General features: G+C 35.9%; 239 protein-coding genes, 1 tRNA gene, 5 pseudogenes and 4 riboswitches (2 of these 249 running past the window's edge). Of the genes and pseudogenes, 221 read left to right on the top strand and 24 right to left on the bottom strand.

What is annotated here, in order from left to right:
• From ftsY to BM260_RS03430, 110 genes are all read left to right on the top strand, one after another.
• A protein-coding gene (gene ftsY / locus BM260_RS03975) for a signal recognition particle-docking protein FtsY (RefSeq protein ID WP_093535202.1) crosses the window boundary here: on the top strand, positions 1 to 727 show its 3' portion. Its footprint begins 302 nt before the window's first position; the window shows 727 of its 1,029 coding nt (coding positions 303-1,029); its start codon lies off the left edge, out of view; it ends in the stop codon at positions 725 to 727.
• A gap of 111 nt (positions 728 to 838) precedes the next feature.
• Positions 839 to 1,168 carry a putative DNA-binding protein gene (locus tag BM260_RS03970; RefSeq protein ID WP_093535200.1) on the top strand — a complete coding sequence of 110 codons (330 nt, stop codon included), beginning with the start codon at positions 839 to 841 and terminating at the stop codon, positions 1,166 to 1,168.
• Between the two features lie 13 nt (positions 1,169 to 1,181).
• Positions 1,182 to 2,537, top strand: a complete 1,356-nt coding sequence (gene ffh / locus BM260_RS03965) for a signal recognition particle protein (RefSeq protein ID WP_093535198.1) — start codon at positions 1,182 to 1,184, stop codon at positions 2,535 to 2,537.
• A gap of 93 nt (positions 2,538 to 2,630) precedes the next feature.
• On the top strand, positions 2,631 to 2,903 hold the full coding sequence (rpsP, locus tag BM260_RS03960) for a 30S ribosomal protein S16 (protein ID WP_093535196.1): 273 nt from the start codon (positions 2,631 to 2,633) through the stop codon (positions 2,901 to 2,903).
• Between the two features lie 14 nt (positions 2,904 to 2,917).
• Positions 2,918 to 3,151 carry a KH domain-containing protein gene (locus tag BM260_RS03955; protein WP_093535194.1) on the top strand — a complete coding sequence of 78 codons (234 nt, stop codon included), beginning with the start codon at positions 2,918 to 2,920 and terminating at the stop codon, positions 3,149 to 3,151.
• A gap of 663 nt (positions 3,152 to 3,814) precedes the next feature.
• Positions 3,815 to 4,333: a ribosome maturation factor RimM gene (gene rimM / locus BM260_RS03950; RefSeq protein ID WP_093535192.1), complete on the top strand. Its 519-nt coding sequence runs from the start codon at positions 3,815 to 3,817 to the stop codon at positions 4,331 to 4,333.
• Positions 4,333 to 5,061 carry a tRNA (guanosine(37)-N1)-methyltransferase TrmD gene (gene trmD / locus BM260_RS03945; RefSeq protein WP_093535733.1) on the top strand — a complete coding sequence of 243 codons (729 nt, stop codon included), beginning with the start codon at positions 4,333 to 4,335 and terminating at the stop codon, positions 5,059 to 5,061. Before rimM ends, trmD begins: the two co-directional genes overlap by 1 nt.
• A gap of 138 nt (positions 5,062 to 5,199) precedes the next feature.
• A complete protein-coding gene (rplS, locus tag BM260_RS03940) occupies positions 5,200 to 5,544 on the top strand; it encodes a 50S ribosomal protein L19 (RefSeq protein WP_093535190.1) in 345 nt (114 codons plus the stop codon).
• Positions 5,545 to 5,830: 286 nt separating this feature from the next.
• Complete coding sequence (gene lepB / locus BM260_RS03935) at positions 5,831 to 6,391, top strand: signal peptidase I (protein ID WP_093535188.1); 561 nt, start codon at positions 5,831 to 5,833, stop codon at positions 6,389 to 6,391.
• A 13-nt stretch (positions 6,392 to 6,404) separates the two neighbouring features.
• A complete protein-coding gene (gene ylqF / locus BM260_RS03930) occupies positions 6,405 to 7,256 on the top strand; it encodes a ribosome biogenesis GTPase YlqF (protein WP_093535186.1) in 852 nt (283 codons plus the stop codon).
• A 138-nt stretch (positions 7,257 to 7,394) separates the two neighbouring features.
• Positions 7,395 to 8,165 carry a ribonuclease HII gene (locus BM260_RS03925; protein ID WP_093535731.1) on the top strand — a complete coding sequence of 257 codons (771 nt, stop codon included), beginning with the start codon at positions 7,395 to 7,397 and terminating at the stop codon, positions 8,163 to 8,165.
• A 4-nt stretch (positions 8,166 to 8,169) separates the two neighbouring features.
• Complete coding sequence (locus BM260_RS03920) at positions 8,170 to 10,029, top strand: hypothetical protein (protein ID WP_093535184.1); 1,860 nt, start codon at positions 8,170 to 8,172, stop codon at positions 10,027 to 10,029.
• A complete protein-coding gene (locus BM260_RS03915) occupies positions 10,026 to 10,325 on the top strand; it encodes an EscU/YscU/HrcU family type III secretion system export apparatus switch protein (RefSeq protein ID WP_093535182.1) in 300 nt (99 codons plus the stop codon). The genes BM260_RS03920 and BM260_RS03915 overlap by 4 nt, the downstream gene beginning before the upstream one ends.
• A gap of 116 nt (positions 10,326 to 10,441) precedes the next feature.
• The gene (sucC, locus tag BM260_RS03910) at positions 10,442 to 11,602 is read left to right on the top strand and encodes an ADP-forming succinate--CoA ligase subunit beta (protein ID WP_093535180.1); all 1,161 of its coding nucleotides are present in this window, start codon (positions 10,442 to 10,444) and stop codon (positions 11,600 to 11,602) included.
• Positions 11,603 to 11,620: 18 nt separating this feature from the next.
• Positions 11,621 to 12,523 carry a succinate--CoA ligase subunit alpha gene (sucD, locus tag BM260_RS03905; RefSeq protein ID WP_093535178.1) on the top strand — a complete coding sequence of 301 codons (903 nt, stop codon included), beginning with the start codon at positions 11,621 to 11,623 and terminating at the stop codon, positions 12,521 to 12,523.
• 267 nt (positions 12,524 to 12,790) lie between these two features.
• Positions 12,791 to 13,672, top strand: a complete 882-nt coding sequence (dprA, locus tag BM260_RS03900; RefSeq protein ID WP_093535176.1) for a DNA-processing protein DprA — start codon at positions 12,791 to 12,793, stop codon at positions 13,670 to 13,672.
• Positions 13,673 to 13,783: 111 nt separating this feature from the next.
• The gene (gene topA, locus BM260_RS03895; RefSeq protein WP_093535174.1) at positions 13,784 to 15,859 is read left to right on the top strand and encodes a type I DNA topoisomerase; all 2,076 of its coding nucleotides are present in this window, start codon (positions 13,784 to 13,786) and stop codon (positions 15,857 to 15,859) included.
• Positions 15,860 to 15,874: 15 nt separating this feature from the next.
• On the top strand, positions 15,875 to 17,185 hold the full coding sequence (trmFO, locus tag BM260_RS03890; protein ID WP_093535172.1) for an FADH(2)-oxidizing methylenetetrahydrofolate--tRNA-(uracil(54)-C(5))-methyltransferase TrmFO: 1,311 nt from the start codon (positions 15,875 to 15,877) through the stop codon (positions 17,183 to 17,185).
• A 65-nt stretch (positions 17,186 to 17,250) separates the two neighbouring features.
• Positions 17,251 to 18,150, top strand: a complete 900-nt coding sequence (gene xerC / locus BM260_RS03885; RefSeq protein ID WP_093535729.1) for a tyrosine recombinase XerC — start codon at positions 17,251 to 17,253, stop codon at positions 18,148 to 18,150.
• Between the two features lie 19 nt (positions 18,151 to 18,169).
• Complete coding sequence (gene hslV, locus BM260_RS03880; RefSeq protein ID WP_093535170.1) at positions 18,170 to 18,718, top strand: ATP-dependent protease subunit HslV; 549 nt, start codon at positions 18,170 to 18,172, stop codon at positions 18,716 to 18,718.
• Positions 18,715 to 20,106 (top strand): HslU--HslV peptidase ATPase subunit, encoded by a 1,392-nt coding sequence (gene hslU / locus BM260_RS03875; protein WP_093535168.1) that lies wholly within the window; start codon positions 18,715 to 18,717, stop codon positions 20,104 to 20,106. Before hslV ends, hslU begins: the two co-directional genes overlap by 4 nt.
• An 84-nt stretch (positions 20,107 to 20,190) precedes the next feature.
• Positions 20,191 to 20,970, top strand: coding sequence for a GTP-sensing pleiotropic transcriptional regulator CodY (gene codY, locus BM260_RS03870; RefSeq protein ID WP_093535166.1), 780 nt, complete (start codon positions 20,191 to 20,193; stop codon positions 20,968 to 20,970).
• 284 nt (positions 20,971 to 21,254) lie between these two features.
• Positions 21,255 to 21,647 (top strand): flagellar basal body rod protein FlgB, encoded by a 393-nt coding sequence (gene flgB, locus BM260_RS03865; RefSeq protein WP_093535164.1) that lies wholly within the window; start codon positions 21,255 to 21,257, stop codon positions 21,645 to 21,647.
• A gap of 2 nt (positions 21,648 to 21,649) precedes the next feature.
• A complete protein-coding gene (gene flgC, locus BM260_RS03860; RefSeq protein ID WP_093535162.1) occupies positions 21,650 to 22,111 on the top strand; it encodes a flagellar basal body rod protein FlgC in 462 nt (153 codons plus the stop codon).
• A gap of 19 nt (positions 22,112 to 22,130) precedes the next feature.
• Positions 22,131 to 22,436, top strand: a complete 306-nt coding sequence (gene fliE, locus BM260_RS03855; protein ID WP_093535160.1) for a flagellar hook-basal body complex protein FliE — start codon at positions 22,131 to 22,133, stop codon at positions 22,434 to 22,436.
• A 59-nt stretch (positions 22,437 to 22,495) separates the two neighbouring features.
• Positions 22,496 to 24,085, top strand: a complete 1,590-nt coding sequence (gene fliF, locus BM260_RS03850) for a flagellar basal-body MS-ring/collar protein FliF (protein ID WP_093535158.1) — start codon at positions 22,496 to 22,498, stop codon at positions 24,083 to 24,085.
• Positions 24,086 to 24,212: 127 nt separating this feature from the next.
• Positions 24,213 to 25,226, top strand: a complete 1,014-nt coding sequence (gene fliG / locus BM260_RS03845) for a flagellar motor switch protein FliG (protein WP_093535156.1) — start codon at positions 24,213 to 24,215, stop codon at positions 25,224 to 25,226.
• Positions 25,210 to 25,989: a flagellar assembly protein FliH gene (fliH, locus tag BM260_RS03840; RefSeq protein WP_175496201.1), complete on the top strand. Its 780-nt coding sequence runs from the start codon at positions 25,210 to 25,212 to the stop codon at positions 25,987 to 25,989. The genes fliG and fliH overlap by 17 nt, the downstream gene beginning before the upstream one ends.
• 5 nt (positions 25,990 to 25,994) lie before the next feature.
• The gene (gene fliI / locus BM260_RS03835; RefSeq protein WP_093535152.1) at positions 25,995 to 27,317 is read left to right on the top strand and encodes a flagellar protein export ATPase FliI; all 1,323 of its coding nucleotides are present in this window, start codon (positions 25,995 to 25,997) and stop codon (positions 27,315 to 27,317) included.
• On the top strand, positions 27,318 to 27,767 hold the full coding sequence (gene fliJ / locus BM260_RS03830) for a flagellar export protein FliJ (RefSeq protein WP_093535150.1): 450 nt from the start codon (positions 27,318 to 27,320) through the stop codon (positions 27,765 to 27,767).
• 8 nt (positions 27,768 to 27,775) lie between these two features.
• Positions 27,776 to 28,330, top strand: coding sequence for a MotE family protein (locus tag BM260_RS03825; RefSeq protein ID WP_093535148.1), 555 nt, complete (start codon positions 27,776 to 27,778; stop codon positions 28,328 to 28,330).
• Positions 28,331 to 28,362: 32 nt separating this feature from the next.
• Positions 28,363 to 29,571, top strand: a complete 1,209-nt coding sequence (locus BM260_RS03820; protein WP_093535146.1) for a flagellar hook-length control protein FliK — start codon at positions 28,363 to 28,365, stop codon at positions 29,569 to 29,571.
• A gap of 3 nt (positions 29,572 to 29,574) precedes the next feature.
• Positions 29,575 to 30,216: a flagellar hook assembly protein FlgD gene (gene flgD / locus BM260_RS03815; RefSeq protein WP_093535144.1), complete on the top strand. Its 642-nt coding sequence runs from the start codon at positions 29,575 to 29,577 to the stop codon at positions 30,214 to 30,216.
• A gap of 15 nt (positions 30,217 to 30,231) precedes the next feature.
• Positions 30,232 to 30,612, top strand: a complete 381-nt coding sequence (locus BM260_RS03810) for a TIGR02530 family flagellar biosynthesis protein (protein ID WP_093535142.1) — start codon at positions 30,232 to 30,234, stop codon at positions 30,610 to 30,612.
• A gap of 82 nt (positions 30,613 to 30,694) precedes the next feature.
• Positions 30,695 to 31,525 (top strand): flagellar basal body rod protein FlgG, encoded by an 831-nt coding sequence (flgG, locus tag BM260_RS03805; RefSeq protein WP_093535140.1) that lies wholly within the window; start codon positions 30,695 to 30,697, stop codon positions 31,523 to 31,525.
• A gap of 68 nt (positions 31,526 to 31,593) precedes the next feature.
• Complete coding sequence (locus BM260_RS03800) at positions 31,594 to 31,815, top strand: flagellar FlbD family protein (RefSeq protein WP_093535138.1); 222 nt, start codon at positions 31,594 to 31,596, stop codon at positions 31,813 to 31,815.
• Entirely contained in the window at positions 31,805 to 32,236 is a 432-nt protein-coding gene (gene fliL, locus BM260_RS03795; protein ID WP_093535136.1) for a flagellar basal body-associated protein FliL, read from the top strand. The genes BM260_RS03800 and fliL overlap by 11 nt, the downstream gene beginning before the upstream one ends.
• Before the next feature lie 29 nt (positions 32,237 to 32,265).
• Positions 32,266 to 33,264 (top strand): flagellar motor switch protein FliM, encoded by a 999-nt coding sequence (fliM, locus tag BM260_RS03790; protein ID WP_093535134.1) that lies wholly within the window; start codon positions 32,266 to 32,268, stop codon positions 33,262 to 33,264.
• Positions 33,257 to 34,423 carry a flagellar motor switch phosphatase FliY gene (fliY, locus tag BM260_RS03785; RefSeq protein ID WP_093535727.1) on the top strand — a complete coding sequence of 389 codons (1,167 nt, stop codon included), beginning with the start codon at positions 33,257 to 33,259 and terminating at the stop codon, positions 34,421 to 34,423. The genes fliM and fliY overlap by 8 nt, the downstream gene beginning before the upstream one ends.
• Before the next feature lie 19 nt (positions 34,424 to 34,442).
• A complete protein-coding gene (locus BM260_RS03780; protein WP_093535132.1) occupies positions 34,443 to 34,805 on the top strand; it encodes a response regulator in 363 nt (120 codons plus the stop codon).
• A 4-nt stretch (positions 34,806 to 34,809) separates the two neighbouring features.
• Entirely contained in the window at positions 34,810 to 35,493 is a 684-nt protein-coding gene (locus tag BM260_RS03775; RefSeq protein ID WP_093535130.1) for a flagellar biosynthetic protein FliO, read from the top strand.
• Complete coding sequence (gene fliP / locus BM260_RS03770) at positions 35,486 to 36,151, top strand: flagellar type III secretion system pore protein FliP (RefSeq protein ID WP_093535127.1); 666 nt, start codon at positions 35,486 to 35,488, stop codon at positions 36,149 to 36,151. The genes BM260_RS03775 and fliP overlap by 8 nt, the downstream gene beginning before the upstream one ends.
• A gap of 12 nt (positions 36,152 to 36,163) precedes the next feature.
• The gene (fliQ, locus tag BM260_RS03765; protein WP_093263173.1) at positions 36,164 to 36,433 is read left to right on the top strand and encodes a flagellar biosynthesis protein FliQ; all 270 of its coding nucleotides are present in this window, start codon (positions 36,164 to 36,166) and stop codon (positions 36,431 to 36,433) included.
• Positions 36,434 to 36,437: 4 nt separating this feature from the next.
• Complete coding sequence (gene fliR / locus BM260_RS03760; RefSeq protein WP_093535125.1) at positions 36,438 to 37,214, top strand: flagellar biosynthetic protein FliR; 777 nt, start codon at positions 36,438 to 36,440, stop codon at positions 37,212 to 37,214.
• Position 37,215: 1 nt separating this feature from the next.
• Complete coding sequence (gene flhB, locus BM260_RS03755) at positions 37,216 to 38,301, top strand: flagellar biosynthesis protein FlhB (protein WP_093535123.1); 1,086 nt, start codon at positions 37,216 to 37,218, stop codon at positions 38,299 to 38,301.
• A gap of 24 nt (positions 38,302 to 38,325) precedes the next feature.
• Positions 38,326 to 40,359, top strand: coding sequence for a flagellar biosynthesis protein FlhA (gene flhA / locus BM260_RS03750; RefSeq protein ID WP_093535121.1), 2,034 nt, complete (start codon positions 38,326 to 38,328; stop codon positions 40,357 to 40,359).
• Positions 40,356 to 41,471: a flagellar biosynthesis protein FlhF gene (flhF, locus tag BM260_RS03745; protein WP_093535119.1), complete on the top strand. Its 1,116-nt coding sequence runs from the start codon at positions 40,356 to 40,358 to the stop codon at positions 41,469 to 41,471. Before flhA ends, flhF begins: the two co-directional genes overlap by 4 nt.
• Positions 41,455 to 42,321, top strand: coding sequence for a MinD/ParA family protein (locus BM260_RS03740; protein WP_093535117.1), 867 nt, complete (start codon positions 41,455 to 41,457; stop codon positions 42,319 to 42,321). The genes flhF and BM260_RS03740 overlap by 17 nt, the downstream gene beginning before the upstream one ends.
• Before the next feature lie 4 nt (positions 42,322 to 42,325).
• Complete coding sequence (locus BM260_RS03735; RefSeq protein ID WP_093535725.1) at positions 42,326 to 43,423, top strand: protein-glutamate methylesterase/protein-glutamine glutaminase; 1,098 nt, start codon at positions 42,326 to 42,328, stop codon at positions 43,421 to 43,423.
• 13 nt (positions 43,424 to 43,436) lie between these two features.
• On the top strand, positions 43,437 to 45,494 hold the full coding sequence (locus BM260_RS03730; RefSeq protein ID WP_093535115.1) for a chemotaxis protein CheA: 2,058 nt from the start codon (positions 43,437 to 43,439) through the stop codon (positions 45,492 to 45,494).
• 32 nt (positions 45,495 to 45,526) lie between these two features.
• Complete coding sequence (locus BM260_RS03725; RefSeq protein WP_093535113.1) at positions 45,527 to 45,982, top strand: chemotaxis protein CheW; 456 nt, start codon at positions 45,527 to 45,529, stop codon at positions 45,980 to 45,982.
• A gap of 3 nt (positions 45,983 to 45,985) precedes the next feature.
• Positions 45,986 to 46,615 (top strand): chemotaxis protein CheC, encoded by a 630-nt coding sequence (locus BM260_RS03720; RefSeq protein ID WP_093535111.1) that lies wholly within the window; start codon positions 45,986 to 45,988, stop codon positions 46,613 to 46,615.
• A 1-nt stretch (position 46,616) separates the two neighbouring features.
• On the top strand, positions 46,617 to 47,114 hold the full coding sequence (locus BM260_RS03715) for a chemotaxis protein CheD (RefSeq protein WP_093535109.1): 498 nt from the start codon (positions 46,617 to 46,619) through the stop codon (positions 47,112 to 47,114).
• Positions 47,114 to 47,425, top strand: coding sequence for a hypothetical protein (locus BM260_RS03710; RefSeq protein WP_093535107.1), 312 nt, complete (start codon positions 47,114 to 47,116; stop codon positions 47,423 to 47,425). Before BM260_RS03715 ends, BM260_RS03710 begins: the two co-directional genes overlap by 1 nt.
• 107 nt (positions 47,426 to 47,532) lie before the next feature.
• Positions 47,533 to 48,306, top strand: a complete 774-nt coding sequence (locus BM260_RS03705; protein ID WP_093535105.1) for a FliA/WhiG family RNA polymerase sigma factor — start codon at positions 47,533 to 47,535, stop codon at positions 48,304 to 48,306.
• A gap of 17 nt (positions 48,307 to 48,323) precedes the next feature.
• Positions 48,324 to 48,626: a hypothetical protein gene (locus BM260_RS03700; protein ID WP_093535103.1), complete on the top strand. Its 303-nt coding sequence runs from the start codon at positions 48,324 to 48,326 to the stop codon at positions 48,624 to 48,626.
• Between the two features lie 8 nt (positions 48,627 to 48,634).
• A complete protein-coding gene (locus tag BM260_RS03695; RefSeq protein WP_093535101.1) occupies positions 48,635 to 49,111 on the top strand; it encodes a DUF6115 domain-containing protein in 477 nt (158 codons plus the stop codon).
• Between the two features lie 152 nt (positions 49,112 to 49,263).
• Positions 49,264 to 49,986: a 30S ribosomal protein S2 gene (gene rpsB, locus BM260_RS03690; protein ID WP_090562513.1), complete on the top strand. Its 723-nt coding sequence runs from the start codon at positions 49,264 to 49,266 to the stop codon at positions 49,984 to 49,986.
• A gap of 103 nt (positions 49,987 to 50,089) precedes the next feature.
• On the top strand, positions 50,090 to 50,974 hold the full coding sequence (tsf, locus tag BM260_RS03685) for a translation elongation factor Ts (RefSeq protein ID WP_093535099.1): 885 nt from the start codon (positions 50,090 to 50,092) through the stop codon (positions 50,972 to 50,974).
• 182 nt (positions 50,975 to 51,156) lie between these two features.
• Complete coding sequence (pyrH, locus tag BM260_RS03680) at positions 51,157 to 51,882, top strand: UMP kinase (protein ID WP_093535097.1); 726 nt, start codon at positions 51,157 to 51,159, stop codon at positions 51,880 to 51,882.
• On the top strand, positions 51,882 to 52,439 hold the full coding sequence (gene frr / locus BM260_RS03675; RefSeq protein WP_093535095.1) for a ribosome recycling factor: 558 nt from the start codon (positions 51,882 to 51,884) through the stop codon (positions 52,437 to 52,439). The genes pyrH and frr overlap by 1 nt, the downstream gene beginning before the upstream one ends.
• Before the next feature lie 191 nt (positions 52,440 to 52,630).
• Complete coding sequence (locus BM260_RS03670; RefSeq protein ID WP_093535093.1) at positions 52,631 to 53,425, top strand: isoprenyl transferase; 795 nt, start codon at positions 52,631 to 52,633, stop codon at positions 53,423 to 53,425.
• Positions 53,422 to 54,213, top strand: a complete 792-nt coding sequence (locus tag BM260_RS03665) for a phosphatidate cytidylyltransferase (protein ID WP_093535091.1) — start codon at positions 53,422 to 53,424, stop codon at positions 54,211 to 54,213. Before BM260_RS03670 ends, BM260_RS03665 begins: the two co-directional genes overlap by 4 nt.
• Before the next feature lie 17 nt (positions 54,214 to 54,230).
• Positions 54,231 to 55,379, top strand: a complete 1,149-nt coding sequence (gene dxr / locus BM260_RS03660; RefSeq protein ID WP_093535089.1) for a 1-deoxy-D-xylulose-5-phosphate reductoisomerase — start codon at positions 54,231 to 54,233, stop codon at positions 55,377 to 55,379.
• Between the two features lie 51 nt (positions 55,380 to 55,430).
• The gene (gene rseP, locus BM260_RS03655) at positions 55,431 to 56,696 is read left to right on the top strand and encodes an RIP metalloprotease RseP (RefSeq protein WP_093535087.1); all 1,266 of its coding nucleotides are present in this window, start codon (positions 55,431 to 55,433) and stop codon (positions 56,694 to 56,696) included.
• A gap of 115 nt (positions 56,697 to 56,811) precedes the next feature.
• Entirely contained in the window at positions 56,812 to 61,134 is a 4,323-nt protein-coding gene (locus BM260_RS03650; protein WP_407691701.1) for a PolC-type DNA polymerase III, read from the top strand.
• Between the two features lie 134 nt (positions 61,135 to 61,268).
• Positions 61,269 to 61,748 carry a ribosome maturation factor RimP gene (gene rimP / locus BM260_RS03645; protein WP_093535083.1) on the top strand — a complete coding sequence of 160 codons (480 nt, stop codon included), beginning with the start codon at positions 61,269 to 61,271 and terminating at the stop codon, positions 61,746 to 61,748.
• A gap of 22 nt (positions 61,749 to 61,770) precedes the next feature.
• Complete coding sequence (nusA, locus tag BM260_RS03640; protein WP_093535081.1) at positions 61,771 to 62,904, top strand: transcription termination factor NusA; 1,134 nt, start codon at positions 61,771 to 61,773, stop codon at positions 62,902 to 62,904.
• 19 nt (positions 62,905 to 62,923) lie between these two features.
• A complete protein-coding gene (rnpM, locus tag BM260_RS03635; RefSeq protein ID WP_093535079.1) occupies positions 62,924 to 63,202 on the top strand; it encodes an RNase P modulator RnpM in 279 nt (92 codons plus the stop codon).
• Positions 63,199 to 63,519 (top strand): YlxQ family RNA-binding protein, encoded by a 321-nt coding sequence (locus BM260_RS03630; RefSeq protein WP_093535077.1) that lies wholly within the window; start codon positions 63,199 to 63,201, stop codon positions 63,517 to 63,519. The genes rnpM and BM260_RS03630 overlap by 4 nt, the downstream gene beginning before the upstream one ends.
• A 4-nt stretch (positions 63,520 to 63,523) precedes the next feature.
• Positions 63,524 to 65,941 carry a translation initiation factor IF-2 gene (infB, locus tag BM260_RS03625; RefSeq protein WP_093535075.1) on the top strand — a complete coding sequence of 806 codons (2,418 nt, stop codon included), beginning with the start codon at positions 63,524 to 63,526 and terminating at the stop codon, positions 65,939 to 65,941.
• Positions 65,941 to 66,219: a DUF503 domain-containing protein gene (locus tag BM260_RS03620; protein WP_093535073.1), complete on the top strand. Its 279-nt coding sequence runs from the start codon at positions 65,941 to 65,943 to the stop codon at positions 66,217 to 66,219. The genes infB and BM260_RS03620 overlap by 1 nt, the downstream gene beginning before the upstream one ends.
• Before the next feature lie 22 nt (positions 66,220 to 66,241).
• On the top strand, positions 66,242 to 66,583 hold the full coding sequence (gene rbfA, locus BM260_RS03615) for a 30S ribosome-binding factor RbfA (RefSeq protein WP_093535071.1): 342 nt from the start codon (positions 66,242 to 66,244) through the stop codon (positions 66,581 to 66,583).
• A 68-nt stretch (positions 66,584 to 66,651) separates the two neighbouring features.
• Complete coding sequence (gene truB / locus BM260_RS03610) at positions 66,652 to 67,572, top strand: tRNA pseudouridine(55) synthase TruB (protein WP_093535069.1); 921 nt, start codon at positions 66,652 to 66,654, stop codon at positions 67,570 to 67,572.
• Position 67,573: 1 nt separating this feature from the next.
• Positions 67,574 to 68,527 carry a riboflavin biosynthesis protein RibF gene (gene ribF, locus BM260_RS03605; protein WP_093535067.1) on the top strand — a complete coding sequence of 318 codons (954 nt, stop codon included), beginning with the start codon at positions 67,574 to 67,576 and terminating at the stop codon, positions 68,525 to 68,527.
• An 802-nt stretch (positions 68,528 to 69,329) separates the two neighbouring features.
• Positions 69,330 to 69,599 carry a 30S ribosomal protein S15 gene (gene rpsO, locus BM260_RS03600; protein ID WP_090562453.1) on the top strand — a complete coding sequence of 90 codons (270 nt, stop codon included), beginning with the start codon at positions 69,330 to 69,332 and terminating at the stop codon, positions 69,597 to 69,599.
• 155 nt (positions 69,600 to 69,754) lie between these two features.
• Complete coding sequence (gene pnp / locus BM260_RS03595; RefSeq protein ID WP_093535065.1) at positions 69,755 to 71,875, top strand: polyribonucleotide nucleotidyltransferase; 2,121 nt, start codon at positions 69,755 to 69,757, stop codon at positions 71,873 to 71,875.
• Between the two features lie 98 nt (positions 71,876 to 71,973).
• Positions 71,974 to 73,203 (top strand): M16 family metallopeptidase, encoded by a 1,230-nt coding sequence (locus BM260_RS03590; protein WP_093535063.1) that lies wholly within the window; start codon positions 71,974 to 71,976, stop codon positions 73,201 to 73,203.
• Between the two features lie 132 nt (positions 73,204 to 73,335).
• On the top strand, positions 73,336 to 73,608 hold the full coding sequence (locus tag BM260_RS03585) for a YlmC/YmxH family sporulation protein (protein ID WP_093535061.1): 273 nt from the start codon (positions 73,336 to 73,338) through the stop codon (positions 73,606 to 73,608).
• Entirely contained in the window at positions 73,605 to 74,405 is an 801-nt protein-coding gene (locus tag BM260_RS03580; RefSeq protein WP_093535059.1) for an NAD(P)-dependent oxidoreductase, read from the top strand. Before BM260_RS03585 ends, BM260_RS03580 begins: the two co-directional genes overlap by 4 nt.
• A complete protein-coding gene (locus BM260_RS03575) occupies positions 74,405 to 74,992 on the top strand; it encodes a dipicolinate synthase subunit B (protein ID WP_093535057.1) in 588 nt (195 codons plus the stop codon). The genes BM260_RS03580 and BM260_RS03575 overlap by 1 nt, the downstream gene beginning before the upstream one ends.
• Before the next feature lie 77 nt (positions 74,993 to 75,069).
• On the top strand, positions 75,070 to 76,116 hold the full coding sequence (locus BM260_RS03570) for an aspartate-semialdehyde dehydrogenase (RefSeq protein ID WP_093535055.1): 1,047 nt from the start codon (positions 75,070 to 75,072) through the stop codon (positions 76,114 to 76,116).
• A 2-nt stretch (positions 76,117 to 76,118) separates the two neighbouring features.
• Positions 76,119 to 77,000: a 4-hydroxy-tetrahydrodipicolinate synthase gene (gene dapA, locus BM260_RS03565; protein ID WP_093535053.1), complete on the top strand. Its 882-nt coding sequence runs from the start codon at positions 76,119 to 76,121 to the stop codon at positions 76,998 to 77,000.
• A gap of 399 nt (positions 77,001 to 77,399) precedes the next feature.
• The gene (locus BM260_RS03560; RefSeq protein WP_093535051.1) at positions 77,400 to 79,067 is read left to right on the top strand and encodes a ribonuclease J; all 1,668 of its coding nucleotides are present in this window, start codon (positions 77,400 to 77,402) and stop codon (positions 79,065 to 79,067) included.
• A gap of 335 nt (positions 79,068 to 79,402) precedes the next feature.
• A complete protein-coding gene (locus BM260_RS03555; RefSeq protein ID WP_093535723.1) occupies positions 79,403 to 81,652 on the top strand; it encodes an FtsK/SpoIIIE family DNA translocase in 2,250 nt (749 codons plus the stop codon).
• A 198-nt stretch (positions 81,653 to 81,850) separates the two neighbouring features.
• On the top strand, positions 81,851 to 82,579 hold the full coding sequence (locus BM260_RS03550) for a GntR family transcriptional regulator (RefSeq protein ID WP_093535049.1): 729 nt from the start codon (positions 81,851 to 81,853) through the stop codon (positions 82,577 to 82,579).
• A 46-nt stretch (positions 82,580 to 82,625) separates the two neighbouring features.
• Positions 82,626 to 83,711 (top strand): BMP family lipoprotein, encoded by a 1,086-nt coding sequence (locus tag BM260_RS03545; protein WP_093535047.1) that lies wholly within the window; start codon positions 82,626 to 82,628, stop codon positions 83,709 to 83,711.
• 144 nt (positions 83,712 to 83,855) lie between these two features.
• A complete protein-coding gene (locus BM260_RS03540; RefSeq protein WP_093535045.1) occupies positions 83,856 to 85,406 on the top strand; it encodes an ABC transporter ATP-binding protein in 1,551 nt (516 codons plus the stop codon).
• Complete coding sequence (locus BM260_RS03535) at positions 85,396 to 86,442, top strand: ABC transporter permease (RefSeq protein ID WP_093535043.1); 1,047 nt, start codon at positions 85,396 to 85,398, stop codon at positions 86,440 to 86,442. Before BM260_RS03540 ends, BM260_RS03535 begins: the two co-directional genes overlap by 11 nt.
• 1 nt (position 86,443) lies before the next feature.
• The gene (locus BM260_RS03530) at positions 86,444 to 87,403 is read left to right on the top strand and encodes an ABC transporter permease (RefSeq protein WP_093535041.1); all 960 of its coding nucleotides are present in this window, start codon (positions 86,444 to 86,446) and stop codon (positions 87,401 to 87,403) included.
• 208 nt (positions 87,404 to 87,611) lie between these two features.
• Complete coding sequence (yfmF, locus tag BM260_RS03525; RefSeq protein WP_093535039.1) at positions 87,612 to 88,889, top strand: EF-P 5-aminopentanol modification-associated protein YfmF; 1,278 nt, start codon at positions 87,612 to 87,614, stop codon at positions 88,887 to 88,889.
• Positions 88,882 to 90,183, top strand: a complete 1,302-nt coding sequence (gene yfmH / locus BM260_RS03520) for an EF-P 5-aminopentanol modification-associated protein YfmH (protein ID WP_093535037.1) — start codon at positions 88,882 to 88,884, stop codon at positions 90,181 to 90,183. Before yfmF ends, yfmH begins: the two co-directional genes overlap by 8 nt.
• On the top strand, positions 90,164 to 90,907 hold the full coding sequence (gene ymfI, locus BM260_RS03515) for an elongation factor P 5-aminopentanone reductase (protein ID WP_322788057.1): 744 nt from the start codon (positions 90,164 to 90,166) through the stop codon (positions 90,905 to 90,907). The genes yfmH and ymfI overlap by 20 nt, the downstream gene beginning before the upstream one ends.
• A 156-nt stretch (positions 90,908 to 91,063) precedes the next feature.
• On the top strand, positions 91,064 to 91,870 hold the full coding sequence (locus BM260_RS03510; RefSeq protein ID WP_093535033.1) for a DUF3388 domain-containing protein: 807 nt from the start codon (positions 91,064 to 91,066) through the stop codon (positions 91,868 to 91,870).
• Positions 91,871 to 91,886: 16 nt separating this feature from the next.
• On the top strand, positions 91,887 to 92,750 hold the full coding sequence (locus BM260_RS03505; RefSeq protein WP_093535031.1) for a helix-turn-helix domain-containing protein: 864 nt from the start codon (positions 91,887 to 91,889) through the stop codon (positions 92,748 to 92,750).
• A 55-nt stretch (positions 92,751 to 92,805) separates the two neighbouring features.
• Complete coding sequence (gene pgsA, locus BM260_RS03500) at positions 92,806 to 93,384, top strand: CDP-diacylglycerol--glycerol-3-phosphate 3-phosphatidyltransferase (protein ID WP_093535721.1); 579 nt, start codon at positions 92,806 to 92,808, stop codon at positions 93,382 to 93,384.
• A 14-nt stretch (positions 93,385 to 93,398) separates the two neighbouring features.
• A complete protein-coding gene (locus BM260_RS03495; protein ID WP_093535029.1) occupies positions 93,399 to 94,655 on the top strand; it encodes a competence/damage-inducible protein A in 1,257 nt (418 codons plus the stop codon).
• A gap of 176 nt (positions 94,656 to 94,831) precedes the next feature.
• A complete protein-coding gene (recA, locus tag BM260_RS03490) occupies positions 94,832 to 95,902 on the top strand; it encodes a recombinase RecA (RefSeq protein ID WP_281249736.1) in 1,071 nt (356 codons plus the stop codon).
• A gap of 447 nt (positions 95,903 to 96,349) precedes the next feature.
• A complete protein-coding gene (gene rny, locus BM260_RS03485; protein WP_093535027.1) occupies positions 96,350 to 97,906 on the top strand; it encodes a ribonuclease Y in 1,557 nt (518 codons plus the stop codon).
• Between the two features lie 90 nt (positions 97,907 to 97,996).
• Positions 97,997 to 98,794 carry a TIGR00282 family metallophosphoesterase gene (locus BM260_RS03480; RefSeq protein ID WP_093535717.1) on the top strand — a complete coding sequence of 266 codons (798 nt, stop codon included), beginning with the start codon at positions 97,997 to 97,999 and terminating at the stop codon, positions 98,792 to 98,794.
• Positions 98,795 to 98,879: 85 nt separating this feature from the next.
• A complete protein-coding gene (locus BM260_RS03475; protein WP_093535025.1) occupies positions 98,880 to 99,146 on the top strand; it encodes a stage V sporulation protein S in 267 nt (88 codons plus the stop codon).
• A 266-nt stretch (positions 99,147 to 99,412) separates the two neighbouring features.
• Positions 99,413 to 101,167: a 2-oxoacid:acceptor oxidoreductase subunit alpha gene (locus BM260_RS03470; protein ID WP_093535023.1), complete on the top strand. Its 1,755-nt coding sequence runs from the start codon at positions 99,413 to 99,415 to the stop codon at positions 101,165 to 101,167.
• Positions 101,154 to 102,020, top strand: a complete 867-nt coding sequence (locus BM260_RS03465; protein WP_093535021.1) for a 2-oxoacid:ferredoxin oxidoreductase subunit beta — start codon at positions 101,154 to 101,156, stop codon at positions 102,018 to 102,020. The genes BM260_RS03470 and BM260_RS03465 overlap by 14 nt, the downstream gene beginning before the upstream one ends.
• A 339-nt stretch (positions 102,021 to 102,359) precedes the next feature.
• Positions 102,360 to 103,907, top strand: a complete 1,548-nt coding sequence (miaB, locus tag BM260_RS03460) for a tRNA (N6-isopentenyl adenosine(37)-C2)-methylthiotransferase MiaB (RefSeq protein WP_093535019.1) — start codon at positions 102,360 to 102,362, stop codon at positions 103,905 to 103,907.
• On the top strand, positions 103,907 to 104,344 hold the full coding sequence (locus BM260_RS03455) for a RicAFT regulatory complex protein RicA family protein (protein ID WP_093535017.1): 438 nt from the start codon (positions 103,907 to 103,909) through the stop codon (positions 104,342 to 104,344). Before miaB ends, BM260_RS03455 begins: the two co-directional genes overlap by 1 nt.
• Positions 104,345 to 104,509: 165 nt before the next feature.
• Positions 104,510 to 105,496 carry a TAXI family TRAP transporter solute-binding subunit gene (locus tag BM260_RS03450; protein WP_093535015.1) on the top strand — a complete coding sequence of 329 codons (987 nt, stop codon included), beginning with the start codon at positions 104,510 to 104,512 and terminating at the stop codon, positions 105,494 to 105,496.
• A gap of 77 nt (positions 105,497 to 105,573) precedes the next feature.
• Positions 105,574 to 106,086: a DUF1850 domain-containing protein gene (locus tag BM260_RS03445; protein ID WP_093535715.1), complete on the top strand. Its 513-nt coding sequence runs from the start codon at positions 105,574 to 105,576 to the stop codon at positions 106,084 to 106,086.
• Positions 106,076 to 108,088: a TRAP transporter permease gene (locus BM260_RS03440; protein ID WP_093535013.1), complete on the top strand. Its 2,013-nt coding sequence runs from the start codon at positions 106,076 to 106,078 to the stop codon at positions 108,086 to 108,088. Before BM260_RS03445 ends, BM260_RS03440 begins: the two co-directional genes overlap by 11 nt.
• A gap of 211 nt (positions 108,089 to 108,299) precedes the next feature.
• Positions 108,300 to 109,769, top strand: a complete 1,470-nt coding sequence (locus tag BM260_RS03435) for a protein adenylyltransferase SelO (RefSeq protein ID WP_093535011.1) — start codon at positions 108,300 to 108,302, stop codon at positions 109,767 to 109,769.
• A 168-nt stretch (positions 109,770 to 109,937) separates the two neighbouring features.
• Entirely contained in the window at positions 109,938 to 110,822 is an 885-nt protein-coding gene (locus BM260_RS03430; protein WP_407691697.1) for a YitT family protein, read from the top strand.
• Positions 110,823 to 110,882: 60 nt separating this feature from the next.
• On the opposite strand, the gene BM260_RS03425 is transcribed toward BM260_RS03430, so the two are convergent.
• The gene (locus BM260_RS03425) at positions 110,883 to 111,107 is read right to left on the bottom strand and encodes a hypothetical protein (RefSeq protein ID WP_093535007.1); all 225 of its coding nucleotides are present in this window, start codon (positions 111,105 to 111,107) and stop codon (positions 110,883 to 110,885) included.
• A gap of 155 nt (positions 111,108 to 111,262) precedes the next feature.
• On the opposite strand from BM260_RS03425, the gene BM260_RS03420 reads away from it, so the two are divergent.
• The 5 genes and pseudogenes from BM260_RS03420 to ribH all read left to right on the top strand — a co-directional run bounded on the left by BM260_RS03420 (position 111,263) and on the right by ribH (position 114,973).
• A complete protein-coding gene (locus BM260_RS03420) occupies positions 111,263 to 112,018 on the top strand; it encodes an SDR family NAD(P)-dependent oxidoreductase (protein ID WP_093535005.1) in 756 nt (251 codons plus the stop codon).
• Positions 112,019 to 112,032: 14 nt separating this feature from the next.
• Positions 112,033 to 112,476 (top strand): MarR family winged helix-turn-helix transcriptional regulator, encoded by a 444-nt coding sequence (locus BM260_RS03415; RefSeq protein ID WP_093535003.1) that lies wholly within the window; start codon positions 112,033 to 112,035, stop codon positions 112,474 to 112,476.
• A gap of 151 nt (positions 112,477 to 112,627) precedes the next feature.
• Positions 112,628 to 112,759, top strand: a riboswitch (FMN riboswitch).
• A 202-nt stretch (positions 112,760 to 112,961) separates the two neighbouring features.
• A riboswitch (FMN riboswitch) is annotated at positions 112,962 to 113,093 on the top strand.
• Between the two features lie 140 nt (positions 113,094 to 113,233).
• Positions 113,234 to 113,869, top strand: a complete 636-nt coding sequence (gene ribE, locus BM260_RS03410; protein ID WP_093535001.1) for a riboflavin synthase — start codon at positions 113,234 to 113,236, stop codon at positions 113,867 to 113,869.
• A gap of 12 nt (positions 113,870 to 113,881) precedes the next feature.
• A pseudogene (ribB, locus tag BM260_RS03405) lies at positions 113,882 to 114,469 on the top strand (3,4-dihydroxy-2-butanone-4-phosphate synthase); the annotation flags it as partial.
• Positions 114,470 to 114,505: 36 nt separating this feature from the next.
• Positions 114,506 to 114,973: a 6,7-dimethyl-8-ribityllumazine synthase gene (gene ribH, locus BM260_RS03400; RefSeq protein WP_093534997.1), complete on the top strand. Its 468-nt coding sequence runs from the start codon at positions 114,506 to 114,508 to the stop codon at positions 114,971 to 114,973.
• A gap of 60 nt (positions 114,974 to 115,033) precedes the next feature.
• On the opposite strand, the gene BM260_RS03395 is transcribed toward ribH, so the two are convergent.
• Complete coding sequence (locus BM260_RS03395) at positions 115,034 to 115,363, bottom strand: DUF3889 domain-containing protein (protein ID WP_093534995.1); 330 nt, start codon at positions 115,361 to 115,363, stop codon at positions 115,034 to 115,036.
• A gap of 156 nt (positions 115,364 to 115,519) precedes the next feature.
• Here BM260_RS03395 and BM260_RS03390 point away from each other — a divergent pair, with 156 nt between their 5' ends.
• A complete protein-coding gene (locus BM260_RS03390) occupies positions 115,520 to 116,305 on the top strand; it encodes an SDR family NAD(P)-dependent oxidoreductase (RefSeq protein ID WP_093534993.1) in 786 nt (261 codons plus the stop codon).
• A 58-nt stretch (positions 116,306 to 116,363) separates the two neighbouring features.
• Here BM260_RS03390 and BM260_RS03385 read toward each other — a convergent pair whose 3' ends face one another.
• Positions 116,364 to 117,701 (bottom strand): glycosyltransferase family 2 protein, encoded by a 1,338-nt coding sequence (locus BM260_RS03385; protein ID WP_217646093.1) that lies wholly within the window; start codon positions 117,699 to 117,701, stop codon positions 116,364 to 116,366.
• A gap of 20 nt (positions 117,702 to 117,721) precedes the next feature.
• On the bottom strand, positions 117,722 to 118,438 hold the full coding sequence (locus BM260_RS03380) for a glycoside hydrolase family 16 protein (protein ID WP_175496181.1): 717 nt from the start codon (positions 118,436 to 118,438) through the stop codon (positions 117,722 to 117,724).
• Between the two features lie 355 nt (positions 118,439 to 118,793).
• Between BM260_RS03380 and hpaB the strand changes: the two genes are divergently transcribed.
• The 7 genes from hpaB to glgA all read left to right on the top strand — a co-directional run bounded on the left by hpaB (position 118,794) and on the right by glgA (position 128,707).
• On the top strand, positions 118,794 to 120,242 hold the full coding sequence (hpaB, locus tag BM260_RS03375; RefSeq protein WP_093534987.1) for a 4-hydroxyphenylacetate 3-monooxygenase, oxygenase component: 1,449 nt from the start codon (positions 118,794 to 118,796) through the stop codon (positions 120,240 to 120,242).
• 198 nt (positions 120,243 to 120,440) lie between these two features.
• On the top strand, positions 120,441 to 121,448 hold the full coding sequence (locus tag BM260_RS03370) for an LLM class flavin-dependent oxidoreductase (RefSeq protein ID WP_093535713.1): 1,008 nt from the start codon (positions 120,441 to 120,443) through the stop codon (positions 121,446 to 121,448).
• 335 nt (positions 121,449 to 121,783) lie between these two features.
• On the top strand, positions 121,784 to 122,812 hold the full coding sequence (locus BM260_RS03365) for a glycoside hydrolase family 15 protein (RefSeq protein ID WP_093534985.1): 1,029 nt from the start codon (positions 121,784 to 121,786) through the stop codon (positions 122,810 to 122,812).
• A gap of 222 nt (positions 122,813 to 123,034) precedes the next feature.
• Positions 123,035 to 124,984, top strand: coding sequence for a 1,4-alpha-glucan branching protein GlgB (gene glgB, locus BM260_RS03360; RefSeq protein ID WP_093534983.1), 1,950 nt, complete (start codon positions 123,035 to 123,037; stop codon positions 124,982 to 124,984).
• The gene (locus BM260_RS03355) at positions 124,974 to 126,134 is read left to right on the top strand and encodes a glucose-1-phosphate adenylyltransferase (protein ID WP_093534981.1); all 1,161 of its coding nucleotides are present in this window, start codon (positions 124,974 to 124,976) and stop codon (positions 126,132 to 126,134) included. The genes glgB and BM260_RS03355 overlap by 11 nt, the downstream gene beginning before the upstream one ends.
• Positions 126,135 to 126,146: 12 nt before the next feature.
• A complete protein-coding gene (glgD, locus tag BM260_RS03350; protein ID WP_093534979.1) occupies positions 126,147 to 127,253 on the top strand; it encodes a glucose-1-phosphate adenylyltransferase subunit GlgD in 1,107 nt (368 codons plus the stop codon).
• Positions 127,254 to 127,270: 17 nt separating this feature from the next.
• Positions 127,271 to 128,707, top strand: a complete 1,437-nt coding sequence (gene glgA, locus BM260_RS03345; protein ID WP_093534977.1) for a glycogen synthase GlgA — start codon at positions 127,271 to 127,273, stop codon at positions 128,705 to 128,707.
• Between the two features lie 90 nt (positions 128,708 to 128,797).
• Here the strand turns inward: glgA and BM260_RS18365 are convergent, their stop codons facing one another.
• Positions 128,798 to 128,938 carry a hypothetical protein gene (locus BM260_RS18365; protein ID WP_175496180.1) on the bottom strand — a complete coding sequence of 47 codons (141 nt, stop codon included), beginning with the start codon at positions 128,936 to 128,938 and terminating at the stop codon, positions 128,798 to 128,800.
• A 166-nt stretch (positions 128,939 to 129,104) separates the two neighbouring features.
• Between BM260_RS18365 and BM260_RS03340 the strand changes: the two genes are divergently transcribed.
• Positions 129,105 to 130,364, top strand: coding sequence for a M48 family metallopeptidase (locus BM260_RS03340; RefSeq protein WP_093534975.1), 1,260 nt, complete (start codon positions 129,105 to 129,107; stop codon positions 130,362 to 130,364).
• A gap of 105 nt (positions 130,365 to 130,469) precedes the next feature.
• On the opposite strand, the gene cyoE is transcribed toward BM260_RS03340, so the two are convergent.
• Positions 130,470 to 131,366, bottom strand: coding sequence for a heme o synthase (cyoE, locus tag BM260_RS03335; protein ID WP_093534973.1), 897 nt, complete (start codon positions 131,364 to 131,366; stop codon positions 130,470 to 130,472).
• A 358-nt stretch (positions 131,367 to 131,724) separates the two neighbouring features.
• On the opposite strand from cyoE, the gene BM260_RS03330 reads away from it, so the two are divergent.
• The 3 genes from BM260_RS03330 (at position 131,725) to BM260_RS03320 (ending at position 133,004) form a co-directional block, all read left to right on the top strand.
• Entirely contained in the window at positions 131,725 to 132,078 is a 354-nt protein-coding gene (locus BM260_RS03330; protein ID WP_093534971.1) for a hypothetical protein, read from the top strand.
• A gap of 167 nt (positions 132,079 to 132,245) precedes the next feature.
• Positions 132,246 to 132,488 carry a hypothetical protein gene (locus tag BM260_RS03325; RefSeq protein ID WP_093534969.1) on the top strand — a complete coding sequence of 81 codons (243 nt, stop codon included), beginning with the start codon at positions 132,246 to 132,248 and terminating at the stop codon, positions 132,486 to 132,488.
• Between the two features lie 228 nt (positions 132,489 to 132,716).
• Entirely contained in the window at positions 132,717 to 133,004 is a 288-nt protein-coding gene (locus BM260_RS03320; RefSeq protein WP_093534967.1) for a hypothetical protein, read from the top strand.
• A 197-nt stretch (positions 133,005 to 133,201) separates the two neighbouring features.
• Here BM260_RS03320 and BM260_RS03315 read toward each other — a convergent pair whose 3' ends face one another.
• Entirely contained in the window at positions 133,202 to 134,164 is a 963-nt protein-coding gene (locus BM260_RS03315) for an aromatic acid exporter family protein (protein ID WP_093534965.1), read from the bottom strand.
• 645 nt (positions 134,165 to 134,809) lie between these two features.
• Between BM260_RS03315 and BM260_RS18360 the strand changes: the two genes are divergently transcribed.
• Positions 134,810 to 134,986, top strand: coding sequence for a hypothetical protein (locus BM260_RS18360; RefSeq protein WP_175496179.1), 177 nt, complete (start codon positions 134,810 to 134,812; stop codon positions 134,984 to 134,986).
• Positions 134,987 to 135,149: 163 nt separating this feature from the next.
• Here BM260_RS18360 and BM260_RS03310 read toward each other — a convergent pair whose 3' ends face one another.
• Positions 135,150 to 135,503 carry a class I SAM-dependent methyltransferase gene (locus tag BM260_RS03310; protein ID WP_245762626.1) on the bottom strand — a complete coding sequence of 118 codons (354 nt, stop codon included), beginning with the start codon at positions 135,501 to 135,503 and terminating at the stop codon, positions 135,150 to 135,152.
• Positions 135,504 to 136,759: 1,256 nt separating this feature from the next.
• Here BM260_RS03310 and BM260_RS03305 point away from each other — a divergent pair.
• The 25 genes and pseudogenes from BM260_RS03305 (at position 136,760) to BM260_RS03195 (ending at position 152,272) form a co-directional block, all read left to right on the top strand.
• Positions 136,760 to 136,978, top strand: a complete 219-nt coding sequence (locus tag BM260_RS03305; protein WP_093534964.1) for a lactate dehydrogenase — start codon at positions 136,760 to 136,762, stop codon at positions 136,976 to 136,978.
• Positions 136,979 to 137,205: 227 nt separating this feature from the next.
• Positions 137,206 to 137,306, top strand: a riboswitch (purine riboswitch).
• Between the two features lie 142 nt (positions 137,307 to 137,448).
• Entirely contained in the window at positions 137,449 to 138,744 is a 1,296-nt protein-coding gene (locus tag BM260_RS03300) for an NCS2 family permease (protein WP_093534962.1), read from the top strand.
• A 264-nt stretch (positions 138,745 to 139,008) separates the two neighbouring features.
• The gene (locus BM260_RS03295) at positions 139,009 to 139,131 is read left to right on the top strand and encodes a YjcZ family sporulation protein (protein ID WP_093534960.1); all 123 of its coding nucleotides are present in this window, start codon (positions 139,009 to 139,011) and stop codon (positions 139,129 to 139,131) included.
• A 246-nt stretch (positions 139,132 to 139,377) separates the two neighbouring features.
• Positions 139,378 to 139,599: a transcriptional regulator gene (locus BM260_RS03290; RefSeq protein WP_093534958.1), complete on the top strand. Its 222-nt coding sequence runs from the start codon at positions 139,378 to 139,380 to the stop codon at positions 139,597 to 139,599.
• The gene (locus BM260_RS03285) at positions 139,596 to 139,964 is read left to right on the top strand and encodes a YolD-like family protein (RefSeq protein WP_093534955.1); all 369 of its coding nucleotides are present in this window, start codon (positions 139,596 to 139,598) and stop codon (positions 139,962 to 139,964) included. The genes BM260_RS03290 and BM260_RS03285 overlap by 4 nt, the downstream gene beginning before the upstream one ends.
• A gap of 13 nt (positions 139,965 to 139,977) precedes the next feature.
• Positions 139,978 to 140,151: a hypothetical protein gene (locus tag BM260_RS18355; RefSeq protein WP_175496178.1), complete on the top strand. Its 174-nt coding sequence runs from the start codon at positions 139,978 to 139,980 to the stop codon at positions 140,149 to 140,151.
• Positions 140,152 to 140,519: 368 nt separating this feature from the next.
• Positions 140,520 to 140,996 carry an RNA polymerase sigma factor gene (locus BM260_RS03280; RefSeq protein WP_093534953.1) on the top strand — a complete coding sequence of 159 codons (477 nt, stop codon included), beginning with the start codon at positions 140,520 to 140,522 and terminating at the stop codon, positions 140,994 to 140,996.
• Between the two features lie 3 nt (positions 140,997 to 140,999).
• Positions 141,000 to 141,689, top strand: a complete 690-nt coding sequence (locus BM260_RS03275; protein WP_093534951.1) for a zf-HC2 domain-containing protein — start codon at positions 141,000 to 141,002, stop codon at positions 141,687 to 141,689.
• Positions 141,690 to 141,848: 159 nt separating this feature from the next.
• Positions 141,849 to 142,235 carry a hypothetical protein gene (locus BM260_RS03270; protein WP_245762625.1) on the top strand — a complete coding sequence of 129 codons (387 nt, stop codon included), beginning with the start codon at positions 141,849 to 141,851 and terminating at the stop codon, positions 142,233 to 142,235.
• Positions 142,236 to 142,984: 749 nt separating this feature from the next.
• Positions 142,985 to 143,544 (top strand): annotated as a pseudogene (locus BM260_RS18915) (ribonuclease YeeF family protein); the annotation flags it as partial.
• A 6-nt stretch (positions 143,545 to 143,550) separates the two neighbouring features.
• Complete coding sequence (locus tag BM260_RS03260; RefSeq protein ID WP_407691700.1) at positions 143,551 to 144,567, top strand: GH-E family nuclease; 1,017 nt, start codon at positions 143,551 to 143,553, stop codon at positions 144,565 to 144,567.
• A gap of 18 nt (positions 144,568 to 144,585) precedes the next feature.
• Positions 144,586 to 145,128 (top strand): ankyrin repeat domain-containing protein, encoded by a 543-nt coding sequence (locus BM260_RS03255; protein ID WP_093534945.1) that lies wholly within the window; start codon positions 144,586 to 144,588, stop codon positions 145,126 to 145,128.
• Complete coding sequence (locus BM260_RS03250) at positions 145,115 to 145,459, top strand: DUF2185 domain-containing protein (protein ID WP_093534943.1); 345 nt, start codon at positions 145,115 to 145,117, stop codon at positions 145,457 to 145,459. Before BM260_RS03255 ends, BM260_RS03250 begins: the two co-directional genes overlap by 14 nt.
• Before the next feature lie 319 nt (positions 145,460 to 145,778).
• Positions 145,779 to 146,063, top strand: a complete 285-nt coding sequence (locus BM260_RS03245; protein ID WP_245762624.1) for a DNA/RNA non-specific endonuclease — start codon at positions 145,779 to 145,781, stop codon at positions 146,061 to 146,063.
• Positions 146,064 to 146,082: 19 nt separating this feature from the next.
• Positions 146,083 to 146,616, top strand: a complete 534-nt coding sequence (locus tag BM260_RS03240) for an SMI1/KNR4 family protein (RefSeq protein WP_093534939.1) — start codon at positions 146,083 to 146,085, stop codon at positions 146,614 to 146,616.
• Between the two features lie 75 nt (positions 146,617 to 146,691).
• On the top strand, positions 146,692 to 146,853 hold the full coding sequence (locus tag BM260_RS18350; RefSeq protein WP_175496177.1) for a hypothetical protein: 162 nt from the start codon (positions 146,692 to 146,694) through the stop codon (positions 146,851 to 146,853).
• Positions 146,854 to 147,205: 352 nt separating this feature from the next.
• The gene (locus BM260_RS03235) at positions 147,206 to 147,616 is read left to right on the top strand and encodes a hypothetical protein (protein ID WP_093534937.1); all 411 of its coding nucleotides are present in this window, start codon (positions 147,206 to 147,208) and stop codon (positions 147,614 to 147,616) included.
• A complete protein-coding gene (locus BM260_RS03230) occupies positions 147,617 to 148,183 on the top strand; it encodes an SMI1/KNR4 family protein (protein ID WP_093534935.1) in 567 nt (188 codons plus the stop codon).
• Between the two features lie 379 nt (positions 148,184 to 148,562).
• Positions 148,563 to 148,860, top strand: a pseudogene (locus BM260_RS18865) (sugar-binding protein); the annotation flags it as partial.
• Between the two features lie 15 nt (positions 148,861 to 148,875).
• A complete protein-coding gene (locus BM260_RS03220; protein WP_093535707.1) occupies positions 148,876 to 149,373 on the top strand; it encodes an SMI1/KNR4 family protein in 498 nt (165 codons plus the stop codon).
• Between the two features lie 117 nt (positions 149,374 to 149,490).
• Entirely contained in the window at positions 149,491 to 150,018 is a 528-nt protein-coding gene (locus BM260_RS03215; RefSeq protein ID WP_093534933.1) for an HNH/ENDO VII family nuclease, read from the top strand.
• Between the two features lie 248 nt (positions 150,019 to 150,266).
• Positions 150,267 to 150,494 (top strand): hypothetical protein, encoded by a 228-nt coding sequence (locus BM260_RS03210; RefSeq protein ID WP_217646092.1) that lies wholly within the window; start codon positions 150,267 to 150,269, stop codon positions 150,492 to 150,494.
• A gap of 187 nt (positions 150,495 to 150,681) precedes the next feature.
• Complete coding sequence (locus BM260_RS03205; RefSeq protein ID WP_245762623.1) at positions 150,682 to 151,278, top strand: HNH endonuclease; 597 nt, start codon at positions 150,682 to 150,684, stop codon at positions 151,276 to 151,278.
• Between the two features lie 21 nt (positions 151,279 to 151,299).
• Positions 151,300 to 151,755, top strand: a complete 456-nt coding sequence (locus BM260_RS03200) for a YrhA family protein (RefSeq protein WP_093534929.1) — start codon at positions 151,300 to 151,302, stop codon at positions 151,753 to 151,755.
• Between the two features lie 181 nt (positions 151,756 to 151,936).
• Entirely contained in the window at positions 151,937 to 152,272 is a 336-nt protein-coding gene (locus BM260_RS03195; RefSeq protein ID WP_093534927.1) for a GH-E family nuclease, read from the top strand.
• Here BM260_RS03195 and BM260_RS03190 read toward each other — a convergent pair.
• Positions 152,265 to 152,624 carry a DUF4259 domain-containing protein gene (locus tag BM260_RS03190; RefSeq protein WP_093534925.1) on the bottom strand — a complete coding sequence of 120 codons (360 nt, stop codon included), beginning with the start codon at positions 152,622 to 152,624 and terminating at the stop codon, positions 152,265 to 152,267. The genes BM260_RS03195 and BM260_RS03190 overlap by 8 nt on opposite strands.
• Before the next feature lie 960 nt (positions 152,625 to 153,584).
• On the opposite strand from BM260_RS03190, the pseudogene BM260_RS03185 reads away from it, so the two are divergent.
• A pseudogene (locus tag BM260_RS03185) lies at positions 153,585 to 153,839 on the top strand (tyrosine-type recombinase/integrase); the annotation flags it as partial.
• A gap of 261 nt (positions 153,840 to 154,100) precedes the next feature.
• Here the strand turns inward: BM260_RS03185 and BM260_RS03180 are convergent.
• On the bottom strand, positions 154,101 to 154,652 hold the full coding sequence (locus BM260_RS03180) for a biotin transporter BioY (protein ID WP_093534921.1): 552 nt from the start codon (positions 154,650 to 154,652) through the stop codon (positions 154,101 to 154,103).
• Positions 154,653 to 154,951: 299 nt separating this feature from the next.
• On the opposite strand from BM260_RS03180, the pseudogene BM260_RS03175 reads away from it, so the two are divergent.
• A pseudogene (locus tag BM260_RS03175) lies at positions 154,952 to 155,352 on the top strand (IS3 family transposase); the annotation flags it as partial.
• A 643-nt stretch (positions 155,353 to 155,995) separates the two neighbouring features.
• Here BM260_RS03175 and BM260_RS03170 read toward each other — a convergent pair.
• Positions 155,996 to 156,208 carry a hypothetical protein gene (locus BM260_RS03170; protein ID WP_093534918.1) on the bottom strand — a complete coding sequence of 71 codons (213 nt, stop codon included), beginning with the start codon at positions 156,206 to 156,208 and terminating at the stop codon, positions 155,996 to 155,998.
• Positions 156,209 to 156,730: 522 nt separating this feature from the next.
• On the opposite strand from BM260_RS03170, the gene BM260_RS03165 reads away from it, so the two are divergent.
• The 6 genes from BM260_RS03165 (at position 156,731) to BM260_RS03140 (ending at position 162,019) form a co-directional block, all read left to right on the top strand.
• Complete coding sequence (locus BM260_RS03165; RefSeq protein ID WP_093534916.1) at positions 156,731 to 157,903, top strand: GerAB/ArcD/ProY family transporter; 1,173 nt, start codon at positions 156,731 to 156,733, stop codon at positions 157,901 to 157,903.
• On the top strand, positions 157,842 to 159,308 hold the full coding sequence (locus tag BM260_RS03160) for a spore germination protein (protein ID WP_175496174.1): 1,467 nt from the start codon (positions 157,842 to 157,844) through the stop codon (positions 159,306 to 159,308). Before BM260_RS03165 ends, BM260_RS03160 begins: the two co-directional genes overlap by 62 nt.
• Positions 159,292 to 160,440, top strand: coding sequence for a Ger(x)C family spore germination protein (locus tag BM260_RS03155; protein WP_093534914.1), 1,149 nt, complete (start codon positions 159,292 to 159,294; stop codon positions 160,438 to 160,440). The genes BM260_RS03160 and BM260_RS03155 overlap by 17 nt, the downstream gene beginning before the upstream one ends.
• Before the next feature lie 118 nt (positions 160,441 to 160,558).
• Entirely contained in the window at positions 160,559 to 161,296 is a 738-nt protein-coding gene (locus tag BM260_RS03150) for a DUF4393 domain-containing protein (RefSeq protein WP_093534913.1), read from the top strand.
• 107 nt (positions 161,297 to 161,403) lie between these two features.
• Complete coding sequence (locus BM260_RS03145; protein WP_093534911.1) at positions 161,404 to 161,661, top strand: phage holin family protein; 258 nt, start codon at positions 161,404 to 161,406, stop codon at positions 161,659 to 161,661.
• Between the two features lie 31 nt (positions 161,662 to 161,692).
• On the top strand, positions 161,693 to 162,019 hold the full coding sequence (locus tag BM260_RS03140; RefSeq protein ID WP_093534909.1) for a hypothetical protein: 327 nt from the start codon (positions 161,693 to 161,695) through the stop codon (positions 162,017 to 162,019).
• A gap of 190 nt (positions 162,020 to 162,209) precedes the next feature.
• Here the strand turns inward: BM260_RS03140 and BM260_RS03135 are convergent.
• Positions 162,210 to 162,282: transfer RNA gene (locus tag BM260_RS03135), tRNA-Val, on the bottom strand.
• 279 nt (positions 162,283 to 162,561) lie between these two features.
• Positions 162,562 to 162,825 carry an excalibur calcium-binding domain-containing protein gene (locus BM260_RS03130; RefSeq protein ID WP_093534907.1) on the bottom strand — a complete coding sequence of 88 codons (264 nt, stop codon included), beginning with the start codon at positions 162,823 to 162,825 and terminating at the stop codon, positions 162,562 to 162,564.
• Between the two features lie 280 nt (positions 162,826 to 163,105).
• Here BM260_RS03130 and BM260_RS03125 point away from each other — a divergent pair, with 280 nt between their 5' ends.
• On the top strand, positions 163,106 to 164,161 hold the full coding sequence (locus tag BM260_RS03125) for a nitric oxide synthase oxygenase (protein WP_093534905.1): 1,056 nt from the start codon (positions 163,106 to 163,108) through the stop codon (positions 164,159 to 164,161).
• Between the two features lie 51 nt (positions 164,162 to 164,212).
• Here the strand turns inward: BM260_RS03125 and BM260_RS03120 are convergent, their stop codons facing one another.
• Positions 164,213 to 165,415: a CynX/NimT family MFS transporter gene (locus BM260_RS03120; protein WP_322788056.1), complete on the bottom strand. Its 1,203-nt coding sequence runs from the start codon at positions 165,413 to 165,415 to the stop codon at positions 164,213 to 164,215.
• Positions 165,416 to 165,609: 194 nt separating this feature from the next.
• Here BM260_RS03120 and BM260_RS03115 point away from each other — a divergent pair, with 194 nt between their 5' ends.
• From BM260_RS03115 to glnA, 16 genes are all read left to right on the top strand, one after another.
• Positions 165,610 to 166,404 (top strand): ABC transporter ATP-binding protein, encoded by a 795-nt coding sequence (locus tag BM260_RS03115; protein ID WP_093534903.1) that lies wholly within the window; start codon positions 165,610 to 165,612, stop codon positions 166,402 to 166,404.
• Positions 166,397 to 168,019 carry a hypothetical protein gene (locus BM260_RS03110; RefSeq protein ID WP_093534901.1) on the top strand — a complete coding sequence of 541 codons (1,623 nt, stop codon included), beginning with the start codon at positions 166,397 to 166,399 and terminating at the stop codon, positions 168,017 to 168,019. Before BM260_RS03115 ends, BM260_RS03110 begins: the two co-directional genes overlap by 8 nt.
• A 68-nt stretch (positions 168,020 to 168,087) precedes the next feature.
• The gene (locus BM260_RS03105) at positions 168,088 to 168,597 is read left to right on the top strand and encodes a nucleotidyltransferase family protein (protein WP_093535701.1); all 510 of its coding nucleotides are present in this window, start codon (positions 168,088 to 168,090) and stop codon (positions 168,595 to 168,597) included.
• A gap of 131 nt (positions 168,598 to 168,728) precedes the next feature.
• Positions 168,729 to 169,289, top strand: a complete 561-nt coding sequence (gene cotE, locus BM260_RS03100) for an outer spore coat protein CotE (protein ID WP_093534899.1) — start codon at positions 168,729 to 168,731, stop codon at positions 169,287 to 169,289.
• A gap of 227 nt (positions 169,290 to 169,516) precedes the next feature.
• Positions 169,517 to 169,654 (top strand): YfhE family protein, encoded by a 138-nt coding sequence (locus BM260_RS18160; protein ID WP_139219893.1) that lies wholly within the window; start codon positions 169,517 to 169,519, stop codon positions 169,652 to 169,654.
• Between the two features lie 152 nt (positions 169,655 to 169,806).
• Positions 169,807 to 172,374, top strand: a complete 2,568-nt coding sequence (gene mutS / locus BM260_RS03095) for a DNA mismatch repair protein MutS (RefSeq protein ID WP_093534897.1) — start codon at positions 169,807 to 169,809, stop codon at positions 172,372 to 172,374.
• Between the two features lie 20 nt (positions 172,375 to 172,394).
• Positions 172,395 to 174,203 (top strand): DNA mismatch repair endonuclease MutL, encoded by a 1,809-nt coding sequence (gene mutL, locus BM260_RS03090; RefSeq protein WP_093534895.1) that lies wholly within the window; start codon positions 172,395 to 172,397, stop codon positions 174,201 to 174,203.
• Positions 174,204 to 174,215: 12 nt separating this feature from the next.
• Positions 174,216 to 175,727 carry a glycerol kinase GlpK gene (gene glpK, locus BM260_RS03085; RefSeq protein ID WP_093534893.1) on the top strand — a complete coding sequence of 504 codons (1,512 nt, stop codon included), beginning with the start codon at positions 174,216 to 174,218 and terminating at the stop codon, positions 175,725 to 175,727.
• Positions 175,728 to 177,374 (top strand): glycerol-3-phosphate dehydrogenase/oxidase, encoded by a 1,647-nt coding sequence (locus BM260_RS03080; protein WP_093534891.1) that lies wholly within the window; start codon positions 175,728 to 175,730, stop codon positions 177,372 to 177,374.
• Positions 177,375 to 177,399: 25 nt separating this feature from the next.
• Entirely contained in the window at positions 177,400 to 178,290 is an 891-nt protein-coding gene (locus BM260_RS03075; RefSeq protein WP_093534889.1) for an alpha/beta fold hydrolase, read from the top strand.
• Entirely contained in the window at positions 178,290 to 179,210 is a 921-nt protein-coding gene (gene miaA, locus BM260_RS03070; protein WP_093534887.1) for a tRNA (adenosine(37)-N6)-dimethylallyltransferase MiaA, read from the top strand. The genes BM260_RS03075 and miaA overlap by 1 nt, the downstream gene beginning before the upstream one ends.
• A 63-nt stretch (positions 179,211 to 179,273) precedes the next feature.
• The gene (hfq, locus tag BM260_RS03065) at positions 179,274 to 179,495 is read left to right on the top strand and encodes an RNA chaperone Hfq (RefSeq protein WP_093534885.1); all 222 of its coding nucleotides are present in this window, start codon (positions 179,274 to 179,276) and stop codon (positions 179,493 to 179,495) included.
• A gap of 74 nt (positions 179,496 to 179,569) precedes the next feature.
• Positions 179,570 to 179,869 (top strand): rhodanese-like domain-containing protein, encoded by a 300-nt coding sequence (locus tag BM260_RS03060; protein WP_093534883.1) that lies wholly within the window; start codon positions 179,570 to 179,572, stop codon positions 179,867 to 179,869.
• A 153-nt stretch (positions 179,870 to 180,022) separates the two neighbouring features.
• A complete protein-coding gene (locus BM260_RS03055; RefSeq protein WP_093534881.1) occupies positions 180,023 to 181,273 on the top strand; it encodes a methionine gamma-lyase family protein in 1,251 nt (416 codons plus the stop codon).
• A 136-nt stretch (positions 181,274 to 181,409) separates the two neighbouring features.
• Positions 181,410 to 181,793, top strand: coding sequence for a MerR family transcriptional regulator (locus BM260_RS03050; RefSeq protein WP_093534879.1), 384 nt, complete (start codon positions 181,410 to 181,412; stop codon positions 181,791 to 181,793).
• A gap of 38 nt (positions 181,794 to 181,831) precedes the next feature.
• Positions 181,832 to 183,166 carry a type I glutamate--ammonia ligase gene (glnA, locus tag BM260_RS03045; RefSeq protein ID WP_093534877.1) on the top strand — a complete coding sequence of 445 codons (1,335 nt, stop codon included), beginning with the start codon at positions 181,832 to 181,834 and terminating at the stop codon, positions 183,164 to 183,166.
• 96 nt (positions 183,167 to 183,262) lie between these two features.
• Here the strand turns inward: glnA and BM260_RS18625 are convergent, their stop codons facing one another.
• Both BM260_RS18625 and deoD read right to left on the bottom strand, forming a co-directional pair.
• Positions 183,263 to 183,394: a hypothetical protein gene (locus BM260_RS18625; protein WP_245762622.1), complete on the bottom strand. Its 132-nt coding sequence runs from the start codon at positions 183,392 to 183,394 to the stop codon at positions 183,263 to 183,265.
• A gap of 336 nt (positions 183,395 to 183,730) precedes the next feature.
• On the bottom strand, positions 183,731 to 184,441 hold the full coding sequence (gene deoD, locus BM260_RS03035; protein WP_093534875.1) for a purine-nucleoside phosphorylase: 711 nt from the start codon (positions 184,439 to 184,441) through the stop codon (positions 183,731 to 183,733).
• A gap of 307 nt (positions 184,442 to 184,748) precedes the next feature.
• Here deoD and BM260_RS18750 point away from each other — a divergent pair, with 307 nt between their 5' ends.
• The 4 genes from BM260_RS18750 (at position 184,749) to BM260_RS03015 (ending at position 187,562) form a co-directional block, all read left to right on the top strand.
• On the top strand, positions 184,749 to 185,606 hold the full coding sequence (locus BM260_RS18750; RefSeq protein WP_093534873.1) for an STAS domain-containing protein: 858 nt from the start codon (positions 184,749 to 184,751) through the stop codon (positions 185,604 to 185,606).
• A 56-nt stretch (positions 185,607 to 185,662) separates the two neighbouring features.
• The gene (locus BM260_RS03025) at positions 185,663 to 185,860 is read left to right on the top strand and encodes a phage holin (RefSeq protein WP_093534871.1); all 198 of its coding nucleotides are present in this window, start codon (positions 185,663 to 185,665) and stop codon (positions 185,858 to 185,860) included.
• A 9-nt stretch (positions 185,861 to 185,869) separates the two neighbouring features.
• Entirely contained in the window at positions 185,870 to 186,550 is a 681-nt protein-coding gene (locus BM260_RS03020) for a DDE-type integrase/transposase/recombinase (RefSeq protein ID WP_245762621.1), read from the top strand.
• A 265-nt stretch (positions 186,551 to 186,815) separates the two neighbouring features.
• Complete coding sequence (locus tag BM260_RS03015; RefSeq protein WP_093534869.1) at positions 186,816 to 187,562, top strand: CPBP family intramembrane glutamic endopeptidase; 747 nt, start codon at positions 186,816 to 186,818, stop codon at positions 187,560 to 187,562.
• 681 nt (positions 187,563 to 188,243) lie between these two features.
• Here BM260_RS03015 and BM260_RS18345 read toward each other — a convergent pair.
• Complete coding sequence (locus tag BM260_RS18345) at positions 188,244 to 188,414, bottom strand: hypothetical protein (protein ID WP_175496172.1); 171 nt, start codon at positions 188,412 to 188,414, stop codon at positions 188,244 to 188,246.
• 223 nt (positions 188,415 to 188,637) lie between these two features.
• Here BM260_RS18345 and BM260_RS18745 point away from each other — a divergent pair, with 223 nt between their 5' ends.
• Positions 188,638 to 189,213: a peptidoglycan DD-metalloendopeptidase family protein gene (locus BM260_RS18745; RefSeq protein ID WP_093534867.1), complete on the top strand. Its 576-nt coding sequence runs from the start codon at positions 188,638 to 188,640 to the stop codon at positions 189,211 to 189,213.
• Between the two features lie 175 nt (positions 189,214 to 189,388).
• Here the strand turns inward: BM260_RS18745 and lexA are convergent, their stop codons facing one another.
• Entirely contained in the window at positions 189,389 to 190,009 is a 621-nt protein-coding gene (lexA, locus tag BM260_RS03005) for a transcriptional repressor LexA (protein WP_093534865.1), read from the bottom strand.
• A 172-nt stretch (positions 190,010 to 190,181) separates the two neighbouring features.
• On the opposite strand from lexA, the gene yneA reads away from it, so the two are divergent.
• The 5 genes from yneA to BM260_RS02980 all read left to right on the top strand — a co-directional run bounded on the left by yneA (position 190,182) and on the right by BM260_RS02980 (position 193,896).
• Positions 190,182 to 190,499, top strand: coding sequence for a cell division suppressor protein YneA (gene yneA / locus BM260_RS03000; protein ID WP_093534863.1), 318 nt, complete (start codon positions 190,182 to 190,184; stop codon positions 190,497 to 190,499).
• Positions 190,496 to 191,146, top strand: a complete 651-nt coding sequence (locus tag BM260_RS02995) for a YneB family resolvase-like protein (protein WP_093534861.1) — start codon at positions 190,496 to 190,498, stop codon at positions 191,144 to 191,146. Before yneA ends, BM260_RS02995 begins: the two co-directional genes overlap by 4 nt.
• Positions 191,147 to 191,208: 62 nt before the next feature.
• A complete protein-coding gene (locus BM260_RS02990) occupies positions 191,209 to 191,442 on the top strand; it encodes a DUF896 domain-containing protein (RefSeq protein ID WP_093534859.1) in 234 nt (77 codons plus the stop codon).
• An 86-nt stretch (positions 191,443 to 191,528) separates the two neighbouring features.
• Positions 191,529 to 193,529: a transketolase gene (gene tkt / locus BM260_RS02985; RefSeq protein ID WP_093534857.1), complete on the top strand. Its 2,001-nt coding sequence runs from the start codon at positions 191,529 to 191,531 to the stop codon at positions 193,527 to 193,529.
• Between the two features lie 148 nt (positions 193,530 to 193,677).
• Positions 193,678 to 193,896 (top strand): YneF family protein, encoded by a 219-nt coding sequence (locus tag BM260_RS02980; RefSeq protein WP_093534855.1) that lies wholly within the window; start codon positions 193,678 to 193,680, stop codon positions 193,894 to 193,896.
• A gap of 25 nt (positions 193,897 to 193,921) precedes the next feature.
• Here BM260_RS02980 and BM260_RS02975 read toward each other — a convergent pair whose 3' ends face one another.
• Positions 193,922 to 194,851: an alpha/beta hydrolase gene (locus BM260_RS02975; RefSeq protein ID WP_093534853.1), complete on the bottom strand. Its 930-nt coding sequence runs from the start codon at positions 194,849 to 194,851 to the stop codon at positions 193,922 to 193,924.
• Between the two features lie 11 nt (positions 194,852 to 194,862).
• Positions 194,863 to 195,759: a hydroxymethylglutaryl-CoA lyase gene (locus BM260_RS02970; RefSeq protein ID WP_093534851.1), complete on the bottom strand. Its 897-nt coding sequence runs from the start codon at positions 195,757 to 195,759 to the stop codon at positions 194,863 to 194,865.
• A 106-nt stretch (positions 195,760 to 195,865) separates the two neighbouring features.
• Between BM260_RS02970 and BM260_RS02965 the strand changes: the two genes are divergently transcribed.
• On the top strand, positions 195,866 to 197,050 hold the full coding sequence (locus tag BM260_RS02965; RefSeq protein WP_093534849.1) for an acetyl-CoA C-acetyltransferase: 1,185 nt from the start codon (positions 195,866 to 195,868) through the stop codon (positions 197,048 to 197,050).
• Positions 197,051 to 197,057: 7 nt separating this feature from the next.
• Entirely contained in the window at positions 197,058 to 197,330 is a 273-nt protein-coding gene (locus BM260_RS02960) for a DUF3886 domain-containing protein (RefSeq protein ID WP_322788055.1), read from the top strand.
• 119 nt (positions 197,331 to 197,449) lie between these two features.
• Here the strand turns inward: BM260_RS02960 and BM260_RS02955 are convergent, their stop codons facing one another.
• On the bottom strand, positions 197,450 to 198,352 hold the full coding sequence (locus tag BM260_RS02955; protein ID WP_093534845.1) for an aldo/keto reductase: 903 nt from the start codon (positions 198,350 to 198,352) through the stop codon (positions 197,450 to 197,452).
• 88 nt (positions 198,353 to 198,440) lie between these two features.
• On the opposite strand from BM260_RS02955, the gene BM260_RS02950 reads away from it, so the two are divergent.
• The 12 genes from BM260_RS02950 (at position 198,441) to BM260_RS02895 (ending at position 209,206) form a co-directional block, all read left to right on the top strand.
• Positions 198,441 to 198,989, top strand: coding sequence for an NUDIX hydrolase (locus BM260_RS02950; RefSeq protein WP_093534843.1), 549 nt, complete (start codon positions 198,441 to 198,443; stop codon positions 198,987 to 198,989).
• Between the two features lie 50 nt (positions 198,990 to 199,039).
• Positions 199,040 to 199,507, top strand: a complete 468-nt coding sequence (locus BM260_RS02945) for a hypothetical protein (RefSeq protein WP_093534841.1) — start codon at positions 199,040 to 199,042, stop codon at positions 199,505 to 199,507.
• An 85-nt stretch (positions 199,508 to 199,592) separates the two neighbouring features.
• A complete protein-coding gene (fur, locus tag BM260_RS02940) occupies positions 199,593 to 200,036 on the top strand; it encodes a ferric iron uptake transcriptional regulator (RefSeq protein WP_093534839.1) in 444 nt (147 codons plus the stop codon).
• Positions 200,037 to 200,236: 200 nt separating this feature from the next.
• Entirely contained in the window at positions 200,237 to 201,136 is a 900-nt protein-coding gene (gene xerD, locus BM260_RS02935) for a site-specific tyrosine recombinase XerD (RefSeq protein ID WP_093534837.1), read from the top strand.
• Positions 201,137 to 201,208: 72 nt separating this feature from the next.
• Positions 201,209 to 202,387, top strand: coding sequence for a phosphopentomutase (gene deoB / locus BM260_RS02930; protein ID WP_093534835.1), 1,179 nt, complete (start codon positions 201,209 to 201,211; stop codon positions 202,385 to 202,387).
• Positions 202,388 to 202,437: 50 nt separating this feature from the next.
• Positions 202,438 to 203,742, top strand: a complete 1,305-nt coding sequence (locus BM260_RS02925; protein ID WP_093534833.1) for a pyrimidine-nucleoside phosphorylase — start codon at positions 202,438 to 202,440, stop codon at positions 203,740 to 203,742.
• Positions 203,743 to 204,175: 433 nt separating this feature from the next.
• On the top strand, positions 204,176 to 204,532 hold the full coding sequence (locus BM260_RS02920; RefSeq protein ID WP_093534831.1) for an STAS domain-containing protein: 357 nt from the start codon (positions 204,176 to 204,178) through the stop codon (positions 204,530 to 204,532).
• Positions 204,522 to 204,968 carry an anti-sigma F factor gene (spoIIAB, locus tag BM260_RS02915; RefSeq protein ID WP_093534829.1) on the top strand — a complete coding sequence of 149 codons (447 nt, stop codon included), beginning with the start codon at positions 204,522 to 204,524 and terminating at the stop codon, positions 204,966 to 204,968. Before BM260_RS02920 ends, spoIIAB begins: the two co-directional genes overlap by 11 nt.
• Positions 204,968 to 205,750 carry a SigF/SigG family RNA polymerase sporulation sigma factor gene (locus BM260_RS02910; RefSeq protein ID WP_245762619.1) on the top strand — a complete coding sequence of 261 codons (783 nt, stop codon included), beginning with the start codon at positions 204,968 to 204,970 and terminating at the stop codon, positions 205,748 to 205,750. Before spoIIAB ends, BM260_RS02910 begins: the two co-directional genes overlap by 1 nt.
• 26 nt (positions 205,751 to 205,776) lie before the next feature.
• On the top strand, positions 205,777 to 207,195 hold the full coding sequence (locus BM260_RS02905) for a spore germination protein (RefSeq protein ID WP_093534825.1): 1,419 nt from the start codon (positions 205,777 to 205,779) through the stop codon (positions 207,193 to 207,195).
• A gap of 68 nt (positions 207,196 to 207,263) precedes the next feature.
• Complete coding sequence (lysA, locus tag BM260_RS02900; protein ID WP_093534823.1) at positions 207,264 to 208,580, top strand: diaminopimelate decarboxylase; 1,317 nt, start codon at positions 207,264 to 207,266, stop codon at positions 208,578 to 208,580.
• Positions 208,581 to 208,846: 266 nt separating this feature from the next.
• Positions 208,847 to 209,206, top strand: a complete 360-nt coding sequence (locus tag BM260_RS02895) for a GNAT family N-acetyltransferase (protein ID WP_093535697.1) — start codon at positions 208,847 to 208,849, stop codon at positions 209,204 to 209,206.
• A gap of 9 nt (positions 209,207 to 209,215) precedes the next feature.
• Here BM260_RS02895 and BM260_RS02890 read toward each other — a convergent pair whose 3' ends face one another.
• Entirely contained in the window at positions 209,216 to 209,692 is a 477-nt protein-coding gene (locus BM260_RS02890) for a DUF309 domain-containing protein (RefSeq protein WP_175496171.1), read from the bottom strand.
• A gap of 81 nt (positions 209,693 to 209,773) precedes the next feature.
• On the opposite strand from BM260_RS02890, the gene BM260_RS02885 reads away from it, so the two are divergent.
• The 12 genes from BM260_RS02885 (at position 209,774) to BM260_RS02830 (ending at position 222,130) form a co-directional block, all read left to right on the top strand.
• Positions 209,774 to 210,553 (top strand): segregation/condensation protein A, encoded by a 780-nt coding sequence (locus BM260_RS02885; protein ID WP_093534819.1) that lies wholly within the window; start codon positions 209,774 to 209,776, stop codon positions 210,551 to 210,553.
• Positions 210,546 to 211,112 (top strand): SMC-Scp complex subunit ScpB, encoded by a 567-nt coding sequence (gene scpB, locus BM260_RS02880; RefSeq protein WP_093535695.1) that lies wholly within the window; start codon positions 210,546 to 210,548, stop codon positions 211,110 to 211,112. The genes BM260_RS02885 and scpB overlap by 8 nt, the downstream gene beginning before the upstream one ends.
• A 53-nt stretch (positions 211,113 to 211,165) precedes the next feature.
• Entirely contained in the window at positions 211,166 to 212,125 is a 960-nt protein-coding gene (locus tag BM260_RS02875; RefSeq protein WP_175496170.1) for a D-alanyl-D-alanine carboxypeptidase family protein, read from the top strand.
• A 106-nt stretch (positions 212,126 to 212,231) separates the two neighbouring features.
• Positions 212,232 to 212,966, top strand: coding sequence for a pseudouridine synthase (locus tag BM260_RS02870; protein WP_093534815.1), 735 nt, complete (start codon positions 212,232 to 212,234; stop codon positions 212,964 to 212,966).
• A gap of 99 nt (positions 212,967 to 213,065) precedes the next feature.
• Positions 213,066 to 213,602 carry a thiol-disulfide oxidoreductase ResA gene (resA, locus tag BM260_RS02865; protein ID WP_245762618.1) on the top strand — a complete coding sequence of 179 codons (537 nt, stop codon included), beginning with the start codon at positions 213,066 to 213,068 and terminating at the stop codon, positions 213,600 to 213,602.
• Positions 213,603 to 213,616: 14 nt separating this feature from the next.
• On the top strand, positions 213,617 to 215,275 hold the full coding sequence (resB, locus tag BM260_RS02860) for a cytochrome c biogenesis protein ResB (protein ID WP_093534811.1): 1,659 nt from the start codon (positions 213,617 to 213,619) through the stop codon (positions 215,273 to 215,275).
• 4 nt (positions 215,276 to 215,279) lie between these two features.
• Complete coding sequence (gene ccsB / locus BM260_RS02855) at positions 215,280 to 216,464, top strand: c-type cytochrome biogenesis protein CcsB (RefSeq protein WP_093534809.1); 1,185 nt, start codon at positions 215,280 to 215,282, stop codon at positions 216,462 to 216,464.
• 171 nt (positions 216,465 to 216,635) lie between these two features.
• Positions 216,636 to 217,352 (top strand): response regulator transcription factor, encoded by a 717-nt coding sequence (locus BM260_RS02850; protein ID WP_093534807.1) that lies wholly within the window; start codon positions 216,636 to 216,638, stop codon positions 217,350 to 217,352.
• Positions 217,345 to 219,129: an ATP-binding protein gene (locus BM260_RS02845; protein WP_093534805.1), complete on the top strand. Its 1,785-nt coding sequence runs from the start codon at positions 217,345 to 217,347 to the stop codon at positions 219,127 to 219,129. The genes BM260_RS02850 and BM260_RS02845 overlap by 8 nt, the downstream gene beginning before the upstream one ends.
• Before the next feature lie 45 nt (positions 219,130 to 219,174).
• Complete coding sequence (gene sigX / locus BM260_RS02840) at positions 219,175 to 219,711, top strand: RNA polymerase sigma factor SigX (RefSeq protein ID WP_093534803.1); 537 nt, start codon at positions 219,175 to 219,177, stop codon at positions 219,709 to 219,711.
• Positions 219,704 to 220,951, top strand: a complete 1,248-nt coding sequence (locus BM260_RS02835) for a hypothetical protein (RefSeq protein ID WP_093534801.1) — start codon at positions 219,704 to 219,706, stop codon at positions 220,949 to 220,951. The genes sigX and BM260_RS02835 overlap by 8 nt, the downstream gene beginning before the upstream one ends.
• 299 nt (positions 220,952 to 221,250) lie before the next feature.
• Positions 221,251 to 221,383, top strand: a riboswitch (FMN riboswitch).
• A 153-nt stretch (positions 221,384 to 221,536) separates the two neighbouring features.
• A complete protein-coding gene (locus BM260_RS02830) occupies positions 221,537 to 222,130 on the top strand; it encodes an ECF transporter S component (RefSeq protein ID WP_093534799.1) in 594 nt (197 codons plus the stop codon).
• Between the two features lie 656 nt (positions 222,131 to 222,786).
• Here the strand turns inward: BM260_RS02830 and BM260_RS02825 are convergent.
• Entirely contained in the window at positions 222,787 to 223,035 is a 249-nt protein-coding gene (locus BM260_RS02825; protein ID WP_093534797.1) for a ferredoxin, read from the bottom strand.
• Between the two features lie 110 nt (positions 223,036 to 223,145).
• On the opposite strand from BM260_RS02825, the gene BM260_RS02820 reads away from it, so the two are divergent.
• The 6 genes from BM260_RS02820 (at position 223,146) to BM260_RS02795 (ending at position 228,834) form a co-directional block, all read left to right on the top strand.
• Positions 223,146 to 224,180: a helix-turn-helix domain-containing protein gene (locus BM260_RS02820; RefSeq protein ID WP_175496169.1), complete on the top strand. Its 1,035-nt coding sequence runs from the start codon at positions 223,146 to 223,148 to the stop codon at positions 224,178 to 224,180.
• On the top strand, positions 224,173 to 225,588 hold the full coding sequence (locus BM260_RS02815; protein ID WP_093534793.1) for a RecQ family ATP-dependent DNA helicase: 1,416 nt from the start codon (positions 224,173 to 224,175) through the stop codon (positions 225,586 to 225,588). Before BM260_RS02820 ends, BM260_RS02815 begins: the two co-directional genes overlap by 8 nt.
• Before the next feature lie 80 nt (positions 225,589 to 225,668).
• Positions 225,669 to 226,277 carry a LysM peptidoglycan-binding domain-containing protein gene (locus tag BM260_RS02810; protein WP_093534791.1) on the top strand — a complete coding sequence of 203 codons (609 nt, stop codon included), beginning with the start codon at positions 225,669 to 225,671 and terminating at the stop codon, positions 226,275 to 226,277.
• A 74-nt stretch (positions 226,278 to 226,351) separates the two neighbouring features.
• Positions 226,352 to 226,984, top strand: a complete 633-nt coding sequence (locus BM260_RS02805; protein WP_093534789.1) for a CBS domain-containing protein — start codon at positions 226,352 to 226,354, stop codon at positions 226,982 to 226,984.
• A 71-nt stretch (positions 226,985 to 227,055) separates the two neighbouring features.
• A complete protein-coding gene (locus BM260_RS02800; RefSeq protein ID WP_175496168.1) occupies positions 227,056 to 227,823 on the top strand; it encodes a metallophosphoesterase in 768 nt (255 codons plus the stop codon).
• Positions 227,824 to 228,834 carry a YpdA family putative bacillithiol disulfide reductase gene (locus BM260_RS02795; protein ID WP_245762617.1) on the top strand — a complete coding sequence of 337 codons (1,011 nt, stop codon included), beginning with the start codon at positions 227,824 to 227,826 and terminating at the stop codon, positions 228,832 to 228,834.
• 185 nt (positions 228,835 to 229,019) lie between these two features.
• On the opposite strand, the gene BM260_RS02790 is transcribed toward BM260_RS02795, so the two are convergent.
• A complete protein-coding gene (locus BM260_RS02790) occupies positions 229,020 to 229,985 on the bottom strand; it encodes an asparaginase (protein ID WP_093534785.1) in 966 nt (321 codons plus the stop codon).
• Positions 229,986 to 230,057: 72 nt separating this feature from the next.
• On the opposite strand from BM260_RS02790, the gene prsW reads away from it, so the two are divergent.
• Positions 230,058 to 230,686, top strand: the 5' portion of a protein-coding gene (gene prsW / locus BM260_RS02785) for a glutamic-type intramembrane protease PrsW (protein ID WP_093534783.1). 64 nt of this gene lie beyond the right edge of the window; 629 of the gene's 693 nt are visible here — the first part of the coding sequence; the start codon lies at positions 230,058 to 230,060; its stop codon lies beyond the right edge, outside the window.

Raw genomic sequence — 230,686 nt, 5'->3', positions numbered from 1 at the left:
TTCTGAGAAGTTAGTAGAAATTTATAATGCTGGTGAGGACGACGTAACGGAGCTTCAACTTGAAGAAAGTGATTTATCTGTTATTTTGTTTGTCGGAGTGAACGGCGTTGGTAAAACAACGACGATAGGAAAACTTGCCCATCGTTTAAAAGGGGAAGGGAAAAACGTTATGCTAGCAGCGGGGGATACGTTCCGTGCTGGGGCTATCGAACAGCTGCAAGTTTGGGGAGATAGAGTAGGGGTCGAAGTTATTAAGCAGTCAGAAGGCTCCGATCCTGCAGCAGTTATGTATGACGCTGTAAGAGCTGCTAAGTCTCGCGGTGTAGATGTGCTAATCTGTGATACTGCAGGTAGGTTACAAAACAAAGTGAACTTAATGAATGAGTTGGAAAAAATTCATCGTGTAATTTCTCGTGAAATACCAAATGCTCCTCATGAAGTGCTACTTGCGCTTGATGCTACTACAGGACAAAATGCACTTGTTCAAGCACAAACGTTTAAAGAAGTAACAAATGTAACGGGTATTGTCTTAACTAAGCTAGATGGTACGGCAAAAGGTGGTATCGTACTCGCGATACGCAATAAACTGCATATTCCCGTAAAGTTTGTTGGTCTAGGAGAACAGATGGATGATTTACAACCATTTGACGCAGAAAAGTATGTATATGGTCTTTTCGCTGATGGATTAGACTTGGAAGAAGCAGAAGAAATAGAGTCAGACAAGTAATTTTACTTGACAGATGTCTTTTCTCTTACTAAACTAGAGTATGATAAGTGATTAGCGAATGGGGGAAGTAATAACCCCATGCTGTAATTGATATGGTAAGGAGAGATGGAAATGATTGAAAAAACAACTCGCATGAATTTTCTCTTCGATTTTTACCAGGCTTTATTAACAGATAAACAAAGAAGCTATATGCAACTTTATTATTTAGATGATTTGTCTCTTGGGGAAATAGCAGAAGAATATACTATTTCAAGGCAGGCTGTATATGACAATATACGTCGAACTGAAGCTATGTTAGAAGAGTATGAGGAAAAACTAAGTCTGTTTTCCAAATTTCAACGTAGACAAGAAACGGTGGAACAACTGCTTTCTCTTGTAGAAGATCAATCATCTGAAAAAGAACTGATTCAACTCATTAATCAATTAAAAGAATGGGATTAGGAGGCGAACGTGCATGGCGTTTGAAGGATTAGCAGAGCGACTCCAAGGTACACTTCAGAAGATTAAAGGTAAAGGTAAAATCTCTGAAGCTGATGTAAAAGAAATGATGAGAGAAGTTCGTTATGCACTTCTTGAGGCAGACGTTAACTTAAAAGTAGTAAAAGAATTCGTTAAAAATGTATCGGACCGTGCCGTTGGTCAAGACGTGATGAAAAGTTTAACGCCTGGTCAACAGGTTGTTAAAATCGTTAAAGATGAATTGACCGAACTGATGGGTGGAGAGCAAAGTCAAATTTCTTTCTCTACGAGACCACCTACGGTTATTATGATGGTCGGTTTGCAAGGGGCAGGGAAAACAACTACTACTGGTAAATTAGCCAATGTCCTGCGTAAAAAGTACAACAAAAAACCTTTATTGGTTGCTGCGGATATTTATAGACCAGCGGCCGTTCAACAGCTGCAAACTATCGGGAAACAGCTTTCTTTACCTGTGTTTGCATTGGGGACTGATATTTCCCCTGTTGAAATTGTTAAGCAGGCTATAGAACAAGCCAAGGAAGAACATCACGATGTAGTTATTATAGATACTGCTGGACGTCTTCATATTGATGAGACACTTATGCAAGAGTTAAAAGATATACGCGCAATTAAAGAACCTGATGAGGTATTTTTAGTTGTAGATGCGATGACTGGTCAGGATGCAGTCAACGTAGCAAATAATTTTAACGAAGCTATAGGTATTACCGGTGTCGTTTTAACGAAATTAGATGGAGATACACGTGGTGGTGCTGCGTTATCTATTCGCTCCGTTACTCAAAAACCGATTAAATTTGTCGGGATGGGTGAAAAAATGGATGCATTAGAGCCTTTCCATCCGGAACGAATGGCTTCTAGAATTTTAGGTATGGGCGATATGATGTCACTTATCGAAAAAGCTCAGGCAAATGTCGATGAAGAACGTGCGAAGGAATTAGAAGAGAAATTCCGTACGCAAAGTTTCACATTCGATGATTTCTTAGAGCAAATTGGTCAAGTGAAACAAATGGGACCTTTAGATGAAATTCTAAAAATGTTACCAGGTGCAGGTAAAATCAAAGGGTTGGAAAATGCGAAGGTAGATGAAAAACAGATGGATCGTGTAGAAGCCATCATTTATTCGATGACTACGCAGGAAAAAACAACTCCCGAGATACTTAATGGACCAAGAAAAAAGAGAATTGCTAAAGGGTCTGGTACATCTATTCAAGATATAAACAGATTACTGAAACAATTTGAAGACATGAAAAAAATGATGAAACAAATGACCAATATGCAACAAAAAGGCAAGAAAAAGATGAAAATGCCTGGTCTAGACTCATTATTTAAATAAAAAATATAGGGTGTTAAGAAAAAACACTTTACAAACAAATAAAAGCTTGATAATATACTATCTTGTGTGAAACTATTCGGAGGTGCAATGAAAATGGCAGTAAAAATTCGTTTAAAACGTATCGGAGCTAAAAAGTCTCCTTTCTATCGTATTGTAGTAGCAGACTCTCGCTCACCACGTGATGGTCGTCAAATTGAAACAGTAGGTACTTACAACCCACTTACTAAACCAGCTGAAGTTAAAATTAACGAAGAATTAGCGTTAAAATGGCTTCAAGACGGTGCAAAACCATCTGATACAGTACGTAACTTGTTCTCAGAACAAGGAATTATGGAGAAATTCCATAACGCAAAACTCGGCAAATAATCGGAGGGGACAATGTGAAGCAGCTGATCGAAGCAATCGTTAAACCGATAGTTGATTATCCAGAAAATGTGAAGGTTGAAAAAGAAGAAAATATAAACCGTATAGTTTATAAACTTTCTGTTCATCCTGAAGATATGGGAAAAGTAATTGGCAAACAAGGGCGTGTCGCGAAAGCAATTCGTACAATTGTTTACTCAGCAGCAGGCAGTCACCAAAAGAAAAAAACATATGTCGACATATTAGATTAAAAAGGAAGAACAATTTGTTCTTCCTTTTTTGATAGGTAGAAAACATTATACTCAGTATAAGCGTAGCTCCGTATATAAAAATGTCCTGTTAACAATTGTTTAAGGAACTTGTTAGAATGAATAATCCCATGATTTTCGTTACAGTTGGACGCTTTCCGCGGGCGTTTCCTCAGCCTCTTCGCTTTGAAAACATATGCTCCTGCGGTTACTCGTCGCAAAGGCATTACCCAAACAAAGTTTGGCCAATGTCTTCGCTGCGGGGTCTTCGCCTAACGCTTTCCCGCTGGAGTCGCCACCTTGCACTACAATCAATTTGTGCAGTACTACACAAAAGATTGGGCATAGTTTATCACTAACATAAAAAGATTGGTCAAATTTTTAGCGATCAGTTAAAATCAATTGTAATTATTTTAAATTAAAAAATGTTATCCAATAATAGATGAAGAATGCAGAAATCAATTTATATTATTTGAGAGAAAATACGACATTGTATGCAACTTTTCTTATATTAAGTGGTTATGGTTGAATGTAGCGCAGGTCGGCGACTCCAGTGGGACAGCACGAGGGAGAGACTATAGGCTCGAGCCGTGCCCACGGAAAGCGTCCGACCGGAGTGGAAATCAACGGCATATTTAAATTTTTTTTGACTAGGAGGTAATCTTAATGGAATGGTTTAATGTAGGAAAGATAGTAAATACACATGGTATTTGGGGAGAGGTTCGAGTAATCTCCACGACTGACTTTGCAGATGAACGCTACGAGGTTGGAAGTGAACTTGCTTTACATAAAGCGGATGGTTCTAAACCAATTATGGTTAAAGTAGCAAGTCATCGTAGACATAAGAACTTTGATCTATTAACTTTTGAAGGTTATTCATTGTTAAAAGATGTAGATGTATTTCGTAATGCCATTTTAAAGGTATCTGAAAAATATCTTTCAGATTTAGAAGAAAATGAGTTCTATTTTCATGAAATTATAGGCTGTACAGTAGAGTCTACGGATGGCGAAATCATTGGAACTATAACGGAAATTATTCAAACGGGTGCTAATGATGTTTGGACAGTACACCCAGAACAAGGGAAAAAAGATCACTATATCCCATATATTGAGGACGTAGTCAAATCAATTGATATTGAACATAAGAAAATTACCATAGAAGTATTGGATGGTTTACTGTCATGATGAATATTCACATTCTTTCTCTTTTTCCAGAAATGTTTACTGGTGTATTTAACTCATCTATTTTGAAAAAGGCCCAAGAAAAGAATGAAGTAGAAATAAACGTAGTGAATTTTAGAGACTACTCAGGGAATAAACATCATCAAGTAGATGATTATCCTTATGGTGGTGGGGCGGGTATGGTATTAAAGCCAGAACCTATTTTTAATGCCATAGAGGCGCTTCCGCCGAGTCAAGGGACAAATAGACGTATTATCCTTTTGTGTCCACAGGGAGAGCGTTTTACGCAGAAAAAAGCGGAAGAGCTTGCTATGGAACAAGAGCTTGTTTTTATTTGCGGACATTATGAAGGCTACGATGAACGAATTCGGGAATATCTAGTTACTGATGAAATTTCTATAGGGGACTTTGTATTAACAGGCGGTGAGTTAGCAGCCATGACTGTGGTAGATAGCGTGGTAAGGTTACTGCCTAATGTATTAGGAAATGCAGAATCGCATGAAAAAGATTCTTTTTCGACTGGTTTGTTAGAGCATCCCCATTATACTCGTCCGGTTGAATATCGAGGTTATAAAGTTCCAGATGTTTTAATGTCTGGAAACCATGCGGCAATTGATAAATGGCGCAAACAACAATCTTTAAATAGAACGTTCACACGCAGACCTGATTTATTGGATCAAATAGAATTGACCTCGGAACAGGAATGTTTATTAAAAGAAATAAAAGGATAGTAATTTTATAATAATTATTGCGTCCGGTAATTAGGTGTGTTATATTTTATTATGTACTTTTATGGAAAGTACTGATTTTGGGTGTTCCGCTGCAACAGCAACTGTGTGTAAGAGCATTCTACAGAAGGAGAGAAAATGATGCAAAACATTATTTCAGAAATCACTAAAGAACAATTACGTTCAGACCTTCCTACATTCCGTCCTGGGGACACAGTTCGTGTTCACGTTAAGGTTGTAGAGGGAACTCGCGAACGTATCCAAATGTACGAAGGAGTTGTAATTAAACGTCGTGGTGGCGGAATTAGCGAAACTTTCACAGTTCGTAAAATTTCATCCGGTGTTGGTGTTGAACGTACATTCCCTGTACACACACCAAAAATTGCAAACTTAGAAGTTACTCGTCGTGGTAAAGTTCGTCGTGCTAAATTGTACTACTTACGTGACCTACGTGGTAAAGCAGCTCGTATTAAAGAACGTCGTTAATAGCAAAAGTAGATGTTGTAGCAAAGGTGGTTCCACTTTTGCTACAACATTTTTTATTTGAAGATAAGAAACTATACAATGTAGCATGAACACCCGATTTAAAGAACATTTAAGGGTGAATAATACTACTGATTTCCGTAGAGCATATAATAGAGTCATTAAAAGGGTATTTACTTTTTGTTCATAATAAACAAATCACACAAACTCCACGAAAATTGGATATTTGTTTTTGCTTGAAAAGAGTTTTCCTTGTACAATAAAGAGAATAACCAAAGGGGGCAAGTTAATGGAACAAGCAAAAAAGCAAAAGAATGAATTATGGGAATGGTCAAAAGCTTTATTAATTGCTTTTGGACTAGCTGCGATAATTCGCTTCTTTTTATTCACACCTATCGTAGTAGACGGAGAATCAATGATGCCCACATTAGAAAATGGGGATCGTATGGTTGTTAACAAGATCGGCTATATGGTTGGTGAGCCAGATCGTTTTGACATAGTAGTATTCCATGCCCCAGAGCAAAAAAATTATATTAAACGTGTAATAGGCCTACCTGGTGATCATGTTGAGTATAAAGATGATCAATTATACGTTAATGGAGAAGAAGTAGTTGAACCTTATTTAGATCAATATAAAAGTGAAATAACAGAAGGTACACTTACAGATGATTTCACTTTAGAAGAGATTACTCAAAATGAGATAATCCCAGAAGGATATATTTTTGTTATGGGTGACAATCGAAGATATAGTAAAGACAGTCGACATATTGGACTAGTCGCTATTGATGAAGTTATTGGTAATACGAATATTGTTTTTTGGCCTCTGAATGAAATTGGTTTTATAAAGTAACAGGAGGTGCACGATGACAATTCAATGGTTTCCAGGTCATATGGCCAAAGCACGAAGAGAAGTAACAGAAAACTTAAAATTAGTGGATATCGTGTTTGAATTAATAGACGCACGATTACCACTATCATCTCGAAATCCAATGATAGATGAAGTGATCCATCAAAAAACGCGATTACTTATTTTAAATAAAATGGATATGGCAGATGAAATGCAGACTAAAAAATGGATTGCTTATTTCGAGGAAAAAGGACATCCAGCAGTGGCGATTAACTCTCTAGAGGGAAAAGGACTACAAACTGTATTCAAGGCCGCAAAAGAGCTTTTAAAGCCTAAATGGGACCGTATGAGAGATAGAGGAATAAAACCTCGTGCAATTCGCGCAATGATTGTTGGAATTCCGAATGTAGGGAAGTCCACGCTGATTAACCGTTTTGCCAAGAAAAATATAGCAAGAACAGGTAATACGCCTGGTGTTACGAAAAGACAACAATGGATCAAAGTAGAAAGAGAAATTGAATTGTTAGATACACCGGGTATCTTGTGGCCAAAGTTTGAAGATCAGCAAGTTGGTTATAAACTTGCGCTTACTGGTGCTATTAAAGATGCAGTTATTAATATGGAAGATTTAGCGGTATATGGTCTAAACTTCTTGCAGGACCACTATCCAAAGCGGATGGAAGAACGGTATCAGATTACACAAGTAAGCAAAGATTTAGTAGAAACTTTTGATCATATTGGCAAGTTAAGAAGATGTTATAGAAATGGTACCGAAATAGATTACGATCAAGTATCAGAACTAGTTGTTCGAGATGTGCGCAATCTAAATCTAGGTAGGTTAACGTTTGATTTTGTGGAAGAATATTAATGTTACTGATACCCTTTTTGCCAAATGGTAAAAAGGGTTTTCTCGTTTCTAAAGAGTGTTAGATGGAAGTGGATTTGTTGAATTTTATACATTATTGCCGATACATAGAATAAGAGATAGAAAGCTGATGTGAATGAGATGTTAAGTATAAAAGAGATAAAAGAAAAATTAGAGCAATCTACAGGTTTAGAAACATGGATAACGGAGTTAGAGCAGGATGAACGAATTGGTGCACGCAAACTGTGGACAAGTTGGAAAAGAAAACAACAACAATTACTAGTAGAACGTCAGGCACATGAAGAAAAAGTAGCCTTCGATAGAAGTTATTGTTCGGAGGATAAGAGTTTAGTAGCGGGAGTGGATGAAGCTGGAAGAGGTCCTTTGGCAGGTCCGGTCGTCACAGCTGCTGTAATCCTTCGAAATGATACAAAAGAATTAATAGGCCTAGATGACTCAAAACAAGTTTCTAGAACTAAACGAAATGAGCTAGCTATAGCGATTAAACAAAATGCAATTGCGTACAGCATACACTTTCAAACAGTTGAAAAAATCGATCAGTTGAATATTTATGAAGCAACGAAACAATCCATGACAGAAGCTGTATTAAACTTAGAAGAAAAACCGAATGTCGTATTAGTAGATGCGATGAAATTGCCTATTGACATCGAAACGCATTCTATTATAAAAGGGGATGCAAAAAGCTTGGCAATTGCAGCAGCATCTATTTTAGCTAAAACCGCTCGAGACGAATACATGGATCAGTTACATGAGCAATTTCCGATGTATTTATTTAACAAACATGCAGGCTATGGTACAAAGTTACATGTCGAAATGATAGAGAAATATGGTCCTACCCAGCACCATCGAAAATCATTTGAGCCGATTAAATCAATATTAAGAATGAGGTGATTACGTGACTTCCACATCTTTTTCAATTACTCAATCATCTGCAGCTTCCGGGATAACTTCTTCTTTACAAGCACCTATGAAGGAAGGGCAAGTAGTTCATGGAACGATTAAAAAATTGTATCCAAACCAAACTGCCGAAGTACAAATTGGCAATCAAAAAGTAATAGCAAAATTAGAGACTCCACTAAAAGCTGGGGATTCTCATTTTTTTCAAGTAGAGAAATCAGCACCTGAATTACAACTAAAGGTAGTCACAGGGCCTCTCACACAAGGAAATACGTTAGCACAACAAGGTCAACAATTATTACAAGCAATGAACTTACCAAAAACAACTGAAATGCAAGCAGCTGTGCAGTTTTTTATAAAACAACAATTACCGGTTTCTAAAGATACATTAGTACAAGTAGAACAATTATTAAAACAAATGCCAAAAGATGTAACGTTAAAAGTTGCCCTCGAGGCTATCCAAAAAATAGTCGATATGAAACTGCCTTTAACTTTTACTATGCTCCAGACAGTAATGAGCGGGAAATCTACGGATGGAATGCTTAATATTCTTCAAAATTTACAAACCCAATTAAAGCAGGATCAAACAGTTATGCCAGGTTTAAAAAATAATATCCTACAAAACATACAAAAGTTAGCAGAGCCATTTAATGGCCCAGTTGCTGGAGCGATACTAGGTAAGCAGATAGAAAATCTTCAAAACCAACAATCCCCTCTATCATCACGCTTACCGATTCTACAAACGTTAAAGGAATCCAATGTGCTGCCAGCTACTGCGAGCATTTCGAATCCAACCCCGATTACTGGTCAGCCGGCAATTGCAAATTCAGCTGGAGAATTGTTATTAAAACTTGAACAAGCTTCTCCTATAGAAAAGGGGCAAGTGTTAGAACAAGTTCGTAGTTGGGTTAGTCAACAATCTTCATTAACGACCACCCAAAAGAATGAAGTGATAGCTTTACTGAAAAATAATAGTCAACCTAATCAACTTCAGCTAGTGAATAATGCATTGACAAAAGTATTTGCCGAGCAAAGTCAGCAAGCAATTTTTACAAAAGATTTAAACGGGTTAACTCCCAAGGACCACTTGGTGTCGTTATTAGGGAAAGGCATTACGGAAGAAGCTATAACTCAAAATTTACAAAATGTAACGAATATAAGTAGAAACCCTGCCAACAGTAATATACTTACTCAAACGGTCATTCAAGCAGAGCAACAAGTTATGCAGCAATTAGATGGAAAAGCATTTGAGCACGCTATAAAAGATGTCTTACGATCTCTAGGATTCGGTTATGAAGCAAAACTAGGAAATAATAGCGAGGAAATAAGACAACTAGCTTCTCAATTAAAGCCACAAATTGTGGAGTTAATGCAAAACCAGACCATTTCTACTGCATTGAGAGATAGTGCAGAAACAGTGCTTGCACGCATGAATGGATTACAAATATTATCCAATGAAAATGGGCCGCAACATCAGTTGCTGATGCAAGTTCCTTTAGAGTTTCTAGGTAAAAAAATGGATGCTACACTTGAGTGGAATGGTCGGATGAAAGAAGACGGTAAAATCGACTCCGATTTTGCTAGGATTATGTTTTATTTGCAGCTAGATACTTTAAAAGAAACTGTTGTAGATATGCAAGTGCAAAATAGAGTCGTTTCGATTACTTTATATAACAATGACAAGGATTTAGTTCCAGTTGTAGATAAATTTAAAGAAATATTAAAGCAAGGGTTATCATCGGTAGGATATCAACTCTCGGGAGTATTCGTAAAAAGCTTTGAGGAACAAAAAATCACATCGGCTTTTATGGCAAAATCAAAGGCGCTTGATGCACAAGGAGTAGACATTCGTATATGAAAGATGAAAGGTATACTCGAAAAGAAGCTGTAGCAATATCGTATAATCCCGATCTTAATGATGCACCGAAGATAGTAGCAAAAGGAAAGGGTAAAATAGCAGAAAATATTTTAGCGAGAGCCGAAGAATTTAATGTTCCCGTCCAAGAGGATGCAAGTTTAGTAGAACTTCTCGGACAATTGGATATAAACCAATCGATTCCAGAGGAGTTATATCAGGCGGTAGCAGAGGTCTTTGCTTATATTTACAAAATAGATAAAGAAAAAGGAAATGCTATAAGATCTAACGACACATAGTCTGAATATTCGTCGTATTACGTAAATGCTATACTTTTGTGGACAAAATGTGACACTTTTAATACAATTAGAAGGGTAGTAAATTACTTGACATAAGTTTGATTGGAGGATGTAAGATGAATATCCATGAATATCAAGGAAAACAACTCCTTAGACAATATGGTGTAGCAGTTTCTAACGGGATTGTAGCTTTCTCACCTGAAGAGGCAGTTAAAGCGGCAAAAGAATTAGGAACAAGCGTTATCGTTGTTAAAGCTCAAATTCACGCAGGTGGTCGTGGTAAAGCTGGTGGAGTTAAAATCGCTAAAAATTTAGATGAGGTACGTGAATACGCGAAGGAATTACTAGGTAAAGTACTTGTTACTCACCAAACTGGTCCTGAAGGTAAAGAAATTAAACGCTTACTTATCGAAGAAGGAAGCGACATCAAGAAAGAATATTATGTGGGTCTAGTTTTAGACCGTTCAACTTCACGTGTAACATTAATGGGCTCTGAAGAGGGCGGTATGGACATTGAAGAAGTGGCTGCAAATTCTCCTGAAAAACTTTTCTATGAAGAAATTGATCCAGTTGTAGGATTAACAGGCTTCCAAGCACGCCGTATGGCATTTAATATGAACATTCCTGCTAAACTTGTGAACAAAGCAGCTAAATTTATGCTTGGTTTATATCAAGTTTATAAAGAAAAAGATGCTTCAATCGTTGAGATTAACCCATTAGTAGTAACTGCTGATGGCGATGTTTTAGCGCTAGATGCTAAATTCAACTTCGATGGAAATGCTCTATATCGTCATCAAGACATTTTAGAGATGCGCGACTATGATGAAGAGGATCCAAAAGAAATTGAAGCTTCAAAATATGACCTAAGCTATATCTCTTTAGATGGAAATATCGGTTGTATGGTTAATGGTGCTGGACTAGCTATGGCAACAATGGATACGATTAGCTATTATGGCGGATCACCCGCAAACTTCCTTGACGTTGGGGGCGGCGCGACTGCTGAAAAAGTTACAGAAGCATTCAAAATCATCCTTTCTGATAAAAATGTAAAAGGTATTTTTGTTAATATCTTCGGTGGAATTATGAAGTGTGATATTATCGCTGAAGGTGTTATTATTGCAGCGAAAGAATTAGGATTAGTAGTTCCACTTGTCGTTCGTTTAGAAGGAACTAACGTAGAATTAGGTAAAAAACTATTGAATGAATCGGGCTTAAATATCGTTGCTGCAGATTCAATGGCAGACGGCGCTCAAAAAATCGTTAATCTTGTAGGATAAGAAAGGCAGGGACAAAAAGTGAGCATATATATTAATAAAGATACTAAAGTAATTGTACAAGGAATTACGGGCTCAACTGCTCTTTTCCATACAAAGCAAATGTTAGAATATGGAACTAAAATCGTTGCTGGGGTTACACCTGGTAAAGGTGGAACAGAAGTAGAAGGAGTACCAGTTTTCAATACAGTTGAAGATGCTGTTAAAGCTACTGGCGCTAATGTTTCAGTAATTTATGTTCCAGCACCATTTGCTGCAGATGCGATTTTAGAGGCTGTTGATGCTGATTTAGATATGACTATTTGTATTACTGAACATATCCCAGTGCTAGACATGGTTAACGTTAGACGTTACATGGAAGGTAAGAAAACTCGTCTAGTTGGACCAAACTGTCCAGGTGTTATTACTGCAGATGAATGTAAAATTGGTATTATGCCAGGATACATCAACACTAAAGGTCATGTAGGAGTAGTATCTCGTTCAGGAACACTGACTTATGAGGCTGTTCTACAGTTAACTGATGCAGGTATTGGCCAATCTACATCTGTAGGTATTGGTGGAGATCCGGTCAACGGAACAAACTTCATCGATGTTCTAAAAGAATTCAACGATGACCCTGACACATATGCAGCAGTAATGATTGGGGAAATTGGTGGAACTGCAGAGGAAGAAGCAGCTGCATGGATCAAAGAAAATATGACAAAACCTGTTATTGGATTCATCGGTGGACAAACTGCACCTGAAGGCAAACGTATGGGTCATGCTGGAGCTATTATTTCTGGTGGACAAGGTACTGCAGAAGGAAAAATCAAAGCAATGGAAGCAGCTGGTATGAAAGTTGCAGCAACTCCATCTGTTATTGGTGCAACTTTAATCGAAGCGATTAAAGAAGCGGGTATATACGATTCTTGTAAAACACATTAATAAAGAGGTACGGCGCATCGGATGGTGCTGCCGTATTTTTTAAAATTAATATAACTGATTATTCGGTGATCTAAAGGCTGACTCCAGTGAGGATTCCCTTGAGCAACTTCAGAGTTCCCGAAATAGTATCAAACTTATATATTTCAGGGCTTTTAGCGTATGTAGGATACCTTAAAAGTGTCGTATTATCCGGTACAACACAAAGTTTTAAACCTGCAATAACTTATAAATCAGGCGCTCCCGCTTGTCAAAAAAAGGAGGAAACCAATGGGTAAGAGTCCGTTTATTAACCGCTTTTTAGCTTTACATTATGTGTTTCCAGTACCATTAAATAAGCTATTTCCTCTATTAGAATATGATCCAGAACTAGAAAAATTTGAAAAAATTCCCCCGCAAAAATTGGCGAAATTATGTAAAATATCCCTCGAACGTGCTATTAAACTCCAAAAAATATTCCTAGAATTTGTCGAAATTCCAATGCTGCAAATGTATAAAAAACACTCGATTATCCCCATTCTATTTTCTGATCCCAACTATCCTAAAAGTCTATTAGATTTGTATGACCCTCCTGCAGTAATATATTTAAAAGGTAAGACAGAACTACTTACGAACTCTAAGAAACTAGCAATTATTGGTTCGAGAAAAGCAACAGATTATTCGGCCGAAAGTATTAAGGCAATACTTCCTCCTTTAATACAAGAAAAGTATGTGATTATTAGTGGTCTTGCAAAGGGGGCAGACACATTAGCCCATCAAATAACTATGAGTTTAGGTGGAAAAACGATTGCAGTACTAGGAACAGGTTTCTTTCACGTTTATCCTAAACAAAATCTTAAGTTAGCTACCGATATGGAGAAAAGTCAGTTGTTATTAACAGAGTATCCTCCGTATATAACTCCACAAAAGTGGAATTTCCCTATGAGAAATCGAATAATAAGTGGACTCTCCCAAGGCGTAGTTATCACAGAAGCAACAGAAAAGAGTGGTACAGTTTCTACTATGGAACATGCTTTAGAAAATGGTAAGGAGATTTTTGCTATCCCGGGATCTATCCTTTCTCCGCTATCTATAGGACCGCATTTGCTTATATTGGAAGGTGCGAAACCTGTGTGGAATGGACATCAAATTCTAGAAGAGTTAAATAAATAAAAAAACAAAAAAATGAAAAGTCTTGCTTTTATAAGAAAACTGTTATACATTTTGCAACAGGTATTTGTTTTGTAGATTAAAGCGAGTTACCTTCTATAAGGAGGGAAATTTATGTCGGATTATTTAGTAATTGTAGAATCACCAGCAAAGGCAAAAACAATAGAAAAATATCTTGGGAAAAAATATAAAGTCAAAGCATCGATTGGTCACGTTCGTGATCTCCCTAGAAGTCAAATGGGTGTAAATACAGAAAATAATTACGAACCAAAGTATATTACAATTAGGGGTAAAGGCCCTGTACTACAAGAATTAAAAACAGCAGCCAAAAAAGCGAAGAAAATTTATCTCGCGGCTGACCCCGACAGAGAAGGGGAAGCAATTGCATGGCACTTAGCTAACTCATTAAACGTTGATATTGAATCAGATTGTCGAGTAGTATTCAATGAAATTACAAAAGAAGCAATCCTCGAATCGTTTAAACATCCTAGACCAATAAATATGGATTTAGTAGACTCACAGCAAGCAAGAAGAATTTTGGATCGACTTGTAGGTTACAATATAAGTCCTATCCTATGGAAAAAAGTAAAAAAAGGCCTTTCAGCTGGCCGAGTTCAATCTGTAGCTCTTCGTTTAATCATTGACCGGGAAAATGAAATTAATAGTTTCACGCCGGAAGAGTACTGGACGATTGAAGGACAATTTGACAAGAATAAGAAAGCCTTCGATGCACTTTATTATGGAAGTGAGAAAGAAAAGAGAAAACTTTCAAATGAAGAAGAAGTAAAAGAAGTACTGAAGTCGATGAAGGGCAAAAAGTTTGAAGTTGCTAATGTCGTTAAAAAAGAACGGAAACGTAATCCAGCCCTTTCTTTTACTACATCATCCCTTCAACAAGAAGCCGCAAGAAAATTAAACTTCCGAGCTAGAAAAACAATGATGTTAGCACAGCAACTGTATGAGGGAATCGACCTAGGGAAAAAACAAGGAACGGTCGGCTTGATTACTTATATGCGTACTGATTCTACAAGAATCTCGGATAGTGCAAAAGCAGAAGCTCAAGATTATATAAAAAACGAATTTGGATCTGAATATATTTCTACAAAAAAAGTAGAAAAGCAATCGAAAAAAGCACAAGATGCCCACGAAGCTGTTCGACCAACAAGTGTACTTAGAACGCCAAGTGAACTAAAAGCGATTCTATCGCGTGACCAACTAAAGTTATACAAACTAATATGGGAACGTTTTATAGCTAGCCAAATGGAATCTGCTATACTAGATACAGTGGCTGTTGACCTTAAAAATGGGGAAGTTTACTTTAGAGCAAATGGCTCCCAAGTTAAATTCCCAGGATTTATGAAAGTGTATGTGGAAGGTTCAGATGATCAAACCGACGATAAAGACAAGCTATTACCAGTTTTAGAAATCGGAGATAAAGTTAATGCATTGGCTATTGATCCGAAACAACATTTTACTCAACCTCCTCCAAGATACTCAGAGGCAAGACTTGTAAAAACATTAGAAGAATTAGGGATAGGTAGACCGTCTACTTATGCTCCAACATTAGATACGATTCAAAAACGCGGTTACGTTGCATTAGAGACGAAGCGTTTTGTTCCTACTGAACTTGGAACAATCGTCCATCAGCTAGTATTTGAATTCTTCCCGGAAATTTTGGATATTGAGTTCACGGCCCAGATGGAAAGAGATTTAGATAGTGTAGAAGAGGGACAAGTAAAATGGGTCGAAGTTATTGATGGCTTCTATCAAGATTTTGAGAAGCGTGTCGTGTATGCTGACGCTGAGATGGAGAAAATTGTTATAAAAGATGAACCAACAGGAGAAGATTGTGAAAACTGTGGTTCACCAATGGTATATAAATTAGGGCGTTATGGTAAATTTATGGCTTGCAGTAACTTCCCAGAATGTCGTAATACAAAAGCAATCATCAAAGAGATAGGGGTCCCATGTAAAGCATGTGGGGAAGGCCAGATTGTGGAAAGAAAAAGTAAAACAAAACGTTTGTTTTATGGCTGTAACCAATATCCAACTTGTGAATTTGTTTCTTGGGACAAGCCGATAAGTCGACCATGTCCGAAATGTAACGAAATGTTAGTGGAAAAGAAATTGAAAAAAGGTATACAAATACAATGTGTTGCGTGTGATTATAAAGAAGATCCGCAAAGTTAGAAAGAAGGATACGACATGACTGAAATAGTAAACGTTATTGGTGCAGGATTAGCAGGAAGTGAGGCAGCGTGGCAAATTGCAAAAAGAGGTATAAAAGTACGTCTTTACGAAATGCGCCCTGTTAAACAAACTCCTGCGCATCATACGGACAAATTTGCTGAATTGGTATGCTCCAATTCGCTTAGAGCTAACAACTTAACTAATGCTGTAGGCGTTATTAAAGAAGAAATGCGTATGTTGGACTCTATTATTATACAATCTGCAGATAACAGTAGTGTACCTGCAGGAGGTGCTCTTGCTGTAGACAGACATGATTTCTCGGGTAGAGTTACAGATGCTATACGCAATCATCCGCTAATCGAAATTGTCAATGAGGAAGTAACAGAAATTCCAGAAGGTATAACGGTAATAGCAACCGGTCCATTAACTTCTCCAGCTCTTGCTGAAAAAGTGAAAGACATGACTGGCCAAGACTACTTATATTTCTATGATGCAGCTGCTCCTATCGTTGAAAAGGATAGTATAGATATGGATAAAGTGTATCTAAAATCGAGATATGATAAAGGCGAAGCTGCATATCTCAATTGTCCAATGACGGAGGACGAATTTAATCGTTTTTATGATGCACTAATAGCTGCGGAAGTTGTGCCTTTAAAGGAGTTTGAAAAAGAAATTTTCTTTGAAGGCTGTATGCCAGTAGAAGTGATGGCAGCACGTGGGAGAAAGACATTATTATTTGGTCCGATGAAGCCTGTAGGTTTAGAAGATCCTAAAACTGGTCAACGTCCTTATGCAGTAGTTCAGCTTCGTCAAGATGACGGTGCAGGAACACTTTACAATATTGTTGGTTTCCAAACACACTTGAAATGGGGACCACAAAAAGAAGTACTGAAGTTAATACCTGGTCTTGAAAACGTAGAGATAGTCCGTTATGGAGTTATGCATCGTAATACGTTCATTAATTCGCCATATGTTCTAGAACCAACTTATCAGTTAAAAGCAAATAACCGAATTTTCTTTGCTGGTCAAATGACGGGTGTAGAAGGTTATGTGGAGTCAGCTGGTAGCGGGTTACTGGCCGGGATAAATGCAGCTAAGCTTGCAAAAGGGGAAGAATTAGTCGTATTTCCACCTGAAACAGCGCTTGGAAGTATGGCGAGATATATTACTGAAGCGAACCCGAGAAACTTCCAACCTATGAATATCAACTTTGGTTTATTCCCTGAATTACAGCCGAAAGTTAGAGATAAAAAGGTGAAAGTAGAACAATTGGCAAATCGAGCGTTGACGACAATTCGAAATTTTATGAAAAAGACTGCGTTATAATTGCTAAAAGCCTCTTAAAAGTTGTATACTTTTAGAGGCTTTTACAATGGTTTATACTGGAGTTGATAATCATTATTGGATTTGAAGAACTTCATGCATTTATACAATACATACAATTAGAAAAAAATTATTCCGTTCATACAGTTCAGGAGTATGAAAAAGATATAAAGCAGTTTTTATCTTTTTTAAACAATGAAGGTGTTACGGATCTAAATGAAGTTGAGTATATTCATGCAAGGTTGTATGTAACAAGGTTATATGATGAAAAGTTAGCGAGAACCTCTATTTCGAGAAAGATATCCTCCATTCGCTCTTATTATAAATTCCTACACAAAGAATATAATGTTCGAGATGATGCGTTTCAATCTTTGTTTCATCCTAAAAGAGAAAAAAAACTTCCTCATTTCTTTTATGAAGAAGAAATGGTGCAATTGTTTGAGGAAAATAAGGGAACAGATTCTCTATCTGTACGAAATATTGCTATTTTAGAACTATTATACGCGACGGGGATACGAGTGAGTGAACTTACATCGATTGAACTGCGTCATATAGATAGTAGCTATGGAGTCGTGCGAGTGATGGGTAAAGGAAGAAAAGAACGATATGTCCCGGTCGGTGATTTTGCTTTAGCAGCGATAGATGATTATTTACTGAATAGTCGACCAAAACTGATGAAGAAAACCTCCCATACATTTTTATTCGTCAATAGTCGAGGAGAGCATTTAACGACAGATGGCGTAAGATATATTTTGAACCAAATGTTGAAAAAAGCCTCGATGAACTCAACTATTTATCCACATATGCTAAGACATACATTCGCTACACATTTATTAAATAATGGCGCTGATCTTAGGAGCGTGCAAGAGCTATTAGGGCATTCCAGCTTATCTTCCACACAGATATATACACATGTAACAAAAGAGCATTTACGTAAAACTTATATGAATGCGCATCCGCGTGCGTAAATATTGGAGGTAAATTTAAATGGGTAATATTCATGCAACCACGATATTTGCAGTTAGTCACAATGGTAGCCAAGCAATGGCTGGAGATGGTCAAGTGACATTAGGTAACCAAGTAGTGATGAAACACACTGCGAAAAAAGTAAGAAGGCTTTTTAACGGTCAAGTTGTAGCAGGTTTTGCTGGCTCCGTAGCAGATGCTTTTACACTTTTTGAAATGTTTGAAGGCAAGCTATTAGAATATAACGGCAATTTACAAAGAGCAGCAGTCGAACTTGCTAAACAATGGCGAGGAGATAAAATGCTTCGTCAACTAGAGGCAATGCTTCTAGTGATGGATAAAAATAGTTTGTTACTTGTCTCGGGAACTGGAGAAGTAATCGAACCAGATGATGGTATTTTAGCTATCGGTTCTGGTGGGAACTATGCATTAGCTGCTGGGAGAGCATTAAAGCAGTTTGCAGGAGAGAATATGACGGCAGAAGAAATTGCTAAAGCGGCTCTAACTACTGCTGCAGATATATGTGTTTTTACAAACCATCAAATTATTGTGGAGGTATTAGGTGAATGAAAGAAGCTAACTTAACCCCAAAACAAATTACAGAGCATTTAAATAAATACATTGTTGGACAGGAAGCTGCTAAAAAAGCAGTAGCCGTTGCATTACGAAATCGTTATCGTCGACAATTATTAGACGATGAGATGAAAAATGAAGTGATTCCGAAGAATATTCTAATGATTGGACCTACCGGAGTCGGTAAAACAGAAATCGCTAGAAGAATTGCTAAGTTAACGAAGGCTCCATTTATCAAAGTAGAAGCAACCAAATTTACTGAAGTAGGCTACGTCGGTAGAGATGTGGAATCTATGGTAAGAGATTTAGTGGAAGCAGCTATCCGAATTGTTCGAGAAGAAAAGATGGAAGAAGTGAAAGACCAAGCAATTCGATTGGCGAACGACGCAATTGTTAAGTTACTTGTACCTTCTTTGAAGAAAAAGAATGCAAATTCCAATCCATTTGAAGCATTATTTGGAGGGAAGGAAGAAGATACTCCAGATGTAGAAGATACAGATGTACGTTTAAAACGTTCGCAAATTGCCGAAGATTTAAGAGATGGCAAATTGGAAGATGAGTTTATTACTGTGGAGGTTGTTGAACAAACTCCGTCTTTATTTGATGCTCTACAACCAGGTGGTATGGAGAGTATGGGCATGAATATGCAGGATGCCTTATCAAATCTTATGCCGAAGAAAAAGAAAAAGCGAAAAATGAAAGTAAAAGATGCTCGAAAAGTATTAATGCAAGAAGAAGCGAACAAACTAATAGACAAAGATGAACTTGCTCAAATTGCCATAGAAAAGACAGAACAAACAGGGATCATTTTTATTGATGAAATGGACAAAATAGCAAGTAAAAATAGTGGAGGATCTTCTGCGGATGTTTCGCGTGAAGGTGTTCAACGGGATATTCTACCAATAGTAGAAGGGTCTACGGTTACCACGAAATATGGTGCAGTTAAAACGGACTATATTTTGTTTATAGCAGCAGGAGCTTTCCATATGGCTAAGCCGTCTGACTTAATCCCTGAATTACAAGGTCGTTTCCCAATTCGTGTAGAATTAGAAAAATTGACAAAAGATGATTTTGTCCGTATTTTAAAAGAACCGCGCCAATCACTTATTAAACAATATGAAGCTTTATTGGAAACCGAAGGAGTAACCATTACGTTTTCAGAAGAAGCTATTGAAAGAATTGGTGAGATTGCGTATGAAGTCAATCAGGAGACCGATAATATAGGAGCGAGACGTCTTCACACTATTTTAGAGAAGATTTTAGAAGAGCTTTCTTTTGAAGCATCTGACATTTCTCCTGCTCATATACAGATCACTCCTGCATATATTGACGGCAAACTTGACAATATTGTGAAAAACAGAGATTTATCTCAATTTATATTGTAAAATCAAATCGTATTAGTATCTAAAACAATTAAAAACCTTTAGAATATTAAAATAAATAGGAAAATTAAATGGAGGATTCAATTCATGAATTTATTAACAAAAACAAGAAAGATTAACTCAATGTTACAAGCTTCTGCTGGTAAGCCAGTAAACTTTAAGGAAATGGCTGCTACTTTAAGCGAAGTAATTGAAAGTAATGCTTTCATCGTATCTAGAAAAGGAAAATTATTAGGTTTTGAAGTTTATCAACAAATTGAAAACGAACGTATTATTAAAATGATGGAAGAGCGTCAATTCCCTGAGAAATATACAAAAAACCTTTTTCATGTGGATGAAACATCATCAAATTTAGATGTATACAGTGAGCACTCGGTATTCCCTGAAGAAAACCGCGAACTATTTAAAGATGGTCTAACGACAATTGTTCCAATCATCGGTGGTGGAGAGCGTTTAGGTACACTAATCTTAGGTCGTCTGAAACAAGAATTTGAAGATGATGATTTGATCCTAGGTGAATACGGTGCAACAGTAGTTGGAATGGAAATCTTACGTGAAAAATCCGAAGAAATTGAAGAAGAAGCTCGTAGTAAAGCAATTGTACAAATGGCTATCAACTCACTATCTTACAGTGAATTAGAAGCAATTGAACATATATTTGAAGAGTTAGATGGCAGTGAGGGTCTATTAGTAGCATCTAAAATAGCTGATCGTGTTGGAATAACAAGATCAGTTATCGTTAATGCACTTCGTAAACTGGAAAGTGCTGGAGTTATTGAATCAAGATCACTTGGGATGAAAGGAACATATATCAAAGTATTAAATGATAAGTTTCTTGCAGAGTTAGCTCAACTTAAAATGAAATAATCTTTAAAACACCTTTCCTCGTCATGAGGAAAGGTGTTTTTTTATGGGAAGATTATCGCAAATACACATAGTTGTTTTTTACTATTTTGATGATAGAAACCTATACCATGACCAGGATTGACACATAATGTCGATGTTTATCAAATAAAAAGGAAAATAGTCCTATTAATTCATTGAAAAATGAATAGACACAATGTTACATAATCATTACAATTAGATTATTGTGATATTCAAAGATAGTTATTAAAAATTATGTCGAAATTTTTAAATAATGAGGTGAAAAAATGAGTATATTTAGTGGTACTATTTCAAGTTTAGAAAAAGGCTTAGACTTTTCTGCGACAAAACAAAAGACAATTGCGCAAAATATAGCAAATGTCGACACACCAAACTATAAGGCGAAAAGCGTCAGTTTTAATGAGTTTTTATCTAGTGCTAAGCAATCCACTATCTCTGCAAATAGAACACAAGCAAAGCATATTGATTTTGAAACTAAGTCAAGTACAGCAGGTGTGTTCAATTATTCAAATTACAGCTACAACCATAATGGTAATGGTGTAGACATGGATAAAGAACAAGCAAATCTAGCAACCAATCAAATCTACTATAATGCATTAATAGATCGAATGAGTGGTAAGTTAAATACGCTACAAACTGTTGTTAGGGGAGGAAGCTAATTATGTCTATATTCCACGGTATGAATACAACAGCATCAGCGTTAACAGCACAGAGGCTTAGAATGGATGTAATTTCCTCTAATATGGCAAATGTAGATACTACTCGAGCTAAACTTGTGAATGGTGAATGGCAAGCTTATAGAAGAAAGTCAGTAACATTGAAGCCAATCGATGGAAATTTTTCGAATTTTTTAAATGTAGCCATGGGTTCAACGGACAATAGAAGCGTTGGAAATGGAGTAAAAGTTACTAATGTAAAAGAAGATACAGAAACTCCTTTTAAATTAGTATACGATCCAACACATATTGATGCTGATGAAAATGGATATGTGGAAATGCCAAATGTTGATCCCTTAAAAGAAATGGTGGATTTAATATCGGCTACGCGATCTTATGAAGCAAATGTAACAGTTTTCAATGCAAACAAAGCAATGTTGTCTAAAGCTTTAGAAATAGGTAAATAAGAAAGAAGGTATAGTTTAAATGGCAATAGAATCCGTTTCATTATTTAATCCTTCACAAATAAATCCAGTTTCGCCAACTTCGAAACTAAGTCCTTCAGAAGCACAAGGTGACTTCGGTGATTTTTTAAAATCAGCCATTCAATCCGTAAATGAAAATCAAAAAGCTTCCGACGTAGCTACTGAAAAGCTTATAAACGGTGGCGATATCGAATTACACGATGTAATGATTGCCTCTCAAAAAGCAAGTATTACATTAAATACTACCTTAGAAATTCGAAACAAAGTTGTAGAGGCATATCAAGAAATTATGCGTATGCAAGTTTAACCTCTTTCGGTTAACGCGATAAATTTGGCAAAAATATTCACCATAACCGGAGGATAATAATGAATGAACGTATAAAGAAAATGACAAGCGACGTAACATTTTTTTGGAAAAGTCGCACTAAAATGCAAAAAGGAACAATGATTGGCAGTTTGTTAGCTGTTATTATTCTGGCGATAATTATTACTACAATGATGAATAAAGTTAACTTCGTTCCGCTGTACACAGATGTATCTCCATCTGAAATAGGACGTATTAAAGAAACATTAGATGCACAAGGAGTTCCCAATGAAATTGCTCCAGGAGGGACATCTATCCTAGTACCAGCAGAGCAAGTGGATTCGTTATTAGTACAACTAGCTGCGGAGGGTTATCCACAATCAGGTATGATTGACTATAATTTCTTCTCTCAAAATGCTGGATTTGGTATGACTGATAATGAGTTTAATGTACTAAAGCTAGCTTCTATGCAAACAGAACTCGGTAAGTTGATAAAAGGTGTCGAGGGAGTAAAGGAAGCGCAAGTAATGATTACATTGCCGGAAGAAGGTGTATTTCTTTCACAAAGCAATGAAACTGCTAGTGCGGCAATAATTTTGAATACAGAGGCTGGGTATAAATTTACAGATTCACAGATTTTGTCCTTATACAACTTAGTATCCAAGTCCATTCCTAATTTAGCTGCAGAAGATATTAGTATTAGAAACCAGTACTTAGAGTACTTTGACTTAGAACAAGCAAATGCAAACACAGCCGGGGCAAATGTAACCGATCAAATGTCAATCAAGAAAACAATTGAGCGTGATTTACAACGTCAAGTTCAAACGATGTTAGGTACTTTGATGGGACAAGATAAAGTAGTTGTCTCTATTACTACAGATATTGATTTTAAACAGGAAAATCGAGAAGAGAATCTAGTAGAACCTGTTGATGAAGAAAATATGGCTGGAATTGAAATTAGTGCACAGCGTATTTCTGAAACCTTTACCGGTGAAAATCCTGTAGCAGGAGGTACTCCGGCAACAGAAGATGCAACTGACAATTTCACGAACTATGTAGAAGGCTCCACATCAAATGGAGATTATGAACGACTAGAAGATACGATTAATAGTGATGTAAATCGAATTAAAAAAGAGATAGTTGAAAGTCCTTATAAAATTAGAGACATAGGCATTCAGGTTATGGTGGAACCACCTAATCCAGAAGATGTAACAACTATGCCTGACGGTGTAGAACAGGATATAGAACAAATTCTTGCAACAATCATCCGCACTTCTATAGATGAAGAAGCAGGAGGAGAATTGACAGAGGAATTACTACAAGAAAAAATTGTCGTATCAGTACAACCATTTAATGGGAAAGCTACTGCGGTAGCAAATACACAATCAGCTATTCCTTGGTGGGTTTATGTAATAGGTGGAATTCTACTTGTTGCAATAATTCTATTAGTAGTATCTTTACTTCGCTCTAGAAAAACCGATGAGGAAGAAATGATTATTCTAGAAGAACAACGTGAGGAATTTAATGTCGATGATATTAACACAGAAAAAGAAACAGAATCGACTCTTAGACGAAAACAATTAGAGAAAATGGCGAAAGATAAGCCAGAAGAATTTGCGAAGTTATTACGTACTTGGATAGCGGAGGATTGACTTTATACCAAAAATAAAGTTAAAGCCTCCGGCGAATGTCATAGATTCTGAAACAATATTATCCGGCTTGCCGGATTCAAAATCTTGATGTAAGTACGCCGAGGCGTAATTGATTGGGGGAACGGCTGTGAACAAGAAAGAAAAAGATTTAAGTGGTAAACAAAAAGCCGCGCTCTTATTAATTTCTCTCGGACCTGAAGTGTCTGCTTCTATTTATAAACATTTAAATGAAGAAGAAATTGAGCGTTTAACTCTTGAAATTTCAGGTGTAAAAAAAGTAGAGCCTAACATTAAAGAAGATATAATAGAAGAATTCCACACGATAGCATTAGCACAAGACTATATCTCACAGGGGGGTATTGGATACGCAAAAACAGTTTTAGAAAAAGCATTAGGCACTGAACATGCTCAGGCAATTATCAATCGACTCACATCTTCTCTACAAGTGAGACCATTCGATTTTGCCAGACGTGCAGAGCCTGCCCAACTGTTTAACTTTATCCAAAATGAACACCCACAAACAATAGCTTTGATTCTTTCCTATTTAGAGGCGCAGCAAGCAGGAATTATTCTTTCCTCTTTACCACAGGAAATGCAAGCAGATATAGCTAAACGAATAGCAACGATGGATTCCACTTCTCCTGAAGTTATTAGTGAAATAGAATCAGTACTTGAACGCAAGCTTTCTTCAACAGTGACACAGGATTATACGGAAACAGGCGGTATAGATGCTGTCGTAGAAGTATTAAATGGTGTGGATAGAACTACGGAGAAAACGATTTTAGATGCTTTAGAAATACAAGATCCAGAACTTGCAGAAGAGATTAAGAAAAGAATGTTCGTATTCGAAGATATTGTTACATTGGATAATCGCTCGATTCAACGAGTTATTCGTGATTGTGAAAACGAAGATTTATTACTTTCTATGAAGGTTTCTAGTGAAGAGGTTAAAGACGTAATTTTCCGCAATATGTCCGTACGGATGGCTGACACATTTAAAGAAGAAATGGAAATTATGGGTCCAGTTCGATTACGTGACGTAGAGGAAGCACAATCTAGAATAGTAACAGTAATTAGAAGACTTGAAGATGCAGGAGAAATAATAATTGCTCGTGGTGGAGGAGATGACATCATTGTCTAAAATTTTCCGAAATGTATATTTGAGTGAATCGAAGGAAAATACCAAACCCATTCAAATAAGGAATTTATATGTTCAAGAAATGATGAACACAGACGAGCCGTTAACGATAGATGTTCTTACACAAGAGAGAAGTAAAATGTTAGAACAGGTAAACCAAGAGATAGCAGAAAAACGAGCTTTATTAACAAAAGATATTGAAGAGACGAAACAATATGTTGAAAACCAGTTGAATGCGTGGGAAGAAGAAAAGATTGTTTATCAGCAACAGGCATATGACGAAGCCTTTATACAAGGCTTAGAAGAGGGACGTTTAAAAGCTCAAGCCGATATGCAAAACTCGCTAAAACTTGCTAATGAAACGATGAAAATTGCTCATGAGAATGCCGCGAATTATTTACAACAACAAGAACAGGTCATTTTAGAATTGGCTTTACGAACTGCAGAGAGAATTATTGCTAAGAAGCTAGAGGATAATGAAGAACTATTTTTATCTATTGTAAAAAGAGGGTTAAAAGAAGCGAGAGAAATGAAAGTGATTAAACTATATGTTTCTCCCACTTACTTTGAACTTGTATCTAATAATAGAGAAGAGCTTTCCTCCATTTTTCCTGTAGATGTTCCATTTATGGTTTTTGTTGATGAAGATATGAATGAAACTGATTGTTATATAGAAACAAATCACGGAAGAATTGTAGTAAGTATTGATGAGCAAGTGCAAGAATTACGACGTAAGCTTGTGGATATTCTAGACAATATGGAGTGAATGTGATGAAAGCTGTAGATTTAATACAACAAATTTCGAATATACCTACATTTAAAAAATATGGTCGAGTTAGTCGAGTTGTTGGATTAATGATTGAATCACAAGGTCCTGAAAGTTCCGTTGGTGATGTATGTAAAATCCATATAAACTCCGCCAAAACAGGAGCTTCTATTATTCTTGCTGAAGTTGTTGGTTTTAAGGAAGAAATTGTCGTCTTAATGCCCTATACGAATATAAGAGAGATATCTACTGGTTGTTTAGTCGAAGGAACGAATAGTCCATTAGAGATTAAGGTAGGGCCGGAACTTATAGGAAAAGTATTAGATTCCATGGGCAATCCAATTGATGGATCTGTTTTACCAAAGGGTTTAATGACTGTTGGGACAGAAAAAGATTCTCCTAATCCTTTAACTAGACCACCTATTGAAGAGCAAATAGAAGTAGGTGTTAAGGCAATTGACGGAATGCTTACTGTCGGAAAAGGCCAAAGGGTCGGTATTTTTGCTGGCTCGGGGGTAGGGAAAAGTACATTGCTTGGAATGATTGCTAGAAATACTAATGCGGATTTAAACGTCATTGCACTAATTGGAGAGCGCGGCAGGGAAGTACGAGAGTTTATCGAAAGAGATTTGGGAAAAGAAGGTTTAGAAAAATCGATTGTCGTAGCAGCTACTTCTGACCAACCTGCATTAATGCGAATTAAAGGTGCTTTTACAGCTACTGCTATTGCAGAATACTTCCGAGACAAAGGGTTAAACGTAATGCTTATGATGGACTCGGTGACTCGTGTAGCGATGGCACAACGGGAAGTTGGTCTTGCAGTTGGTGAACCTCCAGCTACAAGAGGATATACGCCTTCTGTATTCTCTATATTGCCCAAGTTGCTTGAACGAACTGGCACAAATGAAAACGGCACAATTACAGCGTTCTATACTGTATTGGTAGATGGCGATGATATGAATGAACCAATAGCTGATACAGTTCGCGGAATATTAGATGGTCATATTGTGTTGGATCGTTCACTTGCTAACAAGGGACAGTATCCTGCTATTAATGTATTAAAAAGCATTAGTCGATTGATGAATCATATTTCGGACGACAAACATGTGAAAGCAGCGGAAAGATTACGAGATTTATATTTCACGTACGATAAATCAGAAGATCTTATTAATATTGGTGCATATAAGCGTGGGACATCTCGTGAGATTGATGAAGCTATACAATATGAACCTTTAATTACTTCCTTTTTAAAACAAGGGTATTTAGACAAAGTATCTTTGGATTCTTCCGTCGATGAATTAGTGAAATTATCAGGTGGTGTTTCATAAATGGTTGCTTATCAGTTTAAATTTGCTAAAGTTCTAACGATTCGAGAACAAGAAAAATCAGAAACGGAATTGGCTTACAAAGAATCCGTGTCGTCTTTCGAGAAGGTTGCTACAGAGTTATATAATTTGTTGAAAAAGAAAGAAGATACAACAGATACACAAAACAATCTGCTTATTTCTGGCCTTTCAGTAGACAATATCCATCATTATTCGAATTATATCGACGGTCTTCAAAAAAGAATTGATGTTGTTCAAAAGGAAGTTGTCCAAGCAAGATCTAAAATGAATTGGATGGAAGAAAAGCTACTCGAAAAGTCATTAGAGGTAAAAAAGTTTGAGAAGATTAAAGAAAAAGACCTATCACAGTTTCAAGAAGAGCAACAAAGACTAGAAACGATTCAATTAGATGAAATATCTTCTTTAAAGTTTCAAAACAAAGAGATTAGGTGAGTAGAAGCATGGCTGAAGCAAAAGGTTTAAGTAAAATAAAAATGCTCTTTTATTGGTTTATCATTCCTCTTTTATTTGCTTTACTTCTCTTACTGGTACTTGCTCAAATAGCAAATATAAATGTTTTTGAAAAAGCAAAAGAGATAACAGGTTTTAGTGAAGAGCAGGTATTAACAGTAGACAAAAAAACAGAAGTACTAGAAGAAAGAGTAGTCTCGTTACAAGCTGAAATTCAAGAAAAAGAAGCTCGAATTGATAAAGTTCAAACGGAACTTGATAATTCTGCAACTGAGAAGGAAGCATTATTAATAGAACAAGAAAGATTGTTAGAAGAAATTGCAACATTAACAAGGAATCAGGAAAGTGCTAAACGAGATTATGCTGAAGTTGTTTCTACATTTGAAAAAATGTCCGCAAAAAAGGCTGCTCCAGTTATAACAAAGATGAGTGATGCGGAAGCTTTACGTATTTTGACAAGTCTCAAACCTGATACGGTAGCAAGCATTTATGAAAAAATGACTCCAGAAGATGCTGCTAAATATACAGAGTTAATGACGAAATAATTATTTCCATTTGAAGGGAGGTGAATATAAACGTGAATATCGCAATGCCCACAGGTACAAATGTAAATGCTGCTATTCAAACTAGTAGTAAAATACAAACGACTATGAATAACAGTCAAAAGTTCGGTTCCGTATTTGGACAGATTTTATCCAATTCACAAGTACAACCGATTGTTACAGAACAAGTAAATCCCGTTGGAAATGTACTCCAAGATCTGTTAGCAATTCTAAATGCAACTTCCATAGAAGAGCTAGAATCAGTATTAGGAACGGAAGATTTAACTGTAAATCCTAAAGAGTTAAAAGGACTTTTAGATAAATTATTAGGTACTGACAGTGATGTGAACATGAACGAAGAAATACAACAATCAAATGTTTGGGATTTGCTAGCCGGTATAAATGAACAGGCAACCAAACTTACAGATGCGATTATTTCTTCTCTAAATGGACAAGGGCCAAGTACTCCAACTGATGCAAAACAAGCGATTGAATTTCTAAAAACTGTACAGTTAATAGGAAATAAATCGGATTTAACCATTAAAGAAGAATCTACACTTTTTGATATGAAGCAGTTGCTTGAAAATGTGAAGGAAGCAGTAAGTAAATTGCCAACTAGTGAAACATTTTCTTCATCACAACTATTAAAACAACCGATTATTCATACTCAAATGGTAGTGAAACAAACTGCTCACACTTTACAAACAGAAGTTGTAACTGAAACAAAAGAAATTACATCAAATGTACAAGGCAGTACTACTACAGTAATTCAAACAAAAGTAGAATCAGTTTCCTTAACCTTACCAACTGAGAAGGCTGGTCAGTCAGAGGAATTTATAAAAGAATTACAAAAAGTAATGAACCGTGTGCAGTTTGGGCAAACAGGCGGTGTAAATAGACTAGTTCTTAAGCTATTTCCAGAGCATCTAGGTACGATTCGAATTGAATTGATACAAAAAGATGGTATGTTAACAGCAAGAATACTAGCATCAACTGCTTTAGGTAAAGAAATGTTGGATTCTAACTCAAGTCAATTGAGACAAGGTTTTGCAGGACAAAACATTCAACTGGAAAAGTTAGAGATTAGCCAGGCTTTACAAGACTCGGTGAGACAAGAGAAGCAGCAAAACTTCCAACAATCTTTTAAACAACAACAGCAAGAGCAGTCTAATGAAGAGACAAATACGGAAAGTCAGGAAACACCAATTTCCTTTGACGATTTCTTAACAGATATGGAGGTTTAACAGATGGCAGATATGACCCCAATTACTAAAGGTATGTATTTATCAAATAAAGCACCGACAACAAAAACCACTGGTAGTAGCGAATTAGGGAAAGATGCTTTTTTAAAAATCCTAATGACACAACTGCAAAATCAGGATCCAACTAAACCGATGGATGATGCACAATTCATCTCACAAATGGCGCAGTTTTCATCTTTAGAACAAATGACTAACTTAACGAAAGCCTTTGAAGAATTTGCAGGTGTACAACAACAAAGTCAAATGATTGAATTTAGTAACTTTGTAGGAAAAGAAGTAAAGTGGCATGAACTTACAGATAAATTAGATGCTGATGGAAAGCCGATAACAAATGAAGGTGCTGGATCTATTACAGGTATTAAATTTGTAGATGGAAGCGTGGAATTCACGTTAGCAGATGGAAAGAAGATAAACCCTGGAAATATTTCAGAAGTATTATCGGGTAGTTCTAATTCCAATAGTTTAGTAGAAGCTAGCATGCTCATTGGTAAAACAGTAGGTTATCAAAATGGGGATACCGTAAGCTCAGGAGTAGTACAATCAGTTTCAAAAAAAGATGGAAGTATTGTATATAATTTAGGTGGAGACGTGTCGATCAAAGCCGACCAGTTTATATCTATCCAATAAGAACGGAGACTTGCAATGGACAATATTTCGATAAATCGTGTTCCGCTGCAAACAAAAATCCGTCAACCAATCACATCCAATCAGGTAGCTTCACCAAAACAATCTTTCTTACATCATTTACATGAAGCATCTGTTCAAACAGAATTAAAAGTAAGTAAACACGCCAACCAACGTTTACAAGAAAGAAATATTTATATTTCAGATGCAGAATGGCAAATAGTAAGCGACAAAGTTTCAGAAGCACGCTCTAAAGGTGTGAACGACTCACTCGTATTGATGGACCAAGCAGCATTAATCGTCAGTGCAAAAAACTCCACTGTCATTACTGCAATGAATCGCACGGAAGCGAAAAACCAATTATTCACAAATATTGACGGTACAATCGTACTGAACTAATTAAAATAGCAGGACCTGTAAAGGATGCTATGTGCAGCCGACTGATAGAAGCTAGCACGCAAATTGAAGGGAGAAAAAATATATGATTCGCTCAATGTACTCAGGTATTTCAGGTTTAAAAAACTTCCAAACAAAATTGGATGTAATTGGTAATAATATTTCAAACGTAAACACTTACGGATTTAAAAAAGGTCGTACGGTATTTAAAGATCTTATTTCACAGACGACTTCTGGTGCATCAGGTGGAACAGCAACTCGTGGAGGTGTAAATGCAAAACAAGTGGGATTAGGATCTCAACTAGCATCAATTGATACAATCCATTCTGGAGGGTCACTTCAATCGACAGGAAACACCTTGGATTTGGCAATATCTGGTGATGGTTTCTTCCAGCTTGCTGATGGAACAGGTGGAAGTGCAACAAATGTTCCCACAGGTTACTCTACTAGTAAATTGTATTCAAGAGCTGGAAACTTTTATTTAGATAGTTTAGGTGCATTGGTTAATGGAGAGGGGAAATATTTGGTGAGTGTAAGTGGAACTCCCTTAAAAATCCCTACTGATGCACAAAGTATGTCAATTGGTCAAGATGGAACAGTAAACTATGTGGATGCAGCTGGTACTTTAACGAGTGCTGGGCAAATTCAATTAGCTAAATTCCCAAATAATGGTGGTTTAACGAAATCAGGATCAAATTACTTTGAACAGTCTGCGTCCTCTGGGGCGCCGGTTTTGAACGCTCCATTAGCGGGTGGTACAGGTTCGATCAACTCTGGTTTCCTAGAAATGTCTAACGTAGATTTGTCAGAAGAATTCACAGACATGATCGTTGCACAACGTGGATTCCAAGCGAATACTCGTATTATTACAACTTCAGATTCTATTTTAGAAGAATTAATCAACTTAAAACGTTAATCTATTAAACTTTAAATTTACTTGAAAGGGAGGGTTGGGCCGTTCCTAAATGGTTCCGGCCCTTCATTATGATTAATCTAACTCGTTTAAACGGCAAGGAGTTTTCGTTAAATGCTCTGTACATAGAGACTGTGGAGTCTTTTCCAGATACGACGATTACACTTACAAATGGTCATAAATATGTAGCGTTGGAATCTAGGGATGAAGTATACTCCAAAATATCTCAGTTTTACAAAGAAGTACATATTTTATCGAACCCGCATATAAGAGGTGAACAAGATGAAGAGTAAAAATAAACTATTAACCATTATGCTTATTATTTTAGTTTCGATTACTTTACTGGGGGTAGTCGCGTTGCTATTAGTGATGCAGTTAAACAAGACAGATAAAGATGATAAGCCAACCATTGATGAAATTATTGAGTCCTCTGTAGATATACCAGAGATAACTACTAATCTAGCGTCAAATAAATTTATACGTATATCTTTAAAGGTCCAGACGGACAGCGTTAAAGCAGCAGAAGAATTAACTAAACGGGATTTTCAAGTAAAAAATATAGTGATCACAGAACTATCTGAAATGACTCCTGAAGAGTTAGATGGTAAAAAAGGTAAAGCAGTATTTGAATCAGCGCTTAAAACAAAAATTGGTGAGCTAATGGATGATGGAGAAATTCAACAAGTTTATATCACTTCTTATATTATTCAATAAAGAATTTTTAAAAATTGGAGGTGGGCAGATTGGCAGGAGATATATTATCTCAATCGGAAATAGATGCGTTGTTGAGTGCACTCTCGACAGGTGAAATGACAGCAGATGAAATGAAAAGTGAACAAGAAGCTAGGAAAATAAGGACATATGATTTCAAAAGAGCACTTCGCTTTTCAAAAGATCAGATTCGAAGTTTAACGAGAATTCATGAAAACTTTGCTCGTCTATTAACCACATTTTTTTCTGCCCAGTTAAGAACATACGTACAAATTTCGGTCGTTTCAGTCGATCAAATACCTTTCGAAGAATTTGTTCGTTCGGTACCACATATGACATTGATTAATGTGTTTGAAGTACCACCGTTAGAAGGTAATATTCTGATGGAGATCAATCCGAATATTGCTTACTCCATGTTGGATCTAATGATGGGTGGAAAAGGACAAGCTCATACAAAAGTAGATAATTTAACGGAAATTGAAACGAAGATTATGACGAATTTATTTGAGCGTTCGTTTGATAATTTACGAGAAGCTTGGATAAATATTGCGGATATCGATCCGATACTAACAGAGCTAGAGGTTAATCCACAATTTTTACAAATGATCTCTCCCAATGAAACAGTTGTTGTAATATCTTTTAATACAATTATTGGTGAAACAAGTGGAATGATTAATATTTGTATTCCTCATGTAGTTTTAGAACCAATTGTACCGAACTTATCTGTGCGTTATTGGATGCAAACAAATAAAAAAGAAGTTTCACCTGAACAATTAGCTGTTCTGAAAAAACGAGTGAATGCTGCAGAAATACCTATAGTCGCAGAAATTGGGACAACGGATATATCTATAGAAGATTTATTGTATTTACAATTAGGAGATGTCATTCAGTTAAATACTAAAATTGATGACTCATTAACTGTTAAAGTTGGTGGTATTCCTAAATTTATTGGTCAACCTGGAAAACTAAAAAAACGGATGGCTGTACAAGTCATTGAAACTGTGAAAGGAGGAGAGGATGATGATGAGTGATGATATGCTCTCCCAAGACGAAATTGAGGCTCTCCTTAGAGGAACGAATATAAATGAGGAAGCTTCGAAAGAAGTAGAGATGGAAGATGTAAATGTAGAAGATTATTTAGATTCATTTGCTCAAGATACACTTGGGGAAATTGGTAATATCTCATTTGGTAGTTCTGCTACTGCCCTGTCTTCACTTTTAGGACAAAAAGTAGATATTACTACACCTAACATTAGTATGATTAATAGTAGAAAACTACAAGAAGAGTTTCCTCATCCATATGTAGCAGTGCAAGTACAATATACTGCTGGACTAATCGGTATGAATCTTCTCGTTATAAAACAATCGGATGCTGCAATTATTGCAGACTTAATGCTTGGTGGGGATGGATTAGATCCAAAGCCCGAACTTAGTGAAATTCAGTTAAGTGCAGTTCAAGAAGCGATGAACCAAATGATGGGTTCCGCAGCAACATCAATGTCTACCGTTTTCAACAAAAAAGTAGATATATCACCACCTACAATCGACCTTATGAATCTTAAGGAAGGGGAAGGAACAGATGCCATCCCTGAAAATGAGTTACTTATTAAAATATCTTTCCGTCTTAAGATTGGAGATTTAATCGATTCTAATATTATGCAACTATTACCATTAGAATTTGGGCTAAGCTTAGTTAAATCCTTAATAGGAGAAGAAGAACCCGAATTAGCTGCTACTATTACAGAAGAAAGAGTATATCAAGCGCCGGTTCAACAGCAGCCTTCCATGCAAACACAACAAGTACATGAAGTGCATTCGCAAGCACCAATACAGTATACTCAGCAGCAAACACGACCGCAGGCACCGCCAGTGGAAGTGCAACAAGCACAATTTGCAAGCTTTGAAGCGCCGAGTTTATCGCAAAATGAATCGAGAAATTTAAATTTACTACTTGATATTCCTCTCCAAGTAACAGTAGAATTAGGTCGTACTAAGAGAACTGTAAAAGAGATTTTGGAACTAACAAGTGGCTCCATCATTGAACTAGACAAACTTGCTGGAGAGCCTGTTGATATTCTTGTCAATAATCGACATGTAGCTAAAGGGGAAGTCGTTGTTATTGATGAGAATTTTGGTGTACGTATTACAGATATTTTAAGTCAAGCAGAACGTATAAACAATTTAAGATAAGCACTGGAGGAGACATATTATGTCGAAAAGAATTTTAGTAGTAGATGACGCAGCTTTTATGAGAATGATGATTAAAGATATTTTAAGCAAAAATGGTTTTGAAGTTGTAGGTGAAGCTGGAGATGGAGTTCAAGCAATTGAAAAGTACAATGAGCTTAAACCAGATTTAGTAACGATGGATATAACAATGCCAGAAATGGATGGAATTGCAGCTTTGAAAGAGATTAAAGCAAAAGACCCGACTGCGACAATCATTATGTGTTCAGCAATGGGCCAACAAGCGATGGTTATCGATGCAATCCAAGCTGGAGCAAAAGATTTCATCGTTAAGCCTTTCCAAGCGGATCGTGTAATTGAAGCTATTTCCAAAGCTTTAGGGTAATGACATGAGGAAATTTCCCCTCGTTTTAAGTGTATTTCTTTTTTTAACTTTTGGAACTCAGCTTGTTGTGAAAGCAGAGGTAGATTCAAATGAAAGTGTTGAACAATACCTAAATAACAATAATTCCAAAAATGAAAAAGATTCTGAAGCAATTATAGAAGAAACCCCAGATACTACAGAAACGACAGAACCCGTTTCTGCAGGTGTTTCTGTTACAGCATGGGATTACATTAAAATGGTGCTTGCCCTTTTGTTTGTTATTGCTTTACTCTACGGTGTACTTCGTTTTGTAAATAGTAGAAACAAAACCTTTCAAACCAACCAGCTTATTCAGAATTTAGGTGGGGTCGGGGTAGGTCAAGGTAAATCATTACAGCTAATGCAAGTAGGTAATTCTATATTTTTAGTTGGTATTGGCGAAGATATTACTTTGTTAAAAGAAATAACCGATCCAGTAGAGATAGAAAATTTAACGAAAATATATGAAGCAAAAATAGATATTGAAAAAAGTATTCCTTACATATTTGAGATAGTTGGTCGCTTGAAAGACAAAGGAACCTCACAGAAGAAGGAAAGTAAGCAACCTTCATTTAAGGAGACATTCCAAAAGAGACTTCAAGATATTCAAAAAGACCGTAGTAATGTATTAAAGGATTGGAAGACGAAGGAGCGCGATAAAAATGAATGAATTTGTCCAGTTTTTTTCGGACAGCGACCCCGGGAATCTTTCCACATCTATAAAATTGATGCTTTTACTAACGGTCTTATCTTTAGCTCCTAGTATATTAATATTAATGACTTCTTTTGCTAGAATAGTTATAATTTTATCATTTGTACGAACTGCACTAGCGACTAACCAAATGCCTCCGAACCAAGTGATAGTTGGGTTAGCGTTATTTTTAACATTTTTCATCATGGCTCCAACATTACAACAAGTCAACGAAGATGCATTAACGCCTTTGTTTAATGAAGATATTACTTTAGAAGAGGCTTATGAAAATGCTAGTGGTCCCTTCAAAGAGTTCATGAGTAAGCATACAAGACAAAAAGATTTGGAACTTTTCTTAAGATATTCAGAAGCAGAAAGACCTGAAACATTAGAGGATATTCCGTTAACGGTGATGGTGCCTGCTTTTGCACTTAGTGAGATTAAGACAGCTTTCCAAATTGGATTTATGATTTTTATCCCTTTTTTAGTTATTGATATGATTGTGGCGAGTGTACTGATGTCAATGGGTATGATGATGTTACCGCCAGTTATGATCTCTTTACCGTTTAAAATATTATTGTTTGTATTGGTAGATGGATGGTATTTAGTGATGAAGTCTATATTACAAAGTTTTTAGGAGCTGATTGTATTGAATAATGAAATGGTAATTTCAATTGCCGAACGAGCAATTTGGGTCATTCTTCTTGCATCAGGTCCTCTTCTTTTAGTTGCTTTAATAACGGGTCTTGCGGTAAGTATTTTTCAGGCGACCACACAAATCCAGGAACAAACTCTTGCATTTGTGCCTAAAATTGTTGCAGTTTTAGTAGCTATCGTTTTCTTTGGTCCATGGATGCTTTCACAAGTAACTTCTTATGCAGCAGATATTTTTGAGAATTTGATAAGATACATTGGTTGATACGATGGATGAAATTTTACCGAATTTAACTGTATTTTTACTAATCGTTGCCCGTGTAACCGCCTTTTTTGTAGTGTTACCATTATTCTCACATCGAACAATACCTGCATCACATCGGATAGCATTTGCTGTAGTTCTATCTTGGATGATGTATTATACGTTGGATGTAGAACCGTTTAAAATAAATGGAGATTATATTCTGTTAATCATTAAAGAAGTTATATCTGGATTATTTATAGGTTTACTAGCCTATATCATTATGTCAGCCGTTCAAATTGCGGGTGGATTTATCGATTTTCAGATGGGATTTGCAATGGCTAACGTTATTGACCCACAGACAGGTGCACAAAGTCCTTTAATTGGTCAGTTCTTGAATACTTTAGCTCTATTGTTGTTATTAGCACTAAATGGTCATCATTTATTGTTGGATGGTATTTTCTATAGCTATCAATTTATGCCGATGGAAATGGTTTGGCCAGCTTTTGGACAAGAAAATTATGTGGAATTTATTATGAAAACTTTTGCTGGCGTTTTTGCTGTTGCATTTCAAATGTCTATCCCAATAGTTGCGACACTATTTCTTGTGGACGTAGCCCTTGGTATAACTGCGAGAACGGTACCACAGTTAAATATTTTTGTCATAGGATATCCGATAAAAATAGGTGTAGGGTTTTTAGTCCTTCTCGTGATGATGGCTGTACTAATGGCAGTGATTCAGAAAATGTTTGAAATTTTGGTCGTCGCAATGCGTGACTTGATGATAATTTTAGGTGGTGGCTAATATGATTGCTCTACGCTTAGATCTGCAGTTTTTTGCGGGAGAAAAAACAGAAAAAGCGACTCCTAAAAAGAGAGAAGATTCTCGTAAAAAAGGGCAAGTCTTAAAGAGTCCAGATGTAACAAGTGCTATTGTGTTACTCTCTGTTTTTGTTTTTCTATTTTTCTTTGCTGGTTTTTTAAGAACAGAGATATTTACATTTTTTAGTGTTGCATTTACTCATTATATGTTGATAGAAACCCTGACCATTGATACTGCAATCATTATTTATAAGGATATGTTAATTGAAATGGCTATGGTTCTGCTACCAATCATGTTAGTAGCTGTAGTAGCGGCTATAGCGGCAAATTTCTTTCAGTTTGGACTGCTATTTACGACAGAACCATTGAAATTTGATCTGAAAAAGATTGATCCTATAAAAGGTCTCAAAAGGATCTTTTCGATTAAAGCAATTATAGAGCTATTAAAATCTATCTTAAAAATATCATTTATTGGTTCTGTAACTACTTTAATATTGTGGATGAATTTGGAACAGGTTTTATCTCTATCATTCAAAACAGGTTGGGATACACTCTCCACTGTTGGATGGTTAACCGGAACTATGGGTATAGCTGCATCCTGTGTATTGTTGTTCATATCCATTTTAGATTTCTTTTATCAAAAATTTGACTATGAAAAAAATCTGAAGATGTCTAAGCAGGACATTAAAGATGAACATAAAAACTCGGACGGGGATCCAATTATAAAGTCACGTATACGGCAAAGACAAAGGGAAATGGCAATGCGTCGGATGATGCAAGAAATCCCTACAGCAGATGTTGTTATTACAAATCCAACACATTTTGCTATTGCTCTAAAATATGATGATGAATCAATGGAAGCTCCAACAGTAGTTGCAAAAGGTGCCGATTTCGTTGCACAAAAGATAAAACTAATTGCTAAGGAAAATAACGTGGTCATGGTAGAAAATAGACCACTAGCTCGTTCAATGTATGACCAAGTAGAAGTAGGTCAACGTATTCCAGATGAGTTTTTCAAAGCAGTTGCTGAAGTATTAGCTTATGTGTATCGTATTAAACAAAAAATTTAATGGCAAAGTTAGAGGTGGAAGTAAATGCAAGTCCGTGATATAACCGTATTGGCAGCTGTAATATCTATAGTGGCGATGCTCGTAATACCTCTTCCTCATTGGTTAATAAGTTTTCTTATTATTATAAATATTACAATAGCGTTATTAATATTAATGACTGCTATGAATATGAAAGAAGCTTTAGAGTTCTCTGTATTTCCAACTATCGTTCTACTTGTTACTTTATTTAGGCTTGCATTAAATATTTCTACAACAAGAGCAATTTTAGCAGAAGGTGATGCAGGTAAAGTAGTTGAAACCTTTGGTACCTTTGTTACAGGTGGGAATATGCTCGTTGGTTTAGTCGTATTTGCTATTTTGGTTATTATCAACTTTATCGTAATTACAAAAGGTGCAGAACGTGTTTCTGAGGTTGCTGCACGTTTTACACTCGATGCTATGCCTGGTAAACAAATGAGTATTGATGCGGATTTAAATGCAGGGATGATTTCTGAGAAAGAAGCTCGTGAAAGACGTGAAAAGGTTAGTGGCGAAGCGGACTTCTACGGAGCTATGGACGGGGCAACCAAGTTCGTAAAAGGGGATGCCATTGCGGGTATTATTATCGTTATAATAAACTTGTTATTCGGAATTATTATTGGTGTTGTTCAATTTGGACTTCCTTTTGGGGAAGCCGCAGTTCTGTTTTCTACTCTTACAGTTGGGGACGGTCTTGTTTCTCAAATACCAGCATTATTAATATCCACAGCTACAGGGATTGTTGTAACAAGAGCTGCATCTAAAGGTAATCTGGGTGGAGATATAACAGGACAATTGTTCAATCAGCCAAAACTTCTTTACGTTGCAGCCGTGACAATAACGCTTTTAGGTATTGTAACCCCGATTGGTTTAGTCTTAACTTTACCTATTGCTATTGCACTTGCCGTAGGAGCTTATATGATAAGTAAGGCTAGTCAAGAGGGTCCTGAAGAGTTGGAAGAATTTGAAGAGGAAGTTACAACGGATAATATGAAGAGTCCTGAAAATGTCATTAATCTACTAAATGTAGATCCAATAGAATTCGAGTTTGGTTATGGTTTGATTCCATTAGTGGATGCTGCCCAAGGCGGAGATTTACTTGATCGTGTTGTAATGATTCGTAGACAACTAGCACTTGAATTAGGTGTAGTTATTCCAGTAGTGAGAATACGAGATAATATTCAACTTCAACCAAACGAATATCGGATAAAAATAAAAGGTAATGAACTGGCTAGAGGCGAACTTCTTTTAGATCATTATTTAGCGATGAGTCCTGGTGATGATGATTCGATTGAAGGAATAGATACTGTAGAACCTTCCTTTGGATTACCTGCTAAATGGATAACGGAATCTGTCAAAGAGGAAGCGGAGATACTAGGTTATACCGTTGTCGATCCTCCAAGTGTTGTTTCGACGCATATGACAGAAATTATCCGTAATAATGCACATGAATTATTAGGTCGTCAAGAAACAAAACAATTAATAGACCATATTAGAGAGACATATCCAATCTTAGTAGACGAGTTAACACCTACTCCATTAACTGTAGGGGAAATTCAAAAAATATTGAGCAATTTACTAAGAGAGCATGTATCTATACGAAACTTGCCAATCATTTTTGAGACACTTGCTGACTATTCAAAAATGACGTCGGATGCCGATGTATTAACAGAATACGCAAGACAATCTCTAGCGAAGCAGATTACAACTCAATATGCCGGAAATAACAATGTACTAAAAGTATTAACAGTCTCCGGAAAAGTAGAAAAACTTATTGCCGACAGTATTCAACAAACAGAACATGGGAACTATTTATCCATTGATCCTAATGATTCACAAGCTATATTGGAGTCTATGGCAAAAGAGATAGAGCGAGCTTCCATGATGGAACAGTCTCCAATTATTCTTTGTTCTCCTGCAGTAAGAATGTATGTTAGACAAATGACGGAAAGATATTTCCCTCAAGTCCCAATTCTCTCCTATAATGAATTGGAATCCTCCATTGAGGTACAAAGTGTCGGGGTGGTGAATGTAGATTGAAGATGAAAAAATATACGGCTAGTACTATGCCCGAAGCAATGAAATTAATTCGTAAAGAACTTGGTGATGAAGCGGTTATACTAAGTTCTAAAGTAGTCTTTTCTAAAGGGTTTTTAGGTTTGTTTAAGAAAAAATCTATTGAAGTGTTAGCTGGAATGGATACAATCGAACAACCGAATAATACATTTGAGATGCCAACTATGGTGTCTCAAGAACAACAAAATGTTTCTTTAGAGATCCAAAAAGAATTAGCAGACTTAAAACAAATGGTTAAGAATATTAAAATTCCGGAAATGTTAAGTTCATACCCAGCTGAGATGAAAACTCTTATGGACTTTTTAGAAGAGCAAGAATTGTCAGAGGAGCTGATCACATCTGTTTGTGATGAGCTTTTTGTGCATCATAAAAAGAATACTGATGCTTTTGAAATAGAAGATCAACTTAGTCTAACCAAAAATTCTCTCCAAACTCAAATGGAGCATCTTCCGTTTGGTGGAATTTCTTATACTAAAAAATATATAAATGTACTTGGACCAACTGGTGTAGGCAAAACTACTACGATTGCTAAAATAGCTGCACGTGCAATTTTAGAAAAAAAGAAAAAGGTTGGCTTTATTACGACCGATACATATCGTATTGCAGCTATTGAACAACTAAAAACCTATGCTGGATTATTACAATCTCCATTAGAAATTGTATATAACGAAAAAGATTTACAAGAAGCAATGGTAAAGTTCGAACATTTAGATATCGTTTTTATCGATACGGCAGGTAGGAACTTTAAAGAAACTAAATTTGTAAGAGATTTGCAAAAGCTAATCGAATTTGAAGTGGATACGGAAACCTTCCTAGTACTCTCGTCTACATCTAAACAAAAAGACATGGAAGTGATAATAGAACAATTTAGTGAATTTCCTATTGATAAATTTATCTTTACGAAGATAGATGAAACAAATACTATTGGCTCAATTATCAATTTAATGGTTAAATATAATAAAGGACTTGCTTACTATACGGATGGTCAAGAAGTCCCGGAAGATATTATGGAAGCTAGTCTTGAAGAATTACTCAAATTGTTTTTAAAGGGGATTCGCTATGAGAGATCAAGCTGAAGAACTTAGAATGAAAATGCTACGTAATCAAAACAGGCTTGGGCGCTCCTTAGCGGTAGTTAGCGGTAAAGGTGGAGTTGGAAAAAGTAACTTTTCTATAAATTTCAGCACAACTTTAAGTGGGCATGGCAAAAAAGTGGTGCTAATTGATATGGATATTGGAATGGGCAATATTCATATTTTACTAGGAAAATCGGTTCAATATAACTTGAAAGATTATTTAGTTGGAGAACAGCCCATAGAATCTGTGTTGTTTGAAGGTCCAAATGGCTTGCAATATATATCTGGAGGTTCTGGGTTAAGTGGTGTGATGGAGTGGACAGATGAAATGTTCAATCGCTTAATAGAAGCTTTCGAATATTTACAGAAAACCTTTGACTACATAGTTTTTGATATGGGGGCCGGTGCAACTAGTCAGACATTAGATTTGTTAATGTCTGTGGACGATATTATCGTCATTACGACAGCGGAGCCTACCTCTATTACGGATGCATATTCTATGATGAAATACATTTATTATAAAGATTCTGAAAAAAATTTCTATCTTATTTGCAATAGAGCCTTTAGCGATGAAGAAGGGGCTGAAACAACGGGGAGATTAAAACTAGCTATGTCCAAGTTTCTCTCCAAAGAAATTACAATATTAGGTGTATTGCCCGAAGATACAGTTGTTCGAAAGGCAGTAAGGGAACAAACCCCATTTTCTATCTTATATCCACAAGCTGAAATAACGAAAAAGTTAAAAAAGATAGTCTATACATTTACCGACTTGGAAGATGCATTAGAAGCTACACCTAAGCAAACTAATTTCATATCTCGATTAAAAAGTCTTTTTTCAGGAAGGACGTGAGATGATGGACAATAAGTCAAAAAAGAAGTTATTAGTTGTAGATGACTCTGCATTTATGCGAAAACTAATTAGTGATTTCTTTGTGGATAGTAAATCGATAGAGGTAGTTGGGATCGCAAGAAATGGAAAAGACGCAATCGAAAAAATTAAAACTCTACAACCAGATGTTCTCACTATGGACGTTGAAATGCCTGTGATGAATGGTTTGGAGGCGCTCCGCCAAATAATGTTAGAAACACCAGTTCCTGTTGTAATGCTTTCCAGTACGACGAAAAGTGGAGCGGAAAGCACGATGCAAGCGATGGATTATGGCGCGGTAGATTTTATCGCAAAACCAAGTGGTACTATTTCCTTAGATTTACATAAGGTCAAAATGGAATTAGTAGAAAAAGTGGAACATGCTGCACAAGTATCCATTAACAAAATGCAGAAACGCTCATCATTACCTATAAGTTATGGAATATCAAAAAGTATCGAATTGAGGAATATACCTGAGAATACTAATACTGTTAAATGGGACAAGGCCAAAAAGAAAATGGTCTTAATTGGTACTTCAACAGGGGGACCTCGAGCTCTTCAGGAAGTAATTACAAAACTCCCAAAGAATATGAAAGCTCCTGTATTAGTCGTTCAACATATGCCGGCTGGATTTACAAAGTCTTTGGCACAAAGGCTCAATCAATTATCTGAAATTGAGGTAAAAGAAGCAGAAGATGGGGATTTACTACAAGATGGACACGCGTATATAGCACCTGGTGGCTTTCATATGCGTATACAGAAAAGAGTTTCGGCCTATTACATCGTTCTTGATGACAAAGAACCGCCTCGAGCAGGACATAGACCAGCGGTAGATGTACTTTTTGAAGATAATAGTCAGTTCAATGATTTCGACAAGATTGCCGTTATTATGACAGGAATGGGATCTGATGGATCTCTCGGTCTAAAACAGTTAAAAAATAGTGGAAACGTTGTGGCTATAACGGAATCGGCGAGTACATGTATTGTATATGGAATGCCAAAAGCTGCAGTAGAAACTAATTTAGTAAATGAAGTAGTAGATTTAGATCAAATAGCAAAAACTATCATACAATATCTACCTTAAGGGGTGTTAATCAATGGATACAAATCCATATTTTGAAATGTTTATAGAAGAAAGTAAGGAACATTTACAAGCCTGCAATGAACATTTACTAGAATTAGAAAAAAATCCTGAAAACATTGCAATTGTAAATGAAGTATTCCGCTCTGCACATACTTTAAAAGGTATGTCCGCAACGATGGGGTATGAGGATATCGCTAATTTAACACATAAAATGGAAAACATCTTAGATGAAATTAGAAATGGCCGTTTGCATGTAACAGTAGAATTATTAGACGTTGTTTTCATTGCTGTAGATCAATTAGAAGAGATGGTAATGGATATTGCTTCTGGTGGAAAAGGAAATCTAGATGTAACAGATACTGTTCAAAAGCTACATAAAATAGAAACAGGAGAAGAAATTCCAGTTGCTGCTACTACAGTAGAATCCACTGTAGAAAGTAATATTTCTCAAGAAAATTGGTTGTCTTATGATGATTATGAAATGACAGTTATAGAACAATCAGTCGAACAGGATTTCTCTACGTATGAAATTTCTGTCAAGCTGCGTGAAGATTGCTTACTAAAGGCTGCAAGAGTATATATGGTCTTTGAATTATTAGAGAAAATGGGAGATGTTATAAAATCTTCACCCTCCGTTGAGAAGTTAGAAGGAGAAGATTTTGATGAAATTTTCTATGTAGCTCTAGTTACAAATGAGCCTTCCGAAGATGTGCAGAAGAAATTGATGAAGGTATCTGAAGTAACAGAAGTACTAGTTAACTCAGTTACATTAGAGCAACATAAAAAACGCAATAATATCGAGGGTGCTAAAGTAGAAGAGACTCCATTTTCGGAAAAAACAGAAGTTATAGAAGGTAGTCAAGAGGTAGTGGCAGTAAAAACTACTGAAAAATCTCCTACTTCTAAAAGCAATCAAGTTCAGTCTAGTAAAACTATTCGTGTAAATATAGAACGTTTAGATGTATTGATGAATTTGTTTGAGGAGTTAGTAATTGATCGTGGTCGTCTACAATCAATCTCTGAAGAGTTACACAATAGCGAACTAGATGAAACAGTAGAACGCATGTCCCGTATTACTGGTGACCTTCAAAATATTATATTAAATATGCGTATGGTTCCAGTAGAAACGGTATTTAATAGATTCCCGAAAATGGTACGTCAATTAGCGCGTGATTTAAACAAAAAGATCAATTTAGAAGTTATTGGGGCAGAAACTGAATTAGATCGTACCGTCATTGATGAAATTGGAGATCCTCTTGTTCACTTAATTAGAAATTCTCTAGATCATGGTGTTGAAAGTCCTGAAATTCGTTTAGCTAAAGGTAAACCAGAGGAAGGTACAGTTGTTCTCCGTGCATACCATAGCGGAAATCATGTATTTATCGAGATTGAGGATGATGGTGCAGGTATTAACCGTGAGAAAGTGTTGAAAAAAGCTATAGCAAAAGGAATTATATCGAATGAAGTAGCGCAAACACTAAGTGATAAACAAGTTGCAGAGCTTATTCTCTCTTCCGGTTTCTCTACTGCCGATGTTATTTCAGATGTTTCGGGTAGAGGAGTTGGTTTAGACGTTGTAAAAACGACGATTGAATCTCTTGGTGGTTTTATAGATATTTCGTCGACGGAAGGAAAAGGTTCTCTATTTTCTATTCAATTACCGTTAACACTTTCTATCATTTCCGTAATGCTTGTAGAACTTGGAGAAGAAATTTACGCTATCCCGCTATCTTCTATTATTGAGACTGCTATTATACGTTCTTCTGATATTTTAAATGCTCATAACCAAAAAGTGATCGATTTCCGTGGGAAAGTTGTTCCACTAGTATTTTTAGAAAATGTTTTTGATGTTCCGAGAGAAAGTACTGATGATGAATTCCATTCGGTTGTTCTTGTCCGTAAAGGAGACAAAATGGCTGGTCTTGTAGTAGATTCGTTTATCGGTCAACAAGAGATCGTTTTAAAATCACTTGGTGCATATTTATCAAGTGTGTTCGCAATCTCTGGTGCAACTATTTTAGGTAATGGTAAAGTAGCACTTATTGTAGATTGTAATGCATTAATCAGTTAAAGAGCATCAATTAGAAAGGATGAGATAGCATTATGACAGAAGCCGTAGATTATAAAAATTTAAAAGTAGTCGTTTTTCAATTGGCAGATAAAGAGTATGTTATACCTGTTAGTCAGGTACAAGGCATTGAAAAACTTATATATATTACACGTGTGCCTAAAACTCCAGACTTTGTAAAAGGAGTTATCAACTTACGAGGAGTAGTTACTCCTATAATAGACTTAAAGAATAGGTTTGGATTAGGTGAGAGCAGTTTAGGTGAATCTACTCGTATTATTATAATTACGTTGGATGATATGAATGTCGGTGTAATTGTTGACTCTGCTAATGATGTATTAGATATACCTCTTGATGCAATTGAACCACAGCCTGAAGTGGTAGGAGGAATGGAATCAGATTTTATAGCTGGAGTAGCTAAAATCGATAGCCGCCTTTTAATACTACTGAACTTAAATCTTGTGTTAAATCCTATAAAGTCAGGAGTTTAATAAATGTACGATAATAAAATAACTTCTATACATTTAGATGTCTTAAAGGAAATAGGAAATATTGGTGCTGCGCATGCTGCAACGGCATTATCGACATTGTTAAACAAAAAGATTGATATGAAGGTTCCAAAAGTAGAAATGGTATCCTTTGATGACATGATGGATTTAGCGGGAGGTCCGGAGAGGGTTGTTGCTGGTATTTATCTTAGGATTGAAGGAGATGTAACAGGTAGCATGTTCTTTGTACTACCTGTAGAACAAGCAAATCGATTTATCCGAAGATTGATACAAGATGAGGGCTTCGATTTTCAAACAGGTGAAGTTTCTGAAATAGGTGTCTCTGCCATGCAAGAGCTTGGTAATATACTTTCTGGTTCTTATCTATCTGCACTATCAGATTTTACTTCTTTAAAAATATATCCTACTGTGCCTGCCCTAAGCGTAGATATGGTAGGGGCTATTATTAGTTTTGGATTGGTAGAGTTATCTCATGTAAGTGATTATGTTATTGTAATTGATACTGCTATCAATGAAGAAGATGTTCCGAATGAGGAAAGTGTGAAAGGGCATTTCTTTTTATTACCTGATCCAGAATCATTTGAAGCTATTTTTAAAGCTTTAGGGGTTAGCTAATATGAACGCACAGGGTCAAATAGTTAAAGTCGGTATTGCCGATATGAATATTGCAAAAGCTCCGGATAAAATACGTACTTCAGGACTTGGTTCATGTGTAGGGGTTGTTTTATATGACGACAGATCCATGACAGTAGGCATGGTCCATGTTATGTTACCAGATTCAAGTCTTGGTAGGACTGAGGTAGTAAATATTGCGAAATTTGCGGATACTGGCATTCCTGCTATGGTGGAGCAACTCAAAATAGAGGGTATTCAGCCTTTTAAGTTAAAAGCTAAGATTGCTGGAGGAGCTCAAATGTTTCAATTTTCTTCTACTAAAGATACAATGCGAATCGGACCACGTAATGTTGAAGCAGTAAAAGAGTATTTAAAAAAGTATTCTATTCCTATAATCGCAGAAGATACTGGGGGAAATAGTGGTAGAACGATAGAATTTGATCCTATAACCAAATTACTAAATATTCGAACGGTGAATCAAGGAGTGAGAGATATATAATGGTAGGAACTATTCTTTCTAATTTTTGGGTAGCGCTTATTGCTTTTACTATATACTTTTTATTCTCATATCCTTTTATAGAGGGAATGGGTATTATTCTTGAAGCATGTATTATCTCTTTTGGATTTTTCCTTCTAACATTTTTAGCTAGGGCAATTATTAGTTATATAATTAGTAATCCGCAGGAAGAAATAGAAGACATACCTATTGCAGATGATGCCGGTATTTTAAAATCTGAAATTTCTCCAGAAGATTACGCTGAGTTAGTAAAGACAATGTTAGAGGAAGATGAAAAACCCAATACAATATAACATAATATATTAAAAAATGAGGGGATCGATAGTTTCGATTCCCCTTTTTAGTGAGATTTTTGTTATAATAACTCTAATGATCAGATATATGGGAGAGGGGGATAATTGTGGCAAATCAAGATTCGACAGATGAACAGGTTCTTTGGAAGAGTTGGACTGAAAGCAAAGATCCTCAAGCCGGAGATTTACTCATGAGAAAATATGTGCCACTTGTAAACTATCATGTGCAAAGAATTGGTGCGGGTATCCCTAAAAATATATCTAGAGAAGAGCTTAAAAGTTTAGGAATGATGGGATTATTTGATGCTCTGAACAAGTTTGACTATAGTAGAGAGCTGAAATTTGATACTTATGCTTCTTTTCGTGTAAGAGGGGCTATTATCGACGGTTTAAGAAAAGAAGATTGGCTTCCACGTTCTTCAAGAGAAAAATCCAAGAAATTAGAAACGAAAATTGAAGAACTCGAGCAAAAGTTGATGAGACATGCGTCTGCTGAAGAGATAGCAGAATTTGTCGAGTTACCTGTTGAAGAGGTTTATCAAACTGTACAGGAACATTTTTTCTCAAATGTACTGTCTATAGATGAGCAATTACAAGAAAGTGAAGAACCTGAACATAAATCATATGTAATTCGAGATGACTCTCAGAAAACACCAGAACAACAAATGGTCCAGCAAGAACTAATTGGTGATTTAGCCGGTCAAATTCAACAATTAAATGAAAATGAACAATTAGTGTTAAGTTTATTTTATACGGAAGAACTAACGCTCACAGTTATTGGGGAGATGCTTGGTCTATCTACATCGAGAATATCTCAAATTCATTCGAAAGCACTTTTTAAACTCAGAAAACTATTAATGCCTGAAATGACGAATGTATAGATAAAGGGGATACTACTATGAGTTTAAAACTAGCAGAACTTCAAATAGCTATTCCTAAAACCTTTGATGCTGGTAAAATAGCAGATCAAATACAACAACAAGGTGCAATTAGTCAATCTAACGCGCAAGCTGCCTCTGAAAAACAGCTAGAAAAAAATAGGGAAACCGTCATCAAGTCTTCGGAAACTTCGGAGACAAGCTCTCAGGACGAAGAGAAAGAGCGTATGGAGCACGAGCGGCAGAACAGAGAAAAGAAAGAGCGAGAATTGAAAGAGACAAAGCATCCTTTCAAAGGAAACTTTGTAGATTTTAGTGGTTAGGAGCATTTATGTTAACGACTTTATTAATAATATTATTCTTAATGCAAGTTATAAGTTTTTACTTCATTGCTCTATTAAATGCCAAGATTTCTAAGTTTAATGAGATGGAACGAAAACAACAACAAGTTTTATTGGACATTGAAGATTCTTTTAGTGCTTATATAGCAGAAATCACAGATGAAAATAATCGCCTTATACAGGAATTACAAAATACAGAAGTACCTCATACTACATTTTCTAAAATTGCAGAAAATCCATCAACAAAGGAAGCTAGAGTATTTGAACCACCAACTTCTTTCGTCTCTAAGCAAGTTGCAGCAAGTAGTTATATGAAATCAGCTCAAACAACAGCAAAAAAAGTACCGGAAACTATGAGAGAAAAAGTGTTGTTTCACCATGAAGAAGGAAGAGATCCTGACGAAATAGCGAAAATTCTCCAAATAGGAAAGACTGAAGTTGAACTTTTCCTGAAATTTAAAGATTAAAATAGTTGAAAGTATAAAAATGATATGTTATATTAGAAAACGGTATGAATACACACGCAGTTCGGATGGACTTAGCAGGTGCTCTATTTATAGAGTAGCTAAAGAAAAATGATGAATGCGGAAGACTAAACCAAACCAGGAGGAAACAAATCATGTCAGTAATCTCAATGAAGCAATTATTAGAGGCTGGTGTACACTTCGGTCACCAAACTCGCCGTTGGAATCCAAAAATGAAAAAATACATTTTTGTTGAACGTAACGGAATCTACATCATCGATCTTCAAAAAACGGTGAAAAAATTAGAAGAAGCTTATGATTTCATGCGTCAAGTAGGTCAAGACGGTGGGAAAGTTCTTTTCGTAGGAACTAAAAAACAAGCTCAAGAAGCTATTAAAGAAGAAGCAGAACGTTCAGGTAACTACTATATTAACCAACGTTGGTTAGGTGGTACTTTAACTAACTTCGGTACTATTCAAAAACGTGTAGCTCGTCTTAAAGCTATTGAAAAAATGGAAGAAGACGGTACGTTTGAAGTACTTCCTAAAAAAGAAGTTGTTCAACTTAAAAAACAACACGAACGTCTTGTTAAATTCTTAGGCGGTATCCGTGATATGAAAGCTGTTCCAGATGTAATGTTCGTAGTAGATCCACGTAAAGAGCGTATTGCTGTTGCAGAAGCTCGCAAACTTAACATTCCATTAGTAGGAATTGTTGATACAAACTGTGATCCAGATGAAATCGACTATGTAATTCCTGCAAATGATGATGCAATTCGTGCAGTTAAATTATTAACAGCTAAAATGGCGGATGCATTACTAGAAGCAAGACAAGGTGAAGACGAAGAAGTAACTTCTGCTGAAGTTGCAGCTGAGTAATACCTGAGTAATACGAATGTAATTAACAGGTGATAAGCGGCCAAACCTCTTATCACCTTTTTTTGAGAAAATGACATATTAATTGTACTAGGAGGAATTTATAATGGCAGTTACAGCACAAATGGTTAAAGAATTGCGTGAAAAAACTGGTGCAGGTATGATGGACTGTAAAAAAGCATTAGTAGAATCAGACGGTAATTTAGAAGCAGCAATCGACTTTTTACGTGAAAAAGGTCTTTCTTCTGCAGCTAAAAAAGCAGATCGTATCGCAGCGGAAGGTACTACTTTCATCCAAGTGGAAGGAAACAAAGCTGTATTACTAGAAATGAATGCTGAAACTGATTTTGTTTCTAAAAATGAATCTTTCCAACATTTAGTAAAAACTGTGGCATCTCATTTATTAGCTACAGAGCCAGCTTCAGTAGAAGAAGCACTACCTACAATTATTGAAGAAGGATTAACAGTAGAAAACTTAATCTCTAATGCAGTTGCGAAAATTGGAGAAAAAATTACATTACGTCGTTTTGTAATTGAAAATAAAACAGATGCAGATGCATTTGGTCCATACCTACACATGGGAGGACGTATCGGGGTTCTTACAGTAATTGAAGGATCAACTGATGAGCAAGCGGCTAAAGATGTAGCAATGCATATTGCAGCATTAAACCCTTCTTATATTTCACGTGATGAAGTTTCTGCTGAAGAAGTAGAACACGAACGCAAAATATTAACAGAACAAGCTCTAAACGAAGGAAAACCTGAAAATATCGTTGCTAAAATGGTAGAAGGTCGTCTTGGTAAATACTTTGAAGAAGTTTGTGTATTAGACCAATCATTCGTTAAAAACCCAGACCAAAAAGTAAAAACATTTGTTGAATCAACTGGTGGTAAACTAGTTTCATTCACACGTTACGCTGTTGGTGAAGGAATCGAAAAACGTGAAGACAACTTCGCTGAAGAAGTAATGAACCAAGTAAAAGGTAATTAATATAAGAAAAGCGGCAGACACCGTTCGACTTGATGGTTCAGCGCTTCCCCCGCGGAAGGCATTATCTTGAAACGAAAACCGGTAGTCGTCAATATGCGTCGTTGCTAGAAATAATATCAATAACAACCGGGGGACACGTAATTTGTGTTCCCTATTTTTCAAGATAGAGATGGAGGATACCTATGAGCAAACCACAATACGAAAGAATCGTTTTAAAATTGAGTGGCGAGGCATTAGCTGGAGAACAAGGTTTCGGTTTATCTCCTGACATTATTAAATCTGTAGCCGAACAAGTGAAAGAAGTTGTAGATCTTGGAGTAGAGGTTGCGGTAGTTGTAGGTGGAGGAAACATATGGCGAGGTAAAGTAGGAAGCGAAATGGGCATGGATCGTGCTACAGCGGACTATATGGGTATGCTTGCTACAGTTATGAATTCACTAGCTCTACAAGATTCTCTTGAAAAAGCGGGTGTCGAAACACGTGTTCAGACATCTATCGAGATGCGACAAGTCGCAGAGCCTTACATACGTAGAAGAGCCATTCGTCATTTAGAAAAAAAACGAGTAGTTATTTTTGCAGCGGGAACAGGTAATCCATACTTCTCTACTGACACAACTGCAGCTTTAAGAGCAGCTGAGATAGAAGCAGATGTTATATTAATGGCCAAAAATAATGTAGATGGTGTTTACTCTGCTGATCCTAAAACGGATAGTACGGCAGTGAAATATGATACACTATCATTTATCGAAGTAATTCAACAAGGACTCCAAGTAATGGATTCTACAGCATCTACTTTATGTATGGACAATGATATAGAGCTTATTGTATTTTCGATTATGGAAAAAGGAAATATTAAAAAGGCTGTGCTCGGGGAAACCATAGGGACAGTCGTTAGGAGGAATTCTTAATGCCGAAAAAAGTGATAGAGCAAACAAGTGATAAAATGACTAAAACAATATCAGTTTTTAGTAGAGAATTATCTACTATCCGTGCTGGGCGTGCTAGTGCTTCCCTACTTGACAAAATTACAGTAGATTATTATGGAGCTCCAACCCCTATCAATCAAATGGCTGGTATTTCTATACCAGAAGCTCGCTTATTAACAATCCTTCCTTATGATAAAACTATTTTAGGAGATATTGAAAAAGCGATCATGAAATCAGATTTAGGTATTACTCCTACTAATGATGGAACACTAATTCGTATTGCAATTCCAGCATTAACGGAAGAGCGTCGTAAAGAATTAGTAAAACTAGTAAAAAAAGAAGCAGAAGAAGCAAAAGTAAATGTTCGTAACGTTCGTCGTGACGGTAATGATGATTTGAAAAAACTTGAAAAATCTGGTGGAATTACAGAAGACGAGTTAAGAAATTATACAGAAGAAATTCAAAAACTTACAGATGCTAACATTGAAAAAATTGATGCAATTACTAAAGATAAAGAAAAAGAAATTTTAGAAGTTTAACCCTTATGAAGATGTAGTGAAGGTTAATGCTTTAATAAATACCAAAGTCTTCTTCAAATGATTTGTCTAGGTTAAGTATTTCTGAACTTTTATTTAAAAAAGGCGTCCTTTGAAAGGGACGTCTTTTTATATATGGGTTTATTTGTTATGATAGGGATAGACGTTCGACTTGGTAGATTGGGGGGTTCTAAATGTTTAATAAACTAATTCGTAAAAATGAGAAAAAGATCAATATTCATTTAGATGAACGTAAAGAAAATGCCCAAAAGGAACAGTTACCTAGCCATATTGCAATTATTATGGATGGGAACGGTAGATGGGCTAAAAAGAGGTCACTTCCCCGTATTGCTGGTCATCACGAAGGTATGAAGACTGTAAAAAAAATTACTCTTTTTGCAAATGAAGTCGGGATAGATACGTTAACCTTGTACGCTTTTTCCACAGAAAATTGGAAACGTCCAAAAATGGAAGTCGAGTTTTTAATGCGACTACCCGAAGAATTTTTAGGGACGTATTTACCGGAGTTAATCGAACAAAATGTTCAAGTACGAATGATGGGAAATCATGATATGCTGCCTGAGCATACAAAAAGAGCTATTTATAAAGCGATGGATGAAACTGCCCAAAATGATGGACTGATTCTTAACTTTGCTATGAATTATGGAAGTAGAGATGAAATTGTACAGGCAGTCAAACGTATTGCAAAACAAATCGAGCAAAAAGAGATTTTAGAGGATGAAATTACAGAAGAATTGCTGACAAATAATTTAATGACCAAAGACTTGTCGGAACCAGATCTTCTCATTCGAACAAGTGGTGAAGTTCGACTGAGTAACTTTATGCTTTGGCAGCTTGCTTACACGGAGTTTTGGTTTACAGATACGCTTTGGCCAGACTTTGATGAAGCATCCTTATTAGAAGCTATTGAAAGTTATCAAAAAAGGAATAGAAGATATGGTGGACTTAAGGGGGAAGAAGTAAATTGAAACAGCGGATAATAACAGGTGCTATTGCTTTGGCACTATTTCTCCCAATTGTTTTGTTGGGAGGACCTGTTTTCACTATATTAGTATACATAATTGCAGCAGTAGGATTATATGAAATGCTTCGCATGAAGGACTTAAGTTTATTTTCATTCGCCAGTTTAGTTTCGTATCTACTCCTGTTTCTTTTGTTATTGCCATCATCATTTACAGATGATATTTTGCATTATACAGGGCACACGAAATTAGAGTGGGTGTTTGTTGGAGTATTTTTAGTATTAATCTATACAGTATTAGTGAAAAATCGTTTCACTTTTGATGATGCAGCTTTTGTCATTTTAAGTACACTATATGTTGGTATTGGTTTTTACTATTTTATTGAAACAAGAAATGAAGGTCTAGCATACGTTATTTTTGCATTGCTGATCGTATGGACAACAGATTCTGGAGCTTATTTTACCGGACGAAAAATTGGGAAAAGAAAATTATGGCCAGATATTTCTCCAAATAAAACAGTAGAAGGTTTTGTTGGAGGTATTATTTGGGCATTAATCACTGCTTTCATTATTCAATGGATAAGCCCGCTTACTTCATCGATGCTTGTATTGATAGGAATTACAATTATTTCTTCTATTTTTGGACAATTAGGTGACTTAGTAGAATCAGCGATAAAAAGACATTATAATGTGAAAGACTCTGGTAAATTATTGCCAGGTCATGGTGGAATTTTAGATCGATTTGACAGTATTTTATTTGTCTTACCGCTTCTTCACTTTTTACATTTTATCTAAGGAGACGACATTATTTCATGGTTAAAAAAATAAGTTTATTAGGTGCAACTGGTTCTATCGGGATACAAACACTGGATATAATAAAAGAGCATCCAGATAAGTTTCAACTAGTAGCATTTTCAGCGGGAAAAAATATAGAAATTACGAAGCAAATAATTCGAGATTTTTCAGTTCCTCTAGTTTCTGTGTTATTTGAAGAGGATGCAGTTCTGTTAGGGAAAGAATTTCCACGAACAGAACTAGTATTTGGTGATCAAGGATTAGTACAAGTTGCTGCTCATGCAAATGCAGATGTTTTAGTGAATGCTGTACTTGGAAGTGTAGGATTAAGACCAACATTAGAAGCTATTAAAAAAGGAATAACAATTGCAATTGCGAACAAAGAAACATTAGTAACTGCTGGACACTTAGTAATGAATGCAGCTAAGCAATATAATGTACCAATACTGCCGGTCGACAGCGAACATTCAGCCTTGTTTCAAGCGATGAACGGAGAAAAACGTTCTGAAATTGCAAAGCTCATCATTACTGCTTCAGGTGGAAGTTTTAGAGACTTTACTCGGGAAGAGCTTAAAAATGTAACGGTAAAAGATGCACTGAATCATCCTAACTGGTCTATGGGGTCGAAAATAACAATTGATTCAGCCACAATGATGAACAAAGGTTTAGAAGTTATTGAGGCGCGAGTATTATTTGATATTCCTTATGATGATATAGAAGTGTTACTTCATCGAGAGAGTATTATACATTCATTAGTTGAATTCCAAGATACTAGTGTTATTGCTCAATTAGGAACACCAGATATGCGTGTGCCTATCCAATATGCATTGTCTTATCCGGAGAGATTGACAAGAGAGTCAGCACCGCGACTTAACTTAGCTCAAATAGGTAAGTTACATTTTGAAGAAATGGATTACACACGTTATCATGCTTTGAAATTAGCTATTGATGCAGGACGAGCAGGCGGAACTATGACAACGGTCCTAAATGCTGCAAACGAGGCTGCTGTATCCTTGTTTTTACAAGAAAAAATTGGTTTCTTAACAATTGATGAGCTAATCGAACGAGCTATGGATGAGCATACGATTCTTTCAAATCCAGATTTAGAAACTATTCTTCATGTAGATGCAAAAACAAGAAAATCTATTGAGAACATGGTAAAATGAAGAGATGTGAAAGTAAAAGCATAAACAGCTAGAAACTAAAGGTGGGATATAGTGGAGACAGCCATTGCGTTTATAATTATATTTGGAAGTATTGTATTTTTCCATGAACTCGGGCATTTTATCTTTGCAAAACAAGCTGGAATCATGGTGCGTGAGTTTGCAATAGGTATGGGTCCAAAAATCTTTGGATATACAAAAGGTGAGACTCTTTATACACTACGATTATTGCCAATCGGTGGATATGTTCGTATGGCAGGAGAAGATATGGACTCCGTTGAGTTACAGCCGGGCTTTCGATTAGGAATCCGTTTAAATGATCAAGACGAAATTGATCAGATTCTATTAAATCAAAATAAGCATTATCCTGATATGTTGTTTTTAGAAGTAGAAAAATCTGATTTAACCGATAAAATGTTTATCGAGGGATACAATGAAGAAGAAAAGTTAGTAAGGTACAATGTAGCACGAAATGCTGTCATTAATGAAAAAGGCAGTGAAACAATCATTGCGCCAGCAGATCGTCAATTCGGATCCAAAACAGTTGGACAGCGATCACTAACTATTTTTGCAGGACCCCTTTTTAACTTTATCCTATCGTTTTTCATTTTCTTAGCGCTTGGGTTGTTTCAAGGAGTACCAACATATGAACCTGTTATAACAACAGTTGTGAAAGACAGTCCTGCTGCTCAAGCAGGCATGCAAGATGGCGATTTGGTAACTAAAATAGATGGATCTTCCATCACGACATGGGACGAATTATCAGAAAAAGTGAAAGTAAGTTCAAATGAACTGATGGAATTTACAGTAGAACGTGATGGACAAGAAGTTAATCTGTCTATGACACCCCAAGAAGTTGTAGCTGGAAAAGAAAAAGTTGGACAAATTGGTGTACAATACACAAGTCCAATGGAAAAAAATCCTGCCAAGGCGGTTGTCTTTGGAGCAGAGCAAACATATGAATGGACTAAACGTATATTTACTATACTTGGCACATTAATTACTGGTAATTTCTCTATAGATGATTTATCAGGTCCTGTTGGAATATATAAAGCGACTGAAGAAGTAGCGCAATATGGTGTATTCAATTTAATGCGTTGGGCTGCAATACTTAGTATAAATCTAGGAATTATGAATTTATTACCATTACCAGCATTAGATGGTGGTAGACTATTATTCTTCTTGTTTGAAGCTTTACGAGGAAAACCGATAGATAAACAAAAAGAAGGTATGGTCCACTTTGTCGGTATTATGCTATTGATGGTACTAATGGTTGTCGTTACATGGAATGATATACAACGATTTTTCTTCAATGGGTAAATAATTTTAAGGGGGGAAGTTCAATCATCTGAACTTCCTTTCTTTTACTGTGTATATAAAAGCACAAGCATCTAACACCCCAGACTAGCGCTGGAGCTAGACAGATCAGGGAGGGATACAAACTATGGACGACGGTAAAATGAGGATGCATTTGTTATTGCAGCAACTGGAGTTAACAGAGGATTCCTTCGTAAAGCATTTTGAAAATGCATCCATCGATCGATTCACTGTACATAAAAAAAATAGACAATGGGCTTTTCAAATTCAACTACAGACCGTATTACCAATAGATGTATTTACGATTTTTCAAACAAGGTTAATAGAAAAGTTTTCTGGTATAGCGAATATCTTACTCACTATTCAAAGTGAAGGAAAAGACGTATCACAGGAGCTTATCAACCAATATTGGCCATTAGTTCTGAAAGAATTAAGTGACATGGCACCACCTTTAAAAGACCGCTTATTAAAACAACAGCCCGAATGGAACGGTCAGATGATTCATTTAACCTGTGGGCAGGAAATTGAATTGCGAACGTTTAAAAAGAAATATATCGAACAATTGTCAGATGTATATGTAGGGTTTGGATTTCCAAAAATAGCATTCGACTTCCGTTTAGTTGAAGATACAGAAGCAATAGCGCAAGCGCAGTTAGAATTTCTTGAACAACGTCGTTTAGAAGAAGAAATGTTAGGTCAAAAAGCGTTAGAAGATATGCAAAAACGTGATCAAAATAGAACAGAGAATGGCAATCAGAATACAGACGGTCCTTTCCAACTAGGAGTGCCTCTTAAAAAAGATGAGCCAATTATTGACATAAAATCGATTCAAGATGAGGAACGCAGAGTAACGATCGAAGGTTTTGTATTCGACGTCGAAGTCAAAGAGTTGCGAAGTGGTCGTTCTCTTCTGACTGCAAAAGTTACTGACTATACAGATTCTATTTTAGTGAAGATGTTCTCTAGAGATAAAGAAGATGCCCAAATGATGGAACGACTACAAAAGGGAATGTGGATAAAGGTTAGAGGTTCCGTGCAAAATGATACTTTTGTACGAGATTTAATCATTATGGCACAAGATATGAATGAGATAAATCCGGCGGTACGAATCGATACAGCGAAAGAAAAACGTGTAGAGTTACATCTACATACACCGATGAGTCAAATGGATGCTGTTTCCTCTGTATCCTCACTTGTATCACAAGCAGCGAAATGGGGACATAAAGCTATAGCAATTACAGATCATGCGAATCTACAATCATTTCCTGAAGCATATGCTGCTGGGAAAAAGAATGGTATTAAAATTCTATATGGATTAGAAGCAAATCTTGTACATGACGGTGTTCCTATTGCTTATGATGAACAGCATACTGCATTAGAGGATGCTGTATATGTTGTATTTGATGTTGAAACTACAGGCTTATCTGCTACTTACGATAAAATAATTGAGTTGGCAGCTGTAAAAATGCAAAATGGTAATATTATCGATAAATTTGAACGATTTGTTAATCCGCATCACGCTCTTTCCGCTACTACGATCGAGTTAACTGGAATTACAGATGACATGGTTCAAAATGCACCTGAAATAGAACAGGTTATAAAGGACTTTTATGAATTTATAGGCGATGGCGTACTTGTTGCTCATAATGCATCTTTTGATATGGGCTTTCTATATGAAGGTTATCGGAGAACAGGAATAGATTATTTCAGTCATCCGGTTATAGACACATTAGAGCTAGCTCGGTTCTTACATCCAGAGATGAAGTCCCATCGACTTGGTACTCTAACTAAAAAGTTCAATATTGAGTTAACACAAGCACATAGAGCGATCTTTGACTGTGAGGCAACAGGATATTTACTACTACATTTGTTAAAAGAAGCTGAGGAACATAAGATAGAGTTTCTAGATGACTTTAACAAGCATATTGGACAAGGGGATTCATATAAACGAGCTCGACCAACTCATTGCACAATCTTAGCTAAAAATGAGGTCGGTTTAAAAAACTTGTTCAAATTAGTGTCACTTGCTCATACAACTACTTTCTATCGTGTACCTAGAATAAAAAGGTCAGTGCTGCAAAAACATAGAGAAGGACTGATCATAGGTTCAGGGTGTGATAAGGGAGAGGTTTTTGAAGGTCTAATGCAAAAACCGTTAGAGCAAGTGGAGGAAATTGCACAGTTTTATGATTACTTAGAAATACATCCTAAAGAAGTATATTCACATTTAATCGAGGCAGAACTAGTTAGAGACGAATGGAACTTAGAAGATATCATCCGTAAAATGCTTAAATTAGGTAAAAAATTGAATTTACCAGTTGTAGCAACCGGCAATGTACATTACTTGCATGAAAATGATGCTATTTTTAGAAAAATACTTGTAAACTCACAAGGTGGAGCTAACCCGTTAAATCGTAACGGGTTACCTAAAGTACATTTTCGCACAACTAATGAAATGTTAGATGCCTTTGCCTTTCTTGGAGAAGACCTAGCAAAAGAGATTGTTGTCACTAATCCTCAAAAAATAGCCGATTCTCTTGAAGACATAAAACCGATTAAAGATGATTTATATACCCCAAAGATTGAGGGAGCAGATGAGGAAGTTAGATCTCTTACTTATTCCAAAGCAAAAGAAATTTATGGGGAAGTACTACCAGAGATAGTAGAAGCAAGAATTGAGAAGGAATTAACATCTATTATTGGTCATGGTTTTGCGGTAATTTATTTGATTTCACATAAATTAGTGAAAAAATCATTAGATGATGGCTATTTAGTTGGATCCAGGGGATCAGTAGGTTCTTCTCTTGTAGCTACAATGACAGAAATTACAGAAGTAAATCCACTACCGCCGCATTATGTATGTCCAAGTTGTCAGCATTCAGAGTTTTTCCAAGACGGATCGGTTGGTTCTGGGTTCGACTTACCTAACAAAAATTGTATTAAATGCGATACACCATATGTAAAAGAAGGGCAAGATATCCCGTTTGAGACTTTCCTTGGATTCAAAGGAGATAAAGTTCCAGATATAGATTTAAACTTTAGTGGTGAGTATCAACCTATTGCGCATAATTACACCAAGGAATTATTCGGTGAGGACTATGTGTTTCGTGCTGGTACAATCGGAACGGTAGCTGAAAAAACAGCTTATGGATATGTCAGGGGCTATATGAACGATAATAATTTGGCTCTTCGTGGTGCCGAAATTGATCGTTTAGTTCAAGGATGTTCTGGTGTTAAGCGATCAACGGGTCAACATCCAGGTGGAATCATTGTTGTTCCTGATTATATGGATATTTATGATTTTACCCCAATACAGTTTCCGGCTGATGCGCAGGATTCTGAATGGAAAACAACTCATTTTGATTTTCATTCCATTCATGATAATTTACTGAAATTAGATATTCTAGGGCATGATGATCCTACTGTTATTCGTATGCTCCAAGATTTATCAGGAATTGATCCGAAAACAATTCCTACAGATGATCCAGAGGTAATGAAAATATTTAGTGGGACGGAATCGCTAGGCGTAACGGAAGAGCAAATAGACTGTAAAACTGGGACACTTGGAATTCCAGAGTTTGGTACTCGTTTTGTAAGACAAATGCTAGAAGAAACGAAACCTTCTACTTTCTCAGAACTTGTCCAAATATCTGGTTTATCTCATGGGACAGATGTCTGGTTAGGAAATGCTCAAGAGTTGATACAAGCGGGGACTTGTCAGCTCTCTGATGTAATCGGATGCCGTGATGATATTATGGTTTACTTAATCTATCAAGGGTTAGACCCTTCCTTAGCATTTAAAATTATGGAGTCAGTTCGGAAAGGGAAAGGGCTAACACCAGAATTTGAAGCAGAGATGAAAAAACAAGGGGTAGCTAATTGGTATATTGAATCCTGTAAAAAGATCAAATACATGTTCCCGAAAGCACATGCTGCTGCCTATGTATTAATGGCAGTTCGTATTGCATACTTTAAGGTGCATTACCCCATAATATATTATGCGGCATATCTTACTGTAAGAGCTTCTGACTTTGATTTGATCTCAATGGTCAACGGATCTCAAACAATTCGAGCAAAACTAGATGAGATTAATGCAAAGGGCCTTGAAGCATCTCCAAAAGAAAAAAACTTATTAACAGTATTAGAAATTGCATTGGAAATGACAGAACGAGGCATTAAAATTCAAAAAGTTGATCTATACAAATCACATGCAAATGAATTTATTATAGAAGGAAATACATTAATTCCTCCTTTTGATTCGATACCAGGATTAGGTACAAATGTTGCTTTTCAAATTGCTAAAGCACGAATTGATGGTGAATTTTTATCCAAGGAAGATCTTCAACAAAGAGGTAAAGTATCCAAGACAATCATCGAATATATGGATGCGATGGGCTGTCTAGAAGGTCTGCCAGATGCCAATCAGCTTTCATTGTTTTAGGAGGTAATTTGCAAGGCACCATGATGTATGGTAATATAAAACTACCAATGTTTCATAGTTCTGTGACGAAAGAGTGGGATTTCCCGCTCTTTTCTGTTGTTATATAGAAAATCATTGTTGTGTAGGAGGCTTATATGAGTAATATTATTAGTAAAATTGAAGAGCTTGTATCGCCTATTTTACAAGAGTTAAATTTAGATCTTGTAGATATAGAATATGTAAAAGAAGGTCGAGATTGGTTTTTACGTATTTATATTGATACTCCAAATGGCGGCATTGATATTGAACAATGTGCTCAAGTAAGTGAAAAACTAAGTGAAAAGTTAGATGTAGAAGATCCAATATCAGAAAATTACTTTTTAGAGGTTTCTTCTCCTGGAGCAGAACGACCTTTGAAAAAGGATTCGGATTTCACGAATGCGATTGGTAAGCATGTTTTTATCAAAACATACGAGCCAGTGAACGGAGCTAAGGAATTTGAAGGAACATTACTTTCTTATTCAATAGAAGAAGGCGCATTAATTGAAGTACGTGTGAAAACAAGAAGAGTAAAAATTCAAATTGAAAAAGAGAAAATTGCGCTTGCCCGTTTAGCAATTGATTTCTCTGCATAACGTATATGGAGGAGTGAAAGCAGTGAGTAGTGAATTTTTAGATGCGTTAACTGCGCTCGAACAACAAAAGGGAATTTCAAGAGATGTTTTAATAGAAGCAATAGAAGCTGCTTTAGTAACTGCGTATAAAAGAAACTTTAACCAAGCCCAAAATGTTCGTGTCGATATTAACCTAGCTACTGGTACTATGCTTGTTTATTCAAGAAAAGATGTTGTAGAAGAAGTAGCAGACGACCGTCTGCAAATATCCTTAGAGGATGCTCAAGTTATAAATCCACACTATGCGATTGGTGATGTAGTTGAAGAAGAAGTTACACCACGTAATTTCGGTCGTATTGCAGCTCAAACGGCGAAGCAAGTTGTCACTCAACGTGTACGTGAAGCTGAACGTGGTCTTATCTACGAAGAATATGTGGACCGTGAAGATGATATTGTAAATGGTATTGTAGAACGATTAGATGCTCGTAATATTTACGTGGGATTAGGAAAAGTTGAGGCTGTATTACCAGCAAATGAACAAATCCAAACAGAGACATTCCGACCACATGAACGTATTAAAGTGTATATTACGAAAGTAGAACGTACTACTCGTGGACCACAAGTATTTGTTTCTAGAACTCACCCTGGCTTACTTCGTCGTTTGTTTGAAATGGAAGTTCCAGAAATCTTTGAAGGTATTGTAGAGATTAAGTCTATTGCTCGTGAAGCAGGGGACCGCTCGAAGATTTCCGTTTTTGCACATAATGACGAAATTGATCCTGTTGGTTCATGTGTTGGTGCAAAGGGAGCTCGAGTACAAACAATTGTTAACGAGTTAAGTGGAGAGAAAATTGACATAGTTGAATGGTCTGAAGATCCAGTAGTGTTTGTTGCAAATGCACTTAGTCCTTCTAAAGTAATCGACGTTCAAGTAAATGAAGATGAAAAATCTACAACGGTAGTAGTACCAGATTATCAGTTGTCACTTGCAATTGGTAAGAGAGGTCAAAATGCTCGTCTTGCAGCAAAACTGACTGGCTGGAAAATCGATATTAAGAGTGAAACTGATGCAAGAGAACTTGGAATTTATCCAAATGAAAATTCTCCACAGCTTATCGTAGAAAAAATGGATGAAGAAGAATTGGATGATTTCGATTTTTATAAAGAAGAACAATAAGCAAGGATGGTGATTTAAAATGGCGGTTCAAAAGAAAATACCGTTACGTAAATGTGTTGCTACTGGTGAAATGTTTCCGAAAAAAGAAATGATTCGTATAGTCCGTTCGAAAGAAGGAGAAGTTTCCGTAGACCTAACAGGTAAAAAATCTGGTCGTGGCGCTTATGTATCCAAATCTATCGAAGCGGTAAACCAAGCGAAAAAGAAAAATTCACTAGGCACTCATTTAGAAGCACCAATTCCAAATGAAGTATATGACCAGTTAATCGTTGTTATTGAAAGAGATAAACTCAAATGAAAATAGAAGAACAGATATCTAATCTTTTAGGTTTAGCGACTCGAGCAAGAAAAACAATAACTGGTGAAGAATTAGTTGTAAAAGAAATAAGAAGCCAAAAGGCAAAACTAGTTGTTTTATCAAATGACGCTTCTAAAAATACAGCAAAAAAAATTAATGATAAATGTGCATCTTTTAACGTTGAGCTGCATGTCTTTGGAGACCGGCACGATCTCGGACATGCGACGGGAAAAGAGGCCAGGGTGGCAATAGCCATTATGGATGACGGTTTCGCTAAAAAACTGTCCGGCCTTCTCAACGAATATAACCGGGGGTGAGCTAATGACTAAAATCAGAGTTCATGAATATGCGAGACAAATAGATAAATCGAGTAAAGAAGTTATTGAGCAATTAGGAAAGATGAATATTCAAGTGACGAATCATATGTCTACACTTGAAGGAGAAACTATCTCTAAACTAGATGGTATTTATAAAAATTCTTCACAGTCAAATACTAAACCTGCTTCAACATCTTCAAAACCTGCACAACAGACTCAATCAAGACCATCAAACTCAAACCAAGGTCAACAAAGACCAACATCTGGCGGGCAATCAAGACCGTCTAACCAAGGTCAACAAAGACCAACATCTGGTGGACAATCAAGACCGTCTAACCAAGGCCAACAAAGACCGGCATCTGGCGGACAGTCAAGACCGTCTAACCAAGGTCAACAAAGACCAACATCTGGCGGACAATCAAGACCGTCTAACCAAACGAATACAAATGCTGCAGCTTCAGGAAGTAATACGCAATCTAGCAGCACGCAAGGAACAAATAACCAACCTAAAAAGACGTTTACAAATAACAAAGCTCCAGCGGGTGCTTATCGTCCAGGTGGTCAAAATCGTCCTGGTGGCAATAGACCGGGTCAAAAATTCCAAAAACGTAGAAAAGGTCCTACTACACCAGTTCAACCACCAGTACCAAGAAAAGAACGTGAACTTCCAGCGAAGATTACGTTTACCGATTCTTTAACTGTTCTTGAACTTTCGAAAAAAATTGGTCGTGAACCAGCAGAAATTATCAAAAAATTATTCCTACTTGGCGTAATGGCAACAATAAACCAAGTATTAGATAAGGATGCAATTGAACTTATTTGTGCAGACTATGGTGTAGAAGTTGAAGAAGAAATCCGTATCGACATTACTGATTTAGAAGTTCACTTCGATCCAACGCCAGAAGACAGCACTAATCAATCAGAGCGTCCACCAGTTGTTACAATTATGGGTCACGTCGATCATGGTAAAACAACACTTCTTGACTCAATTCGTCATACAAAAGTAACTGCAGGAGAAGCCGGTGGTATTACTCAACATATCGGTGCTTACATGATTGAAGACAACGACAAGAAGATTACATTCCTAGATACACCAGGACATGCTGCATTTACGACAATGCGTGCACGTGGTGCAAAAATTACGGATATCACGATTCTTGTAGTTGCAGCTGATGATGGAGTTATGCCTCAAACAGTAGAAGCTATTAACCATGCGAAAGCAGCTGAAGTGCCAATTATCGTAGCAGTAAATAAAATGGATAAACCATCTGCCAATCCTGACCGTGTAATGCAAGAGTTAACAGAGCATGGCTTAGTTCCTGAGGCATGGGGTGGAGATACTATCTTCGTACCAATCTCAGCACTAAAAGGAGAAGGAATCGACAACTTGTTAGAAATGGTTTTACTTGTTTCAGAAGTTGGAGAGTTAAGAGCAAATCCAAAACGTCTTGCTTTAGGAACTGTAATTGAAGCTCAACTTTACAAAGGTCGTGGTTCTGTTGCTACATTACTAGTTCAAGATGGTACATTAAAAGTTGGAGACCCTATCGTTGTTGGTCATGCATTCGGACGCGTAAGAGCAATGGTTAATGATCTTGGTCGCCGTGTGAAAGAGGCAGGACCATCTACTCCAGTTGAAATAACTGGTCTAAACGAAGTGCCACAAGCTGGAGACCGCTTTGTAGTATTCGAAGATGAAAAAACAGCTCGACAAGTTGGAGAGTCTCGTGCTTCAGAAGCACAAGTTACTCAACGCTCAGAAAAAACTCGTGTAACATTAGACAATTTATTTGATCAAATGAAACAAGGGGAAATGAAAGAGCTTAACTTAATCGTTAAAGCAGACGTACAAGGAACTGTTGAAGCGATGGCTGCTTCCCTTATGAAGATAGATGTAGAAGGTGTTAACGTTCGCATCATTCATACTGGAGCTGGAGCAATTACAGAATCAGATATTAGTTTGGCAGCTGCATCGAATGCAATTGTTATCGGATTTAACGTTCGTCCAGATACAAATGCAAAACGTATGGCCGACCAAGAAGGCGTAGACATTCGTTTACACCGTATTATTTATAAAGTAATCGAAGAAATTGAATTTGCAATGAAGGGGCTACTTGACCCTGAGTTCCAAGAAAAAATTATCGGTCAAGCCGAAATTCGTGAAACTTTCAAAGTATCTAAAGTTGGTACGATTGCTGGTTCTTACGTAACGGAAGGTAAAATTTCTAGAGATAGTGGTGTACGTGTTATTCGTGAAGGAATTGTTATTTTCGAAGGCGAACTAGATACGCTAAAACGCTTTAAAGATGATGCTAAAGAAGTTGCTAAAGGATATGAGTGTGGTATCACGATTAAAAACTTCAATGATATCAAAGAAGGCGATATCGTGGAAGCTTATATCATGGAAGAAATTAAACGCTAATGATTGTCTATGCAGACTGTGAATTTCTCATTCCTACTGCACATTCTTTAAAAGAAAAACGAGCTGTTCTTCAAAGAATGCTCACAAGAACAAAACAAAAGTATAATGTTTCTATTTCAGAATTAGATCATCAGGATACATGGCAGCGTACTAGCATTGGAATCGTTGCAATTGCTTCTCAAAAAGATGCGGCCGAACGAGAGCTAATGAACGCAATCCGATTTCTTGAATCTAATCCTGAATGGGAATGTATTAATATAAGTAAAGAATACTTATAAAAGAAAATGAGGTGTAGCGATCATGTCAATGCGTGCTAACCGAGTTGCTGAGCAAATGAAAAAAGAATTGGGCGAAATTATCGGACGAAAATTAAAGGACCCACGTATAGGTTTTGTCACTATCACAGATGTAGCTGTTACTGGTGATTTACAACAAGCGACCATTTATGTTACGGTGCTTGATGGAAACCGCGCGGATACTTTAAGAGCTTTAGAACAAGCTAAAGGATTTATTCGTTCTGAAATAGGTCAACGTATTCGCTTACGTATAACGCCTGAACTAATCTTTGAATATGATGAATCTGCAGCATATGGTAATCGTATAGATGATTTATTAAGACAAATTAATAAGCCATCTGAGTAATAAAAACTAAGAAGTCTGCTTTGTTATTAAAGCAGACTTCTTTGTTATATATACAAGGGGTGAACTGGATGTACGAAGGAATATTGCCTTTATGGAAAGAAAAAGGAATGACCTCACACGATTGTGTTTTTAAACTTAGAAAAATATTGAAGATGAAAAGAATTGGCCATACAGGAACATTGGATCCAAGTGTGGAAGGAGTTTTACCTATTTGTTTAGGGCAGGCTACAAAAGTGTCAGAATATATAATGGATCAAGGGAAGACGTATATAGCTACTATTTCTATTGGTACATCAACAACTACTGAAGATGCAGACGGTGACATCGTTGTAAATGACATAACTCCTAAGTCTTTTTCTCGTGAACAAATTTTAGAAGTATTAGCGAAACTGACTGGGGAGATTACTCAAATTCCCCCGATGTATTCTGCAGTAAAAGTGAATGGAAAAAAACTATATGAATACGCTCGAGAAGGAAAAGAAGTAGAACGCCCAAGTAGGAAAGTGATGATTCACAATATAAGATTATTGGATGAAGCCCCTACTTTTTCAGGACAAGAAGTTACGTTCAACATTGAAGTCGACTGTGGAAAAGGTACCTATATTCGTACCCTTGCTGTTCAAATCGGTGAATTACTGGGATATCCAGCACATATGTCATCTCTAGTAAGAACAGCTTCTGGAAGCTTTTCTAAAGATCAGTGTCTCACTTTAAGTGAGGTGCAAGCTGCTGTGGATGAAGGTTCATTATCTGTAACATTACTTCCCTTAAGAGATGCATTAGCGACTTGGCCAACAGTTGAAGTCAATGATGATAACAACAAAAGTATAACTAATGGACAAGTAGTAGAAATTCATCCGTTATTAGCTGGAAACGAAAAAATAGTTTTCGAACTGTTGGAAAATCCGATAGCAGTTTATATTAAACATCCGACGAAAAGTGGTATGATGAAACCAGAAAAAATGTTTTCATCTGAAAAAGGAGATTAATATGGACGTATATCACTTATCCTATCCAAACCATTTATTTAAAAATGATAAAAATGAAGCTTACTCTTTAGCGATTGGTTTTTTCGACGGAGTGCATAAAGGGCATCAAGCAGTCATTCAGGAAGCCCTCGATAAAGGGAAAGAGAAGAATATCAAAACAGCTGTGATGACATTTGATCCGCATCCTTCATTAGTACTTGGTGGCAGAAAAGAGAAAGTATTTTATATTACACCTATTCAAGAAAAAACAGATATATTGCAAAGCTTAGGGGTAGATGCAGTTTTTGTTGTTCGGTTTACTTCCGATTTTGCAAAGTTAACACCCGAAAAGTTTATAGAATTCTTTATAAACGGGACGAATGTCAAACACGTTACAGCCGGCTTTGACTTTTCATTTGGAGCTTTTGGTAAAGGTACAATGAAAGATATGGAGATTCTTTCTGAAGGGAAATATTCTGTATCAGTCGTAGAGAAAAAACAACTCGTGGACGAGAAGATTAGCTCAACTAGAATAAGAGCTGAGCTAACGGCGGGTAATATGGAGCAAGTCAGAGAACTATTAGGCCGACCTTTCAAGTTAACAGGAGTTGTGATCCATGGTGACAAAAGAGGGAGAACTATAAACTTTCCAACGGCGAATGTTGAACCGACCGAAGGACAATTTACACCAGCAACAGGCGTGTACGCAGTTAAAATACGCGTTCAGGAGACTTGGCATGAGGGAGTATGTAATGTAGGTTATAAACCAACATTTAATAATCCTGATGAGAAAAGGCTTTCTATTGAAGTACATATTATTGATTTTGATCAATCCATCTATGGTGAGGAAGTAACGGTCCATTGGTATAAGCGAATTAGATCGGAACAAAAGTTCAATGGAATTGACGAGTTAAAAGAACAAATTGGAAAAGACAAGCAAGTTGCCATCGAGTTTTTTAAAAATGAAAATGAATAATAAAGATGGGCTACCGGAGATTAATTTCGGTAGCTTTTTTAAAAAATAGAAAAATATTTTGTTTTAAGAGTCAAAAAATGAATAAATAATACTTGTGATTTCCGTTTCAACGTACTTTCATGTTTCGAAGCTAGCTTAGCGATGCAGAAACAGGTGGACGCGTTTCGCGGGGTGAGCGATGAGCTATCACCGTCGCTAGCGCGTCGCTGTGATATCTCATCTGTCTCACTCATCCCGCTGAAGTCGCCACCTTACTCTCCAATCAATTGAGTGAGTAGTACTTAACTATTGATAGATCATAGCTTCTCGCATATAGAATAATAGTAGCAAATTTAATATAGGGATATAACAGTCTAATATTGAATTGGGCTGTTATCATGTAACAAAGAATGTAGAAAGTGGATTTTCTTTATCTTAGTCTCTGTCAGCCAAATTTTCCAATCATATAAAGTGGATATAATTGATTGGAGCGCAGAGCGGCGACTCCAGTGGGAACAGCACGAGCTGAAGACCCTGGACTGAGCGTAAGCGAGGGAAGAGGCTGAAGTCGTGCCCACGGAAAGCGTCCGCTCGGAGCGGAAATCAATGGCCTATCTACATTTGTATTTTAAGAGGATCGTTTTTTTTACTTTGTTTTTAAAAGGATAATTCGATCTTGTCACTTACTAATTAGTTGCTTCACCAATCTATTTATGATAATCTTTATAAGTACAATACCGTACTTAACCTTTCCTTGGCTTTTTCGATTCTCCAACGATTGCTCAGGATTAGGGGATAACAAGAATTTTAGGAGGAAACCAACATGGCAATTACACAAGAACGCAAAAATGAATTAATCGCTGAGTACAGAACTCACGAAAGTGATACTGGATCTGCTGATATTCAAATCGCAATTCTTACAGAAGAGATTAACTCTTTAAACGAACATTTACGTACTCATAAGAAAGATCATCACTCACGTCGTGGTCTATTCAAAATGGTTGGACGTCGCCGTAACTTATTAAAATACTTACGTGAAAACGAAGTATCACGTTACCGTGATCTAATCGCAAAACTTGGTTTACGTCGATAAGATTCTATTTAGGAAAGCGGGATTTATCCCGCTTTTTCTTTTGCATAAAAAACTTCGCATAGTTGAAAGATTTTTGATACACTACTTATGATACATATAACTTTTATATACCCTTTTTTAAAGGAGTTTTTGAAGTCGAGAGGAGTCCAGATTACATGAGTGAAAAGAAAGTATTTACGTACGAATGGGCAGGACGCCCGTTGCAAGTAGAAATAGGACAACTTGCAAAACAAGCGAACGGGGCAGTATTAGTACGATATGGTGATACAACAGTATTATCTGTAGCAACTGCATCGAAAAACCCTAAGAATTTAGATTTCTTCCCTTTAACTGTGAACTATGAAGAAAAACTTTACGCTGTAGGTAAAATCCCAGGCGGATTTATCAAACGTGAAGGACGTCCTTCAGAACGAGCAATCTTAACAAGTCGTTTGATTGACCGTCCAATTCGTCCTTTATTCCCAGATGGTTTCCGTAATGAAGTTCAAGTGATTTCAATCGTGATGTCTGTTGATCAAAACTGTTCTTCTGAGATGGCGGCAATGTTAGGTTCATCTTTAGCGCTTAGCGTTTCAGATATCCCATTTGACGGTCCAATAGCTGGCGTTCAGGTAGGTTTAATTGGAGAAGAACTAATTATCAATCCAACTGTAGAGCAAATGGGTAAGAGCACTTTAGACTTGGTAGTAGCCGGGACAAAAGATGCGATTAACATGGTTGAAGCAGGGGCTAAAGAAGTTTCAGAGGAAACGGTACTTGAGGCAATTATGTTCGGTCATAATGAAATTATCAAGTTAATCGAATTCCAAGAAAAAGTAGTAGCTGAAGTTGGAAAAGCGAAAAAAGATATTCCTCTTTTTGAGTTAGATAAAGTGCTTTTTGAAGAAGTAAAAGGTATTTGTGAAACAAAACTTGTACAAGCAATACAAGTACAAGAAAAACATGCTCGTGAAGATGCTATTACTGAAGTAAAAACAGAAGTCATTGCAATTTATACAGAAAAAGAAGCAACTGATGAGACGTTGAAGCAAGTACGTGAAATTTTAGATGCAATGGTGAAAGATGAAGTTCGTCGTTTGATAACAGAAGACAAAATTCGTCCTGATGGTCGTGGAGTAGCGGAAATTCGTCCACTATCTTCAGAAGTTGGCGTATTGCCTAGAACTCACGGTTCTGGATTGTTTACACGTGGACAAACACAAGCTTTGAGCATATGTACTTTAGGGCCCCTTGGTGATGTGCAAATTATCGATGGAATTGGCTTAGAAGAAACAAAACGTTTCATGCATCACTATAACTTCCCTCAGTTTAGTGTAGGAGAAACTGGTCCTATCCGTGCTCCAGGTCGTCGCGAAATTGGTCATGGTGCTTTAGGAGAGCGCGCTCTAGAGGCAGTTCTTCCAGATGAAGCTGATTTCCCATACACACTTCGTTTAGTAGCAGAAGTGTTAGAATCCAATGGATCAACATCACAAGCTAGTATTTGTGCATCAACTCTAGCAATGATGGATGCAGGTGTTCCTTTGAAAGCACCAGTTGCAGGGATTGCAATGGGACTTGTGAAAAAAGGTGAACATTATACTGTGTTAACGGATATTCAGGGAATGGAAGATCATCTTGGAGATATGGACTTTAAAGTAGCTGGTACATCTAAAGGTATTACAGCACTTCAAATGGATATTAAAATTGATGGACTATCAAGAACAATTCTTGAAGAAGCGTTAGAGCAAGCTAAAATTGGTCGTATGCAAATTTTAGAAAGTATGCTTGCAACAATTTCTGATCCACGTGAGAAACTGTCCAAATATGCACCTAAAATTGTTGTGATTAAGATTAATCCGGATAAAATCCGTGATGTAATTGGACCAGGTGGTAAACAAATTAATAAAATTATCGATGAAACTGGCGTGAAAATTGATACAGAGCAAGATGGTACAATTTATATCGCATCAGCTGATGAAGAGATGATTGCACGTGCAAAAGAAATTATCGAGAACATTGTACGAGTAGCGCAAGTTGGCGAATATTATCTTGGGAAAGTTAAACGAATTGAAAAATTCGGTGCTTTCGTAGAATTATTCACTGGCAAAGATGGCTTATTGCATATTTCCGAAATTCAAGAAGAACGTACGAAAAATGTGGAAGATGTTCTAAAACTTGGGGATGAGCTATTAGTGAAAGTAATTGAAATTGATAATCAAGGTCGTGTCAATTTATCTCGTAAAATTGTTGTAAAAGAAGAAAAAGAACGCGCTGAGCAACAAGAAAACAAATAATTAATCAATTACATCAGCATGACAAAAAAGGTTGACCGTAGCCGTGTTGCTACGGCAACCTTTTTAAATAGCTGAATAGAATAAACTGAGGTGTTAATTTGATAAATAAACTAACTTGTAAAAATGGAATACGAATTGTTTCAGAACATATTCCTTATGTACGATCTGTGGCTGTAGGGATTTGGGTCGAGGCAGGATCAAGGTATGAGTTACCAGAAGAAAATGGCTTAACTCATTTTATTGAGCATATGTTATTTAAAGGAACTGAAACGAGAACTGCGAAACAAATTGCAGAAGAATTTGATCGTATTGGTGGTAATATCAATGCTTTCACTTCTAAAGAGAATACATGCTACTATGCAAAAGTATTAGATCATCATGCAGAACATGCGGTGGAAATACTAGCAGATATGTTTTTCCACTCTCAATTTGATGCAAATGAAATTGAGAAAGAAAGACAAGTTGTTCTGGAAGAGATTAATATGGTAGAGGACACACCAGATGATATCGTGCATGAATATTTATGGCAAGCGATGTACGAAAATGACCCGCTTGGTGCGCCTATTTTAGGCACAGAGGAAACGTTGAATAGTTTCACAAAAGAAACGATTCAAGCATACATGAAAAAACATTATACCCCAGAAAATGTAGTTATATCTGTTGCGGGTAATATTCCAGAAGGACTACTAGAGTATATTGAAACATTATTTAGCCAACTAGAAAAATCGAGTAATGAGAAAATACCTATGGCAACTCCAGAGTTGAGAGCAGTACATGTCGAAAACTTTAGAGAAACTGAGCAAGCGCATCTTTGTTTAGCCTATCCAAGTTTAAGTGTAAAGGCTGATAACATTTATAGCCTAGTTGTGATGAACAATATCTTGGGTGGAAGTATGTCTTCTAGGCTTTTCCAAGAAATCAGAGAAGAAAAAGGTCTTGCTTACTCAATCTATTCTTATCATTCGTCATATGAAGATACTGGTGCTCTTGCTATTTATGGTGGGACTTCTAGCAACCAATTGGAAGAACTATCTATGTCAATTCAGCAAGCGATACAAAATGTTCTTGAAAAAGGATTCACAGAAACAGAAGTATCTAATGCAAAAGAGCAATTGAAAGGTAATCTACTCCTTGGCTTAGAAAGCTCCAATGCTCGAATGAGCCGTAATGGTAAAAATGAATTGCTATATGGTGAACATCGTTCATTAGATGAAGTAAGTGCATCAATTGATGAAGTCTCCTTACAATCGGTAATGGATCTTGCTGCAGAGACATTTTCCCATAAACCAGCCATCTCAATCATTAAACCAAAAGTCGATCAAATTTGATCGGCTTTTTTTATATTGGAAATATATTTTTTGTTTTTTAAGGACCAGGCGTCTTCTTTCCCGTTTTTTTATATTCACTTTGTACTGCGAAATGGCATATATATAAATAGAAATCAATAAGGGGGAGAATGATTGTTACTTTCGGAACTTGCAGAAAAAGAGCTGATCCAAGTTAAGGACGGGGCGAGATATGGCAAACTAGCAGACACTGAGTTACTCTTCAATCCTGAAAATGGGAAAATAGAAGGTTTTGAAGTTTTTCAAAAAACAGGATCCTTTTTTCAAGGAAATAAATCAGCGAAAAAAAAGGAATTTATCTCATGGGAAGAAATAATTCTCATTGGTAAAGATAGAATTCTGTTTAATGAGGCAAACAATGAAATTGGAAATAGTGAATATTCGTGAAAAAAAAATGTGCAATCATAGGTACAGACGCCCGTCTATCGTTTTTGAAGGAAACATTAGATAACGAACTAGAAGTGAAAATCTTTCCAACGACGATTTGGACGGAAGAACTAAAAGTCGCAATAATGGATTTTCAACCTACCATCATTTTTTTACCTATTCCACCATTACAAATAGATAGTTCTTTCGTTTTGCCTGAGTCATGTCTTCTCCTTTTCGTTGGAAAAACGAATACAGAAATTGAACAGGAAATACAAAATAGCCAGGTCCATGCTTTTTATTATTTAGAGGATGAACAGTGGATTTGGGAAAATGCAAATCTTACAGCAGAGGGATTTATATATAACTTTTATAGAAGTGAAAACGAATCTATTTATAATAAAAAATTCATCATAACTGGGTATGGAAGAGTGGGAAAAAGACTTGCTTTTGCTCTACATCATTTGGGCGCAGAGGTAATTATCTCGGTTCGCTCTGAACATCAATTATTTGAGGCAAAAAGCTATGGATATCAGATAGAACAATTTGAGCATGTTGTTCATAATCAAGAAGCACATACCAGCTATCTGATAAACACTATTCCAAACAGATGGCTGAGCACGTCTGATACGGCTAGATTTAAAAAAGTGTATGATCTAGCTTCAAATCCAGGATGTTTACTCGAGTCAGCCAATTCAATCCCAACAAATTATATCCATTCAACTAGCTTACCAGGATTGTATTTTCCCAAAGATGCAGGATATTTGATAGCAAAAGCTGTGCAAACTCAATTGGCTCTACTGGAGGGGGAAAAATAGTGTTAAAAGGTTTTCGAATTGGATTAGGAATAACTGCTTCTCATTGTACTTATGAGGAAGTTATCCCAATGATTAAACAGTTTACTGATCTAGGGGCAACTGTAGTTCCTATTATTACGTATTCTGTATTAACTGCGGCAACACGTTTTGGAACAGGGGAAGAATGGATTGAGAAGATAGAAGAGGCAAGTGGTAGTAAAGTAGTGTCAAAAATAGTGGAGGCAGAACCATTTGGACCTACAAACCCACTGGATTGTATGGTAATTGCTCCGATGACAGGCAACTCTATTAGTAAGCTTGCAAATGCCCAAACAGATTCACCTGTGTTGATGGCGGCAAAAGCAACATTGCGAAATGGAAAACCAGTAGTTCTTGGAATATCCACAAATGATGCATTAGGATTGAATGGAATGAACATTATGAAATTACTTTCTACTAAAAACATATACTTTATCCCCTTTGGCCAAGATAATCCTCATAGCAAACCAAACTCACTCATTGCTGACTTTACAAAAATAATTCCAACAGTTGAACATGCGATTCAATTCAAACAATTCCAGCCTTTGCTCATAAGTCATAAATTATAAATATTGATGAAGATGTATTTTCATGTATAATAAAATACAATATCAAAAATAGCATAGGTCTAGGGGGAGAGCTTTTCATGTCACAAGGTTATACAGTAGCAATTGTAGGAGCGACAGGAGCAGTCGGTCAAAAAATCATTGAAAAATTAGTAGAAAGAAGTTTTCCATACAAAACGTTAAAGTTATTAGCTTCTAAAAAATCAGCGGGTAAACAAGTAGAAGTAGATGGAAGTTCTTATACTATTGAAGAAGCAACACCTGAAGCTTTTGAAGGTGTAGATGTAGCATTTTTCTCTGCAGGTGGTTCAATTTCTAAAGTTCTAGCAAAAGAAGCGAGCAATAGAGGGGCAATCGTAATTGATAACACAAGCGCCTTCCGGATGGATAAAGATACACCACTTGTAGTTCCTGAAGTAAATAAACAAGCCTTACATGAACAAACAGGGATTATTGCTAATCCAAATTGTTCTACTATTCAGATGGTTTGCGCACTTGAACCAATTCGTCAGAAATTTGGTCTAACCAAAGTAATAGTTTCAACTTACCAAGCGGTATCGGGTGCCGGAGCTGCTGCAATTAATGAATTGACAACACAAAGTGAAGGTATAAAAGATAAACAAGCAAAACCAGAAATCTTACCTGTTAAAAGTGCTGAAAAGCATTATCCTATCGCAGGTAATGTTATTCCTCAAATTGACGTGTTCACCGAAGATGGATTCACTTTTGAGGAACATAAAATGATGGATGAAACTAAAAAAATTATGTCTTTACCAAATCTTGCTATTGCAGCAACTTGTGTAAGAGTGCCCGTTGTTACCGGACATTCCGAATCTGTCTATGTAGAGGTAGATCAAGAGAATGTATCAATCGATCAGCTAAAACAACTACTTGCAAACTCAGAGGGGATTACGTTACAAGATGCTCCTGACCAACAATTTTATCCTATGCCGTACTATGCAGATGGTAAAGACGATGTATTTGTGGGACGCTTAAGAAAAGATCCTTCCAACGATAAAGGATTTCATATGTGGATAGTATCAGATAATTTATTGAAAGGTGCAGCGCTAAACTCTATACAAATTGCAGAAGCACTTATTGCTGAAGGTATATTAAAAGAGGTGTAAAAATGAAGATAGGACCAATTGCTACGGCAATGGTTACCCCATTTCAAATAGATGGTTCCATCAATTATACTGTGACAGAATTATTAATTGAACATTTACTTTCGACAGGGACTGACTCTCTTGTCGTTTGTGGGACAACAGGAGAATCTCCAACTTTAACAATGGAAGAAAAACTTAAATTTATTAAATTCGTAGCAGAGAAAGTAAACAAAAGAGTACCTGTCATTGCAGGTACTGGAAGTAATAGCACAGCCGCATCCATTGACTTGTCTATAAAGGCTGAGGCTCTGGGAGTGGATGGCCTAATGATTGTCACCCCTTATTATAACAAACCCAATCAACGCGGGCTGATAGCTCATTATGAAGCTATTGCAAATGAAACAATACTGCCAATTATCATATACAATATTCCAAGCCGTTCTGTTATCAATATGGAACTTGATACATTGGTAGCTTTAAGTGAAATACCCTCCATTAAGTTTTTAAAAGATGCTAGTGGTAATTTAGATCAGATGACTCGAGTAATGGCTAAAACAAAAGGGAATTTAGAAGTGTATAGCGGAGATGATTCACTCACTCTTCCATTACTAGCAATAGGGGGTACTGGAGTAATTTCGGTTGCTTCCCATATTGTAGGAAATGATATGAAGAAAATGATGGAAGCTTTTCAAAATGGAAATCATACGGAAGCTGCAAGAATTCATCAATCATTATTGCCGTTAATACAGGCACTCTTCAAACACCCCAACCCGATTGTCGTAAAATATGCGCTTTCTAAGATAGGTTTAGAAGTGGGAAGCTTACGCTTACCACTCACTGAGATGACCGAAAGAGAAAAGCAGGAATTTGATGTAATCTGGGATGAATATTTGAATACTCAATAATTTGGCAGAAAGGCTGAAGATTTCCTATTTCAGCCTTTTTTTTATTTGTGTGAATCGCTGACGTCCGATATAATGAAAATACGTGGATGTTGGTCGGGTTAACTTCTTTTATAAAAAATTTAACAAGCTAACGTAAATAGATATCTCCCATCCTTGGAAAGGGCAGAGAGACGAATACTAATTAATAAGTAATAAAGATTCAGGAAGTACAAGCATTTGCTAGAAAGTAAAGCTTTCGGAGGATGTAAAAAGTGTTGAATGGAGTCTTAGACTACAGAAAGCCTAAAATCGTATTACTATTCGATAGTTGCAAACTGAACTGCATGACGCAGGACTAAGCACCATACACATCTAGATACAATTTCTCTGAGGCGTAATTGATTTATAGGAGGAAAAGATTTGGTAAAAGTAAAAAATGAACTTATTCGAATTATACCGCTCGGTGGAGTTGGAGAAATCGGAAAAGCAATGTACGTAGTAGAAATAGATGAAGAAATTTTTGTCGTAGATAGTGGTTTAATGTTCCCAGAAAATGAAATGCTAGGAATAGATATTGTAATTCCTGACATTACGTACTTAGTAGAAAACAAGGATCGTGTAAAAGGGATCTTCTTAACACACGGTCACGAAGATGCGATTGGTTCCATTTCATATTTACTTCAAAAAGTACAAGCACCGGTATATGGCTCTAAATTGACAATTGCTTTAGCAAAAACGCATTTAAAAGCGTTACCGACGAAACAACCAGTCAAGTTTTTCGAAGTAACAAATAAAAGTCGCATGAATTTCCAAGGAACCTATGTTACTTTTTTCCATACAACGCATAGTATTCCTGATTCTCTTGGGATTGTATTCCATACGTCTGAAGGTGCAATCGTTCATACCGGAGAATTTAAGTTTGACCAATCGGCTAAAGGAAAGTATCGTCCTGACATAGCAAAAATTGCTGGTTTAGGAGAAGATGGTGTATTTATACTTCTATCTGATTCAACAGAAGCAGAAAGACCAGGTTATACAACTTCTGAAGCGGTAATCGAAAACCAATTATCAGAAACATTCCACGCTGCTAAAGGTCGTATACTAGTCGCACTATATGCATCTAATTTTATACGAATTCAACAAGTTATCGACAAAGCAATTGAAACAGGCAAAAAAGTCGCAATTGCAGGAAAAAGCTTAGAAAATATTTTCGAAATAGGGTTAGATCTAGGGTATTTCACTGTAGAAGAGGAGACAATTATTTCTATCAAGGAAATCTCTAAATACAATGATGAAAATATTGTAGTTATTGTCTCAGGTACACAAGGTGAACCACTAGAAGCCTTAGAAAAAATGATCCGTAAGCATCATAAAGATATTAAAATAAAAGATACAGATACTGTCTTGATCACGTTTACACCTTCTCCAGGTATGGAAGTAGGAATGTATAATACGATGAACCAAATTGCAAAAGTTGGAGCAAAAGTTCTTACTTCTGAAAAAAATGTTCATGTTTCAGGTCATGGTAGTCAAGAAGATTTAAAAATGATGTTAAATCTAACAAAACCTAAATACTTTATACCAATTCAAGGGGAATATCGCATGTTGATAGCCCATTCAAAATTGGCTCAAGCAATTGGTATGACCAAATCGGAAATTTTCATCGCCGATAAAGGGGATATCGTAGAATATAAGAGTGGTAAAATGAGAATGAGTGGTCGAGTTCAAGCTGGCAATATCTTAATAGATGGAATCGGTGTTGGAGATGTAGGCAATATTGTTTTACGCGATCGCAAGCTGCTTTCACAAGATGGTATATTTATTGTTGTTGTTACTTTAAACCGAGCACAGAAGAAAATTGCTTCTGGACCAGAAATTCTTTCGAGAGGATTTGTTTATGTTCGTGAATCTGAAGAACTAATGGAAGAGTCTGCTAAGCTGGTCAGAACTGTTGTTGAAAAATATGTGAATAAAGAAACGTTTGAATGGACAAACATTAAACAAGAAATCCGTGATACGCTAAATTCATATTTATTCCAACAAACCAAAAGACGTCCAATGATTATCCCTATTATTATGGAATATTAATATGAATAAAGGATTTCCTTTCCGAATACGGAAGGAAATCCTTTTTATCTTAAAAGACAAGAAAGTATATAAAAAAGTAACTTGAATAAGGCATCCGTGGCAGGGGAAAGAATGAATAGTATTCTGATTTCAATACAGTTGGACGATTTCTGCGTGTACGACTAGTATGAGGGAAATGTCTGTCCATAATCCTTTGAAAACGATCGTTGTCGGTTTAAGGACCTGGCGCATATTTCTGTTTTTTCTTCTAATAGATTTTTAAAATTACTTAGAAAGTAGGTGACACTTTGGCAAGAAAGAAAAAAAGACCAACTAAAAAGCCGTCTAAAAAAACAATGCATCCGCTCCTTTATGAAATTATTGGACTATTAATTATTGGATTATCCATTATTTCGTTTTTTGAATATGGGCTTGTGGGTGAATTTTTGTCTTATATTAGTTATTTCTTATTTGGGAATTGGCATATTGCAGTTCCATTTATGCTAATCGTGTATGCACTTATTATAATGATCAAACAATCCGTACCGGCATGGAACCATAGATTACTTTTAGGCTGTGCTTTTGTTTTGGGAAGTTTATTGTTATTTAGCCATATCGCATTATTTCAACAATTATTTGAAGGAAAAGCATTAGTAACCAACTCTGTTTTAAGAGAAAGCTATCGCGTTCTAGTAGAAAGCGGTGGGATCACCAATAGAAATACCTCATTAGGCGGCGGAATAATAGGTGCAATACTTTTTGCATCATTCCATGTTCTGTTTGCTTCGGCCGGTGCAAAAGTAGCGGGCTGGCTAATGTTATTTATAGGAATTGTGTTACTGACTGGAAAAGCCTTAGTTCCTTACTTAGTAGAAACGTTTCCGAAGCTAAAAGAAAGCTTCCTAAACAGACCGAAAAAAAAGAAGAAAAAACCTACACCTACAGCTACTCCTGTTAGTGGTCAGTCCCGTCGAAACAAAAAACAGGCTGCACAGGAAGAGGCTGTAACTGTAATAGAAGCAGTTCCTTTAGAAACAGAAGAAGAGGAGCAGTCTACTTCACCGATCATTTCTGCATTTACCGAACGTATAGCTAGAAAAGAAGTGGTAGAGCAGCCATCTGAACCCGTTGAACCTATAGAGATTAATTTGGAAAATGAAGCAGTTGAGAATGAAGATTATCAACTACCCTCTATTAATTTGTTAGATGCACCTGCTCATAGTGATCAAAGTGGTGAATTGAATGCGATTCAAGCTAATGCTAAAAAACTAGAACAAACATTTTTAAGTTTTGGTGTTAAGGCAAAGGTTACTCAAGTTCACTTAGGTCCAGCAGTAACAAAATATGAAGTTCTACCTGATGTAGGGGTGAAAGTTAGTAGGATCGTTAGTTTACATGATGATCTAGCTTTGGCCTTAGCAGCGAGAGATATTCGGATTGAGGCACCTATACCTGGGAAATCGGCGATAGGGATCGAAGTACCAAATAAGGAAGTAGCTATTGTGAGTTTGAGAGAAGTTTTGGAATCAGAAGAAAATAATATGCCGAGTCAGAAGCTATTAATTGGCTTTGGACGCGATGTAACTGGGCAAGCTGTGCTAGCCCAGTTAAATAAAATGCCACATTTACTAGTAGCTGGATCTACTGGAAGTGGGAAGAGTGTCTGTATCAATGGCATAATTACAAGTATAATGATGCGAGCAAAACCGCATGAAGTGAAAATGATGATGATTGATCCAAAAATGGTAGAGCTTAATATGTATAATGGGATACCGCATCTACTTGCGCCCGTTGTAACGGACCCACGAAAAGCATCACAGGCCTTGAAGAAAATAGTCTCTGAAATGGAAAGAAGATATGAGTTGTTTTCTCATACAGGCACAAGAAATATGCAAGGGTACAATGAGCATATTGACAGATGGAACGAAGAGAATGAAGAAAAACATCCGAAACTTCCGTTTATAGTGGTTATAGTAGATGAATTAGCGGACTTAATGATGGTTGCTTCTAGTGATGTAGAAGATTCTATCACTCGCTTGGCTCAGATGGCTCGTGCAGCTGGGATTCATTTGATTATTGCTACACAAAGACCGAGCGTTGACGTGATAACGGGGATTATTAAAGCTAATATTCCTTCAAGAATTGCATTTGCAGTTTCCTCAGCAATTGACTCCAGAACTATTTTAGATATGGGAGGAGCAGAAAAACTATTAGGTAGAGGGGATATGTTATTTCTTCCAGCCGGTAGCTCGAAGCCAGTCCGAGTACAAGGGGCATTTTTATCAGATGCAGAAGTTGAAAGAATTGTAGATTTTGTTATTGAACAACAAAAGGCTAATTATCAAGATGAAATGATTCCAGATGAAGTGCAAGAGTCGGCAGAACAGTTAGATAGAGATGAATTATATGATGATGTTGTGCAACTAGTAACTGAAATGCAAACTGCTTCCGTCTCATTACTTCAAAGAAGATTTAGAATTGGTTATTCCAGAGCAGCCAGAATTATCGATCAGCTAGAACTTAGTGGGGTTGTCGGACCTTATGAGGGAAGTAAGCCAAGACAAGTACTGGTTTCTAAACACTCTGTGGATGATGATATTATGTAACCTAAAAGGTTAAATAGTATCACACTTTATAGAAAAAGTATGACAAAATAATTACAAATTCACATACTTTTTGTATCAACTTTTAAAATAATATAAATAAAAGTATTTATTTCATGTATTAAAAATGTTATAGTATGACTGATTAGTAGGAAAGTTTTACATCAGAGGTCTGATCTCTTCAAAATGGTGGTGTTTTAGATGACAATAAAAGTAGACCATCGGCATTTATATTTACAAGTGATTGATCGTCTTAAACAAGACATCGATAAGGGCATATTCAAAGAAAAGGAAAAGCTTCCTTCAGAATTTGAATTGGCCAAGTCATTAGGAGTAAGTCGCGCAACTTTAAGAGAAGCTCTTCGCTTATTGGAAGAAGAAAATGTAATAGTCAGAAGACATGGAGTGGGCACGTTTGTAAATTCTAAGCCCATTTTCACGTCTGGTATCGAACAGCTTTCTAGCGTCTCATCTATGATTCGTAAGGCTGGAATGGAACCAGGTACAGTTTACTTGAGTTCTATGCAAGCGATTCCATCTGAGGATGATATTTTAAGATTCCAGTGTGGAGATGAGCAATCGATTGTTACAATGGAACGTGTCCGTACTGCAAATGACGAACCGGTTGTGTATTGTGTCGATAAGGTTCCGAAAAATTATTTACCTAATGATTTTCTCATTAGAGAAGAAGGCTCTATTTTTACTGCATTAGAAGAGTCTGGAGAAATACATATTTCATATGCGGTGACTTACATTGATCCTGTGGGTTACCACGAGATCGCATCTCCTACTTTGAACTGTGAGCCAGAAACTTCCTTGCTTGTTTTAAAACAACTCCATTACGATGAAAACGATCGTGTGGTTTTGTACTCGAAGAATTATTTTCGAGCGGATAAATTTAGCTTTCACGTTGTTCGGAAAAGGGTGTAAAATGCAACAATTCCTGCTAATAAGAAAATAAATGGGGGTTTTCAAATTGACAAAACGTAAATTTGGATTAGGTCTATCACTAGTACTTGCTGCTGGAACTATCCTAGGAGCATGTGGGTCTAAAGATGAAGAAACAACTACACCAAAAGATTCAGAAGGAACAGGTTCTGAAGGTACAACTGAAGCAGTAGATTTTTCTCTAGCAATGGTAACTGACGTTGGTGGGGTTGATGACAAATCATTCAACCAATCAGCTTGGGAAGGTATTGAAGCGTTTGGTAAAGAAAATGGTCTTGAAAAAGGCGATGGTGGATATGACTACCTTCAATCAACATCAGATGCAGATTATATTACAAACATAAATAACTTAGTACGTCGCGACTTTGATGTAGTATATGGTATTGGATTCCTAATGGAAGAACCAATTAAAACGATTGCTGCACAACAAAAAGACGCTCAACTTGCAATCATCGATTCAATCGTTGATGCTCCAAACGTTGCTTCTGTAATGTTCAAAGAGCAAGAGGGATCATTCCTTGCAGGTGTTGCTGCTGCTCTAATGTCTGAGTCTAAACAAATCGGTTTTGTTGGTGGAATGGAAATTCCGGTAATTGAACGTTTTGAAGCAGGATTCTTAGAAGGTGTTAAAGCTGTAGATCCATCTATTAAAGTAGATGTACAATACACTGGTAAATTTGATGATGCTGCACTTGGTAAAACAACTGCTAACCGTATGTACTCTTCAGGCGTAGATATTATTTTCCACGCTGCTGGTGGTACAGGTAATGGTGTATTTGCTGAAGCAAAAGAACGTAAAACAAAAGATGCTAACGCAAACGTATGGGTAATCGGAGTTGACTCTGACCAATACGAAGAAGGTGCTGTAGGCGATACTAACGTAACACTTACTTCTATGTTGAAAAAAGTTGGAACTGCAGTTCAAAACATTGCAAAAGATGCAATGGCTGGAAACTTCCCGGGTGGAACAACTGTAACTTATGGTTTAGCTGAAGAAGGTGTTGGTCTTGCGGATTCTCGTGGAGCTATTCCACAAGATGTTCTTGACCAAATTGATGAGTTCACTAAGAAAATCGCTGATGGGGAAATCGTTGTTCCTGAAACAGTAGAATAATAATATTAACGAACATCATAAAGACCGATCTCTCTCGGTCTTTATGATATTTTAAATTAGTAGACGAAAGATTTTAACTATTCAAAAGTCTAGAGTCTTTCGTGTATTAATTTAGTACTAGTATGATAGTGGGGAGTGAGTTCATTGGATTATGTAATAGAGATGCTTGGCATAAGGAAAGAGTTTGGATCGTTTGTTGCAAATGATAACATTACCCTTCAGTTAAAAAAGGGAGAAATACATGCTCTTTTAGGAGAAAATGGTGCTGGTAAATCCACGCTTATGAACGTTTTGTTCGGATTATATCAACCAGAGGCCGGCGAGATAAAAGTAAAAGGAAAGACAGTTAAAGTTACAGACCCAAATGTTGCCAATGATTTAGGCATAGGAATGGTGCATCAGCATTTCATGCTCGTTGAAAACTTTACAGTAACAGAAAATATAATATTAGGTAATGAATTAACTAAAGCTGGTATGGTGAATATTAAAGATGCAGCTAAGAAAATTCAAAAATTGTCTGAAATGTATGGATTAGATGTAGATCCTAATGCGAAGATTGAAGATATTTCGGTTGGGATGCAGCAACGAGTTGAAATTTTGAAAACGCTTTATCGTGGTGCGGATATTCTTATTTTTGATGAGCCGACTGCTTCACTAACTCCTCAAGAAATAAATGAACTTATACAAATTATGAAACGCTTAATACAAGAAGGTAAATCGATTATATTAATTACACATAAGTTAAAAGAGATTATGGATGTATCTGATCGAGTAACAGTTATTCGTAAAGGTGAAGGAATTGGTACTGTTATAACTGCAGAAACAAATCCCAATGAATTAGCATCATTAATGGTTGGTAGACAAGTAGAATTCAAAACTGTTAAAAGTGAAGCTAATCCAACAGACGATACACTTGTTGTTAAAGACCTAGTAGTCGCAGATTATCGTGGTATTGATAAAGTAAAAGGCCTAAACCTAACAGTCCGCAAAGGAGAAATTCTAGGGATTGCTGGTATTGATGGGAATGGTCAAAGTGAGTTAATCGAAGCAATCACTGGTCTTCGCAAAGCAAAAGCCGGTTCTGTTTCGATAAACGGGAAAGATATTACGAACAAAAAGCCACGTAAAATTACGGAGGCTGGTGTAGGGCATATTCCACAAGATCGTCATAAGCATGGTTTAGTTTTAGACTTTTCAATCGGACATAATATTGCATTACAAACTTACTATCAAAAACCTATTTCCAAAAGTGGAATTATGAATTATAAAAAAGTTTCTGAGTTGGCGCAAAAAGTTATAAATGATTTTGATGTGCGGACGCAAGGAGAGCATACACCTGCTCGTGCACTGTCTGGAGGAAATCAGCAAAAAGCAATTATTGGACGAGAGGTTTTACGTGATCCAGATTTGTTAATCGCAGCTTTACCGACACGAGGCCTTGATGTAGGAGCTATTGAATTTATACACCAACGTCTTATTGAACAACGAGACAACGGAAAAGCGGTACTTCTACTCTCATTCGAATTAGATGAAGTTATGAATGTATCCGATCGTATTGCAGTTATTTATGATGGACAAATTGTAGATACATTATTGCCAAAAGAAACCTCAGAACAAGAACTTGGTTTATTGATGGCGGGTCAAAAGAAGAATTCAAACATAGCTAAACAGGGGGATACAACTCATGTCGAATAGAGTAGTCAATATACTTGTCCCTGTAATTTCTGTTATTTTAGGATTGCTTGTAGGTGCCATTGTCATGCTGGTAAGTGGGTATGATCCTATACTAGGTTACACGGCACTATGGAATGGTATTTTTGGAGATGCTTATGCAATTGGAGAGACAATTCGTCAAATCACTCCATATTTACTTGCTGGTTTATCCGTGGCATTTGCTTTCCGTACGGGACTATTTAATATCGGGGTTGAAGGGCAATTATTAGTTGGATGGTTTGCCGCTTCATATGTAGGGATTGCATTTGATCTACCGATGTATATCCATCTACCATTCGCTATTATCGCAGCAGCATTAGCTGGAGCGGCCTGGGCTTTTATCCCAGGTTTATTAAAAGCGAAACTACAGGTACATGAAGTAATCGTAACAATTATGATGAACTATATTGCCTTACATACAACAAACGCTTTAATTAAAGTTGTGTCGGATGGTGGAGACAATACAGGAACGATTAATGCTTCGGCATCATTGAAATCTGCATTTTTCGAAAGTATTACAGATTACTCTCGTTTGCATTATGGTATTTTCATAGCTCTTGCTATGGTACTGCTAATGTGGTTTATATTAGAAAAAACAACAACTGGTTATGAGTTAAAATCGGTTGGATTTAACAAACATGCATCTGAGTATGCAGGGATGAATGTAAACAAAAATATCATTCTTTCGATGGTTATTGCTGGAGCATTTGCTGGATTAGCTGGTGCTATGGAAGCATTAGGTACGTTCCAATATGCAAATGTTAAGGGTGGATTTACTGGAATTGGATTTGATGGAATAGCAGTAGCCTTATTAGGTGCCAATACACCACTAGGAGTAATTTTCGGTGCGGTGTTATTTGGATCATTAAAATACGGAGCTCTCAATATGCCAAACGAAGCTGGTATTCCAGTAGAAATCGTTTCTATTGTAATAGCTATTATCATATTCTTCGTAGCGTGTGGATACGTTATTCGCTATTTCCTAGAAAAAGCGAACAAGAAAAAGGAGGCGAAGTAATATGAGCTTCTTAGATGTTTTATATTTTATTATTCCAGCAGCTATTTTCTATGCAGCTCCGTTAATCTTCGTAGCAATAGGAGGAGTCTTCTCCGAACGTTCTGGTGTTATTAACATCGGACTAGAAGGTTTAATGGTTATGGGAGCATTCATCGGTATTCTATTTAACTTAATGTTCGTGGATACATTTGGCGCAATGACTCCATGGGTTTCGTTAATCGCAGCAATGCTTGTATCCGGGTTATTCTCTGTTATGCATGCTGTAGCATCGATTTCTTTCCGCGCGGATCAAACAATATCCGGGGTTGCGATCAATATGCTAGGTGTTGCAATTGCTCTTTTCTCGGTGAAAATGATCTATGGTAAAGGGCAAACAGATTATATTCAAGAACGATTTATCCGATTCGATATTCCATTCTTGAGTGATCTACCAGTAATTGGACCTATGTTATTTAAAGATGTATATGGTACCTCTATTTTAGCGATTGGTATCGCTGTGATGGCTTGGTTTGTTATTTATAAAACTCCATTTGGATTACGTCTCCGTGCAGTTGGGGAACATCCAATGGCAGCAGATACAATGGGTGTAAATGTAACAAAAATGCGTTATATTGCAGTTATCCTATCAGGTGCGCTTGCAGGTTTAGGTGGAGCAGTATATTCTCAATCTATTTCTGGTGAATTCAGTCATACTACTATAAATGGTCAAGGGTTCATGGCACTAGCTGCCATGATATTTGGTAAATGGCATCCACTAGGAGCGCTTGGAGCGGCATTGTTCTTTGGATTCGCTCAGGCATTGAGTATAATTGGTGGACAAATTCCATATGTGAAAGAAGTGCCAACATACTTCTTACACATCTTGCCTTATGCTTTAACTATTTTGGCGGTTGCTGGATTTATTGGAAGAGCATACGCACCAAGAGCAAGTGGAATTCCTTATATCAAAGGAAAACGTTAATTGATAGTTTTGTAGTGAAGATACTCTAAATTTTTTATAATTTGATTGGAACATAAATCGACAGTCAAGTATTCAATCATTAAAATTTAATGGAAAAAATGGAAGAGGGGCCAATTAATTGGTCCCTTTTTGTTTGTACTGATATAATTAGAGGATGTATAGTGAATCACTATCTGAGATACACTAGAAAGAAAAAGGGGGATCACTTATGTTTCAACAATTTGAACTTGCAAGTGGCGTAAAGCTTTTTGTGAGACCAACAGAACAATTTAAAACGATCAATATATCGTTCAAATGGAAACAACCATTAACAGTAGAAAAAGCGGCTGTGCGTGCAGTATTAGCGAATATCTTACAATTTAGCAATGAAGTATACCCTACAAATGTAGCTTTTAGAAAACGTTTAGATGATTTGTACGGTGCCGTCTTATACTTTGATACGACGAAAAAAGGGAGCCACCATATTTTTTCATTGAACGCAGAAACTGTAAATGACGCATACTTATCCAATGAAAAAATTGTCGATGAAGTCTTTTCTTTATTACATACGGTTATTTTCAAGCCAAATTTGGTGAATGGGAAATTTGATGAGTCGATTGTTAAACGAGAAAAAGAACAGGTTATTGAACGTATTCAATCTATGTATGATGACAAAACAAGATACGCTCAACAGCGCTTGTTAGAGAATATTCGCCCTAATAGTCCTGCTTCCATAACGTCTAATGGGACAGTAGAAGCTGTCAAAGCAATTACAAACGATCAACTGATTGATATGCATCATGATTTACTAACAAAAGATGATTTATCCATCTATATAGTAGGGGATGTTAACGTGCAGGAAATAAAAGATAAAATGCAAAGTCATTTTTCTTTTGCTGATCGTACAGAGAAGATTGTAAAAGCAGTAGATATACCAAAAGAAAGTAATAACAAGGAATTTCTTCATGAAATTCAAGATATGAAACAAGGTAAGCTCCATATTGCTTATCAAACACCTATCACATTCTTCTCGGAAGAATTTCCGGTTATGCAGCTGACGAATGGTATTTTAGGTGGATTTTCACATTCGAAGATTTTTATGAACGTACGTGAAAAGGAAAGTATGGCCTATTATGCATCGAGCAGTTATTCTTCGCTCTATGGTTTAATCTTTGTGCTAGCAGGAATAGATTCTAATTTACAAGAAAAAGCAGTTGCATTAATCGATGAACAACTAAAAGCATTGCAAAACGGTGAAATCTCTGACTTAGAATTAAATCAAACGAAATCCATGCTTACCAATCAGTTGAAAGAAGCTTTGGATTCAGCACGTGCTCAAATTGAAATTTATGATCAATATAAAGAGCTAAATACCTCTTTCACTGTTGAAGATTGGGTAGAAAAATGGATGCATGTTACAAAAGAAGAAATACAACAAATGGCTTTAACAATTGAAAAGGAATTTGTTTATTTCCTTTCAGGTAAGGAAGGTGCAACAAATGAATAAAGAGTATTTTCAACAATTAGATGAAACATTATATAAAGAAACACTTCCAAATGGATTAGATGTCTATATTCTTCCTAAAAAAGATTTCTCTAAGACATTTGTCACTTTTACCACAAAATATGGCTCGATTGACCGTGAATTTATACCTCTAGGTAAAGAGGAGCCTGTTGTTGTTCCTGATGGAATTGCCCATTTTCTAGAACATAAAATGTTCGAAAAAGAAGAAGGAGATGTATTCCAAAAGTTCAGCGAAAAAGGGGCATCTGCGAATGCATTTACTTCTTTTACGAGAACAGCGTACTTGTTTTCCTCGACCGACCATGTTTTAGATAATACGAAAACTTTATTGGATTTCGTGCAACAGCCTTATTTTACAGAACAGACAGTAGAAAAGGAAAAAGGAATAATTGGTCAAGAAATTACTATGTATGATGATCAACCAGATTGGCGTTTATACTTTGGAACAATCGAAAATATGTATAAAGAGCATCCAGTAAAGATTGATATTGCTGGTACAATTGACACGATTAGTCATATTACTGCAGAACATCTTTATGAGTGTTACAACACTTTCTATCATCCATCAAATATGGTGCTTTTCGTAGTGGGAGCTGTTAATCCAGAAGAAATGATGGATTTCATCAAAGCAGATCAAGCAGCTAAGAAATTTGAGGAGCCACAAGAAATTAAACGTTTCTATCCTGAAGAACAAAAAGCAGTGGATATAAAAGAGCGTACTCTTCAGATGGATGTTCAAAAGCCTAAAGTTTTATTCGGTATTAAAGCTAGTAATACGGATATTTCCGGTGATGAAATGTTAAATTACGAGTTGGCAATGCAAGTTGCGATTGAAATGATATTTGGCAGAAGTTCTGCATTTTATCAAGAAATATACGAAAATGGTTGGATTGATGAATCTTACTCTGCTGATTTCTCTATGGAGCAAGGATATGGATTTACAATGATTGGTTCAGATACTGTTAATCCAACTGAACTAAACGACAAAATAAAAGAAACGATTAAGCACTTTGCTTCCAATTGGAACGTAGAAGAACAGGACTTAAAACGTATTGTCCGTAAAAAAATAGGCTTTTTCTTACGTGCGCTGAATTCGATAGAATATATTGCCAATCAATTTACTCGTTATTCATTTAATGACATGAATTTGTTTGATGTAGTGCCAGCTCTAGAAAAACTTACAATGGACCAAGTGAAATCGGCATTCCTATCGTTAGCAGACGAAGATGCTCATACTGTGTTTACCATATTACCTTTTGAGAAACAAAATGACTAAAAAGTTTGCATTAGTGCTAGGTGCATCTGGTGAAATTGGTTCCGCAATTTGTCGTAATCTTGCGGAAGCTGGTTGGTCCTTGTACCTTCACTATGCTAATAATAATAAGCGTATTGAAAAGCTGTTAACAGAACTAAATGAGTCCTATTCTGAACAAGAGTTTATGGTTGTGCATGCGGATATGAGTAAGGCAGATTGTATTGAAAAAATTGTAGATAGCATCTTCGCCCTTAATGCAATTGTATTTGCCCAAGGGCATAGCCTTTACAAAGGATTAGAGGATACTACTATAGATGAGATTCGTTTTTTGTTTCAAGTGCATGTAGAACATCCTATGGCCTTATTAGGAAAACTAAATAGCAAGCTTCGACAACAGTCTAGTAGCTCAGTCGTCTTTGTAGGTAGTATATGGGGAGATACGGGTGCATCTTATGAAGTGGCTTACTCTGCTGCTAAAGGCGCCCAGCATGCTCTTGTAAAGGCTTATGCTAAAGAGGTTGCCTTACAGAGGACAAGGGTAAATGCAGTTTCTCCAGGTTTTATCGATACAAAGATGAATACCCATATTGAAGAAGAAGCTCGTCAGCTGATTTTGGAAGAAATCCCTGCCGGTATTTTAGGATCTCCACAAGATATAGCGAATGCTGTCGCATTTTTAACGAGCGAAAAGGCAAGTTATATAACCGGTCAAGTTATTCGAGTAAATGGAGGATGGTATATTTAATTTCCTCCTTACTGTTTTTTATAGTGAGCACAAGGGTAAAAGAAAGGAGAGTATTACAGTCTCTTTTCTTTTTTTCTTTTATTCGACTACAAAATCATATATGATAGAACTAATCATGAAGTGAAACGTCATCTACAGAGAAGGGAAAGATATAACATGGCTAGTGAATGGTTTTTTGAATATGAAATTCAAGTTAATCGTCCGGGACTTTTAGGTGACATTTCTTCTTTACTTGGTATGCTTCGAGTTAATATTGTAACGATCAATGGTGTAGATGAAGGCAGACGGGGTATGCTTATAAAAGCAGAGAAAAAAGAAAATATTGAACGTTTTGAACATATTATTTCTACTATGGAAACGATTCAGTTGACTAAATTCAGGGAACCCAAACTCAGAGATCGACTTGCGGTTCGTCATGGCCGGTATATTCAGCGTGACGCAGACGATAAAAAAACCTTTAGATTTGTGCGTAATGAACTAGGGCTCTTAGTAGATTTCATGGCTGAAATCTTTAAGCAAGAAGGGCATAAACTAATTGGGATTAGAGGTATGCCGAGAGTAGGGAAAACGGAATCGGTCGTCGCAGCAAGTGTATGTGCAAATAAAAAGTGGATATTCTTGTCTTCTACAATGATTAAGCAAACGATTAGAAACCAATTGGCAGGGGATGAGTTTAGCGATCGTAATATTTTTATATTAGATGGAATTGTAACGAGAAAATCAAACGATGAAAAGCATCTCCAATTAGTCAGGGAAATGATGCGGATGCCAACAATCAAAGTTGTTGAACATCCGGATATGTTCATCCAACATTCGGAGTATTCTATTGATGATTTTGATTATATTATCGAGCTTCGTCACACTCCTGACGAACAAATCACATATGAAATGATGGAAAAAAACCACGGAATGTCTGACAAAGGAATGACTGGCTTTGGCGGATTTGGTGGATTCAATTTTTAACGGGCAGGTGTTTTAGTTGACTGAACTTGGGGCTCGCTTAAAAGAAGCGAGAACAGCAAAAGGTTATAGTATTGAGGATTTGCAAGAAATAACAAAAATTCAAAAACGGTACTTGGCAGGTATTGAAGAAGGAAATTATGCAAGTATGCCAGGTGCATTTTATGTTCGTGCATTTATTAAACAATATGCAGAGGCAGTTGGATTAAATGGAGACGAATTATTAGAAACGTATAAATCGGAGATCCCTTCGCCATCCAACGAGGATGTAACGAAGAGTATTCCTACAACTCCTTCTAGAAGAGCATTAGGAGGCCGATCATCTAGTAAGATCATGGAGATTTTCCCAATGATTATGGTAGTAGTCTTTGTTATCGCAATTATCATAATGTCGTGGTTTTTATTCCAAAACAGGGCAGATGAGCCGGAAGATACTGTAACAAGTGATGAGCTAACACAAGAGAACAAGCCAACATTTGAGGACAATGAAAATATACAACCTGCTGATAAGGAAGAGCCTAAGGAAGAAGAAACAGTTGAAGAGGTAGAAGAAGAAGTAGAACCAGAACCTACACAACAGCTAAGTTTCGTCGATTTACAAGGGGTAACTTCAAATTATAATTTAACCGGTGCGGAAACCTATTTAGTAAAATTGGTCGCAGTAAATACTACATGGTTGAATATTAGGGATGAAAACGACAAAATTATTGCAGATCAATCTGTAAAGGCTGGAGAAACGTACGAATTTGATGCAAGTGCATTATCGAAAATACGTATACGTCTTGGACACGCTCCTGGAAATATTGTTACAATAAATGATGAAGTTGTAGAGTTTAAAAGTGCAGAAATTACTCAAAATGCAGTAATACAGTTCAACAAATAGTCATCTTTATGATGGCTATTTTATTTGATATTGAAAGGAGTTATTTTTTATGAAAATGAATATACCAAACCAAATCTCTTTGTTCCGTATATTTTTAATCCCAATTTTTATGTTTTTTATGCTTATAGACTTCAATTGGGGAGATATTACACTACTGGGAGCAACAATTCCAGTTGGACATCTAGTAGGTGCAATTATCTTTATAATTGCTTCGATTACTGATTTTATAGATGGATACTATGCGAGAAAGTATAACTTGGTTACTAATATGGGGAAATTTCTTGATCCTCTCGCAGATAAATTATTAGTTTCTGCAGCTCTAATCATTTTAGTTGAGTTTGGAATGGCACCGTCATGGGTAGTTATATTAATTATTAGCCGTGAATTTGCAGTAACTGGCCTTCGATTAATATTAGCGAATGAAGGCGAGGTAGTCGCAGCCAATCAACTAGGCAAAATAAAAATGTGGACTCAAATCGTTGCGATTTCTTCCCTATTATTGGGTAATATATTCTTTGAAATGTTCCATATTCCTTTTGATATGATCATGCTTTACGTTTGTTTATTCTTCACTGTATGGTCTGGGTGGGATTACTTTTATTTGAATCGCAAAGTGTTACTAGATTCTAAGTAGGAAGGAAGTTCTTTATGAAAGCAGAAATTATTGCAGTAGGTTCTGAATTATTACTAGGTCAGATTTCTAATACAAATGCCCGCTTTATATCTACTCAGCTAGCAGAGATTGGGTTGGACGTATATTATCATACGGTTGTAGGAGATAATGCGGATAGGTTGGTAGAATCGATTAAAATAGCAGAAAAACGTGCGGATTTAATCATATTCACAGGTGGGTTAGGTCCAACAAAAGATGATTTAACAAAAGAAACTATTGCCAAGCATTTAGGATTGAGCTTAGTGCTAGATAATCATGCAATCATCTATATTGAGGATTTCTTTAAACGTATGGGTCGCAAAATGACAGATAACAACAAAAAACAAGCACTTGTGTTAGAAGGAAGCACCGTACTAGAAAACAAACATGGTATGGCACCCGGTATGTTACTAACTACCGAAAGTCATTCATATATGCTTCTTCCTGGACCGCCAAAAGAGATGGAGCCAATGTTCCAATTTGAAGCGAAGCCATTGTTACCGAAGCTCCTTTTAGATGAAAATGTTATTATGTCCCATGTTATCCGTTTCTATGGAATAGGGGAGGCCGAGCTAGAAACAGAAGTCCAAGATCTCCTAGATAACCAAACGAATCCTACGCTAGCACCCCTTGCATCAGATGGAGAGGTTACACTCCGATTAACAGCAAAGAGTAATTCAGAGGATGAGGCTTGGAAAAAGATTGAAGAATTACAAGCTGAAATTTTAAACAGAGTTGGTAAATTCGTTTACGGGTATAATAATGACTCTTTACCTTCGAAACTTAGAGAAATACTAATTGAAAATGACTTGACTATTTCAGCAGCTGAAAGCATGACGGCAGGACTTTTTCAATCAGAACTTGCTGCAGTGCCGGGAATGGGAGAAGCATTGGTTGGTGGTATGATCACTTATACAGAAGACGTGAAGATTAAGCAACTAGGTGTAGATGCTGCAATTATTGAGAAGTATAGCGTTGTTTCAAGTGAATGCGCCGAGCAAATGGCACTTAAAGTAAAAGAAAAATTTCAAACCGATATAGGTGTAGGTATTACTGGAGCTGCAGGTCCTGATGGTCACGGAGGGCAACCTGCTGGCACGATTTGGATTGGAATTGCATTAGGTGATTTGAAGCCAGTAACATATAAACTCAACCTTTCAGGTTTACGAAACACGAACAGAATTAGAACAGTAAAGTTTACAATCTATTACTTAATACGATTACTGCGTGAGCAAACATTATCGAAAATTTAATTTAGATCAATAAAACGGCCCAAAATCCAATTTTGAGCCGTTTTTCACACTCAAAATTAAATAGACGTAAAAAATAAACGAATGAACGTTCGCTTTTTTCTTGTAAATTTCTCAAAGACCGAGTATAGTAAGGATAGAAATAAAAAACATCATCATTTCTTTTAGGAGGAAATTAATTGGCTAATAATGATCGTAAAGCAGCATTAGATATGGCGTTAAAACAAATAGAGAAACAATTCGGTAAAGGTTCTGTTATGAGATTAGGAGAAAAAACAAATCTTGAAATTTCTACTTCTTCAAGTGGCTCTCTAGCATTAGATGCTGCATTAGGAATAGGCGGATATCCAAGAGGACGTATTATTGAAATATATGGTCCAGAAAGTTCAGGTAAAACAACTGTTGCTCTCCACGCAATTGCAGAAATACAAAAAACTGGTGGGACAGCTGCATTCATCGATGCTGAGCATGCATTAGATCCAGTTTACGCACAAAAACTAGGTGTAAATATTGATGAATTACTTTTATCTCAACCGGATACAGGAGAGCAAGCACTTGAAATTGCAGAAGCACTAGTACGTAGTGGTGCAATTGAAATACTAGTAATTGACTCTGTAGCAGCTTTAGTACCTAAAGCTGAAATTGAAGGAGAGATGGGAGATTCTCATATGGGTCTTCAAGCTCGACTAATGTCTCAAGCATTACGTAAACTTTCTGGTGTTATTAATAAATCGAACACAATCGCTATTTTCATCAACCAAGTTCGTGAAAAAATTGGAGTAATGTTCGGAAATCCGGAAACTACACCAGGTGGTCGTGCGCTTAAATTCTATAGTTCTGTCCGTTTAGAAGTAAGACGTGCAGAAGCAATTAAGCAAGGTACAGAGATTATGGGTAATAAAACAAAAATTAAAGTAGTGAAGAACAAAGTTGCTCCACCATTTAGAACTGCGGAAGTAGATATTATGTATGGTGAAGGAATATCTCAAGAAGGAGAAGTAGTTGATATTGGTTCTGAATATGACATTATTCAAAAAAGTGGTTCTTGGTATGCGTACAATGAGGAACGTATAGGACAAGGTAGAGAAAATGCAAAACAATATTTAAAAGAGAATCCTTCTATTAAAGCAGAAATCACTGGTAAAATCCGTGAATCTCTTGGAATGGCGGCAGGCTCTTTAACGATTGGTGCACATGAGATTGAAGAGGACGAAGACGAAGAATTTGAATTATTATTAGAGGATAAGTAATAACAAGACAGAAAGTCTCTCATTCATTTGAGAGACTTTTTTTGAAAACATATAAATTGTATGTTGTAGACTAGTTCCTTCTGGATAAATAATAATCCTGTTATAATTTCCGTTTCAAATGACTTGTCATTCATATCGGGCTATAAAATTAGTAACATTATCAAATAGAAAATGGCTTATTTAAGCACATCTAAAAGGATAGAAACAAGTTTTGATCTTATAAAAGCTTGTGCTTAAATTCATTTGAATGGAATTTTGCACAAACATCTATCTATTTTGTCCTACTTTATATATATTATACCTCCCTTCCTTGACAGAGTATTTCTACATCTATACAATTAAAATTGTATAATTTCTTTATTATTAAATGATTATAGGCATTACGTATATGGTTTTGTATATACGTGCCGACTGAAACTAAAAAGTATAGCATTAGGGGGTGTTCGAATGACAGAAATTATCATCTCCGCTTTGCTTGGTCTGATTGTCGGTGCCGTTGTTGGTTATATTTATCTAAAAAACGTGAACGATTCAAAAGTGACTGGTGCAAAACAATCTTCAGCTAATCTCATAGATGAAGCAAAGCGAGAAGCGGAAGCGTTGAAGAAAGAAGCACTTTTAGAAGCCAAAGATGAAGCTCACCAATTACGAAATGAAGCAGAATCTGACATCCGTGAACGCCGTATGGAACTGCAAAAACAGGAAAATCGGTTAGTACAAAGAGAAGAGAACCTTGATCGTAAAGATGATGCTCTAAACAAGAGAGAAGTAAGTCTTGAGCGTAAAGATGATGCTCTAACTGAAAGACAACAGCATATCGAACAAAAAGAACGCAAAGTGGATGAACTAGTTAAAGAGCAACAAACAGAACTAGAAAGAATTTCTACTTTAACCCGTGAAGAAGCGAAGTCAATAATTCTTCAGGAAGTAGAGAATGAGCTTACTACTGATATTGCTGTGATGACAAAGGAATCGGAAACTAGAGCTAAAGAAGAATCCGATAAAAAGTCTCGAGAGATTCTTTCCCTTGCGTTACAACGTTTTGCTGCAGACCATGTTGCTGAAACAACTGTTTCTGTAGTTAATCTGCCGAATGATGAGATGAAAGGTCGCATTATAGGACGTGAAGGTCGAAACATTCGTACACTTGAAACGTTAACTGGTATCGATTTAATTATTGATGATACACCAGAAGCAGTAATTCTTTCAGGTTTTGATCCAATTCGAAGAGAAACAGCGCGTTTAGCACTTGAAAAACTGGTACAGGATGGACGAATTCATCCGGCGCGAATCGAAGAAATGGTAGAAAAGTCTAGAAGAGAAGTAGATGAACAAATTCGTGAAATTGGAGAACAAACTACTTTCGATATGGGGATTCATAATTTACATCCAGATCTTATGAAAATTCTAGGTAGACTGCGTTATCGTACAAGTTATGGCCAAAATGTATTAAAACACTCCACAGAAGTTGCCTACTTGTCAGGGTTGTTGGCAGCAGAGCTTGGTGAAGATGTAACACTTGCAAGACGTGCAGGGTTACTACATGACATTGGGAAAGCAATTGACCATGAAGTGGAAGGTAGCCACGTAGAAATCGGTGTCGAGCTAGCAACAAAATACAAAGAACATCCTGTAGTTATTAATAGTATTGCTTCCCATCATGGGGATACAGAAGCTACTTCCGTTATTGCTGTATTAGTGGCAGCTGCCGATGCATTATCTGCAGCACGACCTGGTGCAAGAAGTGAAACATTAGAAAACTACATTCGTCGCTTGGAGAAATTAGAGGAAATTTCTGAATCCTACGAAGGTGTAGAAAAATCATTCGCTATTCAAGCTGGTCGAGAAATTCGTATTATGGTTCGTCCAGATCAAATTGATGACTTAACTGCTCATCGTTTGGCAAGAGATATCCGTAAACGAATTGAAGAAGAGTTAGATTATCCTGGTCATATAAAAGTGACCGTTATTAGAGAAACTAGAGCAGTAGAATATGCAAAATAACATCTAGTATAGATGTGAATGCTTTATGGTAGTATTAACAAAAAGGCTTCGAAATGAAGCCTTTTTTTCGTGAAAGGAATTGATGTAGTAATGAGAATATTATTTATAGGTGACATCGTTGGTTCAATGGGACGAGACACGTTAGAGGATTATCTACCAAGACTGAGAAGAAAATACGATGTAGATGTAGTCATTGCTAATGGAGAAAACGCAGCGGCAGGACGCGGGATTACAAAAAGTATTTTCCAGTCATTGCTCCATATGGGAGTAGATGTGGTGACAATGGGTAACCATACTTGGGATCAAAAAGAAATCATGGATTTTATCGATGACACAGACTACTTAATACGACCTGCCAATTTTTCAGAAGACGCACCTGGTAAAGGAATGACGTCCATTTCCAAAAATGGTCATACCATATCTGTGATCAATATGCACGGTAGAACGTTTCTACCACCACATGATGATCCTTTTAAAATGGCAACAGAGATGGTGTCAGAAGCCAAAAAGTTATCACCGATTGTCTTTGTAGACTTCCATGCCGAAGCGACAAGTGAAAAAATTGCATTTGGTTGGCATTTAGATGGAAAAGCTTCTGTTGTTGTAGGAACACATACACATGTTCAAACTGCAGATTCTCGTATTTTACCTGGAGGTACCGCATATATTACAGACGTGGGAATGACAGGTCCTTATGATGGAGTTTTGGGTATGAAAAAAGAGGATGTACTTTACCGCTTTCAAACAAATATGCCAACGCGATTCGAGGTACCGAAGGAAGGTCGTTCTGTGCTCAGTGGTTTCTTCGTAGAAGTGGACAATACTACTGGAAAAGCGATACACCAGGAAAGAATTTATATAAATGAGGATTACCCATTTAAAGGTTAAAAAGTCTAAAAGATTACTCCTGCGCATACGTTAGGTTATGGACCAGAAGCAAGTTCATAATATAGCGACAAAAGGAGAAATGATAGTGGATTCTTTAAAAGTATCTTCCCGTTCAAACCCAAATTCAGTTGCTGGGGCATTAGTTGCAGTAATAAGAGAACAAGGGTATGCAGAGATGCAAGCAGTAGGAGCAGGAGCATTAAACCAGGCTATCAAAGCGATAGCAATTGCCAGAGGATTTGTAGCTCCAAGTGGAACAGACTTAACTTGTTCTCCTGCCTTCACCGATATTGTCATTTCAGGTGAAGATCGAACAGCTTTAAAGTTACTTGTTGAAAAAAGATCAAAATAGACAAGAGGTCGCTGCTCATAGAGTAGCGACCTCTCTTTTGTAAGAGGTCTAGTGAGCGCTGCTAATAGCACAATGATTTCAGTTGGATTAGCTTCAGCCTCCTCGCCGCCTTTCACTCCAAACTATTCGAATAAAATGTGACGATAAGCTTCCGTCAAAGGTCTGAATTTCTATAAAAATATAGAGAATACATAGTGATAACTTAAACTTCATGATAAACTTATGAAGGAAATTAGTATTTAATCGAATAGTAAGGAGATGTTTATATGTTGCAACAGCTTTCTTGGAAAGTAGGAGGGCAGCAAGGAGAGGGAATTGAGAGTACAGGAGAAATATTCTCAATGGCGATGAATCGCCTTGGATACTATCTATACGGATACCGTCATTTCTCTTCACGTATTAAAGGTGGCCATACAAACAATAAAATCTGTGTACGCCCAACACAAGTTCGTACAATACCAGATGATTTAGATATTTTAGTAGCATTTGATCAAGAAACAATTGATGTAAATTACAAAGAGTTAACGGAAAAAAGCATTGTTTTAGCAGATGCAAAATTCTCACCAGTGGCTCCTGAAGATTGTAAGGCCCCAATGTATATCGTCCCTTTCACAGAGATAGCTGCAGAACTTGGGACATCTCTTATGAAAAACATGGTAGCAATTGGCGCCAGTGCAGCATTACTTAACTTAGACAAAGCAGTATTCCAAGGTGTGGTAGATGAAATCTTCGGTAAAAAAGGACAAGAAGTAGTAGAAAAAAACATGCAAGCTATTCAACAAGGTTTTGATACAATGGCGGAGCAGCTCGGAGATCGTTTAGGGGAATGGGAAATTGCTCCTGCAGATGGAAAACACCGTATGTTCATGATTGGAAACGATGCAATTGCATTTGGGGCATTAGCTGCAGGTGTTCGTTTTATGGCAGCATATCCAATCACACCTGCCTCAGAAATTATGGAATATATGATTAAAAAACTACCACTCTTTGGTGGTGCAGTTATTCAAACAGAAGATGAAATTGCTGCCGCTACAATGGCGATTGGTTCAAACTATGGAGGTGTTCGTGCATTTACTGCATCAGCGGGTCCAGGACTGTCGCTCATGATGGAAGCAATCGGACTTTCTGGTATGACTGAACAACCACTTGTAATCGTGGATACACAGCGTGGTGGACCTTCAACAGGTTTACCAACTAAACAGGAACAATCCGACTTAATGCAAATGATTTATGGAACTCATGGCGAAATTCCAAAAGTGGTTATTGCACCAAGTACTGGAGAAGAAGCTTTCTACGATACTATTCAAGCGTTCAATATTGCAGAAGAATTGCAACTTCCCGTAATAATCTTATCTGATTTACAACTATCACTTGGTAAACAAACAGTGGAGCCATTTGATTATTCGAAGGTTGAAATTCGTCGTGGAAAATTAGTGGAGAATGAAGAAATACCGGTAACGGAAGATAAATCGTACTTCAAACGCTATGAACTGACTGAAGATGGGGTATCACCACGTGTCTTACCAGGCACACAGCATGCGATTCATCATGTAACTGGTGTAGAGCATGATGAAACAGGTAAACCATCGGAGGCAGCTACAAATCGTAAGGCTCAAATGGACAAACGTTTAGGAAAGCTTAATCATATTAACTTCAAAGAGCCTGTATATGTAAACGCACCATATGAAGAGGCTGATATACTATTTGTTGGTTTCAACTCTACTAGAGGTGTGTTGGAAGAATTACAACAAACACTTATTGAAAGTGATGTTAAAGTAAATCATGCGCATATTCGCTTAATCCACCCATTCCCAGTGACGGAAATGCAATCACTAGTTGCGAAAGCAAAAAAAGTGGTAGTAGTGGAAAACAATGCAACTGGACAATTAGCAAATATCATCAAAATGAATGTCGGTGGTCATGATAAATTGGTGAGTGTCACAAAATATGATGGCACACCATTTTTACCATTACAGCTTGCAAAACAAGTAAAGGAGTTGCTAACAGATGGTAACATTTAAAGATTTTCGTAATAACGTAAAACCTAACTGGTGTCCAGGATGTGGTGACTTCTCAGTGCAGGCAGCGATTCAACGTGCTGCTGCAAATGTTGGCATTCAACCACATGATTTAGCTGTAATTTCTGGTATCGGTTGTTCTGGACGTATTTCTGGATATATTCACTCATACGGTTTTCATGGCATTCATGGGCGTGCACTACCAATAGCTCAGGGCCTAAAAATGGCAAACAAAGATTTACACGTTATCGCTTCTGGTGGAGATGGAGATGGCTTTGCAATAGGTATGGGTCATACCATTCACTCGATACGTCGTAATGTAGATATAACTTATGTTGTTATGGATAACCAAATCTACGGATTAACAAAAGGGCAAACGTCTCCACGTTCAGCAGAGGGCTTTAAAACGAAGTCAACTCCTGGTGGAGCAATTGAACCATCCGTGCAGCCATTAGAACTAGCTCTTACATCCGGAGCAACATTTGTAGCGCAAGGATTTTCTTCTGATATTAAAGAGCTAACTGCTATTATTGAGGCGGGCATTAATCACAAAGGCTTCTCGTTTATAAATGTATTTAGCCCATGTGTAACATACAATAAAGTAAATACGTATGACTGGTTTAAAGAGCATTTAACTAAGCTTTCTGCTGTAGAAGGATATGACTCTACAAACAGAGATGAAGCTATGAAATTAGTAATGGAAACAAAAGGTCTTGTAACAGGTATCATATATCAAGACGAAAATGCACCATCATACCAAGAACAAGTTCCTGGGTATGCGCCAACACCACTTGTCGATCAAAATTTGAAGATGAGTGAACAGGAATTCAATGCTTTAATTCAAGACTTTATGTAATGGTTTCAGGGCTCATGAATGTCAAAAGTTCATGAGCTTTTTTTCTGCGAACGAAAGCCCATTAAAAATGGATTATGGCCTATAACAAGCCAATATAGCCCATAAAAACTAAGCAAGTCCATAAATGATAGAGTATAGCCCATAAATATTCTCATATAGCCCTCTAGCATGAAGATATAGCCCATAACCTCTCCCAACTAATCCCGATAAACTAAGTATATGCACTTAATTTGTCTAATTAGGCAATTTTAAGCTGAAAGCCTTGTGGCAATACATAACTATTCAGTATAATAGTAGGGATATTCGTACTTTTCACGAATGAAGGAAAGGAGAGTTCTTATGAACGAGGAATCACGTTTACAAAGTACTCAAGTGAAGGAAGCTAGCTCTTTGGATAAAAAATCCGATAAGGATTATAGTAAATATTTTCAAGCAGTCTATACTCCACCATCATTAAAAGATGCGAAAAAACGTGGCAAAGAAGAAATAGAGTACCATAACGACTTTGCTATTGCAGAACAATTTAAAGATATGGGTCAAAACAGAAAATTTTATATACGCACATACGGTTGTCAAATGAATGAACATGATACAGAAGTAATGGCAGGTATTTTCATACAACTAGGTTATGAACCTACGGATACTGTAGATGATGCCAATGTGGTTTTACTTAATACTTGTGCAATTCGTGAAAACGCTGAAAATAAAGTATTTGGTGAGCTTGGTCACTTTAAGCATTTAAAACAAAAAAATCCTGATGTCCTAATTGGTGTATGCGGATGTATGTCCCAAGAAGAATCAGTTGTAAAAAAAATATTAAAAACTTACAATCAAGTAGATATGATTTTTGGAACACATAATATTCACCGTCTTCCTGAAATATTGAACGAAGCATACCTTTCAAAAGAAATGGTTGTAGAGGTTTGGTCTAAAGAAGGAGACGTTATAGAAAATCTGCCGCGAGTACGTAAAGGTTCGATTAAAGCCTGGGTCAACATTATGTACGGCTGCGATAAATTCTGTACATATTGTATCGTTCCATATACACGTGGAAAAGAGCGTAGTCGTCGTCCGGAAGATATTATTCAAGAAATTAGACATCTTGCTGCGCAAGGATACAAAGAAGTAACATTGCTTGGTCAAAATGTTAATGCTTACGGAAAAGACTTTGAAGATTTGAATTATCGATTTGGTGATTTAATGGATGATCTTCGGAAAATTGACGTAGCACGCATTCGTTTCATGACTAGTCATCCTAGAGACTTCGATGATCATTTGATCGAAGTGCTTGCCAAGGGAGGAAATTTAGTCGACCACATTCATTTACCTGTTCAATCTGGGTCTTCGGATATTCTTAAGATAATGGCTCGTAAATACACAAGAGAGCACTACTTAGAGCTAGTTAGAAAGATAAAAGCAGCTATACCGAACGTCTCATTGACAACGGATATAATTGTTGGCTTTCCAAATGAAACAGAGGAACAATTTGAAGAAACAATGTCTTTGTATAAAGAAGTAGGATTCGAAATAGCATACACGTACATTTACTCTCCTCGAGAAGGTACACCAGCTGCAAAAATGGCAGATAACGTACCGATGGAAGTGAAAAAACAACGACTTCAGCGATTAAATAAGCTGGTGAATGATATGTCTGCGGAGGCTATGAAAAAGCATGATGGACAAATTGTGGAAGTTTTAGTCGAAGGTGAAAGTAAGAATAATCCTGACGTACTTGCAGGTTATACGAGCAAAAGTAAACTAGTAAATTTTGTAGGACCAAAAGATATCATTGGGACATTAGTTAAGGTTAAAATAGTAGAAGCAAAAACATGGTCACTTACTGGGGAACTAGTAAATGAAATAATCGAGCAAAAGGTGGGAGTATAATGTCTACAACTAAATATACAAGAGAAGATATTATTGAAAAAGCAAAAGAAATAGCAACAATGATTGCAAATACAGAGGAAGTTGAATTCTTCAAACGTGCAGAAGAACAAATTAATGAGAATACTAAGGTACGTGAAAAAATAGCAAGCCTAAAAAGCTTACAAAAACAAGCAGTTAACTTTCAACATTTAGGGAAAGAAAAAGCACTTAGCCTAATTGAAGGAAAAATTGCTGCTATCGAAGAAGAAATCGATGGACTACCAATTGTACAAGAATTTAAACAATCCCAAGGTGATGTAAATAGTCTTCTACAATTAGTAGCTAATTCCATTTCTAACAATGTAACCAATCAAATTATTGAAGCAACTGAAGGTGACTTACTTAGAGGCGAAACTGGTTCAAAAGTAAAAAACACAACATATGATGGTTGCTCATAAGTAGAGCTTAAAATAGAGCATGCATGTAATCCTTACACGATTATATGCATGCTTTTTTCAATGCTTCTAAAACCTGAAAATACTAAATAGGTTGACAATTAAATAAACTTATATGTTAATATTAATAAGTGCAAGGGGATTTTATATAAAAAGGGAGGAAATGGAATGAAAAGAAGGCAATTAAAGTTGTTGAGCATACTAAGTATTTTAGTTTTAATGATACTTGCAGCCTGTGGTTCTACAGATGAGGATTCTTCTGATAGTGATTCAGGTAAAACTAAAGAGGATATTAAATTTTTAAGTATGCTAACTGGTGGAACGCAAGGAACCTACTATCCGTTAGGTGGAACTTTTGCGGATCTAATCACTACGGAAACAGGTGTTAAAACTACTGCGGAGGTATCTCAAGCATCAGCAGCTAATATGACAGCATTACAAGAAGGCGAAGGAAATATCGCTTTCGTTCAAACGGATATTGCTTACTATGGTACTGAAGGAATAATGATGTTTGAAGGTAAGAAAACAGATGCTGTTTCTGCACTAGGTGCGTTATATCCTGAAACAGTTCAATTAGTAACATTAGCGGATTCTGGAATTACTTCTTTTGAAGATCTTAAGGGGAAAAAGGTTTCTGTTGGAGCTCCAGGATCAGGTACTTATGCAAATGCAGAGCAATTGCTTGAGATCCACGGTTTGTCAATGGAGGATATTGAAGCACAAAGTTTAGATTTCGGTGAGTCAACAGATGGTATTCAGTCTGGACAAATTGATGCTGCATTTATTACGGCTGGTTATCCAACTGGTGCTGTAGAAGCGCTAAATGCTACAAACAAAGTTTCAATTATTTCAGTGAGCGATGAAAAAGCAGATGCATTAATCGAGAAATATCCATATTATGCGAAGGATACAATCCCAGCTGGTACTTATGGTATTAAGGGAGAAACACCTACAGTTTCAGTACTTGCAATGCTAGCAGTAAACAAAGATCTTTCTGAAGACTTAGTATATAAAATAACAAAAGCGATATATGGAAATACAGATAAAATTAGTCATGCAAAAGGTGAATTCATCAAAGCTGAAACAGCTCTAGATGGTATAGGAATTGAAGTTCATCCCGGAGCAAAAAAATACTTCGATGAAGTCAATAAATAATTATAAAGTAAGAAGGGGCTCTGTTGCGAATTGCTTCGAGTCCCTTTTTGTTAAAAAAAGTGAGGATTAATCACTTTATGAAAAAAATTTTTTGGCCATTTTTGATTATTTTCTTTTTAACTTTATTTTGTTTTATCCCTATTTTCTCAGCTTTTACTTTTACAGAAACTAGGACCGAGCACCCAAGTATTCATTTTATCCCATTAGAAAAAAAGGATCACTTTCAAATTATATTTACACATACTATTCACCTGACTGATGTGATAGAGAATTATAGAGTATTAGAATCAAATGAAATTAAATTGGCTTCTATGCAATATAGTGATGTGGCGATTGGCATGCCTGGTTATGCAGAGGAAGGCCAGACATTGAGATATGAAAATGGTGTTTACACGCTTAAATACGATAAAGCGGTATTAAAGGATTTTATTTTACATATTGGAGATGTGGACAATAAATTAGATTTTCATTACAACGAGAAAAGTTTCGATTTAAAAGAAGAGTTAGATCGAGGCAAGTCTTATGAATTTAAAATTAAAAAAATATCACTCTTTGAAAAAGTGAAAGGAGTCGAATTAAATGAAAGATAAGAACCAACAACCATTACAAGACGATCAGTTTGAAGAGCTATCTTTGGAAGAACAGCAAGAAATATTAGAAAAGTACGATCTAGAGTCGAACACTCGGACATTAGGTGGAGTGCTAAAATATATTATCTATTTTGGATTAATGGCATTCTCTTTATTTCAACTTTATACAGCCATATATGGTCAATTTCCCGCTCAAATACAACGAACAGTCCATTTAGGTTTCGGTCTAGTTTTTATCTTTTTACTTTTTCCAGCACGTAGAAAATTTTCGAAGACAAAAATACCATGGTATGATTTCATACTAACAGCTGGTGCTTTGTTAATTGGAACTTATTGGACGATAAATTATACTCGTTTAGTACAAAGTTTAGGTTCATTGGAGAGTATGGACTTCATTGTTGGATTACTAGCAGTATTGCTTGTATTAGAGGCTTCTAGAAGAGCGGTTGGTTTGCCTATTACTATAATTGCTGCAATCTTTTTAGTGTACGCATACCTAGGACCTTATTTCCCAGCATTTATGGCTCATAGGGGTCAAAGTGTCGATAATATTGTGAATTTAATGTTCTACACAACTGATGGTATTTTAGGAACACCTCTTGCTGTTTCATCTACTTATATTTTTGCCTTTTTGCTTTTCGGAGCATTTTTAGTGAAAACCGGAGTAGGACAATATTTTAATGATTTGTCTGTTGCAGTGGCTGGAAAGTTAGTTGGAGGTCCTGCAAAGGTTGCTATTTTTTCATCTGCTTTACAGGGTACTATTTCGGGAAGTTCGGTAGCAAATGTTGTTACTTCTGGTGCCTACACAATTCCAATGATGAAATCGCTTGGGTATAAGAAGGAGTTTGCTGGTGCAGTTGAAGCATCGTCTTCTACTGGTGGACAGTTGATGCCACCAATTATGGGTGCAGCCGCATTCTTAATGGTTGAATTTATAGGACGTGGAGTAACGTACTGGGATATTGCAAAAGCAGCGGCAATTCCAGCTCTATTATATTTTACAGGAATATGGATTATGACCCATTTTGAAGCGAAGCGTTTAGGTTTAAAAGGATTAACAGATGATCAAATGCCAGATCGGAAGGAAATCTTTAAAAAGATTTATTTAATTTTACCTATTTTCCTAATCATTATTTTAATGATGGTAGGCGTTCCTGTTATTCATTCAGCGTTATATGGGATTTTAGCTTGTATTGCAGTAGGGTTTATCAACAAAGATACTAAACTTGGTATCAAGGAAATTTTAGATGCTTTAGTGGATGGGGCAAGAACAGCTTTAGCGGTTGTTGCAGCTACTGCGTGTGCAGGAATTATCGTCGGAGTAGTAGTAAAAACTGGATTAGGCTTAAGTCTAGCTACAAGTTTGGTTAAATTAGCTGGTGGAAGTATCTTATTAACATTATTCTTTGTTATGATAGCTTCTCTAATTTTAGGGATGGGTGCACCAACTACAGCAAACTATGTAATTACATCTACAATTGCAGCACCAGCGATTATTACTTTGTTAGCGCCTGATGTTGCACAAAGTGCAGTTCCAATTGTTGTTCTATTATCTGCACATTTCTTTGTTTTCTATTTTGGAATAATAGCAGATATTACACCTCCTGTTGCACTCGCCGCCTTTGCCGCTTCAGGGATATCTGGTGGAGATCCTATAAAGACCGGTTTAGAGGCTTCGAAATTAGCAATTGCAGCCTTTATAATTCCATACATGGTGGTCTTTTCTCCAACATTGTTAATGATTGATACCACTTTGTGGGAAATTATCTGGGTCACATTTACTGCAATAATAGGGATGATTTCTATTGGCGCAGGAATGATAGGGTATTGGTATAGAAAGGTTAATTGGTTGGAAAGAATTTTGGCAGTAGGAGCAGGATTACTATTGATCTACCCAGAGAGCATGTCGGATATAATAGGGCTTGTATTATTTGGGGTACTATTTGCAATTCAATTATATACTCGGGAAAAGGAAGACACGAAAATTATAGCAGTATAAACATAAAAAATACGAACCATAATGGTTCGTATTTTTATGTTTTCTTCAAATCGAGAGATACTTGTTTAAATATTAGGGAATGCCTATTATAGGGCATTCTTTTTTAATAGGCAAAAGAGAGCCAAGGGAAGCGTATCTGTAGCGTGTAAGGGTATAATAATGAATAATAAGTAACTAGTATTGCTTTTTTAACTCAAGAAAGGAAGATTCGATGAAGGAAGAGAATTTAAATATAGGATGGAACTTGGAAAATACGTATACCGAACTTCCAGAATTACTGCATACAGCTATTAATGTAAATCCTGTTAGTAATCCTAAACTGGTTATATTAAACGATACGGTGGCAACATCTCTTGGGCTAAATTCGAAAGAGCTAGAAAGTACTCATGGTGTTGAGGTACTTGCTGGTAATAAGGTGATTGAGGGCGGTATACCTTTAGCTCAGGCTTATGCTGGTCATCAATTTGGAAATTTTACCATGTTAGGTGATGGAAGAGCACTGTTGCTTGGTGAACAAATAACTCCGTCGGGGGAGCTAGTAGACGTACAATTGAAAGGCTCTGGTAGAACACCATATTCTCGTGGGGGAGACGGACGAGCGGGCCTCGGGCCGATGTTACGTGAATATATTATTAGTGAATCGATGCATGCTCTAGGAATTCCAACAACCAGAAGCTTATCAGTAGTTACAACCGGAGAGAGTATTATGCGAGAAACTGTTCAACCGGGTGCAGTGATGACACGTATTGCTGCAAGTCATTTACGTGTAGGTACTTTTCAATTCGCTGCAAAATGGGGCACATTCGAAGATCTTAAAGCTTTAGCGGATTATGCAATAGAAAGACATTACCCAATTTTATTGGCTAATGAAAATCGCTATCTTGCATTCCTTAAAGAAGTGATTGAACGCCAAGCGGCATTGATAGCAAAATGGCAACTTGTCGGTTTTATACATGGAGTGATGAACACAGATAATATGACAATAAGCGGAGAGACAATCGATTATGGACCTTGTGCTTTTATGGATATATATAATCCGAAAACAGTATTTAGTTCCATTGATAGACAAGGTCGTTATGCTTATGAAAATCAGCCAAATATAGCCGCATGGAACTTAGCGAGATTGGCAGAAAGTTTATTGCCTCTTATTCACGAAGATCTGGATGAAGCTGTGCAGCAAGCGCAAGAAGCGATGGCGGCCTACCCTGTAACTTATGAAAATTATTTGTTAACAGGAATGGGGAATAAGCTAGGGATTTTTAATATAGAAAAAGAGGATATTTCCCTAATCGAAAACCTTCTTGAACTTATGGAAAAATACGAAGTAGATTATACAAATACATTCCGATTATTGACTCTTGATAAAGTGGAAGAAACTGAATTATTCGGTAAAAATGGATTTGAACAATGGTATGAAAAATGGAAAACTAGACTTGAAAATCAACAGGTGTCAGAAGAATTTATAAAGCAACTAATGCAGAAAAGTAATCCAGTAGTTATTCCGAGAAATCATCGAGTAGAAGAAGCGCTTGATGCAGCAGTGAATAATGAGGACTATAGTGTATTAAACAATTTGCTAAGTGTAATTTCACATCCTTATGATTACAAGGCAGACTATATGGATTATACTACTCTTCCTCCTGATACTTCAGGACCGTACAAAACGTTTTGCGGTACCTAATGCTAGGGAAAGAAAAGTCTGTGAACCTTAAAAGTTTACGGGCTTTTCTCACTTACAGGAGAGGATAAATATCAAAAACTGAAAAGTATTACGTTATGCAGATTTAATCTTGTAACTCAGTCTTTTTTTCTTTAAAATTAATAGTAATCATATTTGTTTAATCTTTTTATGAATAAGGGAGTTTTAGAAATTATGCAGAAAAATAAAGTAGCGGATAAAGTCCGTAGAATAATTTTAATCGTAATAGGAGCAGCTATAGCTGGTTATGCACTGGAAGCAGTGTTAATACCAAACTCAGTTATTGACGGCGGCGTAACAGGTGTTAGTATCATGGGAACATATTTGTTTAATATACCACTTGGACTTTTACTCTTTATATTAAATATTCCGTTTGTATATATTGGTTATAAACAAGTGGGGAAAACCTTCGCAATAATGAGTATTATTGGTATAGCATCCCTATCTATTTCAACAGTTTTAATGCATCAAATTGAGCCGATTCTGAGTGCAAAAGATCCACTATTAGTAGTAATATCTGGAGGGGTAATGCTAGGTATTGGTATTGGTGTGGTATTACGTAACGGTGGTGCACTTGATGGTGCAGAAGTTTTAGCGGTTCTAGTATCTCGAAAAGTACCATTTTCAGTAGGAGATATAATCTTATTTATTAATGCGTTTATTTTTCTAGGTGCTGGTTTTATATATGGTTTAGAAGGAGCACTCTATTCAGCTACTACTTATTACATAGCTAAAATAGTTATTGATGTTATTCAAGTTGGACTTGAAAGTTCCAAATCAGTTCGAATAGTTAGTAAAGAATCCGAGGAAATTGGGTCTGCCATACAGGATCGTTTAGGTCGTGGTGTAACGTACTCCAGTGGTCGCGGAGGTTTCTCCAATGAAACTATGGATATTGTCACATGTGTAATCACTCGCATGGAAGAAAACAAGTTAATAACAATTATTAAAGAATTGGATCCTGGTGCTTTTATTGTGATCACAGATGTGGCAGAAGTAAGAGGCGGTACGTTCAAAAAACGAGATATTCACTAAAATATAAATACCCGTTAGATGAGTATATACGCTCATTTAACGGGTATTATTGTTTTAAAGTTATTTTCGTTTCTTCTTCCCGAGATCTTTTACAGAAGTTTTGCTTTTATCTACCACTTTTTCAAATTCTACCTGAACCTGAATACCATTTTCTTCTGTTTCCTGTACATTAATTACTTTACCTTTTCTACCTTTGATTTTAAGATCATCATCGATGGAAGGGATATCTCTTAATACTTGAGTTAAAATAACCATATTTTTCTCCATAAAATGAACTGCAAACATTTCCATTTCCCCTTACTTTATAATTTAGAATCTATGTATTTTATGATTATTTAAAAGTTATAGAACTTTAAAATAGATAAACCATATTAGTTTATTGTTAAATTGTTTAGTGTTAAACTAAATTGGAAATCATTAGAGAAAAAGGAGTGTTAAAGATGAGTAAACTTCAAGATAAAGTTGTAATCATTACTGGTGGTGCTGGTGGAATTGGATTTGGGATGGCAAAAGCAATGGCTAAAGAAGGAGCAATCGTTGCAATTGTAGATGTGAATGAGGAGACAGGTAAAGCAAGTGAGAAATTGTTACAAGAAATTTCCCCAAGATCAATGTTTTTAAAAGCAGATCTTATGGATCGCGAAAACTTACCAAACATCATTAAAACAATAGTTGATAACTATGGTAAGTTGGATGTACTTGTAAATAATGCACATGCATCAAAACAATTAACGATTGAGAATATTACACAAGCGGATCTTGATCTATCATTTGGGACTGGATTCTATCCAACATTCTTTTTAATGCAGGCTGCACTGCCTTACTTAAAAGAAACAAAAGGAAATATTATTAACTTTGCTTCAGGGGCAGGATTGGCTGGTCATGAAACTCAAGGAGCATATGCTGCTGCTAAAGAAGCAATTCGTGGGATATCACGTGTAGCTGCAAACGAATGGGGTCGTTTTGGTATTAATGTGAATATTATCAGTCCAGTTGCTAACTCAGAGGGAGTACAAGCATGGGCAAAAGCTCAACCTGAATATTATGAAGCAGTACTAAGTAAAATACCGATGGGTCGTTTCGGTGAAGTAGAAGAGGATATTGGACGTGTAGCAGTATTTTTAGCTAGTGAGGATTCAAGATATATTACAGGTCAAACGATGATGGTTGATGGTGGATCCATCATGTTGCGTTAATAGAAGGATTTAGTATGGAGAAAACAAATTTATTTAAATTGATTCACGCAACTGAAATAATCTCAAACGAAAATATAGTTAAATTCTCTTCTAAATTTGAATTTCCAGTAGGAATATCTGCAATTTTGGTACTAGCTCAATTACGTGCAAATGGTCCGGTAATGCAAAGTGATTTAGCAGAGACCTTAGGGTATACAAAAGGAGCAATCACAAATATTTCTAGCAAGCTCGTGAAGTTCGAATTAGCGGAACGACTGTATAGTGAAGAAGATCGCCGGACGATCCATCTTCAGATTACAGAAAAAGGGCGATCTGCTTTAATGGAAGCACAAAAGATTGGCGAAGAAATATTTGTGGAGTTATTTGAAGAGTTGACTGTGGAAGAGTTAGATCAGTATTTATATATACAGCAAAAAATATTAAACAGTATGAAAAATAAAAGATTGTCATCATTATGAACTAATTATTTTTTTAGAGAAAAGTTGCTAAGACCCTCAACACAAGAGGTTCTTAGCTTTTTATGTTTTTCAAAATCCTTTTGTATCATGTAAAAGTACTCAACTCCTTGCAATTAAGATATGAAATTGTTATGCTAATAACAATTTTATAACATTCCTTCGGGGTCGGGTGAAATTCCCAATCGACAGTAAGAGAGAAATCTCAAAGCCTGTGAGCCGTAAAACGCATGATTTGGTGAGAATCCAAAGCCGACAGTTAAAGTCTGGATGGGAGAAGGAGAAAGTCGCCTATTTGGAGGTTTTTTAGTTATGCTAAAAAAGGAACAAAAGGCTTATTAAAGTATGACTTCTCTCGCATCCATAAATTTGGGTGCGTTTTTTAATGTCTAGCTATAGCGTTTGTCGGTGCCAACAAATCTGGGTAAGTCAGTTTGTTGGGACATGATCCCGCGAGCATAGGCACTTCTACTTTTTAAAATTGAATAACTATCCTTCGGGGTCGGGTGAAATTCCCAATCGACAGTAAGAGAGAAATCTCAAAGCCTGTGAGCCGTAAAACGCATGATTTGGTGGAAATCCAAAGCCGACAGTTATAGTCTGGATGGGAGAAGGAGTAGTTCAATGCTTTTTGAGAGAAAAACACAAAAGGCTTATTTGAATCTACCTAATTTCCCTCCGACACTTAAGTGTACGGAGGTTTTTGTTTGAAGTAGGCTTTAGATTCCATCTAAAAGTACTTACTAATAAGGAGGATACGATGTTTACAGGAATTGTTGAAGAGCTTGGCACCATTAAGAACGTACAAACATCTGCTAGCAGTATGCAACTTATTATCCGAGCAAAACGAATTTTAGAGGACATCAAATTAGGTGATAGTATTGCAGTGAATGGTGTCTGTTTAACAGTAATCGCATTTTCAAGATTTGAATTTACAGTGGACGTTATGCCAGAGACGTTTTATGCAACTACAACAAAATTATTAAATAGCAGTTCAGTTGTCAATTTAGAAAGAGCATTAGAGGCAAACGGTCGATTCGGTGGACATTTCGTTACAGGACATGTGGATGGTGTGGGTACCATATTGAAAAAGCGCCATGCAGCAAATGCAGTGTATATCGATATTATAGTATCAGAAGAAGCAAGTCACTTTTGTATTCCAAAGGGGTCTATAACGATTGATGGAACAAGTTTAACTATTTTTGATTTAAATAAGTCGACAGTAACAGTTTCATTAATTCCCCACACAAATAAGGAAACAGTTCTAGGCATGAAAAAAGCGGGTGAACTCGTTAATATCGAAGGTGACATGCTAGGGAAGTACGTGCATCAATTTAGTACAAAGAAAAATGAATCGACTATCACCCAGGACTTTTTACAGCAGAACGGTTTTTAAGGAGAAATTAGCATGCTAAATACGATAGAAGAAGCAATTACAGATTTAACACAAGGAAAGCTTATTATTTTAGTAGATGATGAAAACCGCGAAAATGAAGGGGATTTCCTTTGCTTAGCAGAATTTGCAACACCAGAAAACATCAATTTCATGGCGAAGTATGGTCGAGGATTGATTTGTATGCCTATTCATGAAGAAATCGCAGAGGTATTGCAATTACATCCGATGGTTTCTAATAATACAGATTCTCATCAAACTGCATTTACTGTGTCGATTGATCATGAAAACACTTCAACGGGCATAAGTGCATTTGATCGATCAGAGACGATGTTACAAGTCATTAAGCCACAAGCAAAGGCACAACAGTTTAAACGACCAGGACATGTCTTTCCGCTAATCGCAAAGCCAGGTGGTGTACTGGAAAGACGAGGTCATACGGAAGCTGCAGTTGACCTTGCCATGCTTTGTGCATCAGCTAAATCAGGTGTAATTTGCGAAATAATGAACGATGATGGTTCAATGGCACGCTTACCAGATTTACTGGAACTTGCCAAACAATATCAATTAAAGATTGTCACAATCGAAGAACTATCAAGGTATTTAATAAATATTAAAGCTAGCTAAGGAGAGAATAAGATGGTAAAAACAATCGAAGCAAATTTAATCGGAACAGATTTGAAAGTAGGTATTGTTGTCGGACGTTTTAATGATTTCATCAATGCAAAACTAGTTGACGGTGCAATAGATGGGTTAAAACGTCATGGTGTCGTTGAAGAAAGTATTGAAGTTGCTTGGGTTCCTGGTGTATTTGAAGTACCATTTATTGCAAAAAAAATGGCAGATTCCCAAAAATACGATGCAATCATTGGTCTTGGTACAGTAATCAGAGGTTCAACGACACACTATGATTATGTTTGCAACGAAGCAGCAAAAGGAATTGCACAAGTAGGTTTACAAACTGGAGTACCAGTTATTTTTGGTATCGTCACTACAGAATCTATAGAACAAGCTATTGAACGGGCAGGTACAAAGGTTGGAAACAAAGGATACGATGCAGCCGTCTCTGCAATTGAGATGGCAAATCTGTTAAAGGTCATGTCGTAATAAAATTGGCTTACTTAATATTTAGAAATGACTTAGAAACAATAGAAAAAGTATAAACAATTAATCCGAAACTTCATGGATTTGAACATGGATCAATTCATTAGTATCAGTAATATATTCAATTTTAACAGAGACTCCAAATTCTTTGTCACTGTCTTTTAACCTTAGACTGAACTTTTCAATGGTCGAATTTTCTTTCGGTTCACTTCCTTCATAAAGATAGTCAATTATACTTGCATGGGGAAATTTGGATTGAGTTTCTTTTACAGCAACTTGTCCCCATTTAGCATAGGCAGGGGTTTCCTGATGAGTAGGAGCGGTTGTAGGTATATATGTTGTTAATGTCTGCATAGAAGCTATAATGGTAAGTTCGATAATTAGTTTTTGCATAATTCATCACTTCTCCTTTCCTTTAGAATGTGTCATTCAAAAGAAATCATTCTATCGTTATTTTGATTCCTAATGAGGAGAGCAATAATTCTGACAAAATATAAAATTGTAATATAATGAAAGAAGAACATGATTTGAATTAGAGGGGGCAACATAATGGAATTAGGATTAGCTGGAAAAGTAGCAATCGTTACGGGCTCAAGTAAAGGGATAGGTTTACAAACAGCTTTACAATTAGTGCAAGAAGGAGCTAAGGTAACTCTTTGTGCTCGAGGAGAAGAACAATTAAAAGAGGCTGCGGCATTTATTAAAAGTGAAACAGGAGCACAAGTACTTATTGTTCCTGCGGATATTACCAAAGAAGAAGCATGCAAAGAAATTATTCAAAAAACAGTAGATCATTATGGACGTATTGATATTTTAGTTAATAATGCTGGTACTTCTTCTGCAAACCCTTTTGAATCAGTAGAAACAGATTTGTGGCAAACAGATTTAGATTTAAAATTATTTGGAGCTATACATACGTCAAAAGCTACAATACCCTATATGAGAAAAGTGGGTGGGGGAGCAATTGTAAACGTAACAGCAGTATTAGGAAAAACACCTCCTGCTAGTTCGCTGCCAACAACTGTTAGTCGAGCAGCTGGAATGGCATTGACTAAAGCGATGAGCAAAGATTTGGGAAAAGATAATATCCGAGTTAATACAGTATGTATTGGCCTTATTAGAAGCCATCAAATCGAATTGAAGTGGAAAAAAGAAGCTCCAGAACTTACTTGGGAAGAATATTCTAAAAATGTGGTTGGTCCAACGATTCCACTTCAGCGAATTGGTGAAACAGTAGAAGCAGCAAATGTCATTACTTTTTTAGTGTCAGATGCCGCGTCTTATGTAACGGGAACATCTGTTAATATTGATGGTGGATCTGGTGGGACGCTTTAAATAAAAAAGAACCCGAATGGAAACCCCTTTAGGGCCATTCGGGTTTAATGATGATAGGTCATCTTACAGCTTCTAATTCGGAGTAGATAACAGATCCGTTTCTTTGGAGTTTGTGCCAATTATGGCGATTACCGAAAATATAAAGGATGGATCCATAGAAGAAGAAAAAGGTATCCAGCAAGCGATAAGTTACAGATTCCCAAATAGTAAATAATATAATTTTTAACCACTGCTTAGAAGAAAAGGTATACCCAAAATGTCCAGCGCGTTGAACCGCTACTAATCTTAAAATGAATTCACTAGACCATGCAGTAATAAGCAATACAATGGTAAATGGAGATATATTCCCTAAATATAAGGTAATTGGTAATATAAAAATTGTGATTATCCCTAAAATGCTAAGTACAATGGATTCGAATAATAAAAAAAAGGAGAACCTTTTACTTAGTTTGGTAAAAAAATCTTTTTTATATAGATTAATACAATCTAGAAAACCTTTTTGCCAACGAACTCGCTGATGTAATAGAGATTTGAAATCTTCAGGTACTTCTGTATAGCAAACTGCCTCAGGAACAAATATCATCTTTTCACCGAGTTTCCGCTCATGAATAAATTTATGAAGTCTAAAAGTAATTTCCATATCCTCTCCTAGCGTATCTTTAAAACCTCCAATTTGTTGTAGGATAGATAGACGAAAAGCTCCGAATGCCCCAGATACCACTCCTAATACATTTAACTTTGCTTGTGTTACTTTCCGTACATAAAAAGAAGATAAATAACCAGATAATTGATACTTGATAATCCAATTTTTCCCGTAAAAATTATTACCTCTTCTATTTATTACTTGTCCCACTTGTACCATACCACCAGCAGCAATCACTTTTGGATCAGAGAATGATTCATTAATTCTAGTAAGACTATCACTTTCTAATATGGAGTCGGCATCAAGGGTAATTACAATTTCTCCAGTTGCAATGGAGATACCGGCATTAAGGGCAGCCGACTTACCACCGTTTAGTTGATCGATTACGTAAATTTGTGGGAAATTTTTACTTTGAAAGAGTCTAGAAAAATTTATGGATGAATTATCTAAGGTTATTTCTTTTTCTACTATTAATAGATCAAGTAGCTCATGTAAAACATTCATCGTATTATCGGTTGACCCATCATTTATAAATATAGCTTCTTTGTTATCGTAGTTTAACCTTTTCCAACTTTCTAGACATTGTAAGAGAACGAGCCCCTCATTAAATGCAGGGATTAACACAGTAATTTTTTTCTCTTTATTTGAAATGTAGGGTGCTTTTTTAACTTTTAAGGATCTATATATATATTTTAATTGTAATAAGAGATAAAGTACGAAGATTGCCGTAAATAAAAAAGACCAATAACTCAATTTGTTCCAACTTTCTAATATTAATTATTTTTTGAATAAATTCGGACGTAATCTACTTCCATATATGAGGGGAATTTCGTTTCTTTGTCTGGGTCCCCAACCCAAACCCCGCCGACTGTAACGTTCATTAATAAGTACATGCTTGTATGGGCAAAATTCTTGATCCTGAATCTTTCAATTTCATCGATCGAAAAAATTATTTCCTCTTTAGTCCAATCTAGCGTATATAAATGCCATTGACTTCCATTTATATTGGTAACTTGATATTCACGTTTACCTGGTCCTGAATGACCGACATGCCAAATTTCGTTAGGAAGTTGACCCAACATCTCCACTATATCGATTTCGGGAAAGGCAGCATGGTTTGTTGGTAGTAGCCAAATCGCAGGTAATAACCCTTGTCCCACTGGTAGTTTTGCACGTATCTCAAATTTTCCATAAAGCTGTTCGTGGAGTCCTTGAGTAGTTACTGCACCTGAACGGTAGGGATAACTTTGAAATGGTTTATTACCAACTTGTAATTTTAAAGTGCCTGAGGAGCTAGAAACTTGTTCCGGTAAATAATGATGCTTACGACCATGATCCTTATAACCTGAATTTAGTTTGTTCCATTTCTTACTCGACACTTCTAAATCATCAAACTCATCTTGAAATGTTAGAGTCCAACCTTGTTTTGCATAATAATCATATTTTGGTATGTCTTCCGTTGAGAAATCCTCTTTGGATACTTGTATCAATTGATTTTCAACAGAGTCTTGACTCGGGGGATTTGTATTTTGCTCGCTACAGCCATATAAACAAATAACAAATATAAGAATTAAGTATTTAATAGACCTCACTTCCTTCTTCTAGGTGAAGTATATTCATATATAAGGAAATTTATTCCACTAAACAATAATTTTTTTAGGATGAATTGCACAGTAAAAGAAGAAGAGGATAGATTTAAATAGGAAGTATGAGGATTTCCTTTTTTATAAGTGGAGACAGGCCAATTGATATTATCCTTTTATCTTTCAGAACTGATCCGTCACACCTCAGCTTCTGTAGAATAATATAGTGCTATGAACAACCTAATACAGTAGGGGTGAGCGTATGCCGGCTATAACGGGGAGACAGTATATTGAACGGATTGATCAGCTAAAAACGGATATTTGGATTGAGGGGAAACGTGTAACAGGTAACATTTCGGAGCATCCTGCGTTTAAAGGAATTATTAAGAGTCAGGCTGCATTATATGAACTTCAGCATCATCAAGACTTAAAGGATATTTTAACGTATCTATCTCCAACAACTAAAAATAGGGTTGGTATTTCATATTTACAGCCAAAGACGAAGGAAGATTTAGTAACAAGACGCACAATGATTCAGCAATGGGCTAGAAGTAACAACGGGTTAATGGGGAGAAGTCCAGATTATATGAACACAGTTTTAATGGCTCTAGCTTCATCTGTGCACCTTTTGCAGGATCAAAAAAACTGTTTCCCAGAAAACCTACAATCATTTTATGAATACGCAAGAGAAAAAGATATTTCTATGACTCATACATTTATAGAGCCACAAGTAAATCGGACTCAACTGTATATAGAACGTTCGAAAGAGCCAATTGCTGCAAAAATTGTAGATAAAAACGAGCATGGAATTATTATAAAAGGGGCTCGACTTCTTGCGACACAAGGTGGAATAACGGATGAGCTTTTAGTTATCTCTGCAAACGGGAAGGAAGAAGATGGAAATGGTTTCGCATTTTCAATACCTAGTAATACAACAGGGTTAAGGTTCATATGTAGAGAATCATTTGTTGGAGGTGATTCGTCTTTTAACTATCCATTAAGTTCAAGGTTTGAAGAAATGGATAGTATTGTTGTATTTGATAACGTATTAGTGCCTTGGGAACGTGTATTTTTTTATGATAATGTTCCTATCACCAATATTTTTATGAGATCGAATTCTTTCTTGCCTTTTACACTTCATCAAGTAGTATCTAGGCAAATTGTGAAAACCGAATTCATATTAGGAATAGTCCACTCTATTATTGAAACTATTAATATTGGGGAATACCAACATGTGCAAGAAAAAGTCTCTGAAATAATTATTGCGTTGGAAACGATGAAAGCACTAGTGATTAAATCAGAAGTAGAAGCCAAAATAGACAAAGGTGGATGGATGCAGCCAGATCGGTCGACATTACAAATTGCTATGAATGTATATCCTCGCGTATATCCACGTTTTACAGAAATTATTCAACTATTAGGTGCCAGTGGATTAATGTCTATTCCAACAGGAAATACTTTTCAATCACCTGTAGGAAATGAATTAAATCATTACTTACAATCTCATGAAAATACGGGTGAGGATCGTGTACAACTTTTCCGCTTAGCGTGGGATTTAACAATGAGTTCTTTTGGTACTCGGCAAACGTTATACGAACGTTTCTTCTTCGGTGATCCTGTTAGACTAGCTAGTCAGCTATACTTCTCCTATGACGCAGATGAATATATGCAACGAGTGAAAGATTTTCTCGATTTATCTAAGGAACATTAAGAGAAATGTAGTATTTAAATACGGTGACATAACAACCTATAATTGTATAGAGCCAACCCCATCCTTTTACTTAGATGGGGTTGTTGTATGTCTTCTATACAAATAGTTTATAAGTCTTATCAAGCAGATACCTTGAAGTAATAGTAACTTGATTCTATTATCTAATGGAGACGTTATATAATGAAGGGAAGTAAATATATGAATAAGAGACTTCAACCTGTTCCTGTATCAGTTTTGGATTTAGTGGCAGTAAAGGAAGGCCAAACAAACAAAGAGGCTTTTAAGGATATGGTTAGCCTAGCGCAACACGTAGAAAAGATCGGTTACAGTCGATACTGGCTAACAGAACATCATAATTCACCGAATGTTGTTAGTTCAGCAACTTCCATTCTAATCGGCCATGTGTTGGAAAATACCGAAACGATTAAAGTAGGATCAGGTGGAATTATGTTACCAAATCATGCACCTCTTGTAGTTGCAGAGCAGTTTGGGACACTGGAAAATATCTATCCAAATAGACTAGATTTAGGACTTGGTCGTGCACCTGGTACAGACATGCAAACAGCTCGTGCACTCCGCAGGACTACACAGGAAACTGCTTTTTCTTTTCCACAGGACGTGGTAGAATTGCAAAATTACTTTAAATCGCTAGATAACCAAGGAACTGTTCGCGCATTTCCGGGAGTCGGTGCCAATGTACCAATATATATTCTAGGTTCAAGTACTTCAAGTGCACAATTAGCTGCTCGTTTAGGACTACCGTATGCATTTGCTGCACATTTTGCTCCTCAGCAGTTGGAACATGCAATACAAATTTACCGAAATCAGTTTGTTCCTTCAGAGTATTTATCTGAACCTTATGTGATTGTTTGTGTAAATGTAATAGGAGCAGAAACTGATGAAGAAGCGAAACTACTTTCTACTACTAGTGATCGATTTTATTTAAATGTGGTGTCTGGTAAAAAGAGCTTATTACAGCCGCCAGTGGAAAGCTTGAATGGTGTGTGGAATCATTTAGAGGAAAATGCAGTACGTGCAATGTCGACTTATACTTTTAAAGGCAGTCGAAATACAATAACTGAGCAATTAAAACCATTCTTAGAAATATACCATGTAAATGAATTGATGGCTGTTACATATGTTTATGACCAGGAAGCTAGAAAACGTTCATATGAAATATTCAAGGAAGCCGTTGACCAACTTTAACAGCAAACGAAACATGACGAATCCCTAAAGGACCTCGTTATGTTTTTTTTATTATTTTATAAAGTTAACTAAATCCCAAATGCTGATTTACAAATTAAAATCTTGGGTAGTAGTAGCATTGGATACTAAACGCATAGTAGAATCTGAAATTTGTAACTAAGAAAATAAAGATTTTTAAAGACTAGGTACTGTTGCTTTTCCAATTAAAAAATTTTGCATAATATATAATTATTAAATGTTTTAATGAAAGCACTTTCGTCTTTGTTTAAATTGTCTAGAATAAAAGAAATTGGTTAACAATCACTGTATAGATATTATTAAAGGAGGTCTCGTATATGAAAGTCAACAATGCTATGGAAGTTTTAGATCGGATGCGTTTACCGAATGGAGCCTATACTGCCAGTGTTTCGCAAGACTACAATTATGTCTGGATACGTGATATTGTATACACAGTTTTGCCTTTTTTACAAAGCCAATCTGATCGGTATGAAAAAGCATATTATGCGTTATTTGATCTATTTAAAACCTATGAATGGAAAATAGACATCCATAGAGAACAAAAACCAGTCTACCTTTTTGAATATATCCACTCACGCTATTCTACAGATTTAGAGGAATTGAACCAAGAATGGGGTCACGCTCAAAATGATGCAATTGGAGCATTTTTATGGGGTGTGGGAGTAGGGGTGAGCCATGGTCATAAAGTTATTCGTGATGAGAAAGATATCGCTATTGTTCAGAAGCTGGTCGATTATTTAGAGTGTCTTCAATACTGGCAGGCAAAGGATAATGGTATGTGGGAAGAGAATATGGAACTTCATGCCTCAAGTGTAGGAGCTTGTGTTGCTGGATTACGTTCTGTGAAAATGTTAGTAAACGTAAAGGATGAACTAATTCAAAAAGGTGAAGAGACGTTGCGTTTTCTTTTACCTAGAGAAAGTGAAACGAAAGAAACAGATTTATCCCTGCTTTCAATAATCTATCCATATCGTATAGTTGAAAGGAAAACTGCTCTTAAAATAGTTGAAATGGTTTCTGAAAAACTTGAACGCACACATGGCTGTATTCGTTATCACAATGATCAGTATTATAACGAAGGCAGCGAAGCAGAATGGTGCTTTGGACTACCTTGGCTCGGACTATGTTATTTGGAGCTAGGTATGTATGACAAAGCTTTCGAATATATTAGTAAAACAGAGCGAATTATCCCAGAAAATTGGGAAGTTCCTGAGTTATATATTGGTGGTAAAAATGTTCCAAATGGTAACACTCCACTTGCTTGGTCTGTCTCACTTTCCTACTTATTTTTAAATCGTATGATTGATGCATCTTCTACCCCAAAAGGGAGGACAGCTAATAGCTAATCTCTGGTCAATGCACTTTAGTGTATTATCGTTATTAATATTTACAGAACAAAATATATTAGTAAAAGTCCTTCAGTGCATGGAGGATTTTTTATTTTGTCGAAATTTATATATTATTGGAAATAGTGAAATATTAAAAGGTGTTTAAAGATTAATGGCGAATAATTTAGGGGAGAACTGGTATTTGAATGAAAAGAATCATAGATTGAAAGAGGTGTTTAAATGGTAGAGATTATGAAGTTGGATCACCGGCGACTCCCAAGTGATTTTGATGTATACCTTTTTCATGAAGGAACATTGTATGAAAGCTATAAGATGCTTGGAGCTCATCTAATTGAAGAGAACGAAGTGCAAGGAGTTCGTTTTGCAGTTTGGGCACCGAATGCTAAAAAGGTATCGGTTGTAGGTAATTTTAACAATTGGATTGGTACAATGCATCGATTGGAACGTTTGGATCAATCTGGAATCTGGGTGCTATTTGTTCCCGACTTAGCACAAGGAGATATTTATAAGTATGAGGTTACAGGTCCAGACGGACAAAAAGTATTAAAAGCAGATCCTTATGCTTTTTATACGCAGCTTCGACCAGAAACAGCTTCTATTATCTACAATTTAAATGCATTTGAATGGTCAGATCAGAAATGGATGACTCAGCGAGTAAAGAAAGATATGTATCATAAACCGATGGCTATTTATGAAGTTCATTTGGCTTCCTGGAAACAAAAAGAAGATGGTGAGTTTTATAGTTATCAAGAATTTGCTGACGAACTAATTGAGTATGCAATCGATAATGGATTTACCCATATTGAGTTAATGCCTGTTATGGAGCATCCTTACGATGGTTCATGGGGTTACCAAATTACTGGTTATTATTCAGCGACTAGCAGATATGGGACGCCTGAGCAATTAATGTATTTTATAGATCAATGCCATCAACAAGGGCTTGGTGTGATTCTTGATTGGGTGCCAGCGCATTTTTGTAAGGATATCCATGGACTTGGAAGATTTGATGGGACGCCTCTGTTCGAATCAGCAGATCCCATGCGAGCAGAGAGACCTATCTGGGGAACATATAGCTTTGACTATAGTAAACCCGAAGTCGTCAGCTTTCTCATTTCAAACGCCATATTTTGGATGGATGTCTATCATGTAGATGGATTTCGGATTGATGCAGTTTCATCCATGATTTATTTAAATCATGATAATCCTCTTCCTGTAGAGTTGAAGAATCAGTATGGTGGAGGAGAGAATCTCGAAGCAATTGAATTTCTAAAAAAGCTAAATGAAATCATTTTCCGGAGATTTCCTGGCGCACTTATGATGGCGGAGGAAGCTACGGAATGGCCACTTGTAACAAGTCCTACAAGTCTAGGGGGTCTTGGGTTTAACTACAAATGGAATATGGGCTGGTCTAATGATGTACTCAAATATATGAAGCTGGATGTGAATGAACGACCGAAGCATCATCACTTATTAACCTTTTCCTTTTTATATGCATTTTCGGAAAACTTTGTTCTTCCATTTTCGCATGATGAAATGGTTCACGGCAAAAAGTCATTACTAAATAAAATGCCCGGGGATTACTGGCAAAAATTTGCGAACTTACGCCTTTTATTTGGCTATTTGTTTACGCATCCCGGCAAAAAGCTTTTATTTATGGGTAGTGAATTTGGTCAATTTGACGAATGGAAATATCAGCAGGAGATGGATTGGATGCTGTTAGATTTTGACGCTCACTCTAGTTTTTTTAATTACTATAAAGAGTTAAATAAATTTTATCAAAAAACCACTTCCCTTTGGCGGCTGGATCATGAGCAAGCCGGATTTCAGTGGATCGATGCAGACAATACGGAACAAAGTGTGATTACGTTTATGAGAAAAGGAAAACGTAAGGGTGATTACTGCATTATAGTTTGTAATTTTTCAACCGAGGTTTACCACAATTATCAAATAGGAGTTCCTACTAAAGGTAATTATTATGAAGCATTTAGTAGTGATGCTGCATCATTTGGTGGTTCGGGACAGTTGAATTCTACTATTAGGAGCACTAATCCATTTCCTCGTAACAATCAACCTTATAGCCTAGAAATAACTGTACCACCATTAGGAATGGCGATATTCATGAAAGAAACAAAAACTAGAAAAAGGGGAGACCATCTAAATGGCATCTAAAAAGTGGATTGCAATGCTTTTAGCAGGAGGTCAAGGTTCGAGGCTCGGGGAATTGACGAGTGACTTAGCTAAACCCGCAGTACCATTTGGAGGGAAATACCGAATTATCGATTTTACGTTAAGTAACTGTACACATTCGGGTATCGATACCGTCGGCATACTTACTCAATATCGGCCGCATATTTTAAATTCATATATTGGAAACGGACGGCCATGGGATCTGGACCGTAATAACGGTGGGGTTTCTATGCTTCCACCTTATCAAGGGAAAGATGGCGGTGAATGGTATAAAGGTACGGCTAATGCTGTGTACCAAAATTTTCACTTTATCGATCATAATGATCCGGAATATGTACTTGTAATTTCGGGGGATCATATTTATAAGATGGATTATAATAAAATGCTTGAAGATCATATGGAAAATGATGCACATGCGACCATTGCTGTCATAGAGGTACCTTGGGCAGAAGCAAATCGCTTTGGTATTATGAATACCAACGAAACTGATCAAATTATACAATTCGATGAAAAACCACAAAATCCAAAAAGTAACCTAGCCTCCATGGGTGTATATATATTTAATTGGAACCATCTTAAACAATATTTAACAGAAGACGAAGAGGATATTAGCTCTTCTAATGACTTTGGAAAAGATATTATACCAAAAATGCTGAAGAATGAAGCAAAACTACAAGCGTACCGATTTAAAGACTACTGGAAAGATGTCGGGACGATTGAAAGCTTGTGGGAGGCACATATGGATCTATTGGAAGAACCATCAAATTTTAAGTTAGGAGATCCAAACTGGCAAATTTACGCAGGAAACGCTAACCACCCTCCACAATATATATCAGAAGATGCGAATGTAACCCAATCCTTAGTGAATGAAGGCTGTTTAGTATTTGGGAATGTCGACCATTCTGTTCTGTCATATAATGTTCAAGTTGGAAGTGGCTCAAATGTAAAGAATTCGGTTATTATGCCAAATGTAAAAATTGGAAATAATGTAATAATAGAAAAAGCAATAATCGGTAGCGGTACAGTTATAGAAGATGGGGCAATAATCTCTGACACGAAAAAAGGACTTATATTAATAGGAGAAAATCAACAAATATCTTCGGAAAGTGCTTTGCTGCAAGCTTTATATTAGGAGGTATTTTTAATGAGGAATGTCTTAGGTGTTATTAATCTTGTAAATGAAAGACCTATATTAAAAGAATTGACCCATCACCGTTGTTTAGCTTCCTTACCTTTTGGTGGACGCTACCGAATGATTGACTTTACAATGTCCAACTTTATGAACGTCTCGATAAGTAAAGTTGCTATTTTCACCAAAGATAAATATCGGTCATTGATGGATCATCTTGGCTCCGGAAAGGAATGGGATTTGGATCACCGCTCACAAGGTCTATTTATACTTCCGTCCATTCATCCAGATGAAAAGATTAAAGGCGACTTACAACAGTTCTATGATCATTTAGAATTTTTTCAACGAGCAACTGCAGATACTGTAATTATTGCACCCGGTCACCATATTTGTAAAATTGACTTTAATGATGTGTTAAAAAAACATGAAAGCAATAAAGCAGATATTACGGTTCTGTATAAGGATTATGATGGGGGGGCAGTTAAAAGGCCCATTTATCATCAGTGTTCACTGGACACAGACGGTGCAGTTCGTGATATAAACTTTTTTACAGCACCGAAGAAAGGTGACCATATATGTTTAGAAACATATGTGATTAAGAAACAACTTTTAATAGATTTAATAAAGAATTGCATAGAATACGATGAATATGATTTTTTAAAAGATATTGTGAAAGCTAACTTGATAAATCTTAAAGTGCAAGGGTATCAATACACAGGTTATATGCCATTTATTCACTCCCTAGAAACATACCATGCTAGTAATATGGAGTTTCTTAACCCAGAAATTCTTCGACACTTTTTCTATGATTCATGGGAAGTTTTCACCAAGATCAAACACGAAGCTCCTGCCGAATTTACGAATTCCTCCAAGGTATCTAACTCATTAATCGCCAATGGATGTATTATCGAAGGCACTGTGGAAAATAGTATTATTTTTCGTGGAGTAAAGGTTAAAAAGGGAGCGGTGGTGAAAAATAGTATCATTATGCAAAAAGGGGATATTGAAGAGGGAGCACGTATAGAAAACGTAATTACGGATAAACAAGTAATTATCACTAAAAATCAGAAAATCACAGCGATAAATAAGCCGGTTGTTATCAAAAAAGAAGTAGTAGTTTAAACGGGAGGTCCACTTACATGAATGTGTTATTTGCAGCCTCAGAGTGCGCTCCATTTATAAAGACAGGGGGGTTAGGCGATGTGATTGGTGCTTTACCCCATTCTTTAAAAGAACAGGGCGTCAATGTTAGCATAATATTGCCTAAATACGATGATCTCCCATTACAGTTTAAAGAACAAATGCAATGGATTAAAAGTATTGAAGTACCTGTAGGATGGAGACGTCAATTTTGTGGTATAGAGAAAATTCACTATCAGGGAATAACCGTATATTTTCTGGATAACGAATACTATTTTAAAAGACATGGTAGCTATGGATTTAGAGATGATGGTGAACGGTTTGCATTCTTCTCTCGGGCTGTACTAGAAGCTATACCTTTTTTAGAAGAGCGCCCGAATATAATACATTGCCATGACTGGCAAACAGGATTGATACCTGTCCAATTGAAAGCCAATTATAACAACAACCCATACTATCAGGGATTAAAAACTGTATTTACCATTCACAATTTACGCTACCAAGGGGTATATCCTAAATCAGTTCTGTCTGATTTATTGGATCTTGACGACCAATATTACCGTATAGATGCCTTAGAGTTTTATGGGAGTATTAGTTATCTCAAGGGAGGACTAGCTTTTGCAGACTGCCTAACGACTGTAAGTCCAACCTATGCATCTGAAATACAGTCTTCCTACTATGGAGAAAAACTGGACGGGTTTTTACGTAAAAGAGGTGATAATCTGCAAGGAATCATAAATGGAATAGACAATGACTGCTATAATCCTAAAAGTGATGGAAGTTTATTGCTTCCATTCGATGATTCTAAGGGAAAGGCAGCAAATAAAAAACATTTACAGGAAACACTCGGCCTACCTATCCAAGCTAATACTCCGATCATATCAATGGTTACTAGATTAGTTGACCAGAAAGGGATAGATTTGATTTTACATGTCTTTCATGAAATCATCGGTTTGGATGTTCAGTTTGTTTTACTAGGCACTGGAGATCATCAGTATGAAGAATCGTTCAGATATTTTGAAGACATTTATCCTGATAGGGTGTCAGCTAATCTGTTTTTTGACGAATCATTGGCTCGACAAATTTATGCTGGTTCAGATATATTTCTAATGCCATCCCAATTTGAGCCATGCGGAATAGGGCAATTACTCGCCTTTCGATACGGAACCTTGCCGCTCGTCCGTGAAACAGGTGGGCTGAAGGATACAGTAATTCCTTACAATGAAATAACTGAAGAAGGAACTGGATTCAGCTTTGCTAATTATAATGCCCATGAATTGTTACATACAATTGAACGTGCAGTAGGCCTATTTCGCTTCCAACCTACAAAGTGGAACAACCTGATAGAACGCGCAATGGGTTTGGATTTTAGCTGGTCAGCGTCTTCTCTACAATATATAAAATTGTATGAGGAACTCCTAAAATCGGATAAATAAAAACAGAAAGGATGACGCAGACTCAAAAGTTGCGTCATCTTTAGTCTGCACTTAAAAGTCAAGTGAGCCTAGAACACCAATTAATGATTTTTATCTGTTCTTTTGGTTATTTTGTTTTTCATTTTTACTTTTGGCTTCGTTTGAAGATAATTCTCCTGAAAATTCTTCTCGATTATCGCTTCGTGAATTTGGTTCTTTTTTCTTAAAGTTTGGTTTGCTTTTGTTTGACAAAGTTAAGTCACCTCCTAGAGTTTAATGTGCTCCGTATAGTTGGAGTTATTCAAAATGATAAGTTCTTTAATTTTAAGGTGAAAAACGTATTGGTTCGTTGAAGTTCTATATTTCATTTTTTCTGCTTACACTTAATGTAAGTAAGTGTGAATGGAGATGAATGGTCTTGGTAAAAAAATACGGAATTTCCGCTCTTTTGTTATTTGGAGTATATATATTAGTGATGTATGTATATATTTTTCATAGCAATAGTGGAGGTATACCTGAATCCTTGCAGGGGACAGTCGCAGATCCGCATACTTTTATGTCGGAGCAAGAAGTATACCTGAGTGAGGAATATTCAAAAATAAAGAATTTCCTCTTTTTTGTCGCGACTCCTTTTGAGTGGCTAGTTTACATTTTCATATTAGCTTCTGGCCTTTCTCAAGCGTTTGAAAACTCGCTACTCATTAAAGTAAAATGGGGAATTATTAAAAAAGCAGTATATTTATTCTTGTTGTCCTTGTTTATATTCATCGTGTTATTTCCATTGGACTATTATAGGTATTATTTAAGTAAAAACTACGGAATCAGCAACCAAAATTTTTCTTCTTGGATGCGAGATATTCTCATCGATTTTTGGGTCAACTATGGTATGACTGTTGTGATTGTAACGGTTTTGTATTGGCTTATCTATAAAAACACAAAGAAATGGTGGATAAATGCTTGCCTCTTAATGATACCGTTCTCTATATTCATGATGTTCATTCAACCAGTAGTAATCGATCCATTATATAATGATTTCTATCCGTTAACGGATAAAGGATTAGAAACAAAAATTCTCACATTAGCTGAGCAAGCAAATATTCCTGCCAACCATGTATATGAAGTGAATATGGCAGAAAAGACAAATGCTCTGAACGCTTATGTAACGGGAATCGGGAGTAATTCAAGAATCGTATTATGGGATACGACATTAAATCAGCTAACAGAGGGTGAAATTCTTTTCGTAATGGCACATGAAATGGGCCATTATGTAGAGAAACATATTTATATTGGAATAGTAGTGTACACTTTCACGACCATTTTAGGATTATGGTTAATAGCAAAACTAATGCCTTGGATTATCGCTCGTTTCGGAAGTCGCTTAAAAATAAAACAGATACACGCTATTCATTCGTTTCCACTGTTTTTACTAATTACATCCGTTCTATCATTCGCTTCAAGTCCGTTAACAAATTACATTTCCAGGTATGAAGAAACAAGAGCTGATGATTACGCAATCGAGTTAGTGGCAGAACCAAGTGCTGCTGTGAGCACTTTTCAAAAACTAACCATAGCTGGATTAAATGAAGTGAATCCTCCACTCCTAGTAAAATGGTTTCGATATTCTCATCCAACAATGCTTGAAAGAATTAATAAAGTAGTCGATGATACCAGTGAATAAGAAGAAAGAAAAAAAAGACTTGCCCATTACGGTGCAAGTCTTTTGGTAGTTCATACAACTAAAGAAATTAATATTAAACTTCATTTATTATGGCTAATTTTATCATTAAAGTGCCTGTAAAATAAGGCCGATTGTAGAGTATATTATTACCGTAAAATAAATAACAATCATGTGCACTAAAGAGAATTTGAACATTTTATTTGCCCAATCTTTTATATCCATTTTGCGTGTGCCGAATAGGCTCAACCCTAACCAAAATAAGCCTAGAGCAAGTGACACTAAGGTTAGACCTAAGCTTAGTGGTAAAAATAAAAAGCTAGATAGCACTAATAAAATTAAATAGAAATTTGTTTGAATATATGTGCGTTTTTTCCCCATGACAACAGGGAGCATCGGTATTTTTGCTGCAGCGTAATCTGCTTTCTTGCGAATGGCTATAGAGTAAAAGTGTGGCATTTGCCATATGACCATTATTAAAAATAACGCCCAACAAGCTGGATGCCAAATATCAGGACCGACTGCTGCCCAACCGATTAAAGGAGGCATAGCTCCTGAAATACTACCAACTTCCGTATTCCAAATAGTATGACGTTTTGTCCACATTGTATAAGGGACTACGTAGAAAAACACCCCTAAGAACCCTAGTAAAGATGCTAACGGAGAAGCTATATATAATAAAATTAATCCGATTACTAATAATAAAATAGCAACGATCAAAACTTTCTTAATCGATATTTCACCTGTTACAGTTGGACGAACCTTAGTCCGTGCCATAATGGCATCAATATCGCGGTCGTAAATGTTATTGAATGAACCTGCCGCAGCAATTACAGCTGCTGTACCTAAAAATGCAAACACTACATTCCAAATATTATCTGTAAAGCTATACTGATATGTATATAATGCGAGCATTAATCCAGCAACCATTGGAATTAGATTGGACTTGATAATTCCTGTTTTAACTACTTGAGCCCATAACGTCTTTTGTGATTTTTTGTTCATTGTATTTGTTAGCTCCTTGTTTACCCACTTGAACTAATATAACCTAATTGCTTAGCAAAATTCCATTATATTATCTCTTTTTCTTCATTACTTATGAACATTTTAGGGCTATTTCTACATATATAAGACGGATGTCGAGCATTTTTGCATTTAGAACAATGCAAGCAGTACCTAAATTTCTCTCATAGTCTTTGTATATATGATTCTATCACTATTTTCGGGGCAAAATATGTTTTTATACTTATCAAATTCTTTGGTATAGAATATGACCATCTTTTGAACATACTTATAAATGAAGTATTTTAAATGTAGAATGAAAAATAGATATAAAATGGAATTTAAATAAGGAGGGGACAGTTTGATAGATAAAGAAAAACAAATAGAGACACTTCTCTATGGAAATCCATTAGACTTTGCTTGTAAAACACTGGGTGTTCCAAATATGAGAAATCATAAATACTCTAAAGTTTTTACTGTTAGCTATGAAGAGGTATATGAATATATTTCAGTCCACGGTCTGCCACATAGTGATTCAGCGAGTAAGTATTCTCTAGATGAGGGTTTCCATTATTTTGAGGAAGAAGGTAAATGGTATACCTTTTTTAGAGAGAGAGGTTGCATCTACAATGAACAGAACTTTGGTGACTATGAACTTGGTAAAAAGTATATAGTTACTACTTTGCTACAATTAAGTGGTACTGGGTTATATTAGTTGTTGTTTTTAACGAACTATTGTAAATTTGGCCTATCCATTTTCAACTTTCACCTCCTATCAATAATGGTATTTTGATTAAATGCAATATACTTGATTTGTCAAAAGCATAAAGAAAGAAATTTTTAAACTTGTGTTGTATATTGATTATTGAGGAGGGATTATTTATGATTAACGAAGAAATAAAAAAGTTATCGGATATTTTGTTACAAAGTCTCTATGATTATCATTTTGCTAATAATGGCGGAAGTTATACATTACCTAAAGCAATGGTTAATGCTGATGCTAGTAGCAAACATGCTATTGAATACCTTATCGAACAGGGTTATGCCATAGATAGTGGGCAAGGATCAGAAAACCTTGTTTTAGCAATAACAGCTCAAGGCATGGACTATATTAATAATAAATAAGTAATCAAAAGAACGTCCACCCGGGCGTTCTTTTTAAATGTATACAGGAACTCAACGATTGGGAGAAAGTGACGAGAGAGCAGTCAATTTCGATTCAATAGTGCATTTAATGTGTATTCAGTAAATGGAAAATGCGACAGACAAGTTCTTTGTATTTTGCTAAATGGATTGGATGGTTGTTAGGTGTGATAAACTAAAGGTGTTAGGGAAAAGGAAGTGGACGTTGATATGGAGATAGAGATTTCAGAAACAACAGAAAAACACATTTTAGAAAAGTATCCACATTTAACAAAAAGCGATGTACAAGTTCTTTTCTCAGAAGGACAAATTGTTAAAGAGCCCGAAGATATTTCATTTAAACCAGAACATGAATTAAGATTTGATCACTTAAAACGATCAAGTTGCACGCTACACGTTCCCAAGACGATAGCAAACATATTAGAAGTTGACTCAACTATCGACTTAATCCCAGATGAGGATGGGATTATCTTCAAACAAGAAATGGAAGGCAATTGAACTTTGCCTCCCAGTAATGTACATTTGTTAAAAGCTAAACATTGAATACTAACGAAGGACAACTGATTGTAGTTGTTCTTTTATTTTTCCTATTAGTTTGTGACAATTCATTAGAATCATATTATAAAGGGGATAAATACCTGATAGCAAATCCATAAACCAACCTTATAAATATCAAAGGTTGGTTTTTTCCATCTTTAATTTCTTTGAGCAAAAAGCTTTTTCTTTATGTTTAAGTAGTTTTTCATTTCATAAGTCAAATAAAATAGATTCGCCCTTACTTCAAATTCTTCTCTTGTCTTCGGTAACTCCATCTCGCGGATTATGGCATTTAATTCATCTAACTTATTTATTGAAATGTTCGTTGTATCTCCCGAGTGAACGTTCCTACTTAAATCCTCCAAGAATTCTGCGAACATTTCTTTCTGTTTGATGTCTAGGCTAAAGGAAGAGAAAATAGCAATGATTTTCATCATATGCTTTAGAAGTTCTAGTTGATCCTCTCTCATTTCCAAATAATAATAATCTATATTTTGTTTTCGCAATAGTTGATTTTCTACATCTTGATTGGCAAGGCTTTTGGATTGATTGATTAAATCTTCTACTTCAAGTATTTCCTTCCCATCCCAGTTCCGCATATTATCCCTTAAATGGGCAGAGAATTCATAAAGTATAATTTCAAACCGTTTTTCAATCTCCTTTTTAAAAACCTCAATATCTCGTTTGAAATTTGGCATGAAACTATTGACGAGAACAGCAATTCCCATCCCGATGAAAATAATGTATAGCTCGTTCAGAAACATTGTCCAGTCAGCATTCTTTACCGTATAAACATGTAATACGACAACCATACTTGTGACAAAACCACCCTGAATGTGAGCTCTTACGAGGATTGGAACAAATAACAAAATAAATAAAGAAAAGACAATGGGATGATAACCTAATACCTCGAATATCAATGAACCAAGCAGCAAAGATAAAAGGGAGGCAAAGAATTTATCCTTAATAGTAATTAATGTCTTTTTTTTCGTTTTCTCAATACACATAATAACAATAATTGCTGCAAATGTTGCAAATTCCAAATCCAATAAACTCGCAATCCACATTGCCAGCCCTGCTCCTACAGCAGTCTTTATCGTCCGATAGCCCATACCAGTCATGGAAGCACCACCCTATTATTTTGTTTTCTATGTAATACTTGCAGATTATCTGTTTTGATATTAACTTTAATTCACATATATGTATTCAATAATACACCTCTTAACCAAATTCCATCGACTTCGATCAATATGTAGTGTTTTCATTGAATAGTTCCCGAACGATTACTCCTAATTCATCTATTTATAGTTTAACACGGAGATAATAAACTTTTATATACTGGCGCATCTTCAGTCGTTCAGTTTTAGATGTCTCTACCGTAAATGTCTCGTAGGAGTTGCGCAATTATGAGTACAAATAGCTAACACAATCCGAAACACGCATCTTCTTTCCAGTTAGAAGAAATTTATTTGAAAATATGTAAGCTACCTTGGTTCAAGATTTAGAACAAAGAGATACGTGGAATAAAGATATATTAAAATATTATGTGCATATAATTACCAAATTCATAATATAATTACCAAATTAAATCCTAAGATTATCATGTAAACTATAAATATGAGAAGTTGAGAATCTCCCTTCGAAACTCTCTTACAATCATAATGAAAATAGATTGGGGCCTCACTGTTGAAGAAGTGAGGCTTTAACTTATTTATTCATTTAACTTACATAGAAGGTATGATAATTTTTAAGGAGGATAGATTACTATGGAAAAATATATTGTTGAACAAATTGACGATTTCTTTGGTGTGTTTTCTAATAATAAAAACAAAGATCTAAATCGTTTACTTATCCCGTATAAATTGATTAAGGTTCCTTTGAGTAAAGGGGACGTAGTCGAAATAGAAAGAAATGATAAGGGGTACCAAATAAATGTTTTATAAGTAAGAGATGTAGTGGAGTAATTATTCTAGTCATTTTTAAACGCCTATAATATAGGTGTTTTTTTATATTCAAAAAATTTAAGAACAGTTCGTAAAAGTTCACTTTTACGAACTGTTCTTAAAGTGTCTACTGGGACAGAAAACACTGTTTTTTTATATTTGGTTAACTGTTACTTAAAAAGTACTCCTTTACATGAGTTGGGTCTTCAAAAGCATCATCACTTGCTCCGTATGGAAGTCGAAAATTGGCCTTCGCACCCGGTTTTGCAATCCGATGAAGTTCCTGCATCATCGGTAATGTATGTTGAATATGTTCAATTAAATGACTCCCATAAAACTCCTCAATACTGTTATCTTCGAACGGAAGTGGAACTTCCGCACAGGCATCCAAATTTGCAATAACATCCACACCTTTTAGTGCAACAAAATCCAGATTGATCCAATCCTCAAGAATTGTATGCCCGCATCCAAGATGAAGACGATTTAACTCCATTTGTTCAGCATTACTTTCATTCAATAACATTCATTCCTTTCAGAAAAAAAATGATCAATTAAAAACGTCTACAATTGCTCAAACTAGTATATGAACGAATTTCTTTTCTGTTCACAGCCCCTGTCATATCATGGGCCGCCTGAAAAGTCCGGTTCTAGTTTTCCAGCTGTTTTCTGAACGGTATAAATAAGTGCAGAAATTATTACAAAAAAGACATTTTTAAACCTTTGGAAGAAACAAGCTAATTATCAAGTGTGAAGAAATACAAAAATGCCTTTCATATTATCCGAAAGTGGTTTTATAATTAGTACTTTTGATGCAATTCTAATTAAAACAAGGGAGATTTATTGATGGATTAGCAAAGGGACTTATCAATGGTCTAGTTTGATCATTTGGTTAAATAAAGAGAGAGGTGGATAGAGTTGCAAATGAACCTATATTAAATGAAGTTCATGAAAGAGTAAGGCAGGAAGCATTTCAGTTAGGGCTGTACGATGGAAAGAATCTTTTAGAAAAGTAAATTAGTATTATGTGTGGAATACTTTACTTCCACTAGCCCGTCAAATTGAGGAATTTAAGAATAAACTAATATTGTAATAAAAATAGGTAAAAGTATTATAGGATGTATAGCATTTTTCTGATTCATTAAACTATGTTAGTATAGTTAATGAGAAAGCAGAGATCTCCCTTTGTAACTTCTCATACAATCTTAATGCATATAGATTGGAGCCTCACTGTTGAAGAAGTGAGGCTTTTTTATTTTTTCTAAATTAATTTAGTAAGCTTAATTTTCAGAATAAAGTTATATTGGACATAATTAATTTGTATAAAGAAAAGCATATGATTATTAATAACTAGATAACTAACATAATTATTTCTTTAATTGGTTTTAATGTAGGAGCGTTACTAATAGTAGTTGTATGGGGCATATTCATAATAAAGTTTTACTCTTACTAATTTAGTAGGTGCTTATTTTATTTGTCCATTATTTACTTATTTTATAAGGGGGAGGTTGTGTGTCGATAAACTAGTAATAAAGGTATATTCTTGTCTACTGTAGCTGTAGTGAGGGAGATTTAATTCTGTTAATGAGAGAATTCAATGCTAATTCATTCGTTTTGACTGTAGTGGGTAAGTGAACTAAGACATGTAAATAATGATAAATAGAAGTATTTAAAGTCGCACTCAATTCTGAATGCCGGCTTTTTTATTGTGCTTTGAAATTATTAGTGTCAATTTGGGCATGATATCAAGTAGAAGTTGTCTAAGGAGGAAAGGAATTGGAAGTATTATTAAATAAAATCCACGAAGATATTGATTATCTCAATTCGCAGGGTAAGCAGGTAAAGGAAATAAGAATGAACCCAAACATTTTTGAGAGTATGATTGAACTTACTGATGTTAAGGTTTCAAAGGGTGTAGCTACTGTATTTGGAATTATTATCAAAGCAGATGAAAGTATTGAAAAATATGTATTTGTTCTTGATGAGGTCACTTAATTACAAGTGGCTTTTTTTGTACCTCAACAATACTACAAATAATTATTACTAACCACGTACTATTAGTACTAAGAAGTTGAGTGCAGTAATATAGCTGAATTTTTTGTTTTTTTGTAAATATGTATCTTCTTAACTTTTTGCTCTTTTTTAAATATTTTTACATCTTTTAATGGAAAAATATAATATTGACGATTCAAATTAAACTTGTTATGATTCTCCTATTGTTTTTAAAAAGAAAATATATACCTTGTATAAATTCAAGAATATGGCTTGAGAGTTTCTACCAGCTACCAATAAATAGCTGACTACAAGGAATGGGAAATTAATGATATTTTTTTATCCCATTTTGTAGAGAAACTTTGTCCAAATAGTGGTCAAAGTTTTTTTGCTATCCAGAGAAAGTAAAATGAATAGGTTGTAATACGAACCTAGCATCATTACCTTCAATCTTGCAAATAGGAGATTACAACATGAAAAACTTTTTTAAATTTGCAGAACGGGGTACTTCCTATAAAACGGAAACACTTGCCGGTATCACAACTTTCTTATCTATTGCCTATATTTTAGTCGTGAATCCAATTATCCTAAGCCAATCTGGTATGGATCATGGTGCTGTATTTACTGCAACTGCACTTACTGCAATCATCGGTACACTTCTGATGGGCTTACTTGCGAACTTCCCAATCGCCATTGCACCTAGTATGGGATTAAATTCATTCTTTACTTTTTCAGTATGTATTGGAATGGGTATTGACTGGCAAGTTACTTTAACGGGCGTTTTTGTTGCCGGAATCATTTTTATGCTATTAAGTTTAATGAAAATTCGCGAGAAAATTATTAATATCATTCCAATCGATTTAAAATACGCTATCGCTTCTGGTATTGGATTTTTTATCACATTTATCGGTTTAAAAAATGGTGGAATCATTATCGGCAATGCGGATACATTTGTTTCGATTGGTGATTTAACTTCACCAATGACCTTATTAGCTATTATTGGTCTTATTATTACAATCATTATGTTAGTACGTGGGATTAATGGCGGTATTTTCTACGCAATGGTTATTACAACGGGTATTGGTATGATTTTCGGTTTAATCGAAGTTCCTTCATCGATTATTGGAAGTATCCCAAGCCTAGAACCAACATTTGGTGTTGTGTTTGGCCATTTAGATGAAATCTTTAATGTACAAACACTGACAGTTATTTTCACCTTCTTAATCGTTGCCTTCTTTGATACAGCTGGTGCATTAATTGGATTAACGAGCCAAGCAGGAATGATGAAAGGTAATAAGATTCCGAATATTGGTAAAGGATTACTTGCTGATTCTGCTGCTGGTGTAATTGGTGCTATTTTAGGTACCTCAACTCCTGCTACAAGCGTTGAATCTTCTGCTGGTATTGCTGTCGGAGGAAAAACTGGCTTTACTTCTGTCGTTATAGCGGCTTGTTTTGTCGTTGCTTTATTCTTCTCCCCACTTGTTAACGTTATTTCGGTGGAAGTTACATCAGCTGCATTAATTATTGTAGGTGCCTTAATGGCAATGGAAATCCGTAAGATTGATTGGACAAAGTTAGAAATTGTCATTCCATCATTTTTAACAATTATTATGATGCCTCTAACTTCTAGTGTTGCAATCGGTATTGGATTAGGTTTTATTCTTTATCCAATTTGTTTAGTAGCACAAAAGCGTTATAAAGAAATTCATCCAATTATGTATGTTCTTTGTTTATTATTCATTTTATACTTTGCATTTATCGTATAGGAAAGAGTATTAGAGACCTAGGAACACACATTTGTGATTGGATAGAAAGCAACACCTAAAGGAACATACACTATGAAAGAAAGTAATAGTACAGTTTTATTTAACCCTGCTTATTAATTTGAGCGGGTTTTTTTGTTAAGATGTTTTGTTTAAAGGAACCAAAGAAAGAAACAAATATAATTCTTAATGACAAGGTGGATTACCTTAGTCGCTCAACAATCTTTGCATAATCTATAAATATTAATTAGAAAGGAGGAGGATAAGATGTCTGGTTATAATGGAGGAGACTGCTACGGCAATAATACTAATAACGGATCTAGCTTCGTATTGATTGTAGTATTGTTTATCTTACTTGTTATTGTGGGAGCTAGTTTTATGAGTTACTAAAAAGGAAGATTAAGAGAGAAATTTAGCTTAGCCAATAGCACTTTTTAGACATGAATACAGTACGCTCGCTGTATATGTATTCTTTCATAAAAAGTGTTAGTTAAGAGAACTTTTCTTTTTGTACTTCCTTCTTTAAAAGCGCCTTCTCATTCATTGAGATGGTCGCTTTTTTATTTCACCAAAAATTACTAGTTGTAAAATAGAACTATTGTTCGTATACTAAAAAACAAGAGGGAGAGAACGAATGTGCGTATAAATATTTTGAAGTCGGTGCAGCTTGATCAAATATCTGAAATGATTTATATGAATAATAACGGTGAAATTAGCAAGCGAAGAGTAAAGGTATTAAGTGTGGAAAGTAATACATTTAAAGCTTTTTGTTTTTTACGAAATACTAAAAGGACTTTTAAAGTAAATAATGTACTAGCATTTGTTCCCTTCACACAGAAGGAGCGTGAAGTTATATGAACGATGAATTTTACGAACCAGTTTTTGATTTATCCAAGTTACAAGATAGAGGGAATAAAAAATGGGTAGCTATGATGCTTCCCGAACACGTTTCTTTACTTAGAGAATACGGTAAAGAGATCAAAAGAGAACCTATCCCTGAATTAGATGAATGGGATTATGATGCAATTCAACATACTTTAGATATGGCCATTAAAAGCAAAGCGGATACTAAAGTTAAATTGTGGAGAGATGGAGCATTCTTTTACAATAGAGGAATTGTAGAAAGTGTGGATTTACGAAGAAGAGTTATTGAACTAGAAGACCCATTTTCTTTGCTACAATTAAAATTAGATGAAATAGTAGATGTAACCATAATAGATTAAGGTTGTGAAAGTATTGGATAGAACCGAGGAACTATTTAACCAATTAATGGATGAGCATCCTCCAGAATTAATACTTGGTGCATTAGATGAAATGTCACGAATGAATAGGAACGAATTATTATCACTTGGAAGTAAAAATATAAACAGAGTTGAGGCTGCAGAAGCTCAAAACCACCAACCAGATTAATGGAAGGTGGTTTATTTTATTAACATAATTCTATTAAAGTGCTTGTCTTTCTGAAAATATTGTAAACGATCATACAAATAAAGCGTTAAATCGTATAGGGAATGATTAGATGCAAAATGTATTAAACCAATTAAAGTGAAGTTAGAAAACCAATTATGAATGATGATTTTATTGATGTTATTTATGATAGTTAATAATGCCAAAAGAAAGCTAAGGGGTGCTTATTTCAGAAACCTTAACAGATAAAAGGACTTCTATGAATAAATAAAACATGACTTAATGGCAGACTTACACGTCTGCCAATTTTTTATTATTTTTTGTAACGAATTCCTCATAACTTAGTCTTATTTATGAAAGGAGGTAGAAATGTGCCTGAATTTGAGAGGATTTACAATCAATATTTTAAGGATGTCTACTCGTTTGTACTGTTGTTAAGTCGCAACGAAAAGATAGCTGAAGAAATTACACAAGAAACATTTTTTAAGGCATTAAAAAATATTGAAAAATTTAACGGGAAGTGCAAACTTAATGTATGGCTTTGTCAAATAGCTAAAAATACATACTTTACCTATCTCAATAAACAAAAGCGTTTTGATACAGACAATATACCTGAAGTAAGTGTAAGTAGTGTTGAAGAAATCATACTAAATAAGGAAGAAAATTTCCGTATTCACAAGGTATTACGTCACTTAGAAGAGCCTTATAAAGAAGTTTTTACGTTAAGAGTATATGGTGAACTTTCCTTCAAACAAATAAGTGAACTCTTTGAGAGAACCGAAAGTTGGGCGAGAGTCACATTTCACCGAGCCAAACGTAAAATTCAAGATTTGCTAAAGGAGGAATAGGAAATGAGTAAAGTATCATGTGAAATAGTTCAAGATTTGCTTCCATTATATTATGACAATGTGTGTAGTGATGATAGCAAAAGAATAGTAGAAGAACACCTTGTTGAATGTGAGAGTTGCAAAGAGGAACTATATAGAATAAAAGCTGATTTTATATTACCAAAAGAAGAAATGGAGAGAAATAAAAATGATGGCAATGCTATTAAAGGTATTTCATCTTTCTGGAACCATTCAAAAACCAAATCATTTATTAAAGGGGGAATAATTAGTGCATTATTGTTATCGTTTATCACATTAGGATATTACGGTTTGTTTCATTGGCACATAACAAACGTTCCAATCGAAGTGGTAGAGATAAAGAACGTAAGTAAGTTGGAAAACGGAAGTATCGTTTATGAAAATGATATAACAGATGGTTATAGTATATATAGAATAAAATATGATATGGATGAAAAAGGGAACTTTTACTTAACTCCTTTACGACCAATAATTAAGAGCAAGGCACAGCCGCCATATTCTATGGTGAAGGGGTATGATATTTTTAATATCGAAGGTCAAGAAATGAATCGTGAGGGTGCGGAGATAAAGGCGTTGTATTACGGAACTCCAGAAGATAATATTTTGATTTGGAAAAAAGGAATGGATTTACCCAAAGCAAGCGAAGAAATAGAAGATATGTTTCACTTTGAATAAAATGAGGGCGTTGCATTCGTCCAACTATCAGTTACTTTAATCGTATGAGGGAGATAACCGAGTGACCTAGAGGAAGTTGCATTACACCGTTATTCAAATGATACTGAAGATGAAACTTAAGATAGATTATTACCGACTATATTTACAGGGGGTGTTACATTGGTTCAAAAATTATTTTATGTACTGATTGCATTACCATTTTTAATGATTAGTGGATGTTCGAATGATGGGGAAGTAACCACTGTAACAATTGATAGTATTGATGCCGAAGAGATTTTAAAATTGGATTCTAATGCTGATATTTTTCAATATGATGGAGTTATCTACAAAACTAATATTGATTGGGTTGAAGAATTGTCTTTAACAAAAGGTGTTCAAATCGGTGAAATAAAAACAAAAAATGATGCAAATACAAATTTTAAAGATGAGATGTCGAATAAACTTCCTGTTGGTGCAAAGATTTTTTCTGCCAAAGAAAGAGGAGATATTTTAATTGTTGAATCTGAAGGAGAAATCAAAAAATATCTTGTAATCGTTGAAGGGTAGATGTTGAAGGGAGATGGACTCATGGATAATATTAAAGTGGATAGAAAGCTTATGCTTATTTAGGAAGACATCATGATGGAGAAGAAACTCTAAATAGTATAAAACAGAGTATTCTTCTAAATCTGTGGAAGAATTAGTAGTTTTAGCTTAAGTGGGGATTCAATTTGGAAAATCATAGAGGTATACCTAAGAAGAGCAATTCTGAAATTAACTCATGAAGGATTAGCTATTACTGAAATTGTAGGAAATAGTCCAGGTGCACGCACATATTCCACTGTGCGCGCATTTTTTTGATACTTACGTCCACAGTTTTCCTTCATTATCCAGGAGGTATGTATACATACTCTAATTCACCAGGGTTTAAAATCGATGAAAATGAAAGGCTAATTGTTATTGGCAAGTAGCGATAAAAACTACCAGTGGATGAGTGTATTAGCAACATTCGTTAGACTCTAGCTTTCATTTACTTTCATAAAGCAAGTTCTCACATTGAAGATAAAATCAAAATCCATGTTCATTACTATCTATTTAACTACCATTTTCTTTCCTTGGTAGTGAAAGAGTCACGGTCTATTTTTAGTTTATTAATACGTTTGGTTTATTTTTTTGGATATTATCACTTCTCCCTTTACCTTCTCCCGTATAAATGGAATATTATAACTATTAATAGTTTGCTAGAGGGGGAGAAGCATGTTCACCTGTGGGGTATTATTGTATAATAAAGAATATTGTGAAGTGGCTATTTCTATATGCTCGATGAGGCAAAGCCTATGAAAATATTGGATGTAGATATATTTCAAGATGGGCTACAGCGAAACCTAACTATGTTAGACAGGCTAAGCAGTGAAATGAAATCAATCCACCAGGCGGTGGAGGGGCTAGTTCAGATGGAGGATCAATTAAAGGGAGCAGGAGGTAATGCCATCCGTTCTTTTTACCAGGAATGTCATTTACCGTTTCTTCATTTTTTCAGTTGTTTTCTGAACAGTTTAAACAAGTGCTTAACCAGATGGAGGCAGCACTTCATTCACTGGAACCTGATTCCTCCGGTTACATACTCGAAACTTTCCTTGACGGAGAGCTAGAACAGGGACTTACGCTTATTGGCGAACTCACCGCTAGCTTGACGGATGAGGCAAACAGTATCATGGATCAAGTGAGTGATATTGTAGCCCTGCCCCATTTAGACGATAGCGGAGTGCAGGAGGGAGTCATTAGTTCTAAAAGAAAACGTGATGATACCTTAATGCAACTTTATGAATTTGATGCTACCCAGACGTACGCACTGAATCCGATTGAACAAGGTTTACAGACGATGGACAAGTGGTTGACGGATATGGAAGGACTGTTCCAAGCTGGGGTGAAGGATATAAACTTTTTACCGAGTCAGTGGGATGTCCTTACGTTTAGAAGTGACATTAGAACAGAATTGTTTCCGAAGGTATACTTAAATCCAAATGACTTATGGGTAAAAGAACAGGAACAGTTGATCGGTACGATGATTACCGCAGCGACTTTCCAAACGTTGGAAGGAAAGAAACTGAAGACTATTGAAGAAAACGTAGCGGAAAATATTAAATATCATGCGTATGACAATGGTTTACTCATTAAAGAGTATGTAGTAAACGAAACTGTTTTCTATGAAGTTGTTTCCAAGGTTGAATATAAAGAAGAAGCGGTCACCGTAGACAAACCGAAAGAAAACAAATTCCTAGATTCTTTACAGTTTGGATTAGATATAGTAGGACTTATACCTGGTGTTGGTGAATTGGCAGATGGGGCAAATGGTCTGATCTATACGGCAAGAGGAGATATGTTAAATGCGGGACTTTCTTTTTCCGCGATGATTCCCGTAGTTGGTTGGGCGAGTACGGGTGGGAAACTTGCTGTAAAAGGAAGTAAGGCAATAGAGGATGTTCAGGATGCGAGCAAAGCGGTGGATAATATTAATGATGGAGCTAAGGATACGGGTAATATTGTAAAAGATCCACTTATAAATGGCTCATATATTAAAAATGGTAAACCGAATGGTCGACCCCAGTTATCTGGTAAGAAGAAACTAGAATTTGAAACCGAAGTATATAATATGCAAGTAGATCCTGATGAAGTTTTACGTGATCCTAATACTGATGCTGTAATCGATTGGATACCAGGTAAACCAAGAAAAGGTATAGTGGATTTTGGGCATACTGAAGGTAATTCTTATTCAAAAATGTTTGAAAAATATAAAAATAGAGAAATTGATTTAGACGATTTAAAAGAATTTCAATATAATCCTGATAACTATAGATTAGAGACGCCTTCTACAAATCGAAGTCATGAATTTGAATAAATAAAAGGGGGTAGAGAAATGAAAATATTAAATATTTTTGATGCTGCTAGAGATGGAACACTTGATGACTTAAAGAGGTTTTACGATGGTAACATTAACCAAGTTGATGAGGAATTAGATATTAATTTACTATGTATAGCATTGGCAAATGATAAAAATCCAAATGAAAAAATTAAAATTATTAATTTTTTAATAGAAGAAGGAATAGATTTAAATTATTCTACGAAAAAAAATAATAGAAATGCTTTGCATATGTTTTATTTCAATGTCCTTCGTCCTACTCCTGATTATAGTTTAGAGGTTACTAAAATCTTTATTAATAATGGCTTAAATATAAATGCCGTAGACAGATATAATGCAATTCCTTTTAAATATGCAATTACAATAAATAAATTACCAACTAACGATAATAAAACATTATATAAATTACTTTTGGATCATGGCTCAAATTATAAATTAGAGGATGTATTTAATAAATCTTGTTTAGATTATTGTAAAGAATATTCTTGGAGAAATGATTTAGTAGATATTATTAAGGAGTATGAACATGGAAAAAATTAATTTGGATTATGGTGGATTTGTTGTTTCAAATAACGTAATCGAAGGGAAACCGATAAGGTATACGTTCCGAGAAAAGTCAGATATTCCAAAATTGAATGGATGGACAATTTATTCCATCGAAGATAATGATGATTATGTTAATAATCCTGATAACTTTAAAATAATGGGGGCGACTTCAATAATAAAAATTGCCCCAGTTATGTTAGAAATTTTTGATGCTCCATATGGAACAGATATATGTTGGCTATATGAAGAAGGAGTTCATATTGGATTTTATGATTTAGTAAATGAGAAAGAAATTAGTATTAGTGAAATTTTAAGTGATAAATAATTTATTAAATGTTAACACTGGCTATGAATTAGGAGACGTTAATAAAGCGAAAGAATATGCACTAAAAGCATATATTCTTGTGACTTGAAGCATAAACTTTCCGTGTGGAAGGTTTATGCTTTATTTAGTTCTACAACAGAATTTATCAATTAGGTAATCACTTCTGCATCTAGGGAAGAAGTTTTGACATTGACAGTCTAAGGGTACGGATAATCTCGGAATATCTCAGCTAACTCAATGTTCGCCTGGAAATGTTATTTTTGGTCAATTAGATAACTTAGGACGACCAACTGGAGTAATAGCTTCAATTACACAGGATGTGATTGGGACTGGTAGTAAGGCTAGTCAATCAATTTTGCCACATGGATTCTTAGGTGGTGGACCAGGGAGTCTGGGTCATGCGCGGGGAAATTTATTGAGTAACCAATTGGGTGGTTCAGGGAAAGATGCAAGAAATTTAGTCACTCTTTACCAGTTACCTGTAAACTCTCCAGTTATGAGAGATTTTGAGACTTCTGTTCGATTAGCTGTTGATAGAGGTGAAGATATAAGATATCTATCAATTCTAATTTGGCTTTTCTTTAGATGTAACAATATTAAATAAAAAATAGGAGTGTATATATTTGGATAAATTAATTAAAATTCTTCCTCCACCAGAATTTCCACAAAAAACTGAAGATAAAGAACAATGGCGAATTTTTTTTGATACACTTGGTTCGGAATTGCCTTCAGATTATGTGAAATTTATCGAAACTTATGGTACTGGTGGCGTTGACAATTTTTTGTGGATATTAACTCCATTTGTAAATGATGATAATGTAAATTATCTTGTGAAACAGAAGGAAATGACGAATGCTTATATTCAATCTAAGAAAAGTTTTCCACAGTATTATAAACATGATGTTTACCCTTCAAACGGTGGATTACTTCCATGGGGATACACAGATAACGGTGATGAATTATACTGGTTAACCGAGGGAGGGCCTGACGAGTGGAAAATTGTGGTGTACGAGTCGAGGGCACCGGAGAATTATACTTATTTACTTACAATGGTAGAGTTTTTATATCGAATAATAACTAAAGAATTAGTATGCAATGCGTTCCCAGATGACTTTCCAAGTGATGAAACTGCATTTGTTTCAGTAAATGTTGAGTAGTTTACTTAACCTTGATTGGCTTAATGCCTCTCAAGGCATTTTATTTAAAACAAAGCTGCAGCGACTTTTCTAGCGATGCATGGAAAGAAAGTTAAGACTATTGAAGAAAACGTAGCGGAAAATATAAAATATCATGCGTATGATAATGGTTTACTCATTAAAGAGTATGTAGTAGATCAAACTGTTTCTACAAAGTTGTTTCCAAGGTTGAATATAAAGAAGAGTCCGTTACTGTAGACAAACCGTAAGAAAACAAATTACTAGATTCTTTACAGTTTGGATTAGATATAGCAGGCTTTATACCTGTTTTTGGTGAAATAGCGGATGGCGTAAATGGAGTTATCTATACGGCAAGAGGGGATGCATTAAATGCAAGCCTTTCTTTTTCCGCGATGATTCCCGTTGCTGGCTGGGTAAGTACGGGTGGAAAATTCGTAAATAAAGGAAGCGATTTATATTCATCAAGAGATGTTTTGAGTACGGAGAAGGTGGAGTCCATCTATTCGCCAATTTATCAAGATGTCGTCAACAGTCCACTGGGTAAACTCAATATCAATTAGATGATACCTTATATAAAACTCATTCCCAATTGAATACGCCAAATGCCCTTATTTTGCCACCTGCCAAAACGGATATCCCTACGAGCATCAAAAGTGGAGATGCTGATGTTAAGACTGAAATAAAGAATGTGGATGTTGGTGCTAAGGGTACGGATAATCCTAGAACAAGGTTACCAAGAAATAATGGTCATTGGGAAGGTGAACCAGGTAATGGAAAATGGTATTCTGATAAGCCAGAAGTTATAAGTATAACGAATGGTGAAGGGGTGGAATTTGCAAAGAGTAGACCTAACTTCACACCTTGGTCAGAGGGTAATATTGTATTTGAAAAAGGAAAGTTAACTGGTTCGAATGATGACTTTTCAATAGTATATGAAAAAATACAACATGGGAATGTTCCGCATATTGGTTCTGCATCTGATTTAAGAGGAGGATATTAAATGGAACAATTAAAAAAGAAGCTAGAGGAAGTAATTGACTTTGATATAAAAGAGATAGATAAAATTTGGGGTGAAGATGACATAAAAACACTTGAAGAAAATTATAAGTTAAAGTTACCTCAAGATTATGAATTTTATTTGCAACATTATGGTAATGATTATATTAAAGAAGATTATCGTTTTATTCCTTCATTAGATTTGCCGAAAAAAATTAAGCAAACTCAATTCGAGATAGACTCTATTTACGGATTATATAATGACGAGAATAAAATTGATAACAAAGCAAACTATTATAAAAGTATATTACCAACTGATTTATTTCCAATTGCAGATTTACCAGGCAAAGATTTAATTTGCATAGGAAAGTCAGATGATAAAAAAAATAAAATATATATTTGGTTTCACGAAATGGAAGGAGAGAATGTTTTCTTGGTTTCTGACTCTTTTGAAGGTTTTATACAAGACTTTAAAAGTATAAAAGTAACTAAAAACAATCTCGATAACGTTAAATTAAATTTGGGTGATAAATTAAATGCACTTCTAAATAATGCTTCTAAAAAAATATAAATGAATTAAGTTAAACTAACGAAAATTTACAAATAATTAGAGTTGCGGAGGAGAAATAGAAATATTTGAGAATTTTAATGAGTGCTTTAAAGCGAAAAAAACCTTGATTGGAAAAATGCCTTTCAAGGTTTTTAAATTCTAATTTCTTTCCTTGTAGTAAAAGAATCATGGTCTATTTTTTGTTTATTAATTCGTAGGTGTTAGCGGAGTACAGGAGGGAGTTATTAGTTCAAAATGAAAATGTGAGATATTTTAACGCAAATTTTTTGAATTTGCTGGGTGGGCAAGTACGGGTGGTAAACTTGCTGTAAAAGGAAGTAAGGCAATAGAGGAAGCTCAGGATGCGAGCGAAGCAGTGGATAATGGTACTAATGGAGATAGAGGTATAGATACAACTGTTAAACCAAATGATGTAGTGCCATATCGACCTAGTAATTCAAAAATCATCATGGTGTTATGGATGTAAGGGCTAAATATAATGTTCCAAACTATGTAAGTAGGGGTGGGAATACCCCAACAGTAGCACTTTTAAAAGAACAATATGCTGCTACAAAAGCTATTTATTGGCAATCGTCTCTCCAAGGGAGATACAAGAACTAACAGAAAGAATGTTTGATGCTGCAAATGTTCCCAAATCAGCCAGACAAGAATATTATAGTTCCATTAATAAATATAATTCGGGAGTGAAGCTAATGGAAAAGATAAAGCAGTTGCTCACGCACATAAACACGTTACCACATTGTCGTATCTTTGAGCCTTCTGGATTACCCATTATTGACGAAGAAAAAAATATTTTATCTAATGATTTAAAAGAGTTTTATAGTCTTTGTGGGGGATTAGTTCTATTTGAAAATGAAGAGTATCCAATTTTTCTTGTGTCTCCTGATAATTTTGTACTGGCAAATCCAATAATAGTAGGAGAATTATGTGAAGAAGATATTTCATCTAACTGGTATATTATTGGTAATGATGGAACGGATGAATACTTAACGATTGACCTCAATGAAGATAGACTAGGTAGATGCTACGATAGTTTTTATGACCGTCATGGGCTTGTAGGGGAATCCCAGATTATAGCTACTTCGTTTACTGATTTACTTGACGCACTTATAAAAAATAAAGGGCAATATTGGTATTGGCTAAGAAGTGATTTTATCTCCCTAGGTGACGCATATGATGATATTGAATAGCTAATCATTTGTATAAAGAAAAAAGTCGACCTTGATTGGCTATATGCCTTTCAGGGTTTCTTTTTTTGTTGGGGACTATCCAGTGACGAATAGTTCATTGGTGCAATTACCAAAAGAATGATAAGCAGGTTTAGAAGTTTCATTAGAACAGAGCTGTTCCCAAAAGTATACTTAAATCCGAATGACTTATGGGTAAAAGAACAGGAGCAACTAATCGGTACGATGATTACCGAAGCGACTTTCCAAACGTTGGAAGGAAAGAAACTAAAGACTATAGAAGAAAACGTAGCGGAAAATATTAAATATCCGTATGAAGTTTTTAGGAGAAATGATATAGACTGGAATCATGTAAGAACTTCTGGAGATAAGAGATTTATTGGTAAAACAAATGCTGAAGCATTTGGTAGTGGGTTAGCGCCGCAATTACCTGATGGAGGATTTGCAACTCTACATCATATTGGACAAGATTCAAGAGGTCCTTTAGCTGAAGCAAGTACAAGATATCATGGAGTTGGAAAATATGGTCGAGATATTTTACACAGCCAATTTGGTAAAAGTAAACCTAATCCTAGTTTTCCTATAGATCGAAAAAAATTCAATGCAGATACAAGAGAATATTGGAAATTTAGAGTAGAAAATAAATAAATTGTAGAGAGGGATTGTAGTATGGATAAAAAAATTTTAGAAATGAAAAAAAGTTACGAAACTCTTTTTCCTGAAGATGGAATTAACAATGCAGAGTTAATAGAAATAGAAAAAAATTAGAAATAGAATTGCCAGAATCTTTTTGCGAAATATCAACATTTTTTAGTGGCGGATATTTGGGTAGTATAAGTAATTATTCTTTTACCAGGGTGGATAGTAGCTTAAATATCATCGATGAAACAATTAGATTGAGAGAGACTGTAAATTTGCCAACCAGATTTGTCGTTCTAGCTGAGCCATCAGAAAGTCTTATAGTCATGGATACAAAAAGTACTCCCTCAGTTATTTGGTTTGATGCAGTGGAAATTTCTGAATTAGAAAAAAACTCTTTTACCTCAAAACCAGATGAATGGGATACCTATGCTGATTATTTTAAAGTATTTCTTGAGGAAGAAGAGGAAGAGCGAGGGTTATAGGTTTCACAACTCCTTATAAGATATTGTGATAGTAGGTGATACATGTTAGTGAATAAAGAATTGGTGCTTTTAAAGACACCTTATGTTATACGATTAATTGCCCTGATGGCATCGAAAACCATTTATTATGTGTCCACTTGGCAGAACTCAATATCAACTAGATACCTTATATAACACTCATTCCCAATTGAATACGCCAAAAGCCCTTATTTTGCCACCTGCCAAAACGGATATCCCTACGAGCATCAAAAGTGGAGATGCCGATGTTAAGACTGAAATAAAGAATGTGGATGTTGGTGGTAAGGGTACGGATAATGTCGTCACTACGGATAGTCGTCCTAATTTCGTCGGTAAATTAAAAGGTGAGGAAGTCATACTTCCTAATGTTAAAATAGAAAAGGTTACGTTTAATAAAAGAAATCCAAATGACACAGCTCATTTGCGAAAGGATTTTACTAAGTTCAGGAAAGATATGTTGAAATCTATGGCTAATAATCCTGAAAAAATAAAAGAACTAAAAAAGGCTGGAATTTCAGATAATGATATTGAAGATATGAATGAATACGGACTAGTTCCTGACGGTTGGCACGTCCATCATAAAATCCCTTTGGATCAAAGTGGTACCAATGATGTGGAAAACTTAGTTCTAATAAAAAACGATCCCTATCACAAGGTTATTACAAATGAGCAAAATTCATTAACAAAGGGTATGAAACCTGGGGACAGTAAAATAGTTGATTTTCCTATTCCAGAAGGAAACATTTATCCTCCTAATAAGGAATAAATAATTTTAGAAGGTGATTATATGTGGAGAGAGCAAGTTAGTCAGATTTCCAAAATAAGAGAGAAACGAAATCGAAAACTCAATTTACCTACCAATGAAAACGAGTTATCAAGATTTCGTAAATCTGTAGTAGAAAAATTTGGTGAAGATGTACTGCCACAGCAATACTATGAATATCTACAAACAGTTAATGGGATTGAATTTAATGGACTTATAATTTATGGAATTGACCAATTTTTTTTGGATTCGAAGCCAATAAATCATGTGGATAGTTTTTTTGATGCGAATGAGACATGGGAGTCAATTAAAGACGAAGATGAACTGATTTTTTTTGGAGATTCAGATATAGCTTGGTATTGTTATAATATTTCTAAAAAAAGTTTTGTTGAACTAGATAAGCCTTCAGGTGAGCTTATGGAAAATTTTTGCAATTTTGACACTATGCTTGAATCTGCTTTCTCTTCAGCACTTAGTTAAATGTATAATCCGCAGCCAATTTTTGGAGGATGGACAGTGTAGTGTAGCACACAGAACCATACCAACAACTAACTGTTTAAAGGTATGAGATAATAGCAAATGATTCTGGCTATTTGTTATTGGAATTCGTAAAGAAAGAAATTGAAGATTATTATTCACTATTTCTGACCTTGATTGGCTTATGCCTTTCAAGGTTTCTTTTGTTAAAACTGAAATTAAGATATCAAAAACTGGAAGAGAAGTTATTGAGAGAATGTCTCAAGAAAATAAGATACAAGACGGTGAAAATAAATGGCGTCCCTTAAATGAAGCGGCCATGGCACATAAAACGGATGCCGTTACTTGGTGGAATGAAGTTCGAAGGGATTATGGTCCTAAGTCTAAAGAGGTAAGAGAATGGATGCTTGATTCCAATAATTATTATCTGGAACATTATAGTAGTTACGACACTCAAAGGCATAAAAAAAGACCGTCTATTGACAGTCATGTTCTTGAAGTTAAACTACTCATTATTTAACATTAAGTAACTTCTGTTTAAACTCACTCAACACTCTTTTTCGTTCTTCATAATCATCTTCACCGGCTTCTTCCCAAAGTTCAAGGTCTGCACCACGTTTAATCAATTCAATAGCATTCTTACGCACTTGTTCTTGAAGACACTTTTTATCTAACTGTATTGCTGAAAGACCAATATATACTAAAGACAGTACTTCCAAATCATCATCAATATTATATTTACCTAAATATTCCTCTAATATTATTTGAGTTGCTAATTCTACAGATTTACCTTCTTCCAAGTAATCAATAAAATCACCCCTTACATCACAAGTAGTATCATCATCAAATATTCCTGTTCCCCAAGCACCCATTATTAACACTCCTCAATCTTTTACCTTTAGTTTAACTGAAAACAGTTTTTATAAATAGAATTTCATAAGATTATTTTCTTCAAAATTACGAAGATATAGGGAACTATCAATATTCAACACATTCAAGAGAGTACTCATATTCACGAAACAATGCACCACCACACCACTCAAAAGTCACCCTCAATAGTCGCTACTAAAAAGAGGTGTCTAGGGAAATAATGAATAGGTTATATAAACACCCTCACAGCGTCTACAATGAGATATGAGAGGTCTAAAGAAGAAGAGGGATAAAAAAGGGGGAGGGGTGAAGGATAGAACTAGCCTCATGTGGACGTGTAGAGAGGGTAAAGAGAGTAGAGAAAGAAGAAAAAAATAGGTAAGGTAAGACAAAGGAAAGGAGAGAGAGAGAGAACGGCAACCAACAACAAGACAACAGAAAAAGAGAGAAAGGAATAACTGAAAAAGGGTAATTAAGTACAGATGACGCTATTAGTTCTGCTTATTGGAATTGGTATAGATTCACATAATAGGAAGGGTATATTGGGAGTCTTAAGGCCTATAACACCCTCGACAGATGCCCAAACTAGATTAACACCATTTTTAAAACTGTTTTGTCACAAACCTTGTTGTAGAAGGCAATTCTAAGCCTTTTAACTTTCATTCAGTGGGTAGTTATCCATCTCGAATTGTCTAAAAGGCAATGTAATAAAGGGATGCTTAGAGATTTAGCTAATATTTTAGCAGCGACTTTAAAAAATAAATTTGTGGAATTTTATAGAAAGTATTTCTCTGTTTTGGCGAAAATCATCAACACAACAAACTGAATTTATGATAGTAGAGTGAAATAGCCGTTTTGGAGATATTACTTTGCCCCTACATGAAATTTCACTATATACCACTTCACTATTTGAATAGAAACACCGGTTATCTGTTGTATTACGCACGGAAACAGGGTCAAAACAAGATCCTCGAAATGTGTTACATGCGTTGAAAAGACTGATTACCACTTCAAACGTAACCCGTATTCGATTCCATGATTTCCGTCATACCCACGCATCTATTTTAATTTCTAAGGGAGTTGATGTTGTGAAGGTGTCAAAACGTTTGGGACACGCGAATGCTAAAATTACCTTAGAAACATATGCTCACCTCGTACCAGATGAAAATTACGATTTAGCAGATGTTTTTGAAAAAGCACTGGAAAAAATCTCGTGAGCAATCCGTGAGCATTTGTAAAATCCGAGGTTTAGTATAGGAAGTGTTCCGAAAGAAAAAAGCCCTTAAACGTTGTTATATCAACGTTTACAGGCTATAGAAAATGATGGTCCCGACTGGTCTCGAACCAGCGACCCCCACCTTGTCGAATTTGTAACCCCTGAAGTTTGTCAACGGTGACCGCTTCTTCTTTATATTCAACCCCTCGTTCCGCACAAATATTTCCAACAACCATGAAGTTTCCACTGAAACTCAAATTAATTAAACGGTTGCCTCGACTAAATGAGCTGTTTTTAGGCGGCGGCGTACTACAACACCAAACCATGCAGCTAGTACTGCTTTTATTACACCTACTAAAATAAACGGTGCCACGCCACCCATAAATGCTGCTGTCCACGTCAAGTCAGCAATGATTTTTAACCAAACTGTCCCGAATAACAGTGTGACAACCATACCAATTAAATTTGCCACAATTGCATGTGAAATTGTGACACTAAATTTTCTCAAGTAAAGTCCCATAAGTATCGCTGATGGCAAGAATCCAATAATATAGCCACCTGTTGGCCCAACTACAATCCCTAATCCTCCTGAAAACCCACTGAATACTGGCATCCCTACTGCGCCAATTAATATATACACTATTACCGATAATACACCTAATCTCATTCCTAAAATGGTAACGACTAAACCGATTGCTAAAGTTTGCCCAGTAATTGGTACTAGTGGAAGAGGAATCGTCACCTGCGCGAGTATAGAAATAATTGCTGCGCCAATTGCTGCTAATACATATTGATAAGTACCACCCTTTTTCAAAATAAACTGCCCCCTTTAATGTGTTAACCTGTTTTTTATTTTGGTTAACACAAAGGTAAAACACTTCACTTATATTGTCAATGAAAATTTTTTAAAAAAATTTCAGATGATATCTATTCGAATGCATAGTCGGTAGAAAAAAGCAGTAGCCGTCCCTCGATTAAAAAAAATGGTGTAACAGTAAAAGAAGACTATTAATTAAAAACTTGCAGTGACCTAAACAAACGAGACAAATAAAAACACCTTTCGTTGAAAAACGGGTATACAAAACCTAAATTCAATGCGGAGATGTTTTTTCTATGGGTACAAGAGTCAGTTATCCAGTAGAAGTAAAAATGAAGGCTATTGAAATGCGATTGGCTAAGGTACCTGTAAAAGAAGTAATGGAAGAATTAAATATTCGAAACTATACGCAGTTGAAAACATGGATGAGATGGTATCGAAATGGAGAAATCCACCGTGTTTACCAACGAGTTGGCAAACAATATACCTTCGGCAAAGGACCGGAATATGAAAGTGAAACAGCCAAACTACAGGCCGAGAATCGGTATTTGAAACAGCAGATTGAAGTCTTAAAAAAGTACGAGGAATTGGAAAGGAAGTGGCGCCAAAAGTAGTGATTCAATTAGTAGAAGAGTTAAAGGGTGTAATGCAGGTTGGAGAGATCTGTCCTCACCTTGGCGTAGGTTGCTCATCCTACTTAGGTATGGTTTTTTCTTTTTAGACCTAGATAATATAATAGGAAATTGTGTGTTGTTATAATTTCAAAAAAAACGTTTTTAAATTCGTCACACATCGGTCACGTAACACTAATTTTTACTTATTTTAAAGGCTATAAATGAAATTGAAAAAAGCCTGAAACCGTTGAGGTTAAAGGCTTTTGAATAGATGGTCCCGACTGGTCTCTAACCAGCGACCCCCACCTTGTCGAATTTATCTCGCTTATATAATCTAGATAAACTGAGTTCGATTAGATTAAATAAGTCTGGTTTAATAAGGTTTTCGAGACAGTGAAAATCATTTCAGTAAAGTAAGATCGGTACAGAAAATTAATTATGAGGACAAATTGCGGACAAAAGAGTAGACAGGTGGTCTGTATTACTACTTTTATGAAAACAGTGTGTAACAGTTGTTTCTTAGTTTCCCCTCATTATAAAACATCTTCATATCATTCGTTTTTCATTTTTTGAGCTACCTTCCATAGAAATTCATCTTTAGCAAATACAAATCAAAGATAAATCGTTCATCAGTGTAACCATATTTATCAAGGACAATTTTTAAACAATCAGTAGATCCAAAGCCAACATGCAATTCCCCTATTAATTCTCTTTTAGGCTGAATTTCTATACTAAAACTGCTCCCATCTCAGATTCGAAACCGTAAACGACATGCTTAGATCTCACTTTATTTTGGTAGTCTTTTACAATCAATATTCCGGAAACAATGGTTACAGGATTGGTACTTAGGTTTCTTAAGGAAATATCTAAAAGTGCGGTTCCATCTTCAGGCTTTATGGCTCTCAGATGTTCACCAATTATTTTAATTTCAAATTCCAATATGTAATTTCCATGGAGCACGGAAACTATTCAGTAGTTGAATAAGAATAGAGACTGGGACATAGCTAGTCTATCAATTAAAAAAACGTGAAATCGGTCAACTTGATTTCACGTTTTTTTAGGTAGCTTATTTCTTGTAAGAAATACTCCATTGTAGTTGTTTGGGAGATATCCTTATCCTGGTAAGCATCCGCTGTAATAAAAAACTATAAATAATTGTAATTAAAGCCTCGCAAACTTTACTAGGTCGTAAAGTTTGCGAGGCTTTTTATTTTCGGTGAATTTTATCTTAACCCTTTTTTGTTTTAGAGGAATCCTTAGCTAGAAGGTTTTCTCTGCGTAAAGATAAATCTCTCCAGTAATAAGTTGTACCAGGATGTTATCGTTTTCGAAAAAACACATCCTATTTAACTCCACTTAGTTTATTTATGAATAGTTCTCAATTTATATCTATTTTACCTTATAAACACTTTAAAAGTTGTCAAAACTAGAAAGTATTATAAAACGTTAGAAGGTATGAATTTGAAAAAAGTCGGTCCAATAAGTATTTTACACGTTGTTGCTTTATCCATGACTATGATTGGATTAAAAAATCATGTCACTATTCTACCTCCTATTCTAGAGGTAGGAGGTAGAGATGGGTGGATTTCTGTCATATTGGCTGCAGTAATCATGGGCTTATGGATTTTTATACTTGTTTATATTTATAAGCAAGCTAAACAGAGGCCATTGTTGGAGTGGCTTCAGGAGGCAACAGGTCCCAAAACTAGTACAATTTTTCGTTACGTAGTAGGGATCTATCTGTTCGTATCGGCGGCCTTTACAATGCGTGAAGCGATGCAATGGGTGAAAACAACCTTCTTGCCTACCACCTCCATTATCGTCTTATTAATAATTTATATCGTTTTGTGCATCCTATTAGCAACTAGCAGTATTCAAACTATTGCCATTGTAAATGTCATGGTCTTGTTTGGTGTTTTAGTTTTAGGTTTTTTTGTAGCCTTTGTGAATATTCAAGTGAAGGATTATTCATTACTACGACCTTTTTTGGAGCATGGCTGGGAGCCAGTGCTAAAAGCCAGTGTTTTTCCTGCTGCAGGTTATATCGAGCTAATACTACTTCTCTTTTTACAACAACATATTAAGGACAAGATGAGATGGTTCCATTTTGCGATCATTCTGTTCTTGTTAATGGGGCTAACCTTAGGTCCATTATTGGGGGCTATTACAGAGTTTGGACCACACGAGGCAGCCGAACAAAATTATCCGGCATATGAGGAATGGGGTTTAGTTACCATTGGGCAGTTCATTGAACATCTAGACTTTTTTTCCATCTACCAATGGTTAACTGGTGCCTTTATACGTGTTGGACTTCTCTTATTCATCACAGTTGACCTTCTTAAAATGAATAAAAAGAAGTCTGTATGGTTCATATTAGCCCCTGCGTTCTTTATCCTTTGTATGATTTTAACTGTAATAAATGACAATTTATTTCTTTTCATCAAAGGTAATTACTTTCTTATAGCTACTTTCGTATTCTTTTTACTCGTATCAATCTTCCTGTTCTTGATAGCTTTCTTTCATAAAAAAACAACTAAAAAAGAGAAAAAACGTAGGAAAGGAGGTAAACAAAGTGAAACCACCGGAGGGGATACTAAATCTTCACACAATAAAGGAACTATTCAAGAAGAATGAAGATGTCATATTTCAGTTGTACAACTACGGGAAATATAAAGTCCATTTTATCACCTGTGATTCTATGATCGATCTTCAACTACTAAATGAGACCATTGTTCCACGGGTACAAGAAACGTGTAGTGAGGTTAGCGAGGAACCACTTGAAGAGTTCATTTTGAATAAGCTTTATATACCAGATTTACAAAAGGTTGAGACAAAAGAAGATTTAATCTCAAGAATCTTTAATGGTTTTCTAATTCTTTATTTTGAGGATGAAAATCTTACGCTCTCAAGTAATATTGCTAAAAAGCCGAATAGAAATCCTGAGGAGTCTAGGATGGAAGTACTTATTAAGGGGCCAAGGGATAATTTTATTGAGGATATATCGGTTAATATTGCTTTAATAAGAAAAAGATTACCTACCAATTCCCTGAACGTGGAAAAACTCGAATTAGGAAAAAGGTCAAAAACGACAGTTGCCGTACTTTATATGGATGATATTGCTAATAAGGATATTCTGAAGGATATTATGAGTCAATTAAATGAAGTGGATATTGATATCGTTTTTAGTGGTGAACTGCTACTAGAAATGATAAATAAAAGATCGCCTATCTTCCCAAGAAATGATTATACAGGTCGGCCAGACTTTGCTGTACAAGCTTTAGTAAGGGGAAGGTTTGTTATTCTAGTAGATGGTGTCTCTTATGTAGTCATTACTCCTGTCAATTTGTTTTTACTTTTAAAAGCAGGGGAAGACGTGGAATATCCAATCGCTTTTAGTAGTGCGGAAAGATTGCTGAGGATAATTGGTCTAATGATAGGATTAGCTTTGCCAGCCTTTTGGCTAGCGCTTACTACTTTTCATCAGGACCAACTACCCTTTCAATTACTAGCCACCGTTGTTCAAAATAATTCCGGACTACCGTTGCCCTCAGCCGTTGAAATGCTGACGATGCTTGTTATGTTTGAGTTATTTAGGGAGGCAAGCTTACGCTTGCCAAGCGTTATTGGTGGAACCATAAGTGTAGTAGGTGGTCTAATCGTAGGGGATGCAGCTATAAGAGCAGGCTTAACTAGCCCTGCAATGATTGTTGTGATAGCTATATCCACAATCGCCACCTTCACTTTAGTGAATCAGTCGCTTGTCACTGCTGTAAGTATAGTTCGAATCATACTCATACTGATTACATCTATTCTAGGATTGTTTGGATTTTTTATTGCTTTATATTTTTTACTGCTTTATTTATCAAATATCAGAATATTTGGAGTTCCTTATATGAATATTGCAACGGATTTGAGCTGGTCAACTATTAAAAGATCTCTTATAAGGCCTGCGCCCAAAAACTATAAAGAACGTCCTCATTCTTTAAACCCTCAGGATTCTACTCGAATTGGAGGAGAAGATGATGAAGAGAATAACTAAACAATTGTGCATTCTTTGCTTAGTTCTACCTCTACTTACCAGCTGTTGGGATGTGGATGAACCAAATAGAATACGATACATCTATGCAATAGGGATAGATTATAAAGAGGATAAGTATGAAATACATGCTCAAATCATCGACTTCATCAATATTGCAAAAAAGGAGCAACCAAACCAGGATGCTATTCAGGTGGAAGTTGGCAAGGCTAAAGGAGACACTATAGAAGAGGCATTCTTTGAATTGTATAAATCGATGGATTTGAAGTTATTCTGGGGGCATATGACATATATGGTACTTTCTGAGGAAGCGCTTAAAGAAGGAAGAGCTAATGTTGTTATTAACGCCTTTTTAAGATTTAGGGAGATTAGATATCAAACGTGGGTATATTCAACGAATGATCCTATCGGTGAAATTATGTTGCTAAATCCTCTTTTTAACAGCGCCATGACTAGACTTAAACTAGCAGATCCTATGAGTTCATACCAACAAGAGTCCTTTGTAGAACCAATAGATTTTCGGAAGCTCGTTATCCGTTTAAATGAACCTAGTTACGAAGTAAACATACCCTATGTGAAAATAGACGATAATTGGGAGAATGAAAAAGAAAAAGATAAACTACCGAAATTCGAGGGAGTAGGTGTCGTTACTCCAGATGAATTTAAAGGCTTTATCTCAGGCGAAAAAATTAATGGATTACAGTGGATGACTAAGGAAACTAAAAAAGGGGAAATTACAATTCCTCGTGAAGATAAGTTTGTTTCGATTACTATAGATAATCTAAAAATAAAAGTAAAACCTAAAGTTCAAGGCAATGATGTAAAATTTGAAGTAAAATTAAATATGAATGCTTTACTAAGTAGCTTTGAAGGAAAAATTACTGAGAAAGAGATTCGCCAATTTGTGAAGAAACAAATAAAGAAAGAAATCGAAGAAACCTATTTAGAAGGACTGGAAAAAGACGTGGATATTTATCGTCTATCAGAATATTTGTACAGAAGTGATGTGAAGAATTGGAACAAAGTACAAAAGGATGGCAAAGTCCCCTTGACAGAAAACTCTATTAGCAGCATAACAATAGATGTTAATAAAGTTTATACAGGGAGAAAAGCATTTAAAGAAACAATTGAGTAGCTTAATTGCTTGTTCTATAGGAAATAAGGGGATAGGATAGAAGAAAATGTTCTATTTTCCTTATTAATTTATAAAAAATGATAAATACCCTTGACAATAAATCAAACAGGGTAAACATATGGGTAGAAAAGCGGGGTTCTCACCTAAAGCTATGCAAAAAGCTATTGAGCAGTATAGCAATAGAGCTGATAACAAAAATGCAGGGCTATTTTTAAAGCACCATATGGAAAAGTATAAAGAAAATATGGAGAAAATACCTGAAGAAGAAATAGCTATTGTGCCACCTACTTTAGGTTTAAAGATAATTGACGAACTTTTAACAGTAACAAATGAAGATATAGCAGAATTATTTATTAATTTACTCACGAATGCTTCTACTCTATCTGGAGTGAGATATGCACATCCAAGTTTTATCGAAGTAATTAAAAACATAAGTGAAGATGAAGCTAAGATAATAAACGAAGTTTATCATAGACAACAAAATAATGTTCAATATACCTACTTAGCAAAACTAGATGGAGGAGTTATTCCTTTAACAGATAAAGTTAACAACGTTGCAACTTTATTAAGTTTAAATTTTGAGGAAAATTCAACCGTTTATATGGAAAATTTTATTAAACTAGGTATACTGGAAGACACTAGTGTTTATTATGACTTTCAAATTGATGAATTTGAGAAACTAGAGCACATTTTGTTAGAAAAAAAGAAATTGTTTGAAGAAAGAGTTTTTGAGCAACAAAAGAATGGGAAGTGGTTGAATGCAAGTATTATCCTCAATAAGGGAAATTATATTTTAAGTTCCTATGGTAAAAGTTTTGTAGATAGTGTTACAAGTAATAAAGCTAGCACCGATTAAGACTTTTCAATTGAAATTCTAAACAATTCAGAACGTCCACATGGACGTTCTTTTTATTATCCATATATCTAAAGGGGGACTGAGGATGATGGAAGGAGAGAAAGCAGGTGACACGTTTGCAAATTACAGGATTTAAATCAATCGGAGCGTTATTAGCTGGTTTTGCTATGTATATGCTCCAAATTGTAAACGAGGCGATAGTTGTCCTCGTTTTTTTAATGTTTCTAGATATGCTAACAGGTGTAATGAGGTCATTTTTGACAAAGAGTTGGAACCTACTGTGTGGTAAAATAAGTTTAAATGAAATGCCAGAAAATTTGTATATAGTTCTTAATTATAATTATTGTCTTCCGATAACAATTTAGTGGACAAAATCTAATATTATCGAGGGATAAAATGAAAAAGAAGAGGAAAAAACGAAAAGCACTAAAGTATTTCTTTTTAATAATTTTGATCATATTTTTATTCTTTGGTCTCATGAGTTGCGCTAAAGACATGGAAATAATAAAAAAAGAGAAAGCAGAAGAATTTATTTCTTATTGTGAAAATCCCTATGCGTTTTGGAAAGGTGTTAATGGAAAAAGCTGTGATGATGCAAGAAAAACTTATTATGAATACACAGATGAAGAGTGGAAAAAAGCAAAGAGGAGTTTAATAGAAACCGAGGGTATTACTGAGGACGACTATTTATCTGACGTAATAAAGGAAGAAAGGCAAGAGTAATCCTAATTTAGAGAATTGGTTATTGTGGTAGGGGAAATTACAAATAGTGGTTTATATTTATAGGTTTTACGATAGATTTATTTAAATTTTTGCACCATATTTGCACCAATCATGAAAATGGAAATAAAATCAATATAAATAAAAAAGTCGTAAACCTTATTGTAGCAAGGTTTACGACAGTGATTTATGATGGTCCCGACTGGTCTCGAACCAGCGACCCCCACCTTGTCGAGGTGGTGCTCTCCCAACTGAGCTACAAGACCGATTTAATGTAAAGAACTCTTTAAACATTAATGTTTCTTGATATAAATATACTATAATGTAGCGCACTAGTATATACCTAAAAAAATCCTGAAGTGCAAAGATCAACATTCAAGACTACAACCAAATAAAAAATCATTTCCTTGAAGGCTTAACGCCTTTCAAGGTTATTTTTTATTTTAGTTATATAAAAAGTAGAAATTAGAATCTAGTCAGGTAATACAATAAAATGCATTAAATATTATCTACTTTTCTTAAGCTACAATAGCTATATTATAAAATTACTTCTCACATGCAATGCCATCTTTATCACGATCGCTTTTAATGTTAGCTTCATAAATCTCTTTTGATACAAAAGGAGTAAATTTAGTTTTTCCGCCTTTGTTTTTAATATTTGCAGCCTTGGCTACTCCACCTTTATAGGTTTTGTTTAACTCTGTGCAATTGCTGAATTTCTTAGCTGCCGCCTCTGTCTCTGTCGGTGCTGTTGTAGAAACCCCCAAAATTAATGTTGCGGAAAGTATGATTACAGAAAATCGTTTCATAGTAAATCCTCCTAAGTTTTTGAACTAAGTTGTGGTGAGTCAAAAGGTGCGTGTAAAGATAACTACATATCACAATATAATATGGGGAAATCTCCTTTAATTTTACCAAAATATTCAATGTTACCTAGACTTTAACATAAAGGAGTTGAATATGTATATAGCATATAAATTAATTCGATTATTTCTACTGACATAAAATCCTCACATCTTTCTTAGTTCTGTCACTTGTCTGTAGTGGCTCCATTCTACTAAGATGGAGAGATGGGGAGGTGCTACGATAATGTTATTGGAAGCACAGGACTTTATTCATCTTTTTTATAGGGAAACTGGTAAGGCGGAAATAGACATGCATATACGTTTAAAAGAAATAGAAAGTCAGATTAATACAGTAGGTGCCTACGAACACACTACTGAAGAGCTAGAATTCGGTGCCAAGGTGGCATGGCGTAATAGTAATAAATGCATAGGTCGTCTGTTTTGGCAAAGCCTTACCGTTTTTGATAAACGACATTTACATAACGAGGAAGCTGTATTTGAGGCACTCATCGCCCATATGCAGTTTGCGACAAATGAAGGTCGAATAAGGCCGACCATCACAATATTTTCACAAAAGGATATTCGCGTATGGAATCATCAGCTTATCCGATATGCTGGCTATGAAACGGAGAATTGGATTATTGGAGATTCCGATTCCATAGAATTTACGAAAAAATGTGAGGAACTTGGATGGAAGGGGAAGAGAACCAATTTTGATGTGTTGCCACTTGTTATTCAGGTGAAGGATCACCCACCGAAATTATTTGATATTCCAGAGCAGTATATTTTAGAGGTACCAATTCGTCATCCTGAATATGATTGGTTTGAAGATTTAGAAATGAAGTGGTATGCAGTACCCATGATCTCGAACATGAAGTTGGAGATTGGAGGCATTACGTACGCTGCTGCTCCGTTTAATGGATGGTATATGGGCACCGAAATTGGTGCACGAAACTTAGCTGATGACTATCGCTACAATATGTTACCTTCAGTTGCCAGAGGAATGGGATTAAATACGAAATCTAATGCTTCTCTGTGGAAAGACAGGGCTCTTTTGGAACTAAATACAGCTGTATTGTTTTCCTTCAAAAAAGATGGTGTCAGTATTGTAGATCATCATACTGCTGCGCAACAATTTAAGAAATTTGAAGAAATTGAGAAAGATGCAGGTCGTGACGTCACAGGTAATTGGACATGGCTTATTCCTCCAATGTCACCTGCCACCACGCATATTTTTCATAAGCCATATAATAATGAGAAAGTAACACCGAATTATTCCTATCAACCTTCACCGTATTAAAAAAGGAGCATGATTAATCATGCTCCTTTTAAATGTAAATTTAATTGTTCTTTAGACTTCCTCCGAAACAAAACGATCTCTACCTGCATGCATTCCAGCAAAGAAAAGAAGAATAACAGTTACGATAAATAGTATTTTAGGAATCTCCCAGCTACCCGTTGCATCATGGATAAATCCAAAAAATACAGGACCGACTGCTGCAAGTAAATAACCAAATGACTGCGCAACACCCGATAAATCTGCTGCTTCCATAGGGGTACGCGAACGAAGAGAAAAGAACATCATGACCAGTCCGAATGATGCCCCACCACCTAAGCCTAGTGCAACCATCCATAGAAGTGTCAGTGAAATATCGCCATATAACAGTCCGGTGAAGCCTATTAAATAGAAAATCGTAAATACCAAAACTAATATTCGCTGATCCTTAAATCGACCCGCAAGAATTGGGATAAGAAAAGTCATTGGAAGTTGTGCAAATTGCATAATGGACAGCATCCAGCCGGATTTTTCGGCCTCCATTCCTTGGGTTTGCAATATTTCAGGAATCCATGCTGCAGTTGTATAAAATATGAGTGATTGTAAACCCATGCATAAAGTGATTGTCCATGTTAGAGGTGATTTTAATATTGACTTGGCTTTTTCTACATTAGTTGAAGAGGGCACGACATCTATTTCTTGTTTTTTCTTGACCTGAGGTAACCAAATAATACATGCAATTATTGCAAGAATAGCCCAAAATCCGAGCGCACCTTGCCAACCATAAGATGTTCCATCAGCTATTGGATAGCTGATACCTGCACCAATACCCGCAGATAAGTTCATAGAAACAGTGAATACTCCAGTCATAAGTCCAAGCTGTAAAGGGAATTTTAGCTTTATAAAACTTGGAAGTAGTACATTTCCAAATGCTATAGCAACACCTATAAGCGCAGTACCTAAAAGTAAAAGAAAGGGCGTTCCGAGCGAACGAATAATAATTCCTATTGCCAACAATAGAATAGCTAGAAATAGTGTCATTTCCATCCCAAGTCGTCGCGCAATCTTTGGGACAAAGGGAGAGACAATAGCAAAAGCTAACAGAGGAATCGTTGTGATGAATCCAGCTAGTACATTGGAAATGTCTAGTCCATCTCGTATATACGAAATAATTGGTCCAACGGCGGTAAGCGGTGCACGTAGAGTGGTGGAGATGAAAACAATTCCAATTATCAATAAAATAAAAGCCTTTTTATTCATTTCATTAGTAGTTAACAAATATCTTCTCTCCTTACGAGATTATGTAGTCCAACTTTAGAAAATGCTACACTCTTTGTCCTTGAAGTTCAATAGTTAGAATTAGAAAGAATTTTCTCTATATCAAAATAATGGAATATTAAGAGTATTGATATGATAATATGAATATGTAAATATTTAGAATTTGAGAATGATATATACAGAGGGGGAGTATGATGAATACTAAAAAAGTGTTGTCACTGAATGGTGTTTCCAAGAGTTTTGGACACAAACAAGTATTAAAAGGTGTCAATTTAGATGTATATGAAGGTCAAATTATTGGCTATATCGGACCTAACGGAGCAGGGAAAAGTACAACTGTCAAATTAATGCTTGGTCTTATAGATGGCTACACAGGGCTTATTGAAATTTTCGGAGAAAATATTATTAAAGGTGATTATTCCTATAAAAAACGCATTGGCTACGTGCCGGAGACAGCCGAGCTCTATGAAAATCTAACTGCCTTTGAATATCTCACCTTCACTGGCGAACTTTATGGATTAAGCAGTAAAGAGGCGGAGGTAAAGGCATTCGGATTGATGAAGGAATTTGGTTTAGAGGCTGTTTTTCATCAACGAATTTCCTCCTTTTCCAAAGGGATGAAACAGAAGGTATTAATCATATCTAGTTTGCTACATAACCCAGATTTATTGTTTTTTGATGAACCGTTAAGTGGTCTAGATGCAAACAGTGTCATGGTTATTAAGGAAATACTAGCAAAGCTTGCAGAACAAGGGAAGACTATTTTTTATTCTTCACATATAATGGATGTCGTTGAGAAAATTAGTAATCGCATTGTACTATTAGTAGATGGTCAAGTTGTGGCAGATGGATCTTTTGAAGAGTTGAAAATGCAAAACCAGGAAGGTTCATTAGAAGACATCTTCAATCAGTTGACTGGTTTTACTGAGCATGAGGAAATTGCAGAGCGATTTGTGAATTTAGTTCGTGGAGGCAGGAAAGATGAATGATTTTGCGTCACTGAGAATTCTAGATCGCTTTAGGTCCGTTTTTCAAAGGTTGAATATAGACTATGATGTGATGCGTTTGATCTTACAGCTAAAGCTGACGATGGATAGTAGAAGAATGCCAGCAATTTTTAGTGGTTCTAATGTGAAAAAGGAAGGAAATCAGTTTCTTAAATCCTTATGGATGTATGGGTTATTTGGTGTTCTCTTTTTAGTTCCTTTTCTATTTTTAGGCAATGAGTTTCTGTTCTCGCTTACTATCATGTTTAGCTCTTTATTTATCATTTTAATGACATCGATGGTTTCTGATTTTTCTGCTGTTCTACTAGATATACGAGACAAAAATATTCTTCATCCGAAACCTATTAGCGCAAAGACTTTAAATGCAGCGAAGATTACTCATATTATGATATATATGGTTCTATTAACTGGTTCGTTTATAATTATTCCTCTCATTGTCAGTGTCTTTAAGTTTGGTATTATATTTGCGCTCCTGTTTTTATTTGAAATATTATTGGTTAGCAGTTTGTCTGTAGTATTGACTGCCTTTGTATATCTATTTATCCTACGTTTCTTCAGTGGGGAAATGTTAAAGGATGTTATTAACTACGTGCAAATTTTCCTAGCGATTGGCATGGCGATTAGTTATCAATTAGTGGGTCGTGTGTTTCAAATAGTTAATATTGACATTACGTACACTTTTACATGGTGGCATATGTTCCTCCCGCCATTTTGGTTTGCCGCCCCCTTCGAATTAATCTTAAATAAAGATTTTTCCGTTCCGATTATTATCTTATCGCTGTTTGCTATTCTAGCTCCATTTCTTGCAATAGCACTATATATACGTTTAATGCCGTCCTTTGAAAGAAATCTTTCTAAATTACAAAGTGATGCTAACAGAACGAAAAAGCGAAACCGTAAATTACAAGGAGTTTGGGCAAGAATTCTTTGTAGTACTAAAGAGGAACGGACTTTTTATAAGTTTGCCACTCTACTGTTAAAAGAAGAAAGAGAACTAAAGCTCAAAATATTTCCTTTGTTAGGATTTGCGATTATTTTTCCTTTTATCTTTTTATTCAATACGATAAGCTCTAGTTCCTTTGAGGAAATGAGAAGTGGAAGTTCTTTTATGGTCATCTATTTTTCTTTAATAATGATTCCATCCGTTGTGCAAATGCTAGAGTACTCTGGTAACTATAAAGGGCAATGGATTTTTTATGCAGCTCCTATCAAAAATAAAGCCCTTGTATATAGTGCAACTTTAAAAGCGAGTATCATGAATTATTTCATACCTATTTTAGCGATTTTAAGTGTAATATTTCTCTGGATTTTTTCTTTCCAAATTTTTTTGGACTTAGTGGTTGTTCTACTAGCTACAATCGTTCTAACACTCGTATCCTATGGGATTTTTAGTAAAGGGAAGTTCCCTTTCATAAGCTCACATGAGCATACGCAAACTAATGGCTTCATCAAAGTTTTCGGAAGCATGTTCCTAGTTGGGGTTATGGCAGCGATACATGCATTTATTTTGCTCATTCCTTATGGTTTACCGACATATGCGGTCATTCTGTTTATAAGTATTATCATAGGTTGGAAATTAATGTTCTCAAGAGGGTAACAACGAGGGAGGTTAGGGCTTTGCAAACAACAGAAGATATAAAAAATTTAATACTAGAAGATAAATGGATGATGGATATATTAGGAGCAGCTCAACAATTAGACCTTCCAGACTGGTGGATATGCGCGGGATTTGTTCGGTCCAAAATCTGGGATGCATTACATGGGTATATAGAAAGAACGCCTTTAGAAGATATCGATGTAATTTATTTTGAAGCTAACAATAAGGAAGAATCAGAGGAAAAAAAGTGGGAGGATCAATTACGTAAACTAATGCACACAATTCCTTGGTCAGTAAAAAATCAGGCGAGAATGCACAAGGTCAATAATTTGCCGCCTTATCATTCTTCAGCGGAGGGAATAGCCAATTTTCCTGAAACGGTGACTGCCATTGGAGTGAAATTACTTGGACAAAATGATATAGCGCTCGTAGCTCCATATGGGGTAGCGGACATTCTGAAGCTACATGTGAAACCAGTCCCTCACTTTGCAAAAGATAAAAATCTTATGGCAGTATATGAGCAACGTATTCAGCGGAAAAACTGGCAGTCAAATTGGCCTAAAATAACAATTAAATAGACGTATGATGTGACAAAAAGTGAGTTAATGATGGTTTTCCTCTTTTTATTCTACATAACATTTGTAACAAGATGAACCGATTGGGCGATGGGCGCATATGATGTTATGACTTGATTACAAGGAGGAAAAAAATGAAACACATGCGCCATATTGTGACGAAAGCTGTTGTTGCGAAAGGTAAAAAGAGAACAGAATCCTGTGAAGTGCTTCGTCCACCGAATACACCATCGAGTATTTTAGGTTGCTGGGTTATTAATCACACATGTTCGTCTAAAAAACACGGAAGATATGTAGAAGTAACGGGGAAATTTGATATTAACGTTTGGTATGCGCACCATGACCATTCCAAAACTTCCGTATTCACGGAAACAATCAATTATAAAGATCGCATTAAACTACATTATCGCGATAAAGACACTACGGGAGAAGAAGTACATGTACGTGTGCTGCAACAACCAAACTGTACAGAGGCAATTATTATTTCAGGTGGTACACAATTCCAAGTAACAGTAGAAAGAGAGATACTTGTTGAGGTCGTTGGGGAAACAACTATTTGTATTCAAGTACATGAAGCGGAATTTGAAGAAGAATGGGCATATGGAGAAGAAAGCTCATCTAGTTCATCTTCCAGTTCCTCTAGTTCGAGTTCCACAGGCTCCTCTAAAGAGGTGGATGATTCTTCGTCCATTTAACAAGCCGGCTTTTACTACCGGCTTTTTTTTTGACTAAAAATAATTTAAGTGCTGTATCATTTTTCTCACGTTAGCTTTATAAATACCATTTTCAAATGAAAATATGCAGGCATGTAGTAAAGAAATTTTTGGAAGTGCTTATAAAGTTCATTCCATTATAAAACACTGAATATCTCTCGTGATAAAGGAAAAACTAACAAAGATTAAAAACGAGAGGAGTGTTCTAAATGAAAGAACGTAAGCAACCACATGAAAAGTTCAAACTAAAAGATAACGGATTATCATCGATGCAAGAAGTTATATATCCAAAAGAATTCAAGCGTGCTGACAAAGAGTCATTTAAGAAAAATTCAATTAAAAAGTAACAGACTATTTGAACCCTGATTAGGTTACTTATTCAGGGTTCATTTTATTCGTCATGAATAGATGAATCCTTTCATTGATTCTTCCAACTCCCTCATTTTTCATTGTTTTTTGGTATAATCATTATATTAGTAAAGAAGAGAGAAGGATTTAAATGACTACACAGACTCCAATGATGCAACAATACTTAAAAATTAAAGAAGACCACATAGATGCGTTTTTATTTTTTCGTTTAGGTGATTTTTATGAATTGTTTCATGATGATGCTATTAAAGCTGCCGCGATTTTAGAAATTACATTGACCAGTAGGAAGGACAATATTCCGATGTGTGGCGTTCCTCATCATTCTGCGCAAGGATATATTGAAACACTTATAAGTAAAGGATATAAGGTCGCTATTTGTGAGCAGGTAGAAGATCCAAAGCATGCAAAGGGTGTTGTGAAAAGAGAAGTTGTACGTCTTGTTACACCAGGGACGCTAATAGAAGGAAAAGCAATGCAAACCAAGTCTAACTATTTTATTGCTTCTGCTGACTTACTTGCATCAAACGAAGTTGCTTTTGCTTATTTGGATGTTTCGACAGGTGATGGTTTTACGACTATTCTTTCTGGTGATGAAAAAGAGGTCGTACAGGAACTACTCTCCATCCAAGCAAAAGAACTAATCGTCAGTGAACAAATGTATGTACTGATTAATGATTTATCAACTATCCATGATTTTACGGTTTCGATTGAAAAAGAGGAGTTAACAGATGAAGCGATTCAAAAGTACATTCCGAATCATCCCAAACAAACGCATCAAACAGTAAAAAGACTTTTACAATACATTCAAAAAACACAAAAACAATCTCTTTTACATATTCAGCCTTTCACGTTTCAGCAAAGAGAATCCTTTTTGGCAATGGACTACCATTCCAAACGGAATCTAGAGCTAATATCATCTATCCGAAGTGGTGACCAAAAAGGGACGTTATTATGGCTACTAGATGAAACGGTAACAGCAATGGGCGGCCGAAAGTTAAAGCAATGGATTCATCAGCCACTTGCAAACAAACAATCGATTGAAGCACGTCAAGAAATAGTGACAAGTTTTCTAAATGACTTTATGCTTCGTGAGGAGATTAAAGAGGCTTTTAAGGAAGTATATGATTTAGAAAGACTTGTAGGAAGAATTGGATTTGGAAGTGCTGGAGGAAGGGATCTTGCGCAGTTAAGACAATCTCTTTCAAAGGTGCCAATTATAAAGCAACTACTAAGTGAATCGGAAGATACGGTGTTGCAAAAACTTGGAGCTGCTTTAGAGGATTGTGAAGTTATTTGGAGAAAGTTACAAGAAGCAATCAGTGAAAATCCTCCGATTGCCGTAAAAGACGGTGGAGTGATTAATAACGGTTACCATGAACGACTGGACCAACTTCGCGATGCTTCCGTTAACGGTAAAAAATGGATTGCCGCATTAGAGCAAAGAGAAAGAGAAATTACAGGTGCCAAAAATCTAAAAATAGGATATAACCGTATTTTTGGCTACTATATTGAGTTAACTAAATCGTATATTCATTTAGCAGATGAGTCTAGATATGTTCGAAAACAAACGCTTGCGAACGCTGAAAGATATATAACGGATGAACTGAAAGAAAAAGAATCTCTTATTTTATCTGCAGAAGATGAAAGCCTAGTACTTGAATATGAACTATTTACCCAAGTTAGGGAAGAAATTAAAACATATATACCGCTTGTTCAGAAATTGGCTAAACAAATCAGTGAGCTAGATGTCTTTATATCATTTGCTCAAGTGGCAGAGGACCATCGTTTAACAAAGCCTGTGTTTCATGATTCTAATGCCATGATCATTAAAGAAGGTAGACATCCAGTTGTTGAGAAAATGATGAACAATCAGCTATATGTACCGAATGATTGTGTACTTACGGAAGACACCAATATGCTGTTGATCACCGGACCAAATATGTCGGGTAAAAGTACTTTTATGAGACAAATCGCGATTACAACGGTGATGGCGCAAATAGGGTGCTATGTACCTGCAGAATCTGCAAAGTTACCAATTGTCGATAAAATATTTACTCGTATTGGAGCTGCGGATGATTTGGCGGGTGGCCAAAGTACATTTATGATTGAAATGATGGAATCACAGCATGCTATTATGAATGCAACAAATAAGAGCTTGCTTTTGTTTGATGAGATTGGGCGCGGTACTTCCACATATGATGGCATGAGCTTAGCTCAGGCAATGATGGAATATATTCATGAAAATATAGGTGCTAATACGCTATTTTCTACACATTATCATGAACTGACTGAGTTAGAAGAATCGTTATCGAAGCTTCGAAATGTTCATGTTTCAGCAACAGAAAAAGATGGCAAAGTTGTCTTTCTACATAAGTTAAAAGATGGCCCAGCGGATAAGAGTTACGGTATTCACGTAGCTGAGTTGGCGCAACTACCAGAACAAATTATTTCCCGCGCCCGTGAGATTTTAGCAACTTTTGAAGATCAGGAAGAAAAGGGAGAAAGTGCTGTAAATGTAAGCGAAACGCAATTATCATTTTTTGATGAGCAACCAAAGATACGTAAAGAACTAGTTACTATCCCAGAAAATAAAGCGACAGATAAAATTATGAAAAAGTTAAAGAAAGTCAATATATCGGGTACTACTCCATTAGAAGCGTTACAACTTTTATACGAGCTACAAAAAGAGCTAGAATAACCCAAAAGTAGGTGAATGAAATGGGACAAATCATTGTAATGGACGAATTGCTGTCCAACAAAATTGCAGCCGGTGAAGTGGTGGAAAGACCAGCTTCTGTTGTAAAAGAATTAGTTGAAAATGCCATAGATGCTGATAGTACTTCTATTGAAATTACGCTGGAAGAAGCAGGACTGTCTAAAATTCAAGTTACCGATAATGGTAAGGGGATGGACGCAGATGATGCGCTAAAATCATTTTCTAGACATGCGACCTCTAAAATAACTACAGAGCATGACCTTTTTAGAATCCGTTCATTAGGTTTTCGGGGAGAGGCACTTGCTAGTATAGCCTCTGTATCTAAGATTAGTTTATGGACATCAAATGGTGAAAATATTGGGTCAAAAGTAGAGTTAGAAGGTGGGAGGGTAATATCTAATACCCCAGGTCCGATTCGGAGAGGAACGGATATTGTTGTAAGTCAACTATTTTACAATACGCCAGCTCGTTTAAAATACTTGAAGACGATTCAAACGGAATTAGGTCATTCAATAGATTTGATAAATCGCTTAGCAATCAGTTATCCAGGGATTGCCTTTAAACTTACGCACAATCAACAAACCATTATGCAGACGAGTGGTAGAGGCGATTTAAAACAAGTTTTGGCTGCCATATACGGAATATCTAACGTGAAAAAAATGGTCGCTTTCGACAATGATTCATCGGATTTTCGTATTTCTGGTTTTGCGACATTGCCAGAAATAACGAGAGCATCTAAAAACTATATAACGGTTTTAGTGAACGGTCGTTGGGTAAAGCACTATGGTATAAATAATGCGATAGTAGATAGCTACCATACATTGTTGCCGATAGGTAGATATCCAATAGTAGTCCTAAATATTGAAATGGATCCAATTCTTACCGATGTCAATGTTCATCCGGCCAAGCATCAAATTCGACTAAGCAAAGAAAAAGAGCTAATGGAATTGGTTCGTATAACAATCCGTTCTATTATGCATCGAGTGCAGAAACCACCAGAAATTATAGAGAAGCCAGTTGAGAAAAAGCAACCAAGTGTACAATTCAATTTCTTTAAACAGACGTATGAGCCAGTTCAAAAGGATCCAATAACACCTGCCAATGATGGAGTGTATTTTGACCAGGCTCACAGTTCACCTGAAAAACAGACAAGTATCATATATGAAGAAGTAGATCCGCTTACAGACTTCGAAGTCCAACCAATTGAAAATATCGAAGAGAAGAAGCCATTTCCTGATTTACATGTAGTAGGTCAAATCCATGGAACATACATTGTTGCCCAAAGTGATGATGGTTTTTACTTAATAGATCAACATGCTGCACAAGAACGGGTTAAATATGAGTTTTACAAGGAGAAGATAGGGGAAGTAAATGCAGATGAGCGACAATCGTTGTTGCTGCCGCTAACTTTTCACTATTCTTTGGACGAGGCATACCGTATTAAAGAGTCTTTGGATGAATTAATAAATGTAGGGATATTTTTAGAGGAGTTTGGTTCTTCAAGCTTTGTCGTAAGAGATTATCCTACATGGTTCCCTAAGGGTCAAGAAACGAAGATTATTGAAGGCCTAATCGAACAAGTATTGAATAACCGTAAAACAGATATAAAAAAACTGCGAGAACATGCAGCAATTATGATGAGCTGTAAGCTTTCTATCAAAGCAAATCATTATTTAACAATGAGGGATATGGAGCAGCTGCTTGAAAGCTTAAAAAATGCAAAGCATCCATTGACTTGTCCACATGGTAGACCAGTTATCATACATTTTTCTACTTATGAAGTGGAGAAAATGTTCAAACGAGTTATGTAGGAGGAAGCCAAAATGGGGAAATATATATTATCGATCGATCAAGGAACGACAAGCTCTAGAGCAATACTATTTGATGAGCTCGGCAATATTGTTCACTCTGCTCAACGAGAATTTAAACAATATTTTCCTAAATCTGGTTGGGTTGAGCATGACGCAAAAGAAATCTGGGGATCTGTATTATCCGTATTAGCTGCTGTTCTAACGGAAAGTGGTAGCCAACCAGAGGACGTTCATGCTATTGGGATTACAAACCAACGGGAGACGACCGTTGTATGGAACAAACACACGGGAAGACCAGTATACAACGCGATTGTTTGGCAATCGAGACAAACACAATCCATCATTGAAGAATTGAAGAAGGCTGATTTAGAAACGTTTTTCCAAGAGAAGACGGGCTTGAAATTGGACCCGTATTTTTCTGCAACAAAGGTAAAATGGATACTGGATAATGTGGATGGTGCGAGAGAACAAGCAGAAGCGGGTGATTTACTTTTTGGAACGATAGATACATGGCTAATTTGGAAGCTCTCTAATGGAAAAGCCCATGTTACGGACTACTCCAATGCTTCCAGAACAATGCTCTATAATATATATGATCAGCAATGGGATGCAGAGATTTGCGAGAAGCTTGCTATACCTATGGAAATGCTTCCAAAGGTTGCCTCATCATCTGAAGTATATGCACAGACAGATCCTTCTGTTTTCTTCGGTAAAGAAATAGATATAGCAGGAGCTGCTGGAGATCAACAGGCTGCGCTTTTTGGGCAATGCTGTTTTGACAAAGGCATGGCGAAAAACACATATGGTACTGGCTGCTTTATGCTTTTAAATACGGGAGAAGAAGCAGTTGCCTCTCCGTCTGGTTTATTGACAACTATTGCGTGGGGGATTAATGGTAAAGTAACCTACGCGTTAGAAGGTAGCGTATTCGTTGCTGGCTCTGCAATTCAGTGGCTTCGAGATGGGCTTCGCATGATAAAAAGTGCACCTGAATCTGAAGTTTATGCAAAAAAAGTTGGATCCACAGACGGGGTCTATTTTGTTCCCGCATTTGTAGGATTAGGAACGCCTTATTGGGATTCTGAAGCGAGAGGCTCTATTTTCGGATTAACTAGGGGAACAACTAAAGAGCATTTCATCCGTGCAACGATAGAATCCCTCGCTTATCAAACAAAAGATGTTCTTGATACGATGGAAAAAGATTCTGGAGTAGATGTAGAGACATTGCGAGTTGATGGTGGAGCAGTAAGCAATGAGTTTCTTATGCAGTTCCAAAGTGATATGTTAAATTTGCCTGTTGAACTTGCCAAGCTTAATGAAACCACGGCGTTAGGAGCGGCTTTCCTAGCGGGTCTAGCTACAGGCTTCTGGAAAGATGAACAAGAGCTTACTAACTTGCGAGAAAGTCAAAAGCAGTACAAGCCAAAAATGGAAACGAAGAAAAGAGATCATCTATATAGAGGTTGGACAAAAGCAGTTGAGGCAACACGTATTTTCAAACTTTCAGATGAAGAGGTGGAATGATTGAAGTCTTCTGTAGAACGCGAGCAAATAGTGAATACTTTAAATTATTATGAGTTTGACTTATTGGTGATAGGTGGAGGTATAACCGGGGCGGGTATTGCGCTAGATGCCGTTACTCGAGGCATGTCTGTTGCGTTAGTAGAGATGCAGGATTTTGCTGCGGGAACTTCTAGTCGGTCAACAAAACTTGTGCATGGTGGTTTACGATATTTAAAGCAATTAGAAGTGAAAATGGTTGCGGATGTAGGCAAAGAAAGAGAAATAGTGTATGAAAATGCAGTTCATGTGACGGAGCCTATATGGATGCTACTGCCCTTTCATAAAAAAGGAACATTTGGTCCTCTCACTACATCAGCTGGGTTGAAAATGTATGATTATTTAGCTGGTGTCAAAAAAGATGAGAGAAGATTAATGCTTTCTGACCATGAAGCTCTGGAAAAAGAACCCCTCCTAAAAAGTAAAGGTTTACTTGGTGGAGGTTATTATGTTGAATATCGTACGGACGATGCTCGACTAACCATTGAGGTCATGAAAAAAGCAATGGAAAAAGGGGCAGTGTGCTTAAACTATGCTAAAGCTCGTTCCTTTATTTATGATGACTATAACCAGGTAATTGGAGCGGAAATTGTAGATACAGTAAGCAATAAAAGAATTTCGATTCATGCAAAAAAAATAGTAAATGCTACTGGTCCTTGGGTAGATGGAGTTCGTGCTTTAGATGCTATTGAAAATAACAAAAAACTGAAGCTCACAAAAGGTGTTCATGTGGTTATCGATCAATCTGTTTTCCCTCTTAAACAAGCTGTCTATTTTGATACTCCTGATAAACGAATGGTTTTTGCTATCCCAAGAGATGGAAAAACATATGTAGGGACTACGGATACATTCTTTGAAGGTGATATTCGACATCCTGTAGCAACGCCGGAAGATGTCGATTATCTAATTGAAGCCATTCATGCTATGTTTCCATTAGTTCACGTTACAGCAAATCAAGTGGAGTCTACTTGGGCAGGGGTTCGTCCATTAATATATGAGGATGGAAAGGATCCATCTGAAATTTCTCGAAAAGATGAGATTTGGCAATCGGAGGCAGGCTTATTTACAATAGCTGGAGGTAAACTAACAGGATATCGGAAAATGGCAGAAACAATAGTAGATAAAATATCCAAACAATTAGGAAATGAAAAATATGGTCCATGTGTAACTAAGCGTTTATCATTATCCGGTGGGGATATTGGCGGCTCTGAGCAATGGGAAGCCTTTCTTACTCAGAAGGAAGAAGTGGCTCCAGCTTATGGTCTATCTCGTATAGAAGGTAGAAAATTGGCTAAAATGTATGGGACGAATGTCGATAAAGTATTTCAAAATGCACAAATTCTTTCTACTATCCCTTCAACTTTGCCTTTATCGCTTATCGCTCAAATCTATTACGCGGTGCATGAAGAAATGGCATATTCTCCTGTAGACTTTTTAGTAAGAAGAACAGGTATGCTCTATTTTGATATACAGCATTTTAAAGAGTATAAAGAAGAAGTAGTAAAAGTGATGGAGCAATTATTGCATTACTCTAAAGAAGAAACGACTGCGTTTAATAAACAACTAGAAATACTTTATACCGAAGCTACATTAAAAGAAAGCAGGGATTAAGCTGAAAACTATCTTAGAAGGCAAAATGTCAGATAATCATCTTATTCATATTGTGAAGTTTTCCCCTGATATACCCCCAATAGCTCATATCCATCTTCTGCATGGAATGGTAGAGCATATCGGTCGTTATGATGAATTCGCAACATTTTTAATGAGTAAAGGTTTTGTCGTTACTGGTCATGATCATCGTGGTCATGGCATAACTGCTGAAAAAAACGGTGAATTTGGCTATTTTGCAGATAAGTTAGGATTCGAGCGTGTAACAGAAGATGTTCGGGAAGTGTTATTGCATGTGCGAGAGGATTTGGGTGATATGCCGCTCATTCTATTTGGCCATAGTATGGGGTCGTTTGTAGCTCGTAGATATATGCAAAAGTATAGCGACTCATTAACTAAAGTGGTCCTTTCAGGTACTACTTTTAGTCCTGGAGTTATGGGTGAAATCGGTAAAGTGGTCGCTCAGCTTGTATCCGCTGCTAAAAGCCCAAAATCTGAAGGGACTTTGATAAATGGTATGGCATTCGGAGGATTTAATAAACAAATTCAAGATACGAAGACGCCATTTGACTGGCTTACAACTGATGAAACAGAAGTGCAAAAATATATAGAAGATCCACTATGTGGTTTCGTACCATCGAACCGATTTTATATAGACCTATTTGATGGCTTAAGAATAATCCACGATGACAAAAAAAATAATCATATAAAAAAAGATTTACCTGTTTTAATTATTAGTGGTATCAAGGACCCTGTTGGTAAGGATGGCAAGGATTTATTTAAAGTCGCAAAGGGCTATAAAAAAGTCGGAATGTCTAAAGTTACTGTCCATTTGGTAGAGGATGCAAGGCATGAAATACTAAAAGAGGTAAACAAACTTCAAACATATGAAATAATTGTAAATTGGATGTTGGAATAATGCTAAATAGAACAAACGTAATTGCTATAGTCGGGCCAACTGCTGTTGGGAAAACAGCTTTAAGTATTGAATTGGCTAAAGCATTTAATGGAGAAATTATTAATGGCGACTCTATGCAGGTGTACCGTGAGCTTGATATTGGAACTGCAAAAGTTACAAAAGAAGAAATGGAGGGAATTCCTCATCATCTTCTAGATATTAAAAGTCCAGAAGAGAGTTTCTCTGTAGCGGAGTACCAAAGCCTCGTTCGAGGAAAAATTGAAGAAATTACAGCAAGAGGTAAACTTCCGATAATAGTAGGAGGAACTGGTCTATATATTCAGTCGGTTCTGTTTGACTTTAGATTTACGGAACAACCGGATCGCGATGAAAACAGACTCGCCGAATTAGAAAAAATGTCTCCTGATGATCTATTTGACCTTTTGCATTCTCTGGATCCAGAAGCAGCAATGGAAATACATCCGAATAACGTCCAACGGGTAATTCGGGCAATTGAACGAGTAGAGCTTACAGGGAAACAAAAGAATGCTATAGAGCAAAACCAAGGCCATGAGAAAGTATATCATCATTATATTATTGGCCTGTCCATAGATCGGGAGCAATTATATAATCGTATCAATCAGCGAGTAGATATAATGTTGGAAAATGGCCTTCTAGAAGAAGTGAAAATGCTCCATAGTAAAGGGATCAGAGATGTGCAATCCATCCAGGCAATTGGCTATAAAGAAATATATGCTTATTTGGACGGAGATGTTTCCATCGAAGATGCAATAGAACAATTAAAGCAAAACTCGAGAAGGTATGCAAAAAGGCAACTAACCTATTTCCGAAACAAAATGGCTATTAATTGGTTTAATCCTTTCACGGATGCAAAAAAAATATTGAAAGAAATTAATGAGTTTATGCAGGAAAAAGAATAAAAAAAGCGAATATTAACATAGTAGTGTGTTTAAACATGCAAATTGTATAATGGGGGTATTGGGATGAAACCTACAAATATTCAGGATTTATATTTAAATCAACTTAGAAAAAACGACATTTTTGTAACAGTATTTTTGTTAAATGGTTTCCAACTAAAAGGGTTAGTTAAGTCATACGATAATTTCACTGTCCTGTTTGAATCAGATGGCAAGCAACAGTTAATCTACAAACATGCAATTTCCACATTTGCTCCTTCAAAACCAGTTAAACTGACAGAAGAATAATATGGATTGTTTGACAGATAGCTATGCTCCCATTATGATTTTATAGAAGAAATCACAGAAGCGGAGAGTTTAAAATGAATGTTATTACAACAGAACAACTTTTAGAAAAATTAGATGCTGGTGAGCAAATCAGTGTCATAGATGTACGTGAAAGTGATGAAGTGGCAACTGGGATTATTCCTGGAGCTAAACATATCGCTTTAGGTCAAATCGAAAACAGCATGGATCAACTCGACAAATCAGTTCCTCATTACATAGTTTGTAAAGCGGGTGGCCGTAGTGCAATGGCCTGTGAGATTTTAGAGGAAAACGGATATGAGGTTACGAACATTGCTGGTGGTATGATGGACTGGGACGGCGAGTTACAGTTCTAACTTAACTTATCAAATTACAGTGGTCTTTATCGATAGAGCTCGATAAAGTCTGGGCTCAAATAGGCCAAGGTATATTTGATAATAACTAAGGGCTAATTTCATTTATGAGATTAGTCTTTTCTATTTGTAATATAAATATTAGGAGAATATAACATGACATTTACAACAACTTTATCGAAGGAAATATTAGAGCTTGCTGAGAAGGTAGAATCCAAAGTAGCGCCATATCAAAAGCTTGTAGAAAAAACTGCCTTTTTAAATCAACAAAAAGTAATTCAAGCCTTTAAGACACATGGTGTTAGTGATCATCATTTTCACCCATCCTTTGGATATGGCTATGATGATGAGGGACGAGATACATTAGAAAAAGTGTATGCAACGACATTTGGTTCAGAAGCTGCGCTTGTTCGCCCTCAAATTATTTCAGGTACACATGCTATTTCTATTAGTTTGTTCGGCGTCTTAAGACCACAGGACGAATTGCTATATATAACCGGTAAACCTTACGACACGTTACAATCGATCGTAAGTGGTGGAGAAGAGGATACAGGGTCTTTAGCCGACTTTGGTATATCGTATAATCATATAGATTTACTGGAAACTGGGGACATCAATTGGGATGCTGTAAAAAATGCTGTAAAAAGCAATACTAAGGTAATTGCTATTCAACGTTCGAAGGGCTATGCGGTACGTCCTTCGTTTACAATAGATCAGATTAAGCAAATGGTTATCGAAATTAGAAGTATAAAAGAGGATGCAGTAATTTTCGTAGACAATTGTTATGGAGAATTTGTAGAAGAGTTGGAACCTACAGATGTAGGGGTAGATCTAATGGCTGGTTCTCTGATTAAAAACCCAGGTGGTGGGCTAGCGAAAATTGGTGGCTATATAGCGGGTAAAGAAGAATTTGTCACTAAATGTGCATACCGTATGACTTCTCCTGGTATAGGAGCGGAAGCAGGCGCTTCTTTACATGCACTAATGGATATGTATCAAGGATTCTTCCTTGCCCCACATGTCGTATCTCAGGCAGTCAAAGGAGCTATCTTCACTTCAGCTCTTTTAGAGGAGGTAGGAATGAACACGGAACCCCATTTTGCAGAGCCGCGCACCGATTTAATACAATCGGTCTCTTTTCAAAATGCTGAACAAATGATTCAATTTTGCAAAGCAATACAAATGCATTCTCCGGTAAATGCTCAATTTATGCCTGAACCGGCTTATATGCCTGGTTATGCAGATGATGTCATAATGGCGGCAGGTACATTTGTACAAGGTTCTAGTATGGAGTTAACAGCTGATGGACCGATTCGTCCTCCTTATACAGCGTTTATCCAAGGTGGATTAACATATGAACATGTGAAATATGCTATTTTAGGGGCCGTACAAACGTTAAACAGATAGTAAAGTGAAGCCATTTCCGATTAAAAGGAAGTGGTTTTAATTTTCTGAAAAATAGTTGTTAGTTTTCCTGACATGATGTTGACATGTTAGCTAACATAACATATAATAATCTTATAACCTACTAGGAGGTGCAGTGATGGAAAAGGAATGGAGACGCTCGATGCCATTACTTTCGATGAATATTGTTATGCAGCTGACTGGTTTGACTGCTAGACAAATTCGTTACTATGAAGAGCAAGAACTGGTTCACCCTGCACGGACGGAAGGTAAACAACGCATGTTTTCATTGGATGATATAGATATACTTTTAGAGATTAAGGATCTACTAAAAACAGGAGTTAATATCGCTGGGATTAAACAAATCTTTGAAATGAAGAATAGTCCAATTACTACGAAAGATGTTCGACAAGTGATTTCGGACAGAGAACTACGTGCGATTGTAAAAGAAGAAATGCATTTAGCTCAAAGGCAACAAAGAGCTTCTTTACGACAAGGGGACCTATCTCGATTTTTCAGATAATCGAGGTTCATATATAACTTAAATAGGAGAGTGAAATAATGAGCAAGTATACAAAAGAGGATATTAAAAAGTTCGTTCAAGAACATGAGGTGAATTTTATTCGTCTTCAGTTTACAGACATACTAGGTACGATTAAAAACGTAGAAATTCCAGTGGGTCAGCTCGATAAAGCTCTTGACAATAAAATGATGTTCGACGGATCTTCTATTGAAGGATTTGTACGAATTGAAGAATCAGATATGTACTTAGTACCAGATTTAGATACATGGGTAGTATTCCCGTGGATTACGGGCAAAGGGAAAGTAGCTCGTTTAATCTGTGATGTAAATAAAGCAGACGGAACTCCATTTGCAGGAGATCCTCGTAATAATTTAAAACGTGTCTTGAAGGAAATGGAAGAGTTAGGATTTACAAGCTTTAACTTAGGACCTGAACCTGAATTTTTCCTATTCAAATTAGATGCGGCGGGAGAGCCAACACTTGAACTGAATGACCATGGTGGTTACTTTGACTTAGCACCTATGGATTTGGGTGAAAACTGCCGCCGTGATATCGTTTTAGAACTTGAGGAAATGGGCTTTGAAATTGAAGCATCTCATCATGAGGTTGCTCCAGGTCAACATGAAATTGACTTTAAATATGCTGATGCAGTGACAGCATGTGATAATATTCAAACGTTCAAACTGGTTGTTAAAACAATTGCACGTAAACACGGATTGCATGCGACATTCATGCCAAAACCACTATTTGGTGTAAATGGTTCAGGAATGCACTTTAACGTATCTCTATTTAAAGGGAAAAACAATGCATTCTATGATGAATCAGCTGAAATTGGCTTAAGTGAAACAGCTATGCAATTTATGGCTGGAGTACTGAAGCATGTACAAAGCTTTACAGCGATTACAAACCCGTTAGTTAACTCGTATAAACGTCTCGTTCCTGGATACGAAGCACCTTGTTATGTAGCTTGGTCAGGACAAAATAGAAGTCCTTTAATCCGAATTCCTTCTTCAAGAGGTGTAAGTACACGTATTGAAGTTCGTTCAGTAGATCCTGCAGCAAATCCATATCTTGCAATGGCAGTAATTCTACAAGCAGGATTAGATGGTATCAAAAATAAACTAACTCCTCCACCAGCAGTAGACCGTAATATTTACGTGATGACAGAAGAGGAACGTATTGAAAATGGTATTCATAATCTACCTCCAACTTTACATGCTGCTGTACAAGAATTAGGTAAGAATGAAATTATTCGCGGAGCACTTGGTGAGCATATCTACGCTAACTTTGTAGAAGCGAAAGAAATCGAATGGGATATGTTCCGTACGACTGTACACCCATGGGAACGTGAGCAATACTTGAAAATGTATTAATAGTAAAAGCGTTGGGGCACTATGCTCCCAACGCTTTTTTATTTGTTATAGGTTCGTGGTAAGTATTTTAAATAATACCACATTTCTAGCATGAAATTATTCAATTTCTTTCATGTACTCATCAAATTTATCTATAGAACGTGCAGCAATCTTCTTGGAAACATGTGCATATTCGTCCGATGTATTTTGTATAGAACCGTGGCCCAGTTGTTCCTGTACAAACTTCATATCAGTACCAGCTTCCAATAACAAAACTGCATGTGTGTGTCTAGAGAGATATTCCCAATTTCCTCTAAGCATTCTTTAAAAGCATTAAAAGGGTAGACTTAGGTAGAGGTGTACCATTATCACGACACAAAAAAAGATTCAAAATCGTGACTAACCGGTGCTTTACTTCAAGAAAAAAGAGTTGCCTATGCAACTCAATTTACTTTAAATGTAGCCTACTTTTAATTTAGTTAATGAACGATTGATTAGATATCATTTATTCAAAACCATTTTGGAGATAGCACAGGAGATGCACATAAATACTAAAGTATTTATTGCATCTCCTGTTTCTATATTTTACAAACAAGCCTCTAAAGCAATTTTCATCATATTATTTAATGATGTTTGCCTTTCTTCAGCACTAATTTCCTCGTGGGTTACTAAAGAATCTGAGATAGTTAGTATACTCGCTGCTTTTTTCCCTAATATTCGTGCGTTATGGAATAATGCATAGCTTTCCATTTCTGTACAAATACAATTATGGTCATTATAAAAATCAACATGATTTGGAACATTATCTTCATGATAAAATACATCACTTGAATGTACTCTACCTTTAACAATAGGAGTGTGGATGCGATTTGCAGCATCTTCAATTTTCTTCGTTAATAACTCGTTAGGAAGTTGGATATCATTTTCTACCCCAGCTTGAACCTTTGCAAATGTTGATTCACTCCATGCACTATCTACAAGAACAATATCATGAATGTTAAGTTCATCTGTATAAGCACCTGCACTACCTACTCGAATAATATTTTCTACATCATAGAACTTAAATAACTCGTAAGAATAAATACCTATACTTGCCATTCCCATCCCAGATCCCATTACGGATATTTGTTTTCCTTTATAACTTCCTGTATAACCAAACATGTTACGTACACTATTAAACTGAACTGGATTTTCTAAATATGTTTCTGCAATATATTTCGCACGCAAAGGATCTCCTGGCATTAAAACTGTTTTTGCAATATCTTCAAATTTTGCAGTATTATGTGCTGTTGTCATGTGATATCTCTCTCCATTTCGTATTTAAGACAGACCACTTAAAATCAGTTGCCTGTATAGTGGTCTAACTTACATTATATTGTCGAGTAATTGTCACGGTCAAGGTTATATGAATAATGTCCGGCGAAACAAGCCGAAAAGGGGCCCGAAAGAGTTGGACTAAGTAAGGTCGAGGGAAATTATAGATCAACAATCATGGTCACTCCATCTGAATTTGTATAGATTATAAATTCTTAAAAAGTGTCTGTTTATTTTTTCTATGGTACTATCAAAATAGTAATATTTTGAATGCTATAATCGTGAATTTATGACGAAAGTAGGAAATCAATTGGACAGAAATCAAAAGTTGTATGATTTTCTTAAAAGTAAAACATGGCAATTAACAGAAAGATGGTATGAGAGTCTAAACAAAGATCAAAATGGAATTTATGCTACTTCTAATCTAGAAGAGATACAATTGCTTAAACAACAGAACCATCTATTCCATGAAAAATTCGTTGAAATGTTTAATAAATCAGATGAAGTATGTGAAAAAAGTTTTGATGATTTTATTACAATGGTTGTTAATGATGAAGGTCACCAACATACTCCGCTTACAGAAATAATAGGGGAATTTTTTAGGCAACAACAACTTTACTTGGAATTGCTCGAAGAATTTATGGATCAGTATCCTAATGAACTTTCAAGCAAACAAATAATAGCGTATACAAACGCTATATTGACTACAATCAATAACGTTATACTCAAATTTACTAATGAATTTATTGAACAATCCAAAATAAGATTAAAATCCCAACAAGAGATGATTATTGAACTAAGTGCGCCGGTAATTAAATTAGATAGCACCATAGCTTTGTTACCACTAGTTGGAGAAATTGACACAAACAGAGCCAAAGTAATTTTAGAATCAACACTGCAACAATGTTCTAAATTGCAAATCAATCACTTATATATTGATTTGCTAGGGGTTCCTATTGTAGATACAATGGTTGCACATCAGCTTTTTCACATGATTAATGCGCTAAAATTAATTGGAGTAAGTACTTCATTATCAGGTGTGCGTCCAAGTATTGCACAAACAACCGTACAACTAGGGATTGATTTTAGAGATATAAAAACTTATTCAAGTATTGAACAAGCTATGAGAAAACATAATAACAATTAGTAAGGGGACGTTCCATTAGGAGCGTTCTTTTTAATTATCCATATATCTAAAGGGGAGTGAGAGAAAATACCGCACAAATCGGTATCGGTTTAATAGTTAACAGCTCAGGTCTAATAGATTTGGCTGAATACAATAACTATGTGGATGCCTTTATACTAGTTTTAATTGCCAGTGGTGTAGTTGCAAATACTATTACACAAGGATTGTCTGATAGTAAACAAGCTTTAATTTATAACAAACCAAAAGAGAAATGAGGTGAGATTATGACTGTATTAGTAAAGACATTAATAAATCGTTCTGTTAATCGTATAGGAGCTGTTCATCCTTCTTTGAAGGAATATACAATTGAATTAATTAAGCGTTGTTACAATGAAGGTATTTACATGCAAATATCATCTGGATTCCGTTCGAATGAGGACCAAGCCTATATTTATGGACAAGGTAGACCGAATTATATTTGGAATGGTAAAGTATATGGTTCAAAAGGGAGTATCGTTTCTAATGCTCCGCCAGGAACGTCCATCCACAATTATAGTATTCTCGATGTCTACAATGGTGAAATTGTGACACAAACTATCGGATTTAAACAAGACACCGATTTCGTGTTGGACACGCTTAACCAATTGCCTGAGCTACCCGAAGGGTGTATTCTGCATAGTGACCAAGGTTCCGTTTATACCTCCTATGCTTATCAAAAAGCAGTCAAAGAAAAAGGAATTATCATGAGTATGTCCCGCAAAGGCACACCAGCTGATAATTCCTCAATCGAAACGTTTCACTCCACGCTAAAGACTGAAACGTTCTATCTCGACGGTATCTACCGCACAACGAATGCGCGAGTGATACAAATCGTCGAAGAATTCATTACTTATTATAATAATATCCGTATTCAAACGAAACTAAACAACCAATCACCGGTTCAATACCGTCAATTGGTTGCATAATAGGGTGTTTTATTCCTGTCTCAAAAGTATTGTCAGTGCCTATTGACTTGATCGGTGTTTTTTTATTTATTTTTGGTCGATCTACTGAGTTAAAAGGTAATGAAAGAGAATCAATATTACTTTAAAAAAGGGCCTCAAACTAAAAAGGAGGAATGTGCGTAAGAAATCTCGAATAGATTGATATAGGTAATTTTTTGAAATTTCAGTTTCTTTTTAATTTTGCCCTAAGTTGGTTAAAAGATATTATTAGGAGGACAGAGGTATAATGCATAATAAGTTAAGTTATTCTAAAAGACACCCTATAATAAGTATCATACTTATTGAAGTCAGTTTCTTACTAGTGGTTTTTATAGCAGGTGCAATCGCTACGATTAAACAATTAAGTTACAATACCCCTATATTAATATCGTTCATACCAACGGCGCTATTTTTACTATTCTATTTTTCGTGGAAGAGAAAGTGGACTTATTATGGCTTTAAACGAGAAATGAAAAGAGCAAATTGGATACTGTATTTACCACTACTGATTATTTTAATCGTATTATGCCTTCAAGGGTTTAGTTCCCAGCCAATTGAAACGATTATTTTCTATATTGGTTTTGCTATTTTAATCGGTTTTGTGGAAGAAAGTATTTATAGAGGAATAATGATAAAAATATTACTACCACTAGGTATTCTTCCAGCTATTCTGACTTCGAGCATATTATTCTCTGTCACACACATGCTTAACTTGTTATCTGGACAAAGTTTGGGGCAAACTGGATTACAATTAGCTTACTCTTTTCTAATTGGTATTGTACTAGCACAATTATTTATTAAAACAGGCAACATTTTCCCGCTAATTCTATTTCATAGTCTTCATAATCTAATTCAATTTTTAGGAAGCGGAGGATCTAGCGCAACTCTTGACACAATCGTGATTAGTATTTTAGCTGTCACTGTTATTTGGTTGTCATTATCTCTGAATAAAAATCAGGATGCTTTATCACTTAACGCATCTAATCCCGTATAATCTGTACGTATATAGGAACATGAGTAATATTTGAAAATATATAAATAGGAAAAGTGTTGGAGCTAATAGCTTCCAACGCTTTTTTAAATGTATGATCCATTATTATGGATATAGTAAATTTGAATAGATATTAAAATAAAGTTTAATACCCATAGCAAAAACTGAAATGAATAGATAAAGTGGATTTAATATTGAAAATCTGAATCAACAATTAGTAAAGCGTCAGTTAAAAGGTTAATATCTATGAGGATTTGTTCTTTAATATGTGCGAAGGGACATTTATAATAATCATCAATTAGATTATTCAATTCATTATAAATTAATATCATAGTTAAATATGCTCCCCTTTAAGTTATATTAACTATTACTTATTATCTAACAAAACTAGTATAAATGGAAGTGATTTGTATAAATCATGATTAAAATAAAAATAACTCTACTCCTAAACTGGAGGGCAAGAAAAGGATGGTTATCTTGGGAACTGTAATTTTCTTTTAAGACTAATTTATAATTTATGTACTTTGAGTTATCCAAAATATCGACCGCGGTTTGCCGAATATCCAGATACCGATGGAAAAGTGGCAATAGGATGAAAAACTATTAATAATTGAGGATATAATGTTATGCAGTAAGATTACACTAAATTAGCGTGTATAAAAGAAAGGAAAAAAGCCCACTAGATTAATAACCAAGTGAGCTTTCTGTATTAATTTCAAACTTTCTTCTTTCTAAAATTCTTAAAGCATCTTTCAACAAATTGATATCAATCAAAATTTCTTTTTTCAAATAGTGGTTATTGCATCTATAATAATCATTAATAAGCTTTTTGAGTTCTTCTATAATTAGTTTCATAAGTTATTGCCCCTTTATATAGTTATATAGGTATGCATAAAATAATATTATTAATATAATATATGCTAAGTTATAAATATTAATACCCAAATTTACGCATTTCTAATCTTTTTTACAATTTTTTAGAAAAAGATGATGAAAATTGACTATATCTTTATAAAACTTGAGCATTAATTGGTGTGATGAATTGTTCTCTACTGATTAATAGAAGGGAGGTTATATATTGTTTATTAGACCAAGCGAAGGAAGAATTACATCTCGTTTTGGAGTAACTCGCAAGAATAGCAATGTTAAGTTACATAAAGGAGTTGACATTGGAAGTGATGGTAGTCGCGTTATAAAAGCATCTGCAAGTGGCATCGTTACTAGAGCGAAAGTTATTGGAGGTTATGGAAATGCTATAACGATTGCACATACTTTCAATGGTAAGAAGTATGAAACCTTATATGCCCATCTAGAAACTATTTCTGTGAAAGTTGGACAAACTGTTAAACAAGGACAACCAATTGGTATTAAAGGGAGTACAGGAAATAGTACAGGTATCCACTTACACTTTGAAATTCACATACCATCTTACGAGGTAGGTCAGCCAAATGCGGTAAATCCTTTAAAGTATATAAGTGAAATAAATGTCACTGAAATTCAGAAACTCTTAAATGCAGCAGGTTATAAATTAATAATTGACGGGATAGAAGGCCCATTAACTATTTCCGCTATTAAAGACTTTCAAAAGAAAAAGGGCTTAACAGTTGATGGGGTAGTCGGAACAAAGACTTTAGCTGCCCTCCAGAAGAAGTAATATTACTAGTTTACCAAGTCTATTGATTACTTATGTATAAAAATAAAACCCCTCAACCATTAAGGTAAAGGGGTTTTTCGATGATTTCAACGAAAATGTCCACTTTTCGTTGAAATATGATATCGGCTCTTCGTTATCTTACGTTTATTTGTCTATATTGTCAAGTTCGACAAAATTATTGAATGTTACGGTAAACTCCAACTACTTTTCCAAGTATACTAACCGAATTTACAATGATAGGTTCCATAGAAGAGTTTTCGGGTTGCAGACGGAAATAGGACTTTTCTTTGAAGAATCTTTTAACTGTTGCTTCATCCTCATCAGTCATTGCGACTACAATATCGCCATTATTTGCCGATTGCTGTTGTTTCACAACCACATAGTCACCATTTAAGATCCCAGCCTCTATCATACTATTACCCATAATCTCTAACATAAATAAATTATCATCTGCAGTTCCAAATGTTTCTGGAAGTGGGAAGAATTCTTCTATATTTTCAATTGCTGTAATAGGGATACCAGCAGTAACTTTACCGATCAACGGTACATGAACCACATTGTGTTTTTCAGCAACGCTGCCCAAGCCATCCAGAATCTCAATAGCGCGTGGTTTTGTTGGATCTCTCCTGATTAAACCTTTACTTTCCAGTCGTGCTAAATGTCCATGAACAGTTGAACTAGATGCTAAGCCCACAGCTTCTCCAATTTCTCTAACGGATGGTGGATAACCTTTTTTACGAACTTCTTCTTTTATAAAAGCAAGTATATCTTCTTGTCTTTTAGATGCTTTTTTCATATGTTCACCTCTTTTTGAATAATTATCTCTATCCTTTTCTATCTTATTAATAGTATAACAGGGGAAGAACAGTAATGCAAACATAGGTTCTAATTATTGTTGACAAAAACAAACGTTCGCATTAATATTAAAATATACATTACGAACACACATTCTATTAGGGGGATTTTAAATGACCTGGATGAAAGAAAATTACTTTTTAACAATATTTGTAGCGTGCAGTATTGCATTTACAATGTTTATAATAATCTCGAATTCTTTTTCGACAGACGAGAGCCAACATATTAATATAGAACAAGGAGATTCTTTATGGGCTTTAGCACAAGAATATGGAACGAATGAAGATAAGCTAAAATGGATCGATAAAGTAATTGCGATGAATAATTTGCAAGACGGTCATATTAAAGCGGGGGAAGTTATTATTATTCCAGTCATTGAAAAAAGTTACCATTTCAATCATGATACGGAGATAGCGGGCGATACAAAGTGAAATCAGTTATATATTGTCGAGTGAGTACAGAAAAAGAGTCTCAAGAGACTTCATTAACAAGGCAAGAGGAAGAATTGATAGAATTTGCAAAACTAAATAATTATGAAGTTGAAAAAGTATTTTCAGATCAACATAGTGGATATGATATTGAACGCGAAGGCTTATTAGATTTACTTGACTATATTAAACAAAATGAAATTAAAGCGGTATTTGTACAAGATGAGACACGTATTGGCAGAGGAAACGGTAGAATGGCCGTTCTACATTTACTTCAAAAAACCAATACTTCGATTTATACGTTACAGGATAAAGGTGTCATTAATCTAAACGAAATGGATACTATGCTCTTGGAAATATTGGCGCTAGTGGAGGAGTATCAGCGGAAATTACACAACGCAAAAATTAAAAGAGGTATGAAAAAAGCAGTGTCTCAAGGATATAGACCTGAAAAAAACTTGAAAACAAGAGGTAATCCCGAAGGAAGAGAGAGAATAGACGTGCCATTAGAAGAAGTAGTTAGACTTCGTAATGCTGGTCTTACCTATGAAGAGATTTCGATGACTCTAAAAGGTTTGGGGTTTAATATTAGTAAAGCAACTGTCCATCGACGTTATATGGAGTACATAGAAACACACGGAGTGAAATGACTTGCACTCTGTGTGTTTTTTCCTTACCTTTATATAAGGATAAAGTGAAAGGGTGAAAAGAATTGTTAAGCAAAGAAAAATTAGCGAGAATTAGTGAGTTATCGAGAAAATCTAAAACTACGGGACTTTCCATGGAAGAAGCAAAAGAACAAAGCTCTTTACGTAAAGAATATTTGGAAACTTTTCGCTCTACTATGAGAGATACCATTGAAAGTGTAAAAGTAATTGACCCTGATGGAAATGATGTAACACCTTCAAAAGTTCAAGAAGCAAAGAAAGGAAAGTTTCTGAATTAAATTATCATTTCAAAACCATTGATAATACAGACATTCTTGTCTAAACTAGATATATAGCAAAAAATTTGTTTGAGAGGATGTCATTCATGTCATTACAATCCGATTTATTAGCAATTAATACTATTAGAACATTATCAATTGATGCAATTGATAAAGCAAATTCTGGTCACCCTGGTTTACCAATGGGGGCTGCTCCAATGGCATACACATTATGGACAAAGCATTTACGTCATAACCCAAGTAACCCAACGTGGTTCAACCGTGACCGCTTTGTGTTATCTGCTGGACATGGTTCTATGCTTTTATATAGCTTGCTACATCTTGGTGGGTACGATTTACCAATGGAAGAAATTAAGAACTTCAGACAATGGGATTCTAAAACTCCCGGACATCCAGAGTTTGGTCACACTGCAGGAGTAGAAGCAACAACAGGACCACTTGGTCAAGGTATTGGTATGGCGGTCGGAATGGCAATGGCAGAAGCACATTTAGCTGCTACGTACAATAAAGACAACCATTCAATTATTGATCATTATACGTATGCATTATGTGGTGATGGTGATTTAATGGAAGGTGTGGCTGCAGAAGCAATTTCTTTAGCTGGACATCTTAAGTTGGATAAATTAATTGTATTATATGATAGTAATGATATTTCATTAGACGGTGATTTACATAAATCATTCTCTGAAAATGTTGAAAAACGTTTTGACTCGTATGGTTGGAACTATATTCATGTAAAAGACGGAAATGACATTGAAGAAATTTCAAATGCCATTGAAAAAGCGAAGTCTCAAAATGACAAGCCAACGATTATTGAAGTTAAAACTGTTATTGGATTCGGTTCTCCTAATCGTTCTGGTAAATCCGATGCGCACGGTATGCCATTAGGAAAAGACGAAACTCTTTTAGCTAAAGCTGAATATAAATGGTTATTTGAAGAAGATTTCTATGTACCTGAAGAAGTTTATGACACATTTAAACAAGCTTCAAACGTATTGGGTGTTGAAGAAGAATCTTCGTGGAATGAAAAACTTAAGCAATATGAGTCGGAATTCCCTGAGTTAGCTGCAACATTAAAAACAGCAATTTCTGGTAAGTTACCAGAAAACTTTGCAGATGCACTTAAAACATACGAAGCAGGTACTTCTCATGCAACCCGTTCTGCTTCAGGTGAAGCGATTAATGCAATTGCTCAAAACTTACCTTCATTCTTTGGTGGTAGTGCTGATCTAGCCGGTTCAAACAAAACTACTATGAAGAATGTAGGAGATTTCTCAGCTGACGATTACGCAGGGAAAAACATTTGGTTTGGTGTGCGTGAATTTGCAATGGGAACTGCTTTAAATGGTATGGCTTTACACGGAGGACTAAATGTCTTTGGTGGCACATTCTTCGTATTTAGTGACTATGTTAGACCTGCAATTCGTTTATCTGCCTTGATGGGTCTTCCAGTAACATACGTATTTACACATGATAGTATCGCAGTTGGGGAAGATGGACCAACTCATGAACCAGTTGAACATTTAGCTTCTTTACGAGCAATGCCAGGTTTATCGGTAATCCGCCCTGCAGATGCAAATGAAACAGCGGAAGCATGGAAATTAGCAGTTTCATCTAAAAATAACCCAACAGTTTTAGTTCTTTCTAGACAAAACTTGCCAACACTAGATCATTCAGTAGAACTAGTAAGAGAAGGAGTTTCAAAAGGGGCTTATGTAGTAGCACCTAATGAAAAAGCAGAAGCAATATTACTTGCAACTGGTTCTGAGGTAAGTCTTGCAGTGGAGGCACAACAAGCACTTTCTAAAGAAGGTATTGAAGTATCAGTAGTTTCTATGCCATCATGGGATCTTTTTGAGAAACAAGATGCTGCTTATAAAAACTCTGTATTACCTTCTCATTTAACAAAACGTCTTGCAATTGAAATGGGTGCATCATTAGGATGGCATCGTTATGTTGGATTTGATGGAGACGTAATTGCTATTGATAAATTCGGTGCAAGTGCTCCAGGTGAAATCGTTATGAAAGAATATGGTTTCTCCGTGGAAAACGTAGTTTCAAAAATGAAAGCATTACTTCAAAAGTAAAAAGTTGTACGAGCAATTCGAATACTTTGTCATATAAGTATTCGAATTGCTTTTTTATTTCGAATTATATAGAATGCCAAAAGAATCTATAGTATAATTTCTAATGGTGTCTTGTACACGTAGATAAGTATGTAAAGGAGGAGAATATATGCAAACATGGATTTGGATCGTTATTATAATCGTTGCGTTAATTGCTGGTGCAGCATTAGGTTTCTTTGCAGCGCGTCAATATATGATGAAATACTTAAAAGAAAACCCACCTATTAATGAACAAATGCTTCGTATGATGATGACACAAATGGGTCGTAAGCCTTCAGAAAAACAAGTTAAACAAATGATGAATCAAATGAATAAAATGCAAAAATAATAAAAAGCACTCAGCTGAGTGCTTTTTATTTGTTTAGCAAATCGTTTTCTTGTAGGAAATCAGCCACCACTTGCTCATATTCCTTACTATTTTCATTGAAGGATTTAGCATGTTCGCCAATATCAAACATTTTCAAGGTTTTTGGGCCTTGTTTTTTTTCATATAACTCCTCGGTCATTTTAGGTAATATAAAATCATCCTGTAAACTATGAATAAATAAAACAGGTTTTTCTATTTTGTCAATAACATCAATTGGAGAGACGAGATTTAGCGTATATCCATCCCGCAACTTCAGAAACAAGTTAGCAAATCGAATGGCAAGACTTGATCTGAGAGGCGTGGACTGGGTCATTATATGATAAACTTGTTGCTCAAAGTCCGAAAATGCACAATCGGAAATATAAAAATCAGCGTCATCTATAATAGATCCAGCATAGAGTAATGTTGTAGCAGCCCCCATAGATTCTCCGTGAATACCTAAAACAGCATCTTGACCAGCTCTTTCTCTTACAGCTTCTACTACAGATTGTAAATCTATTTTTTCATAAAACCCAAAACTTGTTGTTTTGCCACCAGAATCTCCATGTCTGCGGTGGTCATAAACAACACTATTGAAACCGAGTCGCTCGAACATACGAACAAAACGAAGTGAGTTAATCTTGTTTTCTGTAACCCCGTGGCAAATAACGACGTAATTATTTGTTTGTAGTGGTTCAACAAAAATTGCTTTTAGGGAATACCCATTCTTAGATTCAATCCATTGCTCCGTTTTGTTTACAGCATTAAACCAAGCTTCATCTAATCGTTTTGATGTAATTTCACGATTCAAAATAAAATCATTTTCTTTCTTTTTCATATACATAAGTCTATTAGTTACAAAGAAACCAAAGAACGTAGCCATAGCTGTTAAAACACTAGTAAAAATACTCGTCCAAATAATTACACGTCTCTTCATCCGATCAACCCCTACTTACTTTTGAATAGTTTATACATTCCCGTATCTATCGGTCTGGACACATAAGGTTCAACTACTTCTACTGCTTTAAGTAATGAATTGAGATCTATATTCGTCCTTATACCCATTTGATGTAGCATATTCACAACATCCTCAGTTGCTACATTTCCTGTAGCCCCAGGTGCAAAAGGGCATCCTCCTAGTCCGCCAGCAGATGTGTCAAAGCGATTAATACCTGCTTGTAAGGTCGCTAAAATATTGGCGATACCCATTTTACGTGTGTCGTGAAAATGAGCGGTAATGAGCGTTACAGGGAATTCCTTCTTGAGTGCAGTAAATAATTCATAGCTTTCTTGTGGATTAGCCATTCCAATTGTATCAGCGACACTAAGTTCGTTTACACCCCATGAAACGAATTCTTTGCATAGTGCTAGTGTGTCCGAAGACTTCATTTTGCCCTCATATGGACAGTAAAAAGCAGTTGAAATACAGGCACGTACGAAATGACCATCTTGTAGTAGTTTGCCCACAATAGGTCTTAGTTCATCCATACTTTCTTTTGTAGTTTTATTTATATTATTTTTATTAAAACTGTTAGAGACACCTACAAAAACAGCGAAACTTTGTGCTCCGGATTGTTTGGCTAATTCGACACCTTTATTATTTGGTGTAAGTACTAACTGTCTACCCATCTTTTTCACTTGAGTCACTATGTCGTTCGCATCTTTCATTTGTGGCACCCATTTCGGTGATACGAAAGAAGTTATTTCCATTTCTTCAATTCCGGCTTGCTGAAGTTTTTCGATAAAAGATAATTTTATATCGGTTGGTACCTCATTTTTTTCATTTTGCAAACCGTCTCTCGGACCTACCTCGATAATTGTCACTTTATTTGGTAAACTAAACATAATCATCCCTCCCTCTTTATTGTAAAGAAAGGATGGTTAAACAAGCAAATTTAAATTGAACTTTGTAAAAATTTGTTTGATACAGGGGAAACAAGGAGGAAATCACATGACAAATGAAGTTGTGATCGTAAGTGCAGTTAGAACTGCAATTGGTTCGTTCCAAGGGGCTTTGAAAGATGTACCAGCTACTAAACTAGGTGCTATTGTTATTGAAAAAGCATTAGAAAAAGCGGGGGTTTCTAAAGAAATCGTGGATGAAGTAATTATGGGGAATGTCCTACAAGCAGGTTTAGGACAGAACCCAGCAAGACAAGCCTCCATCCAAGCAGGGCTGCCACAGTCAGTTTCAGCTTTAACGATAAACAAGGTATGTGGTTCTGGTCTAAAAGCAATTCATCTTGCGACGCAAGCTATTATTGCGGGAGATGCAGACATTATTGTTGCAGGTGGAATGGAGAATATGAGTCAATCTCCATATTTACTAAAAAACGCAAGAGATGGCTTCCGTATGGGTGATCAGAAGGTAGTAGATAGCATGATTTCAGATGGTCTGTGGTGTGCATTTAATGATTATCATATGGGTGTGACTGCTGAAAATCTATGTGATCAATATAATATTACTAGAGAAGAGCAAGATAAATTTTCTGCACGTTCTCAAGAGAGAGCTGCACTGGCGATGCAAGAAGGTAAATTTGCAGATGAGATCGTGCCTGTAGAAATTCCTCAACGAAAAGGAGATCCGGTTGTCTTTTCGCAAGATGAGTATCCGAAAAAAGGTTCTACGGAAGAAAAACTAGCGGGTCTACGTCCAGCGTTTAAAAAAGATGGCTCTGTAACTGCTGGTAATGCTTCAGGTATTAACGATGGAGCAGCAGCGGTAGTAGTAATGTCCAAAGCTAAAGCAGATGAACTTGGCCTCAAACCACTTGCGACAATCGTTGCAAATGCATCGGCAGGAGTGGATCCAAGCGTCATGGGGATTGGACCGGTAGAAGCAGTTAAAAAAGCATTGAAAAAATCGCAATTATCATTAGCAGACATAGAGTTAATTGAAGCAAATGAAGCTTTTGCGGCACAATCGATTGCTGTTGATAGAGAGCTGTCGTTTAATCATGATATACTAAATGTAAATGGTGGAGCAATTGCATTAGGTCATCCTATTGGGGCAAGCGGTGCTCGTATTTTCGTTACTTTACTTCATGAAATGGAGAAGAGAGATGCAAAAACCGGTCTTGCTACACTTTGTATAGGTGGTGGCCAAGGGGTTGCGACTATAGTTAAACGCTCATAAAAAGAAGGTGAATCAATTGGCTAAGAAAAAACAAAGACAACAACAACAACAAGTAAAGCCTGCTAAGCAAGTAGAAGAAGGTAACTCGTTATCTGATCAGCTTTCTTCTGATATTTTAGCGAAACTAAAAGAAACGAAGAACCAATTAGTATCAGCTGAACAAGAAAAAGAAGAAGAAAGACAAGCACAGCTAGCTTTTGAAAAGAAAGAAAAAGAAAAAAATAAATCTTTTGAAGAACTGTTAGATGAATACGGCTTTGGTAATAGTTCAAAATTTTAAACAAGAAAACCTATTTGCTTCGGCGAATAGGTTTTTTAGTGGGAAAAATATCTTCTTCCAAAGTTATAAAAAAAGCCAGTCGTGAAGTAGATCACGGCTAGCCATCCTGTAATATTATATTAAATTCGATGTTCTATATAAATATCTTTCTTTGTTAACTCACTTGCTTTTTGTAATATACTTTCTGGAACTTCCAAGTGGTATGACTGAAGAGATTCTAACAGCTGCTTCTCACTACTTGCGCCGAGAATCATGGAACCTGTTACATCTTTCTGTAAAACATAATGTTGAGCAATGGAACTTAAAGGAGCTTCCAAATCATTTAGTTCTTTTAGAGCCTCTAGTAATTCCTGGTGACTATAGCTTAAATAATCCTCAGTTTTAGATGCTCTAGATAAACCTTCCTTGGTTAATAGTCCTTTAGCTAGTGTTCCTCTACTAAAGAGCGTAGCCGAGTTATTTTCTAATAGAGAGAACCATTCTTCAGGTCTTCTATCTAGCAAACTATATTGCATCATTACAGAAACTGCATTACTTTTACTTAAAAAACGTTCTATGACATTTGGACGAATGGAGGAGATTCCATATTCACGGATAAGTCCTTCTTTTTGAAGTGACTTCATCGTGTCTATCACTTCGTCTACATTATCTTCCATCGTGCCTCCGTGCAACTGATATACATCTATATAATCAGTTTGGAGACGTTTCAGGGAAGCGTGTACGGCATCCGTTATCCATTCTTTTGATGGATCCCATGACCAACCATCTCCAGATTTGTTTAAACGATTTCCAACTTTCGTAGCTAATATTATATTTTGTCTTTTATCCTTAAGGGCATTACCGACAATTTTTTCATTTTCGCCTTTATCATATAGATCAGCTGTATCAAAATACGTTATATCGTTTTCCAAAGCTACTTGAATAATTTTATTGGCAACCGTTTGGTCTGTAGGAAGGGACATACAACCTAATCCGATTTCTGAAACGTATAGATTACTTTTACCTAATTGTCTTTTCTTCAAGTTTTATCACGTCCTTTTCTACATGGTACAATGTCAATTAGATAGATTCAACTAAAGTGAAATGATATATAGGAGAGGGAGATATGTTATGAAAAAATTTGAGGAAAAAACAATTCAATCTGAGCTTAAATTTAAAGGTAGAATCATTACTTTACAAGTAGACGAAGTAGAATTACCAAATGGTAAGACTAGTAACAGAGAGATTGTTAAGCACCCTGGTGCGGTAGCCGTGATAGCTGTGACAAAAGACAACAAAATAATTTTAGTAGAACAGTTTAGAAAAGCCTTAGAACGATCCATTATCGAAATTCCTGCCGGGAAAATAGAAATTGGAGAAGCGCCTGAAATAACTGCATTGCGGGAATTGGAAGAAGAGACGGGCTATACGACTGACAATTTACAATACATTCAATCATTTTCCACATCACCAGGGTTTGCTGATGAGATTATCCATTTATACTTTGCAGATAATATTGTAAAGATGGAACAGCCAGTTGGATTAGATGAAGATGAGTTTGTAGAGTTATTACATGTTAGTCTTACCGAGATGGAAGAAATGGTGAAGAAACAACAAATCTATGATGCTAAAACTGCATTCGCATATATTTGGTTGAAAGATTATTTTAAAGAAGCATGATTTAAGTTAGTACAAGCATATGATGGAAGTAGATAGGGGGGTGTTCCAATTTGAACCAGACTTATACTATTTTCATCTCATTATGTGTGCTTGTAGTTAGCTTTGTCGGAGGTTTAATATTATTTGAACAAAGTACGGTAGAACAGCAGCAATGGATTATAAATCTCTTGGATGCACGCGTTCTATTAATAGAGCGGCCTACTTTTTTAGAAACTATTTTTCCTCATTTAATGGTTGCGATTGTGTTTTTCTTGTTTTATCAACATCGTTATTTACGAAAACTTATTTTAGTTATTTGTGCGTTTAAAATTACATTCTATGGGTATTGTTCTAGTTATCTACTGCAAACACAGGAATCTACTTTTCCATATGTGTTCTGGTGGTTTCCATTTCAACTAGTTTATTGTATCTTATTATTAGCATTAGCAAATCGGATTAATATTTTTTCGCTATCCTTTTATATAATTGTTATAATTATAGAGTTCATCTTAATACCATTTATATTATTTAATAATTAGTTCTTTCTAATAATTATTATTATGTGAATCTCTTGTAATGAGAATTCAATTATTGGTATAATGGATTCAGGTAAGGAGGCGTCATATGGAAAGCCGTATTGATCGTATAAAAAAACAATTATCTGGTGCGAGCTATAAACTGACGCCACAGCGTGAAGCGACAGTCCGAGTTTTGCTTGAAAATGAGGAAGATCATTTAAGTGCAGAAGATGTATTTTTACTAGTTAGAGAGAAATCAGCTGATATAGGACTAGCAACAGTTTATAGAACGCTTGAGTTATTAAACGAATTGAATGTAGTAGACAAAATTCAATTCGGGGACGGCGTATCTCGCTATGATTTAAGACAAGAGGGTGCAGCACATTTTCATCACCATTTGGTTTGTATTGAATGTGGAGCTGTAGATGAAATTCAAGAAGATTTGTTAGAAGATGTCGAAGCAATTGTCGAGAAAAAATGGAACTTTAGGATAAAAGATCATCGTCTAACATTTCACGGTATTTGCTACCGTTGCCAAGAAGAGAAATAGGGATGTACTATTACCTAAGTCAGTAATGACAACATTCTGAGGTTAACTCTTCTTAGAAGTAAATTAGAGCCGACTAGAGGGTCTAGGTACTGCCGCTAGACAGTTGCCGATTAATTATCATTACTTTCTTAAATAAACAAAAGGATAGCTTTTTAGCTATCCTTTTTTTAAATGATTATTTTATATGAGGGGTGAAATACATGAACAATGGACAACTGCATTTAGAAGATTATTTGCACTTTCTACAAATAGAACGTCAATTAGCGAGCAATACACTAATTTCTTACAAAAAAGATTTATCCGATTATTTGCATCATATATTTGAGATTCAACAACTACATAGTCTTGATGAGATAGAACGCACACATATCGTTCTTTATCTTCGAAACTTAAAAGAAAATGGCAAATCTGCACGGACGATTTCAAGGCATATTTCATCTATTCGTTCTTTTCATCAGTTTTTATTAAGAGAGAAAGTGGCAAATACAGATCCAACTGTCCATCTGGATCTACCTCAAATGGAACAAAAGTTGCCAACATATTTATCCGTAGAGGAATTGAATAACCTTTTAAATAGTATAGATATATCTAAGCCACAAGGGCAGAGAGATTTAGCTATGTTTGAGCTTATGTATGCAAGTGGAATGCGAATTAGCGAATGTTTAAACTTAAATCTAGAGGATATACATTTATCCATGGGATTTGTTCGTGTATTTGGGAAAGGTGGCAAAGAACGAATCATACCTTTAGGTAGTTCTGCCATTAGAACTTGCACAGATTATATAGAAAATGCTAGATTGACTTTATTGAAGTCTGAAAAAACAGAAGCTATTTTTATCAATCAACGTGGGAAACGACTAACTAGACAGGGTATATGGAAATTACTGAATAAGCATGCCGCCGCTGCTGGAATTTCTAAGGAAATTACTCCTCACGTACTACGGCACTCGTTTGCCACTCATCTAATAGAAAATGGTGCAGATTTGCGTGCTGTTCAAGAGATGCTGGGGCATTCGGATATATCTACAACACAAATTTATACGCATGTTAGCAAAAGCCGATTAAAGGATGTTTATAAACAATTTCATCCTAGAGCTTAAATTGTCAGAGGTCTGACCTGTACATTTTTCAATTTTTTGTTAAACTAGAAGAAAACAGTAGGAGGTTATGTTATGAGTAAATTTAAGCGCATACATGTGATTGTTATGGATTCTGTTGGTATTGGTGAAGCACCAGATGCAAACGTATTTGGTGACGTAGGATCTCATACTATTGGACATATTGCCGAAAAAATGAACGGCCTACATATGCCCCAGATGGAACAACTGGGACTTGGTAATATTGATGATATACAAGGGATTAAACATGTTGCAGCACCTACCGCTTATTTTGGAAAAATGCAAGAAGCATCTGTGGGAAAAGATACAATGACAGGGCACTGGGAAATCATGGGTTTGAATATTGACACACCTTTCAAAGTATATCCAAATGGATTCCCGGATGAACTAATCTCTCAATTAGAAGAAAAAACTGGTCGCAAAGTTATTGGGAACAAACCTGCAAGTGGAACAGAAATTTTAGACGAACTTGGCGAAGAGCATATGAAAACGGGGGCAATCATTGTTTATACATCTGCTGACCCTGTGCTTCAAATTGCAGCACATGAGGAAATTATTCCTTTAGAAGAATTATATCGTATTTGTGAAATTGCTCGTGAGTTAACCCTTTCAGAGGAATTTCTAGTAGGTCGTATAATTGCTCGTCCATTTATTGGAGAGCCTGGGAAATTCGCTCGTACATCAAATCGCCATGACTATGCGTTAAAACCTTTTGGCCGCACCGCTATGAATGAATTAAGTGATGCTGGATTAGACGTAATTGCAATTGGAAAAATAAATGATATTTATAACGGTGAAGGTATTACTTCTACAGAAAGAACAAAAGATAATATGGATGGTATGGATAAATTCATTGCAACGCTGGATAAAGATTTCACTGGCATTAGCTTTTTAAATTTAGTAGACTTTGATGCACTATTTGGCCACCGTCGTGATCCACTAGGTTATGGTAAGGCTTTAGAAGAATTTGATGTTCGTCTAAATGAAGTACTGCCAAAGTTAACCGAGGAAGATTTATTAATAATTACAGCGGACCATGGAAATGATCCAACGATGCCAGGAACTGACCATACGAGAGAATATGTTCCGTTAATTGTATATTCTCCACAATTCAAGGAAGTAAAAGAGTTACCATTACGCAACACATTTGCTGACATTGGAGCAACGATTAGTGAAAACTTTGGGGTTAAAAAACCTCAATTTGGAGAGAGTTTCCTTTCTCTATTAAAATAACACTATGCTTAAAATGGAAGCAATATCAAAATGAAGGAAGTGTATATACGATGAGAATGATCGATATTATTGAAAAGAAAAGAGACGGTAGTGCTCTTACAAAACAAGAAATTGAATTTTTTATAGAAGGATATACGAATGGGTCGATTCCAGATTATCAAATGAGTTCACTTTTAATGGCTATCTTCTTTCAAAATATGACGGATGAAGAAAGAGCTAATTTAACAATGGCTATGGTTAATTCGGGAGAAACAATTGACCTTTCTGCCATCGAAGGCGTTAAAGTAGATAAGCATTCTACTGGAGGAGTTGGCGATACAACTACTTTGGTACTCGGACCACTCGTTGCTGCTTGTGGTGTCCCAGTTGCTAAGATGAGTGGTAGAGGACTTGGGCATACTGGTGGAACAATCGATAAACTAGAAGCGATTGAAGGCTTCCATGTAGAGTTAACATCCGAACAATTTGTGAAACAAGTAAATGAACTAAAAGTAGCGGTAATTGGCCAAAGTGGTAATTTAACTCCTGCGGATAAAAAATTATACGCATTACGTGATGTTACTGGTACTGTGAATAGTATTCCATTAATAGCAAGTTCGATCATGAGTAAGAAAATTGCTGCTGGAGCCGGTGCTATCGTATTAGACGTTAAAACTGGTGACGGAGCATTTATGAAAACGACAGAAGATGCGAGAGCCCTTGCAACAGCAATGGTTCGTATAGGGAATAATGTTGGAAGAAAAACAATGGCAATTATTTCAGATATGAGTCAACCCCTTGGAAGAGCAATCGGGAATTCATTAGAAATCGTGGAAGCTATTGATACCTTAAAAGGTAATGGACCTGATGATTTAACAGAGCTATGTTTGACACTTGGTAGTCAAATGGTAGTAGTAGGAGAAAAAGCTGAAACTCTAGAAGAAGCAAGAGAAATGCTGCTTGCTGTGATCGAAGATGGGTCAGCATTAGAAATCTTTAAACAATTCATCAAATGGCAAGGTGGAAACGAAAAAATCGTTGATGACGTTTCTTTACTACCTCAAGCAGCGTTCAAATTCGAAGTTCCAGCATCTGAAGATGGTTTCATCACATTTATGGAAGCAGACGAAATCGGAACTGCTGCAATGCTTCTAGGAGCAGGAAGAGCTACGAAGGAATCTGAAATAGATTTAGCTGTTGGCATAGTACTCAACAAAAAAGTTGGAGACGCTGTCAGCAAAGGAGAGTCACTTGCTACGATCTATTCAAACAGAGAAGATGTTCAAGACGTAATGGATAAATTAACTAAATTTATCGATATCGAAGCTGCTAAAAAAGATGCACCACCTTTAATCTATGAAGTAATAACTGCATAAATTATTGATTGGGAAAGAGTATTATGACTTCGGTCATGGTACTCTTTTCTTTTTTTGTGAATTTGGTGTTGCTTTGTTTTCTATGGTTTTGGCGCTCTCTCAGCGGTCACATACAAGCAAAGTTGCTATGAATTCTTGCGCTCCATATTGACTTACTTACGAACGAATTGCTTTACCCGTCCCTAGAAGTTCCATTACTGACGAATCAGATAATTATTTCAATTACATAGTTTAAATAGGCATCTTACTAAAAGTTTTTAAAAACTTTTGTGAGATGCCTATTTTTTGATTAAAAAAATGTTTATATTCCCATACTTTATATGACCATCCTCTGTCGAAAATCGACTAATAACCGATGTTTTCTTCTACTTTTGTCACGCGCAAGGAATTATCAAGGAGCATGTGGAATAGCGCTATCTAAGGAGGCGATTTTATGATTCATGAAGTAGAAAAAGTAGGAGACGAAATAATTATTATTCGATTAAAAGGTGAATTAGATCATCACAGTACAAATGACATTAGAAATGAGATAGTTCCAATGATTAAAAACGGGTCTATTAAAGTATTAGTTTGGAATTTGAAAGATTTACATTTTATGGATAGCTCGGGAATAGGATTGATCTTAGGAAGAATGAGGGAGCTTGCTCCAATAGATGGACAAACGATTATTGTTAACCCATCTCCGACTATGCGTAAAATTTTTCAGTTTGCAGGTTTAAGTCCTTATATTTATAGCGAATCCGAAATTGAAATAATGTCTAAGTTAGGGGGAATAGTTTATGGACAATGAGATCACATTATCTTTTATCGCTAAAAGTGAAAATGAGGCTTTAGCAAGAATGGTTATGTCTAGTTTTATCGCGACGATTGACCCGACTATTGAGGAGTTATCTGAATTTAAAACGGTTATTTCTGAAGCGGTGACAAATGCTATCGTACATGGTTATGAAGAAGACGGAGTAGGTAAAATTGAACTGCATGCACAACGGATAGATAGAGAAATTGTTGTTTCGGTTGTAGATTATGGACGTGGAATTCGTGATGTCAATCAAGCTCGTGAGCCATTATTTACGACAAAACCTGAGCAAGAACGTTCAGGGATGGGCTTTACGATTATGGAAAGCTTTAGTGATGGTGTTGAGATTTACTCCATTCCTGATAGGGGGACAACAGTAACGATCACGAAGCAATTTGTACCAATTCAAGAATCATGCAGGATCGTCTAATGATAAATAAAAAACCGTCTACTTTACTTACTCAAGAAAAAATGCGAGAGCTCATAGCTCTATCACAGACTGGTGATAAACTAGCAAGGCAACAAATGATTGAGGGTAATACAAGGCTTGTATGGTCTATTGTTCAGCGTTTTGCTTCCAGAGGAGCAGATCTAGAGGACTTGTTTCAAATTGGCTGTATTGGCTTGATGAAATCCGTGGACAAGTTTGATTTGTCCTACGAGGTTAAGTTTTCGACGTATGCGGTTCCTATGATAATAGGAGAAATACAGCGATTTTTAAGAGATGACGGAATGGTGAAAATTAGTCGTTCGATTCGAGAGTTAAACTTCAAAATTCGGCATGCAACCGATGACTTTTTGAAAACGTTCGAGCGGCAACCGACTATTTTGGAGCTTGCACATATTTTAGAGGTAACTAGAGAAGAAGTAGTGATGGCTACAGATGCTCTTCGTGATCCAGCATCATTGCAGGAGCAACTGTATGAAAACGATAGTGGAGATGCTTTGACGTTAATGGACCAGATGAAGGATGAGCGGTCTGAGAAACCGTTCGAGCATATTCCTCTACGAGAGCTAGTTGAGAAGCTAGAAAAAAGAGAGCAAATGATTATCTATTTACGCTATTACCTAGATTGTACACAGAGTGATATTGCGGAACGCTTGGGTATTTCTCAAGTTCAAGTATCCAGATTAGAGAAGAAAATATTAACCCAGTTAAAAAGTTGGCTAGTACCTGTGGGTCAAACGAATACAAATGTAAAAGATAGGTGATTGAAACGAAACCTTTGTTTAATAGTATGGATGAAGCTGAATCTTATTTAAAAGAAAAGTTCGGTGTAAATGAGTCTTATGATGTGGGAATTTTACATACCCATTTATATGAATTTCCAGTTCTACTCGTCTATATTAATGGATTAATTGATGGCATGATAATTACTCAATTATTGACGAACACCCAAATGAAAATAGCAGATAACACAGTAAGTGAAAATGAAATTATTGAGCATTATTTTCCTTACTACTCAATAACGCAATATGATTCCAAGGAAAAATGGCTTGCAGCACTGTTGGGTGGTCAAGTCACTTTTATATTATCAAATGGTTCGGTTTACACGATCGATGTTCGCTCTTATCCGGGAAGAACACCTGAAGAACCAGATAATGAAAAGGTTGTCAGAGGCTCTAGAGATGGTTTTACAGAGAATATAGTGCAAAATACGGCGCTCATACGAAGAAGGATTAGAGATACCAATTTGCGCTTTGAGCTACATCAAGTTACAGAATTAGGTCAAACAGATGTTGCAATCTCTTATATAAAAGGTATTGCAAATGAAGATAATTTGACGCAAATTCGTGATCGGTTAAAGCAAATAAAGCATGATGGAATTACGATGACTGATAAAGCGCTAGAAGAATGGTTGTTTAAACAAGGGTTCCATCCATTGCCTTTTGTTCGATTCACGGAAAGACCAGATATAGCTGCTGCACATTTGTTAGAAGGCCATATAATAATAGTAGTAGATACATCTCCTTCCGTAGTAATAGTTCCAACGACTCTATTTCACCACTTACAGCATGCGGAAGAATATAGACAAGCGCCAGCCATTGGAACTGTCGTCAGATGGATTCGATTTTTAGGTGTTTTACTTAGTTTATTTCTTTTGCCATTTTGGTATTTGTTATCAGTTCACCCGGAATTTGTACCAAAGGCACTAGATTTTATTGGACCAAAAGAAACGACAGATATACCATTATTATTACAAATATTATTTGCAGATATAGGGATAGAATTTCTAAGGCTCGCTGCAATTCATACGCCAACCCCATTATCAACAGCTATGGGAATTATTGCTGCATTAGTAATTGGACAAATGGCTGTTGATGTAGGGATGTTTGTTCCAGAGGTTATTTTATATACCGCAATAACTGCGATATTCACTTTTTCTATTCCTTCGTATGAACTTAGTATTACGACGAAAATATTTAGGACAATTCTCCTGCTAAGTACAGCGATGTTTGGACCATCAGGATTTTTTGTAGGTTCTTTAGCTCTTCTATTTTATGTGGGTTCTGTGAAACCTTTAAATGTCCCTTACTTATGGCCGTTGCAACCTTTTTTTCCAAGAGCGTTTTTGCGTATGGTAATAAGGTATCCAATGCCAAATGATGCTAAAAGACCATTTATCACAAGATCACCTGATCGTAAACGGTCATAATGTGCATTGCCATTTCCTTATCTATTGTGATAAAGTTCTAATAGATATAGGGAAAAGAGGCGAACTAAATGGTGCTAGTTTCACAGCATGCTGTAAACGAAAAAGGTCACTTAATGATTGGTGGAATAGATAGCTTAGAGCTTGCGAAAACATATGGAACACCATTGTTTGTGTACGATTTATCTCTTATTAGAGAACGAGCACATGCATTTATCCAGACCTTCCGAGATCAACATATATCGGCACAAGTTGCCTATGCGAGCAAAGCATTTTCTAGTGTTGCAATGTACCAAGTGATGCAGCAAGAAAACTTATCTTTAGATGTAGTATCTGCAGGAGAATTATTTACTGCGATTAAAGCGGGATTTCCAGTGGAACGAATTCATTTTCATGGAAATAATAAAAGCAAAGAAGAATTATTATTAGCGCTTGAGCATAATATTGGTTGTATAGTTGTCGATAATTTTTACGAAATAGAATTATTAAAGATGCTTACTGTAACGCACAAGCAAAAAGTTAAAATTTTACTTAGAGTAACGCCTGGTGTTGAAGCTCATACACATGATTATATTACGACTGGCCAGCAAGATTCTAAGTTTGGCTTTGACTTGTTGAATGGACAAGCGGACCAAGCATTTCTGGATGTGTATCAAGATGAATATATTCAGTTACTTGGTCTACATTGTCATATTGGTTCACAAATATTTGAAACAATAGGCTTTAAAGTGGCAGCAGAGAAGCTCATTACTAAAATGATCGAATGGCATACAGACTATGGCTTCTTATGTAGCGTTTTAAACCTAGGTGGTGGCTTCGGTATAAAATATACGGAAGAGGATGCTCCACTTGAACCTGCCGTATATGTGAATGAAATGATCCAAATCGTAAAAGAACTCGTGCACAATTCTTCCTTTAAAATGCCAGAAATCTGGATAGAACCGGGTAGGTCATTAGTTGGGGATGCAGGGACGACATTATATACAATTGGATCTGAGAAAGAAGTACCAGATGTTCGGAATTATTTAGCGGTTAATGGGGGTATGTCTGATAATATTAGACCTGCTTTATATGGAGCCCAATATGATGCAGTTATTGCAAATAAAATGGATCTCCCGGCGACTAAAAACTATACAATTGCAGGAAAATGTTGTGAGTCTGGTGATAAATTAATCGAAGATATTCAGTTGCCTGTATCTGAGCCTGGTGATATACTGGCAATGTTCTGTACAGGTGCCTATGGTTACTCCATGGCAAGTAATTACAATCGGTTAACGAGACCTGCAGTAGTATTTGTAGAAAATGGAAAACATCAATTAGCTGTAAGAAGAGAAACTTTGGAAGATCTTATACATCTTGACCTTCCTCTTGCAATGGAGAAGGAGTGAACAAGATGAAAAAGGCAAACGTTATACTGTTTCTAATGATATTTATCGTAGGAATTGTATGGGGATTAATATATTGGTTATTTATAGCTCCTAATGCTAATTTGTAAAATCGATAAAATTCAGGTACTATAAAACAGATATTTTAACAAACTGGACTTTGTTAAATTTAATGTGAAATAATGCGTTTATAGAATCTATGACTCTGAACGTATAATTTTGCCGATAAATTATTAACCAAGCCATGAAATTAAAAGAGGGTTTTAATGATGCTACTTCGCTATAAAAAAACATTTGAGAAAATTTCAATGGGACTACTTTCCTTTATGCCCCACGAAAAAGATGTAAAAAAACTTTTAGAAACAATTCATGAGTATGAGACAAATCCATCATGGCATTTGTTTCTTTGGAAGAAAGAGGACGATTTAGTAGGGTTAATAGGGGTGCGGATGGAAGATACTGAAGCAGTTATACAACACATTTCGGTCAATCCTTCCCATCGCGGAGAAGGACTTGGAAAAGAAATGTTGCTAAAACTGCCAACTGTCCTACAAACAACCTCTATAAAGCCATCAGAGGATGTTGAATCATTTTATACTAAATGCCAAACAAAAAAAGAAGGAGAATGACTTGGAACCTTATAAGTCATCTCTCTTTTTTTTCTCTCTATCCCGTTCCTCCAGTATTTCAGAACGATCTCGAAGCATATGTTTATGAATAAGAAAATGTAAATCATCGTTCATTTCTAAATCGAGGTTATTAACTAACGTTTGTAAAGTAGGATTGGTTACCTCAATGTAGAATGTTTGGAAGTCTTGACTACTAGTCATTAATTCAAGTGCGAGATTCATATTTTCTGTTAACTTTTGGTAGTTGATGTTCTCAAAGAAAGGAGAGTTCTTTGTTTCATCCATTCTTTTTAAACTTGTTTTCATCGTTTTAATCGCTCCACTAAAATTCCCGCGACGCCAGTGATACATAGAAGTTGCTAACAAGATTAAAGCAGTCAATGCGTGTTTTTTATGTCTTGGGGAAACTTCCTTCCAATAGTCTTCCAATAACTCATGACACTCAAAATAATCGAAGGTTTCATTGAAATGTTTTAGAAATGACACAAAACTAGTATGAAATGTAGGGTGCAATGCAATCACCTTTCCTCTATAATAATGTTAAAAATCGATATTAGGTGGAGTTTTATGTCTTATGAAGTAAAAACAGATGCGTTTGAAGGCCCTCTAGATTTATTATTACATTTAATAAATCGTTTGGAAATAGATATATACGATATTAAAATGGCAGAAATCACAGAACAGTATATGGATCATGTTCACGCCATGCGAGTACTAGAACTCAATGAAGCCAGTGAATACTTAGTAATGGCAGCAACCTTACTATCTATTAAAAGTAAAATGTTATTACCAATTCACCAAGACGATGATATGGACGATGCTTTCGATGTGGATTTAGCAGATCCTAGGGATGAACTAGTACAAAGATTAATAGAATATAAGAAGTATAAAGAAGCGGCAGAAAACTTGCATGAGATGGAGGAAACCCGTTCACTCTATTATTCTAGACCACCAACCGATTTAAGTGAATACCAAACTAGTAAACAAATTGAATTACTCGAACTAGACGCAAATGTGTACGATATGCTTGGTGCTTTTCAAAAAATGTTACGTAGGAAACAACTAAACGCACCTCTTAATACGAGAGTAAGTAAGCAAGATATATCCATTAAAGCTCAGATGAAAAATGTCATTGACGTATTAAGAAAAGGTGGAGGGAAACTATCATTTTATGATTTGTTTCCAACTAGAGATAAACAAACGATTGTCACTACTTTTTTGTCCCTACTGGAATTGATGAAACGCCAGATTATTTCAGTGGAGCAAAAAAGTAATTTTGATGATTTGTTTGTACAGTTGCGAAAGGGAGATATCGAAAGTGAATTCCAAGATGAAATTGATGAGTAATTTAGAAAGCCTATTATTTGTAAGTGGTGAGGATGGGCTAACTAAAAAACAATTAGCATTTTTAACAAGTTCCAAAGAAGAGGAAATAGAAGAGATACTCCATGAAATGATGCAAGAATACAAACTGAATAGCAGTAGAGGTATTGAGATAAAGCAATTAGCAGGAACTTATCAGTTAGTAACAAAACAACAAAATATAGAAATTATCCAAAGGCTAGTAGAAAATCCTACACCGCAGTCATTGTCTCAGGCATCTCTTGAAGTGCTAGCTATTATTGCTTATAAGCAACCTATTACAAGAGTGGAAATGGAGGAAATTCGGGGAGTTAAGTCGGAGCGACCAATTCATACTCTTTCTGCTAAAGGTCTTATACAAGAGGTAGGTAGGGCAGATGGGACGGGTCGAGCTATTTTATATGGAACGACCAATGAATTTCTACAGTACTTTGGATTAGAAGATATTAAAGCACTTCCACCGCTTCCAGAAGACTTATCTGTTGATGAAATGGAAGACACAGATTTGTTTATGACAAAATTTCAAGAGACATTTGAAGGGTAGAAATAATTGAATGAGGAGTATGGTTCATTTATAAAAAATTAGGATTATTTTTGTTGCTGTTTCTTTTGTGGAATGTGAATGAGGCAAAGGCTTCATCTTCTTATGTTGTTATTGATGCAAGTACAGGAAGACTATTAGAAGGTAGCAATGCTAACGCAGAGCTTCCTATTGCGAGTCTAACTAAAGTATGGACTGCTTTAACGGTGTTGGATAATGTTCCGCTAGATGATGAGATAACCATCTCCAATGCTGCGGCAACTCAAGAGGGATCCTCCCTATATCTACAAGCAGGAGAGGTTTGGACGGTGGAATCCTTATTGTATGGATTGCTGTTACATTCAGGAAATGATGCAGCTTATGCGCTTGCTGAGCATACAGGTGGCTCAATAGACGGGTTTACTAAGTTGATGAATGAAAAGATACAGTTGGCTGGGTTAGAAAATGCTCATTTTACTAATCCTTCAGGACTTCATCATGAGGAACACTATGCTTCTGCATTAGATATGGCTAATATGTTTCGCTTGGCAATGCAAAATGAAGAATTTATAAAAATTGCTTCTGCTAAAACTTATAAACCAAAGGAAAAATCTGTCTCATGGAGAAATAAGCACAAATTATTACACTACAATAAATTTGCTATTGCCGGAAAAACAGGTTATACAAAAGTAGCTGGGAGAACACTTGTGACTTATTTTGAAGACGATGGAAAAAAAGTGATCGTTGTAACATTAAACCATTCGAATGATTGGAATACGCACTCTTCTCTTGCGACAAATGTTTTTCAGTCATATGACAATGTGAAAGTTGTAGAAAAAGGAAAGTATCGCTTGTTGGATAAACAGGTTATAGAAGTTAAGAAAGATTATTTCCTTTTACTAAAAAAAGAAGAACAAGAGGAAGCCAAAAATGTGTTAATCATTCCACGTAAATCTTCAGAGAAAAAACCTTATCTTTGGAATGTTACGATAAATAATGAGGTCGCATTAAAATTTGAAGTAAAGAAAATTAAATAAATTCTAAAGAAGACAGTTATTACAAAAGACTGTCTTCTTTTAATTTCCCCCAAAGTATGACATAATTCAGTCATATGAATTGGATAGAATGGACGAGGTGAATGTATTGGAAAGATTACAAAAAGTGCTCGCACATGCAGGTGTGGCATCAAGAAGAAAAGCAGAAGAAATGATTACGCAAGGAAAAGTGAAAGTGAATGGTAAAGTAGTCACGGAGCAAGGGTTAAAAGTGTCTGACAATGATGTAGTGGAAGTAGAAGGGGTAAAATTAGAAAAAGAGCAAAAAGTATACTATCTACTTTATAAACCTCGTGGAGTGATTTCTGCAGTATCAGATGATAAAGGCAGAAAAACAGTGACGGACTTATTACCTAATGTAAAAGAACGTTTGTATCCTGTTGGAAGACTGGACTATGAAACGTCAGGAGTGCTACTTTTAACGAATGATGGCGATTTTTCATATGCGCTTACACATCCAAAATATAAAGTAGATAAAACATATGTAGCTCGTATAAAAGGGATACCTTTGAAGGAACAATTACGTCCATTAGAGCGTGGAATCGTTTTAGAAGACGGGAAAACAGCTCCTGCTAAAGTTAAGTTATTATCCTCTGAGCGTAAAGCGGATAAATCAATTGTAGAGATCACTATACATGAAGGGAAAAACCGTCAAGTACGTAGAATGTTCGATGCAATAGGTTTTCCTGTTCAAAAACTAAAAAGAGAACAATTTGGTTTCTTAGGGCTTCATGGCTTAAATGCTGGCGAGTGGAGAGAATTGACTAATCATGAAGTGAAGAAAATGAGAGTGTTAGCAGAGACGGGAAAAATAGGTAAATAAATTTTGAGTGTTCACAAAGCCTTCATAAGTAAGGCTCTTTTAAATTGTAAATTTTGTTATAATTATTCATGATTATGCTTGGAAATGGAGGTTAGCAAATTGGCTCAATCTAAAAAGCAAAGATTTTATATGAGAACCGCTATATTAGCAGTACTCGTCGTAGCTATAGTTTTTACCGTATACTCCAACCTAAATAAAGAGAAAAATGCTGTATTGCAAGTAGGAGATAAAGCTCCGGACTTTGTTTTAGTAGATATGGATGGTACGGAAAGACGTTTGTCTGATTATAAAGGACAAGGCGTGTTTTTGAATTTCTGGGGTACATGGTGTAAGCCTTGTGCAAAAGAGATGCCGGCGATGGACAACCAATACGCAGAATTTACTGATAAAGGTGTTCAAACACTGGCCATTAATATTGGTGAATCAGATCTTAAGGTAAATAGCTTTTTAAATCGATATGGTTTAACTTTCCCTATAGCAATTGATCGCAATAAAAGTGTAATGGAATCATATAATATTGATCCACTACCAACAACATTTTTGGTCAATCCCGAAGGTAAAATTGAAAAAATTATAAAAGGCGAAATGACTGAAGAAGATATTGCGAATTTTATGGATCAAATTAAACCTTCATGAAGGAGTCTTTAAAAATGGACAAGATAGTTTGTACATGTGGAAACGTGAATCCAGCTGGTACAGAATTATGTGAGAGCTGTGGTCGTCCATTAAATGATGAGACAAAAGAAAAAAAAATTGTAGATATGCGCTATGAAGGATCTGCAAGACGGTCTCAAACGTATAATAAGACGATAATTGATAAAGTATGGAATTTCTTTTCCAGTGTAAAAGTAGGTATGTGGATAATTGTTGCTATTTTAGTTGCAGCCGCGATTGGAACGATACTTCCACAAGTATTTTATGTGCCTGCAACAAATGAAACGGATATAGCAGCATATTATGAGCGAATTTATGGCACATTTGGAACGCTATATTATCAGCTTGGCTTATCGGACTTATATAGCTCTTGGTGGTTCCAGGGATTGGTAGGTATGCTAGGGATTTCCTTAGTTATCGCAAGTTTAGACAGAGTCATACCACTATATAAATCTCTAAAAAAACAAAAGACAAAAAGGCATATCAGTTTCTTAAAACGACAACGTGTTTATGGTATTGGTAAAGCTGATGTTTCAGAAGAGTCTCTACTTAAAGCGGAAGAAAAGCTTAAAGAGCTTAAATACAATGTGAAACGTGAAGGTAATGCTATATTGGCTGAACGTGGACGGTTTTCACGTTGGGGGCCATACGTAAACCATTTAGGACTTATCATATTCCTTTTTGGTGTAATGCTACGTGCACTTCCTGGTTTCTATGTGGATGAAACGATGTGGTTACGTGAAGGAGAAACACTTTATGTACCTGAAACCCATGGATACTTTTTAGAGAGTAAAGAATTTATTTATGAGACATACTCGAAAGAAGAATCCAAAGAAGTTTATGGTGAAGCGATTGATCGAGTGGGTACAATTGCAAAGAACTATCAAACAGATGTAGCTTTGTATAAGGGTCCTGAAGGCGCTGTTGCAGGTCATACAGAAGATTTAACATTTGAAAAAGAAGCTTCTATTCAAGTAAATAAACCAATTAAATTCGATAACTTTTCGGTGTTCCAAATGGACTTCCGATTGGATGAGTTAGCAACGATGACTTTCCAGTTACAGGATAAACAAACACAACAATCTTTTGGAGAATTTACAATCGATCTAGCTGATCCACAACCCATTTATGAACTAAATGATGGTTATAAAGTTGAAGTAATGGACTATTATGCAGACTTTACTGGATTTGAAGAAGGGGTTCCGCAATCTCAATCACCGCTTCCTAATAACCCAGCATTTCTAATCAAAATGTATAGCCCTGAATTTCCTAAAGGGGAAACAAGTTTTGTCATGATTAAAGAGACAGTAGAACCTTTAGGGGAAAACCAACATAAAATTGCATTCCAAAGTGTTGAGACAAGAGACGTATCTGGTTTAACAGTTCGTAAGGATTTAACACTTCCACTTCTTGCACTTGGAGGCCTTATCTTCATGATTGGTGTAGCACAAGGGGCTTACTGGAATCACCGTCGAATTTGGATTCAGTTATTAGAAGATGGACAAACGGTTATTGCCGCGCATACAAACAAAAACTGGTTGAGTGTTAAGAGAGATTTGGACAAGGTTACAGATGTAGCTCATCTTCCAAAATATCTAGATCAGCAAGATATAGATTCTTTAGAAGAAAAAGTGGATAAAGTGGAAGGAGTTTAACATAATGGATATGGCATCCTTAAGTAGTACATTATTATTTATAGCTTTTGTAGCATATCTTATTGCTACGTTTTTATTTGGAGGAGCAGTAAAATCTTCAAATACTCAAACTACCAAGTCCTTTGATAGATGGGGCAAATTAGCGATTACCGTTACCATTTTAGGATTTATCGCTAATATTGGTTATTTTATCACTAGATGGATTGCTGCAGGACATGCTCCTGTAAGTAATCTATTTGAATTTACTACTGCATTTGGGATGATGGTTGTAGGAGCATTTATTCTTATATACTTTATATATAAAACACCTGCTCTAGGATTGTTTGCTTTACCTATTGCCGTGTTAATCATTGCTTATGCAAGCATGTTCCCAACAGAAATTACACCTTTAATACCAGCTTTGAAAAGTTACTGGCTGACTATTCATGTAATTACTGCCGCAATGGGTGAGGCAATTTTAGCAATAAGTGCAGTAGCAGGATTTATATACTTGTTGAAAAATATTGACCTGACAAAAAAATCCAAAGAACGCTTTTGGATTGAGGCAGTTATGTATGTTTTAGTACTTGTTGTAGGATTTGTTGTTTCCACGCTGTCATTTTCACTTGCGGATTACAGTGCAGAGTACTCATATATAAGTAAAGATGAAACAGAGCATAATATTGAGTATACAATGCCAGCGCTTTTTGGTATGAATGAGTCAGTAGCGATTACAGAAGGTGCATTAGATCCACTTATTGAAATGCCACCACTAGTAAATGCTAAAAAATTAACTACTGTGGTATGGTCGATTCTAATCGGTTCTGTAATCTATTTATTACTTCGTTTAATATTACGTAAGCGTCTTGCAACTGTATTACAACCACTTACGAAAAAGTCTAATTCTCAATTGATGGATGAAATTGGTTATCGTTCCGTATTAATTGGATTCCCTGTGTTTACACTTGGGGCCTTAATATTTGCTATGATATGGGCACATGAAGCGTGGTCGCGTTTCTGGGGCTGGGATCCAAAAGAAGTATGGGCACTTATCACTTTCTTATTTTATGCAGTGTTCTTACATCTTCGCTTATCAAAAGGTTGGGAAGGTAAGAAGTCTGCTTGGATCGCTTTAATCGGATTCATCATAATTATGTTTAACTTGATTGCAGTAAATCTAATTTTAGCAGGATTACATTCATACGCTTAAAAAAGTGTAAGCTTTTATAAATGCTAACTAGACAGAAACGAAACAGAATGTGTGTACTTGTGGAAAGCTCTTTACTCTTTATATAACAAGGGGGGAAGGGCTTTTCTTTCATTTTGGATACAGTAATTGTACAATGTAAAGTAGATGTTGATAGAAAGGTTTGATAAAACTATGTCTGAAACAATTAAACTTCTAGTAGTTGAGGATGAAGAACGTATTCGTCGTCTTTTGAAAATGTATTTAGAGCGAGAAGGTTACGAAGTAGAAGAAGCTGAAAATGGGGAAGTCGCATTAAAGTTAGCCTTAGAATATGATTATAATTGTATCCTTTTAGATATAATGATGCCTGAAAAAGATGGTATAGAAGTGATGACAGAACTACGTGTTCATAAAGAAACTCCTATTATATTATTGACAGCTAAAGGGGAAGAAGCTAATCGCGTAGAAGGTTTTGAACTAGGAGCAGACGATTATATAGTGAAACCGTTTAGCCCTAGAGAAGTAGTGTTACGAGTAAAAGCTTTGTTAAAACGTTCTACTGCATTTGCACCTTCACAAGGATCGTCTATTTCTAAAGAAATAGTAGTTTTTCCACACCTTACAATAGATCATGATGCTCATAGAGTAACTGCAGATGGTGTAGAGGTAGGTTTAACTCCTAAGGAATATGAATTACTTTACTTCTTAGCAAAAGCACCAGACAAAGTATTTGATCGCGAGCAATTATTAAAAGAAGTTTGGCATTATGATTTCTTCGGTGATTTAAGAACAGTTGACACTCATGTAAAACGGTTGCGTGAAAAGTTAAACAGAGTTTCCGAAAAGTCTGCTAAAATGATTGTAACTGTATGGGGTGTTGGGTATAAATTTGAGGTTATAAATGAATAGACTTTGGAATAGTGTTGTCGGGAAGCTATGGGGAACCATATTGCTTCTCGTCTTATTTGTGTTATTTATTGTAACCGTTTTATTACTTGAATTTTTAGGAGATTTCCATACAGAACAAGCAGAGGACACCCTTCGCAAAGAAGCAGTGACCATAGGGAAAATAGTTGAGCAACATGAAAATGTAGAAGATTCGTTTGAAATAATCCGAGATATATTAGGTACAGAAACGAATACATTAATTGTACGTAATTCTGAGTCCATTTTTTTGTCTATCCATGAGGGCCTCAACAAAGAGGTAGTACAGGAAAAGATATTAGATGATAAGGACTTATCTAAAATATATACATCTAATGAACCAATCGTCAAAAAAATGCTAATGCCCGCTATAAATAGTGAGGATCGGATGGAAGATTATATTATTTTAGCCGCACCTTTAGAATCCAATAAAAATATCCATGGTGCTGTTTTTATCTATCAAAGTTTAGAGGTTGTCAGTAAAACGACAAATAGTACTACGAAAATTGTTTTCTTATCTGGATTTATCGCCTTACTTTTAACTACGATGTTCACATTCTTTTTAACTTCACGAATTACATTACCACTAAGATCTATGAGAGAAGCAGCAATCCAGTTGGCACAAGGTAATTTTGAGACAAAAGTTCCGTATCTTCAAAAAGATGAAATAGGAGAACTAGGAATCGCCTTTAACCAGATGGGTAAACAATTGAAGCATCATGTAGAAGTGATTAACCAAGAAAAGGAACAATTAGCAAGTATATTAACGTCTATGACAGATGCTGTTATTACTTTTGATACAAAATTTGAAGTTCAAGTTAAAAACCCTCAGGCAGATCTTCTATTGGATAAGTGGTATAAAAGTTTGGAAGCAACAGAAGATTCTAAACTTCCTGCTGAGCTCCAACACTTATTGGAATATGTGTTTGAAGTAAAAGAAGAGTTTGACGAAGAATTAGAGATTAAAGGATCCTATTTTGCAGCATCTATAAGCCTTTTATATTCAAGTGGAAATGTCGTGCGAGGAGCAGTAATCGTGCTTCGTGATATGACGGAACAACATCGTTTAGATAAAATGAGATCAGATTTTATCGCGAACGTATCCCATGAGTTAAGAACTCCAATTTCGATGCTTCATGGGTATTCAGAAGCAATAATCGATAATGTAGTGACCACGGAAGAAGACAAAAATGAAATGATGCGTATTATATATGATGAATCTAAGCGAATGGGAAGATTAGTAACCGAATTGTTAGATTTGGCACGCTTAGAGTCAGGATATCTTAGTATATATAAAGAGAACGTTCTAGTTGTTCCGACAATTGAAAGAATTACGCAAAAATTTGACCAGGCTGCTAAAGAAAAAGATATTGGCTTGTACTTTGAACATAACCTGACAGAAAACTTATCCATGCATCTGGATGAGGATCGTATGGAGCAAGTTCTAACCAATTTAATCGATAATGCACTTAGACATACTCCAGAAAATGGTTCTGTTACCGTACAATTGAGTATGACAAACGCACAGTTCGTTATAAAGGTTATCGACACAGGGTATGGGATTCCGAAAGAAGATCTTCCATATGTATTTGAACGTTTTTATAAAGCAGATAAAGCCAGAACAAGGGGAAAAAGTGGCACAGGCTTAGGATTGGCTATTGCTAAAAACATAGTAGAACGACATGATGGTGTGTTATCAGCGGAAAGCGAAATAGGGATAGGAACATCCTTTATCATTAAATTGCCAATAGAAGCTGTGTAACAAATACTTACTTGAAACGACTAATTGATAGAACGGGGGGAGCATATGAATGACTCCGTTTTCCACCGCTTGTATGATACCTATCATCAAGATGTTTTTCAGTTTCTCATATATTTGGTGAAAAATAGACAAACTGCGGAAGACTTGGTCCAAGAAGTATATGTACGAGTACTCAGAGCTTATAGTAGCTTCGAGGGGAAAAGTTCAGAAAAAACATGGCTATTCTCAATAGCCAAAAACATAGCAATTGACCATTTTAGAAAACAAGCTGTCCGGAAAAAGAGATTATTTGACTCATTTGACTGGGAAACGATGCAACTTGCATCTTCAGATATGCTACCGGAAGATTTAGTGCAGCTCAATGATGAGATGAGAACATTATTAGTTGCGTTGGATGATTGTACGGGAGATCAGAAAATGGTTATTATAATGCGGTATTTCCAGGAGCTTTCGATTGCAGAAACATCGGAAATCTTAAATTGGTCCGAAGGGAAAGTGAAGACAACGCAACATCGTGCAATAAAAGCACTTCGTGAGCGATTATCTGATAAGCAAAAGGAGGCAGATGTTCATCATGAGTGAGAAAAAAGCAGAAGACCGTGAATTAGATGAACTATTAAAAAAGATGCCCAAGTTTACAGATAAGCGCTCAAAAGAAGAAATTTACCAGCAGCTTAAGTCAAAAATAGAAACGCAAGAGAAATTTGAGCAACGTAAACGAATACAGGTGTCTATGAACAAATGGCTACCATTTATCATTTCTGTAGCATCTGTATTATTATTAACCGTACTCGTCTCTTCCTATATAAATAACAATGAGAGCTCCACAGCTGATACTGTCGAAGAATCGACCACAGCAGACGATCAAATGAGAACTCTAGAAGTACCAGAGGAATCCTCTATGGATGCTAAAGAAGAAGAATCTGTTGGTATGACAACTATGTCTGAAAAGTTAGCTCCTAGTGTAGAATTAGCCCCATTTGATAGGACTTTTACTTCTGTTTATGAGCAGGATTTAGGTGATGAAACGGTATTTCATTTTTCTCTATTGGAAAATGCGCTCACTGTACCAATCACGATTGTCATTCCTCAAGAGAAAATAGAAGCGGATTTTCCAAATATGGAACCTAGTAGCTTAGAATTATATAATCAGTATGCTTTGGAGATTGACGAAACTTCTCTTGGTTTCCAAGAATATCATCCTTACAAAGGCTACTTTATAGCAGAAGGTAAAATATTAAAACATTACTTACCAGCAGATCATGGCTACGATTCTGCACCTGGAACAGCTGTACCATACATCTCTTCAATCAATGAAGTCTTTACCGATTTTGATTCGTTCTTAAGAGTAAATGAGGACGGATCCCCAATCGAATGGGATCAAGTAGGGACTATAGATGAACCTTTGGTGTTAACTGGCACAGAGCAGAAGGTAAATTATTTTGCATATAAGGCTTTTAATCAGGAGACCTATTTAACACCAAACTTCAATAAAACTTTCAATACACTATTAGAAGCATTGCAGGGGATGAAAAATCCTGAAAATGAAATTTATACTTCTGTTATTCCGAATGATGTAACTTATTCAGTTAAGGAAGATAAGGGACTTGTTGTACATTTTGATGAGCCTTTAGATTTGGAATCACTAAATGCAAGTGAGGCATCCCGTTTGATAGAAGCTTTCTCGCTTACAGCTGCAAGCTTCAATCAAACTATCCGATTAGAGAATATCGTACAAGAAAAATGGAATGAAATAGATTTTTCTAGTCCACTTCCAGTTCCAGTGGGGCCAAATGGTTTTACTATGCAAACAATTCAATAATAAAAAATGCCAATGCTTATTAACTTAAGCTTGGCATTTTTGTTTTAAGATATATGTGATGGCATATACATTTGTGAAAATAGCCCATAATTAATCATCTTGCTAGTAAACTAGCGGATAGCCCAGCCCATACGAATTCAGCCCATAAGCGATCCGATACAGCCCTTAAACTTTATTATCGCCCATAACATAAATTTGCCTAGAATTCTCAGTTGCAAACAGGTCTGTTGCATATATTGTTTTAATTTGATAAAATGTTATTAATTCAAGATATATTCTTGGAGGACAACAAAATATTGATTCATCTTCGGGGCAGGGTGCAATTCCCGACCGGCGGTATTAGAAATTTATTTCTTCAGCCCGCGAACCTTAACAGGTTGATTTGGTTAAATTCCAAAGCCGACAGTATAGTCTGGATGGGAGAAGGTGAAGGTGCAGTCGTTTTTCGTATGCTTATACGGATACGCTTATTAAAGTGTACCTTGTTTCTCCCTTGAACTTCTATAAGTTCGAGGGATTTTTTAAGTATGCAAACGTTCTGAACCTTTCTTCTTGTGGAGTGAATCGCAAAAGGAGAGAGGATTTATGTTAAAAGGCAAAACGCGAATGCTTATTGCAGTCGCAATGCTGAGTAGTATTTCTTTTGTTTTAATGCTACTTGCATTTCCATTACCGGTTTTACCGGCTTATTTAAAGGTGGACTTTAGTGATATACCAGCATTAATCGCTGCAATTACAATGGGACCAGTTGCAGGAATTTTAGTCGCATTTTTAAAAAATGTGCTAGATTGGTTATTTGCAGGAAGTCCAACTGGTGTACCTGTTGGTCATATGGCTAACTTTGTAACTAGTATCTTGTTTATCACACCTGTGTATTTGATTTATCGCAAAGTTACTTCGTCCAAAGGCATTATGGCAGGACTCGGAGCAGGTACAGTCTCTATGGCTATTGGGATGAGTGTACTAAATTATTATGTGTTTTTACCAATGTACGCTTATTTCTTAAATTTCCCTATGGAAACAGGCACTGCTTTGTTTAATACGATCATTTTTGGTATATTACCATTTAATCTTATTAAAGGTATATTAGTAACGATCGTGATGATTGTTTTATTCAAACGAATGAAGCCATTGCTTGATAAAGTAACTAGTTCATATATGAAACCTAATACAAATTAACAAAAAGTTGTTTCTCCACTAGGAGGAACAACTTTTTTTGAAAGAAAATATACTTGGTTCATGGAGCTGAAAAGAAAGAATGATAATACTGATTTTCGCTTCAGGCGGACGCTTTCCGCGGGCTTGCGCTACAATCAAATAAACGAGTAGTACCCAACAAGAAGATTTAACATAGCTTATCGCTTAAGTCAGAAGGGTGGTAAAATCTTAGAAATGGAAAAATTATTTGTATTCACTTTTGAATTAAATGTTATTCTCCATTGATAGATGAAGAAGGTAGATTTCTCGTACATTAGTGGAAATAAAGAGAAATAGTAAGTGTTGCCAAAATAAAGAAGTAAACGAGTGAGCGAACTTGCATCTTCGGGCTCGCACGATGCGGGTCAGGCAGTCGTTGCGACAGGATGTCGCGTACTTAGACTGTCATCCATCACCTCTAAGAATAAGAAAGTATCTTATCTCTAGTTATCTAAAAACGCCCTTACCTGTTTCTAAATGTTGTAGAAGGGGGAGACAGTCAAACGATAGTAATAAGTCTGTCCAAAGCCATGCGAAAACAATTGAAACGGATATTGACCGACCTAGCGTCTATTTGTCTGATATTATTAGAATGAAAAATGGTGATTATGACAAAGTCACAACCACCATTCCATATACTATTCGTATTTCAGTGCGTCGCCTTCGAATGATTCATCTGCGACTTTAATAGAATCAGTAGGACAGCCTTCAAAAGCGTCTTCCATATCTTCCATTAGTTCTTCTGGAACTTCTGTTGTACCCATGTTATTATCTAAAATAACGAAGGCAATACCTTCATCATCATAGTCATAAATATCTGGGGCAGCGGCTCCACATGCTCCGCACGCTATACATGTATCTTTATCTACAATTGTATATTTTGCCATTATTATATTCTCTCCTTTATAACTACTAACACGAATATGCTATCGTATTCATTCTAAAGATGTTTTCCCTATATTTCAACCAAAATACTTCAGAAAAGAGAGGTATTCCTATGCATTTTCATCAAATATTACTATTTATTATACATAAGTTATCCGGACAACGTTCTGAGAATGCTCCTTATTATTTATTAAAAGGTAAAAAATCAGGACAAACTATTCAAGATGTGACATATTTTCAACTTCATGCTTTTTTCTCTATTCTTCCACAATTATCGAAGGAAGACTATGATATTGGAATTAATGAGTTGCATAACCGTGATCTAATTCAGGTAGAGGAATCACTCGTCTATATTACAGAAAAAGGAATAGCTACAGTAGGGGAAGGTAAAGAGTTTCTATTCAATGGCTGGGAATACAGAGGAAGGGAACAATTATTTTGGGAAAGATTAGACTTAGTGATCCAAACTTTGTCCCAGTTCCAAGCAAAAGAGAAAAAATTTGTGCCAAACCAAAAGGATATGGCTATTCAGAATTTCGTCAAAGACTTCCTCATTCAACATAACTTTCGTGAATTTAACTTGAGTAATGATCTAAAGCAAGAGATATTCCGATTGCTTGAAAATCCTTTGTTAAATGATTTACACAGGACATTATTTGTTTATCGACTTAGTGGATATAACAAAACTGGCTTGACTTGGGAACAATTGTCTCGTTACTATGATTTAACTGATATGAACGCAAAGATAAATTTCTTAGAGTGCTTACATAATATATTGGACAATATTGATATAAATACTAGTCCTTTGTTGTTTTCTTTAGCAAAAGGTATTCATCTAGACACTCCTCTCACAGATTCTGCTTTTAAAACGAATAGCCTTTTTGAAAAAGGGTATACAATGGAGGAAATAGCTAGAATAAGAAAGTTAAAGATTAACACAATAGAAGATCATGTAATTGAAATAGTTTCATCCGATAAAAATTTCTCTGTTTCGGCATTTATATCGAGTGAGCAAGTTGAAAAGATTCTTCATTTATCCAAAGAGTTACATACGAAAAAGCTTACTGTGATAAAAAATAGATTACCCGAACTAACTTATTTTCAAGTACGTTTAGCACTAACAAAGGGAGAACAAATTCATGGATAAATTAAATGAAATTCTTCAGAAAAGATTTGGCCATGCTACTTTTCGTGCTGGTCAACAAGAAATAATTGAACAAATAATAGAAAAAAAAGATGTTATCGCAATACTTCCTACAGGAATGGGGAAATCACTTCTCTACCAACTACCTGCTTATCTGATGGAAGGTACTGTGGTTATTGTGTCACCTCTTTTGTCCCTTATGCAAGATCAAGTGGAACAATTGAAAATACTTGGTGAAAAAAGAGTTATTGCTATTAACTCCTTTTTATCTTTTCAGGAGAAGGAGATGGCTATTCGTCGATTAGCTGACTATAAATTCATATTTACTTCTCCCGAGATGCTGCAAAATGAACAATTTAACCTAGCACTTCGAAAACTTTCTATTGCTTATGTAGTGGCAGATGAAGCACATTGTATCTCACAATGGGGCTTTGATTTTAGACCAGATTATTTAAGGATTTCCACTTGGCTCCAATCAATTGGTTCGGTGAACGTTCTAGCCTTAACGGCTACTGCGACAGCCGAAGTGGTGGATGATATTAAAAAAACTCTACAAATGAATGCACCATTTGAATATATTCATTCACTTGATCGACCGGCTATAGCCTATGAAATGATAGAGGTAGATAACCAACAACAAAAAATGAAGTGGATACTAGGCAGAGTCACCTCCACAGAGGGACCAGGAATAATTTATACACAGTCTCGTAAAAAGACAGAGACATATGCAGCAGCACTGCGAGAACAAGGAATTTCAGTTGGATTTTATCATGCTAAAATGGAACAAAGTGATAGAATATTAATCCAGCAGCAATTTCAGCAAGGGCAACTAGAGTGGATCTGTGCGACAAATGCATTTGGAATGGGTATACACAAAGATAATATAAGACAAATTATTCATGATCATATTCCAACTTCGATTGCGGGGTACATGCAAGAGGTTGGAAGGGCAGCGAGAGATGGAAAACAAGCAATCGCTTCTCTTTTGTATACTCCAACGGATGTGGAGCAAACTTTTTACGTTACGATGCAAGACTTCCCTGAGGAACAAGATATTCAAATTGCCTACCAATCTTCTTATTCTGATATCGAACAAGCAGAAACAACGACCCGAATTCTTACTTACTGGAAAGAACGTTTAAACGAACATGAAACAATTGAATTATTTAAGGATATAAAACAAAAAAAGTGGCAGGATATACAAAAATTTTATACCATGATACGAAATGATATATGTATAAGACAACAACTACTTCATTATTTTGACCAAAGATTGATAGAGAAACCGTACTATTGTTGTTCCAAATGTAAGATGGAAGCTGCGAATATTTTACAAAAACGAACAGAGGAAAAGAATAGTCAAGAAGAATTAAATTGGAAAAAAAGGTTAAATATCCTCCTTCCTACATAATACATTTGATAAGTTTACTTTTTCTACAATATTCGTCATAATAGAAGTAGAAATGATGGCAGAAATGGAGTTTGAGTAAAATGAACCAAGATGATTACCAAAAAAAAATCGACGAACATCGACAATCCATAGGACAAGATGACGATTCTAATAACATGCGAAGAAGTAGAAGTTTAAATAAGAAACCCAAGAAGAAATCTAAAAACCTATTAATTCCTACCGTATTTTGTGTTTTCATATTAATACCAGTTAGTATATTTATCTATGTACAATTTTTCTATCAAGCCGATCCAAACAAGGCGGAAGTAGTGAAAAATGATGCGATACATGTTGAAACACAATCAATTAATAACGGAACAAAAAAAGACGAAACAAAAGAAGAAGTGACTCCAACAGAACCTGTTACTCCTGAAACAACGGAGCAGCAAGCAGAAAAGCCTGCAGAAGTAGTCAAAGAGGAGCCAAAAAAGGTAGTTGTGGAAGAGCCTAAGAAAGAACCAGCGGCGGTGGAGAAAACGGAACCTACCGAAGTTGCTAGTTCTAGAACGCATATCGTAAAGGAAAATGAAACACTATATCGGATAGCGGTCAATTATTATAAGGATGGAAATGCTGTCGAAAAGATAAAGTCTGCTAATGGCCTGTCTTCAAATGAAATTTCAGTTGGTCAAAAGTTAGTACTACCTTAAACATAGAGAAAGAAGGATATTTCTTTTAAATGTTGAATATATAAAGTATATCCTAAGTTGGAAGAGGTGCTAAAATGTTTGTAAAAAGTGTTATGATCCCAAAAGAAAAATGTGTAACAGTTCAAGTAGGTACAATAGTCTCATCGGCTCTTCGTCTACTTGAAGAAAAAGAAATGGATGCTTTACCTATTTTAGATAATGGGAAATATGTTGGTATGTTCAACAAATATCTTTTATATAAAGCTCATTTTTATAGTAAATTGGATAAAGAAGCTTTCATGGAGCAAACGAAAGTTACGGATATTATGACAAACGAAGATGTTTTTGTTGGTTACGAGGATGTTTTCGAAAACGCAATGATTAAGCTTCATGATTTCCCAGTCCTTGCTGTTGTTGAGGAAGGGAAGTTCCTTGGATTAGTTACACGCTATGATGCAGTAGAACAGTTTAAAAGTGCATTTGGTATGAATAGTAAAGGAACGCGTATTACATTCACCTCGGTGGAATCAGAAGGACGGATTCAAAAAATGACAGATGTCCTTCATAAATACCATGCCTCTGTTATTTCAATCGTAACTTTTGATGAGACCGATAAATTATTTAGACGCATTGTTTTAAAGATTGAAAATGATTCAAAAATGGATCGAATTTTAGCTGATTTAGAAAAGTCAGGTTTCCGTGTACTACACATTGATAAAGAAGAGTAGAATGATCAATTGCACAAGTGCAGGGCAGGGGAATTTCCCTGTCCTTTTCCATGTTGTTTGGGGGTATAGAATTGGTTGTATGGATTATTAGTGTTTTGTTGTCTATCGTAATTTTGCTTTTCTTATATATGTTATTTTTAGCTTTTCAAACTAACGTTCATACCCATTCTTTGTATATCAATGAGTGGACAAAAGATATTCAATTTCGTGTCTTTTTCATATCAGATATTCACAGAAGAAAAATAAGTGATAAGCTAATTCAAAGCCTCATCGGTAAAGTAGATATAGTTGTAATAGGTGGAGATTTGACGGAAAGAGGCGTTCCTTTAGAAAGAACAAATGAAAATATTAAGCAGCTTGCTAAGCTTGGAAATACTTGTTACGTATTTGGGAATAATGACAGAGAAGTTGGTGCGCAGAACTTAAGTGATATCTTAGAAGCACATGCTGTTTATATATTGGAAAATCGGTCTGTTGAGTTTGAAAAAGATAAATTTTCCTTACGCATTGTTGGGATTAACGATGGTTTCGAAGGGAATGTAAAAATGTATGAGGCTTTCAAGGATGTTAAAGAATCCGATGTCATCGTTTTTGTCACCCATGCTCCAGCCTATTTCAATAATGCTAAAAAAATAAGTAAGCCACATCTTCTGTTAGCTGGTCATCTGCATGGCGGCCAAATACGCTTTGGACCATTTGGAATTTATGAAAAAGGAAGCTATAGAGAAAAAGAAAATAGTGCTGAACTCATTAGCAATGGTTATGGCACAACGGCAGTTCCACTTCGACTTGGAGCGAAATCTGAATGCCATCTCATTACCATTAGTGGAAGACATTAAGTGAATAAAAGAAAGGAAGTTTTTTGGGTGTATCAACAAGTAGATGTATTAATAGTAGGGGGAGGTCCTTGTGGGTTATCAGCTGCTATTTCTACACAAAATATTGGACTAAAAACCATCGTAATTGAAAAGGGAAATGTTGTAGAGGCTATTTATAATTATCCTACACATCAGACCTTTTTTAGCACAAGTGAAAAATTATCAATAGGTGATGTTCCATTCATAGTAGAAGAGAGAAAACCAAAACGAAATCAAGCTTTGGTTTACTACCGAGAAGTAGCAAAACTTAAAAACATTGATGTTCATAAATACGAACAAGTTCTAAAAGTAGAGAAACAAGAAAATAATTTTTTAGTATATACATCTAAAGAAACTTATTTGGCAACGTATGTAGTCATTGCAACTGGCTATTATGATCATCCAAATTATATGAACATACCAGGCGAGGAATTAGCAAAAGTTCGTCATTATTTCAAAGAGGGGCATCCCTACTTTGGATTAGATATATTAGTAATAGGTGGGAAAAATTCTGCGATAGATGCAGCCTTAGAACTGAACAAAGCAGGAGCCAATGTTACAGTAGCATATAGAGGAAATGAGTATTCACCAAGTATAAAACCTTGGGTACTTCCAGAGTTTGATGGTCTTGTAAGAAATAAGGAAGTACAAATGCACTTTAATACAGAAGTAATAGAAATAGGGGCATCTGAGGTAACGCTAAAGAGTAGTCAAACAGGCGAGTTTCAAATACCGAATGACTTTGTATTTGCAATGACTGGGTATCATCCTGATCATGCATTTATAAGGGAAATGGGTGTGGATATTGACGAAGTTACAGGTAGACCATCCTTTGATGCAGAAACAATGGAAACAAATGTAGAAGGAATTTTCATAGCAGGTGTTATTGCTGCAGGGAATAACGCAAATGAAATTTTCATTGAAAATGGACGATTCCATGGGGATCAGATTGCAAACGAAATTAAAAGAAAAAATAATAAGCAAACTGACTAACCCAAAAATCAAAATCATCCATCCGCAAGTATCAGTACATTAAGAGCGAGTATTCAGCAATTGAACGTAAGTAAAAGACGTCTCTCTCCAAATCCCTATAAACACTATTAACCAACATAAAAAAGGTAGCATGACGTAAACTCAGTTACGTCAGCTACTCTTTTTTTATCTTCCTAAAACACAACTCAAAAAATATACTCAATCGCTTTTAGCGGATCAGGATGGTTCAGTGCAATTAGTAAAGCAAGGCGAGCTTTTTGTCCATTTAATCCTTGCGCAAAAATCACACCTGCATCTTTAAGACCTTTTCCGCCACCTTTATAACCATACACATCTTGCGCAATCCCATTAAAGCATCTGGAAACTAATACAATCGGAATCCCTTTATTTAATGTTTCTTCTATCACAGAGACAAGGCGAGGGGGTACATTTCCTTGCCCTAAACCTTCCAATACTATTCCATCATATCCAAGATCAATCGATGCTTGTAGCAAGTCTGGCTCCATTCCTGCATACACTTTAAACAATGCAACTTTTTTATCGATATGCTCAATTGGAAAAACAAGACGATGATTGGGAGAATGGTGAAAATGTACTATTGATTTAGATATAAATCCTATTGGACCATATTGCGGACTCTGAAAAGTACTAACATTGCTAGCGTGAGTCTTCGTCACATTTTCTGCAGTATGTATTTCATCGTTTAATACCACTAGTACACCTTTCATTTTTGCATCATCCGAAGAAGCCACTTGTATCGCTGATAACAAGTTATATAGCCCGTCAGCTCCTATCTCATTGGATGAACGCATGGCACCTGTAAGTACAATGGGAATGTCCGTATCTACTGTGAGATCCAAAAAGTAGGCAGTCTCTTCTAATGTATCTGTACCATGTGTAATAACAACCCCATCAATATTGTCCGATAAAATATATTGGTCAATAAGCTGTTTTAGCTCCATCATCTCGATAGGTGTTATATGAGGAGAAGGGAGATTAAAAGCATCTATTTCCACAATATTAGCTAATGATCTAAGTTTTTCTGCCTCGATTAAAAGTGGATTTTGATCTGCTGGTACAACAGCTCCTGTTTCTGCATGTACTTGCATGGATATCGTACCACCTGTGTGAATTAATAAAATAGTTTTCATAGTGAGTAAGTACCTCCCAAAATTTGCGTATTTAAGGTATAATAGTAATAATGAAATGGAAGGAGTAAGTTTATGTTTATACTACTTTCCGTTGCAATAGCCCCTGCTTTAGCACTGTTAAGCTATTTTTACTTGCGAAAAGAAATTTCTGCAGAACCCTCCAGATTATTGTTACATACATTTATATATGGCGCCATATTAACGTTTCCAATTTTATTTATTCAACATGTTCTTCAAGAGGAACAGATCTTTTCTTCTCTATTTATCCATCAAGCTATTGTAACGAGTGCACTAGAAGAGTTTTTTAAATGGCTAGTTCTAATTGTCGCTATCTACAAACATGTGGAATTCGATGATCCCTATGATGGCATATTATATGGTGCTAGCGTAGCACTAGGTTTTGCGACTGTGGAAAATATACTATATTTATTGAACTTTGGTATGGATGAAGCTATCTTACGTGCAATTCTACCTGTTTCCAGTCATGCGCTATTTGGTGTTTTAATGGGATATTATATCGGTAGAGCGAAATTTACTACTTTAACTAAATCTCGTTATGAAATATTGTTTGCATTAATAGCACCGCTATTCTTACATACTATTTATAATAGTATATTAAGTATTACAGGACTAGAGCTTTTATTGATGGTACCATTCATGTTGTTTTTGTGGTTGTTTAGTTTATCCAAAGTTAAAAAAGC

Source organism: Psychrobacillus psychrotolerans (genome assembly GCF_900115805.1).
Lineage (GTDB): Bacteria > Bacillota > Bacilli > Bacillales_A > Planococcaceae > Psychrobacillus > Psychrobacillus psychrotolerans.
Note: the sequence above shows the minus strand (reverse complement) of the source record. Positions and strands in the feature narration are given on the sequence as shown.

Bases quoted from the DNA above. Each gene is read 5' to 3' on its own strand.
- BM260_RS18360 (WP_175496179.1), top strand. From the start codon at position 134,810: ATGGAAAAATATATTGTTGAACAAATTGACGATTTCTTTGGTGTGTTT.
- BM260_RS03130 (WP_093534907.1), bottom strand. From the start codon at position 162,825: ATGAAACGATTTTCTGTAATCATACTTTCCGCAACATTAATTTTGGGG.
- rimM (WP_093535192.1), top strand. From the start codon at position 3,815: ATGGAATGGTTTAATGTAGGAAAGATAGTAAATACACATGGTATTTGG.
- BM260_RS02910 (WP_245762619.1), top strand. From the start codon at position 204,968: ATGATAAATAAAAAACCGTCTACTTTACTTACTCAAGAAAAAATGCGA.
- BM260_RS03535 (WP_093535043.1), top strand. From the start codon at position 85,396: ATGTCGAATAGAGTAGTCAATATACTTGTCCCTGTAATTTCTGTTATT.
- trmD (WP_093535733.1), top strand. From the start codon at position 4,333: ATGAATATTCACATTCTTTCTCTTTTTCCAGAAATGTTTACTGGTGTA.
- fliP (WP_093535127.1), top strand. From the start codon at position 35,486: ATGAATGAATTTGTCCAGTTTTTTTCGGACAGCGACCCCGGGAATCTT.
- miaB (WP_093535019.1), top strand. From the start codon at position 102,360: ATGAACGAGGAATCACGTTTACAAAGTACTCAAGTGAAGGAAGCTAGC.
- flhB (WP_093535123.1), top strand. From the start codon at position 37,216: ATGATTGCTCTACGCTTAGATCTGCAGTTTTTTGCGGGAGAAAAAACA.
- BM260_RS03190 (WP_093534925.1), bottom strand. From the start codon at position 152,624: ATGGGTGCTTGGGGAACAGGAATATTTGATGATGATACTACTTGTGAT.
- BM260_RS03060 (WP_093534883.1), top strand. From the start codon at position 179,570: ATGAATGTTATTACAACAGAACAACTTTTAGAAAAATTAGATGCTGGT.
- ffh (WP_093535198.1), top strand. From the start codon at position 1,182: ATGGCGTTTGAAGGATTAGCAGAGCGACTCCAAGGTACACTTCAGAAG.
- BM260_RS03715 (WP_093535109.1), top strand. From the start codon at position 46,617: ATGAACGCACAGGGTCAAATAGTTAAAGTCGGTATTGCCGATATGAAT.
- fliI (WP_093535152.1), top strand. From the start codon at position 25,995: ATGAAAGCTGTAGATTTAATACAACAAATTTCGAATATACCTACATTT.
- BM260_RS03630 (WP_093535077.1), top strand. From the start codon at position 63,199: ATGAAAATAGAAGAACAGATATCTAATCTTTTAGGTTTAGCGACTCGA.
- dapA (WP_093535053.1), top strand. From the start codon at position 76,119: ATGAAGATAGGACCAATTGCTACGGCAATGGTTACCCCATTTCAAATA.
- BM260_RS03015 (WP_093534869.1), top strand. From the start codon at position 186,816: ATGCATAATAAGTTAAGTTATTCTAAAAGACACCCTATAATAAGTATC.
- BM260_RS03700 (WP_093535103.1), top strand. From the start codon at position 48,324: ATGAGTTTAAAACTAGCAGAACTTCAAATAGCTATTCCTAAAACCTTT.
- hfq (WP_093534885.1), top strand. From the start codon at position 179,274: ATGAAACCTACAAATATTCAGGATTTATATTTAAATCAACTTAGAAAA.
- BM260_RS03550 (WP_093535049.1), top strand. From the start codon at position 81,851: ATGACAATAAAAGTAGACCATCGGCATTTATATTTACAAGTGATTGAT.
- BM260_RS03115 (WP_093534903.1), top strand. From the start codon at position 165,610: ATGAATACTAAAAAAGTGTTGTCACTGAATGGTGTTTCCAAGAGTTTT.
- trmFO (WP_093535172.1), top strand. From the start codon at position 15,875: ATGACTGAAATAGTAAACGTTATTGGTGCAGGATTAGCAGGAAGTGAG.
- BM260_RS03195 (WP_093534927.1), top strand. From the start codon at position 151,937: ATGCCTTTCAAGGTTTCTTTTGTTAAAACTGAAATTAAGATATCAAAA.
- BM260_RS03425 (WP_093535007.1), bottom strand. From the start codon at position 111,107: ATGTTTGCAGTTCATTTTATGGAGAAAAATATGGTTATTTTAACTCAA.
- flgB (WP_093535164.1), top strand. From the start codon at position 21,255: ATGAGTATATTTAGTGGTACTATTTCAAGTTTAGAAAAAGGCTTAGAC.
- BM260_RS02975 (WP_093534853.1), bottom strand. From the start codon at position 194,851: ATGAAGAGACGTGTAATTATTTGGACGAGTATTTTTACTAGTGTTTTA.
- ribE (WP_093535001.1), top strand. From the start codon at position 113,234: ATGTTTACAGGAATTGTTGAAGAGCTTGGCACCATTAAGAACGTACAA.
- BM260_RS03110 (WP_093534901.1), top strand. From the start codon at position 166,397: ATGAATGATTTTGCGTCACTGAGAATTCTAGATCGCTTTAGGTCCGTT.
- BM260_RS03800 (WP_093535138.1), top strand. From the start codon at position 31,594: ATGATTAATCTAACTCGTTTAAACGGCAAGGAGTTTTCGTTAAATGCT.
- fliJ (WP_093535150.1), top strand. From the start codon at position 27,318: ATGGTTGCTTATCAGTTTAAATTTGCTAAAGTTCTAACGATTCGAGAA.
- cyoE (WP_093534973.1), bottom strand. From the start codon at position 131,366: ATGAACAAAAAATCACAAAAGACGTTATGGGCTCAAGTAGTTAAAACA.
- rny (WP_093535027.1), top strand. From the start codon at position 96,350: ATGACAGAAATTATCATCTCCGCTTTGCTTGGTCTGATTGTCGGTGCC.
- BM260_RS03470 (WP_093535023.1), top strand. From the start codon at position 99,413: ATGTTGCAACAGCTTTCTTGGAAAGTAGGAGGGCAGCAAGGAGAGGGA.
- BM260_RS03285 (WP_093534955.1), top strand. From the start codon at position 139,596: ATGAACGATGAATTTTACGAACCAGTTTTTGATTTATCCAAGTTACAA.
- BM260_RS03915 (WP_093535182.1), top strand. From the start codon at position 10,026: ATGAAAGATGAAAGGTATACTCGAAAAGAAGCTGTAGCAATATCGTAT.
- BM260_RS02790 (WP_093534785.1), bottom strand. From the start codon at position 229,985: ATGAAAACTATTTTATTAATTCACACAGGTGGTACGATATCCATGCAA.
- BM260_RS03530 (WP_093535041.1), top strand. From the start codon at position 86,444: ATGAGCTTCTTAGATGTTTTATATTTTATTATTCCAGCAGCTATTTTC.
- BM260_RS02905 (WP_093534825.1), top strand. From the start codon at position 205,777: ATGGATGAAGCTGAATCTTATTTAAAAGAAAAGTTCGGTGTAAATGAG.
- BM260_RS03415 (WP_093535003.1), top strand. From the start codon at position 112,033: ATGGAGAAAACAAATTTATTTAAATTGATTCACGCAACTGAAATAATC.
- mutL (WP_093534895.1), top strand. From the start codon at position 172,395: ATGGGACAAATCATTGTAATGGACGAATTGCTGTCCAACAAAATTGCA.
- BM260_RS02810 (WP_093534791.1), top strand. From the start codon at position 225,669: ATGAACCAAGATGATTACCAAAAAAAAATCGACGAACATCGACAATCC.
- BM260_RS02825 (WP_093534797.1), bottom strand. From the start codon at position 223,035: ATGGCAAAATATACAATTGTAGATAAAGATACATGTATAGCGTGCGGA.
- resB (WP_093534811.1), top strand. From the start codon at position 213,617: ATGGACAAGATAGTTTGTACATGTGGAAACGTGAATCCAGCTGGTACA.
- BM260_RS03055 (WP_093534881.1), top strand. From the start codon at position 180,023: ATGACATTTACAACAACTTTATCGAAGGAAATATTAGAGCTTGCTGAG.
- BM260_RS03730 (WP_093535115.1), top strand. From the start codon at position 43,437: ATGGATACAAATCCATATTTTGAAATGTTTATAGAAGAAAGTAAGGAA.
- BM260_RS03215 (WP_093534933.1), top strand. From the start codon at position 149,491: ATGATAAGCAGGTTTAGAAGTTTCATTAGAACAGAGCTGTTCCCAAAA.
- BM260_RS02970 (WP_093534851.1), bottom strand. From the start codon at position 195,759: ATGTTTAGTTTACCAAATAAAGTGACAATTATCGAGGTAGGTCCGAGA.
- BM260_RS18160 (WP_139219893.1), top strand. From the start codon at position 169,517: ATGAAAGAACGTAAGCAACCACATGAAAAGTTCAAACTAAAAGATAAC.
- deoB (WP_093534835.1), top strand. From the start codon at position 201,209: ATGAGTAAATTTAAGCGCATACATGTGATTGTTATGGATTCTGTTGGT.
- BM260_RS03825 (WP_093535148.1), top strand. From the start codon at position 27,776: ATGGCTGAAGCAAAAGGTTTAAGTAAAATAAAAATGCTCTTTTATTGG.
- BM260_RS03255 (WP_093534945.1), top strand. From the start codon at position 144,586: ATGAAAATATTAAATATTTTTGATGCTGCTAGAGATGGAACACTTGAT.
- ribH (WP_093534997.1), top strand. From the start codon at position 114,506: ATGGTAAAAACAATCGAAGCAAATTTAATCGGAACAGATTTGAAAGTA.
- scpB (WP_093535695.1), top strand. From the start codon at position 210,546: ATGAGTAATTTAGAAAGCCTATTATTTGTAAGTGGTGAGGATGGGCTA.
- rnpM (WP_093535079.1), top strand. From the start codon at position 62,924: ATGGCGGTTCAAAAGAAAATACCGTTACGTAAATGTGTTGCTACTGGT.
- BM260_RS03250 (WP_093534943.1), top strand. From the start codon at position 145,115: ATGGAAAAAATTAATTTGGATTATGGTGGATTTGTTGTTTCAAATAAC.
- BM260_RS03320 (WP_093534967.1), top strand. From the start codon at position 132,717: ATGGAGATAGAGATTTCAGAAACAACAGAAAAACACATTTTAGAAAAG.
- topA (WP_093535174.1), top strand. From the start codon at position 13,784: ATGTCGGATTATTTAGTAATTGTAGAATCACCAGCAAAGGCAAAAACA.
- rbfA (WP_093535071.1), top strand. From the start codon at position 66,242: ATGTCAATGCGTGCTAACCGAGTTGCTGAGCAAATGAAAAAAGAATTG.
- BM260_RS02850 (WP_093534807.1), top strand. From the start codon at position 216,636: ATGTCTGAAACAATTAAACTTCTAGTAGTTGAGGATGAAGAACGTATT.
- BM260_RS02895 (WP_093535697.1), top strand. From the start codon at position 208,847: ATGCTACTTCGCTATAAAAAAACATTTGAGAAAATTTCAATGGGACTA.
- fliL (WP_093535136.1), top strand. From the start codon at position 31,805: ATGAAGAGTAAAAATAAACTATTAACCATTATGCTTATTATTTTAGTT.
- BM260_RS03075 (WP_093534889.1), top strand. From the start codon at position 177,400: ATGTCAGATAATCATCTTATTCATATTGTGAAGTTTTCCCCTGATATA.
- ccsB (WP_093534809.1), top strand. From the start codon at position 215,280: ATGGATATGGCATCCTTAAGTAGTACATTATTATTTATAGCTTTTGTA.
- pyrH (WP_093535097.1), top strand. From the start codon at position 51,157: ATGAGCAAACCACAATACGAAAGAATCGTTTTAAAATTGAGTGGCGAG.
- BM260_RS03810 (WP_093535142.1), top strand. From the start codon at position 30,232: ATGGACAATATTTCGATAAATCGTGTTCCGCTGCAAACAAAAATCCGT.
- BM260_RS03555 (WP_093535723.1), top strand. From the start codon at position 79,403: ATGCATCCGCTCCTTTATGAAATTATTGGACTATTAATTATTGGATTA.
- BM260_RS03480 (WP_093535717.1), top strand. From the start codon at position 97,997: ATGAGAATATTATTTATAGGTGACATCGTTGGTTCAATGGGACGAGAC.
- BM260_RS03050 (WP_093534879.1), top strand. From the start codon at position 181,410: ATGGAAAAGGAATGGAGACGCTCGATGCCATTACTTTCGATGAATATT.
- fur (WP_093534839.1), top strand. From the start codon at position 199,593: ATGGAAAGCCGTATTGATCGTATAAAAAAACAATTATCTGGTGCGAGC.
- BM260_RS03150 (WP_093534913.1), top strand. From the start codon at position 160,559: ATGGGTAGAAAAGCGGGGTTCTCACCTAAAGCTATGCAAAAAGCTATT.
- BM260_RS03435 (WP_093535011.1), top strand. From the start codon at position 108,300: ATGAAGGAAGAGAATTTAAATATAGGATGGAACTTGGAAAATACGTAT.
- pgsA (WP_093535721.1), top strand. From the start codon at position 92,806: ATGAATATACCAAACCAAATCTCTTTGTTCCGTATATTTTTAATCCCA.
- BM260_RS03260 (WP_407691700.1), top strand. From the start codon at position 143,551: ATGGACAAGTGGTTGACGGATATGGAAGGACTGTTCCAAGCTGGGGTG.
- BM260_RS03720 (WP_093535111.1), top strand. From the start codon at position 45,986: ATGTACGATAATAAAATAACTTCTATACATTTAGATGTCTTAAAGGAA.
- BM260_RS02925 (WP_093534833.1), top strand. From the start codon at position 202,438: ATGAGAATGATCGATATTATTGAAAAGAAAAGAGACGGTAGTGCTCTT.
- BM260_RS02965 (WP_093534849.1), top strand. From the start codon at position 195,866: ATGACAAATGAAGTTGTGATCGTAAGTGCAGTTAGAACTGCAATTGGT.
- BM260_RS03740 (WP_093535117.1), top strand. From the start codon at position 41,455: ATGAGAGATCAAGCTGAAGAACTTAGAATGAAAATGCTACGTAATCAA.
- flhA (WP_093535121.1), top strand. From the start codon at position 38,326: ATGCAAGTCCGTGATATAACCGTATTGGCAGCTGTAATATCTATAGTG.
- BM260_RS03465 (WP_093535021.1), top strand. From the start codon at position 101,154: ATGGTAACATTTAAAGATTTTCGTAATAACGTAAAACCTAACTGGTGT.
- BM260_RS03430 (WP_407691697.1), top strand. From the start codon at position 109,938: ATGAATAAGGGAGTTTTAGAAATTATGCAGAAAAATAAAGTAGCGGAT.
- BM260_RS03295 (WP_093534960.1), top strand. From the start codon at position 139,009: ATGTCTGGTTATAATGGAGGAGACTGCTACGGCAATAATACTAATAAC.
- codY (WP_093535166.1), top strand. From the start codon at position 20,191: ATGAATTTATTAACAAAAACAAGAAAGATTAACTCAATGTTACAAGCT.
- BM260_RS02950 (WP_093534843.1), top strand. From the start codon at position 198,441: ATGAAAAAATTTGAGGAAAAAACAATTCAATCTGAGCTTAAATTTAAA.
- BM260_RS03370 (WP_093535713.1), top strand. From the start codon at position 120,441: ATGAATAAGAGACTTCAACCTGTTCCTGTATCAGTTTTGGATTTAGTG.
- fliE (WP_093535160.1), top strand. From the start codon at position 22,131: ATGGCAATAGAATCCGTTTCATTATTTAATCCTTCACAAATAAATCCA.
- fliR (WP_093535125.1), top strand. From the start codon at position 36,438: ATGGATGAAATTTTACCGAATTTAACTGTATTTTTACTAATCGTTGCC.
- fliF (WP_093535158.1), top strand. From the start codon at position 22,496: ATGAATGAACGTATAAAGAAAATGACAAGCGACGTAACATTTTTTTGG.
- BM260_RS03020 (WP_245762621.1), top strand. From the start codon at position 185,870: ATGACTGTATTAGTAAAGACATTAATAAATCGTTCTGTTAATCGTATA.
- yfmH (WP_093535037.1), top strand. From the start codon at position 88,882: ATGAATAAAGAGTATTTTCAACAATTAGATGAAACATTATATAAAGAA.
- BM260_RS18345 (WP_175496172.1), bottom strand. From the start codon at position 188,414: ATGAAACTAATTATAGAAGAACTCAAAAAGCTTATTAATGATTATTAT.
- sucC (WP_093535180.1), top strand. From the start codon at position 10,442: ATGAATATCCATGAATATCAAGGAAAACAACTCCTTAGACAATATGGT.
- ribF (WP_093535067.1), top strand. From the start codon at position 67,574: ATGGACGTATATCACTTATCCTATCCAAACCATTTATTTAAAAATGAT.
- BM260_RS03670 (WP_093535093.1), top strand. From the start codon at position 52,631: ATGTTTAATAAACTAATTCGTAAAAATGAGAAAAAGATCAATATTCAT.
- glgA (WP_093534977.1), top strand. From the start codon at position 127,271: ATGAATGTGTTATTTGCAGCCTCAGAGTGCGCTCCATTTATAAAGACA.
- BM260_RS18625 (WP_245762622.1), bottom strand. From the start codon at position 183,394: ATGAAGTTTGTACAGGAACAACTGGGCCACGGTTCTATACAAAATACA.
- xerD (WP_093534837.1), top strand. From the start codon at position 200,237: ATGAACAATGGACAACTGCATTTAGAAGATTATTTGCACTTTCTACAA.
- BM260_RS03275 (WP_093534951.1), top strand. From the start codon at position 141,000: ATGAGTAAAGTATCATGTGAAATAGTTCAAGATTTGCTTCCATTATAT.
- BM260_RS03420 (WP_093535005.1), top strand. From the start codon at position 111,263: ATGAGTAAACTTCAAGATAAAGTTGTAATCATTACTGGTGGTGCTGGT.
- BM260_RS03725 (WP_093535113.1), top strand. From the start codon at position 45,527: ATGACAGAAGCCGTAGATTATAAAAATTTAAAAGTAGTCGTTTTTCAA.
- BM260_RS03140 (WP_093534909.1), top strand. From the start codon at position 161,693: ATGAAAAAGAAGAGGAAAAAACGAAAAGCACTAAAGTATTTCTTTTTA.
- rpsO (WP_090562453.1), top strand. From the start codon at position 69,330: ATGGCAATTACACAAGAACGCAAAAATGAATTAATCGCTGAGTACAGA.
- BM260_RS03695 (WP_093535101.1), top strand. From the start codon at position 48,635: ATGTTAACGACTTTATTAATAATATTATTCTTAATGCAAGTTATAAGT.
- BM260_RS03315 (WP_093534965.1), bottom strand. From the start codon at position 134,164: ATGACTGGTATGGGCTATCGGACGATAAAGACTGCTGTAGGAGCAGGG.
- rimP (WP_093535083.1), top strand. From the start codon at position 61,269: ATGAGTAATATTATTAGTAAAATTGAAGAGCTTGTATCGCCTATTTTA.
- glpK (WP_093534893.1), top strand. From the start codon at position 174,216: ATGGGGAAATATATATTATCGATCGATCAAGGAACGACAAGCTCTAGA.
- glgB (WP_093534983.1), top strand. From the start codon at position 123,035: ATGGTAGAGATTATGAAGTTGGATCACCGGCGACTCCCAAGTGATTTT.
- BM260_RS03775 (WP_093535130.1), top strand. From the start codon at position 34,810: ATGAGGAAATTTCCCCTCGTTTTAAGTGTATTTCTTTTTTTAACTTTT.
- flgG (WP_093535140.1), top strand. From the start codon at position 30,695: ATGATTCGCTCAATGTACTCAGGTATTTCAGGTTTAAAAAACTTCCAA.
- BM260_RS03395 (WP_093534995.1), bottom strand. From the start codon at position 115,363: ATGCAAAAACTAATTATCGAACTTACCATTATAGCTTCTATGCAGACA.
- sigX (WP_093534803.1), top strand. From the start codon at position 219,175: ATGAATGACTCCGTTTTCCACCGCTTGTATGATACCTATCATCAAGAT.
- BM260_RS18750 (WP_093534873.1), top strand. From the start codon at position 184,749: ATGACGAAAGTAGGAAATCAATTGGACAGAAATCAAAAGTTGTATGAT.
- BM260_RS03570 (WP_093535055.1), top strand. From the start codon at position 75,070: ATGTCACAAGGTTATACAGTAGCAATTGTAGGAGCGACAGGAGCAGTC.
- flgC (WP_093535162.1), top strand. From the start codon at position 21,650: ATGTCTATATTCCACGGTATGAATACAACAGCATCAGCGTTAACAGCA.
- BM260_RS02920 (WP_093534831.1), top strand. From the start codon at position 204,176: ATGATTCATGAAGTAGAAAAAGTAGGAGACGAAATAATTATTATTCGA.
- BM260_RS02885 (WP_093534819.1), top strand. From the start codon at position 209,774: ATGTCTTATGAAGTAAAAACAGATGCGTTTGAAGGCCCTCTAGATTTA.
- BM260_RS02815 (WP_093534793.1), top strand. From the start codon at position 224,173: ATGGATAAATTAAATGAAATTCTTCAGAAAAGATTTGGCCATGCTACT.
- hpaB (WP_093534987.1), top strand. From the start codon at position 118,794: ATGCCGGCTATAACGGGGAGACAGTATATTGAACGGATTGATCAGCTA.
- yneA (WP_093534863.1), top strand. From the start codon at position 190,182: ATGACCTGGATGAAAGAAAATTACTTTTTAACAATATTTGTAGCGTGC.
- lexA (WP_093534865.1), bottom strand. From the start codon at position 190,009: ATGAAAAAAGCATCTAAAAGACAAGAAGATATACTTGCTTTTATAAAA.
- BM260_RS02830 (WP_093534799.1), top strand. From the start codon at position 221,537: ATGTTAAAAGGCAAAACGCGAATGCTTATTGCAGTCGCAATGCTGAGT.
- BM260_RS03450 (WP_093535015.1), top strand. From the start codon at position 104,510: ATGAAAAGAAGGCAATTAAAGTTGTTGAGCATACTAAGTATTTTAGTT.
- BM260_RS03925 (WP_093535731.1), top strand. From the start codon at position 7,395: ATGTTAAGTATAAAAGAGATAAAAGAAAAATTAGAGCAATCTACAGGT.
- rpsP (WP_093535196.1), top strand. From the start codon at position 2,631: ATGGCAGTAAAAATTCGTTTAAAACGTATCGGAGCTAAAAAGTCTCCT.
- BM260_RS02820 (WP_175496169.1), top strand. From the start codon at position 223,146: ATGCATTTTCATCAAATATTACTATTTATTATACATAAGTTATCCGGA.
- miaA (WP_093534887.1), top strand. From the start codon at position 178,290: ATGCTAAATAGAACAAACGTAATTGCTATAGTCGGGCCAACTGCTGTT.
- dxr (WP_093535089.1), top strand. From the start codon at position 54,231: ATGGTTAAAAAAATAAGTTTATTAGGTGCAACTGGTTCTATCGGGATA.
- mutS (WP_093534897.1), top strand. From the start codon at position 169,807: ATGACTACACAGACTCCAATGATGCAACAATACTTAAAAATTAAAGAA.
- BM260_RS02835 (WP_093534801.1), top strand. From the start codon at position 219,704: ATGAGTGAGAAAAAAGCAGAAGACCGTGAATTAGATGAACTATTAAAA.
- BM260_RS03200 (WP_093534929.1), top strand. From the start codon at position 151,300: ATGTGGAGAGAGCAAGTTAGTCAGATTTCCAAAATAAGAGAGAAACGA.
- hslV (WP_093535170.1), top strand. From the start codon at position 18,170: ATGGGTAATATTCATGCAACCACGATATTTGCAGTTAGTCACAATGGT.
- BM260_RS03105 (WP_093535701.1), top strand. From the start codon at position 168,088: ATGATGGATATATTAGGAGCAGCTCAACAATTAGACCTTCCAGACTGG.
- BM260_RS03440 (WP_093535013.1), top strand. From the start codon at position 106,076: ATGAAAGATAAGAACCAACAACCATTACAAGACGATCAGTTTGAAGAG.
- rplS (WP_093535190.1), top strand. From the start codon at position 5,200: ATGCAAAACATTATTTCAGAAATCACTAAAGAACAATTACGTTCAGAC.
- truB (WP_093535069.1), top strand. From the start codon at position 66,652: ATGTACGAAGGAATATTGCCTTTATGGAAAGAAAAAGGAATGACCTCA.
- hslU (WP_093535168.1), top strand. From the start codon at position 18,715: ATGAAAGAAGCTAACTTAACCCCAAAACAAATTACAGAGCATTTAAAT.
- dprA (WP_093535176.1), top strand. From the start codon at position 12,791: ATGGGTAAGAGTCCGTTTATTAACCGCTTTTTAGCTTTACATTATGTG.
- cotE (WP_093534899.1), top strand. From the start codon at position 168,729: ATGAAACACATGCGCCATATTGTGACGAAAGCTGTTGTTGCGAAAGGT.
- tkt (WP_093534857.1), top strand. From the start codon at position 191,529: ATGTCATTACAATCCGATTTATTAGCAATTAATACTATTAGAACATTA.
- lysA (WP_093534823.1), top strand. From the start codon at position 207,264: ATGGTGCTAGTTTCACAGCATGCTGTAAACGAAAAAGGTCACTTAATG.
- deoD (WP_093534875.1), bottom strand. From the start codon at position 184,441: ATGACAACAGCACATAATACTGCAAAATTTGAAGATATTGCAAAAACA.
- BM260_RS03510 (WP_093535033.1), top strand. From the start codon at position 91,064: ATGGCTAGTGAATGGTTTTTTGAATATGAAATTCAAGTTAATCGTCCG.
- BM260_RS03230 (WP_093534935.1), top strand. From the start codon at position 147,617: ATGGAACAATTAAAAAAGAAGCTAGAGGAAGTAATTGACTTTGATATA.
- spoIIAB (WP_093534829.1), top strand. From the start codon at position 204,522: ATGGACAATGAGATCACATTATCTTTTATCGCTAAAAGTGAAAATGAG.
- ylqF (WP_093535186.1), top strand. From the start codon at position 6,405: ATGACAATTCAATGGTTTCCAGGTCATATGGCCAAAGCACGAAGAGAA.
- rpsB (WP_090562513.1), top strand. From the start codon at position 49,264: ATGTCAGTAATCTCAATGAAGCAATTATTAGAGGCTGGTGTACACTTC.
- BM260_RS03780 (WP_093535132.1), top strand. From the start codon at position 34,443: ATGTCGAAAAGAATTTTAGTAGTAGATGACGCAGCTTTTATGAGAATG.
- BM260_RS03495 (WP_093535029.1), top strand. From the start codon at position 93,399: ATGAAAGCAGAAATTATTGCAGTAGGTTCTGAATTATTACTAGGTCAG.
- BM260_RS03365 (WP_093534985.1), top strand. From the start codon at position 121,784: ATGAAAGTCAACAATGCTATGGAAGTTTTAGATCGGATGCGTTTACCG.
- BM260_RS03300 (WP_093534962.1), top strand. From the start codon at position 137,449: ATGAAAAACTTTTTTAAATTTGCAGAACGGGGTACTTCCTATAAAACG.
- BM260_RS03390 (WP_093534993.1), top strand. From the start codon at position 115,520: ATGGAATTAGGATTAGCTGGAAAAGTAGCAATCGTTACGGGCTCAAGT.
- BM260_RS03620 (WP_093535073.1), top strand. From the start codon at position 65,941: ATGATTGTCTATGCAGACTGTGAATTTCTCATTCCTACTGCACATTCT.
- pnp (WP_093535065.1), top strand. From the start codon at position 69,755: ATGAGTGAAAAGAAAGTATTTACGTACGAATGGGCAGGACGCCCGTTG.
- glnA (WP_093534877.1), top strand. From the start codon at position 181,832: ATGAGCAAGTATACAAAAGAGGATATTAAAAAGTTCGTTCAAGAACAT.
- BM260_RS02805 (WP_093534789.1), top strand. From the start codon at position 226,352: ATGTTTGTAAAAAGTGTTATGATCCCAAAAGAAAAATGTGTAACAGTT.
- yfmF (WP_093535039.1), top strand. From the start codon at position 87,612: ATGTTTCAACAATTTGAACTTGCAAGTGGCGTAAAGCTTTTTGTGAGA.
- BM260_RS03710 (WP_093535107.1), top strand. From the start codon at position 47,114: ATGGTAGGAACTATTCTTTCTAATTTTTGGGTAGCGCTTATTGCTTTT.
- BM260_RS03220 (WP_093535707.1), top strand. From the start codon at position 148,876: ATGGAAAAGATAAAGCAGTTGCTCACGCACATAAACACGTTACCACAT.
- BM260_RS03355 (WP_093534981.1), top strand. From the start codon at position 124,974: ATGGCATCTAAAAAGTGGATTGCAATGCTTTTAGCAGGAGGTCAAGGT.
- BM260_RS03970 (WP_093535200.1), top strand. From the start codon at position 839: ATGATTGAAAAAACAACTCGCATGAATTTTCTCTTCGATTTTTACCAG.
- BM260_RS03445 (WP_093535715.1), top strand. From the start codon at position 105,574: ATGAAAAAAATTTTTTGGCCATTTTTGATTATTTTCTTTTTAACTTTA.
- lepB (WP_093535188.1), top strand. From the start codon at position 5,831: ATGGAACAAGCAAAAAAGCAAAAGAATGAATTATGGGAATGGTCAAAA.
- BM260_RS03455 (WP_093535017.1), top strand. From the start codon at position 103,907: ATGTCTACAACTAAATATACAAGAGAAGATATTATTGAAAAAGCAAAA.
- BM260_RS02845 (WP_093534805.1), top strand. From the start codon at position 217,345: ATGAATAGACTTTGGAATAGTGTTGTCGGGAAGCTATGGGGAACCATA.
- BM260_RS03125 (WP_093534905.1), top strand. From the start codon at position 163,106: ATGTTATTGGAAGCACAGGACTTTATTCATCTTTTTTATAGGGAAACT.
- BM260_RS03325 (WP_093534969.1), top strand. From the start codon at position 132,246: ATGATTAACGAAGAAATAAAAAAGTTATCGGATATTTTGTTACAAAGT.
- fliY (WP_093535727.1), top strand. From the start codon at position 33,257: ATGAGTGATGATATGCTCTCCCAAGACGAAATTGAGGCTCTCCTTAGA.
- BM260_RS18350 (WP_175496177.1), top strand. From the start codon at position 146,692: ATGCATGGAAAGAAAGTTAAGACTATTGAAGAAAACGTAGCGGAAAAT.
- frr (WP_093535095.1), top strand. From the start codon at position 51,882: ATGCCGAAAAAAGTGATAGAGCAAACAAGTGATAAAATGACTAAAACA.
- tsf (WP_093535099.1), top strand. From the start codon at position 50,090: ATGGCAGTTACAGCACAAATGGTTAAAGAATTGCGTGAAAAAACTGGT.
- fliH (WP_175496201.1), top strand. From the start codon at position 25,210: ATGACATCATTGTCTAAAATTTTCCGAAATGTATATTTGAGTGAATCG.
- flgD (WP_093535144.1), top strand. From the start codon at position 29,575: ATGGCAGATATGACCCCAATTACTAAAGGTATGTATTTATCAAATAAA.
- BM260_RS02980 (WP_093534855.1), top strand. From the start codon at position 193,678: ATGCAAACATGGATTTGGATCGTTATTATAATCGTTGCGTTAATTGCT.
- BM260_RS03735 (WP_093535725.1), top strand. From the start codon at position 42,326: ATGGACAATAAGTCAAAAAAGAAGTTATTAGTTGTAGATGACTCTGCA.
- glgD (WP_093534979.1), top strand. From the start codon at position 126,147: ATGAGGAATGTCTTAGGTGTTATTAATCTTGTAAATGAAAGACCTATA.
- infB (WP_093535075.1), top strand. From the start codon at position 63,524: ATGACTAAAATCAGAGTTCATGAATATGCGAGACAAATAGATAAATCG.
- BM260_RS03155 (WP_093534914.1), top strand. From the start codon at position 159,292: ATGAAGAGAATAACTAAACAATTGTGCATTCTTTGCTTAGTTCTACCT.